The sequence below is a fragment of the Pseudomonas sp. GW821-FHT09C09 genome, assembly GCF_059418105.1.
Genome location: NZ_JBWKPF010000010.1, coordinates 57,213 through 273,338, shown reverse-complemented (window position 1 = coordinate 273,338; position 216,126 = coordinate 57,213). Strand labels below are relative to the sequence as shown.

Below are 216,126 nucleotides of genomic sequence, written 5' to 3'. Positions count from 1 at the left end.
CCCCATGTGAGAGTAGGTCATCGTCAAGATTAAATTCCGAAACCCCAATTGCGAAAGCAGTTGGGGTTTTGTTTTGCTCGCAGGAAAGTGGGTTGTTTGAATTCTATGCAACAGCTCGGTGCATGGCTATTATTCGGGCCTCATTCCGAGGCGAGACCTGCATGCTGACGTTGTTGAACCTTCTGAAGGATGGACGATTCCATTCCGGCCAGGCTCTGGGAGCCGCCCTGGGAATTAGTCGAAGTGCGGTGTGGAAGCAGCTTCAACATCTCGAAGCTGAGCTTGGGCTGTCCATACATAAAGTTCGAGGGCGAGGCTACCAGTTAGCTTCGCCGCTGATGTTGCTCGACTCACTCAAGATCGAGGAAAGTCTTGCGGGCTGGTCCGTGAGCGTCTTCAACTCAATCGACTCTACTAACGCCGAATCGCTGCGCGCCGTTGAGCGGGGTCAAATGGCCCCCTTTCTGGTGCTGGCTGAACGACAAATATCCGGTCGTGGGCGCAGAGGGCGCAAATGGGTAAGCCCGTTTGCCGAGAACCTCTATTACAGTCTCGTGTTGCGTATTGATGGTGGGATGCGTCAGCTTGAAGGGTTAAGTCTCGTTGTTGGTCTTGCGGTCATGCAGACCTTGCGAGCGCTTGGGGTGGTAGGTGCCGGCTTGAAGTGGCCCAATGATGTTTTAGTGGGGCGAAAAAAAATCGCGGGAATCTTGCTGGAGCTGGTTGGGGATCCGGCAGATGTGTGTCATGTAGTGCTGGGTATTGGCATAAACGTGAACATGCAAACGTCCGACGAGGTAGATCAACAGTGGACTTCGATACGGCTCGAGTCGGGGAAGCCTTGTGATCGCAATGGTCTGGTGGTTGAGCTGAGTAAACAGTTGCAGCTTTATTTGCAGCGCCACCAGGCAGGCGGTTTCTCTGCACTTCAGGTCGAGTGGGAGGCGAGCCACTTGTGGCAAGGGCAACCGGTTTCTCTCACGGCCGGCGTCACTCAGATAGATGGCGTGGTGCTGGGGGTCGATAATCAAGGTGCGCTGCGATTGAAGGTGGATGGTGTGGAAAGAGTCTTTAGTGGTGGTGAGCTCAGCTTGAGGTTGCGTGATGATTCTTGAGCTTGATTGCGGAAACAGTTTTATCAAGTGGCGGGTGCTGAATGGCGAGGCCGGTACCCTCGTCGCGGAAGGGGTGGTCGACTCTGATGGGGCATTGGTCGGCAATCTTCGTTCGCTCGATAAGTTGTCTCTCGGCAAATGCCGCCTGGTCAGTGTAAGAACTGAAGACGAGACCAATTTGCTGATTGATCTCCTCAAGCGTGAGTTCGATATATCCGTTGTCTGTGCGACACCTGCTCGTGAAATGTCTGGCGTCAAGAACGGCTATGAGGACTACGAGCGTCTGGGCCTTGATCGCTGGTTGGCGATGCTTGGTGGCTTTCATCTAGCTGGAGGGGCTTGCCTGGTTCTTGATTTTGGGACGGCGGTGACTGCTGATTTCATCTCGTCGGAAGGTGAACACCTGGGAGGCTTCATTTGTCCTGGTATGCCATTGATGCGAAATCAATTGCGTACGCATACCCGAAAGATTCGCTATGGCGATCTGGCGGCGGAACGGGCATTGGCGAGTCACGCTCCAGGGCGCAATACGGTCGAGGCGGTGGAGCGTGGCTGTTCGTTGATGCTCAGAGGATTCGTACTGACGCAGTTGGAGATGGCGCGTTCCTACTGGGGAGATAGCTTCAGTGTCTTCATCACTGGGGGGGATGCCGAGCTAGTGTCGGATGTTGTGCCTGAGGCCAGGGTGGCTCCCGATTTGGTGTTCGTCGGTTTGGCTATGGCTTGTCCTTTGTCCTGAGGTTTGTATGCGTTGGTTGTTTCTCCTGCTTCTGGTACTCAATGTGTTTTATTACGTCTGGCATCAGCAGGAGGCGCCATTGCGTGCAAAGGATGTCACCCCGCTCCGTCTTTATAGTGGTTCGCAGCAGGATATCCGCTTGCTGAGTGAGGCTGGTGATGCCTCGCGAGCAGCGAAGTCCGATGGGCAGTGTCTATATATAGGTGGTTCGGGTCGTCCTGAAGCTGCGCAGGCGCTGGAGCAGCGCCTGAATGAGCTTGGTGCGAAAGCTCAGCCCCTGCCGAAAGACGTTTCCAGCAATGCATATTGGTTCCGAATCACGCCAGAAACCCAGCGTTTCCTGGGCGATACTCAGTTGCAAAACCTTTCTAAGGAATTCAATGAGTTAAAACACAAAATAATGCTGTGCGAGGGGGTTGCACCTGCGGAATAGTTTGCATAGAATGGCGCCCGCTCCACAGCGAAGGCCTGAAAAGGTTGAAGCAGTAGGGCGGTGTCAAAGCAGCTAACCTCAGGTTTTTAAATGAGAAAATGCTTGACAAGGGTTTGGCATAGTATAGAATGCCGGCCTGATTAGGAGGGGTTCCCGAGCGGCCAAAGGGATCAGACTGTAAATCTGACGTCTACGACTTCGAAGGTTCGAATCCTTCTCCCTCCACCAGATTTTAGCGTGAGCTGCAGGCTCCGCGGGTATAGTTTAGTGGTAGAACCTCAGCCTTCCAAGCTGATGATGCGGGTTCGATTCCCGCTACCCGCTCCAAGTTTGCAGGTTGTGCAAAGTGTTACGCTCTTGTAGCTCAGTTGGTAGAGCACACCCTTGGTAAGGGTGAGGTCAGCGGTTCAAATCCGCTCAAGAGCTCCATATAACAAGGCAGATATGAAAATATCTGCCTTTGTTTTAATGGCTAGGGTTGTTTGCTTATTTCTTCTGTTAGGGGTGATATCGATGGCTAAGGAAAAATTTGATCGTTCCCTACCGCACGTCAACGTCGGAACTATCGGTCACGTTGACCACGGTAAAACCACTCTGACCGCTGCTCTGACTCGCGTCTGCTCCGAAGTTTTCGGTTCGGCCGTAGTTGAATTCGACAAGATCGACAGCGCTCCAGAAGAAAAAGCTCGCGGTATCACCATCAACACCGCGCACGTTGAGTACAACTCGAACATTCGTCACTACGCTCACGTTGACTGCCCGGGTCACGCTGACTACGTGAAGAACATGATCACCGGTGCTGCCCAGATGGACGGCGCGATCCTGGTTTGCTCGGCTGCCGATGGTCCGATGCCACAAACTCGTGAGCACATCCTGCTGTCCCGTCAGGTAGGCGTTCCGTACATCGTGGTTTTCCTGAACAAGGCTGACCTGGTAGACGACGCAGAGCTGCTGGAACTGGTTGAGATGGAAGTTCGCGACCTGCTGTCCACCTACGACTTCCCAGGCGACGACACTCCGATCATCATCGGTTCGGCTCGTATGGCTCTGGAAGGCAAAGACGACAACGAAATGGGCACCACCGCTGTCAAGAAGCTGGTGGAAACTCTGGACAGCTACATCCCAGAGCCGGAGCGTGCTATCGACAAGCCGTTCCTGATGCCAATCGAAGACGTGTTCTCGATCTCGGGTCGTGGCACCGTGGTAACTGGTCGTATCGAGCGCGGTATCGTTCGCGTTCAGGACGCTCTAGAAATCGTTGGTCTGCGTGACACCACCACCACCACCTGCACCGGTGTTGAGATGTTCCGCAAGCTGCTGGACGAAGGTCGTGCTGGCGAGAACTGCGGCGTTCTGCTGCGTGGCACCAAGCGTGACGACGTTGAGCGTGGTCAGGTTCTGGTTAAGCCGGGTTCGGTTAAGCCGCACACCAAGTTCACCGCAGAAGTTTACGTTCTGAGCAAGGAAGAAGGCGGTCGTCACACTCCGTTCTTCAAAGGCTACCGTCCACAGTTCTACTTCCGTACTACTGACGTGACTGGTAACTGCGAGCTGCCAGAAGGCGTTGAAATGGTAATGCCAGGTGACAACATTCAGATGACTGTTACCCTGATCAAAACCATCGCGATGGAAGATGGTCTGCGTTTCGCTATCCGTGAAGGCGGTCGTACCGTCGGCGCTGGCGTCGTAGCCAAAATCATCGAGTAAGTAGTTGTAATGTATTTTTCGGGCCGGCATAATGGTCGGCCTGATTTTGTTTTAGGTCAGTAGCTCAATTGGCAGAGCGACGGTCTCCAAAACCGTAGGTTGGGGGTTCGATTCCCTCCTGACCTGCCAGATTCACTCGGTGTGTCTGGCTTTCTTTTCACAGGATCTTCATAGATGACTCCTAAGGCTGAAGCTCAAGGCTCTCGCTTCGATCTGCTCAAGTGGCTTGTAGTGGTCGCTTTGGTGGTGGTTGGCGTTGTAGGCAATCAGTATTACTCTGCTTCGCCGATCCTGTACCGTGTACTCGCTTTGCTTGTCATTGCTGCTGTAGCTGCCTTTGTAGGCCTGCAGACTGCCAAGGGCAAGTCTTTCTTTGTACTGGTTAAGGAAGCTCGTACCGAGATTCGTAAAGTCGTATGGCCAACTCGCCAAGAAACCACGCAGACCACTCTGATTGTTGTGGCTGTTGTTCTGGTTATGGCGTTGCTGTTGTGGGGGCTTGATTCCCTGCTCGGCTGGCTTGTTTCCTTGATTGTCGGCTAAGGGTGTCCCGTGGCTAAGCGTTGGTACGTTGTGCATGCTTACTCGGGTTACGAGAAGCATGTCATGCGCTCGCTGATCGAGCGTGTAAAGCTGGCTGGCATGGAAGATGGCTTCGGCGAAATTCTGGTTCCCACTGAAGAAGTGGTTGAAATGCGTAATGGCCAGAAACGCAAAAGCGAACGCAAGTTCTTCCCTGGTTATGTGCTGGTGCAGATGGATATGAACGAGGGTACTTGGCACTTGGTCAAGGATACTCCTCGGGTGATGGGCTTTATCGGCGGTACTGCCGACAAGCCTGCGCCAATCACTGACAAAGAAGCAGAGGCGATCCTGCGTCGCGTTGCCGACGGTAGCGACAAGCCGAAGCCGAAGACGTTGTTCGAGCCAGGTGAAACCGTTCGTGTCAATGACGGTCCTTTCGCTGACTTTAACGGTGTTGTTGAAGAAGTTAACTACGAAAAGAGCCGGATCCAAGTGGCGGTGCTCATTTTCGGTCGCTCTACTCCGGTAGAGTTGGAGTTCAGTCAGGTCGAAAAGGTCTAGCTGGACAAGCATCCCAACCCCGCAGCCCTAGGCTGTGGGGTTTTGTCGTCACTGGGATAAACGCGCAAGTAACCGGGGAGCCTTTCGAGGCGTTCGAACCCGTAATTGGAGTGCCTCATGGCCAAGAAGATTACCGCTTACATCAAGCTGCAAGTGAAGGCCGCTCAGGCTAACCCAAGCCCACCTGTTGGTCCTGCTCTGGGTCAGCACGGCGTGAACATCATGGAATTCTGCAAGGCTTTCAACGCCCGTACCCAGGGTCTGGAAGCTGGTCTGCCGACTCCAGTGATCATCACTGTCTACAGCGACCGTAGCTTCACTTTCGAAACCAAATCCACCCCTGCTTCGGTTCTGCTGAAGAAGGCGGCCGGTCTGACCAGCGGTTCCGCTCGTCCGAACACCGTTAAGGTTGGCACTGTTACCCGTGCTCAGCTGGAAGAAATCGCGAAAACCAAAAACGCGGATCTGACTGCAGCTGATATGGATGCAGCCGTGCGCACTATCGCCGGTTCTGCTCGTAGCATGGGCCTTAACGTGGAGGGTGTGTAATGGCTAAGCTGACCAAGCGCCAAAAGGCTATCGCTGAAAAGATCGAAGCGGGCAAGTCCTACAACTTCGAAGAGGCCGCAACTCTGCTGGCCTCGCTGCCAGCTGCCAAGTTCGTCGAGTCGTTCGATGTGGCCGTTAACCTGGGCGTAGACCCGCGTAAATCCGACCAGGTCGTTCGTAGCGCTACCGTGCTGCCACACGGCACTGGCAAGACCGTTCGCGTTGCTGTGTTCACCCAGGGTCCAGCTGCCGAGGCCGCTCTGGCTGCCGGCGCTGACCGCGTAGGCATGGACGAACTGGCTGCCGAAATGAAAGGCGGCGACCTGAACTATGACGTAGTGATCGCATCCCCGGATGCCATGCGCGTTGTAGGTCAACTGGGTCAGATCCTCGGTCCACGTGGCCTGATGCCTAACCCGAAAGTTGGTACCGTTACTCCAGACGTAGCCACCGCGGTTAAAAACGCCAAGGCTGGTCAGGTTCGTTATCGCACCGACAAGAACGGCATCATCCACACTTCCGTTGGCAAGATCGGCTTCGATGCCGTCAAGCTGAAGGAAAACGTGGAAGCCCTGATCGCTGACCTGAAGCGTATCAAGCCAGCTTCCTCGAAAGGTATCTACGTCAAGCGCGTTACCCTGAGCACCACCATGGGCCCAGGCCTGGTCATCGACCAGAGCTCGCTGGACGCGTAAGACAAAAATTGGCGCAGGTGACTGCGTCAATTGAAAGATTGGGGTCCCTGCCTGGCGGGGGCTATCCAAGACCGTAGGCGACGCAAGTCTTAAACCTCAAGCCTACGCAGATGGTGCTCCCGGTTCCTTACCGAATCAGACACCAAAACGACATTCGGTTTCGATCGAATGAAACGGTAACAAGCAGGAGTTAAACCCGTGGCAATTAATCTCGAAGACAAGAAGGCCATCGTCGCTGAAGTCAACGAGGCTGCCAAAGTCGCTCTGTCCGCTGTCGTGGTTGATGCCCGTGGCGTAACAGTAGGCGCAATGACCGGACTCCGTAAAGAGGCTCGTGAAGCTGGCGTTTACGTACGTGTTGTACGTAACACCCTGCTCAAGCGCGCAGTTGAAGGTACTTCGTACGAAGTGCTCAACAAAGCGTTCACCGGCCCGACCCTGATCGCATTCTCCAACGAACACCCGGGCGCTGCTGCTCGTCTGTTCAAGGAATTTGCCAAGGGTCAGGATAAGTTCGAGATCAAGGCAGCTTCGTTCGAGGGCAAGTTCCTCGCAGCGAATGAGATCGACGTGCTGGCAAGCCTGCCAACTCGCGACGAAGCTATTGCGAAACTGATGAGCGTGATTCAAGGCGCTACCAGCAAGCTGGCTCGTACTCTGGCGGCAATTCGCGATCAGAAAGAAGCTGCTGCAGCCTGAGGCTGAGCGTTTCCAATCTCGCGTATTTTTGTTTATTTCGACGGCCGTACAGGCTGTCCACCAAATCAGGAATTGAGTCATGTCTCTGACTAACGAACAAATCATCGAAGCAATCGGCCAGAAAACCGTTCTGGAAGTTGTTGAGCTGATCAAAGCAATGGAAGAAACCTTCGGCGTGACCGCTGCTGTTGCTGCTGCTGGTCCAGCTGCTGCTGCCGCTGTTGTTGAAGAGCAAACCGAGTTCAACGTTGTTCTGGTTGAAGCCGGCGAGAAGAAAGTAAACGTGATCAAGGCAGTTCGTGAACTGACCGGTCTGGGCCTGAAAGAAGCCAAAGAGAAAGTCGACGGCGCTCCTCAGGTTGTAGCTGAAGGCGTTTCGAAAGAAGCTGCTGAAGACGCTAAGAAGAAGCTGGAAGAAGCAGGCGCTAAAGTCGAGCTGAAGTAAGCATCGACTTTGCTCCTCCAGCCCGAGCGTCAAGCGACAGGCTGATGGCTGGTGGCTCTTGCCACCGGCCTTTTTCCGTTATTGGCAGCCGACTCGGTCGGTGCCGATAACGAGCTGTAACCATCCGATGTGATGGCGCAAACCATGGGGTTTGCACGATTTTCTGGCTGCTCCCGTCGGGAGGGGCCAAACAAGCAGGTGACCAAGCTGGGGAACGCTGATGGCTTACTCATATACTGAGAAAAAACGTATCCGCAAGGACTTTAGCAAGTTGCCGGACGTCATGGATGTGCCTTACCTCCTGGCCATCCAGCTGGATTCGTATCGTGAATTCTTGCAAGCGGGAGCGACTAAAGATCAGTTCCGCGACGTGGGCCTGCATGCGGCCTTCAAATCCGTTTTCCCGATCATCAGCTACTCCGGCAATGCTGCGCTGGAGTACGTCGGTTATCGCCTGGGCGAACCGGCATTTGATGTCAAAGAATGCGTATTGCGCGGTGTAACTTTCGCCGTACCTTTGCGGGTAAAAGTGCGCCTGATCATTTTCGACAAAGAATCGTCGAACAAAGCGATCAAGGACATCAAAGAGCAAGAAGTCTACATGGGTGAAATCCCCCTGATGACTGAGAACGGTACCTTTGTTATCAACGGTACCGAGCGTGTGATCGTTTCCCAGTTGCACCGCTCCCCGGGCGTGTTCTTCGACCACGACCGTGGCAAGACGCACAGCTCCGGCAAACTGCTGTACTCCGCACGCATCATTCCTTACCGCGGTTCGTGGCTGGACTTCGAGTTCGACCCGAAAGACTGCGTATTCGTACGTATCGACCGTCGTCGCAAGCTGCCGGCCTCGGTACTGCTGCGCGCGCTCGGCTATACCACCGAAGAAGTGCTGGACGCTTTCTACACCACCAACGTATTCCACGTTAAGGGCGAGACCCTGAGCCTGGAGCTGGTACCACAGCGTCTGCGCGGTGAAGTTGCTGTTCTCGATATTCAGGATGACAAAGGCAAGGTAATTGTCGAGCAGGGTCGTCGTATCACTGCCCGTCACATCAACCAGCTGGAAAAAGCCGGGATCAAAGAGCTGGACGTGCCTCTGGACTACGTCCTGGGTCGCACCACCGCCAAGGTCATCGTGCATCCGGCAACCGGCGAAATCCTGGCAGAGTGCAACACCGAGCTGACCACTGAAGTCCTGGCGAAAATCGCCAAGGCCGGCGTCGTTCGCATCGAAACTCTGTACACCAACGATATCGACTGCGGTCCGTTCGTCTCCGACACTCTGAAGATCGACTCCACCAGCAACCAATTGGAAGCGCTGGTCGAAATCTATCGCATGATGCGTCCAGGCGAGCCGCCAACCAAAGACGCTGCCGAAACCCTGTTCAACAACCTGTTCTTCAGCCCTGAGCGTTATGACCTGTCTGCGGTCGGCCGGATGAAGTTCAACCGTCGTATCGGTCGTACCGAGATCGAAGGTTCGGGCGTGCTGTGCAAGGAAGACATCGTCGCGGTACTGAAGACTCTGGTCGACATCCGTAACGGTAAAGGCATCGTCGACGACATCGACCACCTGGGTAACCGTCGTGTTCGCTGCGTAGGCGAAATGGCCGAGAACCAGTTCCGCGTTGGCCTGGTACGTGTTGAGCGTGCGGTCAAAGAGCGTCTGTCGATGGCTGAAAGCGAAGGCCTGATGCCGCAAGATCTGATCAACGCCAAGCCAGTGGCGGCGGCGGTGAAAGAGTTCTTCGGTTCCAGCCAGCTGTCGCAGTTCATGGACCAGAACAACCCGCTGTCCGAGATTACCCACAAGCGTCGTGTCTCCGCACTCGGCCCTGGCGGTCTGACTCGTGAGCGCGCGGGCTTCGAAGTTCGTGACGTACACCCGACTCACTACGGTCGTGTTTGCCCGATCGAAACGCCGGAAGGTCCGAACATCGGTCTGATCAACTCCCTGGCGGCTTACGCTCGCACCAACCAGTACGGCTTCCTCGAGAGCCCGTACCGTGTGGTGAAAGAGGGTGTGGTTACCGACGAGATCGTGTTCCTGTCCGCTATTGAAGAAGCCGATCACGTGATCGCGCAGGCTTCGGCGACCATGAACGACCAGAAAGTCCTGATCGACGAACTGGTAGCCGTACGTCACCTGAACGAATTCACCGTCAAGGCGCCTGAAGAAGTCACCCTGATGGACGTTTCGCCGAAGCAGGTAGTTTCGGTTGCAGCGTCGCTGATTCCGTTCCTCGAGCACGACGACGCCAACCGTGCGTTGATGGGTTCGAACATGCAGCGTCAGGCTGTACCAACCCTGCGTGCCGACAAGCCGCTGGTAGGTACCGGTATGGAGCGTAACGTGGCTCGCGACTCCGGCGTTTGCGTCGTGGCTCGTCGTGGCGGCGTGATCGACTCCGTCGATGCCAGCCGTATCGTGGTTCGTGTTGCCGATGACGAAGTTGAAACCGGTGAAGCCGGTGTCGACATCTACAACCTGACCAAATACACCCGCTCGAACCAGAATACCTGCATCAACCAGCGTCCGCTGGTGAGCAAGGGTGATCGCGTTCAGCGTAGCGACATCATGGCCGACGGTCCGTCCACCGACATGGGTGAACTGGCTCTGGGTCAGAACATGCGCATCGCGTTCATGGCATGGAACGGCTTCAACTTCGAAGACTCCATCTGCCTGTCCGAGCGTGTGGTTCAGGAAGACCGCTTCACCACGATCCACATCCAGGAACTGACCTGTGTGGCCCGTGACACCAAGCTTGGTCCAGAGGAAATCACTGCGGACATCCCGAACGTGGGTGAAGCTGCACTGAACAAGCTGGACGAAGCCGGTATCGTTTACGTAGGTGCTGAAGTTGGCGCAGGCGACATCCTGGTCGGTAAGGTCACTCCGAAAGGCGAGACCCAACTGACTCCGGAAGAAAAACTGCTGCGTGCGATCTTCGGTGAAAAAGCCAGCGACGTTAAAGACACTTCCCTGCGTGTACCTACCGGTACCAAAGGTACTGTCATCGACGTGCAGGTCTTCACTCGTGACGGCGTTGAGCGTGATGCTCGTGCCCTGTCGATCGAGAAGACCCAGCTGGACGAGATCCGCAAGGATCTGAACGAAGAGTTCCGCATCGTTGAAGGCGCGACCTTCGAACGTCTGCGTTCCGCTCTGGTAGGCCACAAGGCTGAAGGCGGCGCGGGCCTGAAGAAAGGTCAGGACATCACCGACGAAGTACTCGACGGTCTTGAGCATGGTCAGTGGTTCAAACTGCGCATGGCTGAAGATGCTCTGAACGAGCAGCTCGAGAAGGCTCAGGCCTACATCGTTGATCGTCGCCGTCTGCTGGACGACAAGTTCGAAGACAAGAAGCGCAAACTGCAGCAGGGCGATGACCTGGCTCCAGGCGTGCTGAAGATCGTCAAGGTTTACCTGGCAATCCGTCGTCGCATCCAGCCGGGCGACAAGATGGCCGGTCGTCACGGTAACAAGGGTGTGGTCTCCGTGATCATGCCGGTTGAAGACATGCCGCACGATGCCAATGGCACCCCGGTCGACGTGGTCCTCAACCCGCTGGGCGTACCTTCGCGTATGAACGTTGGTCAGATCCTTGAAACCCACCTGGGCCTCGCGGCCAAAGGTCTGGGCGAGAAGATCAACCGGATGGTCGAAGAGCAGCGTAAAGTCGCTGAGCTGCGTACCTTCCTGGACGAGATCTACAACCAGATCGGCGGTCGTAACGAAGATCTGGACAGCTTCTCCGATCAGGAAATCCTGGATCTGGCGAAGAACCTGCGTGGCGGCGTTCCAATGGCCACTCCAGTGTTCGACGGTGCCAAGGAAAGCGAAATCAAGGCCATGCTGAAACTGGCGGACCTGCCAGAAAGCGGCCAGATGCAGCTGACCGACGGCCGTACCGGCAACAAGTTCGAGCGTCCAGTTACCGTTGGCTACATGTACATGCTGAAGCTGAACCACTTGGTAGACGACAAGATGCACGCGCGTTCTACCGGTTCGTACAGCCTGGTTACCCAGCAGCCGCTGGGTGGTAAGGCGCAGTTCGGTGGTCAGCGTTTCGGGGAGATGGAGGTCTGGGCACTGGAAGCATACGGTGCTGCTTACACTCTGCAAGAAATGCTCACAGTGAAGTCGGACGATGTGAACGGCCGGACCAAGATGTACAAAAACATCGTGGACGGCGATCACCGTATGGAGCCGGGCATGCCCGAGTCCTTCAACGTGTTGATCAAGGAAATTCGTTCCCTCGGCATCGATATCGATCTGGAAACCGAATAACACGTGACGCGATCGAGAGCGGGGCAGGATTGCCCGCTCTCTGCTCCGCCAGGAGGAAAGGCCTTGAAAGACCTACTGAATTTGCTGAAAAACCAGGGTCAAGTCGAAGAGTTCGACGCCATCCGTATCGGATTGGCCTCGCCTGAGATGATCCGCTCGTGGTCGTTCGGTGAAGTTAAAAAGCCGGAAACCATCAACTACCGTACGTTCAAGCCTGAGCGTGACGGTCTGTTCTGCGCCAAGATCTTTGGCCCGGTAAAGGATTACGAGTGCCTGTGCGGTAAGTACAAGCGCTTGAAACACCGTGGTGTGATCTGCGAGAAGTGCGGCGTTGAAGTTGCACTGGCCAAGGTTCGTCGTGAGCGCATGGCGCACATCGAACTGGCTTCGCCGGTTGCCCACATCTGGTTCCTGAAATCGCTGCCGTCCCGTATCGGCCTGCTGATGGACATGACCCTGCGTGATATCGAACGCGTTCTCTACTTCGAGAGCTATGTCGTTATCGATCCGGGCATGACCACTCTTGAAAAAGGTCAGCTGCTGAACGACGAGCAGTACTTCGAAGCGCTGGAAGAGTTCGGTGACGATTTCGACGCCCGTATGGGTGCCGAAGCTGTCCGTGAACTGCTGCACGCTATCGACCTGGAACACGAGATTGGTCGTCTGCGTGAAGAAATTCCGCAAACCAACTCCGAAACCAAGATCAAGAAGCTGTCCAAGCGTCTGAAGTTGATGGAAGCCTTCCAGGGTTCCGGCAACCTGCCAGAGTGGATGGTGCTGACCGTTCTGCCGGTTCTGCCGCCAGATCTGCGTCCACTGGTTCCACTGGACGGCGGTCGTTTCGCGACTTCCGACCTCAACGATCTGTATCGTCGAGTGATCAACCGTAACAACCGTTTGAAGCGCCTGCTGGATCTGTCCGCTCCGGACATCATCGTGCGCAACGAAAAGCGTATGTTGCAGGAAGCTGTCGATGCACTGCTCGACAACGGTCGTCGTGGCCGCGCTATCACCGGTTCGAACAAGCGTCCTCTGAAGTCCCTGGCTGACATGATCAAGGGTAAGCAAGGTCGTTTCCGTCAGAACTTGCTCGGTAAGCGTGTTGACTACTCCGGTCGTTCGGTAATTACCGTAGGTCCGACCCTGCGTCTGCACCAGTGCGGTCTGCCGAAGAAGATGGCTCTCGAGCTGTTCAAACCGTTCATTTTCGGCAAGCTGGAAATGCGTGGTCTGGCGACCACCATCAAAGCGGCCAAGAAAATGGTCGAGCGCGAGCTGCCGGAAGTTTGGGACGTTCTCGCTGAAGTGATTCGCGAACACCCGGTTCTTCTCAACCGTGCACCGACCCTTCACCGTCTGGGTATCCAGGCGTTTGAGCCGGTACTGATCGAAGGTAAGGCTATCCAGCTGCACCCTCTGGTCTGTGCTGCGTACAACGCCGACTTCGACGGCGACCAAATGGCCGTGCACGTGCCGCTGACGCTGGAAGCCCAGCTCGAAGCGCGTGCGTTGATGATGTCGACCAACAACATTCTGTCGCCAGCCAACGGTGAGCCAATCATCGTTCCGTCGCAGGACGTTGTATTGGGTCTGTACTACATGACTCGTGAAGCGATCAACGCCAAGGGCGAAGGTCGTGTGTTCGCGGATCTGCAGGAAGTTGACCGTGTGTTCCGTGCCGGCGAAGCCGCACTGCACGCCAAGATCAAGGTTCGTATCAACGAAACCGTGAACGATCGTGACGGCAACAGCGTGAACAACACTCGTATCGTCGACACCACTGTCGGTCGTGCGCTGCTGTTCCAGGTTGTGCCAAAAGGTCTGTCGTTCGACGTCGTCAACCTGCCGATGAAGAAAAAGGCGATCTCCAAGCTGATCAACCAGTGCTACCGCGTGGTTGGTCTGAAAGAGACCGTGATCTTCGCTGACCAGTTGATGTACACCGGTTTTGCCTACTCGACCATTTCCGGCGTTTCCATCGGTGTTAACGACTTCGTTATCCCGGATGAAAAAGCCCGCATCATCGGTGCTGCCACCGACGAAGTGAAAGAGATCGAGAGCCAGTACGCGTCCGGCCTGGTAACCCAGGGCGAGAAGTACAACAAAGTGATCGACCTTTGGTCGAAAGCGAACGACGAAGTCTCCAAGGCGATGATGGCGAACCTCTCTAAAGAGAAAGTCATCGACCGTCACGGCGACGAAGTCGAGCAGGAATCGTTCAACTCGATGTACATGATGGCCGACTCGGGTGCGCGGGGTTCCGCAGCACAGATTCGTCAGCTGGCCGGTATGCGTGGTCTGATGGCCAAGCCGGACGGTTCCATCATCGAAACGCCAATTACCGCGAACTTCCGTGAAGGTCTGAGCGTACTCCAGTACTTCATCTCGACTCACGGTGCTCGTAAGGGTCTGGCGGATACCGCGTTGAAAACCGCGAACTCCGGTTACCTGACTCGTCGTCTGGTAGACGTGGCGCAGGATCTGGTCGTGACCGAGATCGATTGCGGCACCGAGCACGGCCTGGTGATGACTCCGCACATTGAAGGCGGCGACGTTGTAGAGCCGCTGGGTGAGCGCGTATTGGGTCGTGTCATTGCCCGTGACGTATTCAAGCCGGGTACCGAGGACGTCATCGTTCCTGCCGGCACTCTGGTAGACGAGAAGTGGGTCGAGTTCATCGAGCTGAACAGCATCGACGAAGTGATCGTGCGTTCGCCGATCAGCTGCGAAACCCGCTACGGCATCTGCGCCAAGTGCTACGGCCGTGACCTGGCTCGTGGTCACCAGGTGAACATCGGTGAGTCGGTCGGCGTAATCGCTGCCCAGTCCATCGGTGAACCGGGTACCCAGCTGACGATGCGTACGTTCCACATCGGTGGTGCGGCAAGCCGTACTTCCGCAGCCGACAGCGTTCAGGTGAAGAACGGCGGTACCGTCCGTCTGCACAACCTGAAGCACGTTGAGCGTGTGGATGGCAACCTGGTTGCCGTGTCCCGTTCCGGTGAGCTGGCGATTGCTGACGACTTCGGTCGTGAGCGCGAGCGTTACAAGCTGCCGTACGGTGCTGTGATTTCGGTTAAAGAAGGTGACAAGGTCGACGCTGGCGCCATCGTGGCCAAGTGGGATCCGCACACTCACCCGATCGTTACCGAAATGAAAGGTACCGTGACCTACGTGGGCATGGAAGAAGGCATCACGATCAAGCGTCAGACTGACGAATTGACCGGTATGACCAACATTGAAGTACTTGATCCGAAAGATCGTCCGGCTGCCGGCAAGGACATTCGTCCTGCTGTGAAGATGGTCGATGACAACGGCAAGGATCTGTTGCTGCCAGGCACTGACGTTATCGCTCAGTACTTCCTGCCAGCCAACGCCCTGGTCGGTGTTGCGGACGGTGCGAAGATTGCGATCGGTGATGTTATCGCTCGTATCCCGCAGGAAACTTCGAAGACCCGTGACATCACCGGTGGTCTGCCGCGTGTTGCCGACCTGTTCGAAGCCCGTCGTCCGAAAGAAGCGTCGATTCTGGCTGAAGTCAGCGGCACCATCGCGTTCGGTAAAGAGACCAAGGGCAAGCGCCGTCTGGTCATCACCCCGAACGACGGCAGCGATCCGTACGAAGAGCTGATTCCGAAGTGGCGTCACCTGAACGTGTTCGAAGGCGAACAGGTAAACCGCGGCGAAGTTATCTCCGACGGTCCGAGCGATCCGCACGACATCCTGCGTCTGCTGGGTGTGAGCGCGCTGGCCAAATACATCGTTAACGAGATCCAGGACGTTTACCGTCTGCAGGGCGTGAAGATCAACGACAAGCACATCGAGACCATCCTGCGTCAGATGCTGCGTAAAGTTGAGATCTCCGAGTCCGGCGACTCCAGCTTCATCAAGGGCGACCAGATGGAACTGACTCACGTTCTGGTAGAGAACGAGCGTCTGAACGCGGAAGACAAGTTTGTCTCCAAGTTCACCCGCGTTCTGCTGGGTATCACCAAGGCGTCGTTGTCGACCGAATCGTTCATCTCGGCGGCTTCCTTCCAGGAAACCACCCGCGTACTGACCGAAGCGGCCGTAACCGGCAAGCGCGATTACCTGCGCGGCCTGAAAGAAAACGTGGTTGTGGGTCGTCTGATCCCGGCCGGTACCGGTCTGGCTTATCACAGCGAGCGCAAGCGTCGTCGTGATGCAGACAAGCCGTTGCGCGTAAGCGCCAGTGAAGTGGAAGCTGCACTGACCGAAGCGCTGAACTCGAGCGGTAACTGAGTTCTGCGATAAATGAGCTGAGGCCCTGATCTAACCGTTCATCGAATCGAGACAATTTGTCGAGGTTCGACGAGCGGGGAGGTCGGGGCCTTGCCTTGACTGGGGACAAGATCCTCTTTAGACTCTTGATCCCCTAAATTTGGCGGGAATCCGTTCCTGCCATTTTGCTTTTCTTGCAAGACAATAGCGTCGCAAGACAACAGTGGAGCTAGTAGATGGCAACTATCAACCAGCTGGTACGTCAGCCGCGTAAGCGTATCGTCGAGAAATCCGACGTACCTGCGCTGCAGAACTGCCCGCAACGTCGTGGCGTGTGCACCCGTGTGTACACCACTACGCCGAAAAAACCTAACTCGGCACTGCGTAAAGTATGCCGTGTGCGTCTGACCAACGGTTTCGAGGTTTCCTCGTACATCGGCGGTGAAGGCCACAACCTGCAAGAGCACAGCGTGGTACTGATCCGCGGCGGTCGTGTAAAAGACTTGCCAGGTGTTCGTTACCACACCGTTCGCGGCTCCTTGGATACTTCCGGCGTTAAAGGCCGTAACCAGGGTCGTTCGAAGTACGGTACCAAGCGTCCGAAGTAATCGGCCGTTTTGCAGATTTTCATTTTATTGAGTCGATAAGAGTAAGGTCGGGCGCGAATCCTCAAGGATCTGTCCCGAACTAACCTGAAGACCGTTTGAGGGCTTATCAATGCCAAGACGTCGCGTAGCAGCAAAGCGTGAGATTCTGGACGATCCGAAATACGGAAGCCAAATCCTCGCCAAATTCATGAACCACGTTATGGAAAGCGGCAAGAAAGCCGTTGCCGAGCGTATCGTTTATGGTGCCCTGGAAACCGTTGCGGCTCGCAAGACCGGCACCGATCCCCTGGAACTCTTCGAAAAAGCACTCGACGCCATCGCTCCGCTGGTCGAAGTGAAGTCGCGCCGCGTTGGTGGTGCTACTTACCAGGTTCCGGTCGAAGTTCGTCCGTCCCGTCGTAACGCTCTGGCAATGCGCTGGTTGGTAGACTTCGCCCGCAAGCGTGGCGAGAAGTCTATGGCTCTGCGCTTGGCTGGCGAGCTGCTGGATGCTGCTGAAGGTAAAGGTGCTGCTGTTAAGAAGCGTGAAGACGTGCACCGTATGGCCGAAGCTAACAAGGCTTTCTCGCACTACCGCTTCTAATTTTAGCTTCACTAATTTTGCGAGGGCTTTATGGCTCGTACTACTCCGATTAGTCGCTACCGTAACATCGGTATCGTCGCTCACGTGGATGCTGGTAAAACCACCACCACCGAGCGCGTCCTTTTTTACACTGGCAAAAGTCACAAAATGGGCGAGGTGCATGACGGCGCCGCGACCACAGACTGGATGGTTCAGGAGCAGGAGCGTGGTATTACCATTACTTCTGCTGCCATTACCGCCTTCTGGAAAGGTTCCGAGAAGCAGTACCCGCACGAGCATCGCTTCAACGTAATCGATACCCCGGGCCACGTAGACTTCACCATTGAAGTAGAACGTTCCCTGCGCGTACTCGACGGCGCTGTCGTTGTGTTCTGCGGTACTTCGGGTGTTGAGCCTCAGTCGGAAACCGTATGGCGCCAAGCCAACAAATACGGCGTTCCACGTCTTGTTTACGTAAACAAGATGGACCGTGCTGGTGCCAACTTCCTGCGCGTGATCGGTCAGATCAAGCAGCGTCTGGGTCACACTCCGGTGCCGATCCAGCTGGCTATCGGTTCGGAAGACAACTTCCAGGGCCAGATCGACCTGATCAACATGCAAGCTGTTTACTGGAACGACTCTGACAAGGGTATGGTTCCGGTTCGCAAGGAAATCCCTGCGGACATGCTCGAGCTGGCTACTGAGTGGCGCAGCAACATGGTTGAGGCTGCGGCCGAAGCCAGTGAAGAGCTGATGAACAAGTACCTGGAAGGTGAAGAGCTGTCGATCGAAGAGATCAAGGCTGCTCTGCGTCAGCGTACTATCGCTGGCGAAATCGTTCTGGCTGTTTGCGGTTCGTCCTTCAAGAACAAGGGTGTTCCCCTGGTTCTCGACGCCGTTATCGACTTCCTGCCTGCTCCGACCGACATTCCTGCTATCAAGGGTTCCAACCCTGATAACGAGGAAGAAGAGATGGAGCGTCATGCAAGCGACGACGAGCCGTTCGCGGCGTTGGCGTTCAAGATCGCTACCGACCCATTCGTGGGTACTCTGACCTTCGTCCGCGTTTACTCGGGCGTGTTGAACTCCGGCGACGGCGTGATCAACTCGGTCAAAGGCAAGAAAGAGCGCGTGGGTCGTATGGTGCAAATGCACGCAAACGCCCGTGAAGAGATCAAGGAAGTACGCGCTGGCGACATCGCGGCCCTGATCGGCATGAAGGACGTCACCACTGGTGAAACCCTCTGCAACGCCGACAAGCCAATCATCCTGGTTCGCATGGACTTCCCGGAGCCGGTTATTTCGGTTGCCGTAGAGCCTAAGACCAAGGATGACCAGGAAAAAATGGGTATCGCTCTGGGCAAACTGGCTCAGGAAGACCCGTCTTTCCGCGTTAAAACTGATGAAGAGACTGGTCAAACGATCATCTCCGGCATGGGCGAGCTGCACCTGGACATCCTGGTTGACCGGATGCGCCGTGAGTTCAACGTCGAAGCCAACATCGGCAAGCCTCAAGTTTCGTACCGTGAGCGCATCACGAAGAACTGCGAAATCGAAGGCAAGTTCGTTCGTCAGTCCGGCGGTCGTGGCCAGTTCGGTCATTGCTGGATTCGCTTTGCTCCTGCTGACGAAGGTCAGGAAGGTCTGCAATTCCTGAACGAAGTAGTAGGTGGTGTGGTTCCTAAGGAATACATCCCGGCTATCCAGAAGGGTATCGAAGAGCAGATGAAGAACGGCGTTGTTGCCGGCTATCCGCTGATCGGCCTGAAGGCTACCGTGTTCGATGGTTCTTACCACGACGTCGACTCCAACGAGATGGCGTTTAAAGTGGCTGCTTCCATGGCGACCAAGCAACTGGCCCAGAAGGGCGGTGGTGAGTTGCTCGAGCCGATCATGGCGGTAGAGGTTGTTACGCCTGAAGACTATATGGGTGACGTGATGGGCGACCTTAACCGTCGTCGCGGCATGATCCAGGGTATGGAAGACACAGTGTCCGGCAAGGTTATCCGTGCCGAAGTTCCACTGGGTGAGATGTTCGGTTATGCGACCGACGTTCGTTCCATGTCTCAGGGTCGCGCAAGCTACTCTATGGAATTCAAAAAATACGATACGGCTCCGTCGCACATCGTCGAATCCGTTACCAAAAAACAAGGCTGATTCAGCCCCTTTAGGCTAGGAGTTAATTGTCGTGGCTAAAGAAAAATTTGATCGTTCCCTACCGCACGTAAACGTTGGCACCATCGGTCACGTTGACCACGGTAAAACCACTCTGACCGCTGCTCTGACTCGCGTCTGCTCCGAAGTTTTCGGTTCGGCCGTAGTTGAATTCGACAAGATCGACAGCGCTCCAGAAGAAAAAGCTCGCGGTATCACCATCAACACCGCGCACGTTGAGTACAACTCGAACATTCGTCACTACGCTCACGTTGACTGCCCAGGTCACGCTGACTACGTGAAGAACATGATCACCGGTGCTGCCCAGATGGACGGCGCGATCCTGGTTTGCTCGGCTGCCGATGGTCCGATGCCACAAACTCGTGAGCACATCCTGCTGTCCCGTCAGGTAGGCGTTCCGTACATCGTGGTTTTCCTGAACAAGGCTGACCTGGTAGACGACGCAGAGCTGCTGGAACTGGTTGAGATGGAAGTTCGCGACCTGCTGTCCACCTACGACTTCCCAGGCGACGACACTCCGATCATCATCGGTTCGGCTCGTATGGCTCTGGAAGGCAAAGACGACAACGAAATGGGCACCACCGCTGTCAAGAAGCTGGTGGAAACTCTGGACAGCTACATCCCAGAGCCGGAGCGTGCTATCGACAAGCCGTTCCTGATGCCAATCGAAGACGTGTTCTCGATCTCGGGTCGTGGCACCGTGGTAACTGGTCGTATCGAGCGCGGTATCGTTCGCGTTCAGGACGCTCTGGAAATCGTTGGTCTGCGTGACACCACCACCACCACCTGCACCGGTGTTGAGATGTTCCGCAAGCTGCTGGACGAAGGTCGTGCTGGCGAGAACTGCGGCGTTCTGCTGCGTGGTACCAAGCGTGACGACGTTGAGCGTGGTCAGGTTCTGGTTAAGCCGGGTTCGGTTAAGCCGCACACCAAGTTCACCGCAGAAGTTTACGTTCTGAGCAAGGAAGAAGGCGGTCGTCACACTCCGTTCTTCAAAGGCTACCGTCCACAGTTCTACTTCCGTACTACTGACGTGACTGGTAACTGCGAGCTGCCAGAAGGCGTTGAAATGGTAATGCCAGGTGACAACATTCAGATGACTGTTACCCTGATCAAAACCATCGCGATGGAAGACGGTCTGCGTTTCGCTATCCGTGAAGGCGGTCGTACCGTCGGCGCTGGCGTCGTAGCCAAAATCATCGAGTAATCTCTTTTTTGAGATAGCTTCGATGAGTTGAAAAAGCCCCCGCTTAGCGGGGGCTTTTTTATTGGGTTGACACCTATCTGGGGCGTCTATAGAATTGCGCCTCCTTTTAACGGGCGTATTGCGCCCGGTGGGAATAGCAGCCGGAGTCTGAAATCCAATGCAAAATCAGCAAATCCGTATCAGGTTGAAGGCTTTTGACCATCGCCTGATCGACCAATCAACCCAGGAAATCGTGGAAACCGCGAAACGTACTGGTGCTCAAGTGCGTGGTCCAATTCCACTGCCTACCCGTAAAGAGCGGTTCACCGTTCTGGTTTCCCCGCACGTCAACAAAGACGCGCGTGACCAGTACGAAATCCGCACTCATAAGCGCGTTCTGGACATCGTCCAGCCAACGGATAAAACCGTTGATGCTCTTATGAAGCTTGATCTTGCGGCCGGTGTGGAAGTGCAGATCAGCCTCGGCTAAGACTCGGTCTTGGTCGTGTAACGCTCTGAAATGGGCGGCCATAGCGGGTGAAAGCCCCGTACACTCATGAGGTTTACAACATGACTATTGGTGTAGTCGGTCGTAAAGCGGGTATGACCCGTATTTTCACCGAAGAAGGTGTCTCCATTCCGGTCACGGTCATTGAGATCGAGCCGAATCGCGTCACCCAGTTCAAAACTGAAGAAACCGATGGCTATCGTGCAGTGCAAGTCACTGTCGGCGAGCGTCGTGCTTCCCGTGTTACAGCTGCTCAGGCTGGCCACTTCGCCAAGGCGAACGTTGCCGCTGGTCGTACCGTAATGGAATTCCGCCTTGAAGAAGGCGAGTACCAGGCCGGCGATCTGATCAACGCTGAAATCTTCGCTGCTGGTCAACTGGTTGATGTAACCGGTCAGTCCAAAGGTAAAGGCTTCCAGGGTACGATCAAGCGTTGGAATTTCCGCGGGCAAGATAACACCCACGGTAACTCCGTATCCCACCGCGTCCCAGGCTCTATCGGCCAGTGCCAGACTCCTGGTCGTGTATTCAAGGGCAAAAAAATGTCCGGTCATATGGGCGCTGAGCGCGTGACCGTGCAGTCCCTGGAAGTAGTGCGCGTGGACGCTGAACGCAATCTGTTGTTGGTCAAGGGTGCTGTTCCTGGCGCTACTGGCGGCAACCTGGTTGTACGTCCAGCAGCCAAGGCTCGCGGTTAAGGGGAAGCTGACATGCAATTAAATGTAAATGACGCTCAAGCGATCGAAGTTTCCGAACTGACATTTGGCGGCGAGTTCAACGAGACGCTGGTTCACCAAGCAGTCGTGGCCTACATGGCTGGCGGCCGTCAAGGTAGCAAGCAGCAAAAGACCCGTTCCGACGTTCGTGGTGGCGGTAAGCGCCCATGGCGTCAGAAAGGTACTGGCCGTGCTCGTGCCGGTACTATCCGTAGCCCAATCTGGCGCGGCGGCGGCACCACTTTCGCAGCTCGTCCACAGGATCACTCCCAGAAGCTGAACAAGAAGATGTACCGCGCAGCAATGCGTTCCATCCTTGCTGAGCTGGTGCGTACTGATCGTCTGGTCGTGGTTCAGGATTTCGCAGTTGAAACTCCGAAAACCAAAGACCTGCTGGGCAAACTGAACAACATGAGCCTGACCGACGTTCTGATCGTGTCTGATGCTGTTGATCAGAACCTGTACCTGGCTGCTCGCAACCTGCCACACGTAGATGTACGTGACGTGCAAGGTTCCGATCCAGTTAGTCTGATCGCATACGACAAGGTGTTGATCACCGTGTCGGCCGTGAAGAAATTCGAGGAGCTGCTGGGATGAACCAGGAACGCGTATTTAAAGTTCTGCTTGGCCCGCACGTTTCCGAGAAGGCTACGGTTCTGGCAGACAAGAAAGGCCAGTTCGTTTTCAAGGTTGCTACCGATGCAACCAAGCTGGAAATCAAGAAGGCCGTCGAAAGCCTGTTCAGCGTGAAAGTTGAGCGTGTTACTACCCTGAACGTTTTGGGTAAGAGCAAGCGCACCGCTCGCGGTCTGGGCAAGCGTAATGACTGGAAGAAGGCAGTTATCTCCCTTCAGCCAGGCCAAGATCTCGATTTCAGCAGCAGTGCTGAGTAAGGAAGGGGTGCATCATGGCAATCGTTAAATGCAAACCGACTTCCCCTGGCCGCCGTTTTGTGGTCAAGGTGGTCAACCAGGAGCTGCATAAAGGCGCTCCTCACGCACCGCTGCTCGAGAAAAAATCGAAGTCTGGTGGTCGTAACAACAATGGCCGCATTACCACTCGTCACATCGGTGGTGGTCATAAGCAGCATTACCGTATGGTCGATTTTCGTCGCAACGACAAAGATGGCATCGTCGCCACTGTCGAGCGTATCGAATACGATCCGAACCGTACTGCTCACATCGCACTGCTGTGCTACGCAGACGGCGAGCGCCGCTACATCATCGCCCCTAAAGGCGTGAGTGCTGGCGACCAGCTGATCGCAGGCGCTCTGGCTCCAATCAAGCCAGGCAACGCTCTGCAACTGCGCAACATTCCAGTCGGTTCTACCGTACACGGCATCGAACTGAAGCCAGGTAAAGGCGCACAGATCGCTCGTTCCGCTGGTGCTTCGGCTCAGCTGATCGCTCGTGAAGGTGTGTACGTTACCCTGCGTCTGCGTTCCGGTGAAATGCGTAAAGTGCTGGCTGAGTGCCGTGCGACCCTGGGCGAAGTCTCGAACTCCGAGCACAGCCTGCGTTCGCTGGGTAAAGCTGGTGCCAAGCGCTGGCGTGGCGTTCGCCCAACCGTTCGTGGTGTTGCCATGAACCCGGTTGACCACCCACATGGTGGTGGTGAAGGTCGTACCTCTGGTGGTCGTCATCCGGTATCGCCATGGGGCTTCCCGACTAAGGGCGCGAAGACTCGTGGTAATAAGCGTACCGACAAAATGATCGTCCGTCGTCGCAAGTAAATAGAGGGATACGACAGTGCCACGTTCTCTGAAAAAAGGTCCTTTTATTGATCTTCACCTACTGAAGAAGATCGAAGTGGCGGCGGAAAAGAACGATCGCAAACCAATTAAGACTTGGTCGCGCCGTTCGATGATCCTGCCACAAATGGTCGGTCTGACCATCGCAGTACACAACGGTCGTCAGCACGTCCCAGTTCTCGTTAACGAAGACATGGTCGGCCACAAACTGGGCGAGTTCGCCGGTACCCGCAACTATCGCGGGCACGTGGCAGACAAGAAAGCCAAGCGTTAAGGGGTAAGGAAATGGAAGTAGCCGCTAAGTTGTCGGGCGCTCGAATCTCCGCCCAGAAAGCCCGCTTGGTCGCCGACCAGATCCGCGGGAAGAAGGTGGGCGAAGCGCTCAACCTGTTGGCTTTCAGCAGTAAGAAAGCCGCCGAGATCATGAAAAAAGTGCTGGAGTCGGCCGTAGCCAACGCCGAGCATAACGAAGGCGCTGACGTTGATGACCTGAAGGTCAGCACCGTTTTCGTCAACGAAGGGCGTTCGCTGAAGCGCATCATGCCACGTGCCAAAGGCCGTGCTGATCGCATCGTCAAGCGGTCTTGCCATATCACTGTCAAGGTTGCTGACAAGTAACGGAGTCGAAGAGATGGGTCAGAAAGTACATCCCATTGGCATTCGCCTGGGAATCGTCAAGGAGCACACCTCCGTCTGGTACGCAGACGGTCGGACTTATGCGGACTATTTGCTCGCAGATCTGAAGGTGCGTGAGTATCTCCAAGACAAACTAAAAAGCGCGTCCGTAAGCCGTATCGATATCCATCGTCCGGCTCAAACTGCACGCATCACCATTCACACCGCTCGTCCAGGTATCGTTATCGGGAAGAAAGGTGAGGATGTTGAAAAACTGCGTCAGGACCTGACCAAGCAAATGGGTGTGCCTGTGCACATCAATATCGAAGAGATCCGCAAGCCGGAACTCGACGGTATGCTGGTTGCCCAGAGCGTAGCTCAGCAGCTGGAGCGTCGTGTGATGTTCCGTCGCGCCATGAAGCGCGCCGTACAGAACGCCATGCGCATTGGTGCCAAAGGCATCAAAATCCAAGTGAGCGGTCGTCTCGGCGGTGCTGAAATCGCACGTACTGAATGGTATCGCGAAGGTCGTGTGCCACTGCACACCCTGCGTGCCGATATCGACTATGCCACCTACGAAGCTCACACCACCTACGGTGTGATCGGTGTAAAGGTTTGGATCTTCAAAGGCGAAGTAATTGGTGGTCGCCAAGAAGAACTGAAACCACAAGCACCAGCGCCTCGTAAAAAAGCTGCTAAGTAAGGGGTACGCCAAATGTTGCAACCAAAGCGTACGAAGTTCCGCAAGCAGATGACCGGCCACAACCGTGGTCTGGCACTGCGCGGTAGCAAAGTCAGCTTCGGCGAGTTCGCGCTGAAGTCTGTTGCTCGTGGTCGTCTCACCGCTCGTCAGATCGAGTCAGCGCGTCGTGCTCTGACCCGTCACGTAAAACGTGGTGGCAAGATCTGGATCCGTGTATTCCCGGACAAGCCGATCTCCAAGAAGCCTCTCGAGGTTCGTATGGGTAAAGGTAAGGGTAACGTGGAATACTGGGTTGCCCAGATTCAGCCAGGCAAAGTCCTGTATGAAATCGAGGGTGTTTCTGAAGAGCTGGCGCGTGAGGCTTTCGCCCTGGCTGCTGCAAAGCTGCCGCTCGCCACCTCCTTTGTTAAACGGACGGTGATGTGATGAAAGCGAATGAACTTCGTGAAAAATCCGCACAGCAGCTGAACGAGCAACTGCTCGGCTTGCTGCGCGACCAGTTCAATCTGCGCATGCAGAAAGCAACTGGCCAGTTGGGGCAGTCTCATCTGCTCTCGCAAGTTAAGCGTGACATCGCTCGCGTGAAGACTGTGCTCAACCAGCAGGCAGGTAAGTGATCATGGCTGAAGCCGAAAAAACTGTCCGTACGCTGACTGGCCGTGTTGTCAGCGACAAGATGGACAAAACCATCACCGTTCTGATCGAGCGTCGCGTTAAGCACCCGATCTACGGTAAATACGTTAAGCGTTCGACTAAGCTGCACGCGCACGACGAAACCAATCAGTGCCACATCGGCGACAAAGTCACTATTCGTGAAACTCGTCCGATGGCCAAGACCAAGTCTTGGGCGCTGGTTGATGTTCTCGAACGCGCTGTGGAAGTCTAAGGGCTAGGGGTCGGAGAAATTATATGATTCAGACTCAATCCATGCTCGATGTGGCCGATAACAGCGGCGCTCGCCGCGTTATGTGCATCAAGGTGCTGGGTGGCTCCCATCGTCGTTACGCTGGTATCGGTGACATCATCAAAGTTACTGTGAAGGAAGCAATTCCTCGCGGTAAAGTGAAAAAAGGCCAAGTGATGACTGCTGTTGTAGTCCGCACTCGTCACGGCGTACGTCGTGCTGATGGCTCCATTATCCGCTTTGATGGCAACGCTGCTGTTCTTCTGAACAACAAGCAAGAGCCGATCGGCACCCGTATCTTTGGGCCAGTGACCCGTGAACTTCGTACTGAGAAGTTCATGAAGATCGTCTCGCTCGCCCCAGAAGTGCTGTAAGGAGATCCGACATGCAAAAGATTCGTCGTGACGACGAGATCATCGTGATCGCCGGCAAAGACAAAGGTAAGCGCGGTAAGGTGCTGAAGGTTCTTGCTGACAACCGTCTGGTTGTTGGTGGTCTGAACCTGGTCAAGCGTCATACCAAGCCTAACCCGATGTCGGGCGTACAGGGCGGTATCGTCGAGAAAGAAGCGCCACTGCACGCTTCCAACGTCGCCATCTTCAACGGCGAAACCAACAAGGCTGACCGCGTTGGTTTCAAAGTAGAAGACGGTAAGAAAATTCGTGTCTTCAAGTCGACCCAAAAAGCGGTTGATGCTTGAACACTGCTAGGTAGAAGACCATGGCACGACTAAAAGAGATTTACCGGAAGGAAATCGCACCGAAACTTAAGGAAGAACTTAAGCTTTCGAACGTGATGGAAGTTCCGCGCGTTACCAAAATCACCCTGAACATGGGTCTGGGCGAAGCGATCGGCGACAAAAAAGTCATCGAGCACGCTGTTGCTGACCTGGAAAAGATCACCGGCCAGAAAGTCGTTGTGACCTACGCTCGCAAATCCATCGCTGGCTTTAAAGTCCGTGAAGGTTGGCCGATCGGCGTCAAAGTGACCCTGCGCCGTGAGCGTATGTACGAGTTCCTGGATCGTCTGCTGTCGATCTCCCTGCCTCGGGTTCGCGACTTCCGCGGCCTGAATGCCAAGTCCTTCGATGGTCGTGGCAACTACAGCATGGGCGTGAAAGAGCAGATCATTTTCCCGGAAATCGACTACGACAAGATCGATGCTCTCCGCGGTCTGGACATTACCCTGACCACCACTGCCAAGAACGATGACGAAGGCCGCGCTCTGCTGCGTGCTTTCAAATTCCCGTTCCGCAACTGATTGGAGTAGGAAAATGGCCAAGAAGAGCATGAAAAACCGTGAGCTGAAGCGTCAGCTCACCGTTGCCAAGTACGCCACCAAGCGTGCAGCGCTGAAAGCTATCATCGTTGATCTGAACGCAAGTCCAGAAGCGCGTTGGGAAGCTACCGTAGCTCTGCAGAAGCAGCCACGTGACGCAAGCGCTTCGCGCATGCGTAACCGCTGCCGCCTGACTGGTCGTCCGCACGGCGTTTACCGCAAGTTCGGCCTGGGCCGTAACAAGCTGCGTGAAGCTGCAATGCGTGGTGACGTTCCAGGTCTGGTTAAAGCCAGCTGGTAATTGCTGTCAAAGTCTCGATGGTCGGGGTCGCAAGAACCTGACCATCGGTGGCCTTGAACATGAATCAAGCCCCTTTTGGGGCTTGATTCATTTCTGGGGTGTGTCTAGAATGACCGGCTCGCCTGAGCCCGTGTTTTTCTGCCCGGAGTTTCTCGGCGACAAGTAGTAGCCGCAAGGCTAATTTTTCTGTATTAGGAGCGTCTAGCCCATGAGTATGCAGGACCCGTTAGCGGACATGCTAACTCGAATCCGTAATGCCCAGATGGCTGAAAAGTCCGTCGTAAGCATGCCTTCTTCCACGTTGAAGGTGGCTGTAGCTAAAGTCCTGAAGGACGAAGGTTACATCGCGGGTTATCAGATCAGCAGCGAAACCAAACCACTGCTGTCTATCGAGCTGAAATATTTCGAAGGCCGTCCGGTTATCGAAGAAGTCAAGCGCGTTAGCCGTCCAGGCCTGCGTCAGTACAAGTCCGTCGAAGAACTGCCAAAAGTACGTGGCGGTCTCGGCGTGTCTATCGTCTCCACCAACAAAGGTGTGATGACTGATCGTGCTGCGCGCGCTGCCGGTGTCGGCGGCGAAGTTCTTTGCACTGTGTTCTAAGGGGGGATAAGCATGTCTCGCGTCGCTAAGAACCCCGTTAAGCTGCCAGCCGGTGTCGAAGTAAAATTCGCAGGCCAACAGCTTTCGGTGAAGGGTGCCAAGGGTACTCTTGAACTGAACGTCCATTCGTCCGTTGAGATCGTTGAAGAAGCCGGTGAGCTGCGTTTTGCTGCTCGCAATGGCGATCAGCAGACTCGCGCAATGGCCGGTACCACTCGTGCGTTGGTAAACAACATGGTCCAGGGCGTAAGCCAAGGCTTCGAGCGCAAGCTCCAGCTGGTCGGTGTTGGTTACAAAGCGCAAGCAAAAGGTCAGGTGCTGAACCTGGCTCTTGGCTTCTCGCACCCAGTGGATTACGAACTGCCGGAAGGCATCACCGCTGAGACTCCTAGCCAGACCGATATCCTGATCAAGGGCATCGACAAGCAGCTGGTAGGTCAAGTGGCCGCCGAGATCCGCGACTTCCGTCCACCAGAGCCGTACAAAGGCAAAGGTGTGCGCTACGCGGACGAAGTCGTCCGTCGTAAAGAAGCCAAGAAGAAGTAGGGCATAGCAAATGACCGACAAAAAAGTTACTCGACTGCGTCGCGCTCGCAAAGCACGCCTGAAAATGCACGAACTCGAAGTCGTGCGTCTCTGCGTGTTCCGCTCTTCGCAGCACATCTACGCCCAGGTCATTTCGGCCGACGGCAACAAAGTCCTGGCAAGCGCCTCGACTTTGGATAAAGAACTGCGTGATGGCGCCACTGGCAACATCGACGCGGCCACTAAGGTTGGCCAGCTGGTCGCTACGCGTGCTAAGGCCGCTGGCGTCTCGCAGGTGGCTTTCGACCGCTCTGGCTTCAAGTACCACGGCCGCGTAAAAGCGCTGGCTGATGCTGCTCGTGAAGCTGGGCTGGAGTTCTAAGTTATGTCAAATAACGACCAAAAGCGCGACGAAGGCTACATCGAGAAGCTGGTTCAAGTTAACCGCGTAGCCAAAACCGTTAAAGGCGGCCGTATCTTCACTTTCACCGCGTTGACCGTGGTTGGTGATGGTAAGGGCCGTGTTGGCTTCGGCCGTGGCAAGTCGCGTGAAGTGCCTGCTGCGATCCAGAAGGCAATGGAAGCTGCTCGCCGCAACATGATCCAGGTTGATCTGAACGGCACCACTCTGCAGTACGCAATGAAGTCCGCTCACGGCGCTTCGAAGGTGTACATGCAGCCTGCTTCTGAAGGTACCGGTATCATCGCTGGCGGCGCTATGCGTGCTGTCCTCGAAGTTGCTGGCGTTCAGAACGTTCTGGCCAAGTGCTACGGCTCGACTAACCCTGTAAACGTGGTTCACGCCACTTTCAAGGGTCTGAAGGCTATGCAGTCTCCTGAGTCCATCGCAGCCAAGCGTGGCCTGCGTGTTGAGGAGATCAAGTAATCATGGCTACCGTTAAAGTTACGCTGATCAAAAGCATGACCGGCCGCATCCCTAACCACAAACTGTGCGTTAAGGGTCTGGGTCTGCGTCGCATCGGTCACACTGTAGAAGTCCAGGATACTCCCGAGAATCGCGGGATGATCAACAAGGCTTACTACATGCTGCGTGTCGAGGGTTAATCGATGAAACTCAATGATCTGAGTCCAGCGCCGGGTTCCCGTCGCGAAAAGCATCGTCCGGGCCGTGGTATCGGTAGTGGTTTGGGTAAGACTGGTGGCCGTGGTCACAAAGGTCAGACCTCCCGCTCCGGTGGCACCATTGCTCCAGGCTTTGAAGGCGGTCAACAGCCGCTGCATCGTCGCCTGCCGAAGTTCGGTTTCGTTTCCCTGAAAGCCATGGATCGCGCAGAAGTGCGTCTGTCCGAGCTGGCTAAAGTGGAAGGCGACATCGTCACCGTGCAGTCCCTGAAAGATGCCAACGTGATCAACGTCAACGTACAGCGTGTGAAAATCATGCTGTCCGGTGAAGTGACTCGCGCTGTCACTATCGGCAAGGGAATCGGCGCCACCAAAGGTGCGCGTGCGGCTATCGAAGCAGCTGGCGGCAAGTTCGAGGAATAAATGGCTAAGCAAGGTGCTCTCTCTGCGCTCGGCAAAGGCGGTATGTCTGAACTCTGGGCTCGTCTGCGTTTTCTGTTCCTGGCGATTATCGTCTACCGAATAGGCGCACACATCCCGGTTCCAGGTATCAACCCGGACCGACTCGCGGACCTGTTTCGACAGAATGAGGGGACCATTCTTAGCTTGTTCAACATGTTTTCCGGCGGCGCGCTGGAGCGGATGAGCATCTTTGCACTGGGGATCATGCCGTACATTTCGGCATCGATCATCATGCAACTGATGACCGCCGTCAGCCCGCAGCTGGAGCAGTTGAAGAAGGAAGGTGAAGCTGGCCGTCGCAAGATCAGCCAGTACACCCGCTACGGCACCGTCGTCCTCGCTCTCGTTCAGGCCATTGGCATGTCCATTGGCCTGGCGGGGCAGGGCGTTGCGTTCACTGGTGACTTTGGCTTCCATTTCGTCGCGGTATCCACGTTTGTGGCTGGTGCGATGTTCATGATGTGGCTGGGTGAGCAGATTACTGAGCGTGGTGTAGGCAACGGTATCTCGATGTTGATTTTTTCGGGAATCGTCGCCGGTCTTCCGAGAGCAATCGGGCAGTCTTTCGAGTCTGCGCGTCAGGGTGATATCAACATCTTCGCCCTGGTTGCCATCGGTTTGCTGGCAGTAGCGATTATCGGTTTCGTGGTGTTCATTGAGCGTGGTCAGCGTCGTATCGCTGTTCACTACGCCAAGCGTCAGCAAGGCCGCAAGGTTTTCGCTGCGCAGACTAGCCACTTGCCGCTGAAGGTGAACATGGCCGGCGTTATTCCGGCTATTTTCGCGAGCAGCATTCTGCTGTTCCCGGCTTCGTTGGGTGCCTGGTTTGGTCAGTCTGAAGGTATGGGCTGGTTGCAGGACATCTCGCAGTCGATCGCTCCTGGTCAGCCGTTGAATATTCTGCTGTTTAGTGCAGGGATTATTTTCTTCTGCTTCTTCTATACGGCGTTGATGTTCAATCCGAAAGACGTAGCGGAAAACCTGAAGAAGTCCGGTGCCTTTATTCCGGGCATCCGTCCAGGTGAGCAGTCTGCGCGCTACATTGATGGCGTTCTGACTCGCTTGACCATGTTCGGTGCTCTTTACATGACGGCCGTGTGCCTGTTGCCCCAGTTCCTGGTGGTTGCAGCAAACGTTCCGTTCTACCTTGGCGGGACCTCGTTGCTGATCGTGGTCGTGGTTGTGATGGACTTCATGTCCCAAGTACAATCGCACCTCGTTTCGCACCAGTACGAATCCCTGATGAAGAAAGCCAACCTGAAGGGTTACGGCAGCGGCATGTTGCGCTGAGTACCCATAAGGTTCGAGGAGTTGGTGATGAAAGTTCGTGCATCGGTGAAAAAGCTGTGCCGTAACTGCAAGATTATTCGCCGCGAAGGTGTTGTTCGAGTAATTTGCAGCGCGGAACCGCGTCACAAACAGCGCCAAGGCTGAGTGTGATTGTGCTTCAAGCCCGGCAGCTAGTGCGCTGCCGGGTTGATTATTTGTTATTACAGCGATATTATCTCGCGCCCTATTTCTTGGCTTCCGGGGCGTAGGTAGCTGTCAATTGGAGTCCCACTGAATGGCCCGTATTGCAGGCGTTAACATTCCAGATAACAAGCATACTGTTATCTCGCTGACCTACATCTATGGTGTTGGTCGCACTACTGCGCAGAAAATCTGTGCAGTGACTGGGGTAAACCCAGCAGCAAAGATCAAGGATCTGAGCGACGAGCAAATTGAACAGCTGCGTGGCGAAGTGGCGAAGTTCACCACTGAAGGTGACCTGCGTCGCGAAATCAACATGAAAATCAAGCGCTTGATGGACCTCGGTTGCTATCGCGGTCTGCGTCATCGTCGTGGTCTGCCAGTACGCGGTCAGCGTACCAAGACCAACGCGCGTACCCGTAAAGGTCCGCGTAAGCCGATCCGCAAGTAATCGCCCCAGCGAATCGACAGGAATTTAATCATGGCAAAACCTGCTGCTCGTCCTCGTAAAAAAGTTAAAAAGACAGTGGTTGATGGCATCGCCCACATCCATGCCTCTTTTAACAACACCATCGTGACCATTACCGACCGTCAAGGTAACGCTCTTTCCTGGGCTACCTCCGGTGGTTCGGGTTTCCGCGGTTCCCGCAAGTCCACCCCGTTCGCTGCTCAAGTAGCTGCTGAGCGTGCTGGTCAAGCTGCGCTGGAATACGGCCTGAAAAACCTCGACGTAAACGTCAAGGGCCCAGGTCCAGGTCGTGAATCCGCAGTCCGCGCTTTGAACGGCTGTGGCTACAAGATCGCCAGCATCACCGACGTGACGCCAATCCCGCACAACGGGTGCCGTCCGCCGAAGAAGCGCCGCGTGTAATCCAGGAGATTGTAAAGAATGGCTCGTTACATTGGTCCAAAATGCAAACTCGCTCGTCGCGAAGGCACCGATCTCTTCCTGAAGAGCGGCGTGCGCGCGATCGAATCGAAGTGCAACATTGAAGCAGCACCTGGTATCCACGGCCAACGCCGCGGTCGCCAGTCCGACTACGGCACCCAACTGCGTGAAAAGCAGAAGGTCCGTCGTATCTACGGCGTTCTCGAGCGTCAGTTCAGCGGCTACTACAAAGAAGCTGCTGGCAAGAAAGGTGCAACCGGTGAAAACCTGCTGCAACTGCTCGAATGCCGTCTGGACAACGTCGTATACCGTATGGGCTTTGGTTCGACTCGTGCCGAATCCCGTCAGCTGGTATCGCACAAGTCGATCAGCGTTAACGGTCAGACCGTAAACGTTCCTTCGTACCAGGTTCGTGCTGGTGACGTGGTCGCTGTTCGCGAGAAAGCAAAAAATCAACTTCGCATTGTCCAAGCTCTCGATCTGTGTGCTCAACGTGGCCGCGTAGAGTGGGTAGAAGTAGACACTGAGAAGAAGTCGGGCGTTTTCAAGAACGTTCCTGCTCGCAGTGATCTGTCCGCCGACATCAACGAAAGCCTGATTGTCGAGCTCTACTCCAAGTAAGGGCTAGAAAATAGGTGCATCCATGCAGATTTCGGTAAATGAGTTCCTGACACCCCGCCATATTGATGTGCAGGTTGTCAGTCCAACCCGCGCCAAGATCACTCTCGAGCCTCTCGAGCGTGGTTTCGGCCACACCCTGGGCAACGCGCTGCGCCGCATCCTGTTGTCCTCAATGCCCGGCTGCGCAGTAGTCGAGGCCGAGATTGACGGTGTGCTCCACGAGTACAGCGCCATCGAAGGTGTACAGGAAGACGTAATTGAAATCCTGTTGAACCTTAAAGGTCTGGCTATCAAGCTGCACGGCCGTGACGAAGTTACGCTGACCTTGTCGAAGAAGGGTTCGGGGGTGGTTACCGCTGCCGATATTCAGCTGGATCATGATGTCGAGATCGTTAATCCCGATCACGTAATCGCTAACCTGGCGTCTAACGGCGCCCTGAACATGAAGCTCACCGTAGCTCGTGGTCGTGGTTATGAACCAGCCGACTCGCGTCAGAGCGATGAAGACGAAAGCCGCAGCATCGGTCGCTTGCAGCTTGACTCTTCGTTCAGCCCGGTTCGCCGTATCGCATACGTGGTGGAAAACGCCCGTGTCGAGCAGCGTACCAACCTGGACAAGCTGGTTATTGATCTGGAAACCAACGGTACTCTGGATCCTGAAGAGGCTATCCGTCGTGCTGCAACCATCCTGCAACAGCAGTTGGCTGCGTTCGTCGACCTCAAAGGTGACAGTGAGCCAGTGGTTGTCGAGCAGGAAGACGAGATCGATCCGATCCTGCTTCGCCCGGTTGACGATCTGGAACTGACTGTACGTTCGGCTAACTGCCTTAAGGCGGAAAACATCTATTACATCGGTGACCTGATCCAGCGCACCGAAGTAGAGCTGTTGAAGACTCCGAACCTGGGCAAGAAATCCTTGACTGAAATCAAGGACGTTCTGGCCTCCCGCGGTCTGTCCCTCGGCATGCGCCTCGACAACTGGCCGCCTGCAAGTCTTAAGAAGGACGACAAGGCGACTGCCTGATCGTCGTAATCACCGAACGTAGTGTTTGGTAAGGAATGAACCATGCGTCATCGTAAAAGTGGTCGCCACCTGAGCCGCACCAGCTCGCACCGCAAGGCCATGTTCCAAAACATGGCAGTGTCGCTGTTCGAGCACGAGCTGATCAAAACTACTCTGCCAAAAGCCAAAGAACTGCGCCGCGTTGCCGAGCCGCTGATCACTCTGGCCAAGACAGACAGCGTTGCTAACCGTCGTCTGGCTTTCGACCGTACTCGTTCGAAAGCTATCGTTGGTAAGCTCTTCAACGACCTGGGCAAGCGTTACGCTACCCGTGAGGGTGGCTACCTGCGCATCCTCAAGTGCGGTTTCCGCGCTGGCGACAACGCGCCTATGGCGTACGTCGAACTGGTTGATCGTGCTGTCGGCGGTGAAGCTGTATCCGCTGAGTAAGACGTCAGTCTGAAACAAAGAACCGGGCCTAGTGCCCGGTTTTTTGTGCGCGTAAGAAATGCACCGTTCGTACAAGCTTCTACCCTGTTTGGGTCTGCACTATGTGCTGGGTTTTGTCGTTAGTTATTTTCTATTGATGGCCATGAGTTAATGAATTTGTGGCCGTCATATTGATGATTGATACTCCCCAACAAGCCGACTAGCCGGCAGTTCAAGACTGACAGAGGAAGAAGATCGCATGAGCCAGAACAAGACGCTTACGACTGCCAGCGGTGCGCCAGTCGCCGATAACCAGAACTCTCGCTCCGCCGGGCCGCGCGGACCGTTGCTGCTCGATGACTTTCATTTGATCGAAAAGCTTGCTCACTTCAACCGCGAAAACATTCCTGAGCGCCGTGTGCATGCCAAGGGTTCGGGCGCCTACGGTACCTTCACCGTCACTCGCGATATCACGCAATACACGAGCGCCAAGCTGTTCTCTGCTGTGGGTAAGCAGACGCCGACTTTCCTGCGGTTCTCCACGGTGGGCGGTGAGCGTGGCTCGGCAGACACCGAGCGCGACCCTCGTGGTTTCGCTCTGAAGTTCTACACCGAAGAAGGCAACTGGGACATCGTTGGCAACAACACGCCCGTGTTCTTCATTCGTGATCCGCTGAAGTTTCCTGACTTTATCCACACCCAGAAACGTTTGCCGCAGAGCAACCTGAAAAGTGCGCAGATGATGTGGGACTTCTGGTCGCACTCGCCCGAGGCGCTGCATCAGGTCACCATTCTGTTCTCTGATCGCGGTATCCCGGATGGCTACCGTCATATGCACGGCTTCGGTAGCCACACTTACAGCTTGATCAGTGCTCAAGGCGAGCGTCACTGGGTGAAGTGGCACTACAAGACCAAGCAAGGGATCAAGAACCTCGCGCCGGCAGATGCGGCACGCCTGGCGGGCACTGATCCGGATTACGCGCAGCGCGACTTGTTCGAGGCCATCGAGCGTGGTGACTTCCCGAAATGGAGCGTGTGCATCCAGATCATGACTGAGGCCCAGGCCGCGGCGCATTACGAGAACCCGTTCGACGTGACCAAAACCTGGTCGCAGAAGGAGTTCCCGTTGATCGAAGTCGGTGAGCTGGAGTTGAATCGCAATCCGCTGAACTACTTTGCTGAAGTCGAGCAAGCCGCGTTCGGCCCAAGCAACATGGTGCCAGGCGTCGGCCTTTCGCCGGATCGCATGCTGCAAGGTCGCGTATTCGCTTATGCCGATGCGCATCGTTATCGCGTAGGCACCAATCACCAGCAGCTGCCGGTAAACGCCCCGCGCAGCCCGGTGAATACCTACCAGCGTGACGGTTCGATGGCTTTTGGCAGCAACGGTGGCGCGGCCCCGAACTACGAGCCGAACAGCTACGTGGAGTCGCCGAAACAAGCGCCGCACTACGCCGAACCGGCACTGGCCCTGAGCGGTGCGGCTGATCGCTACGATCACCGCGAAGACACCGACTACTACAGCCACGCGGGTGCGCTGTTCCGTTTGATGAGCGACGAGCAGAAAGCGTTGCTGGTCAGCAACATCGCCGGTGCGATGGCGGGTGTTTCGAGTGATGTCGTCGACCGTCAGTTGCAGCATTTCTACAAGGCCGACCCGGCGTATGGAGAAGCAATCGCAAAGCTGCTCAACGTACAGCTTAACGAAGTCTAAACGAGAAGCAGAACCGCCCTCATTAGGGCGGTTTTTGCGTTATTTAACCTGCTTTTCTCAGAATATCTTCGCTTTTATTGCGCGAAGTGAGTGACCTCGCAGTCATGTTGGTTCAAACTACAGACTTTCAAGAAGGGAGATGTAGGGCGATGCAAGGCCACCCAGACGTTATCGATTACCTCAACACGTTGCTGACCGGCGAACTGGCCGCGCGTGACCAATATTTCGTTCACTCGCGGATGTATGAGGACTGGGGGTTCACCAAGCTCTACGAACGAATCAACCACGAGATGGAAGAAGAAGCCGGTCATGCTGACGCTTTGATGCGCCGGATCCTGATGCTGGAAGGTACGCCGCGCATGCGTCCTGATGATCTGGACGTCGGCACCACGGTGGAGACCATGCTCGAAGCGGATCTGCGCCTTGAGTACAAGGTGCGTGCCGCGCTGTGCAAAGGCATCGAGCTGTGCGAAAAGAATGGCGACTACGTAAGCCGCGATATCCTCAAGCTTCAGTTGCACGACACCGAAGAAGACCACACCTACTGGCTTGAAAAGCAGTTGGGCCTGATCAAGCTGATCGGCATTCAGAACTACCTGCAGTCCCATACATCCTGATTGCAACCGATACAAAAAAAGCCCCTGTCACTGGTGAAGTGACAGGGGCTTTTTCATGCCCGGCAATCAGGCTCGATCGCGGATCAGCAGCGGCTTGAGGTAATGGCCAGTGTGAGACTGCTTCATCTCGGCCACTTCCTCCGGTGTACCGGTGGCGATGATTTGTCCACCTTTCGAACCACCCTCGGGGCCGAGATCCACCAGCCAGTCGGCGGTCTTGATTACATCGAGGTTGTGCTCGATGACCACCACGGTGTTGCCGTGGTCGCGCAGGCGATGCAGCACGTCGAGCAGTTGCTGGATATCCGCGAAGTGCAGGCCGGTAGTCGGCTCATCGAGGATGTACAGGGTCTTGCCGGTGTCGCGCTTGGACAGCTCGCGAGACAGCTTGACCCGCTGCGCTTCACCGCCGGACAGCGTGGTCGCCGACTGACCGAGCTTGATGTACGAAAGACCCACATCCATCAGTGTTTGCAGCTTGCGCGCCAGCGCCGGCACCGCGTCGAAGAACTCCCGCGCTTCCTCGATGGTCATCTCGAGGGTTTCGTGGATGCTCTTGCCCTTGTATTTGATCTCCAGGGTTTCGCGGTTGTAGCGTTTGCTCTTGCACACGTCGCATGGCACGTAGATGTCCGGCAGGAAGTGCATTTCCACCTTGATCAGACCGTCGCCCTGGCAAGCCTCGCAACGGCCGCCCTTGACGTTGAACGAGAAGCGCCCCGGGCCATAACCACGAGAGCGGGACTCCGGCACGCCGGCGAACAGTTCGCGGATCGGCGTAAACAGCCCGGTGTAGGTCGCCGGGTTGGAGCGCGGTGTACGACCGATCGGGCTCTGGTCGATATCGACGACCTTGTCCAGATGCTCCAGGCCCTTGATGCTGTCGTGAGCTGCCGCTTCCAGAGTGGTCGCGCCATTGAGGGCCGTGGCGCTCAGCGGAAACAGAGTGTTGTTGATCAGCGTCGATTTGCCGGAGCCGGAGACACCGGTCACGCAGGTCAGCAGGCCGATCGGGATCTCCAGATCGACATTGCGCAGATTGTTGCCCCGCGCGCCCTTGAGCGACAGCACCTGCTTCTTGTTGCGCGGCGTGCGTTTGGCCGGCACTTCGATCTTGACCCGACCCGACAGGTATTTGCCGGTGAGCGAGTCCGGGTGCGCCATGACTTCGTCCGGCGTGCCTTCGGCGACGATTTGCCCGCCATGAACCCCGGCACCCGGGCCGATATCCACAACGTAGTCAGCCAGACGGATCGCGTCTTCGTCGTGCTCGACCACGATCACCGTGTTGCCGATGTCGCGCAGGTGCTTGAGGGTGCCGAGCAGGCGATCATTGTCACGCTGGTGCAGGCCGATGGACGGCTCATCGAGGATGTACAGAACCCCGACCAGACCGGCGCCGATCTGGCTGGCCAGACGAATCCGCTGGGCTTCGCCACCAGATAACGTGTCCGCACTGCGATCCAGCGACAGGTAGTCCAGGCCCACGTTGACCAGGAACTGCAGACGCTCGCGGATCTCCTTGAGAATCTTGTCGGCGATTTCGCCACGGCGACCGGTCATCTTCAAATCGCCGAAGTAGTCGCAGGCATCGCCGATCGGCAGGTTGGTCACCGCCGGCAGGGTTTTCTCGCCAACCCACACATGTCGCGCTTCGCGGCGCAGGCGGGTGCCGCGGCAATCCGGGCAGGACTGGGTGCTGAGGAACTTCGCCAGTTCTTCGCGCACGCTCGCCGATTCGGTTTCGCGGTAGCGACGCTCGAGGTTCGGCACGATGCCTTCGAACGGGTGCGAACGCTTGACGATGTCACCGCGGTCGTTGAGGTATTTGAAGTCGACGTTCTGCGAACCGCTGCCATGCAGAATATATTTCTGCTGATCCGCCGGCAGCTCGTTGAACGGCTGCTCGAGGCTGAAACCGTAATGCGCGGCCAGCGAGCCGAGCATCTGGAAGTAATAGACGTTGCGCCTGTCCCAGCCGCGTATCGCACCTTCGGCCAGGGTCAGTTCACCGTTGACCAGACGCTTGATGTCGAAGAACTGCTTCACGCCCAGACCGTCACAGGTCGGGCAGGCGCCGGCCGGGTTGTTGAAGGAAAACAGCTTGGGTTCCAGCTCGCTGATCGCATGGCCGCAGATCGGGCAGGCGAAGCGCGCGGAGAAGATCATCTCTTCGCCTGGCTCGTCGTCCATCGGTGCCACGAGAGCGATGCCGTCGGCCAGCTTCAGTGCGGTTTCGAAGGATTCGGCCAGACGCTGCTGCAAATCGGCGCGAACCTTGAAGCGGTCGACCACGACTTCGATCGTGTGCTTTTTCTGTTTATCCAGCTTTGGCAGCTCGTCCAGCTCGCAGAGCCGGCCGTTGACCCGGGCGCGAACGAAGCCCTGAGCGCGCAGTTCTTCGAACACCGACAGATGCTCGCCCTTGCGCTCGCGGATCACCGGTGCCAGCAGCATCAACTTGCTGCCTTCCGGTTGTGCCAGCACCAGATCGACCATCTGACTGACGGTCTGCGCTTCCAGCGGGATGTCGTGATCCGGGCAGCGTGGCGTACCGACGCGCGCATAGAGCAGACGCAGGTAGTCGTAGATTTCGGTGATGGTGCCGACCGTGGATCGCGGGTTGTGCGAGGTCGACTTCTGTTCGATGGAGATCGCCGGCGACAGGCCTTCGATGGTGTCGACGTCGGGTTTTTCCATCATCGACAGGAACTGCCGGGCATAGGCCGACAGGGATTCGACATAGCGGCGCTGACCTTCGGCATAGAGCGTGTCGAAGGCCAGGGACGACTTGCCGGATCCGGACAGGCCGGTGATGACGATCAGTTTGTCCCGTGGCAGGGTCAGGTCGATGTTCTTCAGGTTGTGGGTACGGGCCCCACGTATCAGGATCTTGTCCAAAGTGGCCTCGCTCGGCGGGCGTCGAAAACACAGGAGTATACGGCCAAATACTGGATGGATGCACACTATCGAATGAAGGGTTTTCCACCTTGCATGAAGAGAGTTTCATCTATACGCGTCATAGCGTCGCGATATACCCCGTCTTTCGATGGGACTGGTAGAATCGCCGCCGGTTCACACGAGGTTTTTCCATGCACGATCCCCACAGCGAACGCATGAGTGGCAGCGAGACCCGCGCGGCGAGCGGTCTGGCCCTGGTGTTCGCCTTCCGTATGCTTGGCATGTTCATGGTGCTGCCGGTACTGGCCACCTATGGCATGGATCTGGCGGGAGCGACCCCGGCCCTCATCGGGCTGGCGATTGGCGCTTACGGCCTGACCCAGGCGATTTTCCAGATTCCGTTCGGGATCATTTCCGACCGTATCGGCCGTCGCCCGGTGATTTACCTGGGGCTGATCGTCTTTGCCCTCGGCAGCGTGCTGGCGGCCCAGGCCGACTCGATCTGGGGCGTGATTGCCGGCCGGATCCTGCAAGGTGCCGGCGCAATTTCCGCAGCGGTCATGGCGTTGCTGTCCGACCTGACTCGCGAACAGCACCGCACCAAGGCCATGGCGATGATCGGCATGACCATCGGCCTGTCGTTCGCGGTGGCCATGGTGGTCGGTCCGCTGCTGACTCGCGCATTCGGTCTTTCCGGCCTGTTCCTGGCCACCGGCGGTATGGCGCTGGTGGGTATCGTGATCGTGCTGTTCATGGTGCCGAAATCCACCGGCCCGCTGAGTCATCGCGAGTCTGGCGTGGCGCGCCAGGCGTTGATGCCGACGCTGAAGCACCCGGACCTGCTGCGCCTGGATCTCGGCATTTTTGTGTTACATGCAATGTTGATGTCGAGCTTCGTCGCGCTGCCCCTGGCCCTGGTCGAAAAAGCCGGGCTGCCCAAGGAACAGCACTGGTGGGTCTACCTTACAGCTCTGTTGATCTCTTTCTTCGCCATGATCCCGTTCATCATCTACGGCGAGAAGAAACGCAAAATGAAACGAGTTTTGCTCGGCGCCGTCATGACGCTGATGCTCACTGAGCTATTCTTCTGGCAGTTCGGTGACAGCCTGCGGGCTCTGGTGATCGGGACGGTGGTGTTCTTTACCGCGTTCAATCTGCTGGAAGCCTCGCTGCCGTCGCTGATCAGCAAGGTTTCACCGGCAGGTGGCAAGGGCACGGCCATGGGCGTGTACTCCACCAGCCAGTTCCTCGGTTCGGCACTCGGCGGGATTCTCGGCGGCTGGATGTTCCAGCATGGCGGTCTGTCGGTTGTGTTCCTCGGATGTGCCGGGCTGGCTGCCATCTGGCTGGCCTTTGCTGTTACCATGCGTGAACCTCCCTACGTGACGAGCCTGCGCTTGCCGTTGTCGCCCGAGGCGATCCGCGAAGCGGGTCTGGTCGAGCGCCTCAGGGCCCTCGTAGGGGTAACAGATGCAGTGATAGTCGCCGATGAAGCGGCTGTTTACATCAAACTGGATAAAGAATTAGTGGATCGCGACACCCTCGAACGCCTGGTGAACAACCCGGCCGGGGCTGCTTGCGAAGCCTAGGAGAACGTTATGGCCCGTGGGGTTAACAAAGTCATATTGGTCGGCACTTGCGGCCAGGATCCCGAAGTTCGCTACTTGCCTAACGGTAACGCCGTGACCAACCTGAGTCTGGCAACCAGCGAACAGTGGACCGACAAGCAGACCGGTCAGAAGGTCGAGAAGACCGAGTGGCACCGCGTATCGATGTTCGGCAAGGTAGCCGAAATCGCCGGCGAGTACCTGCGCAAGGGTTCGCAGGTTTACATCGAAGGCAAGCTGCAGACCCGCGAGTGGGAAAAAGACGGCATCAAGCGTTACACCACCGAGATCGTGGTCGACATGCAAGGCACCATGCAACTGCTGGGCGGCCGTCCACAACAGGGCGACCAGCAAGGCGGTGGCAACAACTATCAGCAGCAGGCGCCACGCCAGCAGGCTCCGCGTCCGCAGCAGTCGGCTCCTCAGCAGCGTCCGGCCCCGGCTCCACAGCAGGCCGCGCCGCAGCCAGCTCCGGATTTCGACAGCTTCGATGACGATATCCCGTTCTGATCGAAGTCGCTGAACCAGGCCCGGTCTGGATTCGAAGCCCCCGCATTGCGGGGGCTTCGTCGTTTTGGCGGTTGCACTTGGCTTTTGGATGTTCGTGAACTGACTAAACAGTCCGGGCGTTCAGGGCGGTAAAGTTTCGCAAAGAGTCTTGAAGGCAGCGGCAAGCCGATCCATGATCGGTCCCGGCGCTTTCGAGCCCGTCCATTTTTTGCAAGAGCGGGCTCCCCGGCATCGGGCGTCAGTTCTCATCACAAGAACAAGAGAAACCGATGAGCAGTAGCAAGAACAAGGAAATCGAGTACCTGCGCGGTGTGGCCATCCTGATGACGGTGTTTGCCCACAGTACGTTGTTATTGCCATTTCATGGCGCGTTCATGGAAAAGCTGTTCAACGTGTATTCCCCCTGGTCCGGGGTGGATCTGTTCTTCTGTATTTCAGGTTTTGTCGTCAGCAAGGCCTACCTCGATTACTTCGATCAGAACCGCGAGCAGAATCGCTTCGGTCTCGCCGCAACGTCATTCTGGATTCGACGGGCTTACCGCCTGCTGCCCACTGCCTGGCTGTGGGTGTTGATACCGCTGGTGTTCTCGATCTTCTTCAACCAGTCCAATGCGTTCCAGTCGTGGTTCGACAATGTGCGCAGCTTCACCGCCGTCGCGACATTCACCGGTAACCTGGCGAACCAGTACGGGGTGATCCTGGGGCCAAACTCGGTTTACTGGAGTCTGGCGCTGGAGGAGCAGTTCTACTTCATCTTCCCGCTGTTCCTGCTGTTGATCACTTCGACACGGTGGCGGGTGATCGCCCTGATTACGTTGATCGCCGTGCAGTTTCCGCTGGATCGCAATGCGTTTGGTGCGGCGCCGGCGGGAATGCTGTTTTCGTTCCGTCTTGACGCCATGATGTGGGGCATCCTGCTCTGCCTGTTCACGCGCACCTCCTTGTACAAGGAAATCGAGCCCGTGGCGTTGGGTGGCAGCCTGATCAAGCGGCTGGGGATCACGCTGTTCCTGCTGTACATGATGGGCGCCATTGCCGGCCAGCTCATTGCAACACCGATCGCTGTCGGGTTGCTGGCGATCAATGCGCTGATCCTGGTCTGGCTCTCCAGTTACCAGAAGGGTTACATCTACTGTCCGGTCTTCCTGAGCGCTATCGGCCAGTGGCTGGGTTCGCGTTCCTACGCCCTGTACGTCGTGCACATGTTTGCCTACCACCTGAGCACCGAGATCTGGAGTCGTGTGGCCAGCGAGCGGGGCGTCGAGCTGGGCAGCGAGTTCACCGTCCAACTGTTGCTGACGTCGTTTGCGATCATGGTGATCTGCAGCGAGCTGAACTACCGGTTTGTCGAAACGCCGCTGCGTCGCCGTGGCGCGGAAATCTCTCGCCGCAGAATGGCCGGTCTCGCCACCGCCGAACCGGTCCGGGAAAAACCTTTGGTGGAAGCTCCGGCTCGTACGACCGAGCTGTCGTAACCGACGCCGGAAACGAAAAACCCGTAGCGCGCAAACGCTACGGGTTTTTTATTGCCGGCCTCGAATCAGTCAAGAATCAGGTGCGGTAAAAAACGGCTCGAGTCCTTGGTGATCAGGCTATTGTCTTCGCGCACGCCAATTCCTGCGGCCTGGTCGCCGATCACCCAGGACCCAATCAGCGTGTAGCTGTCATCGAACCTTGGCAGTGGCGCAAACTCCTGCAGGATGAAGGGCGCATCCGTGTAGGGGCCATCCTCTTTGACGATCAGACCGTCGGCAGTTTGCAGCTCGATGTTGGCACCTTCCCGGGAAAAGTACGGCTTGCGCACCCAGCCCCTGGGCACTGCGCTGGCCGGATCCGGATCGAGATGAGCGGCCAGCAGATTCGGATGGCCCTTGTGCAATTCCCATAGCAAGGGCAGGGCGCCTTTATTGGAGAGAATGGCCTTCCACGCCGGTTCGAAAAATTGCGTATCGCAATCGGCGATGGCTGCACCGAACGGCTCGTGGAAGATGAATTCCCAGGCGTGCAGCTTGAACAGGTGCGGAATCCAGCGATCCTCAAGGTCGACGAAACGTCCTTCAGTTGTCAGGCCGATGTCTTCGATATCGATGTGCCGCGATTCGATGCCGACCTTTTCCGCGATCAGTCGCAGGTAGTCCGTGGTGCCCTTGTCCTCGACCGAACCTTTCATCGAGGCAAAGTAAAACGGGCGCTTGAGTTTCAGCGCGGCAAAGGCTTCGTGCAGTCGGGTGTCGATGCTGTTGAACTGGTCGGCATGGCGCGGCAGCATCCCGCGCTCGATGCATTGCTCAAGCCAGCCCCACTGGAAGGCCGAGGCTTCGTACAGGCTGGTGGGCGTGTCGTAGTTGAGCTCCAGCAGTTTCGCCGGGCCGTTGCCGCTGTAGGAGAAGTCCATGCGTCCGTACAGATGCGGATGACCTTCCAGCCAGGACGTTCGGATCATGTCGTAGTACGACGCAGGGATGCTCAAGCGATCAAGCAGCTCCTCGCTGCGCACGACCCGGTCCACCAGATCCATGCACATCTCGTGCAGTTCGGTGGTCGGATCCTCGAGATCATTTTCGATCTGCGCGAGCGTGAACTGGTAGTACGCGCGTTCGTCCCAGTAGGGCTCGTCGTCGATGGTGTGGAACAGAAAACCGAGGCTTTCGGCCGTCTGTTTCCAGTCGTGGCGCTCGGCGCAATGGATCTTCTTCATCAGCTGCTCGAACTGCCCCAGCCGCCCCAACCGCTGCGTGCGCTGGACTGGCTGCCGAAACCGCCACGGGAAGTGGAAGACGCCACGTTGACCGATTTACTACGGGAGCTGGTGTAGTCCGAATTGCTGCGAGTGGTCGGAGCCGATTCGATCCGCCGGTTCAGCGTCGAAGTGTCATACGTCTGGCGCGTATCGCGATCGCGATACACCGTCCGCGAGTTGTTGCTCATGGCGTTACCGATCAGCCATCCGGTGAGCCAGCCGTTGCTCGATCCGCCACCGCTGGAGACGTGGGTCGTGTTCTGGGTGGTCTGCACGGGCTCGGCATTGCCTTCTGGCATCTGCGCATTGGCAATCGCATCAAGGTTCTGTGCCGGCTCGGTGTTTTGCGGCACCTTGAAACCACCGAGCTTCGGCACAAAGCGGCCGTCGGAGTTCTTCTGGCACCAGCCGGCGGCAAAGTCCGCGTCGCACTTGGTTTTGTCGTCATAAGCCGGGGCGATACGCCGGTGTTCGGCCAGGGCCGCGACGTAGGCATTCGAGCAGGCATCGGCAGCCACTTCGGCGTCGACGCACTGTTCCACGCTCTGGAAGGTGCGCTGTTGTTCCTGGGCGGCTGCTTCACCGGAAATCGCCAGGGCCACCGATGCGGCGAGGGACAGTTGAACGTACTTGCTTCGTTTCATCTCGGGCTTCCTGCCGATCAGTAGGACGGGGTCATGCACGCGGCGTTGAGCATGCCGACGCTGATCGCCACCGCTGCCACGTAGATGCCGGCGGCAACTTCACCGTTGGCGATGCGCTGGGACGTGCCTTTGAGCACCAGTCCGGTGGCCAGGAATGCCAGCAGTTGCACCGCAGCGGCGATCACGGCCCAGAGGACGAAATCGAGGACGTTGATCGAGTGGGCGATGATGTTGCTCGCCGGGATCGCGAAACCGATGATCGCGCCCGACAGGGCGATGGCAGCAGCGTTGTTACCGCCGCGAATCAGTTCGAATTCCTTGTGCGGCGTGATGCGGGTGTAGACGAACTGAAACAGCATGAACAGCAGCACGGCGCCGATCAGATAGGCGGCGAAACCGACCAGCGCGGCCTTGTTCAGGGAAACGGACAGCACTTCCAGCATGGGGAACTTCCTTTTAAATGGTGCTCAGATCGGTGGTGTACAGCGAGATGCCCAGCGATGTGCTCAGGCTGACAGTGCCTTCTTCGTCCTGTTCGACGGAGAACAGCAGCAGTTCGCGACGGTCGGTCAGGCCGGTTTCCCGGGCGTACAGCATCGAATGGTGTTCGATGGTGTAGGACTCGTCGGGATTGACCACTTGCTCGGTGAGCGGGACCAGTTCGGTCTGGCCGCGTTCGGTGCCCCATTCACGGGTGAAGGACACGCCGTCATGGGTGTAGGCCGGCAGGCCGATCAGGCTGTTCGGACCCGCCAGGCGCTGCAGCTCGGCGTCACTGTTGACCGTGACATAGTTGAGGTAATTGAACAGCGTCACCGATTCGATCTGATCGTCGCCGGTGACGTGGACCTGCAGCCAGAAATCTTCGTTGTCCAGGTAGTAGCGATACAGCTTGTTCGACTGGCCGAGGTCGATCCAGCCGGCGCTCCAGATGGCCTGGGCATCGGGGACCCGTACCGAGGTGCTGCCGTCGAGCAGCAGGCCGAGCGTCGAGTCGAACCGGATCGCCTTGCCCTGCGCCAGGCCCAACGGGCCGCTGGCCGCCTCGCGTGCAGGTGCAGGGGCCGAACCGGTGCCGAGCAAATTCTTTAACCATCCCATGGGTACATTCCTTGAAGCGGGTGGAGGTGTTCGTTGGCAAAACGCCGCTAGTGTACCGGCCTCGTGACAAACGAGCAGGCAAAAAAGAAGGGCACCCGGTGCCCTTCTTTTCTTCTGGCTGCCCTTACTGGGCCGACTTCTGCTTCAGGCGCTCGAGGATCGCGTTGGCGCTGCCCTCGTTCGGCGTGATGCCGGCGTCGCGCAGCTTGCGCTCCAGATCGTTGCCAGTTGTGGCATCGGCCAGTTCGTCCTGAGCGTTCAGCTCGGCGGCACGCTGCTTTTGCTTCTCTTGCAGACGGTTCAGGGTGCCGACAGCGGTTTCCAGCTTGCCGTTGGCGCCGCCGCTGGCGATTGATGCGCTGACCTGGGCTTTCTGCACGCTGTCACGGGCCTTGGCCATGTCCACTTGCTGACGCAGGCTTTTGATCCGCGCTTCGGCCTTGTTGATGTCCTTGCGCATGTTGTCGGCGTAGGTGCCGAACTCGTCGCTCTGGGCCTTTTCGGTGGTCAGGTCATTGGTCAGGGTCGAAATCGCTTCGGCCACTTCCATTGCCAGATCTTCACGGCCGGCGTTCAAAGCGGAGACTGCCTTGGCTTCCAGGTCCTTGATCTTGGCGTCGTACTCGCTCACGCGGTCGGCGGACAGTTTGTGCTTGGCCATGATGGTGACCAGTTCGCGACGGGCGTTGGACAGGGCGCTGTCGGCGTCACGGATTTCCTGGTCGAGGATGCGCAGGGCCTGTTGGTCGACGATCGCTTCGCCGACTTCATTCGCGCCGCCGCGCAGAGCGGTGAACAACTTGCTCCAGATGGACTGAGTCATTGGATTTTCCCTGTTGATTACTTGAAGAAGTGTTCGAAGGCTTCGCTGGCGCGCTGCACGTTGTCGACCAGGGTTTTCACCTCGGTGACCACGTTGGTCAGGCTCGAATCCGCACTCAGCGCACCGAACATGTTGTAGACGGTCTGGCCGTTGGGCATGGTTTCGATGCCGATCGACGATAGCGGGAACATTTCCCGGCTGCGCAGTACCGCGTCGTTGAAGGTGCGCACGTCGGTAATGGAATCGATGTCCACCAGCACGGTATCGACGATGATCTGCTGACCCGCGATGGCGATGTGAATCGGCAGGCCGCCGAATTCGTTCATTTCCAGCTTGAGGCTGGGTTCGGCGCTCTGGATCAGGGACAGCGTGATCTCGTGCGAAGCCACCTCGTCCAGTGCCTTGAAAGCGTTGTAGAGGCTATCGATGTTCCAGTTGTTGCCTGCGCTCATGTAATTCTCCGACATGAAAGAGCCAGCCAGAATCGGTTGGCGTAGCTGTTGCTCCATTTGCTTGAGCAAGCTTCGGTTTTCGGGAAGCACCCAAGTTTCGTGTTTCACATAACCGGCGGCAGCCAGGCCCGCGCGCATCTGCTTCATATAGAAGCTCGACGGTTTTTTCGCGGACGTTGTCGAGCGCACTCCCTTCGGGCTCTCCGATTTTGTTGCAGGGGAGCTGCTTTTCATGGCGATGACTCCGTTATGAACATCTCACGCGTGAGCCACACTACAACCAATTCAAAGTGCCATCAATGGCTCACGCGTGAGATTTTTTCGGTGCACGAAAAAAGGCCCGCAACGGGGCGGGCCGGGTTTCATTCGGAGACTGGCGACAGGCGCTCAACGATTGTTCGAGAGAAACTCCTGCGCGGAAACCACGCTGGCGTAGGCAAACGCCAGCGAAGACATGAAAGCCGCATGCACCTGGGTCGCCGGCACGACCAAACCATTGAATTCCAGGTCACGGGTGGCGCAGGCATCGTGGATCACTGTGACGGTGTAGCCCAGGTCCGCCGCTGCCCGGACAACGCCGTCGATGCACATGTGGCTCATGCTGCCGACCACCACCAGTGCCTTGATGTCTTGTTCATCGAGGACCGATTGCAGCTCCGTTTCGCGGAACGCGTTGACGAAATGCTTGAGCACCACCGGTTCATCGGCGCGGTTGAGTACCTTGGGGTGCAGCTTTGCGCCCTCGGAGCCCGGGGTGAAAAACGGCGCATCCGCCGAGGTGAATTCGTGACGGATATGGATCACCGGATCACCCGCTTCACGGAACGCGGCGATCAGTCGGGCGGCGTTGTCGGCAGCGGCGTCGACGCCAGCCAGCGGCCACTTGCCTTGGGGGAAGTAGTCATTCTGGATATCGACTACGATGAGCGCTTGCCTGGCCATGGGTGTTTCCTCGAAGTGTTTGTTGGGAGTGGAATCAGTATCGGCGCCCGCTACGTCTTCGAGGATTGGCCGCACCGACAATAGACAGGGGAAAACTGACAATGGGCGTTGAAAGGGCCGTTGCCGAGCTGGGCGTGCTGATTTATCCCGGCGCGCAACTGGCAGCGGTGCATGGCTTGACCGACCTGTTCGGCGTGGCCGACCGGATCGCCGTCGAGCATCAGGCCGCGCAATTGCCGCGACTGCGAGTGAGTCACTGGCAGGTCGAGAACGAGCAGGCACCCGTCAGGGTTTACGACAGTCATCCCGCTGAAGAAACGGGTTTGCTGGCGGTGCTGATCCCACCTTCGATCGCCGGGTTCAGCGCAGAGCAGGCAACACCGGAATTGCTGCAATGGCTGCGCGACCAGCATGGCCGTGGCGCGACGCTGGGCGGCGTCTGCGTGGGCTCGTGGCTGCTGGCCGAAAGCGGCCTGCTCAACGGTCGCAGCGCCACCACCCACTGGACCTCGGCCAAGGCCTTTGCCGAGCGTTATCCGCAGATCAGGCTCAAGGCTGACACACCGATTGTCGACGACGGCGACCTGATCACTACGGCAGGGCTGATGGCCTGGTCGGAACTGGGACTGCGGCTGGTTGATCGTTTGTTGGGCCCAAGCATCGCCAGCGCCACCGCGCGGTTCCTGGTGATGGAACACAGTGACAGCGCCAGTGCCTGCGGCAGCAACTTCGCGCCGATCCTCGGCCATGGCGACGCGTCGATTCTCAAGGTCCAGCACTGGCTGCAAAGCACCGGCGCGACGGACGTTTCGCTGGCTTCGATGGCCGAGCGCTCGGGGCTGGAAGAGCGCACGTTCCTGCGTCGGTTCCGTGCCGCCACCGGCCTGAAACCCACCGAATACTGCCAGCACCTGCGGGTCGGCAAGGCCCGGGAAATGCTCGAGTTCAGCAACGGCACCATCGATCACATTGCGTGGACGGTGGGGTATCAGGATCCGGGAGCCTTTCGCGCCATCTTCAAGAAAATCACCGGGCTGGCGCCGAGTGACTACCGCAATCGGTTCGGCGTGACCCCGCCGACCTCGCTGGCGAGATAACACCGCGCGGTCGTGCAAAATGCCTCGGCCGTGGCGGCCATCGTGCAGATTGAAACGGGCGCAACGCCAGTACGAAAAGGCTAATCGACTGATCCGCAAAGGTTTTGGCGTTGCCGTCGTTTGGCCTGATCTCTGCACTCTTTGACCTACATTCACCGAGCCGCTGGAAGGGGGACGCATGACCCCGACACCTCGCAACAGAATAGTGGTCGCCCATTCCGTACGCCCCGACGCACCGCAACACGAAGTGCAGACCAACAAGGCACTGGCCCGCTGGCTGGCGCAGATTCTCGGGCTGAAGTTCGGCGGTAGCTACGACGCGCAAAAGCATCGCGGTCGCGACCTGTATCTGCTGCCGACCCAAACCATCGTCGGCGCCGCCAAGGCCCATGAGCTGGGCATCAAGGGCCCCGAGGATCTGTGGGGCGGTTTCGTCGAGCACGATTTCATCTGCACCAAAGCCATCAGCCATGGCTTGCGCAGCCATCAGGCCAAAGCACCGCAAGGCTGGTCGCCGCTGTTTTCCGAACGCACGCGCAATGTCGTGCTCGACGGGCTCAGCGTGTTTGATCTGAGAGATGCACGACCTGCCGCCGAACATCTGCTGTACAGCGGTCCGATCCGTCTCAAACCGATTCATGCGTGCGCCGGTCGCGGACAGGAAGTGATCAAGAGCCTTGATGCGTTCGACGAAATCCTTGCCCGGCCAGACGCTGCAAAATTGTTCAGCGAAGGCGTGGTGCTCGAACAGGACCTGAGCCATGTGATCACCCATAGCGTCGGCCAGTCGTTCATCGGTGACCGGGTGCTCAGTTACTGCGGTGATCAATACTTGACCGAGGATGCCCACGGCGAAGAGGTCTATGGTGGCTCGAATCTGCTGGTGGTGCAGGGCGGTTATGCAGACTTGCTGAAACTGAAACTGCCGGACGACGTGCGGCTCGCCATTGAACAGGCGCAGGTGTTCGACCGGGCGGCGGACGAAGCCTATCCACGGTTCTACGCCTCACGGCGCAACTATGACATCGCTCAAGGGCTGGACAGCAACGGCCAACGGCGTAGCGGCGTACTCGAACAATCCTGGCGCATGGGCGGCGCCAGCAGCGCGGAAGTGGCGGCGTTGCAGAGTTTCGTCAACGACCCGTCGATGCGCGCGATCCGCGTGTCGTCGGTGGAAACCTACATCGACCAGGCCCTGCCGGCGGATGCCATCGAGGTCTATCGCGGCCCGGCCGAGAACAGCGACTTTCTCCTCAAATACGTAACGGTCCAATCCTATGACGGCTAGAAGCGAAAGCATTCAGATCGACATTGATGACGAACAGATGAGCGGGACGTTCCTCAGTCCCAAATCGAAAGTCCCCGGCGTGTTGTTCGTGCACGGCTGGGGCGGCAGTCAGGAGCGGGACCTGGAACGGGCCAAAGGCATCGCCGGCCTGGGCTGCGTCTGTCTGACATTCGACCTGCGCGGGCACACCGGCGGCACGGGTATTCCGTTGAGCCGGGTGACCCGTGAAGACAACCTGCGCGACCTGCTCGCAGCCTACGACCGGCTGCTCGCCCACCCGGCGCTGGACACCTCGGCCATCGCGGTGGTCGGCACCAGCTACGGCGGTTATCTGGCTTCGATCCTCACCTCATTGCGCCCGGTGCGCTGGCTGGCGCTGCGGGTGCCGGCGCTGTATCGCGACGAACAATGGCACACGCCCAAGCGCGATCTGGACAAGGCCGACCTGCGCGATTATCGCGGCACCCTGGTGCGCGCCGACAGCAACCGGGCGCTGCATGCCTGCTCGCAATTCACCGGTGACGTGCTGCTGGTGCAATCGGAAACCGACGACTATGTGCCTCACGCGACGATCATGAGTTACCGCGCCGCGTGCCAACAGACTCACTCGCTGACCCATCGCATCATCGACGGTGCCGACCATGCTTTGAGCGATCCAACCTCGCAGCAGGCCTACACCTCGATTCTGGTCGACTGGATCACCGAGATGGTGGTGGGGGAACGCTTGAGCATCATTCAGTCGCGCTGATCAGGGCTTGGGTTTCTTCTCGATCCGGAGCGCCTTGGCCTTGGCTTCCACCACCAGGTACATCACCACGGTGATCAGCAGCGGCAGCAGGAAATAGATCGCCCGATAGGCCAGCAAACCTGCCACCAGACTGCCGCGCGATGCCTCGTGTTGCAGCAGGGCGACGAACACCGCTTCCAGCACGCCGAGCCCGGCGGGAATGTGAGTGATGACTCCGGCAATCGCGCTGATCAGCAGCACGCCGAGCACCAGCGGATAGTCGAGCTTGCTCGGCAGCAAGGTGAAAATCACCGCCGCCATCAATGACCAGTTGAGCGCACCGAGCAGCAGTTGCAGGACCGCCATGCGCAGCGACGGCAGGTTGATTTCCACCCCGCGAATCGACCACTCGCGCCGCCGGGAAAACCGGCAGGCGACCAGGTAACCGAGGCTGATCAACAGCAGCAACACGCCAATCCCCTGCAACGCATCGCTGCTGACTTTCCACCCCGGCGGCATGCGCACCAGCCCGCTGCTGAACACCGCGCCAGCGATAGTCATGTAGCCGAACCAGTTGGTCGCCAGGCTCAGCCCGAGAATCTTGGCGATGTTGCTTTTGCTCACGCCAAGCCTTGAATACAACCGATAACGCATGGCGATCCCGCCGACCCACGCGCTCAGGTTGAGGTTGAACGCGTAGCTGATGATGCCCACCGGCAGGATCTGTTTCCATGTCAGGTCCTGACGGATGTAAGTTCGGCCGATCAGGTCGAAACTGGCGTACACCAGAAAGCTCAACAGCGTCAGGCTGGAAGCGATGATCAGCGTGCGCACCTTGAAGTCGGCGAGGGTTTGCAGCACCTCGGCCCATTCGATGCGGCTGGCGAACATTGTCAGCAGGACGATCAGCGCGAGAAAAAACAGCAACGTCAGCGGGCGCTTCCGGCGGCTCCAGCGAGATGTGGCGGCGGGTGGCGAATGCGTCGCGGACGGAGCATCGGAACGACTCATGACGGATCGCTCCCGCGCTTGCCGATGAAGGGTTTCAAACGGGGTTTATGCGCGGGCAGCCAACCGGCCATCGCTGGAAAGTGGCGCAGGAAGTGAAACACCAGAAACCCCACGGTCATGTGCCAGAGGCGCCCGCGCGGCGACTTGCTGGCGTCCATCGCTTTGCAGTGGTTGTTGCTCAGATCTTCGAGTCGCTCAAACAGATGAGCATTGAAGGCCCGGTCGCGGATCAACACGTTGGCTTCCAGGTTCAGCGACAGGCTCAGCGGATCGAGATTGCTCGACCCGACGGTGCTCCATTCTTCATCCACCAACGCGACTTTGCCGTGCAGCGGCCGCTGGCAATATTCGTGAATCTGCACCCCGGCCTTGAGCAGGTAGTCGTAGGTCATGCGCGCCGCGAGCTTGGCCACCAGCATGTCCGGCTGGCCCTGCAGAATCAGCCGCACATCGACGCCGCGCCGGGCCGCGTTGCGCATCTCGCGCAGCAAGCGATAACCGGGAAAGAAATAGGCATTGGCGATCACCACCCGGCGTTTCGCACGACGCAGGACCTGCAAGTAAATGTCTTCGATATCGGTGTGATGCCGGTCGTTATCGCGAAAAACCAGGCGCACCTGACCGTCGTGCTCGGTGAACGCCATCTCCGCCCGACGCTGGCGCCGGCGCTGCCACCAGAAGCGCGCCCGTCCGGGGCGACCGCTTTGCAGCAGGGCGAAATGATGGATGTCGGCCACCGCCGGCCCCTGAACTTCCACGGCGTAATCCTGCTTCGCCTCGGGGCCGAAATCAGCGAGATGGTCGCCGGAGAAATTGATCCCGCCGATAAACGCAATCAGCCCGTCGACCACCACGATCTTGCGGTGCAGGCGGCGGAACCAGTTGGTGCGAAACCCCAGGCGTTTCGGTGCCGGGTCGAAAATCTGCAGGTGCACACCGGCCTCGCTCAGCGCGGTGAGATATCCGGTGCTCAGTTCACCGCAACCGAAGCCGTCGAGGCTGACGGTAGTGCGCACGCCACGTCGGGCGGCATCGATCAGAATCTGCTGCAGTTCGTTGCCGACCTTGTCTTCGAAAACAATGAAGGTCTCCAGCAGGATTTCACTCTTCGCCGCGCGCATGGCCTCGAAGACTCGCGGGAAATATTCCTCGCCGTTTTCCAGCAGTTCCACGCGGTTGTTGCCCTGCCAGCCATAGTCGACATCGACGTGGCCGGGTTCGCGAATCGGCGGGGTGATGGTGATCGGTTCCACGGCGGATTTTTCCAGCGGCGCGCTGCTCATAGTTCGATCTCCACGGACAACGGCACGTGATCGGAAAGGTGCGACCAGGGCCGGTTGGCGAGCACCCTCGGCTGGCTGGCCTTGAGGTTGCGCACGTAGATCCGGTCCAGCCGCAGCGCCGGCCAGCGCGCCGGAAAACTGCGCGCCGGTTTGCCCTGATGTTCGGCAAACACTTCCCGCAGACCGCAGGGTTCAAGCAACGCATCGGCGCGCTGACGCCAGTCGTTGAAGTCGCCGGCGACGATGACCGGCACATCGTCCGGCAGGTTGGCGAGGCGTTTGCCCAGTAGCCTCAGCTGTGCGTTGCGATGACTTTCACGCAGGCCCAGATGGACGCAGATCGCGTGCAGTTCGCGATCGTCTCCCGGCAGGCGCAGGACGCAGTGCAAGAGGCCACGGTTTTCGTGGCCGCTGATGGAAACGTCAAGGTTGTCGTGGCGCACGATCTGAAATTTCGACAGCAGCGCGTTGCCGTGATCGCCCTCCGGGTACACCGCGTTGCGCCCATAGGCGAACTGCGGCCACAGGCTGTCGGCGAGGAATTCGTACTGCGGCATGGTCGGCCAGTTGTTGTAGCGCTTGGGATGGTGTTCGTGGGTGCCGTGGACTTCCTGCAGAAACACCACGTCGGCGGAGACGCTGCGGACCGCTTCGCGCAGTTCGGGGAGGATGAAGCGCCGGTTCAGCGCGGTGAACCCTTTGTGGGTGTTGACCGTCAGCACCGTGAAGCGGCGCACCGTCGTGATGACGGTGGCCTGTTCGTCGGTGACGCCGACCGGCTCCGGAATGCTCATGACGGCATGCCTGCCGAGGTGTGGCGCTTGCTGCGCCCAGGTGGGCCATCGATGTGAATCGCTGTCATGCCGTTCTCCCGTCGAAAGTCCTCGTACCGCCTCTGTCTGTTGGTGACTGCGGGCGGTTCGGGAAAGTTTCGACGGGACTACGGACGGTCGGTATTCGCCGGATCAGTGGCCGGCAACGACGCGGGTGGAGCCTTCAACAGGTTCGGCATACACCGGGCCCAGTCGGTCGAGGCGACCGCTCAACGCGGTCAGGGCCAATGCCACCAGTACCACCAGCCCGCCGATCCATGCGGTATGAATCAGGCCGATGTGCTCGACAATCAGCCCGCCACCCCAGGCGCCCCCGGCAATCCCCAGGTTGAACGCGGCAATATTCAGCCCCGACGCCACATCCACCGCTTGCGGCGTGTGATGTTCAGCCTGACGCACCACATACACCTGCAGGCCTGGCACGTTGCCGAAGGCGACGGCGCCCCAGACCAGCACGGTGGCCAGTGCCAGCCACGGGTTGCCGGCGGTGAAGGTGAGCACGAACAGCACGGCGGCGAGCAGGGCGAAGATGATTTTCAGGGCGCTGATCGGTCCGCGTTTGTCCGCCAGTTTGCCGCCCCAGATATTGCCGACGGCCACCGACACGCCGTACACCAGCAGCACCAGGCTGACCGTGCCGGCGCTGAAGCCCGAGATGTCCTGAAGAATCGGCGCCAGGTAAGTGAAGGCGATGAACGAGCCGCCGTAACCGATGGCAGTCATGGCGTAGACCAGCAGCAGGCGCGGTTGCTTGAGCACCTGCAACTGTTGCAGCAGCGAAGCCGGTTTGCTGTGGGCAATGTTTTTCGGCACGTAGAGCAAGCTGCCGATGAACGCGATGACGCCAAGCGCCGACACGGCGAGGAAGGTTTCGCGCCAGCCGAAATGCTGACCGATGAACGTGCCCAGCGGTACGCCAGTGACCAGTGCCACGGTCAGGCCGGTGAACATGATTGCAATCGCACTCGCTGCTTTTTCCTTGGGCACCAGGCTGGTGGCGATGGTCGAACCGATGGAGAAGAACACGCCGTGGGCCAGACCGGTGACGATCCGTGCCAGCACCAGCGATTCATAACTCGGCGCCAGCCAGGCCAGCAGGTTGCCGAGGGTGAACAGCACCATCAGCGACAGCAGCAACAGTTTGCGCGGGACTTTGCCGGTGAGGGCGGTCAGCACTGGCGCACCGATGGCCACGCCAAGGGCGTAGAGACTGACCAGCAGCCCGGCGGACGGCAGACTGACGCCGAGATCGGCGCCGATGGTGGGAAGCAGGCCAACGATGACGAACTCGGTCGTCCCGATGGCAAATGCGCTGAGAGTCAGCGCGAGCAAGGCAATGGGCATGACGGCACTCCGGTAGAGGATTGAATGGAGCGCAGTGTCGGGGTTTGGTGGGGAACGAAAAATACAGGGATGGGCATTTGATATTTGACCTGAGAGCAAAGATCAAAAGCCGCCTTTTAGGCGTTCTTGAACTTTGCCGAGCAAAAACCGATCAGTTCCTTACAGGTTCAACCAAGGGAGCTCTGCGTTTTGACCAGGTTCAGGATCGCAATTCTATTGGGGGCGCTGCTGTTTTCCGGCGGCCAAATGCTGCAGGCCGCCACATTGCCGGGCGTCCCGGCAGCCACCGCAAAAGCCGCCGAGCCCGAGCCATTGGTGCAGGGCGGACTGCTCGGCGCCATCAGTTCCAGCATCGACGACGTGCAGGACAAACTCGATCTCAACGAGCATCTGGTCGATGCCTGGCGTCTGCGTGCCGACCGCGCGGCGGATGAAGTCGACAGGCTGGTCAATCAGCCGTCAGATCGCTCGGGATGGAGTGTGGCCGGGGACTTCATGATGCTGTCCGGCGTGTGGCTCGGCACCTTCGCCGTGTTGACCGTACTTGGCAGCGTCTTGGCCAAGCGGATGCGCGAGGGCCGCTGGCTGCGCACCCGCCAGCGCAGCCAGGACCTGATCGGTTATTTGCTGCCCTACACATTGCCTGCTTTGATCTGCCTGCCGTTGACCCTGTACATCAGTCACTTCCTGCCGGCCTCGGTCGGTCGGGCACTGGCGCTGTGTTTTGCCTACGCCACCAGCAGCGGTATTTTTTCCACCTCGATGCTGTTGTGTGTGGTGGTGATGTTCAACACCGGCCACAAGCGACGCGCGGTGCAGATCATCCGCGACTACTGCCCGAAACCGCTATTTCTGATCGGCTTCCTCGCCGCGTTGAGTGATGCGCTGACCAGTCCGCAGATCGCCCGGCAATTGGGCGGCAATATCACCAGCAGCATCGCGGTGTTTACCGGTCTGCTGGCGTCGATCATCTTCGGCTTGCTGGTGATTCGCTTGCGCCGGCCGGTGGCGCATCTGATCCGCAATCGACCGCTGGCCCAGCGTCTGAAGCAACCGTCGCTGCAGGAATCGCTGCGGATCTTTTCCGGGCTTTGGTACTGGCCGATCGTGTTGATGGTGCTGGTCTCGGCAGTGAATCTGATCGGCATCGGCGAGGACAACCAGAAAGCCCTGCGCTGCGCGCTGTTCACCACGGTGCTGCTGATCGGCACGGTGTTTCTCAGCACGGTGCTGCAGCACCTGTTCAAATCACGCCGGGCCGAGGCGATCCAGCGCAGCAGCGCCTACAAGGAGCGTTTTCTCAGTCTGTTGCATGCGTTGCTGCGGATCGTCATCGCGATTGCGTTCATCGATATCCTCGGGCGGATCTGGGGCGTGTCGCTGATCGATTTTGCGCAAAGCAGCACGGTCGGCCGGGCGATCAGCAATGCCTTGAGCAGCATCGGCCTGATCTTCCTCGTGACGTGGTTGCTGTGGGTGGTGCTCGATACGGCGATTCAGGAAGCGCTGAAACCGCCGGTCAGCAAACGCTCGGCGCGCCAGCCGAGCACCCGGGTGAAAACCATCCTGCCGCTGCTGCGCAATGCGATCAAAATCATCCTGGTGGTGATTTGCGCAATCACCACCATGGCCAATCTCGGGATCAACGTCGCGCCGCTGCTGGCCGGTGCCGGGGTGGTCGGCCTGGCCATCGGTTTCGGTTCGCAGCAACTGGTGCAGGACGTGATCACCGGGCTGTTCATCATCATCGAAGACACGCTATCGATCGGTGACTGGGTGGTGCTCGATTCCGGGCATGCCGGCACGGTCGAAGGCCTGACCATTCGCACCCTGCGTCTGCGCGACGGCAAGGGCTTCGTGCACTCGGTGCCGTTCGGTCAGATCAAGGCCGTGACCAACCAATCGCGGCAGTTTGCGTTCGCGTTCTTCTCGGTGCAGTTCACCTACGACACCGATGTCGAAAAAGCCATCGAACTGATTCGTGAGACTGGGGACTCGATCCGCGAAGACCCGTTCCTCAAGTACAACCTGCAAGGGCCGCTGGACGTGTTCGGTGTGGACAAAATGGACCTGAACGGCGTGGTGCTGACGGCGCAATTCCGCACGGTGTCGGGCGGGCAATACGCGGTGAGCCGCGCGTTCAACCAGCGTTTGAAAAAACTTGTGGATAACAGCCCTTGGGTGCATTTCGCGCAGACTTATCCACAGCAGGTTTTGTTGCCGAAACGACAGGAAGATGAGGTGGCGGCGCATTCTTCGGTGGTGCTGCCGGAACAGGCGCGTACTCAGTGACGGGTCAGTTTGCTGCGGATTTCGCCCATGGCGGGTTGCTCCAGCTCCACCCAGAACTGTTGTTTGCCGGCAATCTCGGCCGCCACCGGCAATCCGTCGCGATACACCAGTCGATTGCTCGCCAGCGCCGGTACTTTCGCGCCGGGCAGCAAGGTGCCGGCGAGGTTCAGCGGATCGACCCCGCACACGGCGATCAGGCTGCCGTCATGAGGCCGGCGGCGCACTTCGCGCAGCAAGGGAATTGCCTCGGGCAGGGCGAATTGTTCACCGGCGAGGCCACTGACAAACCGCCCGCCACGAATCTCACCGCGGGCCTCCAGTCGATGGAAAGTGCGCAGCAATTCTCGCCAGCTCGGCAGCCAGTCGGCTTCGCGCTCCAGCAGACGCCAGAACACCACGCCGTAACGGCGCAACAAGGTCATGGCAATGTGTTCCAGGGTTTCGGGCGACGCTGTCTGACTGTTCTCCACAACTGGCCCACGACGCAGAAGCGCCCACCGCCCGGCATCGTCCATACCTCCGACAAACGCTCCGCGCCCGCGCCGACTGCTACGCTGCTGGCGCTTGCTCGCTGGGGTGATCAGCGCCCGCAACCCGGCAAAACTGTCGGCATTCACCAGCCCGGCGCCGACCAGTTCCTGCAAGGCGATTTCCAGTTCGGTGCGCAGCAGATGCGCTTCATGAATCAGCTCATCGAAGAACAGCGCGCCGTGTTGACTGAGGGCTTCGAAGACTTTCTGTGTTTTAGGCGACAGTTCGCTGACCGGCGTCTGTTCGGCCAGTGAACTCCACAACCCGACCTGATTGCGCGGCAACAACACGACCGGCGTGCTGCGCAGCGCCGTGCCGCTGGTTTTCTGCCGGGCGCTGAGGCGTGTCCACACCAGTTTTCCGCTGCGGCACAGATCATCCAGCCAGCTCGGTGAATAGTCCTTGAGCCGCGCCGGGAGGATGTCGCTGTCCCACGCCGATGCCGCTGCCGGATAACCTTCGAATTGGCCGACAATTTTAGGCAACACGGCACTGCCCTGACCCCGGGTGGACGGGGACAGATGCTGCCAGTCGAACAGAAAACGCATGAAATCCTGCAACGCCACCGGTTCGATTTCCCGGCGCAGACGCTTGACCGTGTAGCGATGAATACGCGCCAGCAGATGCCGTTCGCACCATTCTTCAATCGTCAGCCCCGGAGTGAACCGACCGCGCAGCACGTAGCCTTCACGCTCCAGTCGGGCGAGGGCTTGATGGACCTGTGCGGCTGGCAATGACAGCGGTCGGGCGATGGCCTCCAGCGGCAGCGGACCGAATGCACTCAGCCGTGCGCGGATGACTTCCACCAAGGCATCGTCGGCGGTCCAGACCTCATCGAAGCCGGGTAGCGCTGGCAGTGCCGAATGCGCCTGTGGATAAAGCGCTTGCAGGCAGGTCAGGCGTTCCCGTGCCAGCCAGAGCGAGTGCTCGGGATCGATCTGCAATCGGCAGGCTCGCCCTGTCTCGGCCAACGCATTCAGCCAATCGCGCCAATGCGCATTGGCCTCGACTTCGCGGTCGCTGATGCAGGCCAGACTCATCAGCGCTTCGTGCATTTCATCGGTGTTGTTCGGCGTTGGCCAGGCTTCTTCACGTACGGCGTTGATCGCGTCGGCGTCCAGCGCACCGAGGTCATCGGTGGATTGCGGATCGCTCCAGCGGCGATTCAGCACGGCCTGGGTGCGACGCTCCTCCAGCGGCGCGTCGTCGAGGAAGGTGTAAGGCCGGGCGCTGAGGATTTCCGCCGCGAGCGGCGAGGGCGCCGGAAGGTCACGGGCGATCAGCCGCACTTCGCCGCGCTCCATGCGCCGCAGCAGTTGCAGCCAGCCTTCGCTGTCCATCGCCTCGTGCAGGCAATCGTCGAGGGTCTGTTCCACCAGCGGATGCTCGGGAATTTCCCGTTCACCGGCAAGGTTTTCCAGGCAGGCAATTTGATCTGGAAACACGCTGGCGATCAAATCTTCGCTTTTCATCCGCTGCAATTGCGGCGCGACTTTGCGCCCGCCCGTGTAGCGCGGCAGGGCCAGCGCCACCCCGGCGTTCCAGCGCCAGCGCACACCGAACAAGGGCGCATCCAGCACGGCCTGAATCAGGATGTGCTCGGCGCTGTTGCTGTGCAGATAACGCCAGACCTCGTCGAGTTCGAAACTGTGGCTGGTGGACAGCGACAGCACGATGGCATCTTCGCTGGCGGCGGCCTGCAATTCGAAGTTGAAGGTGCGGCAGAAGCGCTTGCGCAGAGCCAGGCCCCAGGCGCGATTGATACGGCTGCCGAACGGCGAATGGATGATCAGTTGGGTGCCGCCGGACTCGTCGAAAAACCGCTCCATCAGCAGCGTGTCCTGGGACGGCAGGGCGCCGAGGGAGAGGCGGGCTCGGGCCAGATAATCCACAAGCTGTTCGGCGCTGGCCAGGTCCAGTCCCGGGGTTGCGGTCAGCCAGTCGAGGGCCGGTTGCAGGTTGCCGGGGCTGGCGCTCAGCAGTTGATCGAGCTGTGCCTGCAGGCGGGCCACGGCCATCGACAATTCGGTGCTGCGACCGGGCGCTTCGCCGAGCCAGAACGGAATGGTCGGCGGCTGACCCTGGGCATCCTCGACCCGCACCTTGCCGGTTTCCACCCGCAGGATTCGGTAAGAGGTGTTGCCGAGCTGGAACACATCGCCGGCAATGCTTTCCACGGCGAAGTCTTCGTTGACGCTGCCGATGTTCAGGCCCTGAGGTTCCAGCAGCACACTGTAATCGGCGTTGTCCGGGATCGTGCCGCCGCTTGTGACCGCCGTCAGCCGCGCACCGCGCCGCCCACGCAGGGTTCGGCTGACGGCGTCGCGATGGAGGTAGGCGCTGCGGATGCCCTGGCGACCGTTGTAGCCCTCGGCGAGCATCGTCAGTAGCGCCTGATAGTGTTTTTCGTCGAGGCGGGCATAGGGCTCGGCCCGGCGGAACAGCGCGAGCAAATCGTCTTCGGCCCATTCCTGACAACTGACCTCGGCGATGATCTGCTGAGCGAGCACGTCCAGCGGCGCTTCGGGGATGTGCAGGGTGTCGAGTTCGCCCCGGCGTACGCAGTCGAGCAGGGCGGCGCATTCGATCAGGTCGTCGCGGGTGTTGGCGAACAGTCGCCCTTTGGGCGTGCCGCCGACCTGGTGTCCGGAACGGCCGACTCGTTGCAGAAAACCGGCAATCGAACGCGGCGAGGCGATCTGACAGACGAGGTCGACCTCGCCGATGTCGATCCCCAGTTCCAGCGATGCGGTGGCGATCAGTACTTGCAACTCGCCGCGCTTGAGGCGCTGCTCGGCGTCGAGGCGAAACTCCTTGGCGAGGCTGCCATGGTGCGCGGCCACGGCGTGTTTGCCGAGGCGTTCGCTCAGGTGCCGGCTCAGGCGTTCGGCCAGGCGCCGGGTGTTGACGAAAATCAGCGTGGTGCGGTGTTCACGGGCCAGCGTGGCGAGACGGTCGTAAACCAGTTCCCAGACGTCATTGGCCATGACCGCCGACAACGGCATCGGCGGCACTTCGATGCCCAGATCCCGTGGGCGCGCATGGCCGATGTCGATGATTTCGCAGGGTCGCTCATGGCCGACCAGAAATCGCGCGACCGCATCGATCGGTTTTTGCGTGGCAGACAGACCGATGCGGGTCAGCGGTTCAGGACACAGCGCCTGCAAGCGTTCGAGGCTCAAGGCCAGGTGGCTGCCGCGTTTGCCGGCAGCGATGGCGTGGATTTCATCGACGATCACGGTGCGCGTGGTGCCGAGCATCTTGCGCCCGGACTCCGAACCGAGCAGTACGTAAAGCGATTCAGGGGTGGTCACCAGAATGTGCGGCGCGCTTTTGCGCATGGCGGCGCGGTCTTTTTGCGGGGTGTCACCGGTGCGCACGGCGGTGGTGATTTCCAGCGGCGGCAGATCCATCTGGCGCAACTGCTCGGTGATTCCCGCCAGCGGGTTCTGCAGGTTGATGCGGATGTCGTTGGACAGCGCCTTGAGCGGCGAGACATAGACCACCAGCGTCTCGTCCGGCAGGCCGTCCGGGGTTTCCAGGCCACGGTGGACCAGATCGTCGAGCACCGCGAGGAATGCGGTGAGGGTCTTGCCGGAGCCGGTGGGCGCGGCGATCAGCGTCGAGCGGCGCTGGCGGATCAGCGGCCATGCGCGGGCCTGGGCGGTGGTGACCGTCGCGAATGTGCGGCTGAACCAGGCGCTGACGGCGGGGTGAAAGCCTGCCAGGGCCGCGTCCTTGGGGATGGGCAGATTCATGTCTGCAGTTATGCGGGTGAGCGGGCGAAGTTGCAAGTACCGCCGGGGATCTACACTTTACGGGTGACGGTTGCGCACTAAACCCGCAAAATGCAACGATTCCGGCAATTATCGACGACGGTGCCATGAGCATCGTCGCTAAAGCCATCGTTCCAATCAGACTGGGCCTGCTGACTCTATGCGAATGCGCCTTATGTTACTGGGCGGCGGAAATGCCCTTGGGCAGGCGCTGATTCGCCTCGGTGCGGAGGAAGACATCGGTTTCCTCGCCCCCCGCCCGCCCGAAGACGGCTGGGATGCCGCGAGCCTGACCCAATTGCTCGACGACACCCGTCCCGATGCACTGATCAACCTTGCCTACTATTTCGACTGGTTCCAGGCCGAGACCGTCAGCGAAAGCCGTCTGTCGGGCCAGGAACGCGCCATCGAGCGTCTGGCCGAACTGTGCCAGCACCACAACATCGTGCTGGTGCAACCTTCCAGCTACCGGGTATTCGACGGTTCCCGCGCCACCGCCTACAGCGAAAAGGACGAGCCGGTGCCGTTGGGCCTGCGCGGTCAGGCGCTGTGGCGGATCGAGCAAAGCGTACGCGCCACTTGCCCGCAGCATGTGTTGCTGCGTTTCGGCTGGTTGCTGGACGACAGCCCGGAAGGCACACTCGGGCGTTTCCTCGCTCGCGCTGAAAAGCCGGACGAATTGCTGCTGGCCGACGACCGTCGCGGCAATCCGACTCCGGTCGACGATGCGGCCCGGGTGATCATCTCGGTGCTCAAGCAACTCGATTGCGCCGCGCCGCTGTGGGGCACTTACCACTACGCCGGCCACGAGGCGACCACACCGCTGGCGCTGGGGCAGGCGATTCTCACCGAGGCCCGCAGCCTGCATCCGCTGGCGATCGAAGAGCCGACCGCCCAGGCCCACGCCGCGCGTGAGGATGCCGCTGAAGAACCGCAACACGCGGTGCTGGCCTGCAAGAAAATTCTGCACACTTTCGGGATCAAGCCGCGCGCCTGGCGTGCCGCGCTCCCGGGCTTACTGGATAGGTTTTATCGTCATGGCTGAAGGCCCTGTTTTAATCACTGGCGGCGCCGGTTTCATCGGTTCGCACCTGACGGACGCGTTGCTCGCCAACGGCCATTCGGTACGGATCCTCGATGACCTGTCGACCGGCAAACGCAGCAACCTGCCGCTGGACAATCCCAAGGTCGAGCTGATCGTCGGCGACGTTGCCGATGCCGCGCTGGTCGCCAGGGCGATGCAAGGTTGCAGCGCCGTCGCGCACCTGGCCGCCGTGGCTTCGGTGCAGGCGTCGGTGGATGATCCGGTGAAGACTCACCAGAGCAACTTCATCGGCACGCTCAACGTCTGCGAAGCCATGCGCGAGGCCGGCGTGAAGCGTGTGCTGTTCGCTTCCAGCGCAGCGGTCTACGGCAACAATGGCGAGGGCGAGTCGATCAACGAAGACACGCCGAAAGCGCCGCTGACGCCTTATGCATCGGACAAACTGGCGGGCGAACACTACTTCGATTTCTATCGTCGCCAGCACGGTCTGGAACCGGCGATCTTCCGTTTCTTCAACATTTTCGGCCCGCGTCAGGATCCGTCCTCGCCGTACTCCGGCGTGATCAGCATCTTCAGCGAACGCGCGCAGAAAGGCTTGCCAATCACTGTGTTCGGCGATGGTGAGCAGACCCGTGATTTCATGTACGTCGAAGACCTGGTCGACGTGCTGGTGCAGGCCCTGGAAAAACCTGACGTGCAAGTCGGCGCGGTGAACGTCGGCTGGAATCAGGCGACCAACCTCAAGCAGATGCTGGCCGCGCTGGAAGCAGTGGTCGGTGAGCTGCCGCCCGTCAGCTACGGCCCGGCGCGCTCCGGCGACATCCGTCATTCGCGGGCGAACAACGGGCGGTTGCTCGAGCGCTTCAAGTGCCCGACGCCAACGCCGATGAGCGTCGGCCTGGCGCGTCTGCTCGGTCGCTGAGCTTCTCGCGGGCATGAAAAAGGCGCCTTTTGACAGGCGCCTTTTTCACGGCCGGAATTCGGGTTTCAAACCTGTTTCCTGTAGCGAGGGAGCTTGCTCCCCGGTCGATTGCGTAACATCGCCGTCAGTTCTGAGTCTGCCCGCCACCAAGCCTCATTCACCACCACGTGAACGTTCTTTGATTGCTCGCTTAGAACTTGTAGCCCAGACCGACCATGTACACAAATGGATCGACGTCGACATTCACTTTTGCGCGAGTGCCCGGAGCCACGGCGTTGTTCTCGACGGTGGCGCGGGTGTCGATGTCGATGTAGCGCACCTGGGCGTTGAGCATGATGTTGTCGGTCAGCATGTAGTCGGCGCCGACCTGCCAGGCCAGGCCCCAGGAGTTTTTCGCCTTGAAGTTGCTGAAGCCGTTGGACTGGGCTTCGCTGCCGACGTGCTCGTCGTAGATCCAGGTGTAGTTGATGCCACCGCCGATGTACGGCTGGAACGCCGACTTCGCGTCCAGCGGGTAGTAGACGACGCTCAGGGTCGGCGGCAGGTGTTTCAGGGTGCCGAGCTTGCCGTTGGCGGCCGGCAGGGCTGTGCCCTTGATCTTCACGTCATGCTCGAACGGCGATGCGGCCAACAGCTCGATACCGATGTTGTTGGTCAGCATGTAGGCGAAGTTCAGACCCAGTTGGGTGTCGCTGCTCATGGTCGCCTTGCCGCCCAGGTTGGTGCCGCTCAGCGGACCCTGATCGACCTTGACGCTGGAGCTGTCGGCCTTCGGGTTGACGGTGATCGCACCGGCACGAACGATGATGTCGCCGGCTTCGTGGGCGTGGGCGAGCGGGGCTGCGAGCGCGAGGGCAAACAGCGAAGCGCTGAGCAAGGACTTGTTCATGGAAGCTCCCAAAGGACGTTAAAAATGTTTGATGTCCTATGGTACGAATCCGTCTGATACGGTCTTTTGACTCAGCTCAATGAAACAGTGATGGGCAGTTTTTTTGTGGAACCTTTGCTCGCGTAGCCGATTTGGCGGGCTATAACTGATTGCCGGATTTACTCCGGCAGCTCATAGACGTAAATCTTGTCCGCATCCATCTGATACCCGGCATCCGCCAGCTCGCTGGTAGACGGCTTGACCTGCAACGGCCCTTCGACCCAGTACGGCTGATACAGCTCGTCGAGTTTCACGCCGACTTCGCTTTTCACATGCACGATCTGGTTCGACGGCGGTGGCGGCACGTGGATGCAGGCACCGAAATACGGCACCAGCAGGAAGTCCGTGGTGCGGCCTTCCTCGCTGACTTCCAGCGGCACGATGTAGCCCGGCAGGCGGATGTTCTGCCCATCGAGGCTCTGCACCACCGGCGCGTTGGGCATGTCCTGTTTCGCCGCTGGCGCGGATTCGGCGGACAGTGCATCGCTCATCTTCGACAGGTCGTGCAGCGGTGTCATGTTCGGCACCTCGGGCGCCGCGTCCGGCGGGATCATCTCCGACCAGGTCAGGTCTTTCGGTGCCGCTGCCCACACGGGCAGGGCGACCAGCATCAGCAGCGCAAGGACAGCGCGGGGCATGGTGAACATCCTCATAAACGGATCGACAGGCCATCGGCCAATGATTGGCGATACGCGCGCCAGGCCGGCACGCTGCCCATCAGCAGCGCGGCAGCCAGAATGCCACCGAGCAGCGTCCATTCATACTCGCTTGGCCATGCCAGCGGCAGATACAAGCCGTAATTGGCCTGCACATAACCCTGTGCCGCAGCGATGCCGATGTACAGCAACGCCAGCCCGGCGATCACCCCGGTCAGTGCCAAGGCAAAGGCTTCCAGCACCAGCAGGCTCGCGATGTGCCACGGCCGTGCGCCCACCGAGCGCAGAATCGCCATCTCGCGACGACGCTCGTTGAGGCTGGTGAGAATCGCCGTGAGCATGCCGATCAACCCGGTCAGCACCACGAACAGCGAAACCACGAACAACGCTTTTTCAGCGGTGCTCATCAGGCTCCAGAGTTCCTGCAAGGCTACGCCCGGCAGGATCGCCAGCATCGGTTCGCCACGGAATTCATTGATTTCCCGTTGCAGCGCGAAGGTGGAAATCTTGCTGTTGAGGCCGAGCATGAACGCAGTGATCGCCTGCGGCGTCAGGTCCATGTTGCGCGCCTGATCGGCGCTGATCCGCCCGTTGCCACGGGCCGGCACACCGTTGTGCCAGTCGATGTGGATCGCCTCCATGCCGCCGAGGCTGATGTGCAACGTGCGGTCCACCGGGGTGCCGGTGCGCTTGAGAATGCCGACCACGGTGAACGGTTTGTCATCGTGCTTGACCAGACTGATCGCCGCCACGCCGTGGGCCAGTACCAGTTTGTCGCCGAGTTTGTAATGCAGCGCCTCGGCCACTTCGGCACCGAGCACCACCTCAAACGGATCGGTAGCGAAGGCGCGGCCGTCGGCCAGTTCCAGGTGCTGCTGACGACCGTACTGGTAATGCTCGAAATAGGCTTCGGTGGTGCCCATCACCCTGTAGCCGCGATGGGAGTCGCCGAGGGACATCGGGATCGCCCACTTCACCTTCGGGTTGCTGGCGAAGTGTTCGAAGCTGTCCCAACGGATGTTGTTGGTGGCGTTGCCGATGCGGAACACCGAATACAGCAGCAGGTTCACCGAACCGGAACGGGCGCCGACGATCAGGTCGGTGCCGCTGATGGTGCTGGCGAAACTGGCCTTGGCTTCGGTGCGCACCCGCTCCACCGCCAGCAGCAGGCAGACGGAGAGGGCGATGGCGAAAGCGGTAAGCAGGGCGGTGAAACGGCGGTTGGCGAGGCTGGCCATGGCCAGACGGAACAGATACATCTCAGACCTCGGCAGACGTGGCGGCGCGATTGAGTTCGGCCAGGGACAGGTGACGGTCGAACAGCGGCGCCAGGCTCTGGTCGTGGCTGACGAACAACAGGCTCGAACCGGCCTCACGGCACTCGGCGAACAACAGGCGAATGAAGTTTTCCCGGGCGTCGTAATCCAGCGCCGAGGTCGGCTCGTCGGCGATCACCAGTTCCGGCTGACCGATCAGTGCACGTGCAGCAGCGACCCGTTGCTGCTGACCGATCGACAGCGAATCGGCGCGGCGCCCGAGAATGCCTTCGTCCTTCAGACCCAGGTGGGCGAGCAGGGTGGCGGCGGCCTGATCGACGCTGCCGTGGCGTTGCTTTGCACGGTCTGCCCGCAGCTTCGAAAAGTGGCAGGGCAGCTCGACGTTCTCGCGCACCGAGAGAAATGGCAGCAGGTTGAACTGCTGGAAAATGTAGCCGGTGTGATCGACGCGAAAACGGTCGCGAGCGCCGGCACCCAGTTCGGTCAGTTCCTGGCCGAGCAGGCGAATGCTGCCGCGACCGGGCTTCTGCACCCCGCCGAGCAGGCCGAGCAGGGTGGTCTTGCCGCTGCCGCTGGGGCCCTTGAGGAACAGGGTTTCACCCGGTTCCAGACGAAACGCCGGGATGTCCAGCAGCGGCGGGTGACCGGGCCAGTTGAAGCCCAGGTCGGACAGTTCGATGAGTGCTTGGGTCATGGTGCCGGTTCGTGATCAGAATTTCAGGGCGGCGGATTTGGCCGTCACTTCCGTGCCTTGCTGGCCGTTCGGGCTGATCAGTTGTACCTGAATTTTCTGGGTCGCCGGGAAGGTATTGAAAATGTTTGCCAGATCCAGAGTAGTCAAGGCGCCCGGAGCTGCGCAGGTGAACTGGTAGTGAGCGTGGATTTCGCTGTGATCGTGGTGATGCGCTTCGCCGCCCTTGGCGTCTTCGTCGTGGTCATCGTCGTCGTGATCGTCGGCATCCGGCTTGTCACCGAACAGCGGGCTTTCCAGTTTCTGACTGGCGACTTTGCAACCGGCGGCGGCCGGCAGGCTGAACAGCGCCAAAGGTTTTTCCAGCTGTGCACGGGCGGCAGCGACCTTGGCCTTGTCGGCATCGCTGGTGGCGACGTGTTCGAAGCCCACGAGGTTCATCGCCGGGCTTTCCAGCTCCAGCTCCAGGGTCTGGCCGTCGAGCGCCGCGTTCAGGCGACCGACGCCATGCTCGTGGGCACCGAGGCTGCCATGTTCGTGATCATGATCGTGCTCATCGGCAGCCTGGGCGACGGCCAGCGGCAACAGGGCAAACGGCAAAGCGAGCAGCAGACGACGCATGGCGAACTCCGGGAAGTAAAGTGAAGAGTTTGTTATGTAATCTTATAACGAAAGTGCGCAGAGTTTGCCCGCCCGCTTGGCGTTACACAAGTCCCATGGGAGCATGCAGGTCAGAAAAGTGCGGGAGCGAAGTTATGTTGCGGATACGCGGAACCGTCGGTGAGATGCCGGTGGATTTGACTCTGGAACTGGATGAAAGCGACTGGGCGCGGCTCGGTTCGCAGTTTGGCGTGCAGGTGCAAACGGCCCAACCGCAAGCAGCAGCGACGGCGCCTGTGGCGAAGCCGGTCAATCAGGATGACGCGTTGTGGCAGGTCGCCAGGGATTTGCTGCGCAAGGCCGGGCAACTCAGCGGGCCGGAACTGCTGGATCAGCTTGAAGGACTGACCGGCAGCGCGGCGGCGGGCAAACGCCTGCTGGTGCGCCTGCGGCATTCGGCGGATGTGAAAGTGGCGAGCGGCGGGGACACGCCGCTCTACAGCTGGATCGAGTAAGCGCTTAGTAAAGCGCGGCAAACACCTTGCGCCGGTAAGCGGTCACCAGCGGGTGATCGTTGCCCAGCAGTTCGAACACTTGCAGCAAGGTCTTGTGCGGCAGGCCTTCACCGTAGCTGCGGTTGCGGATGAACAGCTTGAGCAAGGCGTCCAGCGCCGCTTCGTATTGCTGGCGGGCCAGTTGCTGGATCGCCAGTTGATACACCGCTTCATCGTCCTGCGGATTCTGCGCCAGACGGCTTTTCAGGTCGGCGGCATCCGGCAGGTCACGGGCCAGGCCGAGGAACTTGATCTGCGCCTTGGCACCGGCCAGTGCAGCCTTGTGTTCGTCGCTCTTGACCGCGTCGAGCACGGTTTGCGCTTCACCCAGTTCACCGCGTTCGGTCAGGCAACGGGCATACAGGATCAGCGCCTTGGCGTTGGTGTTGTCTTCGTTGAGCATCACCACCAGAGCGGCTTCGGCATCGGCGTAACGGCCTTCGTCGAACAGCGCCTGGGCTTGCTCGAACGGATCAGCCGCTGCCGGCGGTGGCATTTTTACGTGAGGTTCAAGCAGGGCGCGCACGGCAGACTCTGGCTGGGCCCCGGCAAAACCGTCCACCGGTTGACCGTCCTTGAACAGCACCACGGTCGGCAGGCTGCGGATACCGAAGCGGGCGACGATGTCCTGCTCGACGTCGCAGTCGACCTTGGCCAGCAGCAGTTCGCCCTGATAGCTCTCGGCGATGCCTTGCAGCATCGGCATCAGCGCCTTGCACGGCGCACACCATTCGGCCCAGAAATCCACCAGCACCGGTTTTTGAAAGGAAGCCTCGATCACCGACTGGTCGAAGTCGGCCGTCGTGGCGTCGAAGATGTACGGCGTTTGCTGACTCATGGGGTATCTCGTAAAAGCGTGAATGGGGCAACTATACGGTCAGGCGCGGGCCGCGTGGTAGAGGCTGACATGGCGAAACTCTTCGGGTTCGGCCAGATCCGGCAGGGTCATGGCTTCGAGCATTTCAATGCGCCGGTACAGCGGGTGACGGAAATCCCTGACCCGTGAATCCGCCACCAGCGCCTCCCGGCCGCGACTGAGAAAGGCGTCGAGCAGCGGCAGGTTTTCCCGGTCGTACAGAACATCGGCCACCAGGATCAGATCGAAGCGATCCGCCTCGGCGAAGAAGTCCGTGGAATAGCTCATCTGCACGTCATTGAGTTCGGCGTTGGCCCGGCACGCGGCAATCGCCAGCGGATCGAGGTCGCAGGCCACCACTTCCAGCGCGCCGGCCTTCACGGCAGCAATCCCGGCGATCCCGGAACCGGCGCCGAAATCCAGTACGCGCTTGCCACGGACCCACTTGGGGAATTCCGCCAGATAACGCGCGACCGCCAGACCACTGGCCCAGCAGAAACTCCAGTACGGCGGCTCGTGCAGGATCCGCCGGGTTTCGTCCGGGCTGAATTCGCGAGCCATGTTGTCGCCGTCGATCAGCCACAGTTTCAGGTCAGTGTCCGGCAGCGGGCAGGCCACCAGCCGGGCGTCGCCGAGCAGTTCGCCCAGCGCCTGCTGCAGGTCCAGCGGTGCATTCATGGCGCTTTGACAAACTGCAGCTGGCCCAGGGCCTGGGTGGTCGGCTGGCTGATGGTCTGCGACGGCAGGTGCAGGATCAACTGGCCGGATTGTGTGGCGCGACCACGCAGTTCGACCCGCGCACCGACCGGGAAGGCATCAGGATTGAAGCGCAGGCGAAATGGCAGAACCTGGTTGTTGCCGATCAGGCTGGAGCTGGCGAGCAATTGTTGCGGGCGACCTTTCTCGTCGATCACCAGCAGCGCCAGTTCGACTTCGGCGCCCGCCGGCACGCCTTGCAGGGTGCCGCTCAGTTCCCGTTGATACGCGGGCAGCGGGCCGAGGTCGGCTGCTTCCTTGGCCTTTTTCTGCGCCTGTTGCGGCGCCGGGCCCGGCGCTGGCGGCTGCGGCTTGGGCTTATCGCTGCCACAGGCCACCAGCAGGGCGAAAACACTGAGCAAAACGAGCGGTCGTAGCGACATTGGTGGCTCCGTCAAAATGAAATCCATGGATCAAACGATCATGGCAGTCTGTATACCGCAAAGCCTATGGCTTGTCTTGCCACCGGGATGCGCTACCATGGCCCTCCCTTTTTTTGTTGCCAGCCACCATGCACTGTCCCTTCTGCGGTGCCAACGACACCAAGGTCATCGACTCGCGTCTGGTCGCCGAGGGCGAACAGGTGCGCCGCCGGCGTGAATGCCTGGCCTGCGGCGAACGTTTCACGACGTTCGAGACGGCCGAACTGGTGTTGCCGCGCCTGATCAAAACCGACGGCAGCCGCCAGCCGTTCGACGAAGAAAAACTCCGCGCCGGCATGCAACGCGCCCTGGAGAAACGTCCGGTGAGCGTCGAGCGTCTCGAATCCTCGCTGGTCCATATCAAACACAAGCTGCGCGCCACCGGCGAGCGCGAGGTCAAATCCCTCGTGGTCGGCGAACTGGTGATGGCCGAGCTGCAAAAGCTCGATGAAGTCGCCTACATCCGTTTCGCTTCCGTGTACCGCCGCTTCCAGGACCTCAACGAGTTCCGCGAAGAGATCGACCGCCTCGCCCGTGAACCGGTGAAAGAATGACCACCGCCGCCGAACAGGCCATCCTCGACGCCCACTTCATGGCCCGGGCCCTGGAGCTGGCGCGCAAGGGGCATTACACGACCCATCCCAATCCACGAGTAGGCTGTGTGATCGTGCGCGACGGGCAGATTGTCGGCGAAGGCTGGCATGAACGTGCCGGCGAACCCCACGCCGAAGTCCACGCCCTGCGCGCCGCCGGTGAACTGGCCCGGGGCGCCACGGCTTACGTGACCCTCGAACCTTGCAGCCACCACGGTCGTACACCGCCGTGCGCCGATGCGTTGGTGAATGCCGGTTTGGGTCGGGTGGTCGCGGCAATGCGCGATCCGAATCCGCAAGTCGCCGGGCGCGGACTACAGCGTCTGGCCGATGCCGGCATCGCCACTGAAAGCGGTGTGCTGGAAGCCGAAGCCCGCAAGCTCAATCAAGGTTTTCTGAAACGTATGGAACACGGCTTGCCGTTCGTGCGGGTCAAATTGGCCATGAGCCTCGACGGTCGCACCGCGATGGAAAGCGGCGAGAGCCAGTGGATCACCGGCCCTGCTGCGCGTTCGGCGGTGCAGCGTCTGCGCGCCCAGGCCAGCGTGGTGCTGACCGGCGCCGACACGGTGCTGGCTGATGGCGCACGCCTGACCGTGCGCGGCGATGAGCTGGGGCTGAATGCTGAACAAACCGCGCTGGCCCTGAGCCGTCCACCGCTGCGGGTGCTGATCGACGGACGCCTGCGAGTGCCGCTGGATGCGCCGTTCTTCAAGGCCGGCCCGGCGCTGGTTGCCACCTGCGTGGCCATCGAAGAACAGTACGCCCATGGCCCGGAATGCCTGATCGTGCCGGGTGATGACGGTCAGGTCGATCTGCGCCAATTGCTGATCGAGCTGGCCAATCGTGGCGTCAACGAAGTGCTGGTCGAGGCCGGCCCGCGACTGGCCGGCGCGTTTGCCCGGCTTGGTCTGGTCGACGAGTTCGTGATCTTCATCGCCGGCAAGTTCCTCGGCTCCACGGCGCGCCCGCTGCTGGACTGGCCGCTAGCCTATATGAAGGATGCGCCGGAGCTGAAAATCACTGAAATTCGCGCGGTTGGCGATGACTGGCGAGTCACTGCAATCCCTGTCTCATCGGCGAGCGTATAATTCCCGGCCATCGTGTTAGCGCTGGCTTCGTTCTCAAGGAGAACCCCATGTTTACCGGCATCATCGAATCCATCGGCAGTATCCGCGCACTGACCCCAAAGGGTGGTGATGTGCGGGTGCATGTCGAAACCGGCAAGCTCGACCTGAGCGACGTCAAACTCGGCGACAGCATCGCGGTCAACGGCGTGTGCCTGACCGCGGTTGAATTGCCGGGCGACGGCTTTGCCGCCGACGTCAGTCGCGAAACCCTCGACTGCACCGCCATGAATGACCTGAAAAGCGGCAGCCCGGTCAACCTGGAAAAAGCCCTGACCCCGACCACCCGTCTCGGCGGGCATCTGGTCAGCGGTCACGTCGACGGTGTCGGCGAAGTGGTCTCGCGCAGCGACAATGCCCGCGCCGTGGAATTTCGCATCCGCGCGCCGAAAGAGCTGGCCAAGTACATCGCCCACAAAGGCTCGATCACCGTCGACGGCACCAGCCTGACCGTGAACGCGGTCGATGGCGCCGAATTCCTGCTGACGATCATTCCGCACACCCTGAGCGAAACCATCATGGCGTCCTACAAGCCAGGTCGCCGGGTGAACCTGGAAGTCGACTTGCTGGCGCGTTATCTGGAGCGTCTGCTTATGGGCGACAGGGCCGCTGAGCCTGACTCTTCACAAAAGCCTGGCGGTACCATCACCGAAAGCTTTCTGGCCGCCAACGGCTACCTCAAATCCTGACTGAAGGGGGTGCCTTGTGGCGCTCAATAGCATCGAAGAACTGGTTGAAGACATCCGCCAAGGCAAGATGGTCATCCTCATGGATGACGAAGATCGCGAGAACGAAGGCGACCTGATCATGGCCGCCGAATGCTGCAAGGCCGAGCACATCAACTTCATGGCCAAGCACGCCCGTGGCCTGATCTGCATGCCGATGAGCCGCGAGCGCTGCGAAACCCTGAAGCTGCCGCTGATGGCGCCGCGCAACGGTTCCGGTTTCGGCACCAAGTTCACCGTGTCGATCGAAGCGGCCGAAGGCGTGACCACCGGCATCTCCGCCGCTGACCGCGCGCGCACCGTGCAGGCGGCTGCGGCGAAAGACGCGAAAGCCGAAGACATCGTCAGCCCTGGCCACATCTTCCCGTTGATGGCCCAGGCCGGTGGCACCCTGGCCCGCGCCGGCCACACCGAAGCCGCCTGCGACCTGGCGCGCATGGCCGGTTTCGAACCGAGCGGCGTGATCTGCGAAGTGATGAACGACGACGGCACCATGTCCCGTCGCGCCGAACTGGAAGCTTTCGCGGCCGAACACAACATCAAGATCGGCACCATTGCCGACCTGATTCACTACCGGATGATCCACGAACGTACCGTTCAGCGGATTGCCGAGCAGCCGCTGGACAGCGAACTGGGCCAATTCAACCTGGTGACCTATCGTGATTCCGTGGAAGGCGACGTGCACATGGCACTGACCCTGGGCACCGTTTGCGCCGAAGAGCCGACCCTGGTTCGCGTGCACAACATGGACCCGCTGCGCGACCTGCTGATGGTCAAGCAGCCGGGCCGCTGGAGCCTGCGCGCCGCCATGGCTGCGGTCGCAGAGGCCGGCAGCGGTGTGGTGCTGTTGCTCGGTCACCCGCTCGATGGCGACGTGCTGCTGGCGCACATCCGCGAAACCGGCGATCAGGCGGCGGTGAAAAAACCGACCACCTACAGCATCGTCGGTGCCGGTTCGCAGATCCTGCGTGACCTCGGTGTGCGCAAAATGCGCCTGATGTCGGCACCGATGAAGTTCAATGCGATATCCGGTTTCGATCTGGAAGTTGTAGAATACGTGCCCTCCGAATAATGACCGGTTGTTTCCGGACCCGAATTCGCGGCAAATAAATCACTGAGGGACGCGAAACAGACGCGTCCCGGCTCTTTAAGAGATCTGACGAATGACCCTGAAGACCATCGAAGGTACCTTCATCGCCCCTAAAGGCCGCTACGCTCTGGTAGTGGGCCGTTTCAACAGCTTCGTGGTTGAAAGCCTGGTCAGCGGTGCAGTTGATGCCCTGGTTCGCCACGGCGTGAGCGAAAGCGACATCACCATCATCCGCGCACCTGGCGCCTTCGAAATCCCGCTGGTTGCGCAAAAAGTCGCCCAGAAAGGCGAGTTCGCAGCAATCATCGCCCTGGGCGCGGTCATTCGTGGCGGCACTCCGCACTTCGAATACGTGGCGGGCGAATGCACCAAGGGCCTGGCCCAGGTGTCCATGGAGTTCGGCGTACCGGTCGCTTTCGGCGTCCTGACCGTTGATTCCATCGAGCAAGCCATCGAACGTTCCGGCACCAAGGCCGGCAACAAAGGTGCTGAAGCTGCCCTGTCCGCTCTGGAAATGGTCAGCCTGCTGGCGCAGTTGGAGGCCAAGTGATTAGCGACGATAGCGATCGTTTCAACCCGCGCGATCCGAAACCTGCGGATGCCGGCAAGCCATCGAAAAGCGCCAAGCGCCGCGAAGCCCGTCAGCTCGCGACTCAGGCCCTGTATCAATGGCACATGGCCAAGGCTTCGCTGAACGAGATCGAAGCGCAGTTCCGGGTCGATAACGATTTCACCGATGTCGACGGCGCGTATTTCCGCGAAATCCTCCACGGGGTTCCGGCCAACCGCACCGAAATCGACACCGCGCTCAAGCCTTGCCTGGACCTGGCGATCGAAGAGCTGGATCCGGTTGAACTGGCGGTTCTGCGCCTGTCCACCTGGGAACTGCTCAAGCGCGTCGACGTGCCGTACCGCGTTGTGATCAACGAAGGTATCGAACTGGCCAAGGTCTTCGGTTCCACCGACGGCCACAAGTTCGTCAACGGCGTGCTCGACAAGCTGGCACCACGCCTGCGTGAAGCTGAAGTGAAGGCGTTCAAGCGCTAAAACGCGCTTGATACCTCATGGGCGAGTTTGAGCTGATCCGCAATTTCTTCGCCGCCGCGCCTTGTGCGCAGGGCGGCGAGGGCGTTGCACTGGGGATCGGCGACGACTGCGCCTTGCTGGCGGTTCCTTCCGGGGAACAGCTGGCGATCTCCACCGATACGCTGGTGGCCGGCGTGCATTTCGCCGATCCCTGCGATCCGTTTCTGCTCGGTCAGCGCTCGCTGGCCGTGGCGGTCAGCGACCTCGCTGCCATGGGCGCCACGCCCGTCGCCTTTACCCTTGCCCTGACCTTGCCGACGGTGACTGCCGATTGGCTGCAAGCCTATGCCCGCGGTTTGAACCGTATGGCGCAGGGCTGCGGCGTGGCGCTGGTCGGCGGTGACACGACGCGCGGGCCGTTGAGCCTCACCGTCACCGTATTCGGTCGTGTTCCGGCCGGAAAGGCCCTGACCCGCAGCGGCGCGCAGCGCGGCGACTTGCTGTGTGTCGGCGGTGAGCTGGGCAATGCCGCCGGGGCCTTGCCGCTGGTGCTGGGGCAGCGTGACGCCGAGCCTCACATCGCCCAGCCGCTGCTCGATCACTACTGGTCGCCGCAACCGCAACTCGCCCTCGGTCAGGCCCTGCGTGGCAAGGCCACCTCGGCGCTGGATATCTCCGATGGCCTGCTCGCCGATTGCGGCCACATCGCACTGGCCTCGAAGGTTCGCCTCGAAGTCGAACGCGAGCGCGTGCCGCTGTCGGACGCGCTGGTGGCGTTTCTTGGTCAGCGCGGCGCCGAACGTGCGGCGTTGAGCGGTGGCGATGATTACGTGCTGGCCTTTACCTTGCCGTCCGTCGAATTGCCGGCGCTGCTGGCCGATGGCTGGCCGATCCACGTGATCGGGCGTGTGGCAGAGGGGCAGGGCGTGGTGCTGCTGGACCGCGAAGGGCATGACATCACCCCGCAAATCCGGGGTTATCAACATTTTCAGGAGTCACCGTGACAGATCACCCGAAACAGGTTCCCGGCGAATTCGTTCCGCCGTCGGTCTGGCGCAATCCCTGGCATTTCATTGCATTCGGCTTCGGTTCCGGCACCTTGCCGAAAGCGCCGGGCACGTGGGGCTCGTTAGTTGCGCTACCCTTTATTCCGTTGTGGCAGATGTTGCCCGACTGGGGCTACTGGCTGATGCTCGGGATCACCATGCTGTTCGGCTTCTGGCTGTGCGGCAAGGTGGCCGACGATCTGCGGGTACACGACCACGAGGGCATCGTCTGGGACGAGATGGTCGGGATGTGGATCACCCTGTGGCTGGTGCCGGAAGGCTGGTACTGGTTGCTCGCCGGGTTCCTGATGTTCCGCTTCTTCGACATCCTCAAGCCGTGGCCGATCCGCTGGATCGACCGGCATGTGCATGGTGGCGTCGGCATCATGCTCGACGACGTGCTGGCGGGCGTGTTCGCCTGGCTGGCGATGCAGGGTCTGGTGTGGATTTTCGCCTGATTTCAAGGCGTGGATGAGGGACACAGGGATGGCTCGACGCGGGTTGGCGATACTGATTTTTATCCTGCTGGGTGCTGTTGCCCATGCACAGGATGCGCCGCCGTCGGTCATTCACCTGGCCAGCGAAGACTGGGAAGATTACACCGCCGCCGATGGCCACGGCCTGGGCTGGGATGTCCTGCGCAAGGTGTTCGAACCCGCCGGCGTGACTCTGGATATCCGCACCGTGCCGTACACCCGTTCGGTGGGGCTGGTGCAGTTGAAGGAGGTCGACGCACTGGTCGGCTCCTATCGCGGGGAGGCCGAGCAGGTTCTGTATCCCAAATGGAACTTCGATTCCGATCACATCTACGCACTGGGCCTGGCCAGCAACCCGGCACCGACCGAGGCCACTCTCGGCAAATACCGGCTGGCCTGGGTGCGGGGTTATCGATACGAGACCTACCTGCCGAACATCAAGCGCTACAACCAGATCGAACGCCGCACCGGGATTCTGTCGATGCTCAAGCAGGGGCGGGCGGATTACTACATCGACGCGCTGACGGAAATCGAAGCGGTTGTGAGAAATGCGTCCGACCCCTCGCAATACCGTTATTCGCATCTGGCGGAGTTGCCGCTGTACCTCGGCTTCGCCGACACCCCTCAGGCCCGTGCACTGATGTCGATCTACGACCAGCGCATGGATCAACTGGTGAAAAGCGGCGAATTGAAGCCCATCTTCGAACGCTGGAAACAGCCGTATCCGTTCGACTCAAGGCAATGAAGGCAGGCCTGTCATCAAACTTTTTGATCGTTATGGCCGATAATTCAGCCTAAGCGTCTGCCAGAACCTGCTGTTACAATGCCGCCCAGCGAATCTCGGACTTTTTAGATCAGGAGCACACCGGTGCCTGTCGTTTTTGTCGCCGCTTCCAAGCTGCCAACGCCTTTTGCGCAATTCACCATGCACGGTTTTCTCGATGAAGCCACCGGCCGCGAGCACGTCGTGCTGAGCCTGGGTGAGATTGCCGACGGTGCCCCGGTACTCGGCCGGTTGCACTCCGAATGCCTGACCGGCGATGCCTTGTTCAGCCAGCGTTGCGACTGCGGCTCGCAACTGGAAGCTGCGTTGAAGGCGATCGCCCGCGAAGGTCGTGGCGTGTTGCTGTATCTGCGTCAGGAAGGTCGTGGCATTGGCCTGCTGAACAAGATCCGCGCCTACGAATTGCAGGACGGCGGTGCCGATACCGTTGAAGCCAACGAGCGTCTGGGCTTTGCCGCTGACCAGCGTGACTACGCGATGTGCCTGCCGATGCTGGAGCATCTGGGCGTGAAATCCCTGCGCCTGATGACCAACAACCCGCGCAAGGTCAAAGCCCTGACCGACATGAACATTGTCGTCGCCGAGCGCGTGCCGCTGCACACCGGCCACAACCCGCACAACAAACTCTACCTGGCGACCAAGGCCAGCAAGCTCGACCACATGATGGGCAACGAACATCAGGGCGAGGTAGACCGGGCGTGACCCGCGGTCAGGTGCGCCGCCGCCTGTCGGTCGCCTGGTGGAAATACCTGGCGCTGGCACTGGTGCCGCTGTTCGTGCTCAACGCGGTGTTCGGCGAAAGCGAAGCGATCATGCCGGTGCTGGCGATGCCGTTGTTCATTGCCGGTGTGGCCTCGATGTTTGTCAGCCTGAAGTTTTTCGGGCGCTATAAGCATGCGCTGATCGCCACGCAAAAAGCCCTCGATACCCCTGAAGAACCCGCTGCGTGGATTGCCCTCGCGGCGCGTCGTCGCACGGCGTTTCTGGCGGCGGGATTACCGGCGTGGATTGGCGCACTGGCGGTGTTCGTCGGCCTCGAAGCGGTGCCGTTGATGCTGCTGGCGTTGTCCACGGCGGTGCTGTTCTACCTCTACCGTATCCCGCGTCAACTCGGTTGATGCGTCGTCTCTGGCTGGCGGTTCTGCTGCTGGCCGTCAGCAGCGAAACCCTGGCCGCCCTGCGGGTGGTCAGTCTCGCGCCATCCCTGTCTGAAATCGTTGTGGAGCTGAATTCGGCCGACCTGCTGGTGGGCGTGCTGGATGCCGGTGACCGGCCGTCCGCGATCAAGGATGTGCCTTCGGTGGGCCGTTACGGCCAGCTCGACATGGAGCGGCTGCTCAGTCTCAAACCTGACCTGTTGCTGCTGTGGCCCGGCAGTGTCGGCCCGGCCCAGCGCGATCAGCTCAAGCGCCTGAACATCCCGACCTTCGTTGCCGAACCCCACAGTTTCGAGCAGTTGGCCACGCAGATCGAAGCCATCGCGACACAGCTCGGTCGTCCTGAGCGCGGGGTTGAGCGGGCGGCCGAGCTGCGACTGAAACTCGATGAGCTGCGCCAACGCTATCGACGGGAAGCGCCGCTGCGGGTGTTCTATCAAGTCTGGGACAAGCCGCTGTACACCATCGGCGGCGGGCAGATCATCAGCGATGCGCTTGAAGTGTGCGGCGCACGGAACGTGTTCGCTGACCTGACGCTGCCGGCACCGCAGGTGAGCATCGAAGCGGTTTTACAGCGTGATCCCGAGGTGATTCTGGCCGGCGATCAGCCACAACTGAATGCGTGGAATGCCTGGCCGCAAGTGGCGGCGGTGAAGCATCGGCAATTGCTGCTGGTCACCGACAAAGGTCTGGAGCGTCCAAGCGGGCAGATGATCGAGGCGACGGCCAAGCTCTGCCAACTGATTGCACCAGATCGCTGACCGCTAGAGCTGCGGCGTCCAGGTCACCCCGAACATGAACGCCCGACCTTCTTCACGATAGCCATACTGACTGCCGTCATGGCTGTACAGCGCCCGGCTGTAACCCTTGTCCAGCAGGTTATCGACCTTGAAATCCAGTTTGATTTCACGGTCCAGCGCCCAGCTGCTGCGCAGTCCCAGCAACGCATAACCACCTAATGGCTGCTGATTTTTCAGGTCGTCATAACTGCTGCTGACGGCCTGCCAAGTAGCGCCGAGGCCGAGGCGATCGAACTGCCGATCCAGATCCCAGCTCACGGTGCGACGTGCTCGCCGCGCCAGGGTGTGGCCGGTGTCGCGGTCGCGGGGATCGATGATTGCCACGCCTAAATTGCTCTGCCAGCCGAACAACTCCTGTTTCAGCGCTGCTTCGAAGCCGTTGATCCGCGCCGAGGCGACGTTTTCCGGGCGTGAGTTGCTGCCGAAGATGATCGCGTCTTCCAGATCGGTCCGATACAGCGACGCCTCGAGTCGGCTGCTGTCGCTCAACTGGCTGCGCCATTGCAGCTCGTAGCTTTTCGAGGTTTCCGGTTTCAGGTTCGGGTTGCTGAAGTCCGGGTAGTACAGGTCATTGAAGGTCGGTGCACGGAAGCCTTCGCTGTAGCTGAGCAACAGATCGTTGTCCGGGTTGACCGGCAACGTCAGCGTGCCGCTCCAGCTGTTCTGGCCGCCGAACTGCTGGTTGTCGTCTCGGCGCAGGCCCAGCTCGGTGGAAAAACTGTCGGCCTGGAAGCGATGCTGGATGAACACGGCGCGGTTCCAGCGGCTGTCCTCGTCGAAGGCGGTGCTGCTGTTGACCCGGTCTTCGTACCAGTCGCCGCCGAGGATCAGGCTGTTGCGTGCATCGAGGGTCAGGTCGTTCTGCCAGGTCACCGAGTCGCGGTAGGTGTTGAACACCGAGCGTTCGTCACTGAGCTTGTCGAGGGACTTGTCGCGGTTTTCGCTGTGGCCGAGTTCCAGGCGCGATTTCCAGCGCTCATTGATCCGCGCATCGATGTAGCTGCTGAAGCTGCTGACAGCGAAATCGCCGTAGGGCTGTTGCTGGACGGAGTCGAAGGTCACCGGGTCAAAGCGCCCGAACGGGTTGTCGAACTCGCTTTTGCCACGGTTATCCAGCAGGTTGGCGCCGACTTCGATGTCATCGGTCAGCGCATGGCTGAGGCTCAGGCTGATGGATTTGTTGCGGTAGGCATCGTGATCGCTGTCGCTGGGATAGGACTCACGGGTGCGGTCGATCCCGGCGGTTTCATCGAGGCTGGCACCGAGGTTGAAGCGGGTTTTCTCATCGCCACCGGACAGGCCGACACTGCGCTCCCAAGTCTGGTTGCTGCCGAAGCCGACATGCATCCGCGGCTGCAGGCCTTGCTCAGCACCGCGCCGGGTGAAGATCTGAATCACCCCGCCAATCGCATCGCTGCCGTAAATCACCGAACGCGAACCGCGCAGCACTTCGACGCGTTCGATCTGCTCGATGTTGAGGTGCTGCAGGTTGCTGTCACCGGACGTCGAGTTGCCGATGCGCTGGCCATCGACCAGCACCAGGCTCTGCGCCGATTGCGTGCCGCGAATATAAATCCCCGGCAGGCTGCCGCGCCCGCCGGTTTGCGCCACTTGCACGCCGGGCACCCGTTGCAGCAGGTCGGTGACGCTGCGCGGTTGCAGGCGCTCGATGTCTTCGCGGGTGAATACGGTGTTGGCAGCGCTGCTGTCGTTGCGGGCTTCCACCTGACGGTTGGCGCTGATCAGCACGTCCGGCAGCTTCAGGGCCTGATCGCGCTCGAAGGTATCGGCGAGGATGTTGGCGGTTGGCAGCAGAAGGAGGGGCAGGGCGAGACGCGAGAGGTTCATCGGTATTCCGTAGGTCTTTCAGGTATACACAAATCAAATGTGGGAGCGGGCTTGCTCGCGAAGACGGTGTGTCAGTCAACTCATTATCGACTGATCCGATGCCTTCGCGAGCAAGCCCGCTCCCACATGGGCATTGCGTTTTACTTGTTGAGCAGCTCCAGGCGCTCTCGCACCGCCGCTTCGATCCCGGCCTCGTCCAGCCCGCACTCGGCCAGCATCTGCGCCGGTTTGGCGTGCTCGACGTAAATGTCCGGCAAGCCCAGGTGCAGCACCGACTTGAGGATGTTCTCGCGGGCGAGGAATTCGCTGACCGCGCCACCGGCGCCGCCCATGATCGCGTTCTCTTCGATGGTCACCAGCAGGTCGTGGCTGTTGGCGATTTCGCGTACCAGCGCTTCGTCCATCGGTTTGACGAAGCGCATGTCGACCACGGTGGCGTCCAGGGTTTCGGCGACTTTCAGGGCTTCGGCCATTTGCACGCCGAACACCAGCAGGGCGACCTTGCTGCCCTGACGACGCACCACACCCTTGCCGATCTCGATCGGTTCGAGGTCTTTCTCGATGGTCGCGTTCGGGCCGGTGCCGCGTGGATAACGCACCGCCGCCGGGCCGTTGTACAGGTGGCCCGTGGTGAGCATCTTGCGCAGTTCGTTTTCATCGCTCGGGGTCATGATGACCATGCCCGGGATGCAACGCAGGAACGACAGGTCGAAGCTGCCGGCGTGGGTCGGGCCGTCTTCGCCCACCAGGCCGGCACGGTCGATGGCGAACAGCACATCGAGGTTCTGTACCGCGACGTCATGCACCAGCTGGTCGTAACCGCGTTGCAGGAACGTCGAGTAGATCGCCACCACCGGTTTGGCGCCTTCGCAGGCCATGCCGGCCGCGAGGGTCACGGCGTGCTGCTCGGCAATCGCCACGTCGAAGTAGCGCAGCGGGAAGCGTTCGCTGAACGCCACCAGGTCCGAGCCTTCCTTCATCGCCGGGGTGATGCCCACCAGGCGCGGGTCGGCAGCGGCCATGTCGCACAGCCACTCACCGAACACGCCGGAGTACTTCGGCCCGCCGGCCTTTTTCGGCGCAGCGGCCGGGGCGTCCAGCGGTTCGAGTTTGGTGATGGCGTGGTAACCGATCGGATCGACTTCCGCCGGGGCGAAGCCTTTGCCTTTCTTGGTGACGATGTGCAGGAACTGCGGGCCTTTCAGATCGCGCATGTTGCGCAGGGTGGCGATCAGGGTCGGCAGGTCGTGGCCGTCGATCGGGCCGATGTAGTTCCAGCCCAGCTCTTCGAACAGGGTGCCGGGAACCAGCATGCCTTTGGCGTATTCTTCGGTGCGACGGGCGATTTCCCAGGCGCCGGGCAGGCGCGACAGCACTTTCTTGCTGCCTTCGCGCATGCTCGCGTAAGTGCGGCTGGAAAGGATCTTCGCCAGATAGTTCGACAGACCGCCGACGTTGCGCGAGATCGACATGTCGTTGTCGTTGAGGATCACCAGCATGTTGGCGTTCACTTCCGGCGCGTGGTTCAGCGCCTCGAAGGCCATGCCGGCGGTCAATGCGCCGTCGCCGATCACGGCAATCGCCTTGCGATCACTGTTCTGCAGGCGGGCAGCGATGGCCATGCCCAGCGCGGCACTGATCGAGGTGCTGGAGTGGCCAACGCCAAAGGTGTCGTACTCGCTCTCGGAGCGACGCGGGAAGGCAGCGATGCCGTCCTTCTGGCGCAGGGTTTCCATGCGCTCGCGACGACCGGTGAGGATCTTGTGCGGATAAGCCTGATGACCCACGTCCCACACCAGCCGGTCGTCCGGGGTGTCGAAGACGTAATGCAACGCGATGGTCAGCTCGATGACACCCAGGCCGGCACCGAAATGCCCACCGGTCTGGCCGACCGTGTAGAGCAATTCCAGGCGCAACTCATCAGCCAGGGTTTCCAGCTCGGCTTCGCCTAACCGGCGCAGGCCGTCCGGCGTGTTCGCGCGGTCGAGCAGGGGCGTGGTCGGGCGCTTGCGGGGAATCTCATGGAACGTCGTGGGCATCAGGCGAATCGTTATAGGTATAAAAGATGCGGCAGTTTACCTGATGCATCGTCCCCTGCCCACGCGTTGGTCTTTTTTGGCTGATTAGCCTTTAGTTGCGGCGGTCGACGATATACCGGGCCAGATCGCGCAACGGCTCGGCAGCCGCGTCAAACGGTCGCAGCGCATGCAGGGCCTGATCGCGCAGTTCCAGGGCGTAAGCCTTGGCCGCGTCGAGACCGAGCAGGGCCGGGTAGGTCGGCTTGTCGCGGGCAATGTCCGCGCCCTGGCGTTTGCCAAGGGTTTCGGTATCGCTTTCGACGTCGAGGATGTCGTCCTGCACCTGGAACGCCAGGCCGATGGCCTGTGCATAACTTTGCAGGGCCTTGAGTTCATCCTTCTCGGCGCGGCCGCTGGCCAGGGCGCCGAGCTTGACGCTGACCTCGATCAGGGCGCCGGTCTTGTGCCGGTGCATCTGTTCCAGGGCTTTCTGATCAAGCTTCAGACCAACCGAGCCGAGGTCGATGGCCTGGCCGCCGACCATGCCGGCCGGGCCTGCCGCGTGCGCCAGCGCTGTGACCTGTTGCAGGCGGATATCCGCGCTCAGGTCGCTCAGGCGCGGGTCGAGCAGGGCACTGAACGCCAGGCTTTGCAAACCGTCGCCGGCGAGGATCGCGCAGGCTTCATCGAATTTCTTGTGAGTGGTCGGCTGGCCGCGACGCAGATCGTCGTCGTCCATCGCCGGCAAATCGTCGTGTACCAGCGAGTAGGCGTGGATCAGTTCAACCGCGCAGGCTGCACCGTTGGCCTGCTCGGCCTTGCCGCCGAGGGCTTCGCACGCGGCGTAAGCCAGCAGCGGACGCACGCGTTTGCCGCCGTTCATCACGCTGTAGCGCATCGCTTCGTAAAGCCGCGCCAGTTCCGGCAGCGGTGCGTTGAACAGGGTTTCCAGTGCCGCATTGACCCGCGCCTGGCTGGTCGCCGAATACGCCGCGATCATTCTGGCTGATCCGCGTCGAAGGGTTCCTCGGCCAGCTCGCCATCGCGCTCCAGCAACACCTGGACCTTCTGCTCGGCCTGGGCCAGCGCTGCCTGGCAGTCACGGGTCAGACCGATGCCCTGCTCGAAAGCGGTCAGCGAGTCTTCCAGCGACAATTCACCGTTCTCCAGACGCTCGACCAGCGTTTGCAGGTCGGCGAGGGACTGTTCGAAATCCAGTGCAGCTTTTTTGCGGGCCATGGCGGCTAATTCCGGTTGACGTTAAACCGGCGCGACACTAGCAGATAGGGGGTTTATGGGCAAATGAGCGGGCCGACGGACAAGGGTGTCAGTCGGTCGATTCGTCCGGATATTGAATCTGATAACGAGTGCTCCGCCCGCCGCCCGGAAGACGTTGCAGGCAGCCTTTTTCCAGCAGTTCCGCCAGATGTCGGGTCGCTGTGGCTTTGGAAACTTTGGCCACACTTTGGTATTGCGCCGCACTGATACCGTGCTCGAAACCGCGTTCACCGCCATCGAGCAAGCGATTGAGCACTTTGATCTGCTCCGCCGACAGCCCGGATTCACGGTGCGCCTGCCAGAAGCGTGATTTTCCCAACACACTTTCAATCCGCGCGATGGCCTGTTGCAGACTGCGCAGCAAGGTTTGCAGGAACCATGTGAGCCAGTCGGTAATGTCCAGCGTGGCTTTCTGGCTCGATTCGAGAATCCGGTAATAGCCGGCGCGATCTTCGAGAATGCTGGCGGACATCGCATAAAAACGAATCGCCTGCGCTTCTCCCTGAGCCAGTGCCAGATCGGTAAGGGTGCGAGTCAGGCGTCCATTGCCGTCGTCGAACGGATGCAAGGTGACGAACCAGAAATGTGCGATGCCGGCTCGCAGCAAAGGATCGAGGCCTGCCTGATGCCGACTGGCGTCGAACCACTTGAGAAAACTGTCGATTTGCCGCTCAAGACCTTGTCGCGGTGGCGCCTCGAAGTGCACGGTCGGACGGTCGATTCGCCCTGAAACCACCTGCATCGGCTCATCGCCGCGTAATGCGCCGACATTGATTGCACGCGAAAGGAAACCAATCTCCTGTTCTGGAAACAGCCATGAATGCCATTCCAGCAATCGTTCCAGCGTCAGCGGTTCGGCAAAGCGTTGAGTGGCGTCGAGCATCAGTTGCGCGAGCCCTTCGCTGCGCTTGCTGACGTTGTCGCCATCAGGCGATTCCAGCCCCAGGCGCCGTGCCAGTGAAGAACGCACGGATTCAACATTCAACTGTTCCCCCTCGATGGCCGAGGAGGTCACGATGTTTAGCAGCAACGCGTCCAGCTCAGTCTGAGCGCTCAGTGAATTGCCCACTGATCCTGCCATGCCCATCAATTGTCCCTGCGCCTGAACGCATTCGCGCAACAGCGCAGTGAGACGCTCTGCCTGCCAGTTGAAGTCGGGCCAATCGGGCTGCTGCCAGATCCAGTGAGTTGCCATGAAATGCCATTCCTGAGTGCGTGAGCCGAATAGAAACGCTATTCGGCTCATTTGGTGAGCCGAATATGACGCCTAATCGGCTCATCGTCCACCCGAGGGCGTGATTCCCACCGCATTTCAAGATGTATCCGATTGTTAAAAAACTGCCGAATCGCTAACCTTCGCGCCTTCTACGACCCGACAGTCACGGGTCTTTCAGACGAAACGCAGTTTTCACCGCTGTGAAGTACCGAGGATCGGGTGCAAGGTTTCGTTCAGGCATGGCAGGAGGCATTACATGCGTTCATTTCTTTTGCTGCTGATCGGCCTGGCCTGTGTGCCGGCGCTGTCGGCCGCGCCGACTGCCGAAATGTCGGAGCCGGTGGGCGGCTGGCGCTACAACGGTTTGCTTGATCGCAGTGAAAACTCGCAAGTCGCCTATCCCACGCCGCCAATCGATCGCGGCATCCAGCGCAACCGCACGATGATCCAGGGCCAGCTCAAGGCCATCGGCAATCAGCGCGGGCCGCACACCCTGGCGGTCAACGGCAATCCGCTGAACCTGTACACCGACGACGATGGGCGTTTCGCCCGGCCCTATGCCTTCGGCGCGGGCTCAAACAGCGTCGAAGTGCGCAGTGCCGAAGGCCAGTCGCTCAAGCGCGTGCAGTTCTACGAAGCGAACAACCTGCGCACACCGGCGCGAATTCGCGTGGTGCTGGGCTGGGACGATCCCAAGGCCGAACTTGACCTGCATATCATTACCCCGGACGGCCAGCATGCGTTTTTCGCCCACACGGCGTTGACCAACGGCGGCGGTCTGGACCCGGACGGCGTCGACGGCCCCGGCCCGGAAATGTTCACCATGACCGCACCGCTGCATGGCACCTATCTGGTTTACGTCAACTATTGGGGCAACTTCGGCGACGGCGGCTATAACTTCGAGGAGGCCAGCAACCAGAACGAGGTCATCACCTCGCAGATCACGCTGGTGCTCAACGAAAACACCGTCGACGAAAAACGCGAAACGTTCATCGTGCCCCTGCGGGCCATCGGTGATCTGCTGCTGGTCAATACTTTCAACTATTAAGCATCCCGCACCACGGATGAACTGCCGAGCTTTGGGAACATGAGCGAGAAGATGAGCGAAAACACTGAGACCCCGGCGACCGCCGCACCCACTGCCAAACCTTCCCGGCGCTGGCCGTTGCTGGTGGCCGGGCTGTGCCTGGTGGCCGGCGTGGCGGGCGGGCTCGGCTGGTTGATGCACAAGCCCAAGGTGCCGGCGGCGGCACTGGCCAGCGACAAGCTCGGGCTGAGCCGTCCGGATGCGCTGCTGGAAACCCGCTCCCTGAGCCAGTTGCCCAAGGACCTGCTGACGGTGCCGTTCCTCAAGGCCACGCTCACCGAGGATTTCGTCTTCTATTACGAAACCCACGCCGACCGCCTTGGGTTGATCGGCAGCCTACGACGGATCATCTACGAGCATGACCTGAAACTGCAGGACAGCCTGATCGAGCAACTCTTCGATCAACCGGCAGACGTGGCGCTGTGGCGCGGCGCCGATGGTCGTCTGAAGGATTTCCTGCTGGTGATGGATCGCGGCGGCTTGGCCAAACTGCTGGAGCCGCTGGCGAAGGTCGCGCTGGATGACTCGCAATTGAGCGTTTTCAGCACCCTGAAAGTCGGCGGTGAGGACGTGCCGCTGTATCAACTGACCTACAACGCCAGCAAATCCCTGTTGTTCGCTTCCCGTGGCGACAAGCTGGTGGTGCTGTCGAATCCGGCCAAGTTCTACGACCCGGAAAGTGGCGCTTCCGAAGAGTCTGGCCATGTCTCGCCGCAGGCTTTGGCGGCGCTGCTCAATGGCGAAAAACTGTTCCCTGAAGCGTTCGGCCTGCCGGCCAAGACGCCTGAAACCAAGCAGCGTCTGTCGGTCAATTCCAGCGTCCTGGCCATGGGTTATCAGCGCTTCATCCCGAATTTCGCCGGGCTGCGATTCGACATGGACGACAAGGGCTGGCACAGCTATCTCGCCATGGATGAGTTGGACAATCAGCCTGACTTCGATTTCAAACCGGTCTGGCAAGCCATGCCGCTGGGTGCCAGCGCCTGCGTGACCTTGCCGGTGGCCGCCGAGCCGCAGAAACCGTTGCTGGTGAAACTCGGCGCCGAAGAAGCGGTGGCGCAGAAACTCACCGAGCACGTGGCCGGTGCGGCAGGCCTGTGCTGGTACGCCGATTCGCGGCTGTACACGCCGTTGCTGGTGGCCAGTCTGAAGGACGAGGACAGCGGCAAGCTCGACGCTGATATCGGCACGTTGTTCGATTCGATGGTCGGCGCCTACGAAAGCAAGGTCGACGACCACGCGTTCCCGGTGGTGGAAAAACAGGAAGGCCAGAGCCACCTCTGGCAGCGTCAGGTCAGCTCCAACTTCGGCCCGTACGCGGCCAAGGATGCCGAGAACCCGGACGCGATCACCGGCCGTGCCTTCATGAAAGTCAGCCTCGCGCGTCACGGCTCGACGCTGCTGTTTTCCCTCGACGACAAATTGGTCGACAAGGCCCTCGGCACCCTCGACAAGCGCTTCCCGCCTATGGCCGACGTGCTGCCGAAAGACGTGCTGATGCCGATCTACTTCGGCCCGGATTCCATGGCGCAGCTGATGCAGCAGGAAACCCTCGACAGCCTGCCGCAGGACATGGAGCCGGTGTTCTACAACGCCGCGCAAACCTACTTGATCCCGAAACTGCGCACCCTCGGCGGCATGGGCAAATACGCCCTGACCTTGCCGGAAGGCAGTGAGCCCGACGGCCACTGGCAATGGCTGCCGCTGGAGTGGAAAGCGCTGTGACGGCATTGATCCGCAGCCTCGGCGTGCTCGCGCTGTTACTGAGCGTGGGTGCCCGAGCGGTCGAAGCGCCGGCGCTCGATCCTGCGCAGTCCCAGGTCTTTCGCGCCTGGTTCGTGCGCATCGCTCAGGAGCAGTTGAGCAAAGGCCCGAGCCCGCGCTGGTACCAGCAGGACTGCGCCGGGCTGGTGCGGTTTGCCGCCAACGAAGCGCTGAAAGTCCATGATGACAAATGGCTGCGCAGCAATGGCGTGTCCAACCGCTACCTGCCGCCGGAGCTGGCGTTGAGCGACGAGCAGCGCAAGTTCGCCCAGCAATGGCAGCAGGGCGGCGGCAAGGTCGGGCCCTACGTCAACGCGATCAAACTGATTCAGTTCAACAGCCATCTGATCGGCCGCGACGTGTCCCAGGCACGGCCCGGCGATCTGATGTTTTTCGATCAGGGCGATGACCAGCACCTGATGATCTGGATGGGCCGCTACATCGCCTATCACACCGGCACGACCACCCCAACCGACAACGGCATGCGTTCGGCAAGCCTGCAGCAACTCATGACATGGAAGGACACCCGATGGATACCCGACGCAGCCAACCCCAACTTCATCGGCGTCTATCGACTGAACTTTCTCTCCCAATGACCGGTGCCCGCATGCTGCGTTTACTGCCTTTTCTGTTGCTCTTGACCCTGCCGTTTTCGGCGGTGAATGCCGAAGACTCCGTCGAGCCAAGCGGCTACACGCCGGTGTCCGGTGAAAGTTTTTTCCTGCTGGCCGACAGCAGTTTCGCCAGCGACGAGCAGGCGGTGGTGCGCCTCGAAGCACCGGGTCGTGACTATCGCCGTTTCCGCATGGAACCGTACGGCGGCGCCGACATCCGCGTGTACAAGATCGACAAGCCGCTGGACTTCCTCAAGCGCCAGAAGAACCTGCACCGCGTGGTCAGCGACGGCCAGTTCAAGGGTGAAGGCCTGTCGAACACCCTCGCGTACCTGTGGGACAACTGGTACCGCAAATCCCGTCGGGTGATGCAGCGTGCGTTCTCCTACGAGTCGCGCCAGCAAGTCACCGAGGAAGTGCCGGAACTGAAGATGGGCAATGCCATCGCCGCGCCCACACCTTATGACGCGCAGCCGCAGTTCGCGCTGATTCCGGGTCTGCCGGTGGTCAGCCAGTTCCGTTATCCGCTGTGGCAGGCCAAACCGATCCAGCCGCCGACCGGGGTCAATCTGGCCGGGTCTTCCAGCGAGTTCGTCAGCGTTGCGCCGGGTAACGTGTACATCCCGCTGGGCAATCTGAAACCGGGCCTGTATCTGGTCGAAGCGCTGATCGGCAAGTACCGCGCGACCACCATGGTGTTCGTCTCCAACACCGTGGCGGTGAGCAAGATTGCCGGTGATGAATTGCTGGTGTGGGCCGCGCGCAAACACGAAGGCAGCTCGGTGCCGAAGGTCAATGTGCTGTGGACCGACGGCCTCGGCGTGATGAGCAGCGGCGCCACCGACACCGATGGTCTGCTGCGCCTGAAACACGTCAGCCCGGAGCGTTCGTTCGTCATCGGCGAGGACGAAGAGGGCGGCGTATTCGTTTCGGAAAACTTCTATTACGACAGCGAAATCTACGACACCAAACTCTACGCCTTCACCGACCGGCCGCTTTATCGCCCGGGCGATTGGGTGTCGCTGAAAATCGTTGGTCGTGAATTCAAGAACGCGCGGGATTCGGTATTGCCGGGCGCGGCGGACGTCAATGTCAGCGTGCTCGATGCGACTGGTACCGAGTTGCAACGCCTCGACCTGAAGCTCGATTCGAAGGCCGGCACCCAGGGCCGTTTCCAGCTGCCGGACAATGCGGTGGCCGGTGGTTACGAGCTGCGTTTCAACTACAAGGATCAGGCCTACAGCAGCGCTTTCCGGGTGGCGGAGTACATCAAGCCGCACTTCGAAATCTCGCTGAACCTGGCCAAGCAGGATTACCGCACTGGCGATCCGGTGAAGGGCAGCCTGGTGCTGCTGTACCCGGACGGCAAGCCGGTGGCCAACGCCAAACTCACCCTGAGCCTGCGCGCCCAGCAATTGTCGATGGTCGACAACGAGCTGCAATACCTCGGGCAATTCCCGGTGGAACTGACCAGCACTGAACTGACCACTGACAGCAAGGGCAATGCAGCCCTCGACCTGCCGGCCGCCGACAAACCGAGCCGCTACATGCTCACCGTGTTTGCCAGCGATGGCGCGGCGTATCGGGTCAAGACCACCAAGGAAATCCTCATCGACCGCGGCGCGGCAAGCTTTCGCCTGACTGCGCCGCAGCGTTTCAGCGCAGTCGGTGACAAGGTCGCGTTCAGCTACGCCAACGAGGGCGGCAGCGAACAGGCGCAGGCCGTGGTGCCGAGCAGCTACGGCTGGGTGCGTCTGGAAGACCAGACCACCGGCGAAGGCAAACTGGCGGCGAAAGACAAAGGTTTCAGCGTGACGTTCGATCGTCCGGGGACCTACAACCTGTCGCTGAAGGATCAGTTTGGCCGGGTGCTTGGTGGCACCGGTCATTCGGTCACCGGCGATGGCGTCAAGGCTGTGCCGGGTACCGTGGAAATCGTCCTCGACAAACCGGAGTACAAGGCCGGCGACGAAGCTCTGGCGCTGATCACTTTCCCCGAACCAGTCAGCGATGCGTTGCTGTCGTTGGAGCGCGACAAGGTCGAAGCCACCGCGCTGCTGGCCAAGGGCGGCGACTGGCTGAAACTGGAAAAACTCAGCGACACCCAATACCGCGCACGCATTCCGGTGAAGGACAATTTCGCGCCGAACCTGACGTTCTCGGTGCTGTACACCAAGGGTGGTCAGTACAGCTTCCAGAACGCCGGGATCAAGGTCGTCGCGCCGCAGATCGACGTGGCGATCAAGACCGACAAAGAGACTTATCAGCCGGGCGATACCGTGACGGTCGACCTGACCACGCAGTTCGCCGGCAAGGCAGTGCCGGCGCACCTGACGGTCAGCGTGGTCGACGAAATGGTCTACGCGCTGCAACCGGAAGTCGCGCCGACCATCGACCAGTTCTTCTATCACCCGCGCCGCAACAACGTGCGCACCAGCGCCAGCCTGTCGTTCATCAGCTATGACGTGGCATTGCCGGGCAGCCCTGGCGCGCCGGGCAAGGCCAATCGCAGCGAGCGAGGGGTGAAAGTGCTGGAACGGCCGCGTCGCGAAGACGTCGACACCGCCGCGTGGCAGCCGGAACTGCTGACTGACGCCGACGGCAAGACCCGTTTCACCTTCAAGATGCCGGACTCGCTGACCCGCTGGCGCATCACCGCGCGGGCGATTGCCGATGACGGTCAGGTCGGGCAGAAGAAGCAGTTCGTGCGCTCGGAAAAACCGCTGTACCTGAAGTGGAGCGGGCCGAGCAAATTCCGCAAGGGCGATCAGCCGCAGCTCGGCGTGTTCGCCTTCAGTCAGGCCGAAAAACCGGTCAAGGCTGAGCTGGTGACGCACTACGCCGGTGCCGAACAGCGCCTGCCGGTGACGCTCAATAACGGCATCAACTACCTGCCGCTACCGGCCTTCGCATTGACCACCGGCGAATGGACCGCCGAGCTGGTGCAGGACGGCAAAACCGCCGATGCCTTGGCTGTGCGTCTGATCGCCACCGGCGAAGGCTGGCAAGTGACGCAGACCCAGAGCCTCGACGTGGCCAGCGGCGAAACGCCGTTGAGTCTGCCGGCGGACGCCACCGATATTCGCCTGCGTCTGGATGACAGCCCGCAAGCGCTGTTCCGCTCGGCCCTCGACGATCTGCTCAGCTATCCGTATGGGGGCGTCGAACAAACCGCCAGCCGCTTGCTGCCGCTGAGCATCGCTTATCCGTCGCTGGCGTCGAGCCCGCAGATCCGCGACCGCTTGCGCCTGATCATGCAGAACAGCCGTCTGCGGCTGGTGCAAATGGCCGGGCCGTCGGCGAGCTTTACCTGGTGGGGTTTCGACGGTGAGCCGGATGCGTTCCTCACCGCTTACGCCTATTACGCCGACTGGAACGCCAGCCAGGTGCTGGAGCTGACCCTGCCGCCGGAACACTGGCAACGGGTACTGGAGGTCTACGCCAAGCAGGCGCCGAATACGCCATTGCTGCAACGGGCGCTGATCCTGTCGTTCGCCAAACAGATGCATCTGCCGGTCAACACGCTGCTCAGCGGCTTGATGGACGATCTGGCCAAGGCCGGTGAGGGTAATGCCGCGAACCTGATGGACGACGGTGAAGACAGTCTGGTGATGAGCGATCCGGATTCGGCGCTCGGTCTGGCGGCGGCGCGGATCTTGACCGCATCGCTGGCGACCCAGTCGAAAGTCGCTTTGCCGGATGCGTTCAATCGTCAGTTGGGCGCTGCGCAACAGCGCTTGTCGGTCAGTTCGCAGCCGTTTATCGAAGCGCTGAACCTGTCGCTGCAACCGTTCGATCAGGCTCGTGCGAACGCGCTGCTGCAACGCCTGTTGCCGCAGCAATCGACCCTCGAACGTGCGCTGGCGCTGACCTGGCTGCAACGCAGCATCGCTCAGGCATCGCCGACCATCGCGCTGGCACCGGGCGAAGGCTGGAAGAAAAACTACGGTGCGACCGGCGAGATGTACTGGACGTGGCAGGGTACGGCGCCGGTGCCGAGCGTGTTGTCGGTGTCGGGCACTCAGGAGCGTCCGTTGCGTGCTGCGCTGAGCTTCCAGACCCAGCAACCGGCGGTTGATCCGATGGCGGTGACTATCACCCGTCGCCTGTCGCGTCTGGTACCGGGTGATGAAGCCTTCACCTTCAAACTGGAGCCGGTCGGCACTAAACCGCTGTCCAGCGACAGCCTGTACCTGGACGAAGTGATCCTCACCAGCAAGGCACCGAAACCGCTGCGCTACGGCATGCTCGAAGTGCCGCTGCCGCCGGGTGCGGATGTCGAGCGCACCACGTGGGGCATCAAGTTGCAGGGCAAGGACGGCACCGAGCCGACTGCGCTGGAGAAAGCGCGTTTCGAACCGGGCCAACTGGCCTACGCGGTGCCGGTGGATGCGCTGAGCGGTGAATTGCGTCTGCGGCATCTGGTGCGGTTCTCGCAGAAGGGCCAGTTCAACCTGCCACCGGTGCGTTTCACTCAGGTCTACGCACCGCAGCATCAGGCCCAGGAAGCGAAAGCCGCCCTCGGTCAGGTCACGGTCAACTGACATGAACCGGCCGCTGCTGTGGCTGCTGCTGTGTCTGATTCCTGCGCTGGCGACGGCGCAGGATGAGCCGTTGCGCGTGGCCTACAAGGGCGAGTTGTTGTCGCTGAACACCGCGCAACTGACCGCTCGCGAGCCGCTGCCGTCGTCGCTGGATACGCCGCTGGGCAGTCTGTGGAAGGTGTTCGTCTACGCCTGGTTGGTGGATACCGGCGCACGGGAACCGGCCTATGAATGTCGCGGGCAATCGAAGGAAGAGGTTTATTGCTGCACCGCGGGCGGCAAGATCGAGCGTGATCAGGCGCTGGTGAAATCCTGCGGGCTGTATTTCGAGCCGGCCCGGTTGGGCATAACCGCTGGCGACTGGAAATCCTATTGGCAGGCGCGACAGGCGCCGTCGTGGTTGCTGGACCTGCCATCGGTGCAGCCGGCTACCCGGGTGTCCGTGGCGGACTTGTTGAAGGTTTTATCCTGGTTGCCGGCTCAGGATCAACTGCGCCGGGTGCTGCTCGACGTGGTGCTGAACGCGGCGGACGGCAATGTCGTCGGTGAACTCGGCGGACGCTTGCGGGTGAAAACCTGGAGCTGGCTCGGCGATCAGGATCCGCAATCACGCCAGGGCGGTTTTGCTGGCTGGACGGCGGACGGTTCGCCGATCTGGGCCGGCGGCCGGGGTACCAGTCAGATGGTTCTGCGGCATTACGGTTCGGCGTTGGCGACGGTGTTGCCTGCTTCCTGGCCGGCAGAGGCTGGGCGATGCGTTGAGGTCGGGCTGTTCTCGCGTTATCCGGTTTCGCGGGTGTTGTCGGGTGAGCGCGTCGCAGGCTCCGGGCCGTTGCAGGGTGATTACCGCGTCGAATTCGCCAACGGCAATGCGCTGGATATCCACAGCGACGGCGAATTGTTTCTGCTCAACGACAAGCTTGTGGCGCGGCTGGATCGTGAAGAGTACGTCGCTCGGGTTCTTGAGCGTGAAGCCAAACCGGAACCTGCCGAAGCGGCTAAGGCATTGGCCGTGGCGATCCGTACGTATCTACTGCAAAACGCCACGCGCAATGGCGAATGTCTGAGCATCGATGACAGCAGCACCCGCCAACGGGTCGCCCCGCGTCCTGCTTCCGTCGAATCGCGCAACGTCGCCGCGTGGACGGCGGATCTTGTGTTGGCCGGGAGCAACGTCACCTATCACTCCGATCAACCCGGCCCGGACAAACTGGCCTGGCAACAAGCGGTCGAACAAGCCAATGCCGGCCAGCGTTACGACGCGATCCTGCTGCACGCCTATCCGCGTGCCAGCCTCAGTCGCTGGGACAACCCGGTGGCGTCCTGCGAAGCGCTGCCCGCCGCGCAGGACTGGCTGCAGAAGCAGCGGCGTGGCTGGCGTCCGAGGCTGGAAAGCGAAACCGGCTACAACGAAGTCAGCACATTCGCCGTCTGCAAACTCGCCTTCGGCCGGCCCTTCGTCGACCGCGAACGCCAGCGCATCTACGTGCGTGGCGTGCTGTCGTTACAGGATCGCCTCGACCTGACTCACGAATACCTGCACCTGGCCTTTGAAGCACACCCCAACGGCCAGGATGAAACCTATATCGAAGGGCTCGCCCGTCACCTTTTGCTGGAATAGACCATGACACTCCGTTATCCACAGGTCTTGCTGTTGCTCTGCGCCCTCAATGCATGGCCGATGGCGATGGCCGCCGACAGCGTCAAACTCGACACCCCGGTCGGCGGCTGGCGCAGCGGCGCGCCCGAGGGCGAAGGCGAAAGCTTCCGCCAGACCGTCAACTACCCGGCCTCTTCGGTGAACACCCCGGTCGGCCAGGCCAATACCGCACGCATCAGCGGTGAAATCAAGGCCACGCCGAAAAGCAAAGAACCCGGCCGGCTGATCGTCAACGGCGTCAGCATGCCGCTGAAAATCGACGACAGCGGCCGCTTCGACCGCCCGTTCTCCTTCCCCAAAGGCAGCAACAGCGTTGAAGTCCGCAGCCCCGACGGCCAGCAACGCCACCGCACCCAGTTCCTCAACGCCAACGGCGGCGCCACCCCGGCCAAACTGCGCGTGCTGCTGTCCTGGGACAGCGACGGCACCGACCTCGACCTGCACTTGATCACACCTGACGGCGCGCACATCTGGTACGGCGACCGCGTCGCTCCCAACGGCGCGGCTTTGGATGTCGACGTGACCACCGGTTACGGCCCGGAAATCTTCGCCATGCCGGCGCCGATCAAAGGGCAGTACCTGGTGTATGTGAATTATTTTGGTGGTGGTTATCGTGGGGATGATGAAGGTGGGGAAGAGGCGGTGCAGCCGTTGACTACCGCGCAGGTGACGGTGATTACCGAGGAGGGGACGCCTAGCGAGAAGATGGAGACGTTCGTGGTGCCGATGCGGGCGGTGGGGGAGTTGACGTTGGTGAAGGCGTTTAGTTATCCGTGAGGAGATTGTGCAACGGGCTGTTGCACAATTGAATTGGGCAGCAGCCTGTTGCCCGATTGCGGGATCACTTCTCGCGAAACTACGGCTTGACTGGATTCGACGTTACAAGTCATCCAGTCTTATCTTGACTCGCTGAGGAGCGACAAGACGTTCGTCGACTGCGGCGATAAGCGCCACATCCTCCTTGCAGCGTAACTCGGCTTTGACCAGTAACTGATCCCGATCAGAGAGTTGCGGCTTCTGACCGTCATCATTATGGATTTTTGAGGAGTCCATGATGGAGCACCGTAATGAGTTTTGCCGTTACGGTAACAAGGAAGATATTGGGACGGTAGATTTGGTTTTCTTGCAGGCATTAAAAAGCCGGCTTGTGGCCGGCTTCTCGGGGACTGGCTTGGTTTATTTTTGGTAAACCGCGCCAGCCTTCAAAACGTACACCCGGATCTTGCGTCCGGCTGTGGGACTTGGTCAGACAGTGGTCTGCTGCGTCAGGCGTCATCTGGGCCGCTTGGCGGGTCGATGCGCGAATGTGGGGCGCAGGATACTGAGTTTTGCTTCTGATTCCCAGCTTGAAGTGCGGTTTAGAGCGATCAAACTGGAGAAAATCCAGGATTTGTACCGACTTTCAGGGCCTCATCGCCAGCAGGCTGGCTCCCACCACACCGGGTGACTCAGAGAAACGGCACCACCGGCCGCCGCTTGCCCAGTGTCGACCACCAGAACACCCACCCCAGCACATGAATCCTTTGCTCCTCGATCTGCGCGGCGCGGAAGATTTCGTCCGGGTATTCGGCGCTGTTGTGGCTGCGCAGGCGCAGGGCGTTGCCGGGCATGCGGTGCAGGTATTTGATGCGCAGCATGCCGTCATGTTCGATGGCGTAGATTTCCCCGTCCACCACCTGGGTGAGGCCGCGGTCGATGGCGAGGGTGGAGCCGTCTTCGATTTTCTCGGCCATGCTGTTGCCGATCATGTGGGTGCAGATGGCGTCGGTGTGGCGGATTTCCAGGGCCTCGAGGTGGCTGCGGGGCAGGCGGATGGTTTGCTCCGGGTCCTTGATGACATGGGTCTTGTCGGAGCCAGGGGCCGTCGGGGCTTCCTTGTAGAGCGGCAGTTCGATGTCGCTGGATTCGAGCACCGTATAGACGCCCTGAATCGCCTGTGCATCCAGTGTGTCGCCGGCGGTGTACAGGTGCGGTGCTTCCTTCGGACCTTCGCCGGTCTTCAGCCACTGGCTGTTGACGGACAGCAGGCGTGCGACTTCTTCCATGCGGTACGCGGGTACGCCCCGGGTGTACCAGTTATGAACGTTTTGGGCTTCCGTGCCCCAGAACTTTGCGAATCCCGTGGTGGTGATGTTCGCAGCTTCCAGGAGTGCCTTGAATCTTGGACCGCTAGTGTTCTTTCTCATAAACACGAGTCTACGGCCGGCCTAGAGCGGTTTGAATAAACCTTGCGTTCAAAATCGAGGCAAATTTTGCGACGGGATGTAAGACGTACTTGTGGGAAATTACACACAGCAAAACTTTTCTGTAGGTCGCTATAAACAAGCCGTTTAAACACCTTTCGACCAGGCATAAAAAACCCCGGATCAACCGGGGTTTTCTTCAAGCGTGTCGCAGGTCGCGAGGCTTAGCCTTTGTAGGCAGCAACCGACTTGGTGATAGCGGCGCGGGCAGCGTCAGCGCCGTCCCAGCCTTCGATTTTCACCCATTTGCCTTTTTCGAGATCTTTGTAGTTCGCGAAGAAGTGCTCGATCTGCTGGATCAGCAGAGCTGGCAGGTCGGTGTATTCCTTCACGTCCACGTACAGCTGGGACAGCTTGTCGTGTGGGACTGCGATGACTTTGGCATCGCCGCCGCCGTCGTCGGTCATGTTCAGGATGCCGACCGGACGCGCGCGGATCACCGAACCTGGAGCAACCGGGTAAGGGGTTACGACCAGCACGTCCAGGGGATCACCGTCGTCAGCCAGGGTGTTCGGGATGTAACCGTAGTTGGCCGGGTAGAACATCGGGGTGGCCATGAAACGGTCAACGAACAGGCAATCGCTGTCTTTGTCGATTTCGTATTTGATCGGCGCGTGGTTGGCCGGGATCTCGATCGCGACGTAGATGTCGTTCGGCAGGTCTTTGCCAGCCGGAATCTTGCTGTAGCTCATTGGGCGTTGCCCCCGTTAGTAGACCAAAACACTTGGCCGGATTGACCAAAAAGTGGCGGCGATTATAGGCATATTCCACCCGCGATGCCATGCACCGAAGGTCGTCCAGGCCTTACTCGTGTGCCTGATAGACCGGGTCCGTGGCCTGAAGTCGCTTCAGTCGTGCCAGCGGATCCTGTCGGTAGAAAAGCTGCAGCTGCGCATACACCTGTGGATAAGCCTCGTGCAGCAGATCCGGGGCGCTGAAAAAGTACTCGCTGGTGACGGCGAAGAACTCGGCCGGGTTCTCAGCGGCATACGGGTCGATGGCGGTTTCGGCGTCCGGATGGCGGTCGAGCTGGCGGTTGAGGTCGTCATAAGCCTTTTGCATGACCTCGGCCCAGTCGCTGACCCGCATGTCGGCGTGCAGCGGTGGCAGGCCGTTGGCGGTGCCGTTGAGCATGTCGAGTTTGTGCGCCAGCTCGTGGATCACCAGGTTGTAGCCTTCCCAGCCACCACTGGCCATCACTCCGGGCCAGGCAAGAATGACCGGCCCCTGTTGCCAGGCTTCGCCGCTGTGTTCGCCGTCCCACTCATGCTCGACGCCACTGGCATCGCGGTGGCGCTGGGGGCTGAGAAAGTCGTCGGGGTACAGAATGATTTCGTGGAAGCCCTGATACCAGTTCAGATCGCCAAGGTGCAAAAGTGGCAATTGCGCCTGGGCGGCGAGCAGCAGGCGTTGTTCCTGATGCAGTTCGACGCCGGGCAGGGCGGTCAGGTGTTTGTCTTCGAGGAACAGGACGCTGGCTTCGCGCAGCCACTGATCTTCCGTGGCGCTGATGCCGTCGAGGAGGCTCAAGTGGTGACGCACCCGCTGCCACATGTCATCGGCAATCGGGTGCTTCGCCAGAGTGCGCCGGCGTCGCCAGGCGCTCAGTGACCACATCGGTTCAGCGCGATTCGGCTTTGGAACCGGCGCCACCGAGGCGGCTGCGCAGCATGCCGATGATCATCGGCACCAGCGACAGCAGGATGATGCCCACCACCAGCAGCGACAGGTTCTTCTTGATGAACGGTACGTTGCCGAAGAAGTAGCCCAGGGTCACCAGACCACCGACCCACAGGATGGTGCCGAACACGCTGAAGCCGAAGAAACGCGGGTAAGGCATTTTGGCGACACCGGCGACGAACGGCGCAAACGTACGGATGATCGGCAGGAAGCGCGCCAGGGTCACGGTCTTGCCGCCGTGCTTGTCGTAGAAGTCATGGGTCTGTTGCAGATAATCCCGGCGGAAAATCTTCGAGTTCGGATTGCTGAACAGTTTTTCCCCTGCCGTTCGTCCGATCACGTAGTTGGTACTGTCGCCGAGAATCGCCGCCAACATCAGCAGGCCTGCCAGCAGCACCGGGTCCATGCCACCGCCTGCAGCCACTGCGCCGGCTATGAACAGCAGCGAATCACCCGGCAGGAACGGTGTGACCACCAGGCCGGTTTCACAAAAGATAACCAGAAACAGGATGGCGTAGATCCAGGTCCCATAGTTGTTCACCAGCATGTCGAGGTAGACGTCGAGATGCAGAATGATGTCGATCGGGTTGAAATCCATGTGGGCACCTGTGGTGACGGCCCGACTCGGCAGGCCTGTGCGGATGATTCGGTGTAAGCCTACAAGCGGGTGTAGTTTTTCTTACAAGCCGGAAAGCACAGGATTATACGATCTGATAGGTGAAAAGCGCGTTGGTTTTGTAGCGGGGCATTTCGAGGGGGGGAGCGAGGTGCAGGCCTTTGTGGCGAGGACGTTTGTACCTTCGCCACAAAGGCCTGCATCCGCACTGTTAGAAAAAATCAGAGTTCGTCGCTGATCGGCAAGATGTAGTTCTTGAACTCGGTGTCTTCCTTGAATCCGATGGATTCGTAGGTTTTCTGTGCCACTTCGTTGTCGCTGCTGGTGGATACGCGCATGCGCACGGCCTGGGTTTCCTTGGCCATGCGCTTGGCGGTGCGGATCAGGTTGTCGGCGACCAGCTGACGGCGGGCATCTTCGGCGACATAGATGTCGTTGAGGATCCAAACGCGCTTGAGCGACAGCGAGGAAAAGCTCGGATAGAGCTGGCAGAAGCCCATGAGCTTTTTGTCGTCATCATCGGCCAGGGCCAGATAAATGACCGATTCCTTGCGCCGCAGGCGTTTTTCAAGGAAGGCCCGGGACGAGTCCGGATAAGGCAGTGCGCCGTAGAACTCACGATATTTGACGAACAGCGGGGCCAGCAGGTCCAGGTGTTCGAGGGTCGCTTGAATAATCCGCATGATAGGTCTCGTCTTCAAGTGGCTGTCTTCAACTGCTCTGACGGCGATGGGAAACCCGGGCGGCCGTGCGTCGATCCTGCCTGAAACCGGCGCAGTAAGGCAATGCGGAAACGGTTCAGGCGGGGGGCGGATCGAGTAGGAAATTACTCTTCATATCTGCACCGGCTTCCGATTCCAGCGTCTGAACCTGCGCTTCGTCCTTCAGATTGACCCCCGAAAGCTGCCGCCGACAGGCTTCGCGCATCAGATACAGCAGGCGATGGGCTGCCATGCCGTAGCTCAAGCCTTCAAGCCGCACATTGGAGATGCAATTGCGGTAGGCATCGGTGAGGCCGACCTTTGGATTGTAGGTGAAATATAAACCGAGGCTGTCCGGCGAGCTGAGGCCGGGACGCTCTCCGATCAGCATCACGACCATTTTGGCGCCCAGCAACTGGCCGATTTCATCGCCAACCGCCACCCGACCTTGCTCAACCAGCACCACCGGTGCGATTGACCATTCGTCGGCGGTCATCTGTTCTTCCAGTCGGGAGATGAACGGCAAGGTGTGGCGATGTACCGCCAGCGCCGAGAGGCCATCAGCCACCACGATGACCAGATCCACCCCGCCCGGATGTGCCAGCGCGTACTCGCGCAAGGTTTGCGCCGATTGATCGCTCAACTTGCGCCCCAGATCCGGGCGTTGCAGGTAACTGTTGCGATCCGTCGCCGCGCTGTGCAGCAGCAGGCTGTCGCGTTGGCGTTCGGCCAGTTGGGCGCTGAGCCCGGCGTGATCGAAGGGCAGATGCACGGCATCCCGGGCCTGCGCGTGGGCGAACTGGAAATCCAGTTGTGCGCGGGTCGGCAGGCTGGTGCCGGTGCGGCCGAGGGCGATCCGCGCCGGGGTCAGGCGACGCAGCTCAAGCCAGGGGTTCTGTGGATCGACGGGCGGTTTTTCCATCTGACTCATCCCAGTTGCGCCAAGGCCTGGCGGAACGCCGGCGGCAGGTTGTTGCCGAAGCGGACCTTGCCGTCCGCCTGGGTGAAGATGCCCATGTTCGCCAGCCACTGCTCGAACTCCGGCGCCGGTTTCAGGCCCAGGGTCTGGCGCGCATAGAGGGCGTCGTGGAACGAAGTGGTCTGGTAGTTGAGCATGATGTCGTCGGAGCCGGGGATGCCCATGATGAAGTTGATCCCGGCCACACCCAGCAGGGTCAGCAGGGTGTCCATGTCGTCCTGGTCGGCCTCGGCGTGGTTGGTGTAGCAGATGTCGCAGCCCATCGGCACGCCGAGCAACTTGCCGCATAAGTGGTCTTCGAGGCCGGCGCGGATGATCTGTTTGCCGTTGTAGAGGTATTCCGGGCCGATGAAACCTACGACGGTGTTCACCAGAAACGGCTTGAAATGTCGTGCCACGGCGTAGGCCCGGGTCTCGCAGGTCTGTTGATCGACACCATGGTGGGCATTGGCCGACAACGCGCTGCCCTGACCGGTTTCGAAATACATCAGGTTCTGCCCGAGTGTACCGCGATTGAGGCTCAGGCCCGCTTCATAACCTTCCTGCAACACGTTCAGGTTGATACCGAAACTGGCATTGGCCGCTTCGGTGCCGGCAATCGACTGGAACACCAGATCCAGCGGCACACCACGGTTGATCGCCTCTATAGAAGTGGTGACATGAGTCAGCACGCAGGCCTGGGTCGGAATGTCGTAACGCTGGATGATCGCATCGAGCATTTCCAGCATCGCGCAGATCGAGGCGATGCTGTCGGTGGCCGGATTGATGCCGATCATGGCGTCACCGTTGCCGTACAGCAGCCCGTCGAGAATGCTCGCGGCGATGCCGGACGGTTCGTCGGTCGGGTGATTGGGTTGCAGCCTTGTGGATAATCGTCCGCGCAGGCCGAGGGTGCCGCGAAACTTCGTCACGACGCGGATTTTTTGCGCCACCAGCACCAGATCCTGCACGCGCATGATCTTCGACACGGCGGCGACCATTTCCGGCGTGAGGCCAGGGGCCAGGGCTCGCAGACTGGACTCGTCGGCCGTTTCGCTCAGAAGCCAGTCGCGAAAACCGCCAACGGTGAGATGGCTGACGACCGCAAAGGCCTGTTTGTCGTGGCTGTCGATGATCAGCCGGGTGACTTCATCGGCTTCGTAGGGAATCAGCGCTTCCTGCAGGAAATGGCTTAGCGGGATGTCGGCCAGTGCCATTTGCGCGGCCACCCGCTCGCCATCGTTGAGCGCGGCGACGCCGGCCAGGAAGTCCCCGGAGCGCGCCGGACTGGCCTTGGCCATCACGTCCTTGAGGCTGTCGAAGCGGTAGGTCTGGGCGCCGACGGTATGGGCAAATGCGGCCATGGGGCGCGGTCCTCCTGAATGAATGCTTTTAGTGCAGGCACCGAGCTTGAGGCCCGGTGCCGGTGCAACTTCTAGATACCTTCGAGCATAGCGTCTGCCGGGGCTTCGGAGCGTTGCTTGGCGGTCAGCTGGAAATACAGGTAACCGGCAGCCATGAACCCGAGGAACACGCCACCGATCAGGGTGTTGAACCAGGCCATTGCCACCAGGCACACCACTGCCAGAAACAGCGCGATCCCCGGCACGATCGGATAGCCCGGAGCGCGGAAGGTGCGCTCAAGGTTCGGCTCGGTTTTACGCAGTTTGAACAGGCTGAGCATGCTGATGATGTACATCACGATGGCGCCGAACACCGACATGGTGATCATCGCAGCGGTGAGGCTCATGCCTTGCAGATTGACCAGGCCGTCGCTGTAGATTACGGCGATGCCGATGACGCCGCCGGCCAGGATCGCCCGGTGTGGGGTCTGGAAACGCGAGAGCTTGGCCAGGCTTTTCGGCAGGTAACCGGCCCGGGCCAGGGCAAAGAACTGCCGCGAGTAGCCGAGGATGATCCCGTGGAAACTCGCCACCAGCCCGAACAGACCGATCCACACCAGCATATGCATCCACGTCGAATTGTTGCCGACCACCGCTTTCATCGCCTGGGGCAGCGGGTCGTTGATGTTCGCCAGTTGGCGCCAGTCGCCGACGCCGCCAGCCATCACCATCACGCCGATGGCCAGGAACACCAGGGTCAGGATGCCGCTGACATAGGCCTTGGGAATCGTGCGTTTCGGGTCCTTGGCTTCCTCGGCCGCCATGGCCGCGCCCTCGATGGCGAGGAAGAACCAGATCGCGAACGGAATGGCGGCGAAGATCCCGGGAATCGAGCCGAGACTGAATTCACTGGAACCCGACCAGCCATTGAGCACGAAGTTGCTGAAGCTGAAGCCCGGCGCGACCACGCCCATGAACACCAGCAGTTCGGCAACCGCCAGTACGGTGACCACCAGTTCGAAGGTCGCGGCGATGCTGACGCCGAGGATGTTCAGGGTCATGAACACGAAATACGCGCCGACCGCCGCGACTTTCGGATCAAGCTCCGGATATTGCACGTTGAGGTAGGCGCCGATGGCCATGGCGATGGCTGGCGGGGCGAACACGAATTCGATCAGGGTGGCGATCCCGGCGATCAGTCCGCCTTTCTCGCCAAACGCCCGACGGCTGTAGGCAAACGGCCCGCCCGCATGGGGAATCGCGGTAGTCAGTTCGGTGAAACTGAAGATGAAGCAGGTGTACATGGTCGCGACCATCAGGGCCGTGACCAGAAAACCCAGGGTTCCTGCGGTGCCCCAGCCGTAACTCCAGCCGAAGTATTCGCCGGAAATCACCAGGCCGACGGCAATGCCCCAGAGGTGCAGGGTGCCGAGTGTGGGTTTGAGCTGTGTGGTGGAAGTCATAAGTCCTCTCTGTCTTTTTTATTGTTCGATCTGTTGGACTTTCGGGTGCAGCGGTTGAGTGGGTGGATGCTGTTCACGCAGCGGCAGTGTTCACGCAATTCCTGAATGACGGGTAGGCAAGGCCCGTGCCAGAGCGGCCAGGCCAGGGTTTGTCATCGGGATGAAAGGGGCGACACCGTTAGTTCGGTGCCGCCCGGTTTTTTAGAAGAAGCCCAGCGGGTTGATGTCGTAGCTCACCAGCAGGTTTTTGGTCTGTTGGTAGTGGTCGAGCATCATCTTGTGGGTTTCACGGCCGACGCCGGACTTCTTGTACCCGCCGAACGCGGCGTGCGCCGGGTACAGGTGGTAGCAGTTGGTCCATACACGACCGGCCTTGATGGCGCGGCCCATGCGATAGGCGCGGTTGATGTCGCGGGTCCAGAGGCCGGCGCCGAGGCCGAACTCGGTGTCGTTGGCAATCGCCAGGGCTTCGGCTTCATCCTTGAAGGTGGTGATGCTCACCACCGGGCCGAAAATTTCTTCCTGGAACACACGCATCTTGTTGGTGCCCTTGAGCAGGGTCGGCTGAATGTAATAACCGGAAGCCAGGTTGCCTTCGAGTTTTTCCACCTTGCCGCCGGTCAGCAGCTCGGCACCTTCGCCCTTGGCGATTTCCAGGTACGACAGGATCTTGTCGAATTGCTGCTCGGACGCCTGGGCGCCGACCATGGTGTCGGTGTCGAGCGGGTCGCCGCGTTTGATCTGGCTGACTTTCTTCATCACCGCCTGCATGAACTCGTCGTAGATCGACTCCTGAACCAGCGCACGGGAAGGGCAGGTGCAGACTTCGCCCTGGTTGAAGAACGCCAGCACCAGGCCTTCGGCAGCCTTTTCAATGAAGCTTGGCTCGGCCTGCATGATGTCTTCGAAGAAGATGTTCGGCGACTTGCCGCCCAGCTCAACGGTGGACGGGATGATGTTTTCGGCGGCGCATTTCATGATGTGCGAGCCGACCGGGGTCGAGCCGGTAAACGCGATCTTGGCGATGCGCTTGCTGGTGGCCAGGGCTTCGCCGGCTTCTTTGCCGAACCCTTGCACCACGTTGAGCACGCCCGGTGGCAGCAGGTCACCGATCAGCTCCAGCAGCACGCTGATGCCCAGCGGGGTTTGTTCGGCAGGTTTGAGCACCACGCAGTTGCCGGCGGCCAGGGCCGGGGCGAGTTTCCACGCGGCCATCAGGATCGGGAAGTTCCACGGGATGATCTGGCCGACCACGCCCAGCGGTTCATGGATGTGATAAGCCACGGTGTTGCCATCGATTTCGGCAGCGCTGCCTTCCTGGGCGCGCAGGCACCCGGCGAAATAGCGGAAGTGGTCGGCGGCCAGCGGGATGTCGGCGTTGAGGGTTTCGCGGATGGCTTTGCCGTTGTCCCAGGTTTCGGTGATCGCCAGGGTTTCGAGGTTCTGTTCGATGCGGTCGGCGATTTTCAGCAGGATCAGCGAGCGGGCCTGGGCGGAGGTCGAGCCCCAGGCATCGGCAGCGGCGTGGGCGGCGTCCAGGGCCTTTTCGATGTCTTCGGCAGTGGAACGCGGGAATTCGGCAATCGGCTGGCCATTCACTGGCGAGGTGTTGGTGAAGTACTGACCTTTGACAGGCGCGACGAACTCGCCGCCGATGTAGTTACCGTACTTGCTCTTGAACGAGACCTTGGCGCCTTCAGTACCGGGGTGAGCGTAACGCATGATGATGTTCTCCTTGGCTTTGTACTTATTAGAGAAACGCGCATGTGCGCTTGCTATAAGCGTAGAGCAAAGGTCGGGCCACTGCCGTGCAGGGCAGACAAATCAAGGCCTTGCGTGATTTCTGTCGGACAAATGGCAAGCGTCTGTGACGGTATCGGTACAGCTTGGGTGACAGTTTGTACCGCTTCTGGCACAACCCGTGACCGGGTGGTCTTGCCAGCATTGCAAAGACCGGTTGGCTGGAGGATGCTGGGCACCACTTCACGCATGGGCCGATGAGCCTCGGGGAGAATAATAAGAAATGCACGACAACCATTTGAGTCGCCATGCCCGACAGGTTCTCACCGTCACCCAGGGCAAGCCGCACCTGCATGGCCCCGGTGCCGACCCGTCGATCGCCCGCTCGTGGCTGCGTTGTCTTGAGGACTATCACCTCGACCCGGCCCTGACCATGGCGCCGACCGTGCTCGAACACGGTCGCGTCCTCGAAAGCCGCGAACGGCTGCAGCAGGTGTTGCAGATCGCCGGCAATGAAATGAGCAGCCTGCATCAACAACTTTCCGGCGCCGGCCACGCGGTGCTGCTGACCGACGCGCGCGGGGTGATCCTAAACTGCGTAACCGCGCCTTCCGAACGCAAGATCTTCGAACGTGCCGGACTGTGGCTGGGTTCCGACTGGAGCGAAGCCTGCGAAGGCACCAACGGCATCGGCACCTGCCTGGTGGAACGGCAGGCCCTGACCATTCATCAGGACGAACACTTTCGCGGCCGCCACACCGGGCTGACTTGCTCGGCGAGCCCGGTGTTCGACCCCCATGGCGAACTGCTGGCGGTACTCGACGTGTCCTCGGCGCGCCCGGACGTTTCGCGGCAGAGCCAGTTCCACACCATGGCGCTGGTCAATCTGTCGGCGAAGATGATCGAGAGCTGCTATTTCCTGCGCTGCTTCGATAATCAATGGTTGCTGCGTTTCCATCTCCAGGCCGAATCCGTCGGGCTGTTCAGCGAAGGGCTGCTGGCGTTTGACGGGGAAGGGCGGATCAGTGCGGTAAATCAAAGCGCATTGAACCTGCTCGGGCACATTCGTGGCGGCCTGCTCGGCAAACCGGTAGAGGCGTTTTTCGATTGTTCGCTGGATGAGTTGCTCGGGCGCGCCAGTGCCCATGCCAGCGCAAGCTGGCCGCTGCGTACCCGTGACGGGCGGCATCTGTTTGCGGTTTTGCGCGGAGAAGCGCGCAAGCCGTCTCCCGCCCTGCCGAAACCGGCAGTTCCCGAGGCGCCACGCCTGGCTGGCATTTGCCTGGGCGATGCCGGGCTGCAAGCGGATTTCCGCAAGGCCCTGCGGGTATTCGAGCGTGACGTGCCGCTGTTGATCAACGGCGAAACCGGCTCCGGCAAGGAAGCGTTCGCCAAGGCTGTGCATCAAGCCAGTCAACGCGCGAGCAATGCTTTCGTCGCCCTCAACTGCGCGGCAATTCCCGAAAGCCTGATCGAGAGCGAACTGTTCGGCTATCGTGGCGGCAGCTTCACCGGCGCGCGCAAGGATGGCATGCGCGGCAAGTTGCAGCAGGCTGATGGCGGCACGCTGTTCCTCGATGAAATCGGCGACATGCCATTGGCACTGCAAACCCGACTGCTGCGAGTGCTGGAAGACCGGCAAGTGGTGCCGATCGGTGGCGAGCCGGAAGCGGTCAATGTGCGGATCATCAGTGCCACGCACCGCAATCTGCTGGAGCGAGTGGCGGACGGCAGTTTCCGTGAGGATCTGTACTACCGGCTCAACGGACTGGAAGTGGCGCTGCCGCCATTGCGCGAGCGCAGTGACAAATCCCAATTGCTGGATTTCCTGCTGGCCGAAGAGGCGGGCGGGGAAACGATCCTGATCGAAGAGCCGGCGCGCCGGGCGTTGCTCGGGTTCAACTGGCCAGGCAATGTGCGGCAGATGCGCAATGTGCTGCGCACGCTGGCGGCGTTGTGCGATGAGGGGCGGATCGGGCTGGATGACTTGCCGGCGATGTTCCGGCAGGTGCAGCCGCTGCTGGTCAAAGCCGACGAAGTGTCGTCCGGACAGCCGCTGGAGGATGCCGAACGGCTGGCGTTGCTCAATGCGCTGGAACACACGCGCTGGCACATGACCCATACGGCCGAGCAGCTTGGCGTCAGTCGCAACACCCTTTATAGAAAGCTGCGCAAACACGGGATCGCCCGCAGCGCCTGACCCCCTGAAAACGAGGATGCGGTTTTCCCCTGCCTGGGCTACCCTGCGGCCATGTTTTACGAGGTCGACTATGCACATTCATATTCTGGGTATCTGCGGGACTTTCATGGGCTCGATGGCGGTTCTGGCCAAAGAGCTGGGCCATCACGTGACCGGCTCCGATGCCAACGTCTATCCGCCGATGAGCACTCAGCTCGAAGCCCAGGGCATTCAGCTGACCCAGGGGTACGATCCGGCGCAGCTCGATCCGGCACCGGATCTGGTGGTGATCGGCAACGCCATGTCCCGCGGCAATCCGGCAGTGGAATATGTGCTGAACAAAGGCCTGCCGTACGTGTCCGGCCCGCAATGGCTGGCCGACCATGTGCTGCAAGGTCGCTGGGTGCTGGCGGTTGCCGGTACGCATGGCAAGACCACCACCAGCAGCATGCTCGCCTGGGTGCTGGAACATGCCGGCATGAGTCCGGGTTTCCTGATCGGCGGCGTACCGCAGAACTTCTCGGTGTCGGCGCGTCTGGGCGGCACGCCGTTCTTCGTGATCGAGGCCGACGAATACGACAGCGCGTTCTTCGACAAGCGTTCGAAGTTCGTCCACTACCGTCCGCGCACCGCGATCCTCAACAATCTCGAGTTCGATCATGCGGACATCTTCCCTGATCTGCCGGCCATCGAGCGGCAGTTCCACCATTTGGTGCGGACCATTCCGAGCGAAGGCCTGGTGATCCATCCGACCACCGAACCGGCCTTGCAGCGCGTGATCGAGATGGGCTGCTGGACCCCGGTGCAAACCACCGGTGCCGGCGGTCAGTGGCAGGTCAAATTGCTGAAGGATGACGGCTCGGCGTTCGAAGTGATGTTCGAAGGCGTCTCCCAAGGCGTGGTCGAGTGGGAATTGACGGGGCAGCACAACGTCGCCAACGCCTTGGCCACTCTGGCCGCAGCACGTCACGTCGGTGTCGTGCCGTCGATGGGCATTGCCGGGCTGAGCGCGTTCAAGAGCGTCAAGCGCCGGATGGAAAAAGTCGCGGAAGTACGCGGCATTACCATCTACGACGACTTCGCCCACCACCCGACCGCGATTGCCACCACCCTCGACGGTCTGCGCAAACGCATCGGCGATGCGCCGCTGATCGCGATCATCGAGCCGCGCTCCAACTCGATGAAGCTCGGTGCCCACCGTGACGGTCTGCCGGATAGCGTGGTCGATGCCGATCAGGTGATCTGGTACGCACCGGCCAACCTCGGCTGGGATCTGGCGGGCACTGCCGCGCTGTGCACCGTGCCGTCGATCGTCAGCGATTCGCTGGAAGGCATCATCGAACGCGTGAAGAGTCAGGCCCAGCCCGGTACCCATGTGGTGATCATGAGCAACGGCGGTTTCGGCGGCCTGCACGGCAAACTCGCCGAGGCGCTGAAATGAACACTCGCTTTCAGGACGGCGGCCCGGAACGCATCACACTGGCGATGACCGGCGCGTCCGGTGCCCAGTACGGCTTGCGCCTGCTGGATTGCCTGGTGCGCGAGGATCGTGAGGTGCACTTCCTGATCTCCAAGGCCGCGCAACTGGTGATGGCCACCGAGACGGACGTGTCGCTGCCGGCCAAGCCGCAGTTGATGCAGGCGTTCCTCACCGAATACACCGGCGCGGCGGCCGGGCAGATCCGCGTGTATGGCAAGGAAGACTGGATGTCGCCGGTGGCCTCGGGCTCCGGGGCACCGGCGGCGATGGTCGTGGTGCCGTGCTCGACGGGCACGCTCTCGGCCATCGCCACCGGCGCCTGCAACAACCTGATCGAACGGGCGGCAGACGTGACGCTGAAGGAGCGTCGCCAGTTGATTCTGGTGCCGCGCGAAGCACCGTATTCGAGCATTCACCTGGAGCACATGCTCAAGCTGTCGAACATGGGCGTGACCATCCTGCCTGCTTCGCCGGGCTTCTATCACCAACCGCAGACCATTGATGACCTGATCGATTTCGTGGTGGCGCGGATTCTCAATCTGCTGGGCATTCCCCAGGACATGCTGCCGCGCTGGGGCGAGCACCATCTGAGCAGCGATGAATAAGCTGCTGACGATCCTGCTGATGTTGCAACTGACCGGTTGCGCCACCGCACGTACGCTGGATGCCGCCAAACCTGGCGCACCGGTGGTTTATTCCGGCACGCGGCTGGATTTGTACGCCATGAACGGTGGCTGTTGTGCGATGGATCGGTTCGGCGCCGAGGCGCCGAGCTATCCCGGCGTGGATCTGCCGGCCAGTGCGTTACTCGATACGCTGTTGTTGCCGCTGTCCGTGCTGACGGTGCTGGGCGTCGGGTTCCAGGCGAGCGGGGGAATATGAAAAACACCGGCTCGATCAGGCAAGCTCGAGCCGATGATATCGCTTAAAGCAGGCTGATCAGCTCGGGCGGGAAAATGATGTCGGTGGAGAAAACATCCTGTCCCGCCGGCATTTCGATAGTTCGTTTGCCAGCCTTCGCCACCTCATCGATCAGCGCGTCATATTCGTCCCGGTTCAACTCTCCTGCCTGTGTCCGGGCCTCGATGAACTCTGCATGGCTCTGACCCGATCCCGTGGCGCGTTCAAGCGCCTGCGTGTGTACATCGTCCACGGTGGCCGCGCGGGTCATGTCTGAGTTGACCAGCCACACACGTCTCGACGTGAACCCGATGGAGGACATGGAAACATGGCCCTCCATTTTCATGCTCGGGAAGCGTGTCTGGTCGTCTGCCGGTCTTTTGTCGATCCGTGTCGGGTTATAGGCGCGATTGTCTTGCCCCGAGACGACTTCGACATTGCGGGTATCGAGCAGGTAACAAAACGTCATACGACGGGAGCGAGACAGCGAAGCGGCTTCATTAGTCTGACGGGGTTCGCTGCCAGTCAGTGGACTGTCCGTCCGGGTATCGAGGGAGCCCATTGCGTCATTGGACTCGTTTGCGAATTTCATGGCAGCCCTGAGACTGAACATCGCACTGACGGCTGTCTCGCTTGTAGAGCCCTCGATCGAAAGTGTTGGTGCAGCCATGGCACCGGGACGGGCGATTTCGAAGGGCGTCCGGTTATCCATCTTGAACACGGCAGGAATGTCGAGTCTGTACAGGTAATTATGCCTGTTGCGTTTAAAACCACTGTGCAGCAAAAGCTCACGAAAGAAGGGCGGGGTAAGGCTGTCTTTCAGGAGGCTGGTGCCTTCCCCCTGATTCCTCAACCTGATGATTTCGGCATGAAGCTCCGGCAAAAACGAGTCGAACTGTTTCGGGTTGGTTACAACCAGCGTTTGAGCCTGATGGGTATGGACCCACGTGGGCAGCTCGTCATTGATCAGTTTGTTGAATTGTCCTGTTGGCGATAACTCGTTGCAAAGTCGCGCGAGTTGCTGCGTGGACAGATTGTAGGGCTGGAACCGGGCAATGACCTGCTCCCTTGATTTGAGCGGAGAGTCAGGGTTGGCCCAAAGCCGCAGGTATTCGAGCAACTCTTCACGCCGGGACGAGAGTTCCCGCTGCCTGACCCACGCAGGCGGTTTCAGGTGCTGCGCGACATCCTGACGAAAGCGCAGGATATCTGTGCCTTCGATCCGGTACAGGTTCCAGATGTCGATGTCCCGCCAGTAGGGGCGAAGCGCTCGTTGACTGGCGGAATACCTGATGGGGCTGACGATGGTCAGTCCGCTGCCTTCGGGGAACGCCACTTGGGTAAGAGGGCCATGGCTGTCGTCCAGACCCGGCTTGCGTTGCATTTCTACATAGCCATGAAAGTTCTGGTTGTCGATGTCCCAGGTGTAGTGACTCTGATGGCCATACCCCGGCGTGGCTTCCGTTGTGTCGGGTGTGGGCGGGCGCGGCGAAGGCGTTTGCAGGGCGGGTGTTTCGGGTGTCGGCACGCGTGGCAATGGGGATTGCGGGTCTGGTGTGCTGCGATGCAGGGTGACCGAATCAAGGTGTTTCGCCCACTCGGCGGGGGTGCGCTTCTGATGCTCCAGGAGACGAATGAACATGTCGCGGTCCATCTCCAGACCTGACCAGCGGTACAGTTCGTCAAACAGATGGGTGTTTTCCATTCGCTGGGCCCGGACTCTGGCCCACTGAGGTTTCTTGCCGGTGCGCTCGGCTTCGGTGCGAAAACGGGTGATATCGGCGCCCTGCAGGCCATAGAGATCCCAGATGTGGCGGTCAGTCCATGCGGGCAGCAATTCTGCTGGCCGATCGATGGGGTAAGTGGGGGCCTCAACAATGACATACGATCCGTTTTCGTCCATGAAAGCATGATGCGACGGGGGGCCGACAGAGTCGCCCCGTCGCATTTTCCGGTGCATGACCACATAGCCATGGTGGTTGGTCATGTCGTTATTCCAGACGTAGTTCCGGGTGTCGATGTAAACCGCTGTCATGTCCGATTGCGTCCGGGGCGCAAGTCCCTGTGCCGGGATGCCGTCCGGGTTGTCTGCTTGTCGGTGTACCACGGGCCCGATCATATCTCCGGTGTATGGAGGCTCGCCGACTCGCCAGGTATTGCTTTGCGGGTCGAACCGCAGGGCAGGACCAGAGGGATGCATTTCCTGTGGAAGCTTGGCCCGATAGGTGCCGGCGCCTTCGTCCCAGTCCACCATGACCGTGGTGGTCGTGGTGTATTGCACTTCGGCATAAATGCGTCCCCTGTGGACACGCAACCCTTCGGTATTGGCGCCAGGCAAAAGCGTTCGCGTCTGTGGCGACAGTTCGTATTGGCGGATTGAATCGCTCGGGCGCGGATTGCTGGATGGAATGTGCTCACCTTCCCCAGGCGTGGGGATCAGGTCCTGAACCCGTACCGAAGGCAGCGTGTCGCTTGACGGCGGTAATGTCGGCAACCGTGGCTCGGGCTGATGGGGGGGCGGTGCTTCGGGTCGAAGCCCTCCCGGAAGTTCAAGGCGCGGTGTGGATAAAAGCGGTGACGTATCAAGGGTGCTGTGAGGTGCACCGGTATTTTTCGGTGATGGATTTTTGGGTCTCATCAAGGCGTCCTTTCATTGATGGCCTGCCGTCGGGGATTGCCATTCGATGACGGGATGGCAGACGCAGGCGTGCCGGGGCGCACGTTATCCATGAAAGGGAAGGGATGTGTGGTAGATAGTTAGGGCACGGTTGCCGAATCGATTCGGCCTGTTTCAAAGGGCCAGCAGTTCAACACAAGATCCTCGGGCGTCATCGGAAGGTGACTGCCCGGACCCGCGTTGAACCACTGTGACAAGTGAGCTTATTTACCGAGTTTTCTCAGTTCATCCGACTCGACGATCCGCACACCGTCCTGCTCCTCCAGTGCCAGGCGCCACATGGCCCGGGCCAGCTGGCAGGCTTCGATGCCACGGTACTTGCCGGGAATCAATTTTGAAAACGGTGCGGCAAGCTGTTCGCCCAGGCGGGGCTCGCTGCGGTCACCCAGCAGCAACGAAGGGCGGCAAATGGTGAGCTGCGGCCAGTCCTGCGCGCGCAATGCGTGTTCCATCTCGCCTTTGACCCGGTTGTAGAAAATCGAGGATCGGCGATCAGCCCCCAGGGCACTGATCACGATCAGGTGCCGTGCGCCCATTTCCCGGGCGCGCTTGGCGAATGCCACCACCATGTCCAGATCCACGGCGCGAAACGCCTCTTCGGAGCCGGCTTGTTTGATGGTGGTGCCGAGGCAGCAGTAGGCAATGTCGACCCGGCCGGCCAGTTGCGGCAGGAACGTCTGTGGATCGCCGACCGGGTTTTCCAGATGCGGATGCTCGGCCAGTGGCCGGCGTGAAGGGGCCAGGACACGGGTAATCGTCGGCTCGTTGAGCAAACGGTCGAGCAGGTGCTCACCGGTCAGCCCGGTGGCTCCGGCAAGCAATACATGCTGAGGCGTCAAGTACATAGTGTCTCTCCCTTGATACTGTTCAGCTTAGTTGCTCTTTATCACTCCGTCGTTCAACGCAGCACTTTGCAATGCTTTTCTCGCCTGTTGCTTGCGCAGCAGCTGCCAGTGCGCAAGCACGGTTTTCGGTGCCCAGATCTGCGGTTCGGAGGCTTCGAAGTTGTCTGCCAGCTCGCGCTCGGCAACGGTGGCTTTGGCCAGTTTGAAGGCTTGCTCCAGATCGTCGGTCTGGTTCAGCGCCTGGGCAAACAGGGCATCACCGAAATAGGTGAAGTTGGCTTCTTCCGAGCAACCGAACGATACGCGGTCGGCGCGCGAGGCGGTCATGATCAGTGTGCGCTCGTCCTTCAACGCCGGAATGAAACCACCGGAATAGCACGAAGAAATGACGATGATCTTGTCGCGGTTCTTCAGCGGCGCGAGCACGGCGGCGAGTTCGTCGGCGGGCAGGTCGGCCAGTTCCATGCGTGGCTGGTCGAGCACCAGTTCGTGTTCGGCGGTGCCGTGGCTGGTCAGATAGATGAACACCAGGTCTTCCGGGCCAGTGCGTTCGGCCAGGGTCAGGGCGGCGCGACGCAGGTTTTCGCGGGTGGCCATCGGCCGGTCGCCGAGGTGGTCGCGGTGATTGACCAGGCGAATCTGGCCATAGGCACCGAAACGGCTGGCGAGCATGTTGGCCACGTAATCGGATTCGCGCAGGAACACGCTTTGCTTGCCGTCGCCGCCGAGAGTCAGGGTGTACAGCTCCACCGCCGGGGTAGAGGCGGGCACGTTGGCCAGCGCTTCGTCGAGCAGCCGGCCCTGGGCCAGCAGGCCGAGCTCGAGGGTGTCTGGTAGCAATTTACCGTCGGCATCACGCACTCGCTGGCCGTTGATCCAGGTGCCGCTGAGCACGGTGCCGTCGGTCAGCACCAGGGTGCCGCGTCCCGCGTAGCTGTCGCTGTCGAATCCGCCGATGTAGAAACTGCCGTCGGACAGGTTCAAGCGGCCCTGGCCACTGAAGCGCCAATCGTTGAAGTAGCCGATGTAATGGCTGCCATCGGCGCCGATCAGTTCGCCTTTGCCGGTCAGTGCGCCTTCCTTGAACTGGCCGAGCCAGACGTCGCCGTCGGCATTTTCGTAGCGGCCCTTGCCGTGCAGTTGATTGTTCTTGAAGCCGCCGACATAGATGTCGCCGTCAGCGCTGTTGAAGGTGCCGTTGCCTTCGAGCTGGCCATTGATGAAGTGGCCGCTGAACTGATTGCCGCTGGCATCGCCGCGCTGGCCTTCACCGTTGGGTTTGCCGTGGGCGAACTGGCCCTGATAGGAACTACCGTCGTCCAGTTCCAGACGACCGAGGCCGGAATACTGGTCGTCCTTGAATTCGCCGCGATAGGTCATCGCGTTTTCCTTGAGGGTGCCTTCGCCCTCGCGCCGGCCCAGTTTGAAGCCGCCGGTGTAGCTGCCGCCATGGGTGGTCAGCGTGCCCTGGCCGTCGAACAGGCCTTGCTGGAAATTGCCGCGATAGACCTCGCCATTGCTGCCGTGCCATTCGCCCTGACCGTGCCACTGGCCCTTGTCGAACTCGCCCGCGTACCAGCTGCCGTTCGGGTAGTCGACCCGGCCCTGGCCTTGCAGCAGGCCGTTGACCAGTTCGCCGCGATAGCGTCCGCCGTCGGGCAGGCGTGCATCCGGGGGCAGCAGCGATTCGCCGTCGCCGCAAGCGGTGAGCATCAGGGTCAGGGCAAGCGGTGCAAGAGCAGCAAGTTGGCGCATAGCGGGATCCGGGCAATTAGGCGACCGAGTATGCCGTAGCTATGTGACCTTATACAGCCGGCAGAGAGGAGTGGATGCGAAACCGCGTGAGCCGTTTCGCATCCCGGCACTCAAACGAAGCAGAGTGACAGCGGTTCGGCGATGTAGGCCGGTTTGTCCGAGCCTTCGATCTCCAGGGTGGCGGTGGCCTTGAGCAGCCACTGGCCGGGTTTCTTCTCGGTCACTTCACCGAGGTCGACCTTGAGCCGGACCCTGGAGTTGACCTTGACCGGCTGGATGAAACGCACGCTGTCCAGGCCGTAGTTGACCACCATCTTCACGCCTTGCGGCAGGATCAGGATGTCTTCCATCAGTTTGGGGATCAGCGACAACGACAGGAAACCGTGTGCAATGGTGCTGCCAAATGGCGTTTGCGCGGCTTTGACCGGGTCGACATGGATGAACTGATAATCCCCGGTGGCTTCGGCGAACAGGTTGATGCGCTCCTGATCGATGGTGAGCCATTCGGAACGTCCGAGTTCCTTGCCGACATAATCTTTGAGCTCTGCAACTGGAACATAGGGCATTGAGACTCTCCTTGGGTTCATCGGTTTTATAGTTTTTCAGGTGGGGGATTTGACCGCCCTGCGAACCACTGTAGATCATCATGGCGATTTGCTCAGGTCAACCGACCATGCTTTTGGCGAATGCCGATCCATAGCGCAGGCGTGCTTATAATGCCGACGACTTGCGGGTTGGAAAGTAAGACGGAGATGACGGATGTTGCTACGCGGCCTGACGTGGCTGGTGCTGTTTCAATTGCTCGGCACGGCCCTCAATCATTTGCTGTTGCCCGTGCTGCCGGGGCCGATCATCGGCCTTTTGCTGTTGCTGGTATTCCTGATCGTGCGCGGTGAAGTCGGCGAGCCGCTGAACCTTGCCGCCGGTAGCCTGTTGCGTTATCTGCCATTGCTGCTGGTGCCGCCGGCGGTGGGCGTGATGGTCTATGCCACGGCGATTGCCGCGGATTTCTGGGCCATCGTCGGTGCGCTGGTGGTCTCGCTGATTCTGTCCATGGCTTTCGCCGGGGTGCTGATGCAACGGCTGGTCAAGCGTCACGCGCCGCATTCGGAGGAATCCTGATGCTGTTCGACTGGCAAGGTGCCTGGGCTTCGGTGATCCACCATCCGCTGTTCGGCATCGGCATCACGTTGGGGGCCTATCAACTGGTGCTGGCGGCGTTCGAGAAAACCCGCTGGATCTTTCTGCAGCCAGTGCTGGTTTCCATGCTGTTGGTGATCGGTGTGCTGGTCGGTTGCGGCCTGACTTACGTCGAGTACCGCAAGAGCACCGAGATCCTCAGCATTCTGCTGGGCCCGGCGACCGTCGCGCTGGCAGTGCCGCTGTATCTGAATCTGCGGCGCATCCGCCAATTGTTCTGGCCGATTTTTACTACGCTGGTGATAGGCGGGGTGGTCGCCACGGGCATGGGCGTGGCGCTGGGCTGGTGGTTCGGTGCCGATCACATGATCCTGATGACCATGGCACCGAAGTCGGTGACATCACCGATTGCCATGCTGGTGGCCGAGCAGATCGGTGGCGTCGCGGCGCTGGCGGCCGTGTTTGTGTTGATCACCGGGGTGATCGGCGCGATCTTCGGCCCGGCGCTGCTGAACCGTCTGGGTGTGCACAGCCCGGAGGCGCGGGGCATGGCGCTGGGCATGACGGCGCATGCGGTCGGTACGTCGGTGGCGTTGCAGGAAAGTGACGAGTGCGGCGCCTTCGCGGCACTGGCGATGAGTCTGATGGGCGTGGCCACGGCGGTGTTCCTGCCGTTGGCGGTGTCGATGGTGGTGTAAGGAAATGTCTATGAGTCTGCCGCTTTTTCCGCTGAATACAGTGCTGTTTCCCGGCTGCAATCTGGATTTGCAGATCTTCGAGGCGCGCTACCTGGACATGATCGGTCGCTGCATGAAACAGGGCGGCGGGTTTGGCGTGGTGTGCATCCTCGAAGGCCATGAAGTCGGCGCTGCCCCTGAAGGTTTCGCCATGGTCGGTTGCGAAGCGCGGATCACTGATTTCCAGCAGCAGGACAACGGGCTGCTGGGCATCCGGGTGCAGGGCGGGCGCCGGTTCATCGTGCAGCGCACCGAAGTGCAACGTGATCAGTTGATCGTTGCCGAGGTCGACTGGCTGGACGAAGAACCCGAGCAACCCTTGCAGGATGAAGATGCCGATCTGGTGGCTCTGCTCAAGGCCCTCGCCGAACACCCGATGGTCGAGGCGCTGAACATGGGCATCGAGGCGGCAGGGCAGCAGTCACTGGCCAATCAGTTGGCGTACCTGTTGCCGTTCGCCGAGGAAGACAAGATCGACCTGCTGCAACTCGACGATCCGCAGCAGCGACTGGATGCGATCCAGGCGCTGCTCGACGAGTTGCAGGGCGAGTTGTTCGCCTAGAGCGGCTTATTCGGGCCAGACGATATCGTTGGCGAACCACTCCTTGCCCCTGTCCAGTGTCAGGATCGGCTTGCCTGCCAGGGCAACCTTGTCGATCAGGGCGTCATACTCATGCCGGTTGAATGCACCACTGTGGGTGCGCTCTTCAATGGAATCGCCGTATTGAACCTGCTCGCCAATGTCATCGACCTTCGCGGCCCGAGTGAAGGTTGAGTCGAGCAACCACAGGCGCTGCGACTCGATGCCCCGCTTCGAGGTCGATATCAGTGCTTCGAGTTCATCGTCGGGAAACCACGCACCTTTGCGGGTGGCTGCGTCATTGAGGAAGTGGTTCTCCTCCCTGGGGACCACTTCCAGCTTTCGCGTGTCGATGACGTAGGCAAATACAAACTGCTGATTGTGGCGGATCGTTTCGTAGTTGCGCTCGGAGTCCAGTTCCACGTCGGATACATCAGACCAGTCGTTGTCCGATTCGCCCGACTCGACATCGGGCTCGCCGGGCTTTCTGCCGGGGAATTTGTTTTTCTGGTTGTTGTAGCGCAGGTATTCCGGATCGGGGGGCCTGGTACCACGGCCGGCGTATCCCCTGACGAGTTCAAGGCTGACCGTGGCGCTGATCGGCTTCTCCGTTGTCGCGCCACGGGGATGCTTCAGGCGCGGTAGCATCCGGCTGTCGTTATAGAACTCGAAAGGCGTGCGCTCATCGCCCCTGAACAGAGCGGGAATGTCGGTGCGGTACAGACAATCGCTGCTGTTGCGCAAATAACCCAGCTTCGCAAGAAAGGCCTCCAGAAACGCTCCGCTGACACTTTCATCGAAGTCGCCAAGACCGTGGTGCAGCAGCTTGCCGTTGCGCAATGGCAGGAGCAGCGGTTCGATTTCCTGGTGGAGCGCATCGAAGCGGGTCGGATCGTTTACGTCCATTGAGCGAAGCTTGTGGCTGTCCGCCCAGCGGGGAAGCATCAACGGATTGGCGATCAGGTCGTCACGCAGTTGAACGTGCTGGCGGGGGGAGAGATTGTAGGAGCGCAACAGTACGACGCGTTCACCGTGAGTCATTTGTGGATACAGCCGCTTGAAGTGTTCGTTCAACAACTCGGTGGTGGCGGCTTTCAATTGTATCGGTAGCGGTTCGGGCGAAGGTTGCTTGCTCGACACAGGCGCTGCGCCGTCCGAGTCCGTCGGATGTGGTCGTTTCAGCGGCCTGGACAGGCTCCACGTTGTCTCACCGGTATTTCGGTAGAGGGCCGGACCGGGCGCGAGCTTCTTGTAAAGATCCATTGCCCGGTAAGTGCCCAGGCTGTTATCGAACTCCACGTATACCGTGCCGACCTCTTTCACATCGACGAACTGGCGCCCGACGATATAACGCAGGCCTTCTTCGTTGGCCGGTTGCATGTTGCGCAACAGTCCGGGGTTCAACAGGTAGCCGTTCAAGCTCGTGGGTGTTTGCCGGGAGCCCGCTGGCAAGTCCGATATCTGTACACGAGGTGGTTCGGATGTGCCGGCGGGTGGCGGGGTATGCCCCGGGTTTTGCCCACGTGAAGTGAACGGATCGGGTGATTGATGTTGCGGCGGCTGTGGAAGCAGTGGCCGTAACCGGGGTGGTTGAGCGAGCGGGTCGACAGGCGTGTTTGGTCTGTGAGGGCTGGTCGGCGCGGGTGGTTTGGGTCGCATGGTGTCATTCCTTGACGATGATCAGGTGCTCGATCGGTATCGAGCGGGAGGGAGCACTTTCCGAGCTCCAGACATGGGTGTCGGTGTTGTAGAAGATGCTGGCGGGAGTCCCGTCGCGCAGACGAATGTTGCGAACCTGCACGTGGCGGGTCTCGAGTTCGTCACGTTGTTGATGATCGGCGATGTCCTGGATGATTGCCTGAACCGATGAATAGGTGCGGGCATCCACGGCGTAGAGACCGATCACCTCGAACAGGGCGTTGATCCTGTAACGGTTCCCCGATGTGACCACTACCTCGACGGTTTCCAGTGGCAATGCGGGGTCGTTGCTGTCCGGCAGGTGAATCCGGATGCTGCCGATCTTCAGCAGGTTGTCCTTGATGGCAAGGTCGTGCGAAGTAATCTGCTCCTGCAGATGCTGTGTGTGAACGTGCCAGGTGGATGACCCTGAAATGCTGGCGTCGGCCTCGGCGGTGGACAGTCGGATGGAGAGGTGGCTGGCGGGAAGCAGCTCGTAAGTCGAGGATCGTCCTTCCAGCCAGTAGGTCGCATGGTGTTCTGCAGCCTGAAAATCGACCCGTTGCGGTGTTGCCTTCAAGGTGCGTTTTTCGATGAAAGGCCGGACGAAAATGTATTTGCCGGCCCGCTCGCGCAATGAGGCGCGGCTCTGGATAGTGGTGTAACCGCTGTTTTTTGCATCCTCAAGATACGAGTTGCCAGGGAGTTCGAGGGCATAGGAAACGCCGTCACGCATGATCAGGGTCACGGGATGGTTCATCAGCCAGCCGGAGGCCATGATCCCGGCGCCCATATCGCTTTTCTTGCCTGGATGTTCACTCACGGCACCGTGCAATGAAAGCAGACCTCCTCCCGGGCCGAAAGTGATGGTGAAGTGAACGTTCGAGTAGCCGAGAAACGTGAACGCACCGGGCTCCGTTTTTTTCACGGTATAGATGGCCCGGACTTCGTCGATTTCCGAACTGTCGCGATCGACATAAAGGGTGCTCCGGGTGGGCTTGCCGTTTTGCCGGGTCACCAGGATCGTGTGATGGACATCGCGGGAAACAAAGTAGGACGAGTGCGTCTTGTCCGAAAGATTGAAAGGGCGGTCATTGACCGGGACCGGCGAAGCCTTGGCGATGCCGGCAGTCAGAACGCTGACAGTCACCGACAGATCGTTCGGATCCGTGATTTCGGCAGGCCACTCCGGTTGCAGGTGATAACCGTCCTGGGTGACGAACGTCCATTTGTCATTGCGTAACGAGCGCTTGCCGTCGATGGACCGGTACACCGCTTCGAGAACCAGTTCCCGTTGTGGCGAGCGCACGTCGTCGTCGCGCAGTGATTCGATGACCAGTGCGTTATTGCGGATGTACCAGCGCTGGATGCTTTCGAGCGGTACACCCAGATAGACCTTGCTGGGTTCCTGTCCATCTTCGCAGATGGAAACGTGGCGACTCATCGGGTCGAGCTGATAGATATCGCTGCCAGGGCCGCCATCGACCGTGACATGCAGACCCCGCACGGAAATCTGGTCGTCCCCGGCACCGGCCTCGACGCGGTCATTTCCATTGGCGGCGATGATGTCCGCCTGATCGGAGCCGGTCACGCGATTGACCGCGCCGGCGAGCGTCTCGACCTTTTCGATGGATTTGAGTGTCGAGTGCAGTACCGGCTCGAGTTTCGGGTCTACGGGTCGCAACGACAGCCTGCCGTTTTTCAGGTCGATGTCATAGCCGAGGTGGCGCGGCGGGGCGGGGAGATGATCCAGATGACTGTGTTTGCCTTGCAGCCATAACAGATCGATACCGTCCCCTCCCGACAGCTCGCTTGCCTTGATCGGATCGCATGAAAGAGCTTCGGACGCCGACTGAAAGATAAAGGAGTCACCCTTTTCTCCGCCATGCAGCACTTTTCTGCCGGTGCCATAGCTGAAAAAGTTGGCTTTATTCTGCACACCCTGCACAGCGTCCTGGCCGCCGCCGAGACTCCAGAACACGCCCTTGGCCGGATCACTTTTTACTTTGGAGAGAATGGAATCCGATGTCGGCAGGCCACCCCTTGCGTCGTAAACGTCATCGGTGTCAACGATGACCGGCAGGTTTTCGGTCTTGTATGGCGAGTCGCCCTGGTTCCACTCGTAGTAATAGATGCGAGTGGGCTGCAGCCGGACCTCGAACCGGCCATTGACGATTGCGTCGACGCTCTCCTTGAATTCATTGTCGAGCCAGGCGAGGCTGCGGGTCTTCAGGGCTTTGGCATAGTCGGCGGTGGTCTTGGCAATCAGGTAGCGATCCATCAGCGTCTTGTCCTGATCCTGACCGGTGAATGCGAACCAGCCAGCACGCCAGCGTTCGTTCACGGTCAGTTCGATGTAGTCGTCAATGTCGTCGACCGCCCGGACGGCGCCATAGATTTTCGCCCCGACAATCATGATTGCGGCGGCGGCAATACCCACCGGGCCTGCCGCCTGGAATCCCGCCAGCGCTGCGCATCCAAGGGCCAGGGACAACGCGCCACTGAATACGCTCAGTCCGCCGGTGACGTACAGGTCCTGAGCTTCCTTGCCCTGGGCCTTGGCCGCATCGTTGAAGGATTTGATGGCGGTATAGATATCGAAGGGCAACGTCAGCACGCTGGCGATCAGTCCGGCTCCGCGACACAGCCACTTGCCCATGGCGGTCTTGCCGAATTGTTCGAAGGCCATGGACCCCTGGCGGATCATATGCTCGCCCGTCTTGCCCAGCGTGTACTCGACACCCAACGAGGTGATTTCCGCGAGGCCTCCGCCGACGTTGATCAGTGCTTCAGCCGTGTCGCCTTTCTTCAGGGCGTCGATGGCGCCGATGTAAGCGCTGTAGAGACCATATGCCTGCATCCCGACGCCCATGCCGGCCATCCCGCGGCTTTTTGTTTTATCGACCCAGTCCGGCAAGTGTTCGGGCAATGGATCTCGACGAATGTCCAGACGTTGGGTGGCGTTCAGCAAGTTGTTTATCTTGCTCATGGCCTCAGCGAATTCGCCCGTGGATTTCTCTCGCATGAGCGGTGGGGCGTCGGGGGAGCGCTGAGTGACGATTTCGTACAGCAGGGGCGAGATCTGAGCGTTTTCCGGTGAGGGTACGGATCTCATGCGCTGTTCGATCTGAGCCGTATCGAATTCCAGTGCATCGATGAACGCTTGGTCAGGTTCGGAAAAGTAGGTGTTGGTCGCCGAGAGGGTTTCCCCATCGATTCGGCCGCCCAAGGCCTGGAGAGTCTGGCGGCTGACACTGAATTCTCCAATGCGCAGAGGGCCGAACAGGGTGTCGAGATCCGCAAGCCCGGGTTTTTGGCCCGAGGGCTGAAGGGGCGGTTCCTGGCGGATGTTCAGGTCGGATATTTTGATCGGAGCCGACGGTCGGTCAGTCCGTGAAACAGGGTTCAGCTGATTGGTCAAAGTCATGGTTCTTTTCACAAGTCCGTTTGTGGTGCTGCTGCCGGAATGTGGCATGGGGCACGGACTTGTTCATGAGCATTTGCTTTGCCAAATGTTTGATGACGCTCATCGGCACCGGATGCACCGATGAGCGTTGAGCGCGGGCTCAGTAGGCATATCGCAACAAGGTATGTGGCAGATGCCGCAGTACAAAGAAACCGAACAAGGCGACCAGCGCCGGCAGCACCAGCCACCAGACTTTCTGCGGCATCGCTTCAAGGGGCGAGCGGCGCTGAATCAGCCACAGGCTCGCTGCGCAGACACAGGCGGCGAGCATGGCACCGGCCAGGACATCCGTCGGCCAGTGTGCCCCCAGATACACCCGCGACAGCGCAATCGCCAGCGCCGGAATGCAGCCGATCAACAGCCAGGTCAGGCGCAGTCTTGGCGGTTGTCCACGTCCGGCCAGCACGGCGAGGGTCAGGAACAGCGCGAACGATCCGGACGCATGGCCGCTGGGCATGCTGTAACTTGTGATCGGATCGGTCAGCACCTCCGGGCGCACCCGGGCGAAAAACAGTTTGGTCCCGGTGTTGGCCAGCGCAGTGACGAGCAGGGTACTGCCGGCAAAGATCGCCTGACGCCACTGGCGGCACAGCAGCAACAGGCCGGTCAGCAAAATGCTGAACACCAGCATGTTGCGGAATTCGCCGATCAGGGTGAAGACCACCGCGACCTCGTCGAGCACCGCGCTGCGGTGCTCCTGCACGAGGGTCATGACGCCCTGGTCGAGCGCGGTCAGATACGGATAACCGATGAACAGCGCGATCAGGATCAACAGGCTCATGCTGCTGATCCAGATCGTCGCCCGGCGGTGACGGCGCAGGCTGCTGTTGGCGCTCAGGCCGACCATCACCGCAATGCTGGCGGCGACAATCCCGGCCTGCAGCCAGAAACCTTCGGGCAATGGCAGACGAATCGCCGCCCCGGTGGCCCAGCCCGGCAGCAGGTAGGCGATGCTCCAGCCAGCCGCCGCCAGCAGGCTGACGGCAACGAAGCGCGGGAAGGGCATGTCGCACATCCCGGCGACCATCGGCAGCATCGGTCGCAGCGGACCAATGAAACGCCCGACCAGCAGACTGGCGATGCCGTAGCGCTGGAAGTAGGTCTCCGCGCCGGCCATCCACTCCGGGTGATGACGCAGACCCGGCAGGCGCCGGATGTTCTGGTGGAAGTGGCGACCGAGGAAATACGACACCAGGTCGCCGAGAATCCCGCCGAGAAAGCCCAGCAACAGGGTCTCGCTCAACGACAGCGCACCGCTGCCGGCAAGTGCCGCCACGGCGAACAGCAACACCGTGCCGGGAACGATGATCCCGGCAATCGCCAGGCATTCGACGAAGGCCACGACGAACACCGCAGCAGCCAGCCACTGCGGATTGGCGGCCAGCCATCCGGTCACGCTATCGAGCCATGGGCCCATACAACACACTCCATTTCATTGATGTCCCTGGTCGGCGTAGCGCAGAGGGGAAGTTCACAGCAGAAAGTAATCGCGCCCTTCGACCTGACCCCGACGCAGCGGGTTCCGGGTGCACCATTGGGCGTAGGCCGCATCGACGAAGCGATACATCAAATGCTCGTCACGGCCATGGGGGATGCCCAGGCGGGTGGTCTGGATGATGTGACCAGGCGCTGGGCCGGTGTCTTCCACCAGCAGTATTTCGTGGTCGAAACGCTTGGCATCCCACGCCGGCACTTTCAGCCCCAGGGCTTTGCACAACAGGGTCTGCCCGGCGCAAAGCTTTTGCGACGGTCGCGGGCGGCCCTGTGCATCGGGGTTGTTCAGCAGCATCTGCGCCAGACTGGCCGGGCCGCTGATCTCGTCGACCCAGGGATAGGCGGACTTGATCAGCACCGCATTGCCAGGCCCTTGGGCACTGAAGTTCAACGAATCGCCGCCACGGGCGTAGTACATATAGATGTGGCCGCCATCCAGAAACAAAGCCTTACGCTTTTCCGTGTAGCCGAGAGAGGCGTGGCTGCCTTTTTCTTCGCAGTAATACGCTTCGGTTTCGATGATCCGGGCGCTGAGCCACAGGTCGCCGACCCGGTGGCGGATGACTTTGCCCAGCAGATCCCGGGCAAGTGTCTGGGCGTCACGGTCAAAAAAAGCGTCTGGAAGGCCCAGCGGCAGGCGCTCGGCACGGGCGCGAACGGTCAGGTTGGACATGGCAAACGGTGTTTATCCAGGCGAAAGAGGTCGTGATGATAACAATCCGAGCCTTAATTACGGCTGAACATCGGCAAATCGCCGTCCATTTCGACCATCCGCCCGTCACCGCTGTTAGTCCCGGGACGCGACAGCTATAATCTGCCGCTTTCCTCTTTGCCAAGACCCCAGCAGACCATGACTGAGTCCGTTCTTGACTACATGACCCGATTGGGTCGCGCCGCCCGTGAAGCTTCCCGGGTCATCGGCCGTGCCAGCACCGCGCAGAAAAACCGCGCCCTGCTGGCTGCCGCCAATGCGCTGGACACCGCCCGCGCCGAGCTTGCGGCAGCCAATGAACAGGATCTGGCCGCCGGTCGCGCCAACGGTCTGGAACCTGCACTGCTGGAGCGCCTGGAACTGACCCCGGCCCGCATCGACGGGATGATCGTCGGTCTGCGCCAGGTGGCAGCCTTGCCGGATCCGGTCGGTGCTATCCGCGACATGAGCTTCCGTCCGTCGGGCATTCAGGTCGGCAAGATGCGCGTGCCGCTGGGTGTGATCGGGATCATCTACGAATCCCGTCCGAACGTGACCATCGACGCCGCCAGCCTGTGCCTGAAGTCCGGCAACGCGACCATCCTGCGTGGCGGTTCCGAAGCGATTCATTCCAACCGCGCGATTGCCGCCTGCATCCAGCGTGGTCTGGCCGAAGCCGAACTGCCGGCCGCCGTGGTGCAAGTGGTGGAAACCACCGACCGCGCCGCCGTTGGTGCCCTGATCACCATGCCCGAGTACGTCGATGTGATCGTGCCGCGCGGTGGCCGTGGCCTGATCGAGCGCATCAGCCGTGACGCCCGGGTGCCGGTGATCAAGCATCTGGACGGCATCTGCCACGTCTATGTCAGCGAACACGCCGACCTGCCGAAAGCCCAGCGCATTGCCTTCAATGCCAAGACCTATCGTTATGGCATCTGCGGCGCGATGGAGACGCTGCTGGTCGATCAAAGTGTTGCGAAGGATTTCCTGCCGTCGATGGCAAAACAGTTCCGCGAAAAAGGCGTCGAGCTGCGTGGCTGCGAGCGCACCCGGGCGATCATCGAGGCGGTAGCGGCGACTGAAGAAGACTGGAGCACCGAGTATCTGGCGCCGATTCTGTCGATCCGCGTGGTCGACGGTCTGGACCAGGCCATCGAACATATCAACCATTACGGTTCGCACCACACCGATTCGATCGTCAGCGAAAACCTCGCCGACACCCGGCAGTTCGTGGCCGAAGTCGACTCGGCATCGGTGATGATCAACACCCCGACCTGCTTCGCCGATGGATTCGAATACGGATTGGGTGCCGAGATCGGCATTTCTACTGATAAGCTGCACGCCCGTGGCCCGGTGGGCCTCGAAGGACTGACCTGCGAGAAATACGTCGTGGTCGGTGATGGCCAGTTGCGCGGCCAGGCGACGGTCTGACTTGTCCGACCTCGACCCGAAAGCGCCGAAATCCGGCAGGAAGTCTCGCCCCAAACGCGTTGGTGTCCTGGGCGGAACCTTCGATCCGGTGCATGTCGGCCATTTGCGCGGCGCGCTGGAAGTCGCCGATGCGCTGGCGCTCGATGAGCTGCGCATGATGCCCAGCGCCCGGCCGCCCCATCGCGATACCCCGCAGGTGTCGGCGCAGGATCGGCTGGCAATGGTTGAATGTGCGGTGGCCGGAGTGCCGCCGCTGGTGGTGGACGCCCGCGAATTGCAGCGGGACAAACCGTCCTGGACCATCGATACCCTGGAGTCGCTGCGCGCTGAACTGGCCGCCGAGACCCAGGTTTTTCTGCTTTTGGGCTGGGACGCATTTTGCGGCCTGCCCACTTGGCACCGCTGGGAGGAGTTGCTCCAGCATTGCCACATCCTGGTGCTACAGCGCCCGGACGCCGACAGCGAACCGCCGGATGCCTTGCGCAACCTGCTGGCAGCGCGTTCGGTGAGCGACCCGCTGGCCCTGAAAGGGCCGAGCGGACAGATTGCATTCGTCTGGCAGACACCGCTCGCGGTCTCCGCCACCCAGATCCGTCAACTGCTGGCCAGCGGTAAGTCGGTACGTTTCCTGGTGCCCGACGCGGTCCTGGCCTACATCGATGCGCACGGTCTGTACCGTGCGTCGAACTGAACAAGGCGTGCTCGAGTAACACGATCATCGTGGGACGAGCCGCCGAATACATGAGCAAAACGAGTTTTATATGACTGACAAAGACCAAACCAAAGTAAAGCGCAAAGGCACGTTCAAGAGCGCTCCGCTGCCGGAAGTCGCCAACACCAACGAGCCGCTGAAAGGCGACGAGCTGGTCAAGGTGGCTGTGGCTGCCCTGGAAGACGTCAAGGCCCAGGACATCCAGATCATCGATGTGCGCGACAAGCAGAGCATCACTGACTACATGATCATCGCCACCGGTACTTCCAACCGTCAGATCAACGCGATGCTGGACAAGGTTCGCGAAGAAGTGAAAAAGCAGGGCGCCAAGCCGCTGGGCGAAGAAGGCAAGGGCGACAGTGACTGGGTGCTGCTGGACCTGGACCTGGTGATCGTGCACATGATGACCGCCTCGGCCCGTCAGTTCTACGACCTGGAGCGCCTGTGGGCCGGTGCCGAGCAAAGCCGTGCGGCAGACGCCAAGCACCACAGCCCGGAAAACACCCACGAGCACTTCACCAAGCTCAACAAAGACCAGCTGTAAGGGAAGCGCTGTGCGACTGCGACTGATCGCCGTCGGTTCACGCATGCCCAAGTGGGTGGAAGAAGGCTGGCATGAATATGCCAAGCGTCTTCCGTCCGAGCTGGCGCTGGAACTGGTGGAAATTCCGCTCAATACCCGTGGGAAGAATGCCGACGTGGCCCGCTTCATCCGTCAGGAAGGCGAAGCCATGCTGGCCAAGGTCGGGCACAACGAGCGGATCGTCACCCTCGAAGTGCACGGCAAGCCCTGGAGCACCGAGCAGCTGGCGGTCGAACTCGACCGTTGGCGGCTGGACTCGCGCACGGTCAATTTCATGGTCGGTGGCCCGGAAGGGCTGGCGCCGGAAGTCTGTGCCCGCGCCGACCAGCGCTGGTCGTTGTCGACGTTGACGCTGCCGCACCCGTTGGTGCGCATCCTCATCGGCGAGCAGTTGTATCGTGCCTGGACCGTGTTGTCCGGCCACCCTTACCACAAGTAATCCTGCCCTCATGTCCCAGCCGATCCGCATCAAGGACCACGAAAAAGACGCCCGCCTGGTGCGTAGCCGCGTCGTGTTCGGGGCCATTGCGGTGGTGCTGCTGATCTGTGTGCTGATTGCCCGGCTGTATTTCCTGCAAGTGATCCAGTACGAGTATCACTCGACTCTTTCGGAAAACAACCGCGTCCATGTCCAGCCGATCCCGCCGACCCGTGGCCTGATTTACGACCGCAACGGCGTGGTGGTGGCGGATAACCGTCCGAGCTTCAGCCTGAGCATGACCCGCGAGCGCTCCGGCGACTGGCAGCAGGTGCTCGACGTGATCGTCGAAGTGCTGGAGCTGACGCCGGAAGACCGGGTGATCTTCGAAAAGCGCATGCGCCAGGGGCGTCGGCCGTTCGAGCCGGTGCCGATCCTGTTCGAGCTGACCGAAGAGCAGATCGCCCGGATCGCGGTGAACCAGTTCCGTCTGCCGGGCGTGGAAGTGGTCGCGCAACTGGTGCGTCACTACCCGCAGGGCGCGCATTTTGCGCACTCGGTGGGGTACATGGGGCGGATCAACGAGAAAGAGCTGAAGACCCTTGATCCGGTCAACTACAGCGGCACCCACCACATCGGCAAGACCGGCATCGAGCGCTTCTACGAAGCCGAGTTGCATGGCCAGGTGGGTTACGAAGAGGTCGAGACCAACGCCCGGGGCCGTGTGCTGCGGGTACTCAAGCGTACCGATCCGGTGCCGGGCAAGGACATCGTCCTGAGCCTCGACATCAAATTGCAGGAAGCCGCCGAAGCCGCGCTGGGCGGGCGACGCGGCGCAGTAGTGGCGCTGGACCCGAACACCGGTGAAGTGCTGGCGATGGTCAGCCAGCCGAGCTTCGACCCGAACCTGTTCGTCACCGGCATCAGCTTCAAGGCTTACGCCGAGCTGCGCGATTCCATCGACCGGCCGCTGTTCAACCGCGTGTTGCGCGGTCTGTATCCGCCGGGCTCGACGATCAAGCCGGCGGTGGCGATTGCCGGTCTGGACGCGGGCGTGGTGACGGCGTCGAGTCGGGTGTTCGACCCCGGCTACTACATGCTGCCCAACTACGATCACAAATACCGCAACTGGAACCGCACCGGGGACGGCTTCGTCGACCTCGACACGGCGATCATGCGGTCCAACGACACCTACTTCTATGACCTGGCGCACAAGCTGGGCATCGACCGGTTGTCGGCCTATATGAACAAGTTCGGCATCGGCCAGAAGGTCTCGCTGGACATGTTCGAAGAATCCCCCGGCCTGATGCCGTCCCGCGAATGGAAGCGCGCTACCCGAAAGCAGGCATGGTTCCCGGGCGAGACCCTGATTCTCGGGATCGGCCAGGGCTACATGCAATCGACGCCGCTGCAACTGGCCCAGGCCACTGCGCTGGTGGCCAACAAGGGTGTGTGGAACCGTCCGCACCTGGCCAAGACCATCGAAGGCGAGAGGCCCAAGGATGAAAACCCGATGCCGGACATCGTCCTGCGCGATCCGTCGGACTGGACCAAGGTCAACCACGGCATGCAACAGGTGATGCACGGTGCCCGGGGTACCGCGCGCAAGGCGTCGATCGGCGCGCAATACCGGATTGCCGGCAAGTCGGGTACGGCCCAGGTGGTCGCGATCAAGCAAGGCGAGAAATACGACCGCTCCAAAGTGCAGGAACGCCACCGCGACCACGCCCTGTTCGTCGGTTTTGCGCCGGCCGACAACCCGAAAATCGTGGTGTCGGTGATGGTCGAGAACGGTGAGTCCGGGTCCGGTGTTGCCGCGCCTGTGGTGCGTCAGGTGATGGACGCCTGGCTGCTGGATCAGGACGGACGCTTGAAGGCCGAATACGCCAGCCCAATCAGTGCGGAGGCTACGGCCCGTGAAGAATAATTTCGATCGCATGCTCTCCAGTGAGGATGTGATGCGTCGCCGCGCGACGCTGCTGCAACGCCTGCATATCGACGGACCCTTGCTGGTCCTGCTGCTGATCCTCGCCGCCGGCAGCCTGTTCGTGCTGTATTCGGCCAGCGGCAAGAGCTGGGACCTTCTGGCCAAGCAGGCCACGTCGTTCGGCATCGGCCTGGTGTCGATGATCGTCATCGCCCAGTTCGAACCACGGTTCATGGCCCGTTGGGTACCGCTCGGTTATGTGGTCGGGGTGGTGCTGCTGATGGTGGTGGACATCATGGGCCACAACGCCATGGGCGCGACCCGCTGGATCAACATTCCCGGGGTGATCCGCTTCCAGCCATCGGAGTTCATGAAGATCCTGATGCCGGCGACCATCGCCTGGTATCTGTCCAAGCGCACGTTGCCGCCGCAGCTCAAGCACGTCGGGATCAGCCTGATGTTGATCGGCGTGCCGTTCATTCTGATCGTGCGTCAGCCGGATCTGGGCACGTCGCTGCTGATTCTGGCCGGTGGCGCGTTCGTGCTGTTCATGGGTGGGTTGCGCTGGCGCTGGATCCTCAGCGTGCTGGCCGCCGCCGTACCCGTGGCGATCGCCATGTGGTTCTTCATCATGCACGACTATCAGAAGCAGCGGATCCTGACCTTCCTCGACCCGGAAAGCGATCCGCTGGGCACCGGCTGGAACATCATTCAGTCGAAGGCCGCCATCGGTTCCGGTGGCGTGTTCGGCAAGGGCTGGCTGCTGGGTACCCAGTCGCACCTGGACTTCCTGCCGGAAAGCCACACCGACTTCATTATTGCGGTGCTGGGCGAAGAGTTCGGGCTGGTGGGCATTTGCGCGCTGTTGCTGATCTATCTGCTGCTGATCGGTCGCGGCCTGGTGATTACCGCCCAGGCCCAGACCCTGTTCGGCAAATTGCTCGCCGGCGCCTTGACCATGACGTTTTTTGTTTATGTTTTCGTCAACATCGGTATGGTCAGTGGCCTGTTGCCGGTGGTGGGGGTGCCGTTGCCGTTCATTAGCTACGGCGGAACTTCGCTGGTGACGCTGCTGTCAGCGTTTGGGGTTTTGATGTCGATCCATACGCATCGCAAGTGGATCGCACAGGTTTGAATAAGGTGAAGAGTTCAATGCAAGTAATGCGTGACTGGGCGACACGATACGCACCGTGGCTCGGCCTGGTAGGCATCCTTGGCAGCGCGCAGGAAGCGCTGGCCGGCGATTACGAAGGCTCGCCCCAGGTGGCCGAATTCGTCGGTGAAATGACCCGCGACTACGGTTTCGCCGGCGAGCAACTGATGGCGGTGTTCCGCGAGGCCCAGCGCAAGCAGGCGATTCTCGACGCGATTTCCAAACCCGCCGAACGGGTCAAACAGTGGAAAGAATACCGGCCGATGTTCATCACCGACGCGCGCATCGCCCGTGGTGTGGACTTCTGGCGCCAGCACGAGGCGGTACTGGCCCGCGCCGAGCAGGAATACGGCGTTCCGGCTCAGGTGATCGTGTCGATCATCGGCGTCGAGACCTTTTTCGGACGTAATACCGGTAATTACCGGGTGATCGATGCCTTGTCCACGCTGGGTTTCGACTATCCTCCCCGTGCCGAATTTTTCCGCAAGGAACTGCGTGAGTTCCTGCTCTTGGCTCGCGAAGAACAGGTCGACCCGCTGACCCTCAAGGGTTCCTACGCCGGGGCGATGGGCCTGCCGCAGTTCATGCCGAGCAGTTTTCGCGCCTACGCGGTGGATTTCGACGGCGATGGCCACATCAATATCTGGAACAACCCGGATGATGCGATCGGCAGCGTCGCCAGCTACTTCAAGCGGCACGGCTGGGTGGCCGGCGAACCGGTGGTCAGTCGTGCCGATGTGCGCGGCGAGCAGGTGGATGAAGGCCTGACTACTGGCATCGAACCGACGAAAACCGTCGGGGAGTTGCGAGCGCTGGGCTGGTCAAGTCATGATGCGCTGCGCGATGATATGCCGGTTACTGCATTTCGCCTGGAAGGCGACAATGGCCCGGAATACTGGATGGGCCTGAAGAATTTCTACGCGATCACGCGTTATAACCGCAGCGTGATGTACGCCATGGCTGTACATCAACTGTCTGAAGAGCTGGTAAAAGCACGGGGCGTCAAGTAATGCAGGCATTGCCTATCAACAAACCCCTGAAGCTGGTGGCATTCGCTGCGTTGGCGGTGCTGGTCGCCAGTTGCTCGACCAGCCGGGCGCCGACCCAGAAATACGCCTCCAATACCGTTCGTGCCCAGCCGGGTCTGGACATCAACCGGGCCCACAAGGACGGCGCGCCATGGTGGGACGTCGATGTGTCGCGCATTCCGGACGCCACGCCGACCCTGCACACCGGCCCGTACAAGGCCAACCCTTATACCGTGCTGGGGAAGACCTACTTCCCGTTGCAGGAATCCAAGACCTACGTGGCCTCGGGTACCGCGTCCTGGTACGGCACCAAGTTCCACGGTCAGAACACCGCCAACGGCGAGGTCTATGACCTGTACGGCATGAGTGCCGCTCACAAGACCTTACCGCTGCCAAGTTACGTTCGGGTGACCAACCTGGACAACAACAAGAGCGTGATCCTGCGGGTCAACGACCGCGGGCCGTTCTATTCGGACCGGATCATCGACCTGTCCTACGCTGCGGCCAAAAAGCTCGGTTATGCCGAAATCGGCACCGCGCGGGTCAAGGTCGAGGGTATCGACCCGCAGCAGTGGTGGGCTGCGAAGGGCCGTCCGGCGCCTTTGATGCTCAACGAACCGCAAGTCGCGCAGAATGCTGCGCCGGTGATCACGGCTTCGGCCGGTACCATCGAGCAGTGGACTCCGCCGCCGCAACAGCATGCCTCCGACACTGTACCTGTACAGATCGGCGCAAAAAAAAACGCTTCTGCACCAGCGTCTGGCCAGTATCTGCAGGTGGGCGCGTTCGCCAACCCGGACGCTGCAGAACTCCTGAGGTCGAAGCTCAGCGGGATGGTGAGCGCTCCGGTGTTCATCAGCTCGATCGTGCGCAATCAGCAGACCCTGCACCGGGTACGCCTGGGACCGATCGGTTCGCCGGGTGAAATTGCCCAGGTGCAGAACAGCGTGCGCCTGGCCAACCTTGGTTCGCCAAGTGTGGTCACCGAGTAAGTAATACGTAGCACTTGATTGACGGTTCACCAGCGATTGGGGGGTGAATCAGGTTGTTGGCTCGTCGAAGAACAAAAGCCCGGCAAAGGGTGACTGGAGTGAGCAACTGAACACGCGATGACTCGTTAGAAAGTCATCTGATTAATTTTGCCCGCAAGGGCAGTTTCCATTAGCGATTTCGAGAGACGGATGAACATCACCACCTTTGCCAAACGCCTGTGTCTGCTAGTCCCGCTGCTCCTCTCGCCAGCCGCCTTCGCGGCCGAGATGATGCCGTCGCCACCTCAACTGGCCGCAAAAGCCTACGTGCTCATGGACGCCAGCAGCGGCAACGTGCTGGTGGAGAACAACGGTGACCAGCGTCTGCCACCGGCCAGCCTGACCAAACTGATGACCGCGTACATTGCAACGCTGGAAATCCGTCGTGGCCAGATCGGTGAAAACGATCCGGTGACCGTCAGCGAAAACGCCTGGCGCACCGGCGGTTCGCGGATGTTCATCAAGGTCGGCTCGCAGGTGACTGTCAGCGACCTGCTGCACGGCATCATCATTCAGTCCGGCAACGACGCCAGCGTCGCGGTGGCCGAGCACATCGCCGGCAGCGAAGACGCTTTCGCCGACCTGATGAACAAGACTGTCGCCGATCTGGGCATGACCAATACCCACTTCATGAACCCGACCGGCCTGCCAAACCCTGAGCACTACTCGTCGGCTCACGACATGGCGATCCTGGCGCGTGCGATCATCCACGAAGACCCGGCTCACTACGCGATCTACTCGCAGAAAGAGTTCTTCTGGAACGGCATCAAGCAGCCTAACCGCAACCTGCTGCTGTGGCGCGACAAGACCGTTGACGGTCTGAAAACCGGTCACACCGATGAAGCCGGCTACTGCATGGTGTCTTCGGCTGTACGTGATGGCATGCGTTTGATCGCCGTGGTGTTCGGCACCAACAGCGAAGTGGCTCGTGCTGCCGAAACCCAGAAACTGCTGACCTACGGTTTCCGTTTCTTCGAAACCCAGACCTTCTACCAGAAGGGCACCGAACTGGCTCAGGCCCCGGTGTGGAAAGGCACCACCAGTCAAGTCAAGGCCGGCCTGGCTGAAGACCTGACCATGACCCTGCCGAAAGGCCAGCTGAAGAAGCTCGCCGCCAGCATGACCATGAACCCGCAACTGACCGCGCCAATCGCCAAGGGCGACGTGATCGGTAAAGTCGAAGTGAAACTGGACGACAAGGTGGTGCACAGCGCCGACCTGATCGCCCTGGACGCTGTCGAGGAGGGTGGTATCTTCCGCCGCATGTGGGATAGCATCCGTCTATTCTTCTACGGCTTGTTCAACTGATTCGAGTTGACCTGCATGGCCCCGTTCCCTTCCGGAGCGGGGCCTTGTTCGTTACCGGGCTTACGCTTACGAGGCCGTTACGCCATGACCGATACCGAAGTAAAGGCGCCAAAGATCGAATTTCCGCAGGTTGATTATCCGGTTAAGGTAATCAGCGATACGGGCGTCGGCAACAAAGACAAGATCATCGACATCGTCAAGAAACACGCAAAGATCAACGATGAGCGTGTCGACGAGCGTCAAAGCAGCAACGGCAAGTACACCACCATCCAGTTGCACATCGTCGCGACCGACCAGGATCAGCTGTACAACATCAACAGCGAACTGCGGGCGACCGGCTTCGTACACATGGTGTTGTGATGCCGGGCACGCTGGGCTTTCGCGAACTTGGCCAGATGGCTTACGAGCCGGTCTGGCATGCCATGCAACGCTTTACCAACGAACGCGGCAGTGATGCCGCCGACGAAATCTGGCTCGTCGAACACCCGCCGGTGTTCACTCAGGGTCAGGCCGGCAAGGCCGAACATCTGTTGCTGCCGGGAGATATCCCGGTGGTTCAGGTCGACCGCGGCGGGCAGGTGACTTACCATGGCCCCGGCCAACTGGTGGCGTACCTGTTGCTGGATGTACGCAAACTGGGTTTTGGCGTACGCGACCTGGTCACGCGCATGGAGCGCTGCCTGATCGAACTGCTGGCCAGCTACGGTGTGACCGCCGTGGCCAAGCCGGATGCTCCCGGCGTCTATGTCGACGGAGCGAAAATCGCTTCTCTGGGTTTGCGGATTCGCCACGGTTGTTCCTTTCATGGCCTGGCCCTGAACGTGGATATGAACCTGGAACCGTTTCGACGGATTAATCCCTGCGGCTATGCCGGGCTGGCGATGACCCAGCTGAGCGATCACGCAGGATCGATTGAATTTGCCGAGGTAAGTGCCCGGCTGCGCGCGCAGCTCGTCAAACACCTCGACTATGCTGAGCAGACGACCCTGACGGGCGGAATCGACTGATATGACTACTGATGCAGTGCAAACCATGATCCCGACGCTCGACGTGACCGAGCGCCCGGCCCCGCGTCCCAAGGTTGAAGCCGGCGTCAAGCTGCGCGGCGCCGAGAAGGTTGCACGCATCCCGGTGAAGATCATTCCGACCACCGAACTGCCGAAGAAACCCGACTGGATCCGCGTGCGCATCCCGGTTTCGCCGGAAGTCGAGCGCATCAAGAGCCTGTTGCGCAAGCACAAGCTGCACAGCGTCTGCGAAGAAGCGTCCTGCCCGAACTTGGGCGAGTGCTTCTCCGGCGGCACCGCGACCTTCATGATCATGGGCGACATCTGCACCCGTCGCTGCCCGTTCTGCGACGTGGGTCACGGTCGTCCGAAACCACTGGACGTCAACGAGCCGGAAAGCCTGGCCATCGCCATCGCCGACCTGAAGCTCAAGTATGTGGTGATCACCTCGGTTGACCGCGACGACCTGCGTGACGGCGGTGCCCAGCACTTTGCCGACTGCATCCGCGAAATCCGCAAACTGTCGCCGAACGTGCAGCTCGAGACCCTGGTCCCGGACTACCGTGGCCGCATGGACATCGCCCTGGAAATCACCGCGGCCGAGCCACCGGATGTGTTCAACCACAACCTGGAAACCGTACCGCGCCTGTACAAGGCTGCGCGTCCGGGTTCGGACTACCAGTGGTCGCTGACCCTGCTGCAGCGTTTCAAGCAGATGATGCCGCACATTCCGACCAAATCCGGCCTGATGCTGGGTCTGGGCGAGACCGACGACGAAGTCATCGAAGTCATGAAGCGCATGCGCGAACACGACATCGACATGCTGACCCTGGGCCAATACCTGCAACCGTCCCGCAGCCACTTGCCGGTGCAGCGTTTCGTGCACCCGGACACCTTCGCCTGGTTCGCCGAGGAAGGTTACAAGATGGGCTTCAAGAACGTCGCGTCCGGTCCGTTGGTGCGTTCGTCGTACCACGCCGACGAGCAGGCGAAACTGGTCAAGGCCGAACTGCTCGGTTCCTGATTCAGCGCTGAACGAGAAAATGCCCGCCGGGGTTTACCGCCCGGCGGGCATTTTTTTGCCCGGACTACACTCGTTGTTCACTTTTCCTGCAATCTGCGGCGCAGCCGAGCCTCTTCTGTTTGTCGCCGTTCCTGACTACTGTGTGTGCATGACTTTACACAGGGAGATCCATGGATGACCGTTCGACCGACCCACACCCTTTTTCCGCACAAGCCTGTGCCGGCGCTGCCGTCGGAAGGGCTGATAGGCGTTATTGCGCCCGCCGGTCCCGGCGCGCTGGATACCGAAAAGGCCATCCAGTGGATGCGCGCCCGGGGTTACGGTTTGCGGGTGTTTCCTGGCGTCTACGAGAAGGATGGTTATCTGGCCGGCAGCGACAAGGTGCGGCTCAATGATCTGCACGCGGCGTTCACTGATCCCGAGGTTGACGCAATCATCTGTCTGCGTGGCGGTTACGGCACGCCGCGCCTGCTGGATCAAATCGACTACGATCTGCTGGCGCGCCATGCCAAGCCCTTTGTCGGTTACAGCGACATCACCGCGCTTCATCTGGCCATCAGTCGCTACGCCGGGTTCGTGACCTTTCACGGGCCACTGTTGAACGCCGACCTGTTGGGGGACAAGGAGCCGCCGACGGTGACGTCGTTCTTCGCCATGTTGCGCGGTCAATTGAAGGCCGGCAGTGTGATGAGTCATCCGGTGGCTTATCCATTGACCACGGTTGAGCCCGGCATCGCTCACGGGCGTTTGCTGGGCGGCAATCTGGCGATGATCGCCGCAACCCTGGGTACGCCCTACGAAATCGACGTCGAAGGGGTGATCCTGCTCATCGAGGACGTCAACGAGCCGCTGTATCGGATCGACCGATTGCTGACCCAGATGCGTCTTGCCGGCAAGCTGGCTCGATTGCGTGGCGTGTTGGTCGGGGATATCGCGGGAGTGGATGTCGATGCGCTGAATCGCCTGCTCAAGCAGACCTTCGAGCCGCTGCGGATCCCGGTGCTGTCGGGCTGGCGCAGTGGGCATTGCGATCCGAACCTGACCTTGCCGCTGGGCGCGCTGGTGCGGCTGGATGCGGGGAAGAAGGAATTGATGCTGGAGCAGGATGTGGTAATTCGTTAAACGAGCCACAAAAAAACCGCCGCCTGAAGAGGCGGCGGTTTTGTTTTTACTGGCTACGCAAGCTTTCCAGCAGCTTGTGCGTCGGATAGCCATCCGCCGGCCAGCCAAAGGACTGCTGCGCACTGCGGATCGCCTTGCGCGTATTGGCACCGATGATGCCGTCTGCGGTGCCCGCGTCGTAGTTGCGCGCGGTCAGCAGGTTTTGCAACTCGATACGCTCGGTACGGCTCAGCGGTAGATCATCCTTCGGCCAGGTGCCGTTGATCAGGCCTGCGCCGTTGAAGCGCTCGGACAACAGGCTTACCGCCAGGGCATAGGACGACGAGTTGTTGTACTTGAGGATCGCCCGGAAGTTGTCGAGGATCAGGAACGCCGGGCCACGATAGCCGGCCGGCAACAGCAGGGCAGCCGACAATTGCTCGGAGCCAGCCGGTGCCTGGCCACCGTTGGGCAGGATCACACCCAGTTGTCGCCATTCGGCGACACTCTTGCGAATCGCGCCATCCGCCAGGGTGTAATTGAAACCGCTCGGCAGCTGCACCTCGAAGCCCCATGGCTGACCACGCTGCCAGCCGGAGCTTTGCAGGTAATGCGCAGTCGAGGCCAAGGCGTCAGCCGGGCTGCCCCAGATGTCACGGCGACCGTCACCGTCGAAATCCACGGCGTGGGTGTTGTAGGTGGTCGGGATGAACTGGGTCTGGCCCATGGCGCCGGCCCAGGAACCGAGCATTTTCTCCGGCGTGATGTCGCCCTGTTGCAGGATCTGCAGCGCCGCGATCAGTTGCGCGTGAGCAAAGGCCGGGCGGCGACCTTCATAGGCCAGGGTTGCCAGAGAGTTGATCACCGATTTGGTGCCCTGGAACTGACCGAAATTGCTCTCCATCCCCCACACCGATACCAGCGCCTGGCGATCGACGCCATAACGTTGCTCGATGCGTTGCAGGATATCGGCGTACTGGTTGATCAAGGCCTGGCCTTTACGTACTCGCAGCGGCGACAGGGCGCCGTCCAGGTACTCCCACACCGGGCGGGCAAACTCGGGCTGGCTACGGTCGGCGCGGATCACGCTGGCATCAAAGCTTACGTTGGCAAAGGCGCGATCAAACACATCGGGGCGGATACCGGCGGCCAGGGCGTCCTTGCGGAAACCTGCCTGCCACTCGGCGAAAGTCTGGGTCGGTTGCAGATCGAGGTCGTCACCGGACGGCACTACCGGCGGAATGAGCGCAGGGGCCGTGGCAACGGGAGCAGTCTGAAGCGGTTGCGCGTCGGCGGCGGTGGGTTTCTCCGCGCAGGCGACAAGCAGTATGAAACTTGTGGCAGCGATCAGTTGGCGAACGGGCCAACGACGGGAAAGACTGAGGGGCATGCACAGGTCCAGGGGATACGAATCAGGTGCAGACCTTAACATGAGGAAGGGGTGGTGCGCTTCAAGCGGCCAGAAAGTAAGAAGCCTCCCAGCTGTCAGACTGGAAGGCTTCGCGGCGGTAGCTGCCTTTACCCTTGGTTGGTCGTTCCTGGCGGCTGCGGAACAGGGGTTGGGCGACGATGGATTTGGCCTTGTTATGGCCATGTTTCGATGGCTTTTTGCTCATGAGGTTTCTCTCGAGTGAGTGGGTTTTGCGCGGCAAATGATCTGCCGATGTCAGGCGTCTGTCTATAGGACTGAAGGCGCGATGTTCTGTAGGAAATGGTCTGTGCAAAAAAAGGGATCGCAGGGTGCGATCCCGGGTTTCACTCGGCAGGTAGCGTCAGACGCTGACCGGCCATCAACAGCGCCAGACGGCTGAGGCTCATCCACGGGGAACCGGCTGCCTGGCCCTTGATCTGCGCATCGATGCGCTGGGCTTCGAGCAACAATTGCGCCCAGCGTTGCGCCGAGTAGCGTTGCAGGGCCTTGCTCATCAGCGGTTTGCGTTTGTCCCAGACCGGCGGTTTCGCCTGACTGAAGCACTTGTCCAGCGGCGTACCCTGGCTGTACTGCAGGGAGATGTTGGCCAGCAGACGCAGTTCCCGAGCCAGGGCCCAGAGGATCACCGGCGGCTCGACGCCTTCACCGCGCAGGCCTTCGAGCATGCGTAGCGCGTGAGCCGGTTCGCCATTGAGCACCGCGTCGGTCAGGCCGAACACGTCAAAACGCGCACTGTCGGCCACGGCCGCCTGCACGGTTTCGACGGTGATCTGTCCGCCTTCGGCCATCAGCTTGAGCTTCTCGATCTCCTGCGCGGCTGCCAGCAGGTTGCCTTCGACCCGCGCGGCGATCAGTTCGACCGCGTCCTGACTGGCCGAGAGGCCGGCCTGAGACAGTCGCTGGCGAATCCAGCTCGGCAACTGATTGGCATCCACCGGCCAGATCTGGATGAACTGGGTCTGCTGACCTTCGACCAGCGCCTTGCCCCACTTGGTCTTCTGCGCGCTGCCATCCAGCTTGGGCAAGCTGATCAGCAGCACCGTGTCTTCGGCGGGGCGCGAGCAGTATTCGATCAGCGCGGCGGCACCCTTGTCACCGGGCTTGCCGGACGGCAGGCGCAGTTCCAGCAGGCGCTTTTCAGCGAACAGCGACATGCTGGCGCCGGCCAGCAGCAGCGTACCCCAATCGAAATTGGCGTCGGCAGCGAAGACCTGACGTTCGTCGAAACCTTGCTGACGGGCAGCGGAACGAATGGCGTCGGCAGCTTCCTGGCACAGCAGCGGGTCATCGCCGCTGATGATGTAGACCGGCGCAAGGGCGCCTTGCAGGTGTTTGCCAAGTTGGGCGGGAGCGAGCTTCATAAGAGAGGGCGAACGGGGCGTCTGAGCGCCCCGGACGTCTTACTGCTGCGGCAGTTCGAGCGGCGACTGGCGCGGGGTTTCCGCTTCAGCCTTCTGCGCCGCTTCCAGGGCGTCGGCTTCAGCCTTGGCCCGGGCGTTGGCGGTCTGCTGCAGGGCATCCAGTTGGGCCGGCGTCAGTTGCTGCAGGCGCAGCATCATGCGCTGGACCAGTTCGCGGCGGGTTTCACGGCGGGCATCGTTGGCTTCCTGGTCGGAGCCGACAAGGTTGTTGCCGTCGTGAATGAACACTTTTTGCACTTCAAGCTTGTCGCTTTTGAGCAGCAGGTCTTTTTCGCCACGAATATCGTAGTTGAGCACGGTGGTCACTTGATACTCGCCAGTACGACCGGCACCGGCGTAGCTGAGGATGCGCTGGTTTTCCTGCTCATCGGCCAGGAACAGCTTGTACGGTGCACCGGAGACAATCTTGACGCCGCTGGCCTCCAGCACCTGACGCAGTTGCGTCACGGTTTCGCCGTAGGCGTTACGGGCGCTCAGATCGAGCTCCTTGATTGTCAGTTCGGTGGTGCCGGTGCCGCGCAGCTGGAAACCGCAGGCGCTCAACAGGACAGCGAGGCCCATCACCAGCAGATTGCGTTTGATCATTGTGTTGCTCCCCTTGAAACCATGTGGGCCGACCCTGCGGCCCGAAAGGTTTTACTGGACACCAGGCAGACCCGGCGTCCGATCCAATTAGCTGGCGACGATATTGACCAGTTTCCCGGGCACTACGATCACTTTGCGAATAGTCAGGCCATCGACGAAGCGCAGCACGTTTTCGTTGGCACGGGCGGCGGCTTCGACTTCTTCACGGGTCGCGGCAGCCGGCATTTCGATCTGGCCGCGCAGTTTGCCGTTGACCTGGATGACCAGGGTCAGGCTGTCCTGCACCAGTGCGCTTTCGTCCAGCACCGGCCAGCCGGCGTCAATCACCGGGTCAGCATGGCCCAGGCGGTTCCACAGTTCATGGCTGATGTGCGGTGTGATCGGTGCCAGCAGCAGGGTCACGGCTTCGAGGCCTTCGTGGATCAGCGCGCGGTCCTGTTCGGTGGCTTGTGCGGCTTTCTCCAGCACGTTCATCAGCGTCATCACCTGGGCGATGGCGGTGTTGAATTTGTGGTTCTGGCCGACGTCATGGCTGGCCTGCTTGATCGCCTGGTGGATCGCACGACGAACGACTTTCTGCTCGTCATTCAGGCCGGCGATGTCCAGTTTGCCCGGCAGGCCCTGAGTCACGTGGGCCTGAGCCAGACGCCAGACGCGCTTGAGGAAGCGATGCGAGCCTTCCACGCCGGAGTCGGACCACTCAGCACTCATGTCAGGTGGCGAAGCGAACATCATGAACAGACGGCAGGTGTCGGCGCCGAACTGATCGATCATCGATTGCGGGTCGACGCCGTTGTTCTTCGACTTGGCCATCTTCTCGGTGCCGCCGATTTCCACCGGCAGGCCGTCGGATTTCAGTTTGGCACTGATGACCTTGGCCTTGCTGTCGCGCTCGAGTTCCACGTCCGCCGGGTTGAACCAGGTGTAGGCACCGTTGGCTTCACGACGATAGTAAGTCTCGGCGACCACCATGCCCTGGGTCAGCAGGTTCTTGAACGGCTCGTTGGAGCTCACCAGGCCTTCGTCGCGCATCAGCTTGTGGAAGAAGCGCGCGTAGAGCAGGTGAAGAATGGCGTGTTCGATACCGCCGATGTATTGATCCACCGGCAACCAGTGGTCGGCTGCGGATTTTTCCACCAGGCCGCCTTCGAAGTGCGGCGAGGCGTAACGGGCGTAGTACCAGGACGACTCGACGAAGGTGTCCATGGTGTCGGTTTCACGCTTGGCAGGCTGGCCGCATTTCGGGCAGGTGCACTCGTAGAACTCGGGCATGCGCGCCAGCGGCGAACCGGCGCCGTCCGGCACCACGTCTTCCGGCAGTACGACCGGCAACTGGTCTTCCGGCACCGGCACGTCACCGCAGGCATCGCAGTGGATGATCGGGATCGGGCAGCCCCAGTAGCGCTGACGGCTGATGCCCCAGTCGCGCAGGCGGAACTGGGTGCGCGAGGCGCCCAGCTCTTTCTTGATCAGGGCGACTTCCATGGCGTCGAACGCGCCTGCGAAGTCCAGGCCGTCGAACTCGCCGGAATTGATCAGCGTGCCGTGCTCGCCGTAGGCGTCCTGCCACGGAGCCGGGTTGGTTTCACCGGAACTGGTGCGAACCACGGATTTGACTGGCAGGTTGTATTTGTGGGCGAACTCGAAATCGCGCTCGTCGTGAGCCGGCACAGCCATGACCGCACCGTCGCCGTAGTGCATCAGCACGTAGTTGGCGACCCACACCGGCAGCTTTTCGCCGGTCAGCGGGTGCTCGACGAACAGGCCGGTCGGCAGGCCTTTCTTCTCTTGAGTGGCGACGTCGGCTTCGGCAACGCTGCCGCCCTTGCATTCGGCGATGAACGCTTGCAGCTCAGGGTTGTTCTTGGCGGCGAGAGCGGCCAGGTGGTGTTCGGCGGCCACCGCAACATAGGTTGCACCCATCAGGGTGTCCGGACGGGTGGTGAAGACTTTCAGGGTGCCGCTTTCGCCGATCGAATCGACGTTGTATGGGAACTGCACTTCCATCCCGCGGGACTTGCCGATCCAGTTGCGCTGCATGGTCTTGACCTGTTCCGGCCAGCCGGTCAGTTCGTCGAGACTCTCCAGCAGCTCATCCGCGTAGGCGGTGATCTTGAAGTAGTACATCGGGATTTCGCGCTTTTCGATCAGCGCGCCGGAGCGCCAGCCGCGACCGTCGATCACCTGTTCGTTGGCCAGAACGGTCTGGTCGATCGGGTCCCAGTTCACGGTACCGTTCTTGCGGTAGATCACGCCTTTTTCGAACAGGCGGGTGAACAGCCATTGTTCCCAACGGTAGTAATCCGGCTTGCAGGTGGTGACTTCGCGGGACCAGTCCACCGCGAGGCCCAGGCTGCGCAGCTGGGATTTCATGTAGGCGATGTTTTCGTAGGTCCACTTGGCCGGTGCCACGTTGTTCTTCATCGCGGCGTTTTCCGCCGGCATGCCGAAGGCGTCCCAACCCATCGGTTGCAGGACGTTCTTGCCGAGCATGCGCTGGTAGCGGGAGATCACGTCGCCGATGGTGTAGTTGCGCACGTGCCCCATGTGTAGCTTGCCGCTGGGGTAAGGGAACATCGACAGGCAGTAGTAAGTCTCCTTGCCTGGCTGTTCACTGACTTCAAAGGACTTTTGCTCGTCCCAGAACGACTGGGCGGCGGCTTCGATTTCACGGGGCTGATATTGTTCGTGCATGGCTACTTTTGTACTGGATAGGGGTGGCCTAATCCTCTTCAATGCGACATCCGGAGCGTGCCGGACGGGCTGGAAGTGGAGTTACAGGAAGCGCCGTAGCATACATGACCGCGCTTGGCCTAGGGAAACCCTGATTGCAGCCGTTTGACCCGTTGAAATCGCGGCGAGGGCCGTTGGTCGCGGCGTGCAGCCGGTTTGTGCAGCGAAGCTAAGCTCTAACTGGGGAGTGAGTCTTATCTTCAATGAGGTGAGGGATGGTGGAGTCACAGCAAAGAAACATAACCAAACCCGAGTTGTACGAGCGGTTGATCGATCGTCTGGGAATGGCCCTGGACGCGGCAAAAACCGCTGGACGGCTGCGCGACGAGCGCCCCCTGGAGCTGGAATTGCGTGGCTTGAGCCCCGCCGAGTTCAATCTGGTCAAGGCTTATCTGGATCGCAGTGAGCGTGAAACCCACGGATACCTGTCACAGGCAGTGAAGCAACTCGATGCAGCCCATTCGGCCAAGGTCATCTGGCTCAAGGACAAGGCACCGGGCAGAGAAACCGTAAAAGTGCGAACCCTGCAGGCCAAGTAAACGCATGGCAGGTCAAAAAACGGATCTTTTTCAACGGGATCCGACCCTACTGGTTGTCGCGTTGTATCAACCCACTTAGGCTTCGGGCATCTCTGGAGATGCTCGATGCCTTTTCGTTATTTCATTAAACAACTTCTATTGCCGCCCGGCCTTCTTTTGCTGCTGTTGCTCGTCGCCTGGTGGTTGCGACGTTCGCGGCCGCGACTGGCCGGGCTGTGCTTCGTTCTGGGGTTTGGCGGCTTCCTGCTGATGAGCCTGCCAGTGGTCGTGCAATGGGGCGCCAAGGCCCTGGAACGCGAGCCGCCGCTGGCCCGGGATTCATGGACAAGCCTTGCGCAACGCGCTGATGCGATTGTAGTGCTGGGCTCCGGGCGCGAGCGTGGCGATCTGGCCTGGGGTGAGGATCAACCGACGGGCGTCGGGCTTGAGCGACAGCGCTACGCGGCGCGTCTGGCCAAGGCCTCGGGGCTGCCGATTCTGGCCAGCGGTGGCCTGCATTACGGTACACCGCCAAGCGAAGCGAAACTGATGGCCGATTCGTTGCGCGATGATTTCGGTGTGACAGTGCGCTGGCAGGAAGGGGAGAGCCGCACCACGTGGGAAAACGCTGCCTTCAGCGCCAAAATGCTGCTGCCGGAAGGCGTCAAACGCATCGTGCTGGTAACCCAGGCCTGGCACATGCCGCGTGCGGTGTGGAGTTATCAACAGGCCGGATTCGAAGTGGTGCCGGCGCCGGTCGGTTTCCTCGGCACTGACAATGCCCGGCCGTTCGGCGGCTGGATGCCGGAGTTCAAGTCGATCTGGCAGAGCGGGCAATTGATGAACGAGGCGGTGGGGCAGATCGGTTATTCGTTGTTCTACCGAGCAGGCGACAGCGGAGACTGAGGGCTTTCGCGCAAGGCGCGGAAGCCCTTCAATGGTCAGAGGGTCTTGGACATCCGGTTGGTCATCAGCGCCCAGCCAAACAGCACCACGCACAGGATGATCAGCGGCCACGAGCGCCATTGCAGATACGGCGTCAGGTTGTGCATCGGCACCACTTCGCCGTACAGCACGCCTTGTTCGAACTGCGGAATGCGCTCGGTGATCTGCCCGAACGGGTTGATCAGGCCGGTCACACCGTTGTTGGTCGCACGAATCATCCAGCGCCCGGCTTCAAGAGCGCGCATCTGCGCCATCTGCAAGTGTTGCAGCGGGCCGATGGAGGTGCCGAACCAGGTGTCGTTGCTGATGGTCAGCAGCAGATCGCTGTGTGCCGCCAGACTTGCAGCGAACTCCGGGTACACCACTTCGTAGCAGATGAACGGCGCAATCTGATACCCCTTGGCCTGCAACAGCGGCTGATCGGCAGGACCGCGAGCGAAGTCGGACATCGGCAGATCGAAGAACGCGATCAGCCCGCGCAACAGGTCCTGCAACGGTACGTACTCGCCGAACGGCACCAGTTTCTGCTTCAGATAGGTGCCGTCGCCTTCGCCAACCACAGTAATACCGTTGAAGAAGCGTTTTTCGTGACGCACCGTCTGGCGGATCGGCACACCCGTGATCAGCGCCGATTTACGCTCGGCGGCGAAGGTGCCCATCATGTTCAGGTAACCCTCGGCGGACTCCTTGAGCACCGGGACGGCGGTTTCCGGCCAGATCAGCAGATCCACCGGTTTCGAACGGAAACTCAGGTCACGGTACAGCGCCAGTTGCGCGTTGAGCTGCGCCGGGTCCCATTTCATGCTTTGTTCGACGTTGCCTTGGATGGCGGCAACGGTCAGCGGTGCGCCGGACGGACTCGTCCAGGCGTGACCTTTCAAGGCTATGCCCGCTACCCACGGTCCAACCAGCAGCACCAGACCCGCGGCGATAAAGCCTTTACGACCGGTCTGCAACAGGCGCGGTGCGTTGTAGATCAGCGCAGCGGTCAGCGCCAGGACAAACGACACCAGCCACATGCCGCCCACCGGCGCGAGCCCGGCCAGCGGGCCATCGAGCTGGCTGTAACCGGAATACAGCCACGGGAAACCGGTGAGGAACCAGCCACGAAACGCTTCCTGGCCAACCCACAACGCAGCGAAGGCCAAGGCATCGGCCAGCGGCGCCTCGTTGCGACGCAGCCAGCGCGCCCACAGCCAGGCGGGCAGGGCGAAGAACCAGGCAATGGCCGCGGTGAAAATCAGCATCAGGAACCCGGCCAGCAGCACCGAAGCGCCGCCGAAGTGGTGGATGCTGTAGTAGATCCAGCTGGTACCGGCGCCGAACAGGCCGAAACCGAAGCACCAGCCACGGCCCAGTGCCTGGCGCGGGCTCAGCTCGCGCAGGCCGGCATAGAACAGGCCGACCGCCAGCAGGGCCAGCGGCCAGAGATCGAACGGTGCCAGCGCGAAGGTGGTGATTGCACCGGCCGCCACGGCCAGCAGGTTACCGGGCCAGCCGGGGCGGGTTGTCCAGCGCATTTCAGTCCTTAGAATTAACGAGCGATTGGCGTCAGTCGCAGCAAATGAATCCGACGGCTGTCGGCGTTCAGGATGCGGAAACGATAGGCGCCGATTTCAGTGATTTCGTTGCGTTTTGGCAAGTGCCCGAACGCGCTCATCACCAGCCCGCCGACGGTGTCGAACTCGTCGTCGGAGAATTCGCTGTCGAAGAACTCGTTGAAGTTCTCGATCGGCGTCAGGGCCTTGATCAGGAAATCACCGCTGGGCAGCGGCTTGATGTAGCTGTCTTCTTCGACGTCGTGCTCGTCTTCGATGTCGCCGACGATTTGCTCGAGCACGTCTTCGATGGTCACCAGACCGGCCACGCCGCCGTATTCGTCGATGACGATGGCCATGTGGTTGTGGTTGGCGCGGAATTCACGCAGCAACACGTTCAGACGCTTGGACTCCGGCACGAAGGTGGCCGGGCGCAGCAGGTCCTTGATGTTGAAGCTGTCGCCATTCTCCTTGAGGATCAGCGGCAGCAGATCCTTGGCCAGCAGCACGCCCATCACGTCGTCATGGCTTTCGCCGATGACCGGGTAGCGCGAGTGGGCCGAGTCGACCACGGCGGGGAGAAATTCGCGGGGTGTCTGGGTCGCCTTGATGCTGATCATCTGCGAGCGCGGCACCATGATGTCGCGAACCTGCAGGTCAGCCACCTGGATGGCGCCTTCGACGATGGCCAGCGCTTCGCTGTCCAGCAGTTTGTTCTGATGTGCATCGCGCAGCAGCTCCAGCAGCTCCTGGCGGTTCTTCGGCTCGTGGGCAAAAGCCTGGGTCAGTTTACCCAGCCAGGACTTCTGCCCGTTGCTCGATCGATCTTCGCTCATAGCGATTACTCTGAATCCTTTGTTGTAACGATAGGGGATGTTTCGGTTTCGTCGTCCGCGTACGGATCGGGATAACCCAATTCGGCAAGCAACTCGCGTTCCAGTGCTTCCATTTCCTCGGCTTCCTCGTCATCTATATGGTCGTAACCAAGCAGATGCAAGCAGCCGTGAATGACCAGATGTGCCCAGTGGGCCTTTAGTTCCTTGCCCTGTTCGGCGGCTTCGCGCTCAACCACGGCCACGCAGATCACCAGATCGCCCAGCAGCGGGATGTCGAGAAACTCGTCGGGCACTTCGGCGGGAAAGGACAGGACGTTGGTCGCGTAATCCTTGTGGCGCCAGGTGTGATTCAGTTCGCGGCCTTCTTCTTCGTCGACCAGACGAATGGTCATTTCCGAGTCGGCGGTGCGCTGGCGCAGGGCCAGTTCGCACCACTGGCGGAATTCGGCTTCGGTCGGCGCAGACGCTTCGGTCGCGATTTGCAGGTCAAGCTCAAGCATCGTGGCGAGTGTCCTTTGGCGCTTCATCGGCCAAACGCGTTTCGAAGCGCTCGTAGGCTTCAACGATGCGTTGCACCAGCGGGTGGCGCACCACGTCTTTAGGCTGGAAGTGAGTGAAGCTGATACCCGGCACATCCTTCAGGACTTCGATGACATGATGAAGTCCGGATTTGGTGCCACGCGGCAGGTCGACCTGGGTGATGTCGCCGGTGATCACGGCCGTGGAGCCGAAACCGATCCGGGTCAGGAACATCTTCATCTGCTCGACGGTGGTGTTCTGGCTTTCGTCGAGAATGATGAAACTGTTGTTCAGCGTACGACCGCGCATGTAGGCCAGCGGTGCGACTTCGATTACCTGACGTTCGATCAGCTTGGCCACGTATTCGAAGCCGAGCATTTCATAGAGTGCGTCGTAGAGCGGGCGCAGGTACGGGTCGATCTTTTGCGAGAGGTCGCCGGGCAGGAAGCCGAGTTTCTCGCCCGCTTCGACCGCCGGACGCACCAGCAGGATGCGGCGGATCTGCTCGCGTTCCAGCGCATCCACGGCGCAGGCCACGGCCAGATAGGTCTTGCCGGTACCGGCCGGGCCGATGCCGAAGTTGATGTCGTTGCCGAGGATTTCCTTCACGTAGCGCAACTGATTCAAGCCGCGTGGGCGAATCATGCCTTTCTTGGTGCGCAGGGCGATGGAGGCTTCGGCGGGGGCGTGGTTGTCCAGTTGCTCGACGGCCGATTCCTGGAGGAACAGGTGAACCGTATCCGGCGACAGCTCTGAACCCTTGGTTTCCCGGTACAGGCGGCGAATCAGGTTTTCCGCGGAAGTGGTGTGCTTGGGTTCGCCGATCAGCTCGAACTGATTGCCGCGGTTGCGGATCTCGATGGCCAGGCGCTGTTCGATCAGGCGCAGGTGTTCGTCGAACTGCCCGCACAGATTGGCGAAGCGGCGAGCCTCAAAAGGCTCGAGGATGAAACGATGAGGTTCTATGGGTGCGTTCAAGGTCGTATTTAGCCGCCCTGGGGCAATTGGGATGAAATCAAGGATAACGCCAGTGGCGTGGGTGCGAAAGCTCTTAAAAAGCCTGGCACCGATTCAGCCCTCTGGCGCGGTCTCCTTGCGGTGTTACTGGATCAGCGAGCCGCGCAGCGAGTGCGGTTGTGCCGCGTCGATGTGCACGTCGGCGAACTGGCCGATCAGGGTCGGATTATCGCAGCGGAAGTTGACGATACGATTATTCTCGGTGCGCCCTTGCAGTTCGCCCGGGTCTTTCTTCGAATAGTCGGTCACCAGAATCCGCTGGACCGAACCGACCATTTGTCGGCTGATCTCGAAGCCTTGCTGGTTCAGACGATGCTGCAAGGCGTTCAGGCGTTCTTTCTTCAGTTCTTCCGGGGTGTCGTCGGCCAGATCGGCCGCCGGGGTGCCCGGGCGCTGGCTGTAGACGAACGAGTAGGAAAAGTCGAAACCGACGTCGGCAATCAGCTTCATGGTCTGTTCGAAATCTTTCTCGGTTTCCCCCGGAAAGCCGACGATGAAGTCCGAACTGATGCAGATACCGGGTACGGCAGCGCGCAGTTTGCGCAGTTTTGATTTGTATTCCAACGCCGTGTGGTTGCGTTTCATGGCGGCCAGGATCCGGTCCGAACCCGACTGCACCGGCAAGTGCAGGTGCTTCACCAGTTCCGGCACTTCGGCGTGGGCCTGGATCAGGCTGTCGGAGAATTCCAGCGGATGCGACGTGGTGTAGCGGATGCGGTCGATGCCATCGACGACCGCGACGACGCGGATCAGTTCGGCCAGATCCGCCAGACGACCGTCATGGGTCAGGCCGCGATAGCCGTTGACGTTCTGCCCCAGCAGGGTCACTTCACGCACGCCGTTTTCGGCGAGGTGGATGATCTCGGCGATCACATCGTCGAACGGCCGGCTGACCTCTTCGCCACGGGTATAAGGCACCACGCAGAACGTGCAGTACTTGCTGCAGCCCTCCATCACCGACACATAGGCGCTCGGGCCATCGATGCGCGGCTCGGGCAGGTGGTCGAACTTTTCGATTTCCGGGAACGAGACGTCCACTTGCGGCAGTTTGCTGATGCGCGCGGCGTCGATCATTTCCGGCAGGCGGTGCAGGGTCTGCGGGCCGAACACCACGTCAACGTACGGGGCGCGATCACGGATCGCCGCGCCTTCCTGGCTGGCCACGCAACCGCCGACGGCGATCACCATGTCCGGGTTGGCCAGTTTCAGTTCGCGCCAGCGGCCGAGCTGGGAGTACACCCGGTCCTGGGCGCGTTCGCGGATTGAGCAGGTGTTGAGCAGAATCACGTCGGCGTCTTCTGCCCGCGCCGTGACTTCCAGGGCCTGGTGTTCGCCCAGCAGATCGACCATGCGCGAGCTGTCGTACTCGTTCATCTGGCAACCGTGGGTTTCGATGTAAAGCTTCTTGGCCATGGAATAGGGTCGTCACGTGGTTCAAAGAACCGCGCATTATAGGGAACATGTCCCCAGGTTCCTACCGTTGCGCGTCCGGTGGCTATGCTATAGTTCGCGCCCTCATTTTTACCCCGATGTGTTGTCCGCCCGCCATGACCAAACGCGAAGCTCCAATCTACAAGGTGATTTTCCTCAACCAGGGCCAGGTGTTCGAAATGTACGCCAAGCAGATCTATCAAAGTGATCTGTGGGGCTTCCTGGAAGTGGAAGAGTTCGTCTTTGGCGAGCGCACCCAGGTGGTCGTCGACCCGAGCGAAGAGAAGCTCAAGGCACAGTTCGAAGGCGTGGTGCGCAGCTTTGTGCCGATGCATTCGATCGTGCGCATCGACGAAGTGGAACGCCTCGGCACGCCGAAAATCAGCGAAGCCCGTGGCGGTGTTGGCAATGTGATGCCGTTCCCGGTACCGATGCCCGAGAAGTAAGCGGGGCGGGAAAAGGACCTACGACAGGAGCTACGGCAGGGGCGAGAACGGCGTACGCCCGTCGGCGCTCTGCAGTTCCATCAGGTATTTACGGAAAATTTGCCCGAGCACCTGGGTTGCGGTTTCCAGGTCTTCGCGGGACATCTTTTCGGAGACTTCGTCGGCGGTGTCGAGCGCGTCTTCGGCGCCGTTGACCGCGGCCATCTTCAGCACGATATAAGCCTGAATGTTGTTGGCCTGCACGCCTTCACCGTGGAAGAACATGGTGCCGAGCTTGAATTGCGCCTGGGCGTGGCCTTGCAGCGAGGCCTTCTCGAAATAGCTCAGGGCTTGATTGAGGTCGCGCGGCGCATTCTTGCCGTCGTAGTAGAACTCACCCAACTCGTATTGCGCTTGCGCATCCCCTTCATCCGCTGCCTTTTGGCAGGCGGCGAGGGCCTGCGTGACATCTTGCGGCTGAGTATTGAGGGTGCAGCGACCCATCGCCGGGATCAACAACGAGTTGCCGCCTGCTTGTGCATGTGCGAGCAGCGGCTGAAGGAGCAACAGGCAGCCCAAGGCAAGGGTGCGGCCGGTGCGGTTCATGGGAATCGACTTACCTCTGAAGGGCGCGCGGACCCGTCGAGGGATCCAATAAGCGCGCATTATGAAATAAGCAGGGGCCACCTTACAAAGTCTTTACTCGATTTTCTGCTGTGTGGGGAATATATCACCCGGTTTGCGGGAGATTTTTGGCAGAAGCGTCGGAGAAAACGCTGGAATGTAGGTGAAAGCTGACGCTGGCAATGGCCAACGTCAGCGATCAAGCCATTACTTCAGTTTGGCGAACGCGCGCTCGGCGGCGTCGAGGGTCAGCTTCAGCTCCGCTTCGCCGTGGGCGATCGAGGTGAAACCGGCTTCGAATGCGCTCGGCGCCAGGTACACGCCACCTTCGAGCATCAGGTGGAAGAAGCGACCGAACAGTGCTGCATCGCTGGCCATCACGTCTTCGAAAGTAACGATGTCGTCGGCGCCGCTGAAGTACAGACCGAACATGCCGCCGGCCTGAGTGGTCACGAACGGAATGCCCGCCGCGTCAGCACGTTGTTGCAGGCCGTCGAGCAGGCGAGTGGTGTAGTCGGTCAGCTCGGCGTGGAAACCCGGACGGCTAATCAGACGCAGGGTGGTCAGGCCGGCGGCCATCGCCAGCGGGTTGCCCGACAGAGTGCCCGCCTGATAGACCGGGCCCAGCGGTGCGATGCGCTCCATGATCGAACGCTTGCCGCCGAAGCAGCCGACCGGCATGCCGCCGCCGATGATCTTGCCGAAGGTGGTCAGATCCGGGGTCACGCCGTAGTAAGCCTGGGCGCCGCCGAGGGCCACACGGAAGCCGGTCATCACTTCGTCGAAAATCAGCACCACGCCGTGCTTGTCGCACAGGCTGCGCAGGCCTTCGAGGAAGCCTGGCGCCGGCGGCACGCAGTTCATGTTGCCGGCCACCGGCTCGACGATGATGCACGCCACGTCCTGACCGACTTCGGCGAGCATTTTTTCAACGGCGTCGATGTCGTTGAACGGCAGGGTCAGGGTGTGTTTGGCGAACGCAGCCGGTACGCCGGCCGAGCTTGGCACGCCCTGGGTCAGTGCGCCGGAGCCGGCCTTGACCAGCAGGCTGTCGGAGTGACCGTGGTAGCAGCCTTCGAACTTGATGATGCTGTCGCGGCCGGTGAAACCACGGGCCAGACGGATCGCACTCATGGTCGCTTCGGTGCCGGAGCTGACCATGCGCACCATTTCCATCGACGGCACCAGCGAGCAGACCAGATCGGCCATCTCGGTTTCCATCGCGGTCGGCGCGCCGTAGGACAAGCCGTGTTGCAACTGGTTGCGCACCGCGTCCAGCACGTCCGGGTGGCTGTGGCCGAGGATCATCGGGCCCCAGGAACCGACGTAATCCACATAACGCTTGTTGTCTTCGTCAGTGACATAGGCGCCTTCGGCGTGCTTGAAGAACAGCGGCGTGCCGCCAACGCTCTTGAACGCGCGAACCGGCGAGTTCACGCCACCGGGAATGTGTTTCTGGGCGTTGGCAAACAGGGTTTCGGAACGAGACATGATCGGGCTCTCAAAAATCAGGATTTGAACAATTCGTTGAATGCACGGGCGCGGCGGGTCACTTCGGCAGTGCTGTCGGCACCGAACAGGCCATGGACCACGGCCAGCAGATCGACACCGTGGGCCACCAGCGGCGCGGCGTTGTCGAGGGTGATGCCGCCAATCGCGCAGATCGGCAGGTGCAAGGCGCGTTTGGCTTCGTCGAGCAGATCGAGGCTGCAGGTCGGCGCACCAGGTTTGGTATTGGAATTGAAGAAGCGACCGAAGGCGACGTAGCTCGCGCCTTCTTTGGCGGCCTGTTCGGCCAGTTCGAGCTGCGCGTGGCAGGTCGATCCGATGATCGCTTTCGAACCGAGCAGGGCCCGGGTCGGCGACAGCGGGCCGTCGGTCTGGCCCAGGTGCACGCCGACGTTCAGGCGTGCGGCCAGTTCGGCGTCGTCGTTGATGATCAACTGGGTCTTGTAGCGTTCGCACAGATCACGCAAGGCCTCGGCCTCACGCAGGCGCCGGGCTTCGTCGCTGCTCTTGTCGCGGTATTGCAGGAGGGTGACGCCGCCTTCCAGCGCCGCCTCCACGTACGGCAGAAACTTGCCGGCCAGCAATGGACCGTCGGTAATGGCGTACAGGCCACGTAGTTTCATCAGGCAGACCTCACGACGTTACGAGCAGAAATCCAGCGGCAGGCGACGCGGCACGAACTGGCCTTTGCCCAGCTGTTCGGCATCGCGCAGGGTGCGCCAGGTGTAATCCAGCGCGGTACGCACGGCGCTGGCCAGGTTTTCGCCCTGTGCCAGTCGACCGGCGAGGGTGCTGGCCAGGGTGCAGCCGGAGCCGTGATAGCTGCCCGGCAGGCGCTGGCACTTGAAGGTTTCGCGCAGGCCGTCACGGCTGTACAGGCGATTGTGGATTTCGGTTTCGTCGCCGTGACCGCCGGTGATCAGCAGGTTCTTGATGAACGGCAACAGTTTTTCAGCACACTCGTCCGCGGTGCCTTCTGGCAGTTCGGCGAGGATCCGGGCTTCGGGAAGGTTGGGGGTGGCGATGATCGACAGCGGCAGCAGGCGTTCGCGCATGGCGTAGCCGACTTCATCCTTGCCCAGGCGTCCGCCGCCGCCGGCACGCAGAACCGGGTCGCAGACCACCGGCAAGTGCGGGTGCGCCTGGAGCAGTTCGACAACGGTGTCGACCATTTCCAGGGAACCGAGCATGCCCAGTTTCACTGCCGCGACTTCGGAGTCGTTGAGCACGGCATTGGCCTGGGCCAGTACCCACTCACGGTCGAGGACGCGAAAGTCAGTGACGTTGACGGTGTCTTGCACGGTCAGGGCGGTGACGGCCGGAGCCGCATGGCAACCCTGGGCGAGCAGGGCTTCGATATCTGCCTGCAAGCCGGCGCCACCACTGGGGTCGTGGCCGGAGAGACAGAGGACAACGGGGCGGGAGCTGTAGATATTCATGGTGCGCGAGCTTACCACCAAACCTGTTTTTCGGGTGTTGTGGCGCAGCGCTTGGCCGATAACCTGGATAACCGGATCCGCAAGGGTTGTAACAATCTGACCAAGCCAACAGCTCTAGCTCGGTGTTTTGCTCTGAAACGCCCGTTCTAGAGCCTTTGTCAGAAAAATTTCCATGGTGCTCAATGGCCATCAACGGCTATGCTAGAGTGGATCCAAACCAATAACAGGTAATACCGGTTTTACGTCATCTCAAAGGGAATGGGGGGCTTCCTGACACAACCGGACAAGCCACGCTGGGGCTTCAATGCGCTATTTGTTGATGTTGCTGTTCTGTTTGCCCCTCCTGGCAAACGCCGTCGAGTTCGACGAATTCACCCAGAGCCTCCCCCTGGGTCGATCCCTGCAAGTGTTCGAAGACCCGAGCGGTCAGGCGAGCATTGCCGACGTCCGCGCGCAGGCCGCTGCCGGACAATTCAAGGCCCACGATAAAGCCACGCTCAATGCCGGTTACTCGCGTTCGGCGTTCTGGCTGAAAATCGACCTGCATTACCGCCCGAGCAATCCGGCGGCTCAGCGCACCTGGTTGCTGGAGCTTGCCTACCCGCCGCTCGATCACCTCGACCTGTATCTGCCCGACGCCGCCGGCGACTATCGCCTGGTGCGCCAGACCGGGGACGCGTTGCCGTTCACCAGTCGCGAGATCCGGCAGAACAACTACCTGTTCAACCTCACGTTCAAGCCTGACCAGCAACAGACCGTTTATTTGCGGCTGTCCAGCGAAGGCTCGATCCAGGCGCCGGTGACGTTGTGGTCGAGCACCGCGTACCTCGAAGATCAGCCGGTGCGCCTGTACGTGCTGGGCCTGATTTATGGCGTGCTGCTGGGGATGCTGGTCTACAACCTGTTCATCTACCTCAGCGTGCGCGACACCAGTTACCTCTATTACATCTTCTATATCGGCTCGTTCGGCCTGTATCAGCTGTCGGTGAATGGCGCGGCGGTCGAGTACTTCTGGCCGGACAATCCATGGTGGGCCAACGCCGCCACGCCGTTCTTCATTGGTTGCGCAGGTCTGTTCGGCAGCCAGTTCGCCCGCAGTTTCCTGCAGACCAAGAACCACAGCCGCTGGCTCGACCGTTTGTTGATCGCCCTGATCGTGTTCGGCGCGCTGGTGATCGGTCTGTCGCTGATGACCAGTTACGCTCTGGCCTTGCGCCTGGCGACGACCCTGGCGCTGACCTTCACCGTGGTGATCTTCGCAGCCGGGATCCTCGCCTGGTGGCGCGGTCTGCGCGTGGCGCGCTACTTCATCATTGCCTGGTCGGCGTTTCTGCTCGGCGGGATCGTCAACACGATGATGGTCCTGGGATTGCTGCCGAACGTGTTCCTGACCATGTACGCCAGCCAGATCGGCTCGGCCATCGAAGTGGCGCTGCTGTCGCTGGCGCTGGCCGACCGCATCAACGCGATGCGTGAGCAACAGGCGCAGACGTTGTTCGACGCCGGCCAGAAACTCGAAGTGCTCAACCAGCAACTGGCCCACAGCAACAAGCTCAAGGACGAGTTCCTCGCGACCCTGACCCACGAACTGCGCACGCCGATGAACGGGGTGATCGGCTCGCTCGAGTTGATGCAGACCGTCGAACTGGACCCGGAACTGGAGCAATACCAGCAGACCGCCGCCGGTTCGGCCCGGGACATGATGCGCATGGTCAACGGCATCCTGACCCTGACCGAATTGCAGGCCGGCAAGCTCAAGGCAACGCCGGGCAGTTTCAGCTTGCGGGCGGTGGTCGAGGCGCTGCGCGTGCAGTTCGACGGCAATGCGTCGAGCAAGTCGCTGGACTTCAAGGTCGACGTGCTGCCGACCCTGCCGGACCGCCTGCATGGCGACAGCGCCAAACTCGCGCAATGCCTGGAATGCCTGCTGGACAACGCGATCAAGTTCACCCGCGTCGGCGGCCTCGCCTTGCGGGTCACCGGTAAACCGTCGACGGACAATCGTCTGGCACTGTCCTTTGCGGTCATCGACACCGGCATCGGGTTTACCGATCTGGGCGAAGCCACGCTGTATCAGCGTTTCTTCCAGCTCGACGGTTCGATGACCCGTGAGTACGGCGGCCTGGGCGTCGGTCTGGCGATCTGCCGACAACTGGTGGAATTGCTCGGCGGCAAACTCACGCACCGTTCCGAGCCGGGACGCGGCAGTCGTTTTCAACTGGATGTCGAGTTTGAATTGCCGGCCGTCGAAGCCGCGCCGTCGCTTGTTCGCGATGCCATACGCGCACCGCAGGACTGCACCGTTTTGCTGGTGGACGACAACAGTGTCAATCAACTGGTGATGCGCGGGATGTTGCTCAAACTCGGTTTCCGCGTGCGCACCGCCGACCATGGTGCCGCGGCCATCGAATGCCTGCAGCGCGAGCCGTTCGATGCGGTGCTGATCGATTGCCAGTTGCCGCCGCTCGATGGTGCGTCGCTGTGTTGCCAGATCCACGATTTGCCGGGCTGTGCCAACCTGCCGGTGTTCGTGATCGCGTTGGGGGCGGATCGAGAGCAGTGCGCCTCAGCCGGCTCGATCGATTACCTGAGCAAACCGGTGAAATTCGAAGACTTGCAGGTCGCGATGCAGCGGCGGGTATTGAGTTGCTGACAGGGTGAAAGCGCCGGCATTTAGGCCGATATGACACTTTGATCGGTCCGGGGGCGGTGCTTAACTGAAGCTCTGGCCGATCAAGGAGCCCCGTCATGAACCTGCATCAGTTCGCCGAAACCCACGAAGTGACCAACCAGCCACCGTCGCTGGACGGCACCAATCTGTACCGCATCGACCTGCCGCTGCAGGAGTGGTCGCGGCGGTTCGGCGCCGGCTGGGCCGAATCGCGGATCGATGCCTACGGCGCATTGGCCGGCGGGCCGTTGATGGAGGCCGGGTTCCTCGCCAACCAGAACAAACCGGTATTTGCCAGCCATGACCGCTACGGTCATCGCATCGATCTGGTGGAGTTTCATCCGGCGTATCACGAGTTGATGCGCACGGCCATCGAACATGGCCTGACGTCGTTGCCCTGGGCCCATCCACAGGATGGCGCCCATGTGGCTCGCGCCTCCATGAGTTATCTGCACAGCCAGGCCGAGGCCGGCAGCGGTTGCCCTTTGACCATGACCTTCGCCAGTGTCCCCGCGATGCGTTTGCAGCCGGATCTGGCCGAGCAATGGTTACCGAAAATCCTCGCCACCGAATACGACCCGCGCAATGTCGGCATGGCCCACAAGGCCGGCGTGACCATTGGCATGGCGATGACCGAGAAACAGGGCGGCACCGACGTGCGGGCCAACACCACCAAGGCTTATCCGGTCGGCGCCAGCGGCCCGGGCCAGGCTTATGAGCTGGTGGGCCACAAGTGGTTCTGCTCGGCGCCGATGTGCGATGCGTTCCTCACGCTGGCACAGACCGACAAGGGCCTGACCTGTTTCCTGCTGCCGCGCCATCGCCTGGACGACACGCGCAATCAGTTCTACATCCAGCGTCTGAAAAACAAGCTCGGTAACCAGTCCAACGCCTCCAGCGAAGTGGAGTTCCGTGGCGCGCTGGCGTGGATGGTCGGTGAAGAAGGGCGAGGTGTGCCGACCATCATCGAGATGGTGGCCATGACCCGTTTCGATTGCATGGTCGGTTCCAGCTCGCTGATGCGTCAGGCCCTGACCCAGGCCAGCCATCACTGCGCCCACCGCAAGGTCGGCGGCAAACTGCTCAGCGAACAACCGCTGATGCAAAACGTGCTGGCCGATCTGGCGCTGGAAAGCGAAGCCGCGCTGGCCCTGAGCCTGCGCATGGGCAAGGCGCTGGATCATCTGAATGATCGCCATGAAGCGCAATTCGCCCGACTGGTGACGGCGGTGGGCAAGTACTGGATCTGCAAGCGTGCGCCCGCGATGATCAACGAAGCCGCCGAATGCATGGGCGGCGCCGGGTATGTCGAGGACAGCATCTTGCCGCGCCTGTACCGCGAAGCGCCGGTGAACTCGACGTGGGAAGGCTCCGGCAACGTGCAATGTCTCGATGTGTTGCGTGCCTTGTCGAAAGAGCCGGGTGTGCTGGATGTACTGTTCAACGAACTGGGCGACGGCCATGGCGACAAACGGCTGGCCGCGCATATCCAGCAGTTGCAGGCGTCGTTCAAGGACACCAGCGACATTCAATACCGGGCGCGGCAACTGACCGAAGACATCGCTCTGGGGCTGCAAGCGAAGCTGTTGCTGGAGGCCGGGAATTCGGCGGTCAGCGATGCCTTTATCGCCAGTCGCCTGAGCGGTGGCGGTCGGGTCTACGGCGCGTTGCCGCGTGGGCTGGATGTCGAAGCCATCGTTGCCCGCTCCACCCCGCAAGGTTTCTGAAACACCCTGTGGGAGCGAGCTTGCTCGCGAAGGCGCCGGTACATTCAACATCAATGTTGGCTGTGCTGACGCCTTCGCGGGCAAGCCCGCTCCCACAGGGCCCGCCTATACCTGTCAGATTGATGAATAGCCACAACGCCACTGTTTCCGTGAAGCCACGATGCAGGCAAGATGAAGCTCTGCAAGTCAGAACACAGGAAGCTGATCGTGACCGAAGCGTTTATTGTCGTTCAAACCGCCGAACAAGCCGTGGATCGTCTGGCCGAGCTGCATGAGCGGGCCACCACGGCGCTGAACTCGGCGCTCAAGCGTTATCTCAAGGATCGCGTCGAGCCCGACGCCGAGCAACGTGCCCTGTTCCGTTATCCCGAACTGCGTCTGACCTACCACTGCCAGGGCGAAGTCCCGCAGACCACCCGCGCTTACGCCAAGGTGCAGTTGCCGGGCACCTACAGCGTGACCGTCACCCACCCGGCGGCGTTTCGCAAATACCTGCTGGAGCAGCTCACGCCGCTGATGCATGACTTCACCGTAACCGTGGAAGTCGGGGTCAGCGAGCAGAACATTCCGTACCCTTACGTGGTCGAGCAGGGCGATGAACTGGCCGGCTCCGGCGTCACCGCCGCCGTGCTGGCGCGGGTGTTCCCGAGTACCGACCTGTCCGCCGCCACCGATGGCATCGCCGACGGTCTCTATGACTGGGAAAACACCGATCCGTTGCCGCTGGCACTGTTCGATGCGGCCCGCGTCGACTTCTCGCTGCGTCGTCTGGTGCACTACACCGGCAGCGACTGGCGCCATGTGCAGCCGTGGATTTTGCTGACCAACTATCACCGTTATGTCGACCAGTTCATCGTCCACGGTCTGGAGCAATTGCGCCGCGACCCGCGCTTCGTGCGCATGGTGTTGCCGGGCAACGTGATCATCGAAAAAGGCATGGACCACGGCGAAGCCTCGGCCATTGCGGCCGGTGTGGTCTGGCACCGCTACCAGATGCCGGCCTATCACCTGATCGCCAGCGATGGCCACGGCGTGACCCTGGTGAACATCGGCGTCGGCCCGTCCAACGCCAAGAACATCACCGATCACCTGGCGGTGCTGCGCCCGCATTGCTGGCTGATGATCGGTCACTGCGGCGGCCTGCGTCAGTCGCAGACCATCGGCGACTACGTGCTGGCTCACGCTTACATGCGTCGCGACGGGATTCTCGACCGGGTGGTGCCGCCGAACATACCGATCCCGGCCCTGGCCGAAGTGCAACTGGCGCTGCAGCAAGCCGCGGCCAACATCACCGGCGAGAAGGGCGAAGAGCTGAAGAAGCGCCTGCGCACCGGCACCGTGCTGACCTACGACGACCGCAACTGGGAATTGCGCTGGGCCCAGGAGCGACCGCTGATCAACCTGTCCCGCGCCGTGGCGGTGGACATGGAAAGCGGCACCATCGCCGCCCAGGGTTATCGCCTGCGGGTGCCGTACGGCACGTTGCTGTGTGTTTCGGACAAACCGCTGCACAGTGAAATCAAGCTGCCGGGTTCGGCCAACGCGTTCTACGAGCGCGCGGTCAGCCAGCACTTGAAGATCGGTATCGAAGCGGTGGATCTGCTGCGCACCGAGCTCAACTCGCTGCACTCGCGCAAACTGCGCAGCTTCGACGAACCGCCGTTCCGCTAACGGTTTGTCGTGGTCATTTGGCGGTCGGGGCACTAGCATTGTCAGCCCTGATCGCTAAATGTCTTCTCTCTTATGTCCCGTCCCCCGCGTCCACCTTCCCGCCGCCCCGGCGCGAAGCCGTCCTCTTCAGCCCCGCGTCGTGTCGCCAAGGCACCGCCGGCCGAGCCGAAGCTGATTCTCTTCAACAAACCGTTCGATGTGCTGACGCAATTCAGCGATGGCGAAGGGCGGGCGACGCTCAAGGATTACATCGACGTTCCGGGCATCTACCCGGCCGGGCGGCTGGATCGCGACAGTGAAGGTTTGCTGCTGCTGACCAATGACGGCCAGTTGCAGGCGCGTATCGCCGACCCCAAGCACAAGCTGGCGAAGACGTATTGGGTGCAGGTCGAAGGCGTGCCGACGGCCGAGCAGTTGCAGCGCCTGCGTGACGGTGTCGAATTGAATGACGGCATGACCTTGCCCGCCGAAGCGCGGCAACTGGATGAGCCTGAGCTATGGCCGCGCAATCCGCCGGTACGCTTTCGCGCGACCATTCCGACAACCTGGCTGGAACTGGTGATTCGCGAAGGGCGCAACCGTCAGGTGCGGCGGATGACGGCGGCGGTAGGGTTGCCGACGTTGCGGCTGGTGCGGGTCAGGATTGGTGACTGGACGATCGAAGGGCTCGATCAGGGCCAGTGGAAGGAAGTGCCGGCGCGCTTATAAGGCACCGGATTCGATCAGGCCGATCACCACACTCTTGATGATGAACGCGGCCACGCCCAGGCCCAGCACGAAGAACAGAATGAACGAGCCGAAGCGCCCGGCCTTGGACTTCTTCGCCAGATCCCAGACGATGAAACCCATGAATATGATCAGGATGCTGACCAGGCCGGTCATCATCCACTCTTCAAATACTGCTGGATCCATCGGGCATCTCCGGCGCTGTGCGGCTGAAAGGGCGGCCGGGAGTATACGCCAGCGGCGAACGACGCAGCATTGACCTGCGTCGGTGTGCCGCAGTCATTCGTCGATTTCAGCTACGCAGATGAGTCAGCGGCAGTTCGGTGCTGTTGAGCACCTGATTCAGCACAAAGCTCGAGCGCACGCTGGTCACGCCTTCGATCCGGGTCAGGTGCCCCAGCAGCAGCTTCTGATAGTGATCCATGTCCGGCACCACGACCTTCAGTTGATAGTCGGCATCGACCCCGGTCACCAGGCTGCATTCCAGCACCTGCGGCAAGGTGCGGATGGCCGCTTCGAAGTTCTCGAAACGCTCCGGCGTGTGCCGGTCCATGCCGATCAGCACGTAGGCGGTCAGGCTCAGGCCGAGCATCTTGCGGTCCAGCAGGGCCACCTGGCGCGAGATGTAGCCGTCGTCCTCCAGTTGCTTGACCCGGCGCGAGCACGGGGAGGGCGACAGACCGATGCGCTCGGCCAGTTCCTGGTTGGAGATGCGGGCGTCGCGCTGCAATTCCGCCAGAATGCTCAGATCATAACGGTCGAGCTTGCTCATCAATCGGTCCTTTGTCCTAACTATTGCGGCGGATTATCTATCCAGGGTTAAAAATTGCGCAAGTGGTGTTTAATTGAGCAATCTTCGCAATCATCTGTCGCGGCCTCAGGCCTATTCTTATCACCAGAATCACTGCTCGGTAACACAGTCCACTGCGGCCCGCCCAATCAGGCCCGCCGCGGCCGCCGCCCCCACCGGGGACGTGCCGGCCCCCGAGCTGCACACTGTCCAGAAGACGGCGTGAGGTGAGCCGACGTCAAAAGCGTCGAGCCAGGACGAAGTTCTCTAGAAGGGAGGCCGACGGGTCTCCCTTTTTTCTTGCCCGCGATTTGACCTCGTTCGCTCAATAAATAAATGGCGTGACTGATAACCTGTTGCAGAACCCGGTGTGCCCCTTCCCGGTCTTAGCTACAAGCCCTACTTAATTACAGGGTCCGGCCCGCAGTGAGGAATTTCATGAAGTCGCGTATCTGGCGTCTGGCCAGTGTAGGTTTGCTGTGTGTGAGTGTCTGCGCCCAGGCGCTGGCCGATGAGCCGCAGAATCGCGGCCCCGAAGGTGGCGGTCGCGAGCGGGAGCATCAGGGCCACAACGAAGGCCGTGAAGGCAACAATCAGCCACGTCCACAAAACCAGCCGCAGCAGAATCAGCCGCGGCCGCAGAACAACGAGATCATTCGCGGCGACAACAGCCGCCAGTTCGAGCACAACGGTCAGCAGCACAACAATGGGCAGTGGCAGAACCACGACCAGAACCGTCCGGCCTACAACCCCAACCCGGTCCGCCAGCCACCACCGCCGCCACAACTGCCGGCCAACAGCCTGCCGATCCAGCCGCGCCCCGACACCGTGCGCCAGACCCAGGAGCCGCGTCAGGGCTACTACCGCGACGAGCGCCCGCAGAATGGCTACCACCAGAACTGGCAGACCGGCAACCGGCCCGATGACCGTCGCTGGCCGGGTCGCCCCGACGGGCATGGCAACGGTTGGGGCCCCGGCCCGCAATACCGGCCGGGCCATGTGATCGACCGTTTCCCGGATCGTGACTTCCGCGTTCCGTATCGTGGCCAGGATTATTTCTTCTCCGGCGGCTACTGGTATCGCCCGCAAGGTCCGCGATATGTCGTGGTTCAGCCGCCACGGGGGATCCGCATCCAGTACCTGCCGGATTACGCCCGCGAAGTGTGGATCGGCGGTTCGCTGTTGTTCCTGGCGGCAGGCTCGTATTACGCCTATCAGGAAGCGACCCAGGATTACGTGGTGGTCGAGCCGCCGGTGCAGCAACCGCCGCAACCGACCAACAACGGTTATGACGTGGAAGCCTATCCGGCCAACGGCCAGTCGCCGGAGCAGGTCCAGCAGGACGGCTACCAGTGCTATCAATACGCGGTGCAGCAAAGCGGTTTCGATCCGCGTACCGCGACCTACCAGCCCGCACCCGAAGTGGTGCAGGCCTACCGCCAGGCCCAGGGCAATTGCCTGAGCAGTCGCGGTTATCAGGTCAACTACTGAGCCCGGGCGGCTTTCACCACTTCCTGCGGGTCGGCGTGCACCAGCACTTCGGCCCGTGGGTAAGCGGCGTGGATCGCATCGGCGGCCTGATCGCTGATGCCGTGGGCGACTGACAGCGTCAGCTCCCCCGGTAATTCCAGGTGCAACTGCACGAACCAGTGATTGCCGGAAATCCGCGTGCGCAGATCGTGGGCGCCCAGCACACCCGGCACGCCGCACGCCAGTTCGAGCATGTGCTGACTGACATCCACCGGCAGCTCTTCATCCATCAACACGGAAAAACTCTCCCGGGCGATCTGGATCGCGCTCCAGAGGATGTACACGGCAATCCCCAGACCGAACCAGGCATCCAGTTGATGAAAGCCCAGACTTGCCAGGATCAGGGCGATCAGGATGCTGCCGTTGAGCAACATGTCCGAACGGTAATGCAGCGAGTCCGCGCGCACGGCGTTGGAGCCGGTCTGCTTGATCACCCGGTGCTGCAACATCAACAGTGCCGCCGTCAGCAGCAGCGAAAACACGATCACGCCGATGCTGATCCAGGGCGCGCCGAGCGGTTCCGGTTGCTGGATGCGCTCATAAGCCTGAAACGCGATCAGCACCGCACTGCCGCCAATGAACAGCGCCTGCGCCATGCCCGCCAGGGATTCGGCCTTGCCGTGGCCATAACGGTGATCGTCATCCGCCGGGCGCAGCGCGTAGTGCACCGCCAGCAGATTGAGCAACGAAGTGACGCCATCGAGGGCCGAGTCGGTGAGGCCGGCGAGCATGCTCACCGAACCGCTCAGCCACCAGGCGATGGCTTTGGCGATGATCAGCGTACAGGCCACCGCCACCGAGGCGCGGGTCGCCAGCCGCAGCAGGCGGGCATGTTCGGGGCTGGAGGTCATGGGTGCGTCGATTCCTTATGCGGCAGGTTGCAGGCCGAACATCGCCAGTTGCTGGGGGCTGCCCTTGTGCTGGATCAGGCGCGGGTCATCCAGCGGCAGGTTGCGGCCCAGTTCTGTTTCGAGAATAGCCTGCAACTTGAGGTTATCGACCTGGCCATCCGGGCCGACGGCTTGTTTGAGCTTGGCCGGATCGACCTGCGCCGTGTGGCCCGGTTCGAAATAGATCGCGCCGGTGGTGAAGTCCACGGCAAACGCGATTACGCCGGGAAGGATATAGAACAGCAGGCCCACGGCATCGAGCACGGCAATCGCCGGGTCGATCTTGCCGTCGATCTGGCCGCGCCGGTCGGGATAGAAAATCGAACCGCACGCGGTGATCTGAGTAAGCAGGGTGGCAACCAGTACACCGCCGATCAGGCGAAAAGGTAAGCGCATGGGAATCTCCTGAGTCATCTATTAACGAAGCGTCATCGTGTGAAGTTAAGACCCTGACGAACGCCTGGCAGTTCGCCGTTATACTCGCGGCTCTGTTTTGGAGCCAGTATGAATTCGTTGCCAATCGATGAAGTTTTACCCGCCCTGCGTGAAGCCCTCGCGACACGCCACGAAGCCGTGCTCGAAGCACCGCCCGGTGCCGGTAAAACCACCCGCGTGCCCTTGGCCCTGCTCAATGAAGCGTGGCTGAACGGGCAGACCATCCTCATGCTCGAGCCTCGCCGGCTGGCCGCGCGCGCAGCGGCGGAACGGCTGGCCAGCGAGCTGGGCGAGAAGGTCGGTGAAACCGTCGGTTATCGCATTCGCCTCGACAGCAAGGTCGGCCCCAACACACGCATCGAAGTGGTCACCGAAGGCATCCTTACCCGGCGTTTGCAGGACGACCCGGCGCTGGAAGGCGTGGGCCTGCTGATCTTCGACGAGTTTCACGAACGCAGTCTCGACGCCGATCTGGCGCTGGCCCTCAGTCTGAACGGTCGCGAACTGTTTCGAGCTGAACAACCGCTGAAGATTCTGCTGATGTCCGCCACCCTCGAAGGCGAACGTCTGGCCGGTTTGCTCGACGATGCGCCGATCCTGCGCAGCGAGGGCCGGATGTTCCCGGTGACGATGCGCTGGGGCCGGCCGTTCCAGCCCGGCGAATACATCGATCAGCGCGTCACGCAAACGGTGCTCGAAGCGCTGCACGATGAAACCGGCAGCCTGTTGGTGTTTCTGCCGGGGCAAGCGGAAATCCGCCGTGTGCATCAGCAACTGGCGGATGCCATCGGTGAGCGCAGCGACGTGTTGCTCTGCCCGTTGCACGGCGAACTCGACCTGAATGCTCAGCGCGCCGCCATCGACCCGGCCCCGGCAGGCCAGCGCAAAGTGGTGCTGGCCACCAACATCGCCGAGACCAGCCTGACCATCAACGGCGTGCGCGTGGTGATCGACGCGGGGCTGGCGCGGGTGCCGCGTTTCGATCCGGGCAGCGGCATGACCCGCCTCGACACTCAACGGATCTCCAAAGCCAGCGCCACCCAGCGCGCGGGCCGGGCCGGGCGTCTGGAACCGGGCGTGTGTTATCGCCTTTGGTCGCAGGATCAGCATGAACAACTCGCGGCCTATGGCAGTGCGGAAATCCTTTCGGCGGATCTTGCGGGCCTGGCCTTGCAACTCGGACGCTGGGGTGTGGCGCCGAGTGATCTGATCTGGCTGGACGTACCGCCGGCCGCCGCTTATGCACAGGCTCAGGATTTGTTGCAGCGTCTCGGTGCGCTGGACGGTGAAACCCTGAATCGCCACGGTCAGGCCATGGCCGAACTGCCAGCGCATCCGCGCATCGCTCATTTGCTGTTGCGCGGTCAGGCGTTGGGATTGGCGACCATGGCGTGCGATGTCGCCGCACTGCTCGGCGAGCGGGATATCTTGCGCGGCGCCGGGGCGGATCTGCACAGTCGTCTGGTGCTGCTGTCCGGCGAAGAGCGCGCGGCCCGGGGCGCTCAGGGCGGCGTGCAACGAGCCCGGCAACTGGCGCGGCAATATCGCGGCTACCTGCGCGGCAAGGCCAGCGAACCAGTTGCCGATCCGGATCACCCGCGCTGGCTCGGCGCCTTGCTGGCGCTGGCCTACCCGGATCGCGTCGCCCAGCAGCGGCGTGCCGGTGGTGCCGAATATCGTCTGGCCAATGGCCGAGCGGCGTTGTTCGCCGAAGCCGACAGCCTGATGAAAGAACCGTGGATCGTCATCGCCGACCTCGGCAGTCGTCAGGGTCAACGCGAGGAACGGATCTATCTGGCGGCGGATTTCGATCCCGCGCTGTTCGATTCGGTGCTGGCCGAACAGGTGCACAACGTCGATCAACTGGATTGGGACGAACGCGAAGGCGTGCTGCGTGCCGAGCGTCAGCGCAAGGTCGGCGAACTGATCCTCAGCCGCGAACCGCTGACCGGTCTCGACGAAAACGCCCGCAGTCAGGCACTGGTCAATCTGGTGCGGCGCAAAGGTCTGGAACTGCTGCCGTGGAACCCGGAACTGCGCCAGTGGCAGGCGCGAGTCGCGTTGTTGCGCCAGCTCGATCTGGACGCCAAGGGCGACAGCCAATGGCCGGATGTCAGCGACGCCACGCTGCTGAAAACCCTCGAAGACTGGCTGATGCCTTATCTGGGCAAGGTCTCGCGCCTCAGCCATTTCGCCAACCTCGACCTGTCGAACATCGTGCGTAATCTGCTGCCATGGCCGCTGCCGCAGCAACTCGACGAACAGGCACCGCACCACCTGAGCGTGCCGTCGGGCTCGTCGATTCGACTCGACTACAGCGAGCAACCACCGATTCTCGCCGTGCGTTTGCAGGAGTTGTTCGGCCTCGCCGACACACCGCGCATCGCCGGCGGCCGGCAAGTGGTCAAGCTGCACCTGCTGTCGCCCGCACGGCGGCCGGTGCAGGTGACGCAGGATCTGGCCAACTTCTGGCGCAGTACCTATGCCGAGGTGAAGAAGGATCTGAAGGGACGGTATCCGAAGCATTATTGGCCGGATGACCCGTTGGTGGCTGAAGCCACTGCCCGGGCTAAACCGCGAGGTACCTGATTTTTAGCGATTTGATTGGCAACCCGCCTGGTTATGCAAGGCGGGTTGCCTGGCCTCTCACCGTGTGTAGAAGCCGCTCCACCTAGTAGCAAATTCGCCCACAGAATGTGATTCCCGCTACCTTCTCTTCTTTGTTACCTGACATGCGCCAACTTGTGAATTTTCCCGCTGGCAAATCCGTACGCTTAACGACTTCCATATGAAGAGTACGAGCTTGAGGATCATTGCTTTCCAGCATGATTTCATCGTCTTTTATTAAAAAATGCTCATGTAGCAGGAAAAGCCCAAAACGGTTGGTATTCCCATGCCGTTCCAGCAATGCATGAAGCTCGCTAATGAAGGTTGTATCCTCCGGGCCAAGTGGTTTCGCCTCTGCGAAGGAAGGGGTGCTGGATTGGGTATCGTCATTCATGACATTTGACTCCCTACATTAATCAATGTGAGGACCGGTCAAATACATGGTCACAGGCTTACGTCGGCCATTGCAGTCCGGTTACATCAAGCCCCTTCTCAGGTTGGTGCGTCTACTGTCAGAAATAACAGGTAGGTCGATTTAGCGATCAGCGGTCGCTGATAGCGAACTTTTGATTTTGAGTTTTCAAGCATTCGCCTTCGCCGTCAGCTGTTCCCGACAATAATCGGCAAACAACTGCGCCGGTTTGGTCAGTTGCCCGCGCTTGAGCCACGCCGCCACCAGGCCTGAGCCGGTGACGTCTTCGACGATGTCGACGCACACGACTTTCTTGCCGTCGTAGGTGCATTCCGAGTGCGGGCGGGTGACCAGGATCGAGAAGCCGAAACCCTGGCCGACCATGCCGCGCACCATTTCGATCGACGGCGAGCTGAATTCGATGCGCGGCGATAGCCCGAGTTCTTCGAACAGGCTGACGAAGTAGGTGCGGCTCGGTTGCACGTCGAGCAGGATCATCGGCTCCAGACACAAGTCCCGCAGCGACACCTGCTTGAGCTGGGCGAAGCGGTGATCCGCCGGCAGCAGGGCGTATGGCCGTTGCGCCGGCATCAGCGGTTCGGTTTCGATGGTGGCGTCGAGGTCGTGCTTGTACAGGATCGCCAGGTCGAAGGTGCCCGAGGTCAGGCCTTGCACCAGTTCCTGTTGCTCGCCGTCGCGGATGCGGATCTTCACTCCGGGATACAGCGCCGAGAACCCTGCAATCAGTTGCGGCAAATACAGCGGCGCGACGGTTTCGAAACAGCCGATATCGATCTGCCCGGCCACCACGTCGTTGTCGGCGAGGGCGTTCTGTTCGAACTCCTTGGCCATGCGCAGCAGTTCCTGAGCCTTGCGGAAGAACCGCGCGCCGCTGGGCGTCAGGGACACGCCCTGAGCGTGATGGCGGATCAGCAATTGCACGCCGAAGCTGTCTTCCAGCCCCTTGATCGCCGTGGAGATCGCCGGTTGCGCGATGTACAGCTTGCGCGAGGCTTCGGCGACGCTGCCGCATTCGACGGTGGTGATGAAGTATTTCAACTGACGCAGGTTGTAAGCGGCCACGGTGAACCTCAAAGCGAACGGATTTCACATCCAAGCAATTTGTACGCCGCCGGCCTCCGTTCTGTCGGCGGTTTTTTTGTCCCTGAACAATAGCCCCATACGCGCGCGAGGGGGCCATCGGCTGGTTACCTTTTTTATTGTCTGCGAAGACATTTTTACTGGTTTTGGCTCGCGCCGGCCTGAGCGACTATCGACGGCAGCTGTTTATAAAAGAATAAAAGTCCAAGGAGCATCCACCGTGTTCGAACTTGCAGACTGGCAGCGCAAGGCCGCTGAATTGAGCTATCCGTACCAGGCCGTGATCGACGGCAAGCTGCGTGCGGCGCAGTCGGGGCAGACCTTTGCCGCGATCAACCCGGCCACCGGCCAGTTGCTGGCAAACGTCGCCGCGTGCGGTGAAGAGGATGTCGACGCGGCGGTGCGCAATGCGCGCGAAGTATTCGAGGCCGGCACCTGGGCCGGGCGTTCACCGACCGAGCGCAAGCAAGTCTTGCTGCGGCTGGCGGATCTGATCCTGACCCATCGCGAAGAACTGGCGCTGCTCGATTCGCTGAACATGGGCAAACCGGTGATGGACGCTTACAACATCGACGTGCCGGGCGCCGCCGGGGTGTTCCGCTGGTACGCCGAAAGCCTCGACAAACTCTACGATCAGGTCGCGCCGAGCGCCTCGAATGTGCTGGCAACCATCACCCGCGAGGCGCTGGGCGTGGTTGCCGCCGTGGTGCCGTGGAACTTCCCGCTGGACATGGCCGCGTGGAAACTCGCGCCGGCGCTGGCGGCGGGCAACTCGGTAATCCTCAAACCCGCCGAGCAATCACCGTTCTCCGCTTTGCGTCTGGCCGAGCTGGCGCTGGAGGCCGGGCTGCCGGCCGGTGTGCTGAACGTGCTGCCGGGGCTTGGTGAGCAGACCGGCAAAGCCTTGGGCCTGCACCCGGATGTCGATTGTCTGGTGTTCACCGGCTCGACCCAGGTCGGCAAATATTTCATGCAGTACTCCGCGCAATCGAACCTCAAACAGGTGTGGTTGGAGTGCGGTGGCAAGAGCGCCAATCTGGTGTTCGCCGACTGCAAGGATCTGGACCTGGCGGCGCAGAAAGCCGCGTTCGGGATCTTCTTCAATCAGGGCGAAGTCTGCTCGGCCAACTCGCGATTGCTGGTGGAGCGCTCGATTCATGATGAGTTCGTCGAGCGACTGAAGGCTCAGGCCCAGCGCTGGCAGCCGGGCGATCCGCTGGACCCGGCAAGTGCCGCCGGGGCGATAGTCGACACCCGTCAGACCGAGAGCGTCCTGCGCTTCATCCACCAGGCCGAACGCGAAGGCGCGACCCGCGTCTGCGGCGGGCGGCAACTGAGTTTCAACGGTTCGGAAAACTTCGTTCAGCCGACGATTTTCACCGACGTGCAGCCGCACATGACCCTGTTTCGCGAGGAAGTGTTCGGTCCGGTGCTGGCGGTGATTCCGTTCGATGACGAGGCCCACGCCTTGCAACTGGCCAACGACAGCGTCTACGGTCTGGCGGCGTCGCTGTGGACCGATGATCTGCACCGCGCCCATCGGGTGGCGCGGCAATTGCGAGCCGGTACGGTGTCGGTCAACAGCGTCGATGCGCTGGACGTGACCGTGCCGTTCGGCGGCGGCAAGCAATCCGGTTTCGGCCGCGATCTATCGCTGCACTCGTTCGACAAATACACCCAGTTGAAAACCACCTGGTTTCAACTGCGCTCATGACAGCCGCTCACAACAAGAAAGGAGATCCGGCGATGACCACCTCACGTGAAACCCGCGACTACCAGGCCGCCGATGCAGCGCACCACATTCATGCGTTCGTCGACCAGAAGGCCCTCAACGACGAAGGCCCACGGGTGATGGTGCGCGGTGACCGCCTGCATCTGTGGGACAACGACGGTCGGCGCTACCTCGACGGCATGTCCGGGCTGTGGTGCACCAACCTCGGTTACGGGCGCAAGGATCTGAACGCCGCCGCGAGCCGGCAGCTGGAGCAGTTGCCGTACTACAACATGTTTTTCCACACCACCCACCCGCAGGTGATCGAGCTGTCCGAACTGCTGTTCAGCCTGCTGCCGGGGCACTACAGCCACGCGATCTACACCAACTCCGGTTCCGAGGCCAACGAGGTGCTGATCCGTACCGTGCGCCGTTACTGGCAGGTGCTGGGCAAGCCCGAGAAGAAAATCATGATCGGCCGCTGGAACGGCTATCACGGTTCGACCCTGGCGGCGACGGCCCTCGGCGGCATGAAGTTCATGCACGAAATGGGCGGGATGATTCCCGACATCGCGCACATCGACGAGCCGTACTTCTTCGCCCACGAAGGCAACCTGACCCCGGCTGAATTTGGCTTGCGGGCGGCGCAGCAACTGGAAGCGAAGATCCTCGAACTGGGCGCGGACAAGGTCGCAGGTTTCATCGCCGAACCGTTCCAGGGCGCGGGCGGGATGATCTTCCCGCCGGAAAGCTACTGGCCAGAAATCCAGCGTATTTGCCGCAAGTACGACGTGCTGTTGTGCGCCGATGAAGTGATCGGCGGCTTCGGTCGTACCGGCGAATGGTTCGCTCACGAATACTTCGGTTTCGAGCCGGACACCTTGTCCATCGCCAAGGGGCTGACCTCCGGTTACATCCCGATGGGCGGCCTGATCCTGTCGAAGAAAATGGCCGACGTGCTGGTGGAGCAGGGCGGTGTGTTCGCTCACGGCCTGACCTATTCCGGGCACCCGGTGGCGGCGGCGGTGGCGATTGCCAACCTCAAGGCCCTGCGTGATGAAGGCGTGGTGACGCGGGTCAAGGATGACATCGGGCCGTACCTGCAACAGTGCCTGCGCGAGGTGTTCGGCAATCACCCGTTGGTGGGTGATATTCAGGGCACCGGAATGGTCGCGGCGTTGCAACTGGCCGAAGACAAGGCCACGCGCAAGCGCTTCGCCAACGAGAACGACATCGCCTGGCGCTGCCGCACGATCGGTTTTGAGGAGGGGGTGATCATTCGCTCGACACTTGGGCGGATGATCATGGCGCCGGCGTTGATTGCCAGCCGTGAAGAGATTGACGAACTGGTGGGCAAGACCCTGAAAGCGGTTGATCGTACGGCGCAGGAATACGGCCGGCTCTGAGGTATTCGTAGGGCTCAAGGCCCCCTTCGCGGGCAAGCCCGCTCCCACAGTGGACCGGCGTCGTACACAAAATTTGTGAGCGATACTGGGCCCTGTGGGAGCGAGCTTGCTCGCGATTGTGTCAGTCGATTCACCACTGTTTTTACTGTCTTGCACCCCCTCCGTGCACCCCCGCCCGACGCGCCCTTTCGCGGTGCGCACTACCCAGTTTTTTCATCGTTCGCGTCTAACTATTTCCTCGTTTTCCTGACGCCGGGCCTGGGTCAACATCGATTTCGCCAGCCAAGGCATTGCCCGCCAGAGTCCGACAGAGACCGCAGTGTGCAATCGCGACACCACGGCTGGCCGTACTGCCCATGACAACTAAATCAACAGCGTTGGGAGTGCTCCATGAACAAGTCCTTGTTTACCCGTCTTGCTTGTCCTCTGGCGATTTCCGCCCTTTCAGTCACCGCCGCCCAGGCCGGCACCTTGTCGATCGGCCACACCACGTGGGTCGGTTACGGCACCCTGTATCTGGCCCAGGATCTGGGCTACTTCAAGGAAAACGGCCTGACCGTCGAATTGCCGGTGGTCGAGGAAGCCTCGATGTACATGGCCGCCCAGGCGTCCGGGCAATTGTCCGGCTCGGCCTCGACCATCGACGAAGTGCTCAAGTACCGCCCGCAGTTCTGCTTCAAGGCCGTGGCCGCGCTGGATGACAGCCATGGTGGCGACGGTGTGCTGGTCGGCAAAAACGTGAAGAGCCTGCAAGAGCTGAAGGGCCAGGCGGTGGCCGTCAACGAAGGGTCGACCTCGCAGTTCTGGCTCTCGTATCTGCTGAAAAAGAACGGCATGCGCATGAGTGACATCACCGTGCAGAACATGACTGCCGACGATGCCGCCACCGCGTTCATCGCCGGTCGTGTGCCGGCCGCCGTGACCTGGGAACCGCATCTGTCGATGGTGCGCGACAAGCAGCAGGGCAAGGTGCTGATCGACAGCAGCAGTACGCCGGGCGTGATCGTCGATGTGGTGGCGCTCAACTGCACGGTGATCGAGAAGCAGCCGGAAGACGTCAAGGCGCTGGTCGCCGGTCTCTACAAAGCGGTGCAGTACACCAAGGACCATCCACAGAAAGCCTACGAAATCATGGCCAAGGGCGTCGGCGGTTACCTGTCCGATCCGAAGGAACTGGCCGCCGCCGCGCAAGGCGTGCGTTTCTACGATCAGGCCATGAGCGAAAAGCTGCTGGGCAAACCCGGCGCGCCGGGTGACAGCGCACCGCTGATCAAACTGGCCAACGAAACCGCCAGCGAATTGCAGGGCAAGCCCTACAACGTCAGCAACGACGACCTGGTGGATAACCGTTTCGTCAGCCCGCTCTAGGAGATTGGTCATGTTCAAGCGCAATTCATGGCTGAGCCGCTGCATCACGCCGAAGACCGGATTGCCGGTGCCGGTGGTGTGGAGCGCCAGCGGTCTGGCCTGGGTGCTGCTGGTCGGCCTGTGGGCCGGGTTGTCCTACGGCGGCATCGTGCCGGGGATGTTCCTGCCGACGCCCGGCGCGGTGGTCGAAGCCGCCGTGCGCCTGAGCCGCGACGGCACCCTCGGCCAGCATGTCTGGGCCAGTGTCGAAGTGGTGATGGTCGGCTTCATCGTGTCGTCGCTGGTGGCGGTGCCGCTGGGCTTGCTGATGGGCAGCTTCCGCATCGTCCAGGCGTTCCTCGAGCCGATGGTCAATTTCATCCGCTACCTGCCGGTGACCTCGTTCGTGCCGCTGTTCATCCTGTGGATCGGCATCGGTCTGGAGCAACGGGTATCGGTGATCATTTTCGGCGTGTTCTTCCAGCAACTGGTGATGGTCGCAGACGTGTCCAAAGGCATTTCCAAGGACTTGATCAACGCTTCCTACACCCTCGGCTCCAACCGGCGTGACGCGGTGCTGCACGTGATCGCCCCGGCATCGTTGCCCGGCGTGCTCGACACCCTGCGGGTGACCATGGGCTGGGCCTGGACCTATCTGGTGGTCGCCGAACTGGTCGCCGCTTCCAGTGGCCTCGGTTACTTGAGCCTCAAGGCCATGCGTGGTTTTCAGGTCGACGTGATTTTTCTCGCCATCGCGATCATCGGCCTGCTGGGCCTGGTCACCGATCAACTGTTCCGCTTCTTGCGTTTGAGGATTGCCGCATGGGCTCAGTAACCGCTGCCAACCGTCGTTTCATCGAGCCGGTCGCTGCACCGGCACACGCCGCGCCAAGGTTGCAGGTGGACAAGGTCAGCCTGCGTTACACCAAGCCCGGCGGCGGTACATTCACCGCGCTGGAAGAAGTGTCGTTCGAAGTGCCGGATCAGCAATTTGCAGTGCTGGTCGGGCCGTCGGGCTGCGGCAAGTCGAGCCTGCTGTATCTCACCGCCGGCCTTGCCGAGCCGACGTCCGGCGAGATCTACGTCGGCGGCCAGCAAGTGCAAGGCCCCGGCGCGGATCGCGGAATGGTGTTCCAGAGCTACACGCTGTTCCCGTGGCTGACGGTGCGGCAGAACGTCGAGTTCGGTCTCAAGCGTCGGGGCATGCCGGCGGCCAAGCGCAAGGAGATCGTCGATCACTACGTCCACGAAGTCGGCTTGTCAGGCTTTGCCGACAACTACGCCAAGCAGCTGTCCGGCGGCATGATGCAGCGGGTGGCGATTGCCCGGGCGCTGGCCAATGACCCGCAGATCCTGCTGATGGACGAACCCTTCGGCGCCCTCGACAGCCAGACCCGCCTGCAAATGCAGCAGCTGTTGCTGCGGGTGTGGGGCAACAGCAAGAAGACTGTGTTGTTCGTCACTCACGACATCGACGAGGCGATCCTGCTCGGCGACCGGGTGTACGTGATGGGCGCCAGGCCTGGGCGGATCAAGCAGATTCTCGATGTGCCGATCGAACGCCCACGCACCCTGGATATGGTGATGGAACGCTCGTTCATCGACATGAAGCGGCAGATCTTCGGGCTGTTGCACGACGATCTTGAAGAGGCTCACTGAAATCAGTTGGGTGGCAGGAGGAACTTCGCAATCACCGGCAAATGATCGGAAATGCGCAAGGTATCGTCCTGCCGCACCGTGGCTTCGATCCGTTTGATCTTCGGGCTGTAGAACAGGTAATCGACCGTGCGGTCCGGGCCGTTGAGGCCGGGGTCGTTGGGATAGTGGGTCAGCCACTTGGCGCGGTCGATGCCGCTGGCTTCGTTGTTGGTCGGGATCATCGGGTACTTGTCCCACAGCAGGTGCAGCGCACTGTCCACGGAGTAGGGCGTGCGCTGTTCGACTGGCAGGCGCCGGTACTGGCCGAGCGGCAACAGGTTGAAGTCACCCCCGATCAGCCACGGCGTGCCGTGGCTTTCGTGTTTGTCGAGCACCTTGGCCACCGCCGTCACCTGCGCCTGCAAGGTTTCGTCCGGTTGCACGGCACGATCCAGATGGGTGTTGAACACCACCAGTTGTCCGCCATCGCTGAACGGCAGGGTGGTGGCGAGCAGGGCGTTTTTCGGCTGGAACTGGCGGCTGATGATATTCAGCGGCTGCACCGGCAATTGCAGGCGTTCGGCGTGTTCGATACGGAAGCGGCTGAGGGTCGCGAGTTGTCGGCCGACGCTGCCGAAGATATGCGGATCAGGCACGAAATCGGCCTTCCAGTCGAAGGCGTGGGCGCTGCACGGGTAGAGGTCGGAGAGGCGTTCCTGCAACAGCTTGAGCTGGTTCTGATAGTCGCTGGCCTTGGCGCCGTCATCCAGTTCCTGGATCAGCACCACATCGGGCTGCTCGTCGCGGATCACCCGGGCCACTTCGTCGAGGCTGAAGGCCATGTCTTCCGGAGTCGGGGCTTCGTCGTCGCCTTGCGCCAGGTCATTCCAGAACACGTAACGCTTGCCGGCCAGATATTGCACGTTCCAGGTCATGACCTTCAGCGCCTGGCCGGGCACCAGCGTCGGCGGTTGTCCGGTGCAACTGACCGGCAGGGTTTCCCGGGCGTCGGGGCGCCAGGTCAGGCTGAAAATCATCACGCCGATCAGGGCGACGGCCAGCAGCACGCAGAGCAGGATGTAGCGCAGTAGACGGGTCATGGCTCGGCTTATAGCGATACGGAAGTGGTCCCGAGCATATACGAGACCCCCGCATCACCCAAGCGCAGAGCGGTCAGACTATTCCGTCACGTTTGTCGGGTAATTCGCTGATCAACATGAACAGGCGGAACAGCACCACGCTGGTGAACAGCTGCAGGAAGCTGTGGCCACTGTCGATCAATATGGCGATCAACGGATTCTGCGGATCGGGGTAGACCTGCAGGGTCAGGCCCTTGAGCAGCCACAACGGCCCCATCACACAGAGGATGCAGACCAGAATCCGCAGGAAATGCCCACGGCTCAGGCGCAGACTTTCTTTCATGGCCTGCAACGGGCCGTAGCCGCGCAGCACCAGCAGGTATTCACCGAAGGCCAGGGTGACCATCAGCCACAGGCCTGGCAGGAAATACAGGGACAGACCGAGCAGGATCAACAGCGTGTTGAGCGCGGTGAGCACGGCGAAACGCGGCCACAGGCGCGCCGCCATCGCCAGCAAGTCGAGGGTTTGCGGGGATTCGCCACGGGTGCGGGCGTCGAGAAACAGGATCAGCGCGGCGGTGTACAGCGGGTAGACCAGCAGGCCGACGATCACGCTGATGGCCGAATAACCGTCCGGGTCGCTTGTGTGATCGACCACCTGTTGCAACGCGGCTTCGAAGATCACCAGCGGCAGGCACAGCTGGACGATCCGCGCCAGATTGCGTTTAAAGAAATACAGCGAGTCACGCAGCACATCGAAGGCATTCATCAGTCGGTATCGCAGGTCAAAAACAGTGGCTCACTTTAACCGATGATGTGCTGCGGGGCGCAAACGTAAACGTTCGGTAAAGACCATTGAAACATTCTGTCGCTGCCTCCATTACGTAGGTGCGCCTCCTCCACTGTGGACGAGGGCAACGTTATCCCCGGCAATCTACGAGGTCGCCATGAACAGCGAAGAGCAAACCCTGATCGATGGACTGTTTTCCCGGCTGCAACAGGCCGAAACGGAGGCAGCCCCGCGTGACGCCCTGGCTGAAGCGCGGATCAAGGAACACCTGACGCGCCAGCCGGCCGCAGGCTATTTCATGACCCAGGCGATTCTGGTGCAGGAGGCCGCGATCAAGAGCCTCGACGAGCAGAACAAACAACTGACTCAACAGGTCCAGCAACTGCAAGCCGAACTGCAATCGGCCAAGGCGCAAAGCGCAGCCCCGGCGTCGAGTGGCGGCGGTTTCCTGTCGAGCATCTTCGGTGGCAGCAGCCCGCGTCCGGCCCCGACCCAGAGCGCCCCGGCGTCCACCGGCGGCTGGCGCGAACCGGCTCCGCAGCAGAACTTCGGTGCTCCCGCGCCACAACAGAACTTCGGCGCACCACCTCCCGGTTATGGCCAGCAACCAGCAGCCCCGGCGGCGGGCAGCAGCTTCCTCGGCGGCGCCCTGAAAACCGCAGCCGGTGTGGCCGGTGGCGTGATGCTGGCACAAGGCATCAGCAGCCTGTTCCATCAAAACCAGCAGCCGCAGGAAATCGTTGAGGTGATCAAGGAAGAGCCGGCCCAGGTCAACGACCAGGGCAACAACGGTTGGGGCGATGACCAGCGCATGGCCAACAACGATTCCTGGGGCAACAACCAGGGTGGCTTCAGCGACACCGACTACAGCGATGACAACTCATCGTTCTTCGATGACGACGATTCCTTCGTCTGATTCACCATTCGTCCGGGGCGCCTGAGCGCCCCGGGCCGATTATTCGCGGAACCTTCCTTCGGGCTGGCATACTGAGCGCCTTTTTCGGGCCTGGTGCCTGATCCGGCTCATGCGCGTCAGCGCTCACAGGAACTCCGGTGAAAAAAATCGCAGTGTTCGCCGATGTGCAGAACCTCTACTACACCGTCCGCCAGGCCTACGGTTGCCACTTCAACTACGCGGCGCTGTGGGCGGATGTCAGCCAGCACGGGCAGATCGTCGAGGCCTACGCCTATGCGATCGACCGGGGCGACAGCAAACAGCAGCAGTTCCAGCAGATCCTGCGCAACCTCGGTTTCATCGTGAAACTCAAACCCTACATCCAGCGCAGCGACGGCTCGGCCAAGGGCGACTGGGACGTGGGCATCACCCTCGACATCATGGACGCCGCCGACCACGTCGACGAAATCGTCCTGGCCTCCGGTGATGGCGACTTTGACATGCTGCTCGAACGCATCATCAACAAACACGGCGTGCAAGCGGTGGCCTACGGCGTTCCCGGCCTGACCGCCAACTCGCTGATCCGCGCCGCCAGCCGTTATGTGCCGATCGAAGGCGCGCTGCTGTTGAAAAATTGAGCGCAAGCTCAAGTATTGATTTGAACGGAGTTGAACCCGGTTTGGAACGCATTGCAGTCATCGACTTTGAAACCACCGGCATCTCGCCGAGCAGCAGCTGCCGGGCCACGGAAATCGCCGTGGTCATGCTGGAAAACGGCCGCATCGTCGAGCGTTACCAGAGTCTGATGAATGCCGGCGTCCGCGTCCCGGCCTTCATCGAACAACTCACCGGCATCAGCAACGCCATGCTGCGCACCGCGCCTTCGGCCGAACAGGTGATGAACGAAGTCAACGAATTCGTCGGCTGCACACCCCTGCTGGCGCACAACGCCGCATTCGACCAGAAGTTCTGGGACTTCGAACTGGGCCGGATCAAACGCACCCGATTGCAGAACTTTGCCTGCTCGCTGTTGTTGGCCCGGCGCTTGATGCCTGCTGCGCCGAATCACAAGCTCGGCACGCTCACGACCTTCGCCCAATTGCCGCATACCGGCCAGGCGCACAGGGCGATGGCGGATGCGGAGATGGCGGCGAACCTGATGGCGCATCTGGCGGATGAGTTGCGGCACAAGCATGGGGTGCGGGAGCTATCGCACGATTTGCTGTGCAAACTGCAGAAAGTTCCGGCTGCCAAGGTCGGCGAACACCTTCAGCGTTATCGCTGAATACGCGTGAATGATCGTTCCCATGCTCCGCGTGGGAATGCCTCAAGGGACGCTCCGCGTTCCAGCTCTCGAATGGGACGCAGAGCGTCCCGGGCTGCATTCCCACGCAGAGCGTGGGAACAATCGGGACGGGAAGTTTATTTGCCGTTGCCTTCGATATGCCCCAACGGCACCCGCTTCTCTATCGCACTCGACAACACGATCGACGTCTTGCTGAACCCGAATTTCGCCACCCGGTTGATCAGCTCTTCCAGCTCGGTCATCGAGCCGACGGCGGCCTTCATGATCACGCACGGATCACCCGTCACTCGAAAGCACTCGGTCAGTTGCGGAATTTTCACCAGTTCGTCGTAGACCTTTTGGCTGCCGTTCTGGTGGAGGCGCAATTCGATCACGCACTGGATCGGCAAGCCGATTTTCGACAGGTCGATGTTCGCCTGATACCCGGTGATGACTCCGGCCGCCTCCAGTTTGGCCACGCGCTCGGCGACGGCGGGGGCGGAGAGGTTCACTTTGCGGGCGAGGTCGGCGTAGGACGCGCGACCGTTTTCGAGCAGGGCGCCGAGCAACATGCGGTCGTATTTGTCCAAGGTCGGACTCCTGAAAATGCCAGACTTTCGAAATCGCGGTTTCGGCCGTCGATCTCCGTGTTTTCAAAAGTGTACCGGCGCTATAAACAGGTTTTGTAACTTATTTTTAGCGGTTGGCCTTTCTAGAATAAGCCATCCCCTGAGTCTGACTTTCGAGCTGCCCATGTCTGCCTTGCGCCGTTTTTCCTTGCCGTTGATCGCTGCGTTTTTTGCGTTGTACGTGATTTGGGGATCGACCTATCTGGTGATCCGCATCGGCGTCGAATACTGGCCGCCGCTGATGCTCGGCGGTGTGCGCTTCGTGATCGCCGGCACGTTGATGTACGCGTTCCTGCGCTGGCGCGGGGCACCGGCGCCAACCTGGGCGCAGTGGAAAGCGGCGGGGATCATCGGGATTCTGTTGCTCAGTTTCGGTAACGGCGCGGTGACCCTGGCCGAGCACAGTGGCGTGGCGTCGGGTGTTGCCGCGTTGGCAGTGGCAACGGTGCCGCTGTTCACTTTGCTCTGCGGTTATTTCTGGGGTGCGCGTAATACGCGCCTGGAATGGGCCGGGGTGGCGATGGGGATTATCGGCATCGCGATGCTCAACATGGGTTCCAACCTGCAATCGAGCCCGCTGGGCGCGGCGTTGCTGATTTTCGCGGCGGCGAGCTGGGCGTTTGGTTCGGTGTGGAGCAAACACTTGCCGCTGCCTCAAGGCGCAATGGCCAGTGCCGTGGAAATGCTGGTGGGCGGCGTAGTGCTGCTGATCGGCAGCGCGGCCAGCGGTGAACACCTGCAAGCCATGCCGCCGCTGGAAGGCTGGCTGGCGCTGGCGTACCTGATCTTCTTCGGCTCGATCATCGCCTTCAACGCTTACATGTATCTGTTGAAAAACGTTCGTCCGGCGGCGGCTACCAGTTATGCCTATGTGAACCCGGCGGTGGCGGTGTTGCTGGGGATCGTGTTTGTCGGCGAGACCATCGGCATCGAAGAGGCGCTGGCGATGCTGGTGATCATCGGCGCGGTGGTGCTGATCGGTCTGCCACAGTGGCGCCGCCCTCGGCAGCCGCCGGTGGTCAGCGAGCCTGCCGCCGCAACGACGGCCATTCCGACGGAGCAGCGTGCGAATTAGGGTAAACTGCGCGCCATTGCACACTTGCCCTGATTTTTCCTACGGTACTCCCATGACTTTCGCCACCCTTGGCCTGATCGAACCCTTGCTGCGCTCCCTCGAGAAGCTCGGCTACCAGACCCCGACGCCGGTGCAGGCGCAGGCCATTCCGGCCGTGCTGGCCGGTCGCGACCTGATGGCCGCGGCCCAGACCGGCACTGGCAAGACCGCCGGTTTTGCCTTGCCGCTGCTGCAACTGCTGGCAATGGAAGGGCCGAAAGTCACCGCCAACTCGGTGCGTGCGCTGATCCTGGTGCCGACCCGCGAGTTGGCCGAGCAAGTCCACGAAGCCGTGCGCCAGTACGCCGAAAACCTGCCACTGCGCACTTATGCGGTGTACGGCGGCGTCAGCATCAATCCGCAAATGATGAAGCTGCGCGGCGGCGTCGATCTGTTGGTCGCCACTCCGGGCCGTCTGCTCGACCTGTTCCGCCAGAACGCGCTGAAGTTCAATCAGTTGCAAACTCTGGTGCTGGACGAAGCCGACCGCATGCTCGACCTGGGCTTTTCCGAAGAGCTGGCGAACATTTACCGCGCGCTGCCGAAGAAACGTCAGACGCTGCTGTTCTCCGCGACCTTCTCCGATGACATCCGCCTGCTGGCCGGGCAGATGCTCAACGACCCGCAGAGCATCGAAGTCAGCCCGCGCAACGTGGCCGCCAACACCGTCAAGCAGTGGGTGGTGACGGTGGACAAGAAGCGCAAGCCGGAACTGTTCGTGCACCTGATGCGCAAGAACAAGTGGAAGCAGGTGCTGGTGTTCGCCAAGACCCGTAATGGTGTGGATGCGCTGGTCGAGAAGCTCCAGGGTCTGGGCGTGAACGCCGACGGCATCCACGGCGACAAGCCGCAAGCGACCCGTCAGCGCGCGCTGGACCGTTTCAAACTGAGCGAAGTGCAGATTCTGGTGGCCACCGATGTGGCGGCCCGTGGTCTGGATATCGAAGACCTGCCATTGGTGGTCAACTTCGACCTGCCGATCGTGGCCGAGGATTACATTCACCGTATCGGCCGGACTGGCCGCGCGGGTTCGACCGGTGAAGCGATTTCGCTGGTGTGCGCCGATGAAGTGAACATGTTGTCGGCGATTGAAATGCTGACCCGCAGCACGTTGAAGCGTGAGGTTGAGCCGGACTTCGTACCGGAGCACCGCGTGCCGGATACCGATGCCAGTGGCCAGGTGATCAAGAAGCCGAAGAAACCTAAGAAGCCGAAGGTTTCCGGTGGCGGCGGTGGCAAGCGCAATCTGGGCAAGTGGGTGGACAGTGGCGATACGCCGGCGCCGGAGGTGGCGATCAAGCCTGTGCGCAAGGTGCCGGTGTTCAATACCGGGCCGCGCAAGCGTAAGCCTTAAGCGTCAGATCGGATCGTTCCCGCGCAATGCGGGAACGATCAGTTGCGCTGTTTCAACCAGTCCAGCATTCCAGCTCCCGCCGCCCGGCCACTGGCAAAACATGCCGTCAGCAGATACCCCCCAGTCGGCGCCTCCCAATCCAGCATCTCCCCCGCACAAAACACCCCCGGCAATGCCTTGAGCATCATCCGCTCATCCATCGCCTCGAACGTCACCCCACCGGCACTGCTGATCGCTTCATCCAGCGGACGGGTTTTCACCAGCGTCAGCGGCAAGGCCTTGATCGCCCGGGCCAGCAATGCCGGATCGGCAAACGTTGCGGCATCAGTGAGCTCTCGCAACAGCGCCGCCTTCACCCCATCTATGCCGACCTGACTGTGCAGATGCTTGGCCATCGAGCGCGAACCCCGGGGTTTGCTCAACGCTGCCTGCAATTTATCCACAGGCCGGCCGGGGAGCAGGTCGATGTGAATGGTCGCGGCACCGTGCACATTGATCGCTTCGCGAATCGGCGCCGACAGGGCGTAGATCAGACTGCCTTCGATCCCGGTCGCGGTAATCACGCATTCACCCAGACGCGGAACATCGTCGTTCAGACCGATCGCAATATTTTTCAGCGGCGCGCCGGCGAATTTGCTGACCATCACTTCGCTCCAGGCCTGCACCTCGAAGCCGCAATTGCTTGGCTGCAACGGCGCCAGTCCTACGCCGCGTTGCTCCAATGGCAGCATCCACGCGCCGTCGGAACCCAGCCGCGACCAACTGCCGCCACCGAGGGCGAGCAGGGTGGCGTCGGGACTCAGGGTTTTCTCGCCTTCCGGGCTGTCGATGCGCAGCGCGCCGTTTTCATCCCAGCCGAGCCAGCGATGGCGGGTGTGGATAACCACGCCGCTGTCGCGCAGGCGCTTGAGCCAGGCGCGCAGCAACGGCGCGGCTTTCATGTCGGTGGGGAATACCCGGCCGGAGCTGCCGATGAAGGTTTCGATGCCCAGGTCGTGAATCCAGCGGCACAGTGCGTCGGCGTCGAACGCGCGCAGCAGCGGGGCGATGTTCGGGGCGCGTTCGGCGTAGCGCGAGAGGAAGGCCGGCCAGGCTTCGGAATGGGTGATGTTCATGCCACCAACCCCGGCCAGCAGGAACTTGCGGCCCACCGAGGGCATGCCGTCGTACAGATCGACGCGGACTCCGGCCTGGCTCAGCACTTCGGCAGCCATCAGGCCGGCGGGGCCACCGCCGATGATGGCGACGTGAGCGGGAAGGGCGGTGGAAGTCTGGGTCATGGCGTGCGCTGCGGTCTGGCGAAATATGGCGCGCATTCTAACAGTGGAGATCCATTGTGGGAGCGAGCCTGCTCGCGATGCGGGGCATCAGTCGCCATCGATTCCGGATGATAGGCCCTCATCGCGAGCAGGCTCGCTCCCACAGAAGCTTGTGGTGGCTCAAATCGCTGATCAAAAAACAACCAGCGCGCTGCAGGCCATGTTCAGCGTGGGCTGTAGTCCCTTTCGCTCAGGTTATCCACAGGCCGTTCCACAGCCATTGTGGGTAACGCAGCACAACTCAATGACAACCGGATGACTGCCAGACGCGCTGCGCACTGTGATGCAGGATGCCGTGGCGGCGGGCGAGGGCCTGGCGATCCTTGCTGTAGCCACCGCCGATCACGCCGACCACCGGGATATCGCGGCCCAGGCAATGGCGCATGACGCTTTCATCGCGGGCGGCAACGCCGTCGTCGGTCAGTTGCAGATAACCGAGGGCGTCGTCCTTGTGCACATCGACGCCGGCGTCGTACAGCACCAGATCCGGCTGATACAGCGGCAGCAGGTAGTTAAGCGCGTCATCGACGACTTTCAGGTAATCGGCGTCGCCCATACCGTTGGGCAGTGGAATGTCCCAGTCGCTTTCGGCCTTGCGTGCAGGAAAGTTCTTTTCGCAGTGCAGGGAAACGGTGATCGCTTCCGGGGTGTTGTGCAGAATCCGTGCGGTGCCGTCGCCCTGATGCACGTCGCAATCGAAGATCAGCACCCGATTCACCCGGCCGCTTTGCAGCAGGTAGTGGCTGATGATCGCCAGGTCATTGAAGATGCAGAAGCCGGCGGGGTAGTCGTAATGGGCGTGATGGGTGCCACCGGCCAGGTGGCAGGCCAGACCGTGCTCCAGCGCTTTTTCCGCTGCCAGAATCGAACCGCCGACCGCCCGCACCGTGCGCCGGGCCAGGGCTTCGTTCCACGGCAGACCCAGACGCCGCTGGTCTTCGCGGGACAGTTCGCCGCTCATGTAGCGTTCGATATAGCTGCGGTCATGGGCCAGGGCGAGGATGTCGGCAGGGCACAGCTCAGGGCGCAGCAGGTCTTCATCGCGTGTCAGGCCGCTGTCCACCAGGTGATCGCGCAGCAGGCGGAACTTGTCCATGGGAAAGCGGTGATCCGCCGGAAACTCGGGGCTGTAGTCTTCGTGGTAGATCAACGGCAATGGCATGGCGGACTATTCATAAAGGCTGTGGGAAAGAGTGCAAAGCCTACCAGCGATGTAGACTGGCGGCATGGAAACGGAGGGGCACGATGGAGCCGATACTGCAGCTGGAAAGCGCGCGACTGCTGATGCGTCAGTGGCAGGACGCGGATTTGCCGGCATTTGCGGCGATGTGCGCCGATCCGCAGGTGATGCGCTATTTTCCCGGGCTGTTGAGCCGGCTGGAAAGTGCCGCAATGATCGGTCGTGTGCGCGGTCATTTTGCCGAACACGGCTTCGGCCTGTGGGCGCTGGAGCGCAAGGACACCGGCGAATTCATCGGTTTTACCGGGCTCGGCGTGGTCGGTTTCGAGGCGCCGTTCACTCCGGCGGTGGAAATCGGCTGGCGTCTGGCGAAGGAGCACTGGGGCCTGGGATATGCCAGCGAGGCGGCGTGGACCGCGCTGCGTTGCGGCTTTGATCGGTTGGCCTTGAAAGAGATCGTGTCCTTCACTGCGCAGAGCAATCTGCCGTCGGAAAAAGTCATGCAGGCCATCGGCATGCATCACGACCCGGCCCATGATTTCGATCACCCGAAACTGGCTGTCGATCACCCGTTGCGTCGACATCTGTTGTACCGAATCACCAGGGAGCAATGGCTGCAGACCCTGCATGGCTAAGCCGACACGGACGTTTACAATGGCGCGATCATGGCTCGCGCCAGAACCTGAATTGGCCGCCGCAGCCAAGACTGCGCGGCATAGCGTTGTGTGAGGAGAGTCTGAATGAGCCAAGTGTTGGAAGATCTGGTGGATCTGCTGACCCTCGAACCGATCGAGGAAAACCTGTTCCGTGGTCGCAGTCAGGATCTGGGCTTTCGCCAGTTGTTCGGCGGCCAGGTGCTCGGCCAGTCGCTGTCGGCGGCCAGTCAGACCGTTGAAGAGACGCGTCATGTGCATTCGATGCACGGTTATTTCCTGCGTCCGGGCGATGCCAAGTTGCCGGTGGTCTACTCGGTTGACCGCGTGCGTGACGGCGGCAGTTTCAGCACCCGCCGCGTGACCGCGATCCAGAAGGGCCACCCGATTTTCACCTGCAGCGCTTCGTTCCAGTACGACGAAGAAGGCTTCGAGCACCAGAGCCCGATGCCGCAAGTGGTCGGCCCGGAAAACCTGCCGTCGGAGCTGGAACTGACCCAGCAACGCGCGCACCTGATCCCGGAGCACATGCGCGAAAAGCTGCTGTGCCCGAAGCCGATCGAAGTGCGCCCGGTCACTGAAAAAGACCCGTACAACCCGCAACCGGCGGATCCGGTCAAGTACGTGTGGTTCCGCGCCGACGGCGCATTGGCCGACATCCCGGCGCTGCACAAATACCTGCTGGCCTACGCCTCGGACTTCGGTCTGCTGACTACGTCGATGCTGCCCCACGGCAAATCGGTCTGGCAGAAAGACATGCAGGTCGCCAGCCTCGACCACGCCTTGTGGTTCCACAATGACCTGCGCGCCGACGACTGGTTGCTCTACGCCATGGACAGCCCGTGGGCCGGCAACTCTCGCGGTTTCTCCCGTGGCAGCGTGTTCAACCGCGCCGGGCAACTGGTGGCGTCGGTGACTCAGGAAGGCCTGATCCGTCATCGCAAGGACTGGGCATGAGTCTGGCGGAGGTGCGGCACTGGGTGTTCGACATGGACGGCACCCTGACCGTCGCCGTGCATGATTTCGCGGCGATTCGTGTGGCGCTGGCGATCCCGCCGGAGGACGACATCCTCACGCACCTCGCGGCGTTGCCCGCCGAAGAAGCGGCGGCGAAACACGCTTGGCTGCTGGAGCATGAGCGGGATCTGGCGCTCGGCTCGACCCCGGCGGTGGGCGCGGTGGAGCTGGTGCGCGACCTGCATGCGCGCGGTTATCGCCTCGGCATCCTGACCCGCAATGCGCGGGAGCTGGCCCATGTGACGCTGGAGGCCATCGGCCTGGCGGACTGCTTTGCGGTGGACGATGTGCTGGGACGCGATGAAGCACCGCCGAAACCGCATCCGGGTGGCCTGCTGAAACTGGCGGAAGCCTGGCAGGTGCCGGCGAGCGAGTTGGTGATGGTCGGCGATTACCGCTTCGACCTCGATTGCGGTCGGGCCGCCGGGGCGCACACGGTGCTGGTGAACCTGCCGGATAATCCTTGGCCCGAGCTGACCGACTGGCATGCGAAGGATTGTGTGGAGTTGCGGCGAATGTTGTTCGCTTGAAAAAAAACGGGGGCTTTGGCCCCCGTTTTTTATTGGTCGAAGATTGCTTTCTGGCCTTCCGGCGAGGTCAGCATGCCGTCGCCGTTATGCCCGACACCGGGCACTTCAACCAGCCGTTGATTCACCCCTTCCGGATGCCGACGCAGCAGATAGCTGAAAAACATCTTCCCGCGTTCCAGTCGATAAGCCCCTTGGGCTTCGGCGGCGCAGCTCTTGTCCAGCGCCGGGTGTTGCGGGTCGATGTCCTGCTGGCCCAGCAGATAAATCACCTCGCGTTTGACGTAACTGCCTTCAAGCTGTGCGGGCGTTTGCCCACCGGAGTAGATCGGTGGATCCACCAGACCGTACTTCCAGCGGTTGAAACCCGGGCACTGCGCATGATCGAACGCCACCGGCCGTTGTTCGTTGAAGTAGGCGTAGGACGACGGGTTGGCCACCACGTAGCGCAAGCGAATGCCTTCAGCCTTGAGCGCCGGTTGTTCGCGGGCCAGCAGGGCATAGCGCTGTACCACCTGACCGCCGCCGGAGTGGCCGAAGATCACGATCTGCTTCACGTCCGGAAACTGCTTGCGATCACTGAGCCGACCAATGATTTCGTCGAGGGCGGCATAGGAGCTGAGCGGGTTCGGCCCTGTGGATAACCCGCCACCCATCCATTCATTGCCTTTCCAGCGCAGCACGCTGGCGGGCAACGAATAGAGGGCGACATCGCTTTCGTTGAGAAACTGCGGGGCGATCACCAGGGTGTTGGCGGTTTGTCCGGCCAGTTCGGCGGCGCTCTCGCCACTTTTGCGATAGGTCTCGGCGTTGCGCAGCTTGCCATGAATGACGATCAGCACCCGCTCGATTTTCGCCGGCGCCGGGCCGATGCCCACCGCCATTTCGCCGGCCTGCAGTTGCAGGCGTCCGGGACTGATCGCGTCGACGCCGGCCGCTTGTGCGGTGCCACCGATGAACAGTAAAGCCAACAGCCATTTATGCATTTACAGGTTTTTCGCCGCAAAGGTATCGCACTGGCCGACCTGGCCCTGGGCGAATCCGGTTTTGAACCAGCGCACCCTTTGCGCCGACGTACCGTGGGTGAACGAGTCCGGCACCACGCGGCCCTGACCCTGTTGTTGCAGGCGATCATCACCGATGGCGTTCGCCGCGTTCAAGGCTTCTTCAATGTCGCCCGGCTCCAGCCAGTTCAGGCGTTTCTGCGCATGGTAGGCCCAGACACCGGCCAGGCAATCGGCTTGCAGTTCCTGACGTACCAGCAGACCGCCGTCGCCTTGCATCTGCCGTCCTTGCTGGCGGGCCGCCTGAATTTTCGCCGAGACGCCGAGAAGCGTCTGCACATGGTGTCCGACTTCGTGAGCGATCACGTAGGCCTGGGCGAAGTCGCCGGCGGCCTTGAAGCGTTGGGCCATTTCCTGGAAGAACGCCATGTCCAGATAGACCTTCTGGTCTGCCGGGCAATAGAACGGGCCAGTGGCCGAGGTGGCCAGACCACAGGCGGAATTGACCCGGTTGCTGAACAGCACCAGGGTCGGGTCCTTATATTGGCGGCCGGCCTGCTGGAAGATCGCGCCCCAGGTGTCTTCGGTGTCGCCGAGGATCGAGCGCACGAATTCGGCCTGTTCATCGTTGGCCGGCGGTGCCTGGCGGGTTTGCGAAGTGGGTGCCGATTGTTCGGTCATCTGCCCGGTGAGCTGGCCAAGGATCTGCAGCGGGTCCTGCCCGGTGATCCAGCCGATGCCGACGATCAGCAGAATCGCGCCGAGGCTCAGGCCCTTGCCGCCCCCGAAACGCATGCCGCCACCACCGCCCATGTCATCGCCACGGGCATCGACGACGTTGTCACTGCGTCGACCTTTTCTCCATAGCATGTGGGAATCCTCTGTCTGATCGTGGTGATGAGTGTTGCTGGTGTGTGAGTGTGGCGCCAGTCCGGTCGTCCGTCCATTCGTACACAGGCAAACAGGCCCGACCTCGGGGGACGAGGTCGGGCCTGTTATTGACGAGCATGAGCGCCGGGAATTCAATCCGTCGGCGGATTTCTTTCGGCGGGTCAGGTATCAGCGGTCAAAGGCGTCCCACACCGGCGCGAAATCCGGGCTGACCTGACGTTCACGCTTCGACAACACAGCAATCAAAGCACGGTCCTCATCGTCCAGTTCGACCTTCAGTGACGCCAGATTGGCCAGTTGATTGGCCCGGCTGCTGGCCTTGGGAATCGCCGCGACATTGTCCTGATCCAGCAACCACTTCAGCGCGACCTGAGTCGGCAGCACGCCGTGTTTTTTGGCGATCTGCTGAATCTGTGGAATCTCCGAGACCTTGTTACGTGCCAGCGGCGTGTAGGCCGTCAGCGCCAGATCGTGTTGACGGGCGTAGTCGAGCAGGGCGTTTTGTCCGAGCAGGACGTGGTACTCGACCTGAATCGCTGACAGAGGGATGCCATAGTCCTCGACGACTGTGCGCAGCAACGGCAGCGGAAAATTCGCCACACCGATGTTGCGAGCCAGGCCTTGCTCCTTGAACGAGGCGAGGGTCTCGAGAGTGCGCGGCAAGTCCCAGTCGGTGGTCGGCCAATGGATCATGAACAGATCGACGTACTCGCTGCGCAAGGCCTTGAGGCTGCGATCCAGCGAGTGACGCATGGCATCCGGTTGCAACTGGTCCCACCAGACCTTGGTGGTGACGTGGATCTGCTCGCGGGGTGTCGGTGTATTCGCCAGTGCCTGTCCTACGGCGTCTTCGTTGTTGTAGGCCGCAGCCGTGTCGATATGCCGGTAACCGAGTTCCAGTGCTTGCTCCACGGCGCGGGTGCATTCGTCGCCGAGCATCGGCCAGGTGCCGAGGCCGAGTTTGGGCAGGTTCAGTCCGTGTTGGTTGACGATGTGCTGCATGGTCGGCGCTTCCTGCATTGATGGGTTTCAGAATGGGATTCTGAAAACTAAACAACGCCAGCCAATATCGGCAACTTGTTAGCCGAGAAAGGGGGCGATTATCGAGCGTTCGGTTCCAGATTTCGCAATCAGTGATATGTATTTTAGAATCGGCAAAATTTCACTGGGATCGCACCATGGCCGGCAGTCAGATCGAACGGGTTTTCAGCGTGCTCGAAAGCCTTACCCACGAGCCGCGCGGACTGCCGCTGCAAACCCTCGCGGAACAAATCGACATTCCGAAAAGTGCGACCCACCGCTTGCTCGCCGAATTGTCCCGGCTGGGTTATGTGCGGCAGAACCCGGAAACCCTGCGTTATCACTTGTCGACCAAATTGGTCGCGATGGGTTTTCGTTATCTGTCGAGCAGCGGCGCCGACATCGTGCAGCCGGTGCTTGATCGACTGGCGCAGGAAACCGGCGAACTGGTGCGGCTGGGCGTCACCGATGGCGAGCGTCAGACCTGGATTGCCAAGTCACAGGGCGCGCGCAGCGGTTTGCGTTACGACCCGGACATGGGCCGCGATGCACCGCTGTTCTACACCGCGTCCGGCCATGCGTGGCTGGCGAGCATGAGTGATGCCGAGGCCCTGTCGCTGGTTGAACGTCAGGCCGCAGAAATACCGGCGGATATCGGGCCGAATGCACCACGAACCAACATTGAATTGCTCGAACATCTGCGGGTGGCGCGGGAACAGGGTTACGCCTGTGTCGAAGAAAGCTCGGCGGTGGGCACATCGGCCATTGCTGCCGTGGTGCGGCATCCGGCAGATGGCCGGGTTATCGGTGTGTTGAGCATTGCCGGGCCGAGTGCGCGGCTGCCGGGGGCGAGATTGCATGAACTGGCGCCGCTGTTGTTGAAGTTTACCGAAGAGTTATCGGCGGCGAGCCTGGCTTCGGAGTTGTTCGTTTAGCCGTGCAACGGCAGGCGCGATCGGGTTGTCTGTAAAGCTGTGCGTTGATCGCACAGAATTTGGCTTGAAGGGTGTGAGAATTTGGAACCTGGTTCTAAATTATCGCTGGAGGCTTTTTCCTCATTTTGATTTCCAGAGATTGCCAATGACCGTCAGCACACCGCTTTCCGGCGTCAACCAGCCCTTCAAGGGGATCTTGCTGATTGTCGTGGCGACGTTCCTGTTCTCCACCCACGATGCGCTGTCGAAATACCTCTCGGGTTTTTATCCGATCGTCATGGTGGTGTGGGCGCGGTATCTGGTGCACACGCTGTTGATGGCGGGGATTTTCCTGCCGCAGTCCGGGTTGCGTGTGCTGCGCACCAAACGCCCGTTGTGGCAATTGGCGCGGGCGCTTTGCCTGCTGGGCACCAGCCTGTTTTTCACCACGGCGCTTTTGTACATCCCGCTGGCCGAAGCCACGTCGGTCAACTTTCTTGCGCCGGTGCTGGTGACGGCGCTGTCGGTGCCGTTGCTCAAGGAGCGGGTGACCCGGGGGCAGTGGATCGCGGTGATCTGCGGCTTCATCGGCGTGCTGATCATCGTCCATCCCGGTGGCGAACTGTTCACCCCGGCGATTCTGTTGCCGTTCTGCTCGGCGCTGTTTTTCTGCTTCTATCAGTTGCTCACCCGCAAGCTCAGCGAGGTGGACAGCCCGACCACCAGCAACTTTTTCGCCGGGTTGTGCAACACGCTGGTGATGAGTGCGCTGGTGCCGTTCTTCTGGCAGGTGCCGAGCCTGGGACATGCCTTGTTGATGCTGGCGCTGGGCACGTGCGGGATGACCGCGCACCTGTTTCTGACCCAGGCATTCCGGCATGCCGCGCCGGCGTTGCTGGCGCCGTTCGGTTATTGCCAGATCGTGTTTGCGGGGTTGCTGGGGTGGTTGCTGTTCGCGCACACGCCGACCCTGATGACGGTGATCGGGATTGCGGTGATCTGTTGCAGCGGGCTGGCGGCAGCGTGGCAGCAGAGCCGGCGCTGAAAGGACAACCGGCCTGAAATCAGGCCGGTCGGTGCAGGAGGATTATTCGGTAACCGTAGGAATCTTGCGCGGTGCCATGAAGTACATCCAGGTCAGCGCAATGAAGTACATCGCCGGGATCAGGGTGAACAGCACGGTGTAGTTGTTGTTGGTGACGGTGAGGATGTGGCCGACGATCTGGGTCATGAACATCCCGCCGATTGCCGCGCACATGCCGCCGAAACCGAACACCGTGCTCATCATGTGCTTGGGCGTGTAGTCCATCACGAGGCTCCAGATGTTGGCGGTCCAGGCCTGGTGTGCGCCGATCGCCAGGGAGATGGCGGCCACTGCGATCCACAGGTTGGCGGAACCGGCGGCCATGACCACGCCGATGATGCAGCAAGCGAACAGGAACATCGACAGCAGCCGCGCCTTGATCGAGTTCATACCGCGACCGATCAGGAACGAAGACAGAATCCCGCCACCCACGCTGCCGAAGTCGGCGGTGACGTAGATGATGATCAGCGGAATGCCCATCTGGGTGACGTTGATGCCCAGATTGTATTGCTGATTGAGAAACGGCGGCAGCCAGTACAGGTAGAACCAGAACACCGGCGCGGTCAGCGAGTAGGCGAGGGCGAAAGCCCAGGTGCCGCGCATGCGCAGGATTCGCGAAAACGGTACGCGGGCCTGTTCCGGTTCGACTTCTTTCTGGATGTAGTCCAGCTCCGACTGTTTCACGCTCGGGTGATCTTCCGGGTTGAAATACTTCAGGCCCCAGAACAGCAACCAGATCCCGCCCAGTGCCGACATGCACAGGAACGCGGCCTGCCAGCCCCACACATGCAGAATCAACGGCAGCAACATCGGGGTGAACATCGCGCCGACGTTGGTGCCGGCGTTGAAGATGCCGGTGGCCACTGCTCGCTCGCCGGCCGGGAACCACAGGCGCGTGGTCTTCACGCAGGCCGGGTAGTTGGCCGCTTCGGTCAGGCCGAGAATGAAGCGGCAGACCATGAAGCCCACCGCCGAGGTCGCCAGGCCGTGGGCGCCGGTGGCCAGGCTCCAGAGCAGCACGGCGCAGAAGAACACGCGTTTCACGCCGACCCGGTCGATCAGCCGTCCTTGCAGCACGAAGCCGATGGCGTAGCCGACCTGAAACCAGAAGTTGATGTTGGCGTAGTCCATCGCCGTCCAGCTCATTTCCTTGGCGAGGATCGGCTGCATGACGCCGAGGGCGGCGCGGTCGATGTAGTTCAGGGTGGTGGCGAAAAACACCAGCGCCAGCATGCCCCAACGGGTCTTGCCGACGGCCATGGCGCCGCGGATCTTGTCGCCGATGCCACCCGTGGCAGTGCTCATGGCCGGGGCCATGCGGGAAGTCTGTGAAGGAATCATGTGTTCCACCCGTTTTTGGATTTGTTATTTGGTGTGCTTTCTTGTGCACGCTGCGACCGGTGGTTCAGATCCGGACTCAAGGTGAAAGGGATGTTGGGCAGTGGGCGAAAAATCGTCAATTCGCCAAACCGGCATTGTGTTCGATAATCGCACGCAAAACTAACCGGGTAGTACAGTTTAAATTGCTCAAAGAAAAACCGGGACCAATAATTCGCTCACCTTATAAAAGCGGCGCAATCCCCGTAGCCGACGTCTCCACCGGGAGTTGAAACATGCAGCGATCCATTGCCACCGTTTCCTTGAGCGGAACCCTGCCGGAAAAGCTCGAAGCCATTGCCGCCGCCGGGTTCGACGGGGTGGAGATTTTCGAGAACGACCTCCTGTATTACGACGGCAGCCCTCGGGAAATCCGGCAGATGTGCGCCGACCTCGGAATTGCCATCACCCTGTTCCAGCCGTTCCGCGATTTCGAAGGCTGTCGCCGCGATCGCCTGGAACGCAATCTGGAGCGGGCCGAACGCAAGTTTGATCTGATGCAGGAACTGGGCACCGACCTGGTGCTGGTGTGCAGCAACGCCTCCCCTGACAGCATCGGTGATCAACAGATCCTGATCGACGACCTGCGCCTGCTGGCCGAGCGCGCCGGCGCCCGAGGCTTGCGCATCGGTTACGAGGCTCTGGCCTGGGGCCGTCACGTCAATACTTATCAACAGGTCTGGGACATCGTCCGTCAGGCCGATCACCCAAGCCTCGGCGTGTTGCTCGACAGCTTCCACACCCTGTCGCTCAAGGGCGAACCACGGGCGATTGCCGAGATTCCCGGCGACAAGATCTTCTTCGTGCAAATGGCCGATGCGCCGATCCTGGCCATGGATGTGCTGGAGTGGAGCCGGCATTTCCGCTGCTTTCCGGGACAGGGCGAATTCGATCTGCCGGGGTTTCTCGCGCCGATCATCCAGAGTGGCTACACCGGCCCGCTGTCGCTGGAAATCTTCAACGACGGCTTCCGTGCCGCGCCGCCTCGGGCCAATGCCGCCGACGGTTTGCGTTCGCTGTTGTATCTGGAGGAGAAAACCCGCCAGCGTCTCGAGCAGGAAATCCGCCCTGTGGATAACCGCGAAATCCTCTTCGCGACGCCGAAGGCCAGCGAGTACAACGGCATCGAGTTTCTGGAGTTCGCCGTCGACGAAGCGCTCGGCGCCAAGCTGTCGAACTGGCTGGAGCGGCTGGGGTTCGTCAAGGCCGGGCAGCATCGCTCCAAGAGTGTCAGCCTGTTGCGCCAGGGCGATATCAACCTGATCCTCAACTCCGAGCCTTATTCGTTCGGCCACAGTTTCTTCGAGGCCCACGGCCCGTCGCTGTGCGCCACCGCCGTGCGGGTCAAGGACAGCGCCAGTGCGCTGGCGCGGGCCGTCGCCTATAAAGGTCAGCCGTATCGCGGACTGGTCGGCCCCAATGAATTGGAGCTGGCAGCGGTGCGGGCGCCGGATGGCAGCCTGATCTATCTGGTGGATGAAGAGGCGGATGTCTACGGCACCGATTTCAATCTGCTGCCGGGCGCGGTAACAAGTGGCGGGCTCAAGCGCATCGATCACATGGCCATGGCGCTGCCGGCGGACAGCCTCGACAGTTGGGTGTTGTTCTACAAGAGCCTGCTGGATTTCGAGGCTGACGACGAAGTGGTGCTGCCCGATCCGTACGGTCTGGTGAAGAGTCGTGCGCTGCGCAGTCGCGACAGTTCGATCCGCCTGCCGCTGAACATTTCCGAGAACCGCAACACCGCGATCTCACACGCGCTGTCGAGTTATCGCGGCTCCGGAGTGCATCACATTGCCTTCGATTGCGATGACATCTTTGCTCAGGTCAGTCGTGCGAAAGAGGCGGGCGTGCCACTGCTGGATATTCCGCTCAACTATTACGATGACCTCGCGGCGCGTTTCGATTTCGATGACGAGTTCCTCAGCGAGCTGGCGTACTACAACGTGCTTTACGACCGCGATGCTCAGGGCGGCGAGCTGTTCCACGTTTACACCGAGCCGTTCGAAGGACGCTTCTTCTTCGAGATCATTCAGCGCAAGAACGATTACGCGGGCTATGGCGCGGCCAACGTCGCGGTGCGACTGGCGGCGATGGCCAAAGCACGCAGTGGCGCCGTTCGCCAGGCGAAGTTGTAGGAAATTCGTAAACGCGGGATTAAACACGGGCCGCGCGGCTTCCTTCACTGTGCCGCGCGGCCCATAATCGCCAGCCTGTGCAGTGATGGCCGTGAGCCCGCAATGACAATGACTTCAGAACTTTCCGCAGCCCCCGTTTCATCAGCGGTAGAGCCGCGCAAGAGTCGCAAGAACAATCCGGAAAAGACCCGCGAGAACATCCTGCAGGAAGCGATCGTCGAGTTCGTCCAGCAGGGCCTGTCCGGTGCCCGCGTCGATGCGATCGCCGAGCGTATCCACACCTCCAAGCGCATGATCTATTACTACTTCGGCAGCAAGGAGCAGTTGTACGTCGAGGTGCTGGAGAAGCTCTACGGCGATATCCGCAGCACCGAAAACCGTCTGCACCTGGCCGAATTGCCGCCAGTGGAAGCGATCCGGCGCCTGGTGGAATTCACCTTCGATCACCACGACCGCAACGTCGATTTCGTGCGCATCGTCTGCATCGAAAACATCCACAATGCCGAGTACGTGAAGCGTTCCGATGCGATCAAGGCGATGAACAATACGATTCTTGATTCGCTGGGGGAGATCCTGGCGCGCGGTGCTGCTGAAGGCCTGTTCCGGGCCGGGCTCGATGCGCTGGATGTGCATCTGCTGATCAGTTCGTTCTGCTTCTATCGCGTGTCGAACCGCCACACCTTTGGTGAGATCTTTCAGATCGATCTGCCGGACGAAACCATCAAACAGCGTCATCGCGAGATGATTTGCGAATCGGTGCTGCGCTACCTGCAGGCCTGACCGGTATCGAGGGGGCGTTGCCCCCTCACGGTTTCATCCTTTCATGCTTTGAAAGTGCGCCAGCATGCGCTGCGCATCCGGCGCCACGCCGCTGAACAGTTCAAACGCCTTCACTGCCTGAAACACCGCCATGTTGCCGCCATCCAGGGTTCGGCACCCCAGGGCGCGGGCGTTGCGCAGCAGTTCGGTTTCCAGCGGGAAATACACGATCTCCGCCACCCACAATTCTGGCCGCAGCAATGCTGCCGGCACGGGCATGCCCGGCAGTTTGGCCATGCCCATCGGCGTGGTGTTTACCAGACCATCGACCTGACTCAACGCGCTCGACAGATCGTGCCCGGCCACGGCCCGACCAGCGCCGAAATGCTGGTTGAGGTTGTTGGCCAGGCTTTCGGCCCGCTCAATGTCCACATCAAAAATGCTCAGTTGCTGTACGCCTTCGCTCAACAAGGCGTGGGCCACTGCCGCGCCTGCGCCGCCGGCGCCCATTTGGACTGCACGCTCGCGGGCGACGTCTGGCAGACCCCGACGAAAGCCTTCAGCGAAACCCAGGCAATCGGTGTTGTGGCCGATGCGTTTACCGTCTTTCAACACCACCGTGTTCACGGCGCCGATGCCCCGGGCTTCCGCAGACAACTCGTCGAGCAGCGGAATGATGGCCTGCTTGCACGGGAAAGTGATGTTCAGTCCGGTGTAGTTCATTCGCTCGGCGGCGAGCAGCAGGTCGGGCAGGGCGTTGCTGTCCAGTTGCAGTTGATCGAGATCGATCAGTCGATACAGATAACGCAGGCCCTGTTCATCACCTTCGTGTTCGTGCAGTGCCGGGGTGCGGGACGCCTGAATGCCGGCGCCGATCAGTCCGGCGAGTATCACGTTGTTGCGGTTCATGCGGTTCACCCCTTCAACCGCTGGCTGAAATGCTCCAGGGCCAGCCGATAGCCGTGGCTGCCGAAGCCGCACATCACGGCGGTGGCGATGGCCGAGACAAATGAGTGATGACGGAACGGCTCGCGCGCGTGGACGTTGGACAGGTGGACTTCGATCACGGGCAATTCGCTGGCGACCAGGGCATCGCGGATCGCCACCGAGGTGTGGGTCCAGGCAGCCGGGTTGATCACGATCCCGGCGCAGCGCTGGCGGGCGCCGTGAATCCAGTCGAGCAATTCGCCTTCGTGGTTGGTCTGGCGAAACTCCACGGCCAGGCCGAATTCTTCGGCGGCGCGCCCGCACAGGGCGGAGATGTCGGCCAGGGTTTCGTGACCGTAGGTCGCCGGTTCACGGGTGCCGAGCAGGTTCAGGTTCGGGCCGTTGAGCACCAGAACGATTGGGGGCATGGGGGCAAACTCCACTTATTGTTTTTGGCTTGGGCCGAGGGTTTCGACCTGTGGAGTTAAATTGTACTAGATGGTTACTTTAATCAATTGATCAACCGTCGCTGCGCCGTTTTGTGTTCGGTAATCGGACATTAATGCGGCAACTGCTCGACCAGAAAATCGATGAAGGCCCTGACGCGCAGCGGCATATGGCGATTCTGCGGGTACAGCAGCGTGAACGGTCGCGAGCGTCCGCTGTAGGGTTTGAGTACTTCCACCAGCGAGCCGTCGGCCAGTTCTTCTTCGACGATGAAGCGGTAAGTCTGGAACAACCCGGCACCGTGTCTGGCCAGGGTCACGCCACCGAGCACGTCATCGGAACAGCAGAAACTGCCCTCGGCGAGGATTTCCCGTGGCGCGTCCTCTTCGTAAAACAGCCAGGTGATCCGCCGCCCGCTGCTGGGCAATTCGTACTGGATGCACTCGTGCTTTTCGAGGTCTTCGAGGGTCTGCGGCGTACCGGCGCGTTTGAGGTAATCGGGGCTGGCCACCATCACCAGCGCCGCGTCTTCCAGATGGCGGGCGATAAGGCCGGAGTCGGGAATCGCCCGCACGCGTATCGCCATGTCGTAACCCTCGCCGACGAAGTCGATGTTGCGATTGCTGATGTGCATCTCGACCTTCACTTGCGGAAAGCGCGCGCGAAAGGCCGGCAGCAGCGGCAGGATCCGATGATGAGCGTAAGTTGTAGGAATACTGATGCGCAGGGTGCCGGACGGTTCCTGCTGCTGGCCCATGACTTCCCGTTGCGCCTCCACCAGTTGCGCCAGTGCCTGACGGCATTCTTCGTAATAGCGTCGGCCGCTGTCGGTCAGTTTCACGCTGCGGGTAGTGCGCGCGAACAACCGCACGCCCAAGCGTTCCTCCATGCGCGAAACCGAGCGACTCACCGCCGCCGGCGTCACCGACGCCGCCTGCGCCGCAGCGGTGAAACTGCCGCACTCGGCCGCCAGACAAAACAACTCGATGCTGCCCAGCTGAAGATCGTCGAAGTGTCGCTGCATGATTGATTACACCGGGGAATGAGTCTTCGTATGTAGCAAATGCGCGGACGCTGCGAAAGAACTGCTTACCATTTTGCGCGGGGCTTTTGCGGCTGCCGCACTAGGCTCGAAAGGTAACGACCAAAGCGGGCGTCGGCGCCGGTGGTCGGATTTGCCAGGGAATGGCAAATGTTGAAACTTTTAAACCTAACGGATGGGTTAGCATGAAGGTATGCAGTTACAAAGGACTGTCAGTGGTGATCATGTTGCGTGACGAACATTGTCCGCCTCATGCGCACGTAGATTCAGGTGCATGGAGTGCCCGCTTCAAATTCAGCTTCTGGCACAACGGCGTGGAGTTATGGGATGTAGTGCCCCTGTCGCGACGGCCACCGATTGCAGTGCTTGAGGGGCTGCGTCAGTCGCTGCGTGAAACGGATCATCTGCGGCGGGCCCGCCGAATCTGGTGGTCTCGTTTGCAGACGGCGTGTCTCGATAACCAATGGTGGGACGGGGACTCGAACGAAGTGGCCGTCATGCGTGAAGTCACCGGTGCGACTTTCAGAATCGGATCGGCGTATTACGAACCAGAAGAAAACAAAACCCTGCTGGCCCTGGTCGGTGCTCGGGAAGGTGTGGAGATCGAACTATGAAAACAGTCAAAGCCGGCTTGCACGCGGATCGCCCCGTCACGGAAAAGCGTCTGGACGAGGCCGTCGACCGTGGCGGCGTGCGTCGTCGCAGCAGCCTGCAAGCCGTGTCGGTAGCCTTTCACAAACCGTGCCTGGTGATTCACTTTGAAGACGACAGCGGCGTGTTGCTGCCGGTGAATCTTTACCGTGAATTCGATGATTTCGAACCGGAAGACTTCACCGGATTGAATATCGGCTTTGCCGGCACCGCGCTGTGCCACGACGGCAAGGACCTGCAGGTTTCCATCGCGGGCATGATCTCCGCCAGTCAGCCATTGATGGCGATGGCGGCTTCGGTGATCGCCTCACGCAATGGCCGCCAGAGCAGCACCGCGAAAGCTGAAGCTGCACGGGCCAACGGCAGGAAGGGCGGACGCCCGCGCAAAGTCGATCCCGTGCCATGAACAGGCACAAAAAAGCCGTCGGTCAGGACGGCTTTCTTGTTTCTGGCACCGGCGATCAACGCCGGGTCAACAGCACGCCGGATTCCATGTGGTGGGTCCACGGGAACTGGTCGAACAACGCGCAGCGGGTGATGCGGTGCGTGTCGTGCAGTTGGGCGATGTTGGCCGCCAGGGTCTCCGGGTTGCAGGAGATGTACAGAATGTTGTCGAAGCGACGGGTCAGCTCGCAGGTGTCCGGGTCCATGCCGGCCCGTGGCGGGTCGACGAACACGCTGCCGAACTCGTAGCTTTTCAGGTCGATGCCGTGCAGGCGACGGAACGGGCGAACTTCGTTCAGGGCTTCGGTCAGCTCTTCGGCGGACAGGCGCACCAGGGTGACGTTATCCACAGCGTTTTCGGCCAGGTTGCTCAATGCAGCGTTGACCGAGGTCTTGCTGATTTCGGTGGCCAGCACTTTGCGCACACGGGTCGCCAGCGGCAGGGTGAAGTTGCCGTTGCCGCAGTACAGCTCCAGCAGATCGTCGCTGCGATCGCCCAGTGCTTCGTATGCCCAGTTGAGCATCTTCTGGTTCACGGTGCCGTTAGGCTGGGTGAACGCGCCTTCTGGCTGGCGATAGCTGAAGGTGCGACCGCCGACTTCGAGCTTCTCGACTACGTAATCGAGGCCGAGCACTTCGCGCTTGCCCTTGGAGCGACCGATGATGCTGATGCCCAGGTCCGCCGACAGCTTGGTGGCCGCTGCGTGCCAGTGCTCGTCCAGCGGACGGTGATAGCACAGGGTGATCATCGCGTCACCGGCCAGGGTGGTCAGAAATTCCACCTGGAACAGCTTGTGGCTGAGCGCCGCACTGGCCTGCCAGGCCGCTTTCAATTGCGGCATCAGCTGGTTGATGCGCAGGCTGGCGATCGGGAATTCTTCGATCAGGATCGGCGTGCGCTTGTCGTCCTGGGAAAACATCGCGTAGTGCCGCTCTCCGCCCTCGCGCCACAGGCGGAATTCGGCACGCAGGCGGAAGTTCTGCAGCGGCGAGTCGAACACCGTTGGTTCCGGCGCATCGAACGGAGCCAGCAGGTCACGCAGGCGCGTGACCTTGTCTTCGAGTTGTGCGGCGTAGGCCTGGGAATCAAAAGTCATGCGTTGAACCAACCCAGCTTGATCACGAACAGAATCGACAGGATCACCAGCGCCGGGTTCAGCTCACGGGCGCGGCCGGACAGCAGTTTGATCGCGGTCCAGGCGATGAAGCCGAAGGCGATGCCGTTGGCGATGGAATAGGTGAAAGGCATCGCAAGGGCGGTGACCACGACCGGCGCGGCGACGGTGATGTCGTCCCATTCTATTTCCGCCAGGCCCGAAGTCATCAGCACGGCGACAAACAGCAGCGCTGGCGCGGTGGCGAAGGCCGGCACGCTGGCAGCCAGTGGCGAGAAGAACAGCGCCAGCAGGAACAGGATCGCGACGACGATGGCGGTCAGGCCGGTGCGGCCGCCGGCGCTCACGCCTGCAGCGGATTCGATGTAGCTGGTGGTGGTCGAGGTGCCCAGCAGCGAACCGGCCATCGCAGCGGTACTGTCAGCGATCAGCGCACGGCCCATTTTCGGCATGTGGCCGTCCTTGCCCATCAGACCGGCGCGCTTGGCGACGCCGATCAGGGTGCCGGAGTTGTCGAACAGGTCGACGAACAGGAAGGCGAAGATCACGCTGACCAGACCGATGTCCAGTGCGCCCTTGATGTCCAGTTGCAGGAAAGTCGGGGCCAGCGAAGGCGGCATCGACGTCACGCCGCCAAACGGGGTGAAACCCATCACGATCGAGACGATGGTCACCGCGAGAATGCCGATCAGCACCGCGCCGCGCACTTTCAGGGCTTCAAGGGCGACGATCAGGGCGAAACCGAGGGTGGCGAGGATCGGTGCCGGTTGCTTCAGGTCACCGAGGCCGACCATGGTCGCCGGGTTGCTGACCACGATGCCGGCGTTGTGCAGGGCGATCAGCGCCAGGAACAGGCCGATACCGGCGGCAATCGCCGAACGCAGCGGCAGCGGAATGCTGTTGATGATCCATTCACGGATACGGAAGATCGACAGCAGGAAGAAGCACACGGCCGAAATGAACACCGCACCCAGCGCCACTTGCCAGGTATGGCCCATGTGCAGCACGACGGTGTAGGTGAAAAAGGCGTTCAGGCCCATGCCTGGTGCGAGGGCGATCGGGTAGTTGGCGATCAGGCCCATGACCGTGGAGCCGATGGCGGCTGCCAGACACGTGGCGACGAACACCGCGCCCTTGTCCATGCCGGTCTCGCCGAGGATGCTCGGGTTGACGAACAGAATGTAGGCCATGGCCAGGAAGGTCGTGACGCCCGCCAGAATCTCGGTCCGCACGTTGGTGTTGTGTGCCTTGAGTTGAAACAGCCTTTCCAGCATGTCTGCTCCCCGTGGCGCGCGTGGCGCCGTGAATGTATCGACCTCAACAGCAAAGCACAGACCGTCGCAAGCGCCTGGAAAATTGTGGTGGGCCGGAAAAAGCCGCGCATCATACCAGCAGCGTGAGGAATATGGCGGATGTTGGTATCGATCGTCGGCGAAGTTTTGTGTCGCGGCCAAACCGGCCATACTGCGCGCTGATTTTTGGGGAGTGGATCGCATGAACAAGCATTGGATGAAGGCTGGCGGGTTGATCGCACTGTTGCTGGCCGGGGTGCCTGCCGCATTCGCCGCATCGGCACCACCGCTGAGCGAGGTGAAAGTCATCAAGGTTCAGTCGGCGTCCTGCGGGCTCGAAGACATTACCGACGGTCAGGTGCAGACCCGTTGCGATCACAGCGGCCCGGGCATCAAGGTCTATGTGCTGGAAATCGGCTACGGCCAGAGCCAGCCCCAGGCGGCACTGGACGGTTTTGAAGTGAACGGCACGCGAAGCCCTGTGTGCGCCTTTGATAACGGCAATCTGACCGAGTGCACGCCCGGCAGCAAAACCGTCGGCTCTCTCTATACCTTCGATCTGGCAGGCCGGCAGGAAGGCACTTTCACGTTCAGCAACACCTCGATCAACGCCCCACGCAACACGATGTCGACCCAGCTTTACATCAAGTAACGGCTGCCGCGAACAGGGCAGGGCAAAGCTGACTACGCTTTAAAGATCACCCAGCGGATGGCGCCCATGACCTTTAGAGCCCTGATTACCCTCGCCGAGGGCATCGATGATCTGCAAAGCGTGACCCTGATCGATGTGCTGCGCCGGGCCGGTATCGAAGTGATGGCGGCCAGCATCGAAGGACGGCGCATGCTGACCTGCGCCCGAGGCACACGACTGACCGCCGACGGCATGCTCATTGATGTGCTGGCCCAGACCTTCGACCTGATCGTCCTGCCCGGCGGCGCGGTCGGCGCACAGCATCTGGCGGCCCATCAACCTCTGCAACAATTGCTCAAGGACCAGGCCAGCGCCGGACGCCTGTTCGCCGCCATCGGCGAAGCCCCGGCGGTAGCCCTGCAAAGCTTCGGTGTATTACGCCAACGCCGCATGACCTGCCTGCCCACAACCAGCCATCAATTGTCCGGTTGCACCTTCGTCGATCAACCGGTGGTGGTCGACGGCAATTGCATTACCGCCCAGGGTTCCGGCGCCGCGCTGGCATTTGCCCTGACGCTGGTCGAGCAACTGGCGGGCAAGGCCGCCAGATCGAAGGTTGCGGGAGAGTTGCTGGCCTGAGAGGGTCAGGCCTTCACCTCTTCCACCGGCACATGCATCCGGTCGCGGTTGGCCAGGGTCGGGAACAGCTTGATCCACGTCCCGGTCACCACCAGCGTACCGATGCCGCCCATCACCACCGCCGGCACGGTGCCGAACCAGTGGGCGGTGAGGCCGGATTCGAATTCGCCCAACTGGTTCGAGGCGCCGATGAACAGGCCGTTCACCGCGCTGACCCGGCCACGCATTTCGTCCGGGGTTTCCAGTTGCACGAAGGAGGCGCGGATCACCATGCTGATCATGTCCGCCGCGCCGAGCACCACCAGCACCGCCAGGGAGAACCAGAACGAGGTCGACAGACCGAAGGCGATGGTGGCTACGCCAAATACGCCGACGGCGGTGAACATTACCCGACCGACGTTGCGCTCGACGGCGAAGCGCGCCAGGAACAGCGACATCATCAACGCCCCCACCGCCGGCGCCGAACGCAGCAACCCGAGTCCCCATGGTCCGGTCAGCAGGATGTCCTTGGCGAATACCGGCAACAGCGCCGTGGCGCCTCCGAGCAGCACGGCGAACAGATCCAGCGAAATCGCGCCGAGGATATCCGGGCGGCTGCGAATGAAACGAATCCCCGCCAGCAATGAGTCCAAGGTCGCCTTGCCCTTGTTCAACGGGGTCTGTCGCGCGGGCAGGTTGAGCATCAGGGTGCAGGCGATGACGTACAGAACGACGGTCGGGCCATACACCCAGACGCTGCCGAAGGCATAAAGCAGACCACCAAGCGCCGGGGCGACGATGGTTGCCGATTGCTGCGCCGACTGCGCGGCGGCGACCGCCCGGGGGAACAGCGTACTGGGCACGATGCTCGGCAGCAGCGCCTGGGTGGTCGGCATTTCGAAGGAACGTGCAGCACCCAGAAGGAACGCCAGGATAAAGATCATTTCCCGGGTGACATGGTCGGTAGCGCTGCCGATGGCCAGTGCCAGAGCGATCAACGCCTGCAACGACTGACAGATTGCTGCGACCTTGCGCCGGTCGTAACGATCGGCAACGTGGCCGGTGTGCAGCATGAACAGCACCCGTGGTGCGAATTCCACCAGACCGACCAGGCCAAGGTCGAGCACGTTGCCGGTCAGTTGATAGAGGTTCCAGCCGATGGCCACGGTGAGCATCTGGAAGCCGCTGGCGGTGAAGATCCGGGCAAACCAGAACGCAAGAAACGGACGATGGTGACGTAACAGCAAGGGCTCTTGGCTGGGCATCTGCGGGCCGGTCTTGATCGAGGGGAACCGCGAGATTATCACCAGTCTGTAACAGGAAGTTGCTATGACAAAAAATTTAGTTAGCCAGACATCGATTTTTCCGCACCCGGACACCTGACCCGGTCAGGGATGTATTGCAGGGCGTTGCCGGAACTGTGAGGCAACTTGTCACGCGGCAAAAGACCACGCGGTTCCCCGTCGGAAATGGGACTACTCTTTCTACGTTGATTGATCCAGATCAAGACCCTTCGCGGAACCGATCCCGGACCCGTCGGCAGACTCCCTGCGTCGCGATGCCTGTAAAAAGAAGAACGAATCCGAGTTCGCCGCACTCCATACCCGTGGGGGCAGTGGTTCAAGGCCGCCAGCCTTGGAACCGTTATCTGATAGAGGAAAGCTTATGTTCGGTTTAGAGGCACTAGATCTCGCCCGAATCCAGTTCGCGTTCACCATCTCGTTCCACATCCTGTTCCCGGCAATCACCATCGGTCTTGCGAGCTATCTCGCGGTGCTGGAAGGCCTGTGGCTGAAAACCGGCAACGACACCTACCGCGATCTCTACCATTTCTGGTCGAAGATCTTTGCCGTGAACTTCGGCATGGGCGTGGTCTCGGGGCTGGTCATGGCCTACCAGTTCGGTACCAACTGGAGCCGCTTCTCGGACTTCGCCGGTTCCGTCACCGGGCCATTGCTGACGTATGAGGTGCTCACGGCGTTCTTCCTCGAAGCCGGTTTCCTCGGAGTGATGCTGTTCGGCTGGAACAAGGTCGGACGCAAACTGCACTTCTTCGCCACGGTAATGGTGGCCATCGGTACGCTGATTTCGACCTTCTGGATTCTCGCGTCCAACAGCTGGATGCAGACGCCGCAGGGCTTCGAAATCGTCAACGGTCAGGTGATCCCGACCGACTGGCTGGCAATCGTGTTCAACCCTTCGTTCCCGTATCGCCTGATGCACATGGCGACTGCGGCGTTCGTCGCAACGGCGTTCTTCGTCGGTTCGTCGGCGGCCTGGCATCTGCTGCGCGGCAAGGACAACGCGGCGATCCGCACCATGCTGTCGATGGCGATGTGGATGGCGTTGATCGTTGCTCCGATCCAGGCGGTCATCGGCGACTTCCACGGGCTCAACACCCTCAAGCACCAGCCGGCGAAAATCGCCGCGATCGAAGGTCACTGGGAAAACGTCGGTAACGAAGCGACGCCGCTGATCCTGTTCGGCTGGCCGGACATGAAAGAAGAGAAAACCAAATATGCCGTCGAGATCCCGTACCTCGGCAGCCTGATCCTGACCCACTCGCTGGACAAGCAAGTCCCGGCGCTCAAGGAGTTTCCGCCTGAAGACCGGCCGAATTCGACCATCGTGTTCTGGTCGTTCCGGATCATGGTCGGCCTCGGTTTCCTGATGATCTTCACCGGCCTCTGGAGCCTGTGGCTGCGCAAGCGCGACACGCTCTACACGTCGCGGCCGTTCCTGTACCTGGCGTTGTGGATGGGGCCGTCCGGTCTGATCGCGATCCTGGCGGGCTGGTTCACCACTGAAATCGGTCGTCAGCCGTGGGTGGTCTACGGGCTGATGCGCACGGCGGATGCGTCCTCCAATCACAGCTTCATGCAGATGAGCATCACGCTGATCATGTTCGTGGTGGTGTATTTCGCGCTGTTCGGTGCGGGTCTGGGCTATATGATGCGCCTGGTGCGCAAAGGGCCGAAGACCGACGAAGGCAAGGAAACCAACGACGGTGGTCCTGGCCAGAAACGCACGCCGGCCCGTCCGTTGTCCGCTGCCGACGACGATGGCGCCGAACACGACCGCAGCCTGACCAAGGAGATTTGAATCATGGGTATTGATCTTCCGCTGATCTGGGCCGTGATCATCATCTTCGGGATCATGATGTACGTGGTCATGGACGGCTTCGACCTGGGGATCGGGATTCTCTTCCCGTTCATCCCCGGCAAGACCGACCGCGACGTGATGATGAACACCGTCGCCCCGGTATGGGACGGCAATGAAACCTGGCTGGTTCTGGGCGGTGCGGCGTTGTTCGGTGCGTTCCCGCTGGCCTATTCGGTGGTGTTGTCGGCGCTGTACCTGCCGCTGATCTTCATGCTGATCGGGTTGATCTTCCGTGGCGTGGCGTTCGAGTTCCGCTTCAAGGCCAAGGACGCCAAGCGTCACCTGTGGGACAAGGCGTTCATCGGTGGTTCGGTGGCGGCGACGTTCTTCCAGGGCGTGGCGCTTGGCGCGTTCATCGACGGGCTGCCGGTGGTCAACCGGCAATACGCCGGCGGTTCACTGGACTGGCTGACGCCGTTCACGCTGTTCTGCGGCGCTGCGCTGGTGGTGGCTTACGCCTTGCTGGGCTGCACCTGGCTGATCATGAAGACCGAAGGCAAGCTGCAAGAGCAGATGCATGACCTGGCGCGCCCGCTGGCTTTCGTGCTGCTGGCGGTGATCGGCATCGTCAGCCTCTGGACGCCACTGGCCCACCCGGAAATCGCTACGCGCTGGTTCAGCATGCCGAACCTGTTCTGGTTCATGCCGGTACCGATTCTGGTGCTGGTGACGATGTACGGACTGATTCGCGCCGTGGCACGCAATGCCAACTACATGCCGTTCCTGCTGACCCTGGTGCTGATTTTCCTCGGCTACAGCGGTCTGGGCATCAGCCTGTGGCCGAACATCGTGCCGCCGTCGATCTCGATCTGGGACGCTGCCGCTCCGCCGCAGAGTCAGGGCTTCATGCTGGTGGGTACGCTGTTCATCATCCCGTTCATCCTGGGTTACACCTTCTGGAGCTACTACGTGTTCCGCGGCAAGGTCACCCATGAAGACGGTTATCACTAGGCGTGATCACGATGGCGCCGACAGCGGCGCCATCTCCCTCAACCGGAGGATGAAGGCATGACCGGCAAACATTCCCTGCACGACATTGAAGAAGCCGAAAAAAAGCCGCTGTGGCAGCGGCTCGGCTGGTTGGCCATGATCTGGGTCGGCAGCGTCGGTGCATTGTTCATCGTCGCCAGCCTGATGCGCATGTTCATGAACGCCGCAGGCCTGACCACACACTGAAACTTCCCATCCCGTCGCCTTGCGGCACGGATTTTTGACCCTCCGACCGGAGGGTTTTTTTTGCCCGGATTATTTGCGCGCCTTGAGGATGACAAACTTCGGAGTGGCCGCGACTTGCTCGACACCCCGGAACAGCCGCGCCAGTTTGCTGTGATAACCCAAGTGACGGTTGCCGACGATGTACAGCGCACCGCCAACGACGAGCGCTTCGCGAGCCTGCTGAAACATGCGCCAGGCGAGGAAGTCGCCGACCACTTGTTGTTGATGGAACGGCGGGTTGCACAGCACCACGTCGAGCGATTGCGCCTCCTGCCCCGCCAGACCGTCGCCGGCGCGCACGATCACATCCCGTTCTCCCAACGCCGCACGCCAATTTTCGGCGGCGGATTGCACGGCCATGAACGATTCGTCCACCAACGTGTAATGCGCATCGGGGTTTTGCAGGGCGCTGGCGATGGCCAGTACACCGTTGCCGCAGCCTAGATCCGCGACCCGCGCTGAGCCGAGGTTTTTCGGCAAGTGCGGGAGAAAGGCGCGAGTCCCGATATCCAGACCTTCGCGACAAAACACGTTGGCGTGATTGAGCAGTTCAATGGCCGGCTCGTCGAGGCGATAACGGGTCGGATAAGGCGAGGCGGCCGGAGCCTTTACCTCGGGCGTGGCGATCAGCAAGCGCGCCTTCTTCACCGCCAGCGAAGCCTGAACCGGGCCGATGTAGCGTTCCAGCAGATCACCAGCGGCACGTGGCAAGTGCTTGACCATCGCTGCGGCTACCACTTGTGCGCCAAGTGCCAGTTGACCTTGCAGGCGAATCAGTTGCTCTTCCAGCAGCGCGAGGGTTTTCGGTACACGGATCAGTACGCGGTCGAATGGCCCGATCAACGGCTCATTGGCGGGAATGCCATGCAGAGCATCGAACGCCTGCCCATTGCGTAACAGGTTTTTTTCCAGGCCCTGAAACGCCAGGAATGAGTCGCCGCTGGTGCTGATTTGCACTTTGCCCAAGAGGCTGACGGCCAGCGCGCCGAAACTGTCGTTGAGCACCAGAACCCGTGTCTCGACCGGCAGATTCTGTTCAGCCAGATGATTGAGCAGGTATTCGTCGGCTGCATCGAAGGCTTGCAGCGGTTCGTTCTGCTGTTCGGGCTGGCGGATCAGATCAAGCTGGGCGAAGGGCGTATCGAGCAAAGGCATGGGGCGGGGACTCTGGGTAATCAACGGGTGTCCCGCGGCCCAGGGTATCGTGCGGCGGAACCGTCCGAGTGGACAGCGGCGCGAAGATACGCGTCATCACTCAGGAAGGTCGCAAATGGTACTTTTTTTTCGGCTGCTTTACTTGCTTGTTTTCGAGGCTGTCGACTAGATGATCCCTGCCTTGGCGGCGGCGATGACGGCGGAGATCTTGTTACAGACGTTCATTTTCACGATCACGTTTTGCACGTGATAGTTCACGGTGCGCTCACTCAGGCTGAGGATTCTCGCAGTCTCATACGCCGTCTTGCCGGAAGCACAGAGCTTGAGCACTTCCACCTCCCGCGTAGACAGCCGAGGCGGCCGGGCTTTCTCAGGTCGTGAAGGAAGCGTACGGGCGAACAATTCGCTCAGATGGCTTGTGACGTAGAACATGTAGCCAAAGTGTTCGTACAACTCGATCGACGTGATCGGGCTGTGAGTCCGGGCCAGACTGAGAATACTGCACAGACCGCTTTCTTCGTGATGAAAGGATTGCGACCAGCCGTGCTCCAGTCCCTGTTCTTTTAATGACTCCCACAATTTTGGTGTTTTTGAGAATAGTTCTTTGCTCCATGTAATGGGCAGCATTGAATGATTGCAGTGTGCTACTACCGGATCAAATTCGTAGTGTTTTTCTTCTTCATATTGCTTATTCCAGGATTGAGGATAGTTGTTGATGCGCAAGGGCTTTGGCAGTGTGTTCCGATCAGGTGACGTGACTGAAATACCGCAGAACTGGAAGCCTATGTTTTTGGCAAATGTCAGCAGAATCGGGTAAGCAGTGTCGACTCTCGTGGCGAATGTCAGCTGCTTTATCTGCGACTCCTTCCAAATTTCCATTTGAATATTCTCCGAGATTTTCCGCAGGGGTGCGATCTTGGATCCAAGAGTCATGCACGAAAACGAGTGTAGGACGTTTCCTATACAAGTGTTTGGAATTTTTTGCTCTTAGATAGGAGGAAATTAGTCGTTTGTGATTAGCCGCATATGTTTATTAGATTGACTCCGTAATTTGATATTGGGGAAGTGTCAATTAGCTAGTACCTATTTGCATAACTTTCTCATCAGGACGTGGAATATAATTTAATCCACTACAAACCGTAGGTTTTTTATTGAGCGCCTGTGCGTGACACTATGGCTATAGCCGAGGGAGTTATCGATGACCGCCAGCGCAGAAAAATTCAGTCGCCAGACCTTGCTTGATGTACAGCCGCTGACACCGAGCCTGTTCACGTTGCGTACGACCCGAGACGCAGGTTTCCGTTTTCGCGCCGGGCAGTTTGCCAGGCTGGGAGTGACCAAGGATGACGGCACTACGGTATGGCGGGCCTATTCCATGGTGTCCTCGCCGTTCGATGAGTTCCTTGAGTTCTTTTCCATCGTGGTGCCCGGCGGGGAGTTCACCAGTGAGCTGAGCCGGCTCAAGGCGGGCGATACATTGCTGGTGGACCGCCAGGCCTTCGGCTATCTGACGCTGGACCGGTTCGTTGATGGCCGGGACCTCTGGCTGTTATCCACAGGCACCGGTGTGGCGCCGTTTCTGTCGATCCTGCAGGACTTTGAAGTGTGGGAGAAATTCGAACGGATCATCCTCGTCTATAGCGTGCGGGAGGCGCGGGAACTGGCCTATCAACAGCTGATCGCCGAACTCATGCAGCGTGACTACCTGGCCGAGTACGCTCACAAGTTCCAGTTCATCCCCGTGGTGACGCGCGAGTCACATGCCGGTGCCCTGAACGGGCGCATTACCACCCTTGTCGAAAACGGCGAGCTGGAGCAGGCAGCAGGTGTGGCGCTTGATCCGGCCCATTCGCGGGTCATGCTGTGCGGCAATCCGCAGATGATCGACGACACCCGGGCGCTGCTCAAGCAGCGGGGCATGAGCCTCAGCCTGACGCGGCGGCCAGGGCAGGTGGCGGTGGAAAACTACTGGTAAGGAAACGGCGCCCTCAGGCGCCGTTTCAGTCTTCAGGACCGGTTGTTCTGGGCCTTGAGCAGATCGCGGATCTCACCCAGCAGTTCTTCTTCCTTGGTTGGCACCGGCGGCAAGGTCGGAGCGACGGCTTCTTCGCGTTTCAAGCGGTTGATGGCTTTGACGCCCATGAAAATCGCGAAGGCGACGATGATGAAGTCCAGGATGCTCTGGATGAACTTGCCGTAAGCCATCACGACCGCAGGGGCGCTGCCCTCGGCGGCTTTCAGGGTTATCGCCAGGTCACTGAAGTCCACCCCGCCGATCAGCAGGCCGATTGGCGGCATGATCACATCACCGACAAACGACGAAACGATTTTGCCGAAGGCCGCACCGATGATGATACCGACGGCCATGTCGACCACATTGCCTTTGACCGCGAAGGCCTTGAACTCGCTGAGCACGCCCATAGTTATTTCCTTGTTACAGATGAGTTTGGTGTACGCAGTGTAAATCAGCAAAACGCGTCCTGCGCGAAACACCTTCTTACATTGCTCGCTTTTATCGACACATCAATTCGCGATTAGTTTGCAAAGTGCCACTAATCGCGCGCGAATTACTCCGTAAGACCCTGATCGAGAAGCTATTTTTCTCAATCGCAGGCGTGTGGATTTTCTATTTATGTTCGCCGTCATGACTCTCTAGCCTCTGTTTGGCGCACCTGGATGCGCCTCAAACAACAGAGGAACCTGAAATGAATTCCATGCTTGCCTCAGGGGGATTTCCCCTCCGCCGCACCGTCGGCGTATTGGCTGCCAGCCTGCTGACCTTTTCCGTAAGCGCCGCGCCCCTGACTCGGGACAACGGTGCAGCGGTGGGCGACAACCAGAACTCGCAGACCGCCGGTGCCAACGGCCCGGTGCTGTTGCAGGACGTGCAACTGATCCAGAAACTGCAGCGCTTCGATCGCGAGCGTATTCCCGAGCGCGTAGTGCATGCCCGGGGCACCGGTGCTCATGGCACGTTCACCGCGACCAACGACTTGAGCGACCTGAGCAAGGCCAAGGTGTTTACCGCCGGCCAGGTCACACCGGTGTTCGTGCGTTTTTCGGCGGTGGTGCACGGCAACCATTCTCCGGAAACGTTGCGCGATCCACGGGGTTTTGCGACCAAGTTCTACACCGCTGACGGTAACTGGGATCTGGTCGGTAACAACTTCCCGACATTCTTCATCCGTGATGCGATCAAGTTTCCGGACATGGTGCATGCCTTCAAGCCAGACCCGCGCACCAATCTGGATGATGATTCCCGCCGCTTCGACTTCTTCTCCCATGTACCTGAAGCCACTCGTACATTGACCGAGCTGTATTCCAACTCAGGGACACCGGCCAGTTATCGTGAAATGGACGGCAACAGTGTGCATGCCTACAAGTTGATCAACGACAAGGGGGAAGTACACTACGTCAAGTTTCACTGGAAAAGTTTGCAGAGGGTCAAGAATCTCGATCCTGAACAAGTCGTGAAAGTTCAGGGGCGCGACTACAGTCATATGACAAATGACTTGGTGGCGAATATCGAAAAGGGTAACTTTCCGAAGTGGGACTTGTACATTCAGGTCCTGAAATCGCAAGACTTGTCCAAGTTTGATTTCGATCCTCTTGATGCAACCAAGATCTGGCCCGGTATTCCGGAGCGAAAAGTTGGACAAATGGTCTTGAACCGTAATCCTTCGAATGTCTTCCAGGAAACTGAACAAGTGGCCATGGCACCCTCGAATGTTGTGCCGGGAATCGAGCCATCTGAAGATCGTCTGCTGCAAGGCCGGATATTTGCCTATGCCGACACCCAGATGTATCGCCTTGGTGCCAATGCCCTGCAATTGCCGATCAATGCTGCGAAAGTGGCGGTCAACAATGGCAATCAGGACGGCGCGATGAATGCCGGCGCAAGCCATTCGGGTGTCAACTACCAGCCTAGCCGCCTGCAACCGCGTGAAGAAACCCAAAGCGCACGTTCTAGCCAGACCGCCCTGCAGGGCAGCACACAACAGGCGAAGATCCAGCGCGAACAGAACTTCAGGCAGGCCGGTGATCTGTACCGTTCGTTCAGCAAGAAGGAACGCCAGGATCTGATCGAGAGCTTCGGCGGTTCGCTGGCGAGCACCGATGACGAGAGCAAGCACATCATGCTGTCCTTCCTCTACAAGGCCGATCCGGAATATGGCGCCGGGGTGACCAAAGTGGCCAAAGGTGACCTGGATCGGGTCAAGGCTCTGGCGACCAAGCTGGTCGATTGACAGCGACCCTTTCAAACCCCGGCAATCGCCGGGGTTTGATCGACAACAGTGCCGCGCGTCTGGCCAGCGGGGAAATCCGCACCGGCGCGCCGCGCTGATCGGTGAAGGCTGCGTTATCATCGCGGTTTTTGCCGGGGGTTCAGATGGCCAAGGCCAAGCGCATGTACGGCTGCACCGAGTGCGGCGCAACCTTTCCCAAGTGGGCCGGGCAGTGCGGCGAATGCGGCGCCTGGAACACCCTGACCGAAACGATGATCGAGAGCGGCGGTGCTGCGGCACCGGCCGGACGCACTGGTTGGGCCGGGCAGCAAGCTCAGATCAAGACGCTGGCCGAGGTCAGCATTGAGGAAATCCCGCGTTTCTCCACCGCATCCGGCGAACTCGACCGAGTGCTTGGCGGTGGTCTGGTGGACGGTTCGGTGGTGCTGATCGGCGGTGATCCGGGTATCGGCAAGTCGACGATTCTGCTGCAGACCCTGTGCAACCTCGCCAAGAGCATGCCGGCGCTGTACGTCACCGGCGAGGAATCCCAGCAGCAAGTCGCCATGCGTGCACGTCGACTTGGGCTGCCGCAGGATCAACTGCGGGTCATGACCGAAACCTGCATCGAAACCATCATCGCCACCGCCCGTCAGGAAAAACCCAAGGTGATGGTGATCGACTCGATCCAGACGATCTTCACCGAACAACTGCAATCGGCACCGGGCGGCGTGTCCCAGGTACGCGAAAGTGCGGCATTGCTGGTGCGCTACGCCAAGCAAAGCGGCACGGCGATTTTCCTGGTTGGCCACGTGACCAAGGAAGGCGCACTGGCCGGCCCGCGCGTTCTGGAACATATGGTCGACACCGTTCTTTATTTTGAAGGCGAGTCCGATGGCCGGTTGCGACTGCTGCGGGCAGTGAAAAACCGTTTCGGTGCCGTCAATGAGCTGGGCGTGTTCGGCATGACCGACAAGGGCCTGAAAGAAGTCTCCAACCCTTCGGCGATTTTTCTCACACGCGCGCAGGAAGAAGTCCCGGGCAGCGTGGTGATGGCAACGTGGGAAGGCACCCGGCCGATGCTGGTTGAGGTCCAGGCGCTGGTGGATGACAGTCACCTGGCCAACCCGCGTCGGGTCACGCTGGGTCTGGATCAGAACCGTCTGGCGATGTTGCTGGCGGTGTTGCATCGCCATGGCGGCATTCCGACCCACGATCAGGACGTGTTCCTCAACGTGGTCGGCGGGGTGAAGGTGCTGGAAAC

The 216,126-nt window shown here is 60.6% G+C and carries 211 protein-coding genes and 4 tRNA genes (1 of these 215 cut by a window edge); 134 read left to right on the top strand and 81 right to left on the bottom strand.

The genetic code is table 11. From position 1 onward, the window contains the following. Positions 1 to 161 precede the first annotated feature (161 nt). The 50 genes from birA to bfr all read left to right on the top strand — a co-directional run bounded on the left by birA (position 162) and on the right by bfr (position 36,724). Positions 162 to 1,115, top strand: a complete 954-nt coding sequence (birA, locus tag AC07NR_RS27360) for a bifunctional biotin--[acetyl-CoA-carboxylase] ligase/biotin operon repressor BirA (protein ID WP_495079861.1) — start codon at positions 162 to 164, stop codon at positions 1,113 to 1,115. Then, the gene (locus AC07NR_RS27355; protein WP_495079860.1) at positions 1,105 to 1,854 is read left to right on the top strand and encodes a pantothenate kinase; all 750 of its coding nucleotides are present in this window, start codon (positions 1,105 to 1,107) and stop codon (positions 1,852 to 1,854) included. Before birA ends, AC07NR_RS27355 begins: the two co-directional genes overlap by 11 nt. A gap of 7 nt (positions 1,855 to 1,861) precedes the next feature. Next, complete coding sequence (locus tag AC07NR_RS27350; protein ID WP_495079859.1) at positions 1,862 to 2,287, top strand: hypothetical protein; 426 nt, start codon at positions 1,862 to 1,864, stop codon at positions 2,285 to 2,287. Between the two features lie 143 nt (positions 2,288 to 2,430). After that, positions 2,431 to 2,515: transfer RNA gene (locus AC07NR_RS27345), tRNA-Tyr, on the top strand. Between the two features lie 25 nt (positions 2,516 to 2,540). Next, positions 2,541 to 2,614, top strand: a tRNA-Gly gene (locus tag AC07NR_RS27340). A 26-nt stretch (positions 2,615 to 2,640) separates the two neighbouring features. Next, positions 2,641 to 2,716: transfer RNA gene (locus AC07NR_RS27335), tRNA-Thr, on the top strand. 84 nt (positions 2,717 to 2,800) lie between these two features. Further along, positions 2,801 to 3,994 (top strand): elongation factor Tu, encoded by a 1,194-nt coding sequence (gene tuf, locus AC07NR_RS27330; RefSeq protein ID WP_010220303.1) that lies wholly within the window; start codon positions 2,801 to 2,803, stop codon positions 3,992 to 3,994. Between the two features lie 53 nt (positions 3,995 to 4,047). Beyond that, positions 4,048 to 4,123, top strand: a tRNA-Trp gene (locus AC07NR_RS27325). 45 nt (positions 4,124 to 4,168) lie between these two features. Then, entirely contained in the window at positions 4,169 to 4,537 is a 369-nt protein-coding gene (gene secE / locus AC07NR_RS27320; protein WP_007916493.1) for a preprotein translocase subunit SecE, read from the top strand. Between the two features lie 9 nt (positions 4,538 to 4,546). Next, on the top strand, positions 4,547 to 5,080 hold the full coding sequence (gene nusG / locus AC07NR_RS27315; RefSeq protein WP_007957598.1) for a transcription termination/antitermination protein NusG: 534 nt from the start codon (positions 4,547 to 4,549) through the stop codon (positions 5,078 to 5,080). A gap of 117 nt (positions 5,081 to 5,197) precedes the next feature. Next, the gene (rplK, locus tag AC07NR_RS27310; RefSeq protein ID WP_003228756.1) at positions 5,198 to 5,629 is read left to right on the top strand and encodes a 50S ribosomal protein L11; all 432 of its coding nucleotides are present in this window, start codon (positions 5,198 to 5,200) and stop codon (positions 5,627 to 5,629) included. Then, positions 5,629 to 6,324 carry a 50S ribosomal protein L1 gene (rplA, locus tag AC07NR_RS27305; protein WP_011336175.1) on the top strand — a complete coding sequence of 232 codons (696 nt, stop codon included), beginning with the start codon at positions 5,629 to 5,631 and terminating at the stop codon, positions 6,322 to 6,324. The genes rplK and rplA overlap by 1 nt, the downstream gene beginning before the upstream one ends. Before the next feature lie 198 nt (positions 6,325 to 6,522). Continuing rightward, a complete protein-coding gene (rplJ, locus tag AC07NR_RS27300) occupies positions 6,523 to 7,023 on the top strand; it encodes a 50S ribosomal protein L10 (protein ID WP_495079858.1) in 501 nt (166 codons plus the stop codon). A gap of 79 nt (positions 7,024 to 7,102) precedes the next feature. Continuing rightward, on the top strand, positions 7,103 to 7,468 hold the full coding sequence (rplL, locus tag AC07NR_RS27295; protein WP_007957596.1) for a 50S ribosomal protein L7/L12: 366 nt from the start codon (positions 7,103 to 7,105) through the stop codon (positions 7,466 to 7,468). 220 nt (positions 7,469 to 7,688) lie between these two features. Then, positions 7,689 to 11,762, top strand: coding sequence for a DNA-directed RNA polymerase subunit beta (rpoB, locus tag AC07NR_RS27290; protein ID WP_248744657.1), 4,074 nt, complete (start codon positions 7,689 to 7,691; stop codon positions 11,760 to 11,762). Between the two features lie 63 nt (positions 11,763 to 11,825). Next, positions 11,826 to 16,025 carry a DNA-directed RNA polymerase subunit beta' gene (gene rpoC, locus AC07NR_RS27285; RefSeq protein WP_085712352.1) on the top strand — a complete coding sequence of 1,400 codons (4,200 nt, stop codon included), beginning with the start codon at positions 11,826 to 11,828 and terminating at the stop codon, positions 16,023 to 16,025. A gap of 215 nt (positions 16,026 to 16,240) precedes the next feature. Beyond that, complete coding sequence (gene rpsL / locus AC07NR_RS27280; protein WP_003186084.1) at positions 16,241 to 16,612, top strand: 30S ribosomal protein S12; 372 nt, start codon at positions 16,241 to 16,243, stop codon at positions 16,610 to 16,612. 109 nt (positions 16,613 to 16,721) lie between these two features. Continuing rightward, positions 16,722 to 17,195: a 30S ribosomal protein S7 gene (gene rpsG / locus AC07NR_RS27275; RefSeq protein ID WP_007957592.1), complete on the top strand. Its 474-nt coding sequence runs from the start codon at positions 16,722 to 16,724 to the stop codon at positions 17,193 to 17,195. A 30-nt stretch (positions 17,196 to 17,225) separates the two neighbouring features. After that, on the top strand, positions 17,226 to 19,331 hold the full coding sequence (gene fusA, locus AC07NR_RS27270) for an elongation factor G (protein ID WP_047296931.1): 2,106 nt from the start codon (positions 17,226 to 17,228) through the stop codon (positions 19,329 to 19,331). Between the two features lie 31 nt (positions 19,332 to 19,362). Next, positions 19,363 to 20,556: an elongation factor Tu gene (gene tuf / locus AC07NR_RS27265; RefSeq protein ID WP_010220303.1), complete on the top strand. Its 1,194-nt coding sequence runs from the start codon at positions 19,363 to 19,365 to the stop codon at positions 20,554 to 20,556. Positions 20,557 to 20,713: 157 nt separating this feature from the next. Further along, positions 20,714 to 21,025: a 30S ribosomal protein S10 gene (rpsJ, locus tag AC07NR_RS27260; RefSeq protein ID WP_003186070.1), complete on the top strand. Its 312-nt coding sequence runs from the start codon at positions 20,714 to 20,716 to the stop codon at positions 21,023 to 21,025. Positions 21,026 to 21,105: 80 nt separating this feature from the next. Next, positions 21,106 to 21,741: a 50S ribosomal protein L3 gene (rplC, locus tag AC07NR_RS27255; RefSeq protein WP_007955641.1), complete on the top strand. Its 636-nt coding sequence runs from the start codon at positions 21,106 to 21,108 to the stop codon at positions 21,739 to 21,741. Positions 21,742 to 21,753: 12 nt separating this feature from the next. Beyond that, a complete protein-coding gene (gene rplD, locus AC07NR_RS27250; protein WP_003228735.1) occupies positions 21,754 to 22,356 on the top strand; it encodes a 50S ribosomal protein L4 in 603 nt (200 codons plus the stop codon). Beyond that, complete coding sequence (gene rplW / locus AC07NR_RS27245; protein ID WP_002555488.1) at positions 22,353 to 22,652, top strand: 50S ribosomal protein L23; 300 nt, start codon at positions 22,353 to 22,355, stop codon at positions 22,650 to 22,652. Before rplD ends, rplW begins: the two co-directional genes overlap by 4 nt. Before the next feature lie 14 nt (positions 22,653 to 22,666). Then, on the top strand, positions 22,667 to 23,491 hold the full coding sequence (gene rplB, locus AC07NR_RS27240) for a 50S ribosomal protein L2 (RefSeq protein WP_016772943.1): 825 nt from the start codon (positions 22,667 to 22,669) through the stop codon (positions 23,489 to 23,491). A 16-nt stretch (positions 23,492 to 23,507) separates the two neighbouring features. Continuing rightward, a complete protein-coding gene (gene rpsS, locus AC07NR_RS27235) occupies positions 23,508 to 23,783 on the top strand; it encodes a 30S ribosomal protein S19 (RefSeq protein WP_011336172.1) in 276 nt (91 codons plus the stop codon). An 11-nt stretch (positions 23,784 to 23,794) separates the two neighbouring features. Beyond that, positions 23,795 to 24,127, top strand: a complete 333-nt coding sequence (rplV, locus tag AC07NR_RS27230; protein WP_003103908.1) for a 50S ribosomal protein L22 — start codon at positions 23,795 to 23,797, stop codon at positions 24,125 to 24,127. 13 nt (positions 24,128 to 24,140) lie between these two features. Beyond that, the gene (gene rpsC, locus AC07NR_RS27225) at positions 24,141 to 24,827 is read left to right on the top strand and encodes a 30S ribosomal protein S3 (RefSeq protein ID WP_085688068.1); all 687 of its coding nucleotides are present in this window, start codon (positions 24,141 to 24,143) and stop codon (positions 24,825 to 24,827) included. Positions 24,828 to 24,839: 12 nt separating this feature from the next. Then, positions 24,840 to 25,253: a 50S ribosomal protein L16 gene (rplP, locus tag AC07NR_RS27220; RefSeq protein WP_003228729.1), complete on the top strand. Its 414-nt coding sequence runs from the start codon at positions 24,840 to 24,842 to the stop codon at positions 25,251 to 25,253. Further along, positions 25,253 to 25,444, top strand: a complete 192-nt coding sequence (rpmC, locus tag AC07NR_RS27215) for a 50S ribosomal protein L29 (RefSeq protein WP_002555481.1) — start codon at positions 25,253 to 25,255, stop codon at positions 25,442 to 25,444. The genes rplP and rpmC overlap by 1 nt, the downstream gene beginning before the upstream one ends. A 2-nt stretch (positions 25,445 to 25,446) precedes the next feature. Continuing rightward, the gene (rpsQ, locus tag AC07NR_RS27210; protein ID WP_003194644.1) at positions 25,447 to 25,713 is read left to right on the top strand and encodes a 30S ribosomal protein S17; all 267 of its coding nucleotides are present in this window, start codon (positions 25,447 to 25,449) and stop codon (positions 25,711 to 25,713) included. 23 nt (positions 25,714 to 25,736) lie between these two features. Beyond that, positions 25,737 to 26,105: a 50S ribosomal protein L14 gene (gene rplN, locus AC07NR_RS27205; RefSeq protein WP_002555479.1), complete on the top strand. Its 369-nt coding sequence runs from the start codon at positions 25,737 to 25,739 to the stop codon at positions 26,103 to 26,105. 11 nt (positions 26,106 to 26,116) lie between these two features. After that, the gene (gene rplX / locus AC07NR_RS27200; RefSeq protein WP_003186046.1) at positions 26,117 to 26,431 is read left to right on the top strand and encodes a 50S ribosomal protein L24; all 315 of its coding nucleotides are present in this window, start codon (positions 26,117 to 26,119) and stop codon (positions 26,429 to 26,431) included. A 20-nt stretch (positions 26,432 to 26,451) separates the two neighbouring features. Continuing rightward, entirely contained in the window at positions 26,452 to 26,991 is a 540-nt protein-coding gene (gene rplE / locus AC07NR_RS27195) for a 50S ribosomal protein L5 (RefSeq protein WP_003210069.1), read from the top strand. Between the two features lie 13 nt (positions 26,992 to 27,004). After that, the gene (rpsN, locus tag AC07NR_RS27190; RefSeq protein WP_003228726.1) at positions 27,005 to 27,310 is read left to right on the top strand and encodes a 30S ribosomal protein S14; all 306 of its coding nucleotides are present in this window, start codon (positions 27,005 to 27,007) and stop codon (positions 27,308 to 27,310) included. A 208-nt stretch (positions 27,311 to 27,518) separates the two neighbouring features. Further along, entirely contained in the window at positions 27,519 to 27,911 is a 393-nt protein-coding gene (gene rpsH / locus AC07NR_RS27185; protein WP_011336171.1) for a 30S ribosomal protein S8, read from the top strand. Between the two features lie 12 nt (positions 27,912 to 27,923). Continuing rightward, on the top strand, positions 27,924 to 28,457 hold the full coding sequence (rplF, locus tag AC07NR_RS27180; protein WP_065259511.1) for a 50S ribosomal protein L6: 534 nt from the start codon (positions 27,924 to 27,926) through the stop codon (positions 28,455 to 28,457). Between the two features lie 10 nt (positions 28,458 to 28,467). Further along, complete coding sequence (gene rplR, locus AC07NR_RS27175) at positions 28,468 to 28,818, top strand: 50S ribosomal protein L18 (RefSeq protein WP_003186037.1); 351 nt, start codon at positions 28,468 to 28,470, stop codon at positions 28,816 to 28,818. 3 nt (positions 28,819 to 28,821) lie between these two features. Next, positions 28,822 to 29,322 (top strand): 30S ribosomal protein S5, encoded by a 501-nt coding sequence (gene rpsE, locus AC07NR_RS27170; RefSeq protein ID WP_007955637.1) that lies wholly within the window; start codon positions 28,822 to 28,824, stop codon positions 29,320 to 29,322. Between the two features lie 2 nt (positions 29,323 to 29,324). Beyond that, positions 29,325 to 29,501 (top strand): 50S ribosomal protein L30, encoded by a 177-nt coding sequence (gene rpmD / locus AC07NR_RS27165; protein ID WP_003176408.1) that lies wholly within the window; start codon positions 29,325 to 29,327, stop codon positions 29,499 to 29,501. Positions 29,502 to 29,504: 3 nt separating this feature from the next. Then, entirely contained in the window at positions 29,505 to 29,942 is a 438-nt protein-coding gene (rplO, locus tag AC07NR_RS27160) for a 50S ribosomal protein L15 (protein WP_003228720.1), read from the top strand. After that, positions 29,943 to 31,271 carry a preprotein translocase subunit SecY gene (gene secY / locus AC07NR_RS27155; protein ID WP_003228718.1) on the top strand — a complete coding sequence of 443 codons (1,329 nt, stop codon included), beginning with the start codon at positions 29,943 to 29,945 and terminating at the stop codon, positions 31,269 to 31,271. Between the two features lie 27 nt (positions 31,272 to 31,298). Then, on the top strand, positions 31,299 to 31,415 hold the full coding sequence (gene rpmJ, locus AC07NR_RS27150; RefSeq protein WP_002555468.1) for a 50S ribosomal protein L36: 117 nt from the start codon (positions 31,299 to 31,301) through the stop codon (positions 31,413 to 31,415). 130 nt (positions 31,416 to 31,545) lie between these two features. Further along, positions 31,546 to 31,902, top strand: coding sequence for a 30S ribosomal protein S13 (gene rpsM / locus AC07NR_RS27145; protein ID WP_003186020.1), 357 nt, complete (start codon positions 31,546 to 31,548; stop codon positions 31,900 to 31,902). A 30-nt stretch (positions 31,903 to 31,932) separates the two neighbouring features. Further along, positions 31,933 to 32,322, top strand: a complete 390-nt coding sequence (gene rpsK, locus AC07NR_RS27140) for a 30S ribosomal protein S11 (protein WP_002555466.1) — start codon at positions 31,933 to 31,935, stop codon at positions 32,320 to 32,322. A gap of 18 nt (positions 32,323 to 32,340) precedes the next feature. Further along, a complete protein-coding gene (gene rpsD, locus AC07NR_RS27135; RefSeq protein WP_003176404.1) occupies positions 32,341 to 32,961 on the top strand; it encodes a 30S ribosomal protein S4 in 621 nt (206 codons plus the stop codon). A gap of 22 nt (positions 32,962 to 32,983) precedes the next feature. After that, the gene (locus AC07NR_RS27130; protein ID WP_003186012.1) at positions 32,984 to 33,985 is read left to right on the top strand and encodes a DNA-directed RNA polymerase subunit alpha; all 1,002 of its coding nucleotides are present in this window, start codon (positions 32,984 to 32,986) and stop codon (positions 33,983 to 33,985) included. 42 nt (positions 33,986 to 34,027) lie between these two features. After that, the gene (gene rplQ, locus AC07NR_RS27125) at positions 34,028 to 34,414 is read left to right on the top strand and encodes a 50S ribosomal protein L17 (protein ID WP_007955635.1); all 387 of its coding nucleotides are present in this window, start codon (positions 34,028 to 34,030) and stop codon (positions 34,412 to 34,414) included. A gap of 238 nt (positions 34,415 to 34,652) precedes the next feature. Further along, positions 34,653 to 36,107 carry a catalase gene (locus AC07NR_RS27120; protein ID WP_438299925.1) on the top strand — a complete coding sequence of 485 codons (1,455 nt, stop codon included), beginning with the start codon at positions 34,653 to 34,655 and terminating at the stop codon, positions 36,105 to 36,107. A 149-nt stretch (positions 36,108 to 36,256) separates the two neighbouring features. Next, the gene (gene bfr, locus AC07NR_RS27115; protein ID WP_085733015.1) at positions 36,257 to 36,724 is read left to right on the top strand and encodes a bacterioferritin; all 468 of its coding nucleotides are present in this window, start codon (positions 36,257 to 36,259) and stop codon (positions 36,722 to 36,724) included. Between the two features lie 66 nt (positions 36,725 to 36,790). Here the strand turns inward: bfr and uvrA are convergent, their stop codons facing one another. After that, positions 36,791 to 39,625 (bottom strand): excinuclease ABC subunit UvrA, encoded by a 2,835-nt coding sequence (gene uvrA, locus AC07NR_RS27110; protein WP_119428953.1) that lies wholly within the window; start codon positions 39,623 to 39,625, stop codon positions 36,791 to 36,793. Positions 39,626 to 39,816: 191 nt separating this feature from the next. Between uvrA and AC07NR_RS27105 the strand changes: the two genes are divergently transcribed. The 3 genes from AC07NR_RS27105 (at position 39,817) to AC07NR_RS27095 (ending at position 43,217) form a co-directional block, all read left to right on the top strand. Beyond that, complete coding sequence (locus AC07NR_RS27105; protein WP_119428952.1) at positions 39,817 to 41,214, top strand: MFS transporter; 1,398 nt, start codon at positions 39,817 to 39,819, stop codon at positions 41,212 to 41,214. Positions 41,215 to 41,223: 9 nt separating this feature from the next. Then, positions 41,224 to 41,742 carry a single-stranded DNA-binding protein gene (locus AC07NR_RS27100; RefSeq protein ID WP_007966163.1) on the top strand — a complete coding sequence of 173 codons (519 nt, stop codon included), beginning with the start codon at positions 41,224 to 41,226 and terminating at the stop codon, positions 41,740 to 41,742. Between the two features lie 269 nt (positions 41,743 to 42,011). Beyond that, on the top strand, positions 42,012 to 43,217 hold the full coding sequence (locus tag AC07NR_RS27095; protein ID WP_495079857.1) for an acyltransferase family protein: 1,206 nt from the start codon (positions 42,012 to 42,014) through the stop codon (positions 43,215 to 43,217). Between the two features lie 65 nt (positions 43,218 to 43,282). On the opposite strand, the gene AC07NR_RS27090 is transcribed toward AC07NR_RS27095, so the two are convergent. The 7 genes from AC07NR_RS27090 to AC07NR_RS27060 all read right to left on the bottom strand — a co-directional run bounded on the left by AC07NR_RS27090 (position 43,283) and on the right by AC07NR_RS27060 (position 48,444). Next, the gene (locus AC07NR_RS27090) at positions 43,283 to 44,440 is read right to left on the bottom strand and encodes a glutathionylspermidine synthase family protein (RefSeq protein WP_495079856.1); all 1,158 of its coding nucleotides are present in this window, start codon (positions 44,438 to 44,440) and stop codon (positions 43,283 to 43,285) included. Continuing rightward, complete coding sequence (locus AC07NR_RS27085) at positions 44,440 to 45,126, bottom strand: DUF1190 domain-containing protein (protein ID WP_248740553.1); 687 nt, start codon at positions 45,124 to 45,126, stop codon at positions 44,440 to 44,442. Before AC07NR_RS27085 ends, AC07NR_RS27090 begins: the two co-directional genes overlap by 1 nt. Before the next feature lie 17 nt (positions 45,127 to 45,143). Next, a complete protein-coding gene (locus AC07NR_RS27080) occupies positions 45,144 to 45,569 on the bottom strand; it encodes a DUF350 domain-containing protein (RefSeq protein WP_085712345.1) in 426 nt (141 codons plus the stop codon). Positions 45,570 to 45,582: 13 nt separating this feature from the next. Continuing rightward, positions 45,583 to 46,227: a DUF2491 family protein gene (locus AC07NR_RS27075; RefSeq protein ID WP_305835689.1), complete on the bottom strand. Its 645-nt coding sequence runs from the start codon at positions 46,225 to 46,227 to the stop codon at positions 45,583 to 45,585. Positions 46,228 to 46,351: 124 nt separating this feature from the next. Continuing rightward, positions 46,352 to 47,050, bottom strand: coding sequence for a PspA/IM30 family protein (locus tag AC07NR_RS27070; RefSeq protein ID WP_305835688.1), 699 nt, complete (start codon positions 47,048 to 47,050; stop codon positions 46,352 to 46,354). A gap of 17 nt (positions 47,051 to 47,067) precedes the next feature. Further along, complete coding sequence (locus AC07NR_RS27065) at positions 47,068 to 47,736, bottom strand: YjfI family protein (RefSeq protein ID WP_134828264.1); 669 nt, start codon at positions 47,734 to 47,736, stop codon at positions 47,068 to 47,070. Between the two features lie 153 nt (positions 47,737 to 47,889). Further along, positions 47,890 to 48,444 carry a cysteine hydrolase family protein gene (locus tag AC07NR_RS27060; protein WP_495079855.1) on the bottom strand — a complete coding sequence of 185 codons (555 nt, stop codon included), beginning with the start codon at positions 48,442 to 48,444 and terminating at the stop codon, positions 47,890 to 47,892. Between the two features lie 101 nt (positions 48,445 to 48,545). Between AC07NR_RS27060 and AC07NR_RS27055 the strand changes: the two genes are divergently transcribed. From AC07NR_RS27055 to AC07NR_RS27045, 3 genes are all read left to right on the top strand, one after another. After that, positions 48,546 to 49,541, top strand: coding sequence for a GlxA family transcriptional regulator (locus AC07NR_RS27055; protein WP_495079854.1), 996 nt, complete (start codon positions 48,546 to 48,548; stop codon positions 49,539 to 49,541). A gap of 178 nt (positions 49,542 to 49,719) precedes the next feature. Then, positions 49,720 to 50,829: a DUF3182 family protein gene (locus tag AC07NR_RS27050; protein WP_495079853.1), complete on the top strand. Its 1,110-nt coding sequence runs from the start codon at positions 49,720 to 49,722 to the stop codon at positions 50,827 to 50,829. After that, positions 50,819 to 51,577 carry an alpha/beta hydrolase family protein gene (locus AC07NR_RS27045; protein ID WP_007955615.1) on the top strand — a complete coding sequence of 253 codons (759 nt, stop codon included), beginning with the start codon at positions 50,819 to 50,821 and terminating at the stop codon, positions 51,575 to 51,577. The genes AC07NR_RS27050 and AC07NR_RS27045 overlap by 11 nt, the downstream gene beginning before the upstream one ends. Here AC07NR_RS27045 and AC07NR_RS27040 read toward each other — a convergent pair whose 3' ends face one another. The 4 genes from AC07NR_RS27040 to AC07NR_RS27025 all read right to left on the bottom strand — a co-directional run bounded on the left by AC07NR_RS27040 (position 51,578) and on the right by AC07NR_RS27025 (position 56,027). After that, positions 51,578 to 52,567: a lysylphosphatidylglycerol synthase domain-containing protein gene (locus AC07NR_RS27040; protein WP_248740548.1), complete on the bottom strand. Its 990-nt coding sequence runs from the start codon at positions 52,565 to 52,567 to the stop codon at positions 51,578 to 51,580. Next, positions 52,564 to 53,850, bottom strand: a complete 1,287-nt coding sequence (gene clsB / locus AC07NR_RS27035; protein WP_495079852.1) for a cardiolipin synthase ClsB — start codon at positions 53,848 to 53,850, stop codon at positions 52,564 to 52,566. Before clsB ends, AC07NR_RS27040 begins: the two co-directional genes overlap by 4 nt. After that, on the bottom strand, positions 53,847 to 54,644 hold the full coding sequence (locus tag AC07NR_RS27030) for an endonuclease/exonuclease/phosphatase family protein (protein WP_248740546.1): 798 nt from the start codon (positions 54,642 to 54,644) through the stop codon (positions 53,847 to 53,849). The genes clsB and AC07NR_RS27030 overlap by 4 nt, the downstream gene beginning before the upstream one ends. A 171-nt stretch (positions 54,645 to 54,815) precedes the next feature. After that, positions 54,816 to 56,027 carry an MFS transporter gene (locus AC07NR_RS27025; protein WP_495079851.1) on the bottom strand — a complete coding sequence of 404 codons (1,212 nt, stop codon included), beginning with the start codon at positions 56,025 to 56,027 and terminating at the stop codon, positions 54,816 to 54,818. A 189-nt stretch (positions 56,028 to 56,216) separates the two neighbouring features. On the opposite strand from AC07NR_RS27025, the gene AC07NR_RS27020 reads away from it, so the two are divergent. Beyond that, positions 56,217 to 58,319, top strand: coding sequence for a mechanosensitive ion channel family protein (locus AC07NR_RS27020; RefSeq protein WP_495079850.1), 2,103 nt, complete (start codon positions 56,217 to 56,219; stop codon positions 58,317 to 58,319). On the opposite strand, the gene AC07NR_RS27015 is transcribed toward AC07NR_RS27020, so the two are convergent. Continuing rightward, complete coding sequence (locus tag AC07NR_RS27015; RefSeq protein WP_495079849.1) at positions 58,313 to 62,608, bottom strand: Lhr family helicase; 4,296 nt, start codon at positions 62,606 to 62,608, stop codon at positions 58,313 to 58,315. The two genes, AC07NR_RS27020 and AC07NR_RS27015, sit on opposite strands and share 7 nt — an antisense overlap. Before the next feature lie 178 nt (positions 62,609 to 62,786). On the opposite strand from AC07NR_RS27015, the gene AC07NR_RS27010 reads away from it, so the two are divergent. Together AC07NR_RS27010 and AC07NR_RS27005 are read left to right on the top strand one after the other, a co-directional pair. Further along, positions 62,787 to 63,671, top strand: a complete 885-nt coding sequence (locus AC07NR_RS27010; protein ID WP_085712332.1) for a sugar nucleotide-binding protein — start codon at positions 62,787 to 62,789, stop codon at positions 63,669 to 63,671. Next, positions 63,664 to 64,593, top strand: a complete 930-nt coding sequence (locus AC07NR_RS27005) for an NAD-dependent epimerase/dehydratase family protein (protein ID WP_495079848.1) — start codon at positions 63,664 to 63,666, stop codon at positions 64,591 to 64,593. The genes AC07NR_RS27010 and AC07NR_RS27005 overlap by 8 nt, the downstream gene beginning before the upstream one ends. Positions 64,594 to 64,783: 190 nt before the next feature. Here AC07NR_RS27005 and AC07NR_RS27000 read toward each other — a convergent pair whose 3' ends face one another. The 5 genes from AC07NR_RS27000 to AC07NR_RS26980 form a co-directional block, all read right to left on the bottom strand. Continuing rightward, positions 64,784 to 65,482 (bottom strand): OmpW/AlkL family protein, encoded by a 699-nt coding sequence (locus tag AC07NR_RS27000; protein ID WP_085712330.1) that lies wholly within the window; start codon positions 65,480 to 65,482, stop codon positions 64,784 to 64,786. 158 nt (positions 65,483 to 65,640) lie between these two features. Further along, entirely contained in the window at positions 65,641 to 66,159 is a 519-nt protein-coding gene (locus AC07NR_RS26995; RefSeq protein WP_085712361.1) for a DUF3299 domain-containing protein, read from the bottom strand. Positions 66,160 to 66,170: 11 nt separating this feature from the next. Continuing rightward, entirely contained in the window at positions 66,171 to 67,436 is a 1,266-nt protein-coding gene (locus tag AC07NR_RS26990; protein ID WP_064599744.1) for an ABC transporter permease, read from the bottom strand. Between the two features lies 1 nt (position 67,437). Then, positions 67,438 to 68,148, bottom strand: a complete 711-nt coding sequence (locus AC07NR_RS26985; protein ID WP_085712329.1) for an ABC transporter ATP-binding protein — start codon at positions 68,146 to 68,148, stop codon at positions 67,438 to 67,440. Positions 68,149 to 68,163: 15 nt separating this feature from the next. Then, the gene (locus AC07NR_RS26980) at positions 68,164 to 68,766 is read right to left on the bottom strand and encodes a DUF2796 domain-containing protein (RefSeq protein WP_495079847.1); all 603 of its coding nucleotides are present in this window, start codon (positions 68,764 to 68,766) and stop codon (positions 68,164 to 68,166) included. Between the two features lie 134 nt (positions 68,767 to 68,900). Here AC07NR_RS26980 and AC07NR_RS26975 point away from each other — a divergent pair, with 134 nt between their 5' ends. Further along, positions 68,901 to 69,260 (top strand): hypothetical protein, encoded by a 360-nt coding sequence (locus tag AC07NR_RS26975; RefSeq protein WP_495079846.1) that lies wholly within the window; start codon positions 68,901 to 68,903, stop codon positions 69,258 to 69,260. A gap of 4 nt (positions 69,261 to 69,264) precedes the next feature. Here AC07NR_RS26975 and trxA read toward each other — a convergent pair whose 3' ends face one another. From trxA to AC07NR_RS26960, 3 genes are read right to left on the bottom strand one after another with little or no spacing between them, the layout of a single operon-like run. Next, positions 69,265 to 70,137 carry a thioredoxin gene (trxA, locus tag AC07NR_RS26970; RefSeq protein ID WP_102620873.1) on the bottom strand — a complete coding sequence of 291 codons (873 nt, stop codon included), beginning with the start codon at positions 70,135 to 70,137 and terminating at the stop codon, positions 69,265 to 69,267. A gap of 39 nt (positions 70,138 to 70,176) precedes the next feature. Then, positions 70,177 to 70,833: a class I SAM-dependent methyltransferase gene (locus tag AC07NR_RS26965; RefSeq protein ID WP_495079845.1), complete on the bottom strand. Its 657-nt coding sequence runs from the start codon at positions 70,831 to 70,833 to the stop codon at positions 70,177 to 70,179. Beyond that, positions 70,830 to 71,294, bottom strand: a complete 465-nt coding sequence (locus AC07NR_RS26960; RefSeq protein ID WP_085712324.1) for a hypothetical protein — start codon at positions 71,292 to 71,294, stop codon at positions 70,830 to 70,832. Before AC07NR_RS26960 ends, AC07NR_RS26965 begins: the two co-directional genes overlap by 4 nt. Positions 71,295 to 71,422: 128 nt before the next feature. Between AC07NR_RS26960 and nrdR the strand changes: the two genes are divergently transcribed. From nrdR to AC07NR_RS26900, 12 genes are all read left to right on the top strand, one after another. Further along, the gene (nrdR, locus tag AC07NR_RS26955; RefSeq protein WP_003228656.1) at positions 71,423 to 71,887 is read left to right on the top strand and encodes a transcriptional regulator NrdR; all 465 of its coding nucleotides are present in this window, start codon (positions 71,423 to 71,425) and stop codon (positions 71,885 to 71,887) included. Beyond that, entirely contained in the window at positions 71,884 to 73,017 is a 1,134-nt protein-coding gene (ribD, locus tag AC07NR_RS26950; protein WP_495079844.1) for a bifunctional diaminohydroxyphosphoribosylaminopyrimidine deaminase/5-amino-6-(5-phosphoribosylamino)uracil reductase RibD, read from the top strand. Before nrdR ends, ribD begins: the two co-directional genes overlap by 4 nt. A 47-nt stretch (positions 73,018 to 73,064) precedes the next feature. Further along, positions 73,065 to 73,742: a riboflavin synthase gene (locus AC07NR_RS26945; protein WP_495079843.1), complete on the top strand. Its 678-nt coding sequence runs from the start codon at positions 73,065 to 73,067 to the stop codon at positions 73,740 to 73,742. Positions 73,743 to 73,758: 16 nt separating this feature from the next. Further along, a complete protein-coding gene (gene ribBA / locus AC07NR_RS26940) occupies positions 73,759 to 74,850 on the top strand; it encodes a bifunctional 3,4-dihydroxy-2-butanone-4-phosphate synthase/GTP cyclohydrolase II (RefSeq protein ID WP_065259547.1) in 1,092 nt (363 codons plus the stop codon). A gap of 91 nt (positions 74,851 to 74,941) precedes the next feature. Beyond that, positions 74,942 to 75,418: a 6,7-dimethyl-8-ribityllumazine synthase gene (ribH, locus tag AC07NR_RS26935; protein ID WP_003228649.1), complete on the top strand. Its 477-nt coding sequence runs from the start codon at positions 74,942 to 74,944 to the stop codon at positions 75,416 to 75,418. After that, a complete protein-coding gene (gene nusB / locus AC07NR_RS26930; RefSeq protein ID WP_085712321.1) occupies positions 75,415 to 75,915 on the top strand; it encodes a transcription antitermination factor NusB in 501 nt (166 codons plus the stop codon). The genes ribH and nusB overlap by 4 nt, the downstream gene beginning before the upstream one ends. A gap of 17 nt (positions 75,916 to 75,932) precedes the next feature. After that, a complete protein-coding gene (thiL, locus tag AC07NR_RS26925; RefSeq protein WP_423204394.1) occupies positions 75,933 to 76,898 on the top strand; it encodes a thiamine-phosphate kinase in 966 nt (321 codons plus the stop codon). Next, positions 76,895 to 77,398: a phosphatidylglycerophosphatase A family protein gene (locus AC07NR_RS26920; RefSeq protein WP_065259550.1), complete on the top strand. Its 504-nt coding sequence runs from the start codon at positions 76,895 to 76,897 to the stop codon at positions 77,396 to 77,398. The genes thiL and AC07NR_RS26920 overlap by 4 nt, the downstream gene beginning before the upstream one ends. A gap of 28 nt (positions 77,399 to 77,426) precedes the next feature. After that, positions 77,427 to 78,161 carry a substrate-binding periplasmic protein gene (locus tag AC07NR_RS26915; protein ID WP_495079842.1) on the top strand — a complete coding sequence of 245 codons (735 nt, stop codon included), beginning with the start codon at positions 77,427 to 77,429 and terminating at the stop codon, positions 78,159 to 78,161. A 123-nt stretch (positions 78,162 to 78,284) separates the two neighbouring features. Next, positions 78,285 to 78,902 (top strand): GTP cyclohydrolase II, encoded by a 618-nt coding sequence (ribA, locus tag AC07NR_RS26910; RefSeq protein ID WP_065259552.1) that lies wholly within the window; start codon positions 78,285 to 78,287, stop codon positions 78,900 to 78,902. Beyond that, positions 78,899 to 79,318, top strand: a complete 420-nt coding sequence (locus AC07NR_RS26905) for an MFS transporter (protein ID WP_065259553.1) — start codon at positions 78,899 to 78,901, stop codon at positions 79,316 to 79,318. The genes ribA and AC07NR_RS26905 overlap by 4 nt, the downstream gene beginning before the upstream one ends. Then, positions 79,318 to 80,118 carry a cobalamin-binding protein gene (locus AC07NR_RS26900; protein ID WP_495079841.1) on the top strand — a complete coding sequence of 267 codons (801 nt, stop codon included), beginning with the start codon at positions 79,318 to 79,320 and terminating at the stop codon, positions 80,116 to 80,118. Before AC07NR_RS26905 ends, AC07NR_RS26900 begins: the two co-directional genes overlap by 1 nt. Positions 80,119 to 80,121: 3 nt before the next feature. Here the strand turns inward: AC07NR_RS26900 and AC07NR_RS26895 are convergent, their stop codons facing one another. The 5 genes from AC07NR_RS26895 to AC07NR_RS26875 all read right to left on the bottom strand — a co-directional run bounded on the left by AC07NR_RS26895 (position 80,122) and on the right by AC07NR_RS26875 (position 86,496). After that, on the bottom strand, positions 80,122 to 82,005 hold the full coding sequence (locus tag AC07NR_RS26895) for a TonB-dependent receptor domain-containing protein (RefSeq protein ID WP_495079840.1): 1,884 nt from the start codon (positions 82,003 to 82,005) through the stop codon (positions 80,122 to 80,124). A 140-nt stretch (positions 82,006 to 82,145) separates the two neighbouring features. Then, complete coding sequence (gene dxs, locus AC07NR_RS26890) at positions 82,146 to 84,044, bottom strand: 1-deoxy-D-xylulose-5-phosphate synthase (protein ID WP_495079839.1); 1,899 nt, start codon at positions 84,042 to 84,044, stop codon at positions 82,146 to 82,148. A 91-nt stretch (positions 84,045 to 84,135) separates the two neighbouring features. Then, positions 84,136 to 85,023: a (2E,6E)-farnesyl diphosphate synthase gene (gene ispA, locus AC07NR_RS26885; protein WP_085712314.1), complete on the bottom strand. Its 888-nt coding sequence runs from the start codon at positions 85,021 to 85,023 to the stop codon at positions 84,136 to 84,138. Beyond that, a complete protein-coding gene (locus AC07NR_RS26880) occupies positions 85,020 to 85,262 on the bottom strand; it encodes an exodeoxyribonuclease VII small subunit (RefSeq protein WP_007894317.1) in 243 nt (80 codons plus the stop codon). Before AC07NR_RS26880 ends, ispA begins: the two co-directional genes overlap by 4 nt. A gap of 88 nt (positions 85,263 to 85,350) precedes the next feature. Next, positions 85,351 to 86,496 carry a Fic family protein gene (locus tag AC07NR_RS26875; protein WP_495079838.1) on the bottom strand — a complete coding sequence of 382 codons (1,146 nt, stop codon included), beginning with the start codon at positions 86,494 to 86,496 and terminating at the stop codon, positions 85,351 to 85,353. A gap of 277 nt (positions 86,497 to 86,773) precedes the next feature. On the opposite strand from AC07NR_RS26875, the gene AC07NR_RS26870 reads away from it, so the two are divergent. From AC07NR_RS26870 to AC07NR_RS26845, 6 genes are read left to right on the top strand one after another with little or no spacing between them, the layout of a single operon-like run. After that, entirely contained in the window at positions 86,774 to 87,565 is a 792-nt protein-coding gene (locus tag AC07NR_RS26870; RefSeq protein ID WP_495079837.1) for a YfaP family protein, read from the top strand. 51 nt (positions 87,566 to 87,616) lie between these two features. Continuing rightward, the gene (locus AC07NR_RS26865) at positions 87,617 to 89,329 is read left to right on the top strand and encodes a DUF2138 domain-containing protein (protein ID WP_495079836.1); all 1,713 of its coding nucleotides are present in this window, start codon (positions 87,617 to 87,619) and stop codon (positions 89,327 to 89,329) included. After that, a complete protein-coding gene (locus AC07NR_RS26860) occupies positions 89,299 to 89,964 on the top strand; it encodes a DUF1175 domain-containing protein (protein WP_495079835.1) in 666 nt (221 codons plus the stop codon). Before AC07NR_RS26865 ends, AC07NR_RS26860 begins: the two co-directional genes overlap by 31 nt. Next, entirely contained in the window at positions 89,961 to 94,526 is a 4,566-nt protein-coding gene (locus tag AC07NR_RS26855) for an alpha-2-macroglobulin family protein (protein WP_495079834.1), read from the top strand. Before AC07NR_RS26860 ends, AC07NR_RS26855 begins: the two co-directional genes overlap by 4 nt. A 1-nt stretch (position 94,527) precedes the next feature. Continuing rightward, a complete protein-coding gene (locus AC07NR_RS26850; protein WP_495079833.1) occupies positions 94,528 to 96,147 on the top strand; it encodes a DUF2300 domain-containing protein in 1,620 nt (539 codons plus the stop codon). Positions 96,148 to 96,150: 3 nt separating this feature from the next. Beyond that, complete coding sequence (locus AC07NR_RS26845; protein ID WP_495079832.1) at positions 96,151 to 96,963, top strand: YfaP family protein; 813 nt, start codon at positions 96,151 to 96,153, stop codon at positions 96,961 to 96,963. A 671-nt stretch (positions 96,964 to 97,634) separates the two neighbouring features. Here AC07NR_RS26845 and AC07NR_RS26840 read toward each other — a convergent pair. From AC07NR_RS26840 to exaC, 9 genes are all read right to left on the bottom strand, one after another. Beyond that, complete coding sequence (locus AC07NR_RS26840) at positions 97,635 to 98,372, bottom strand: S24 family peptidase (protein WP_423204379.1); 738 nt, start codon at positions 98,370 to 98,372, stop codon at positions 97,635 to 97,637. Positions 98,373 to 98,593: 221 nt separating this feature from the next. Continuing rightward, complete coding sequence (gene ppa, locus AC07NR_RS26835; protein WP_007933577.1) at positions 98,594 to 99,121, bottom strand: inorganic diphosphatase; 528 nt, start codon at positions 99,119 to 99,121, stop codon at positions 98,594 to 98,596. 112 nt (positions 99,122 to 99,233) lie between these two features. Further along, positions 99,234 to 100,046, bottom strand: coding sequence for a M90 family metallopeptidase (locus tag AC07NR_RS26830; protein ID WP_423204378.1), 813 nt, complete (start codon positions 100,044 to 100,046; stop codon positions 99,234 to 99,236). A 4-nt stretch (positions 100,047 to 100,050) separates the two neighbouring features. Next, positions 100,051 to 100,707 (bottom strand): DedA family protein, encoded by a 657-nt coding sequence (locus AC07NR_RS26825; RefSeq protein WP_085712304.1) that lies wholly within the window; start codon positions 100,705 to 100,707, stop codon positions 100,051 to 100,053. A 239-nt stretch (positions 100,708 to 100,946) separates the two neighbouring features. Further along, positions 100,947 to 101,408 carry a GNAT family N-acetyltransferase gene (locus tag AC07NR_RS26820; RefSeq protein ID WP_085712303.1) on the bottom strand — a complete coding sequence of 154 codons (462 nt, stop codon included), beginning with the start codon at positions 101,406 to 101,408 and terminating at the stop codon, positions 100,947 to 100,949. Between the two features lie 115 nt (positions 101,409 to 101,523). Continuing rightward, a complete protein-coding gene (gene eutC, locus AC07NR_RS26815; protein ID WP_495079831.1) occupies positions 101,524 to 102,357 on the bottom strand; it encodes an ethanolamine ammonia-lyase subunit EutC in 834 nt (277 codons plus the stop codon). Further along, positions 102,354 to 103,748 carry an ethanolamine ammonia-lyase subunit EutB gene (locus tag AC07NR_RS26810; RefSeq protein ID WP_495079830.1) on the bottom strand — a complete coding sequence of 465 codons (1,395 nt, stop codon included), beginning with the start codon at positions 103,746 to 103,748 and terminating at the stop codon, positions 102,354 to 102,356. The genes eutC and AC07NR_RS26810 overlap by 4 nt, the downstream gene beginning before the upstream one ends. A 71-nt stretch (positions 103,749 to 103,819) precedes the next feature. Continuing rightward, positions 103,820 to 105,190: an ethanolamine permease gene (gene eat, locus AC07NR_RS26805; RefSeq protein ID WP_495079829.1), complete on the bottom strand. Its 1,371-nt coding sequence runs from the start codon at positions 105,188 to 105,190 to the stop codon at positions 103,820 to 103,822. Between the two features lie 201 nt (positions 105,191 to 105,391). Continuing rightward, complete coding sequence (exaC, locus tag AC07NR_RS26800; RefSeq protein WP_085712299.1) at positions 105,392 to 106,912, bottom strand: acetaldehyde dehydrogenase ExaC; 1,521 nt, start codon at positions 106,910 to 106,912, stop codon at positions 105,392 to 105,394. Between the two features lie 301 nt (positions 106,913 to 107,213). Between exaC and AC07NR_RS26795 the strand changes: the two genes are divergently transcribed. The 4 genes from AC07NR_RS26795 (at position 107,214) to AC07NR_RS26780 (ending at position 111,471) form a co-directional block, all read left to right on the top strand. Further along, a complete protein-coding gene (locus AC07NR_RS26795; RefSeq protein WP_495079828.1) occupies positions 107,214 to 109,130 on the top strand; it encodes a sigma-54-dependent Fis family transcriptional regulator in 1,917 nt (638 codons plus the stop codon). Between the two features lie 70 nt (positions 109,131 to 109,200). Further along, complete coding sequence (gene mpl / locus AC07NR_RS26790) at positions 109,201 to 110,550, top strand: UDP-N-acetylmuramate:L-alanyl-gamma-D-glutamyl-meso-diaminopimelate ligase (protein ID WP_007958628.1); 1,350 nt, start codon at positions 109,201 to 109,203, stop codon at positions 110,548 to 110,550. Next, the gene (gene ubiX / locus AC07NR_RS26785) at positions 110,547 to 111,194 is read left to right on the top strand and encodes a flavin prenyltransferase UbiX (RefSeq protein ID WP_085712297.1); all 648 of its coding nucleotides are present in this window, start codon (positions 110,547 to 110,549) and stop codon (positions 111,192 to 111,194) included. The genes mpl and ubiX overlap by 4 nt, the downstream gene beginning before the upstream one ends. After that, positions 111,187 to 111,471: a YceK/YidQ family lipoprotein gene (locus AC07NR_RS26780; protein ID WP_495079827.1), complete on the top strand. Its 285-nt coding sequence runs from the start codon at positions 111,187 to 111,189 to the stop codon at positions 111,469 to 111,471. Before ubiX ends, AC07NR_RS26780 begins: the two co-directional genes overlap by 8 nt. 43 nt (positions 111,472 to 111,514) lie before the next feature. On the opposite strand, the gene AC07NR_RS26775 is transcribed toward AC07NR_RS26780, so the two are convergent. From AC07NR_RS26775 to AC07NR_RS26760, 4 genes are all read right to left on the bottom strand, one after another. Beyond that, a complete protein-coding gene (locus AC07NR_RS26775) occupies positions 111,515 to 113,983 on the bottom strand; it encodes a hypothetical protein (RefSeq protein ID WP_495079826.1) in 2,469 nt (822 codons plus the stop codon). A 386-nt stretch (positions 113,984 to 114,369) separates the two neighbouring features. Continuing rightward, entirely contained in the window at positions 114,370 to 115,011 is a 642-nt protein-coding gene (locus AC07NR_RS26770) for an oxidoreductase (RefSeq protein WP_085712294.1), read from the bottom strand. Positions 115,012 to 115,038: 27 nt separating this feature from the next. Further along, entirely contained in the window at positions 115,039 to 116,766 is a 1,728-nt protein-coding gene (locus tag AC07NR_RS26765; protein ID WP_305835650.1) for a C13 family peptidase, read from the bottom strand. 110 nt (positions 116,767 to 116,876) lie between these two features. Next, the gene (locus tag AC07NR_RS26760; protein WP_134828222.1) at positions 116,877 to 117,332 is read right to left on the bottom strand and encodes a MaoC family dehydratase; all 456 of its coding nucleotides are present in this window, start codon (positions 117,330 to 117,332) and stop codon (positions 116,877 to 116,879) included. Positions 117,333 to 117,525: 193 nt separating this feature from the next. Here AC07NR_RS26760 and AC07NR_RS26755 point away from each other — a divergent pair, with 193 nt between their 5' ends. The 3 genes from AC07NR_RS26755 to AC07NR_RS26745 are packed head-to-tail and all read left to right on the top strand — an operon-like array spanning position 117,526 to position 119,205. Continuing rightward, positions 117,526 to 117,888: a CidA/LrgA family protein gene (locus AC07NR_RS26755; protein WP_085697620.1), complete on the top strand. Its 363-nt coding sequence runs from the start codon at positions 117,526 to 117,528 to the stop codon at positions 117,886 to 117,888. Continuing rightward, positions 117,888 to 118,604: an LrgB family protein gene (locus tag AC07NR_RS26750; RefSeq protein WP_305835648.1), complete on the top strand. Its 717-nt coding sequence runs from the start codon at positions 117,888 to 117,890 to the stop codon at positions 118,602 to 118,604. Before AC07NR_RS26755 ends, AC07NR_RS26750 begins: the two co-directional genes overlap by 1 nt. A gap of 10 nt (positions 118,605 to 118,614) precedes the next feature. Further along, positions 118,615 to 119,205 (top strand): LON peptidase substrate-binding domain-containing protein, encoded by a 591-nt coding sequence (locus tag AC07NR_RS26745; protein WP_305835647.1) that lies wholly within the window; start codon positions 118,615 to 118,617, stop codon positions 119,203 to 119,205. Positions 119,206 to 119,211: 6 nt separating this feature from the next. Here AC07NR_RS26745 and AC07NR_RS26740 read toward each other — a convergent pair whose 3' ends face one another. The 4 genes from AC07NR_RS26740 to AC07NR_RS26725 form a co-directional block, all read right to left on the bottom strand. Then, a complete protein-coding gene (locus AC07NR_RS26740; protein WP_495079825.1) occupies positions 119,212 to 120,603 on the bottom strand; it encodes a hypothetical protein in 1,392 nt (463 codons plus the stop codon). 283 nt (positions 120,604 to 120,886) lie between these two features. Continuing rightward, positions 120,887 to 124,327, bottom strand: coding sequence for a calcium-binding protein (locus tag AC07NR_RS26735; RefSeq protein WP_495079824.1), 3,441 nt, complete (start codon positions 124,325 to 124,327; stop codon positions 120,887 to 120,889). A gap of 139 nt (positions 124,328 to 124,466) precedes the next feature. Beyond that, positions 124,467 to 125,783 (bottom strand): bifunctional DedA family/phosphatase PAP2 family protein, encoded by a 1,317-nt coding sequence (locus tag AC07NR_RS26730; protein ID WP_495079823.1) that lies wholly within the window; start codon positions 125,781 to 125,783, stop codon positions 124,467 to 124,469. A 54-nt stretch (positions 125,784 to 125,837) separates the two neighbouring features. After that, positions 125,838 to 126,533 (bottom strand): DNA-3-methyladenine glycosylase, encoded by a 696-nt coding sequence (locus tag AC07NR_RS26725; RefSeq protein ID WP_495079822.1) that lies wholly within the window; start codon positions 126,531 to 126,533, stop codon positions 125,838 to 125,840. 177 nt (positions 126,534 to 126,710) lie between these two features. Between AC07NR_RS26725 and AC07NR_RS26720 the strand changes: the two genes are divergently transcribed. The 13 genes from AC07NR_RS26720 (at position 126,711) to AC07NR_RS26660 (ending at position 139,295) form a co-directional block, all read left to right on the top strand. Then, the gene (locus AC07NR_RS26720; protein WP_495079821.1) at positions 126,711 to 127,982 is read left to right on the top strand and encodes a glutamate-5-semialdehyde dehydrogenase; all 1,272 of its coding nucleotides are present in this window, start codon (positions 126,711 to 126,713) and stop codon (positions 127,980 to 127,982) included. Beyond that, entirely contained in the window at positions 127,951 to 128,673 is a 723-nt protein-coding gene (gene nadD, locus AC07NR_RS26715) for a nicotinate-nucleotide adenylyltransferase (RefSeq protein ID WP_495079820.1), read from the top strand. The genes AC07NR_RS26720 and nadD overlap by 32 nt, the downstream gene beginning before the upstream one ends. Positions 128,674 to 128,743: 70 nt before the next feature. Next, positions 128,744 to 129,238 carry a ribosome silencing factor gene (rsfS, locus tag AC07NR_RS26710; RefSeq protein WP_085712284.1) on the top strand — a complete coding sequence of 165 codons (495 nt, stop codon included), beginning with the start codon at positions 128,744 to 128,746 and terminating at the stop codon, positions 129,236 to 129,238. Between the two features lie 10 nt (positions 129,239 to 129,248). Beyond that, the gene (gene rlmH, locus AC07NR_RS26705; protein ID WP_495079819.1) at positions 129,249 to 129,716 is read left to right on the top strand and encodes a 23S rRNA (pseudouridine(1915)-N(3))-methyltransferase RlmH; all 468 of its coding nucleotides are present in this window, start codon (positions 129,249 to 129,251) and stop codon (positions 129,714 to 129,716) included. A gap of 10 nt (positions 129,717 to 129,726) precedes the next feature. Then, positions 129,727 to 131,622 (top strand): penicillin-binding protein 2, encoded by a 1,896-nt coding sequence (gene mrdA, locus AC07NR_RS26700; protein WP_305835639.1) that lies wholly within the window; start codon positions 129,727 to 129,729, stop codon positions 131,620 to 131,622. A 31-nt stretch (positions 131,623 to 131,653) separates the two neighbouring features. Beyond that, complete coding sequence (gene rodA / locus AC07NR_RS26695) at positions 131,654 to 132,757, top strand: rod shape-determining protein RodA (RefSeq protein ID WP_085712360.1); 1,104 nt, start codon at positions 131,654 to 131,656, stop codon at positions 132,755 to 132,757. 17 nt (positions 132,758 to 132,774) lie between these two features. Continuing rightward, positions 132,775 to 133,785 (top strand): lytic murein transglycosylase B, encoded by a 1,011-nt coding sequence (gene mltB / locus AC07NR_RS26690; protein ID WP_085712282.1) that lies wholly within the window; start codon positions 132,775 to 132,777, stop codon positions 133,783 to 133,785. After that, complete coding sequence (locus AC07NR_RS26685; protein ID WP_495079818.1) at positions 133,785 to 134,795, top strand: septal ring lytic transglycosylase RlpA family protein; 1,011 nt, start codon at positions 133,785 to 133,787, stop codon at positions 134,793 to 134,795. The genes mltB and AC07NR_RS26685 overlap by 1 nt, the downstream gene beginning before the upstream one ends. Before the next feature lie 189 nt (positions 134,796 to 134,984). Continuing rightward, the gene (locus AC07NR_RS26680) at positions 134,985 to 136,142 is read left to right on the top strand and encodes a D-alanyl-D-alanine carboxypeptidase family protein (RefSeq protein ID WP_065259591.1); all 1,158 of its coding nucleotides are present in this window, start codon (positions 134,985 to 134,987) and stop codon (positions 136,140 to 136,142) included. Between the two features lie 84 nt (positions 136,143 to 136,226). Then, the gene (locus AC07NR_RS26675) at positions 136,227 to 136,502 is read left to right on the top strand and encodes a DUF493 domain-containing protein (RefSeq protein WP_007958664.1); all 276 of its coding nucleotides are present in this window, start codon (positions 136,227 to 136,229) and stop codon (positions 136,500 to 136,502) included. Next, positions 136,502 to 137,149 carry a lipoyl(octanoyl) transferase LipB gene (gene lipB, locus AC07NR_RS26670; protein ID WP_085712280.1) on the top strand — a complete coding sequence of 216 codons (648 nt, stop codon included), beginning with the start codon at positions 136,502 to 136,504 and terminating at the stop codon, positions 137,147 to 137,149. Before AC07NR_RS26675 ends, lipB begins: the two co-directional genes overlap by 1 nt. 25 nt (positions 137,150 to 137,174) lie before the next feature. Continuing rightward, positions 137,175 to 138,173 (top strand): lipoyl synthase, encoded by a 999-nt coding sequence (gene lipA, locus AC07NR_RS26665; protein ID WP_162803535.1) that lies wholly within the window; start codon positions 137,175 to 137,177, stop codon positions 138,171 to 138,173. Positions 138,174 to 138,347: 174 nt separating this feature from the next. Continuing rightward, positions 138,348 to 139,295: a S66 peptidase family protein gene (locus AC07NR_RS26660; RefSeq protein WP_248740509.1), complete on the top strand. Its 948-nt coding sequence runs from the start codon at positions 138,348 to 138,350 to the stop codon at positions 139,293 to 139,295. 46 nt (positions 139,296 to 139,341) lie between these two features. Here the strand turns inward: AC07NR_RS26660 and AC07NR_RS26655 are convergent, their stop codons facing one another. The 5 genes from AC07NR_RS26655 to leuS all read right to left on the bottom strand — a co-directional run bounded on the left by AC07NR_RS26655 (position 139,342) and on the right by leuS (position 145,406). Further along, on the bottom strand, positions 139,342 to 140,664 hold the full coding sequence (locus tag AC07NR_RS26655; protein ID WP_495079817.1) for a lytic murein transglycosylase: 1,323 nt from the start codon (positions 140,662 to 140,664) through the stop codon (positions 139,342 to 139,344). A 61-nt stretch (positions 140,665 to 140,725) separates the two neighbouring features. After that, a complete protein-coding gene (gene arfA, locus AC07NR_RS26650) occupies positions 140,726 to 140,890 on the bottom strand; it encodes an alternative ribosome rescue factor ArfA (RefSeq protein WP_007958672.1) in 165 nt (54 codons plus the stop codon). A gap of 139 nt (positions 140,891 to 141,029) precedes the next feature. Continuing rightward, on the bottom strand, positions 141,030 to 142,067 hold the full coding sequence (gene holA / locus AC07NR_RS26645) for a DNA polymerase III subunit delta (protein ID WP_085712276.1): 1,038 nt from the start codon (positions 142,065 to 142,067) through the stop codon (positions 141,030 to 141,032). 39 nt (positions 142,068 to 142,106) lie between these two features. Continuing rightward, a complete protein-coding gene (locus AC07NR_RS26640; RefSeq protein WP_305835633.1) occupies positions 142,107 to 142,712 on the bottom strand; it encodes an LPS-assembly lipoprotein LptE in 606 nt (201 codons plus the stop codon). Positions 142,713 to 142,799: 87 nt separating this feature from the next. Continuing rightward, on the bottom strand, positions 142,800 to 145,406 hold the full coding sequence (leuS, locus tag AC07NR_RS26635) for a leucine--tRNA ligase (protein ID WP_305835632.1): 2,607 nt from the start codon (positions 145,404 to 145,406) through the stop codon (positions 142,800 to 142,802). A 254-nt stretch (positions 145,407 to 145,660) separates the two neighbouring features. On the opposite strand from leuS, the gene AC07NR_RS26630 reads away from it, so the two are divergent. Both AC07NR_RS26630 and AC07NR_RS26625 read left to right on the top strand, forming a co-directional pair. Beyond that, positions 145,661 to 145,984, top strand: coding sequence for a hypothetical protein (locus AC07NR_RS26630; protein WP_085712273.1), 324 nt, complete (start codon positions 145,661 to 145,663; stop codon positions 145,982 to 145,984). Between the two features lie 105 nt (positions 145,985 to 146,089). After that, entirely contained in the window at positions 146,090 to 146,869 is a 780-nt protein-coding gene (locus AC07NR_RS26625; RefSeq protein WP_495079816.1) for a YdcF family protein, read from the top strand. 35 nt (positions 146,870 to 146,904) lie between these two features. Here AC07NR_RS26625 and lnt read toward each other — a convergent pair whose 3' ends face one another. The 5 genes from lnt to miaB form a co-directional block, all read right to left on the bottom strand. Next, positions 146,905 to 148,428 (bottom strand): apolipoprotein N-acyltransferase, encoded by a 1,524-nt coding sequence (gene lnt, locus AC07NR_RS26620; protein ID WP_495079815.1) that lies wholly within the window; start codon positions 148,426 to 148,428, stop codon positions 146,905 to 146,907. A gap of 14 nt (positions 148,429 to 148,442) precedes the next feature. Then, positions 148,443 to 149,282 (bottom strand): CorC family transporter, encoded by an 840-nt coding sequence (locus AC07NR_RS26615; RefSeq protein ID WP_007909641.1) that lies wholly within the window; start codon positions 149,280 to 149,282, stop codon positions 148,443 to 148,445. A gap of 5 nt (positions 149,283 to 149,287) precedes the next feature. Then, complete coding sequence (gene ybeY / locus AC07NR_RS26610) at positions 149,288 to 149,782, bottom strand: rRNA maturation RNase YbeY (protein WP_085712270.1); 495 nt, start codon at positions 149,780 to 149,782, stop codon at positions 149,288 to 149,290. Then, positions 149,775 to 150,779 (bottom strand): PhoH family protein, encoded by a 1,005-nt coding sequence (locus AC07NR_RS26605; protein WP_495079814.1) that lies wholly within the window; start codon positions 150,777 to 150,779, stop codon positions 149,775 to 149,777. The genes ybeY and AC07NR_RS26605 overlap by 8 nt, the downstream gene beginning before the upstream one ends. A gap of 123 nt (positions 150,780 to 150,902) precedes the next feature. Further along, positions 150,903 to 152,231: a tRNA (N6-isopentenyl adenosine(37)-C2)-methylthiotransferase MiaB gene (gene miaB, locus AC07NR_RS26600; protein WP_495079813.1), complete on the bottom strand. Its 1,329-nt coding sequence runs from the start codon at positions 152,229 to 152,231 to the stop codon at positions 150,903 to 150,905. Positions 152,232 to 152,365: 134 nt separating this feature from the next. Here miaB and AC07NR_RS26595 point away from each other — a divergent pair, with 134 nt between their 5' ends. Continuing rightward, a complete protein-coding gene (locus AC07NR_RS26595) occupies positions 152,366 to 152,695 on the top strand; it encodes a DUF1820 family protein (protein ID WP_007958692.1) in 330 nt (109 codons plus the stop codon). Between the two features lie 30 nt (positions 152,696 to 152,725). Here AC07NR_RS26595 and AC07NR_RS26590 read toward each other — a convergent pair whose 3' ends face one another. From AC07NR_RS26590 to AC07NR_RS26575, 4 genes are all read right to left on the bottom strand, one after another. Further along, on the bottom strand, positions 152,726 to 153,280 hold the full coding sequence (locus tag AC07NR_RS26590; protein ID WP_003228518.1) for a tetratricopeptide repeat protein: 555 nt from the start codon (positions 153,278 to 153,280) through the stop codon (positions 152,726 to 152,728). Between the two features lie 225 nt (positions 153,281 to 153,505). Continuing rightward, complete coding sequence (hemL, locus tag AC07NR_RS26585) at positions 153,506 to 154,789, bottom strand: glutamate-1-semialdehyde 2,1-aminomutase (protein ID WP_085712269.1); 1,284 nt, start codon at positions 154,787 to 154,789, stop codon at positions 153,506 to 153,508. Positions 154,790 to 154,806: 17 nt separating this feature from the next. Then, positions 154,807 to 155,430, bottom strand: coding sequence for a thiamine phosphate synthase (gene thiE / locus AC07NR_RS26580; protein WP_495079812.1), 624 nt, complete (start codon positions 155,428 to 155,430; stop codon positions 154,807 to 154,809). 18 nt (positions 155,431 to 155,448) lie between these two features. Then, positions 155,449 to 156,246 carry a hydroxymethylpyrimidine/phosphomethylpyrimidine kinase gene (locus AC07NR_RS26575; RefSeq protein WP_085712267.1) on the bottom strand — a complete coding sequence of 266 codons (798 nt, stop codon included), beginning with the start codon at positions 156,244 to 156,246 and terminating at the stop codon, positions 155,449 to 155,451. 304 nt (positions 156,247 to 156,550) lie between these two features. Between AC07NR_RS26575 and AC07NR_RS26570 the strand changes: the two genes are divergently transcribed. From AC07NR_RS26570 to AC07NR_RS26555, 4 genes are all read left to right on the top strand, one after another. Then, positions 156,551 to 158,899, top strand: a complete 2,349-nt coding sequence (locus AC07NR_RS26570; RefSeq protein WP_495079811.1) for a 7TM diverse intracellular signaling domain-containing protein — start codon at positions 156,551 to 156,553, stop codon at positions 158,897 to 158,899. Between the two features lie 95 nt (positions 158,900 to 158,994). Next, positions 158,995 to 160,644 carry an acyl-CoA dehydrogenase family protein gene (locus AC07NR_RS26565; RefSeq protein WP_495079810.1) on the top strand — a complete coding sequence of 550 codons (1,650 nt, stop codon included), beginning with the start codon at positions 158,995 to 158,997 and terminating at the stop codon, positions 160,642 to 160,644. Between the two features lie 171 nt (positions 160,645 to 160,815). Beyond that, positions 160,816 to 162,315 carry an AMP nucleosidase gene (amn, locus tag AC07NR_RS26560; protein WP_162130486.1) on the top strand — a complete coding sequence of 500 codons (1,500 nt, stop codon included), beginning with the start codon at positions 160,816 to 160,818 and terminating at the stop codon, positions 162,313 to 162,315. A 72-nt stretch (positions 162,316 to 162,387) separates the two neighbouring features. Beyond that, entirely contained in the window at positions 162,388 to 163,023 is a 636-nt protein-coding gene (locus AC07NR_RS26555) for a pseudouridine synthase (RefSeq protein WP_085712264.1), read from the top strand. Here AC07NR_RS26555 and AC07NR_RS26550 read toward each other — a convergent pair. Further along, entirely contained in the window at positions 163,018 to 163,227 is a 210-nt protein-coding gene (locus AC07NR_RS26550; RefSeq protein WP_003228500.1) for a DUF2788 domain-containing protein, read from the bottom strand. The genes AC07NR_RS26555 and AC07NR_RS26550 overlap by 6 nt on opposite strands. Positions 163,228 to 163,333: 106 nt before the next feature. After that, positions 163,334 to 163,813, bottom strand: coding sequence for an Lrp/AsnC family transcriptional regulator (locus AC07NR_RS26545; RefSeq protein WP_007909658.1), 480 nt, complete (start codon positions 163,811 to 163,813; stop codon positions 163,334 to 163,336). 456 nt (positions 163,814 to 164,269) lie between these two features. Here AC07NR_RS26545 and AC07NR_RS26540 point away from each other — a divergent pair, with 456 nt between their 5' ends. Beyond that, positions 164,270 to 165,322, top strand: coding sequence for a DUF6515 family protein (locus AC07NR_RS26540; RefSeq protein WP_248740496.1), 1,053 nt, complete (start codon positions 164,270 to 164,272; stop codon positions 165,320 to 165,322). Here the strand turns inward: AC07NR_RS26540 and AC07NR_RS26535 are convergent. After that, positions 165,316 to 166,212 carry a cation diffusion facilitator family transporter gene (locus tag AC07NR_RS26535; protein ID WP_495079809.1) on the bottom strand — a complete coding sequence of 299 codons (897 nt, stop codon included), beginning with the start codon at positions 166,210 to 166,212 and terminating at the stop codon, positions 165,316 to 165,318. The genes AC07NR_RS26540 and AC07NR_RS26535 overlap by 7 nt on opposite strands. A 15-nt stretch (positions 166,213 to 166,227) precedes the next feature. Then, positions 166,228 to 166,647: a periplasmic Zn2+ metallochaperone PmcY gene (gene pmcY / locus AC07NR_RS26530; protein ID WP_495079808.1), complete on the bottom strand. Its 420-nt coding sequence runs from the start codon at positions 166,645 to 166,647 to the stop codon at positions 166,228 to 166,230. 108 nt (positions 166,648 to 166,755) lie between these two features. Between pmcY and hrpB the strand changes: the two genes are divergently transcribed. Further along, the gene (hrpB, locus tag AC07NR_RS26525) at positions 166,756 to 169,275 is read left to right on the top strand and encodes an ATP-dependent helicase HrpB (protein WP_495079807.1); all 2,520 of its coding nucleotides are present in this window, start codon (positions 166,756 to 166,758) and stop codon (positions 169,273 to 169,275) included. Between the two features lie 82 nt (positions 169,276 to 169,357). Here the strand turns inward: hrpB and AC07NR_RS26520 are convergent, their stop codons facing one another. After that, entirely contained in the window at positions 169,358 to 169,687 is a 330-nt protein-coding gene (locus AC07NR_RS26520; protein ID WP_495079806.1) for a hypothetical protein, read from the bottom strand. Between the two features lie 186 nt (positions 169,688 to 169,873). Then, the gene (locus AC07NR_RS26515; protein WP_085612568.1) at positions 169,874 to 170,788 is read right to left on the bottom strand and encodes a LysR family transcriptional regulator; all 915 of its coding nucleotides are present in this window, start codon (positions 170,786 to 170,788) and stop codon (positions 169,874 to 169,876) included. A 238-nt stretch (positions 170,789 to 171,026) separates the two neighbouring features. Between AC07NR_RS26515 and AC07NR_RS26510 the strand changes: the two genes are divergently transcribed. The 5 genes from AC07NR_RS26510 (at position 171,027) to AC07NR_RS26490 (ending at position 176,929) form a co-directional block, all read left to right on the top strand. Further along, positions 171,027 to 172,520: an aldehyde dehydrogenase gene (locus tag AC07NR_RS26510; RefSeq protein ID WP_495079805.1), complete on the top strand. Its 1,494-nt coding sequence runs from the start codon at positions 171,027 to 171,029 to the stop codon at positions 172,518 to 172,520. A 32-nt stretch (positions 172,521 to 172,552) separates the two neighbouring features. Further along, positions 172,553 to 173,923 carry an aspartate aminotransferase family protein gene (locus AC07NR_RS26505; RefSeq protein WP_064382156.1) on the top strand — a complete coding sequence of 457 codons (1,371 nt, stop codon included), beginning with the start codon at positions 172,553 to 172,555 and terminating at the stop codon, positions 173,921 to 173,923. A 390-nt stretch (positions 173,924 to 174,313) separates the two neighbouring features. Next, positions 174,314 to 175,291: an ABC transporter substrate-binding protein gene (locus AC07NR_RS26500; protein WP_495079804.1), complete on the top strand. Its 978-nt coding sequence runs from the start codon at positions 174,314 to 174,316 to the stop codon at positions 175,289 to 175,291. Between the two features lie 10 nt (positions 175,292 to 175,301). After that, positions 175,302 to 176,105: an ABC transporter permease gene (locus AC07NR_RS26495; RefSeq protein ID WP_119430100.1), complete on the top strand. Its 804-nt coding sequence runs from the start codon at positions 175,302 to 175,304 to the stop codon at positions 176,103 to 176,105. Next, positions 176,093 to 176,929: an ABC transporter ATP-binding protein gene (locus AC07NR_RS26490; RefSeq protein ID WP_114885705.1), complete on the top strand. Its 837-nt coding sequence runs from the start codon at positions 176,093 to 176,095 to the stop codon at positions 176,927 to 176,929. Before AC07NR_RS26495 ends, AC07NR_RS26490 begins: the two co-directional genes overlap by 13 nt. Positions 176,930 to 176,931: 2 nt before the next feature. On the opposite strand, the gene AC07NR_RS26485 is transcribed toward AC07NR_RS26490, so the two are convergent. Next, a complete protein-coding gene (locus AC07NR_RS26485; protein WP_495079803.1) occupies positions 176,932 to 178,008 on the bottom strand; it encodes an endonuclease/exonuclease/phosphatase family protein in 1,077 nt (358 codons plus the stop codon). Between the two features lie 73 nt (positions 178,009 to 178,081). Further along, complete coding sequence (locus AC07NR_RS26480; RefSeq protein WP_248740488.1) at positions 178,082 to 178,756, bottom strand: YciC family protein; 675 nt, start codon at positions 178,754 to 178,756, stop codon at positions 178,082 to 178,084. Positions 178,757 to 178,934: 178 nt separating this feature from the next. On the opposite strand from AC07NR_RS26480, the gene AC07NR_RS26475 reads away from it, so the two are divergent. The 3 genes from AC07NR_RS26475 (at position 178,935) to AC07NR_RS26465 (ending at position 180,957) form a co-directional block, all read left to right on the top strand. Continuing rightward, positions 178,935 to 179,693: a DUF2076 domain-containing protein gene (locus tag AC07NR_RS26475; protein WP_495079802.1), complete on the top strand. Its 759-nt coding sequence runs from the start codon at positions 178,935 to 178,937 to the stop codon at positions 179,691 to 179,693. Positions 179,694 to 179,830: 137 nt separating this feature from the next. Continuing rightward, the gene (locus tag AC07NR_RS26470; RefSeq protein WP_495079801.1) at positions 179,831 to 180,310 is read left to right on the top strand and encodes a LabA-like NYN domain-containing protein; all 480 of its coding nucleotides are present in this window, start codon (positions 179,831 to 179,833) and stop codon (positions 180,308 to 180,310) included. Positions 180,311 to 180,351: 41 nt separating this feature from the next. Then, positions 180,352 to 180,957 (top strand): 3'-5' exonuclease, encoded by a 606-nt coding sequence (locus tag AC07NR_RS26465; protein ID WP_085655028.1) that lies wholly within the window; start codon positions 180,352 to 180,354, stop codon positions 180,955 to 180,957. A gap of 137 nt (positions 180,958 to 181,094) precedes the next feature. On the opposite strand, the gene AC07NR_RS26460 is transcribed toward AC07NR_RS26465, so the two are convergent. Continuing rightward, complete coding sequence (locus tag AC07NR_RS26460; protein WP_240867087.1) at positions 181,095 to 181,547, bottom strand: Lrp/AsnC family transcriptional regulator; 453 nt, start codon at positions 181,545 to 181,547, stop codon at positions 181,095 to 181,097. Between the two features lie 163 nt (positions 181,548 to 181,710). Between AC07NR_RS26460 and yedA the strand changes: the two genes are divergently transcribed. Next, complete coding sequence (gene yedA / locus AC07NR_RS26455; protein ID WP_408987322.1) at positions 181,711 to 182,661, top strand: drug/metabolite exporter YedA; 951 nt, start codon at positions 181,711 to 181,713, stop codon at positions 182,659 to 182,661. 52 nt (positions 182,662 to 182,713) lie between these two features. Next, positions 182,714 to 184,054: an RNA helicase RhlE1 gene (gene rhlE1 / locus AC07NR_RS26450; protein WP_085712245.1), complete on the top strand. Its 1,341-nt coding sequence runs from the start codon at positions 182,714 to 182,716 to the stop codon at positions 184,052 to 184,054. A gap of 38 nt (positions 184,055 to 184,092) precedes the next feature. On the opposite strand, the gene AC07NR_RS26445 is transcribed toward rhlE1, so the two are convergent. Both AC07NR_RS26445 and AC07NR_RS26440 read right to left on the bottom strand, forming a co-directional pair. Continuing rightward, a complete protein-coding gene (locus AC07NR_RS26445; RefSeq protein WP_495079800.1) occupies positions 184,093 to 185,334 on the bottom strand; it encodes a TIGR03862 family flavoprotein in 1,242 nt (413 codons plus the stop codon). Between the two features lie 280 nt (positions 185,335 to 185,614). Further along, on the bottom strand, positions 185,615 to 186,535 hold the full coding sequence (locus tag AC07NR_RS26440) for a histone deacetylase family protein (protein WP_495079799.1): 921 nt from the start codon (positions 186,533 to 186,535) through the stop codon (positions 185,615 to 185,617). A gap of 83 nt (positions 186,536 to 186,618) precedes the next feature. Here AC07NR_RS26440 and AC07NR_RS26435 point away from each other — a divergent pair, with 83 nt between their 5' ends. From AC07NR_RS26435 to AC07NR_RS26425, 3 genes are all read left to right on the top strand, one after another. Next, positions 186,619 to 187,188 carry a GNAT family N-acetyltransferase gene (locus AC07NR_RS26435; RefSeq protein ID WP_085712242.1) on the top strand — a complete coding sequence of 190 codons (570 nt, stop codon included), beginning with the start codon at positions 186,619 to 186,621 and terminating at the stop codon, positions 187,186 to 187,188. Positions 187,189 to 187,293: 105 nt separating this feature from the next. After that, a complete protein-coding gene (tesB, locus tag AC07NR_RS26430) occupies positions 187,294 to 188,163 on the top strand; it encodes an acyl-CoA thioesterase II (RefSeq protein ID WP_495079798.1) in 870 nt (289 codons plus the stop codon). Beyond that, positions 188,160 to 188,753 carry an HAD family hydrolase gene (locus tag AC07NR_RS26425; protein WP_495079797.1) on the top strand — a complete coding sequence of 198 codons (594 nt, stop codon included), beginning with the start codon at positions 188,160 to 188,162 and terminating at the stop codon, positions 188,751 to 188,753. Before tesB ends, AC07NR_RS26425 begins: the two co-directional genes overlap by 4 nt. Positions 188,754 to 188,782: 29 nt before the next feature. Here AC07NR_RS26425 and AC07NR_RS26420 read toward each other — a convergent pair whose 3' ends face one another. From AC07NR_RS26420 to AC07NR_RS26410, 3 genes are all read right to left on the bottom strand, one after another. Continuing rightward, positions 188,783 to 189,736, bottom strand: coding sequence for a S49 family peptidase domain-containing protein (locus AC07NR_RS26420; RefSeq protein WP_432217791.1), 954 nt, complete (start codon positions 189,734 to 189,736; stop codon positions 188,783 to 188,785). Beyond that, positions 189,737 to 190,624 (bottom strand): KPN_02809 family neutral zinc metallopeptidase, encoded by an 888-nt coding sequence (gene ypfJ / locus AC07NR_RS26415; protein WP_305835598.1) that lies wholly within the window; start codon positions 190,622 to 190,624, stop codon positions 189,737 to 189,739. Positions 190,625 to 190,813: 189 nt separating this feature from the next. After that, complete coding sequence (locus AC07NR_RS26410) at positions 190,814 to 191,647, bottom strand: aldo/keto reductase (protein ID WP_495079796.1); 834 nt, start codon at positions 191,645 to 191,647, stop codon at positions 190,814 to 190,816. 176 nt (positions 191,648 to 191,823) lie between these two features. Between AC07NR_RS26410 and AC07NR_RS26405 the strand changes: the two genes are divergently transcribed. Both AC07NR_RS26405 and AC07NR_RS26400 read left to right on the top strand, forming a co-directional pair. Continuing rightward, a complete protein-coding gene (locus AC07NR_RS26405; protein ID WP_134828185.1) occupies positions 191,824 to 192,600 on the top strand; it encodes an IclR family transcriptional regulator in 777 nt (258 codons plus the stop codon). Between the two features lie 145 nt (positions 192,601 to 192,745). After that, on the top strand, positions 192,746 to 193,624 hold the full coding sequence (locus AC07NR_RS26400) for a DMT family transporter (protein WP_495079795.1): 879 nt from the start codon (positions 192,746 to 192,748) through the stop codon (positions 193,622 to 193,624). Positions 193,625 to 193,666: 42 nt separating this feature from the next. Here the strand turns inward: AC07NR_RS26400 and AC07NR_RS26395 are convergent, their stop codons facing one another. Continuing rightward, the gene (locus tag AC07NR_RS26395; RefSeq protein ID WP_114885678.1) at positions 193,667 to 195,004 is read right to left on the bottom strand and encodes an MFS transporter; all 1,338 of its coding nucleotides are present in this window, start codon (positions 195,002 to 195,004) and stop codon (positions 193,667 to 193,669) included. Positions 195,005 to 195,276: 272 nt separating this feature from the next. Between AC07NR_RS26395 and quiC the strand changes: the two genes are divergently transcribed. Together quiC and AC07NR_RS26385 are read left to right on the top strand one after the other, a co-directional pair. Beyond that, positions 195,277 to 197,178, top strand: a complete 1,902-nt coding sequence (gene quiC / locus AC07NR_RS26390; protein WP_495079794.1) for a 3-dehydroshikimate dehydratase QuiC — start codon at positions 195,277 to 195,279, stop codon at positions 197,176 to 197,178. A gap of 102 nt (positions 197,179 to 197,280) precedes the next feature. Continuing rightward, positions 197,281 to 197,958, top strand: a complete 678-nt coding sequence (locus tag AC07NR_RS26385) for a TetR/AcrR family transcriptional regulator (protein ID WP_114885674.1) — start codon at positions 197,281 to 197,283, stop codon at positions 197,956 to 197,958. Positions 197,959 to 197,991: 33 nt separating this feature from the next. Here the strand turns inward: AC07NR_RS26385 and AC07NR_RS26380 are convergent, their stop codons facing one another. The 3 genes from AC07NR_RS26380 to AC07NR_RS26370 all read right to left on the bottom strand — a co-directional run bounded on the left by AC07NR_RS26380 (position 197,992) and on the right by AC07NR_RS26370 (position 200,335). Further along, positions 197,992 to 198,846, bottom strand: a complete 855-nt coding sequence (locus AC07NR_RS26380) for a shikimate dehydrogenase (RefSeq protein ID WP_495079793.1) — start codon at positions 198,844 to 198,846, stop codon at positions 197,992 to 197,994. A 5-nt stretch (positions 198,847 to 198,851) separates the two neighbouring features. Continuing rightward, a complete protein-coding gene (aroQ, locus tag AC07NR_RS26375) occupies positions 198,852 to 199,292 on the bottom strand; it encodes a type II 3-dehydroquinate dehydratase (protein WP_011336043.1) in 441 nt (146 codons plus the stop codon). A gap of 131 nt (positions 199,293 to 199,423) precedes the next feature. Further along, positions 199,424 to 200,335, bottom strand: coding sequence for a LysR family transcriptional regulator (locus AC07NR_RS26370; protein ID WP_495079792.1), 912 nt, complete (start codon positions 200,333 to 200,335; stop codon positions 199,424 to 199,426). A gap of 203 nt (positions 200,336 to 200,538) precedes the next feature. Here AC07NR_RS26370 and AC07NR_RS26365 point away from each other — a divergent pair, with 203 nt between their 5' ends. Further along, positions 200,539 to 200,967 carry a DUF4160 domain-containing protein gene (locus AC07NR_RS26365; protein WP_248740472.1) on the top strand — a complete coding sequence of 143 codons (429 nt, stop codon included), beginning with the start codon at positions 200,539 to 200,541 and terminating at the stop codon, positions 200,965 to 200,967. After that, on the top strand, positions 200,964 to 201,410 hold the full coding sequence (locus tag AC07NR_RS26360) for a hypothetical protein (RefSeq protein ID WP_248740471.1): 447 nt from the start codon (positions 200,964 to 200,966) through the stop codon (positions 201,408 to 201,410). The genes AC07NR_RS26365 and AC07NR_RS26360 overlap by 4 nt, the downstream gene beginning before the upstream one ends. A 55-nt stretch (positions 201,411 to 201,465) precedes the next feature. Here AC07NR_RS26360 and trmA read toward each other — a convergent pair whose 3' ends face one another. Then, positions 201,466 to 202,545: a tRNA (uridine(54)-C5)-methyltransferase TrmA gene (gene trmA / locus AC07NR_RS26355; RefSeq protein WP_248740470.1), complete on the bottom strand. Its 1,080-nt coding sequence runs from the start codon at positions 202,543 to 202,545 to the stop codon at positions 201,466 to 201,468. After that, positions 202,542 to 203,837 (bottom strand): NCS2 family permease, encoded by a 1,296-nt coding sequence (locus tag AC07NR_RS26350; protein ID WP_085712226.1) that lies wholly within the window; start codon positions 203,835 to 203,837, stop codon positions 202,542 to 202,544. Before AC07NR_RS26350 ends, trmA begins: the two co-directional genes overlap by 4 nt. Positions 203,838 to 204,057: 220 nt before the next feature. On the opposite strand from AC07NR_RS26350, the gene AC07NR_RS26345 reads away from it, so the two are divergent. Beyond that, positions 204,058 to 204,507, top strand: a complete 450-nt coding sequence (locus AC07NR_RS26345) for a DUF4879 domain-containing protein (RefSeq protein WP_248740469.1) — start codon at positions 204,058 to 204,060, stop codon at positions 204,505 to 204,507. A 66-nt stretch (positions 204,508 to 204,573) separates the two neighbouring features. Next, a complete protein-coding gene (locus tag AC07NR_RS26340) occupies positions 204,574 to 205,125 on the top strand; it encodes a DJ-1 family glyoxalase III (protein WP_248740468.1) in 552 nt (183 codons plus the stop codon). A 5-nt stretch (positions 205,126 to 205,130) separates the two neighbouring features. On the opposite strand, the gene AC07NR_RS26335 is transcribed toward AC07NR_RS26340, so the two are convergent. Then, positions 205,131 to 206,369, bottom strand: a complete 1,239-nt coding sequence (locus tag AC07NR_RS26335; protein ID WP_248740467.1) for an MFS transporter — start codon at positions 206,367 to 206,369, stop codon at positions 205,131 to 205,133. A 400-nt stretch (positions 206,370 to 206,769) separates the two neighbouring features. Between AC07NR_RS26335 and AC07NR_RS26330 the strand changes: the two genes are divergently transcribed. From AC07NR_RS26330 to AC07NR_RS26320, 3 genes are read left to right on the top strand one after another with little or no spacing between them, the layout of a single operon-like run. Beyond that, positions 206,770 to 208,206, top strand: coding sequence for a cytochrome ubiquinol oxidase subunit I (locus AC07NR_RS26330; protein WP_423204345.1), 1,437 nt, complete (start codon positions 206,770 to 206,772; stop codon positions 208,204 to 208,206). Positions 208,207 to 208,209: 3 nt separating this feature from the next. Continuing rightward, positions 208,210 to 209,217, top strand: a complete 1,008-nt coding sequence (gene cydB, locus AC07NR_RS26325; RefSeq protein WP_085712221.1) for a cytochrome d ubiquinol oxidase subunit II — start codon at positions 208,210 to 208,212, stop codon at positions 209,215 to 209,217. Between the two features lie 57 nt (positions 209,218 to 209,274). Beyond that, positions 209,275 to 209,442, top strand: coding sequence for a DUF2474 domain-containing protein (locus tag AC07NR_RS26320; protein ID WP_007950992.1), 168 nt, complete (start codon positions 209,275 to 209,277; stop codon positions 209,440 to 209,442). A 69-nt stretch (positions 209,443 to 209,511) separates the two neighbouring features. Here AC07NR_RS26320 and AC07NR_RS26315 read toward each other — a convergent pair whose 3' ends face one another. Both AC07NR_RS26315 and AC07NR_RS26310 read right to left on the bottom strand, forming a co-directional pair. After that, positions 209,512 to 210,636: a methyltransferase gene (locus AC07NR_RS26315; RefSeq protein WP_495079791.1), complete on the bottom strand. Its 1,125-nt coding sequence runs from the start codon at positions 210,634 to 210,636 to the stop codon at positions 209,512 to 209,514. Between the two features lie 165 nt (positions 210,637 to 210,801). Then, positions 210,802 to 211,515 carry an autoinducer binding domain-containing protein gene (locus AC07NR_RS26310; RefSeq protein ID WP_423204343.1) on the bottom strand — a complete coding sequence of 238 codons (714 nt, stop codon included), beginning with the start codon at positions 211,513 to 211,515 and terminating at the stop codon, positions 210,802 to 210,804. Positions 211,516 to 211,834: 319 nt separating this feature from the next. On the opposite strand from AC07NR_RS26310, the gene AC07NR_RS26305 reads away from it, so the two are divergent. Further along, positions 211,835 to 212,611 (top strand): ferredoxin--NADP reductase, encoded by a 777-nt coding sequence (locus AC07NR_RS26305; RefSeq protein WP_423204342.1) that lies wholly within the window; start codon positions 211,835 to 211,837, stop codon positions 212,609 to 212,611. A gap of 32 nt (positions 212,612 to 212,643) precedes the next feature. On the opposite strand, the gene mscL is transcribed toward AC07NR_RS26305, so the two are convergent. Then, the gene (gene mscL, locus AC07NR_RS26300) at positions 212,644 to 213,057 is read right to left on the bottom strand and encodes a large-conductance mechanosensitive channel protein MscL (RefSeq protein ID WP_102621112.1); all 414 of its coding nucleotides are present in this window, start codon (positions 213,055 to 213,057) and stop codon (positions 212,644 to 212,646) included. A gap of 284 nt (positions 213,058 to 213,341) precedes the next feature. On the opposite strand from mscL, the gene katB reads away from it, so the two are divergent. Beyond that, positions 213,342 to 214,883 carry a catalase KatB gene (katB, locus tag AC07NR_RS26295; protein ID WP_495079790.1) on the top strand — a complete coding sequence of 514 codons (1,542 nt, stop codon included), beginning with the start codon at positions 213,342 to 213,344 and terminating at the stop codon, positions 214,881 to 214,883. Between the two features lie 143 nt (positions 214,884 to 215,026). After that, on the top strand, positions 215,027 to 216,126 hold the 5' portion of the coding sequence (gene radA / locus AC07NR_RS26290; RefSeq protein ID WP_085712215.1) for a DNA repair protein RadA. It continues 268 nt past the right edge of the window; only the first 1,100 of its 1,368 coding nucleotides appear in the window; the start codon lies at positions 215,027 to 215,029; its stop codon lies off the right edge, out of view.

Excerpts from the sequence above, each read along its gene's own strand:
- birA (WP_495079861.1), top strand. The coding sequence starts at position 162 with ATGCTGACGTTGTTGAACCTTCTGAAGGATGGACGATTCCATTCCGGC.
- AC07NR_RS27355 (WP_495079860.1), top strand. The coding sequence starts at position 1,105 with ATGATTCTTGAGCTTGATTGCGGAAACAGTTTTATCAAGTGGCGGGTG.
- AC07NR_RS27350 (WP_495079859.1), top strand. The coding sequence starts at position 1,862 with ATGCGTTGGTTGTTTCTCCTGCTTCTGGTACTCAATGTGTTTTATTAC.
- tuf (WP_010220303.1), top strand. The coding sequence starts at position 2,801 with ATGGCTAAGGAAAAATTTGATCGTTCCCTACCGCACGTCAACGTCGGA.
- secE (WP_007916493.1), top strand. The coding sequence starts at position 4,169 with ATGACTCCTAAGGCTGAAGCTCAAGGCTCTCGCTTCGATCTGCTCAAG.
- rplK (WP_003228756.1), top strand. The coding sequence starts at position 5,198 with ATGGCCAAGAAGATTACCGCTTACATCAAGCTGCAAGTGAAGGCCGCT.
- rplA (WP_011336175.1), top strand. The coding sequence starts at position 5,629 with ATGGCTAAGCTGACCAAGCGCCAAAAGGCTATCGCTGAAAAGATCGAA.
- rplL (WP_007957596.1), top strand. The coding sequence starts at position 7,103 with ATGTCTCTGACTAACGAACAAATCATCGAAGCAATCGGCCAGAAAACC.
- rpoB (WP_248744657.1), top strand. The coding sequence starts at position 7,689 with ATGGCTTACTCATATACTGAGAAAAAACGTATCCGCAAGGACTTTAGC.
- rpsL (WP_003186084.1), top strand. The coding sequence starts at position 16,241 with ATGGCAACTATCAACCAGCTGGTACGTCAGCCGCGTAAGCGTATCGTC.
- rpsG (WP_007957592.1), top strand. The coding sequence starts at position 16,722 with ATGCCAAGACGTCGCGTAGCAGCAAAGCGTGAGATTCTGGACGATCCG.
- fusA (WP_047296931.1), top strand. The coding sequence starts at position 17,226 with ATGGCTCGTACTACTCCGATTAGTCGCTACCGTAACATCGGTATCGTC.
- rpsJ (WP_003186070.1), top strand. The coding sequence starts at position 20,714 with ATGCAAAATCAGCAAATCCGTATCAGGTTGAAGGCTTTTGACCATCGC.
- rplC (WP_007955641.1), top strand. The coding sequence starts at position 21,106 with ATGACTATTGGTGTAGTCGGTCGTAAAGCGGGTATGACCCGTATTTTC.
- rplD (WP_003228735.1), top strand. The coding sequence starts at position 21,754 with ATGCAATTAAATGTAAATGACGCTCAAGCGATCGAAGTTTCCGAACTG.
- rplW (WP_002555488.1), top strand. The coding sequence starts at position 22,353 with ATGAACCAGGAACGCGTATTTAAAGTTCTGCTTGGCCCGCACGTTTCC.
- rplB (WP_016772943.1), top strand. The coding sequence starts at position 22,667 with ATGGCAATCGTTAAATGCAAACCGACTTCCCCTGGCCGCCGTTTTGTG.
- rplV (WP_003103908.1), top strand. The coding sequence starts at position 23,795 with ATGGAAGTAGCCGCTAAGTTGTCGGGCGCTCGAATCTCCGCCCAGAAA.
- rpsC (WP_085688068.1), top strand. The coding sequence starts at position 24,141 with ATGGGTCAGAAAGTACATCCCATTGGCATTCGCCTGGGAATCGTCAAG.
- rplP (WP_003228729.1), top strand. The coding sequence starts at position 24,840 with ATGTTGCAACCAAAGCGTACGAAGTTCCGCAAGCAGATGACCGGCCAC.
- rpmC (WP_002555481.1), top strand. The coding sequence starts at position 25,253 with ATGAAAGCGAATGAACTTCGTGAAAAATCCGCACAGCAGCTGAACGAG.
- rpsQ (WP_003194644.1), top strand. The coding sequence starts at position 25,447 with ATGGCTGAAGCCGAAAAAACTGTCCGTACGCTGACTGGCCGTGTTGTC.
- rplN (WP_002555479.1), top strand. The coding sequence starts at position 25,737 with ATGATTCAGACTCAATCCATGCTCGATGTGGCCGATAACAGCGGCGCT.
- rplX (WP_003186046.1), top strand. The coding sequence starts at position 26,117 with ATGCAAAAGATTCGTCGTGACGACGAGATCATCGTGATCGCCGGCAAA.
- rplE (WP_003210069.1), top strand. The coding sequence starts at position 26,452 with ATGGCACGACTAAAAGAGATTTACCGGAAGGAAATCGCACCGAAACTT.
- rpsN (WP_003228726.1), top strand. The coding sequence starts at position 27,005 with ATGGCCAAGAAGAGCATGAAAAACCGTGAGCTGAAGCGTCAGCTCACC.
- rpsH (WP_011336171.1), top strand. The coding sequence starts at position 27,519 with ATGAGTATGCAGGACCCGTTAGCGGACATGCTAACTCGAATCCGTAAT.
- rplF (WP_065259511.1), top strand. The coding sequence starts at position 27,924 with ATGTCTCGCGTCGCTAAGAACCCCGTTAAGCTGCCAGCCGGTGTCGAA.
- rplR (WP_003186037.1), top strand. The coding sequence starts at position 28,468 with ATGACCGACAAAAAAGTTACTCGACTGCGTCGCGCTCGCAAAGCACGC.
- rpsE (WP_007955637.1), top strand. The coding sequence starts at position 28,822 with ATGTCAAATAACGACCAAAAGCGCGACGAAGGCTACATCGAGAAGCTG.
- rpmD (WP_003176408.1), top strand. The coding sequence starts at position 29,325 with ATGGCTACCGTTAAAGTTACGCTGATCAAAAGCATGACCGGCCGCATC.
- rplO (WP_003228720.1), top strand. The coding sequence starts at position 29,505 with ATGAAACTCAATGATCTGAGTCCAGCGCCGGGTTCCCGTCGCGAAAAG.
- secY (WP_003228718.1), top strand. The coding sequence starts at position 29,943 with ATGGCTAAGCAAGGTGCTCTCTCTGCGCTCGGCAAAGGCGGTATGTCT.
- rpmJ (WP_002555468.1), top strand. The coding sequence starts at position 31,299 with ATGAAAGTTCGTGCATCGGTGAAAAAGCTGTGCCGTAACTGCAAGATT.
- rpsM (WP_003186020.1), top strand. The coding sequence starts at position 31,546 with ATGGCCCGTATTGCAGGCGTTAACATTCCAGATAACAAGCATACTGTT.
- rpsK (WP_002555466.1), top strand. The coding sequence starts at position 31,933 with ATGGCAAAACCTGCTGCTCGTCCTCGTAAAAAAGTTAAAAAGACAGTG.
- rpsD (WP_003176404.1), top strand. The coding sequence starts at position 32,341 with ATGGCTCGTTACATTGGTCCAAAATGCAAACTCGCTCGTCGCGAAGGC.
- AC07NR_RS27130 (WP_003186012.1), top strand. The coding sequence starts at position 32,984 with ATGCAGATTTCGGTAAATGAGTTCCTGACACCCCGCCATATTGATGTG.
- rplQ (WP_007955635.1), top strand. The coding sequence starts at position 34,028 with ATGCGTCATCGTAAAAGTGGTCGCCACCTGAGCCGCACCAGCTCGCAC.
- AC07NR_RS27120 (WP_438299925.1), top strand. The coding sequence starts at position 34,653 with ATGAGCCAGAACAAGACGCTTACGACTGCCAGCGGTGCGCCAGTCGCC.
- bfr (WP_085733015.1), top strand. The coding sequence starts at position 36,257 with ATGCAAGGCCACCCAGACGTTATCGATTACCTCAACACGTTGCTGACC.
- AC07NR_RS27105 (WP_119428952.1), top strand. The coding sequence starts at position 39,817 with ATGCACGATCCCCACAGCGAACGCATGAGTGGCAGCGAGACCCGCGCG.
- AC07NR_RS27100 (WP_007966163.1), top strand. The coding sequence starts at position 41,224 with ATGGCCCGTGGGGTTAACAAAGTCATATTGGTCGGCACTTGCGGCCAG.
- AC07NR_RS27095 (WP_495079857.1), top strand. The coding sequence starts at position 42,012 with ATGAGCAGTAGCAAGAACAAGGAAATCGAGTACCTGCGCGGTGTGGCC.
- AC07NR_RS27090 (WP_495079856.1), bottom strand. The coding sequence starts at position 44,440 with ATGAAGAAGATCCATTGCGCCGAGCGCCACGACTGGAAACAGACGGCC.
- AC07NR_RS27085 (WP_248740553.1), bottom strand. The coding sequence starts at position 45,126 with ATGAAACGAAGCAAGTACGTTCAACTGTCCCTCGCCGCATCGGTGGCC.
- AC07NR_RS27080 (WP_085712345.1), bottom strand. The coding sequence starts at position 45,569 with ATGCTGGAAGTGCTGTCCGTTTCCCTGAACAAGGCCGCGCTGGTCGGT.
- AC07NR_RS27075 (WP_305835689.1), bottom strand. The coding sequence starts at position 46,227 with ATGGGATGGTTAAAGAATTTGCTCGGCACCGGTTCGGCCCCTGCACCT.
- AC07NR_RS27070 (WP_305835688.1), bottom strand. The coding sequence starts at position 47,050 with ATGACTCAGTCCATCTGGAGCAAGTTGTTCACCGCTCTGCGCGGCGGC.
- AC07NR_RS27065 (WP_134828264.1), bottom strand. The coding sequence starts at position 47,736 with ATGAAAAGCAGCTCCCCTGCAACAAAATCGGAGAGCCCGAAGGGAGTG.
- AC07NR_RS27060 (WP_495079855.1), bottom strand. The coding sequence starts at position 48,444 with ATGGCCAGGCAAGCGCTCATCGTAGTCGATATCCAGAATGACTACTTC.
- AC07NR_RS27055 (WP_495079854.1), top strand. The coding sequence starts at position 48,546 with ATGGGCGTTGAAAGGGCCGTTGCCGAGCTGGGCGTGCTGATTTATCCC.
- AC07NR_RS27050 (WP_495079853.1), top strand. The coding sequence starts at position 49,720 with ATGACCCCGACACCTCGCAACAGAATAGTGGTCGCCCATTCCGTACGC.
- AC07NR_RS27045 (WP_007955615.1), top strand. The coding sequence starts at position 50,819 with ATGACGGCTAGAAGCGAAAGCATTCAGATCGACATTGATGACGAACAG.
- AC07NR_RS27040 (WP_248740548.1), bottom strand. The coding sequence starts at position 52,567 with ATGAGTCGTTCCGATGCTCCGTCCGCGACGCATTCGCCACCCGCCGCC.
- clsB (WP_495079852.1), bottom strand. The coding sequence starts at position 53,850 with ATGAGCAGCGCGCCGCTGGAAAAATCCGCCGTGGAACCGATCACCATC.
- AC07NR_RS27030 (WP_248740546.1), bottom strand. The coding sequence starts at position 54,644 with ATGAGCATTCCGGAGCCGGTCGGCGTCACCGACGAACAGGCCACCGTC.
- AC07NR_RS27025 (WP_495079851.1), bottom strand. The coding sequence starts at position 56,027 with ATGCCCATTGCCTTGCTCGCGCTGACTCTCAGCGCATTTGCCATCGGG.
- AC07NR_RS27015 (WP_495079849.1), bottom strand. The coding sequence starts at position 62,608 with ATGAATCTGCCCATCCCCAAGGACGCGGCCCTGGCAGGCTTTCACCCC.
- AC07NR_RS27010 (WP_085712332.1), top strand. The coding sequence starts at position 62,787 with ATGCGAATGCGCCTTATGTTACTGGGCGGCGGAAATGCCCTTGGGCAG.
- AC07NR_RS27005 (WP_495079848.1), top strand. The coding sequence starts at position 63,664 with ATGGCTGAAGGCCCTGTTTTAATCACTGGCGGCGCCGGTTTCATCGGT.
- AC07NR_RS27000 (WP_085712330.1), bottom strand. The coding sequence starts at position 65,482 with ATGAACAAGTCCTTGCTCAGCGCTTCGCTGTTTGCCCTCGCGCTCGCA.
- AC07NR_RS26995 (WP_085712361.1), bottom strand. The coding sequence starts at position 66,159 with ATGCCCCGCGCTGTCCTTGCGCTGCTGATGCTGGTCGCCCTGCCCGTG.
- AC07NR_RS26990 (WP_064599744.1), bottom strand. The coding sequence starts at position 67,436 with ATGTATCTGTTCCGTCTGGCCATGGCCAGCCTCGCCAACCGCCGTTTC.
- AC07NR_RS26985 (WP_085712329.1), bottom strand. The coding sequence starts at position 68,148 with ATGACCCAAGCACTCATCGAACTGTCCGACCTGGGCTTCAACTGGCCC.
- AC07NR_RS26980 (WP_495079847.1), bottom strand. The coding sequence starts at position 68,766 with ATGCGTCGTCTGCTGCTCGCTTTGCCGTTTGCCCTGTTGCCGCTGGCC.
- AC07NR_RS26975 (WP_495079846.1), top strand. The coding sequence starts at position 68,901 with ATGTTGCGGATACGCGGAACCGTCGGTGAGATGCCGGTGGATTTGACT.
- trxA (WP_102620873.1), bottom strand. The coding sequence starts at position 70,137 with ATGAGTCAGCAAACGCCGTACATCTTCGACGCCACGACGGCCGACTTC.
- AC07NR_RS26965 (WP_495079845.1), bottom strand. The coding sequence starts at position 70,833 with ATGAATGCACCGCTGGACCTGCAGCAGGCGCTGGGCGAACTGCTCGGC.
- AC07NR_RS26960 (WP_085712324.1), bottom strand. The coding sequence starts at position 71,294 with ATGTCGCTACGACCGCTCGTTTTGCTCAGTGTTTTCGCCCTGCTGGTG.
- nrdR (WP_003228656.1), top strand. The coding sequence starts at position 71,423 with ATGCACTGTCCCTTCTGCGGTGCCAACGACACCAAGGTCATCGACTCG.
- ribD (WP_495079844.1), top strand. The coding sequence starts at position 71,884 with ATGACCACCGCCGCCGAACAGGCCATCCTCGACGCCCACTTCATGGCC.
- AC07NR_RS26945 (WP_495079843.1), top strand. The coding sequence starts at position 73,065 with ATGTTTACCGGCATCATCGAATCCATCGGCAGTATCCGCGCACTGACC.
- ribH (WP_003228649.1), top strand. The coding sequence starts at position 74,942 with ATGACCCTGAAGACCATCGAAGGTACCTTCATCGCCCCTAAAGGCCGC.
- thiL (WP_423204394.1), top strand. The coding sequence starts at position 75,933 with ATGGGCGAGTTTGAGCTGATCCGCAATTTCTTCGCCGCCGCGCCTTGT.
- AC07NR_RS26915 (WP_495079842.1), top strand. The coding sequence starts at position 77,427 with ATGGCTCGACGCGGGTTGGCGATACTGATTTTTATCCTGCTGGGTGCT.
- AC07NR_RS26900 (WP_495079841.1), top strand. The coding sequence starts at position 79,318 with ATGCGTCGTCTCTGGCTGGCGGTTCTGCTGCTGGCCGTCAGCAGCGAA.
- AC07NR_RS26895 (WP_495079840.1), bottom strand. The coding sequence starts at position 82,005 with ATGAACCTCTCGCGTCTCGCCCTGCCCCTCCTTCTGCTGCCAACCGCC.
- dxs (WP_495079839.1), bottom strand. The coding sequence starts at position 84,044 with ATGCCCACGACGTTCCATGAGATTCCCCGCAAGCGCCCGACCACGCCC.
- ispA (WP_085712314.1), bottom strand. The coding sequence starts at position 85,023 with ATGATCGCGGCGTATTCGGCGACCAGCCAGGCGCGGGTCAATGCGGCA.
- AC07NR_RS26880 (WP_007894317.1), bottom strand. The coding sequence starts at position 85,262 with ATGGCCCGCAAAAAAGCTGCACTGGATTTCGAACAGTCCCTCGCCGAC.
- AC07NR_RS26875 (WP_495079838.1), bottom strand. The coding sequence starts at position 86,496 with ATGGCAACTCACTGGATCTGGCAGCAGCCCGATTGGCCCGACTTCAAC.
- AC07NR_RS26870 (WP_495079837.1), top strand. The coding sequence starts at position 86,774 with ATGCGTTCATTTCTTTTGCTGCTGATCGGCCTGGCCTGTGTGCCGGCG.
- AC07NR_RS26865 (WP_495079836.1), top strand. The coding sequence starts at position 87,617 with ATGAGCGAAAACACTGAGACCCCGGCGACCGCCGCACCCACTGCCAAA.
- AC07NR_RS26860 (WP_495079835.1), top strand. The coding sequence starts at position 89,299 with ATGGCTGCCGCTGGAGTGGAAAGCGCTGTGACGGCATTGATCCGCAGC.
- AC07NR_RS26855 (WP_495079834.1), top strand. The coding sequence starts at position 89,961 with ATGACCGGTGCCCGCATGCTGCGTTTACTGCCTTTTCTGTTGCTCTTG.
- AC07NR_RS26850 (WP_495079833.1), top strand. The coding sequence starts at position 94,528 with ATGAACCGGCCGCTGCTGTGGCTGCTGCTGTGTCTGATTCCTGCGCTG.
- AC07NR_RS26845 (WP_495079832.1), top strand. The coding sequence starts at position 96,151 with ATGACACTCCGTTATCCACAGGTCTTGCTGTTGCTCTGCGCCCTCAAT.
- AC07NR_RS26840 (WP_423204379.1), bottom strand. The coding sequence starts at position 98,372 with ATGAGAAAGAACACTAGCGGTCCAAGATTCAAGGCACTCCTGGAAGCT.
- ppa (WP_007933577.1), bottom strand. The coding sequence starts at position 99,121 with ATGAGCTACAGCAAGATTCCGGCTGGCAAAGACCTGCCGAACGACATC.
- AC07NR_RS26830 (WP_423204378.1), bottom strand. The coding sequence starts at position 100,046 with ATGTGGTCACTGAGCGCCTGGCGACGCCGGCGCACTCTGGCGAAGCAC.
- AC07NR_RS26825 (WP_085712304.1), bottom strand. The coding sequence starts at position 100,707 with ATGGATTTCAACCCGATCGACATCATTCTGCATCTCGACGTCTACCTC.
- AC07NR_RS26820 (WP_085712303.1), bottom strand. The coding sequence starts at position 101,408 with ATGCGGATTATTCAAGCGACCCTCGAACACCTGGACCTGCTGGCCCCG.
- eutC (WP_495079831.1), bottom strand. The coding sequence starts at position 102,357 with ATGAGTCAGATGGAAAAACCGCCCGTCGATCCACAGAACCCCTGGCTT.
- AC07NR_RS26810 (WP_495079830.1), bottom strand. The coding sequence starts at position 103,748 with ATGGCCGCATTTGCCCATACCGTCGGCGCCCAGACCTACCGCTTCGAC.
- eat (WP_495079829.1), bottom strand. The coding sequence starts at position 105,190 with ATGACTTCCACCACACAGCTCAAACCCACACTCGGCACCCTGCACCTC.
- exaC (WP_085712299.1), bottom strand. The coding sequence starts at position 106,912 with ATGCGTTACGCTCACCCCGGTACTGAAGGCGCCAAGGTCTCGTTCAAG.
- AC07NR_RS26795 (WP_495079828.1), top strand. The coding sequence starts at position 107,214 with ATGCACGACAACCATTTGAGTCGCCATGCCCGACAGGTTCTCACCGTC.
- mpl (WP_007958628.1), top strand. The coding sequence starts at position 109,201 with ATGCACATTCATATTCTGGGTATCTGCGGGACTTTCATGGGCTCGATG.
- ubiX (WP_085712297.1), top strand. The coding sequence starts at position 110,547 with ATGAACACTCGCTTTCAGGACGGCGGCCCGGAACGCATCACACTGGCG.
- AC07NR_RS26780 (WP_495079827.1), top strand. The coding sequence starts at position 111,187 with ATGAATAAGCTGCTGACGATCCTGCTGATGTTGCAACTGACCGGTTGC.
- AC07NR_RS26770 (WP_085712294.1), bottom strand. The coding sequence starts at position 115,011 with ATGTACTTGACGCCTCAGCATGTATTGCTTGCCGGAGCCACCGGGCTG.
- AC07NR_RS26765 (WP_305835650.1), bottom strand. The coding sequence starts at position 116,766 with ATGCGCCAACTTGCTGCTCTTGCACCGCTTGCCCTGACCCTGATGCTC.
- AC07NR_RS26760 (WP_134828222.1), bottom strand. The coding sequence starts at position 117,332 with ATGCCCTATGTTCCAGTTGCAGAGCTCAAAGATTATGTCGGCAAGGAA.
- AC07NR_RS26755 (WP_085697620.1), top strand. The coding sequence starts at position 117,526 with ATGTTGCTACGCGGCCTGACGTGGCTGGTGCTGTTTCAATTGCTCGGC.
- AC07NR_RS26750 (WP_305835648.1), top strand. The coding sequence starts at position 117,888 with ATGCTGTTCGACTGGCAAGGTGCCTGGGCTTCGGTGATCCACCATCCG.
- AC07NR_RS26745 (WP_305835647.1), top strand. The coding sequence starts at position 118,615 with ATGAGTCTGCCGCTTTTTCCGCTGAATACAGTGCTGTTTCCCGGCTGC.
- AC07NR_RS26740 (WP_495079825.1), bottom strand. The coding sequence starts at position 120,603 with ATGCAACCGGCCAACGAAGAAGGCCTGCGTTATATCGTCGGGCGCCAG.
- AC07NR_RS26735 (WP_495079824.1), bottom strand. The coding sequence starts at position 124,327 with ATGACTTTGACCAATCAGCTGAACCCTGTTTCACGGACTGACCGACCG.
- AC07NR_RS26730 (WP_495079823.1), bottom strand. The coding sequence starts at position 125,783 with ATGGGCCCATGGCTCGATAGCGTGACCGGATGGCTGGCCGCCAATCCG.
- AC07NR_RS26725 (WP_495079822.1), bottom strand. The coding sequence starts at position 126,533 with ATGTCCAACCTGACCGTTCGCGCCCGTGCCGAGCGCCTGCCGCTGGGC.
- AC07NR_RS26720 (WP_495079821.1), top strand. The coding sequence starts at position 126,711 with ATGACTGAGTCCGTTCTTGACTACATGACCCGATTGGGTCGCGCCGCC.
- nadD (WP_495079820.1), top strand. The coding sequence starts at position 127,951 with ATGGCCAGTTGCGCGGCCAGGCGACGGTCTGACTTGTCCGACCTCGAC.
- rsfS (WP_085712284.1), top strand. The coding sequence starts at position 128,744 with ATGACTGACAAAGACCAAACCAAAGTAAAGCGCAAAGGCACGTTCAAG.
- mrdA (WP_305835639.1), top strand. The coding sequence starts at position 129,727 with ATGTCCCAGCCGATCCGCATCAAGGACCACGAAAAAGACGCCCGCCTG.
- rodA (WP_085712360.1), top strand. The coding sequence starts at position 131,654 with ATGCGTCGCCGCGCGACGCTGCTGCAACGCCTGCATATCGACGGACCC.
- mltB (WP_085712282.1), top strand. The coding sequence starts at position 132,775 with ATGCAAGTAATGCGTGACTGGGCGACACGATACGCACCGTGGCTCGGC.
- AC07NR_RS26685 (WP_495079818.1), top strand. The coding sequence starts at position 133,785 with ATGCAGGCATTGCCTATCAACAAACCCCTGAAGCTGGTGGCATTCGCT.
- AC07NR_RS26680 (WP_065259591.1), top strand. The coding sequence starts at position 134,985 with ATGAACATCACCACCTTTGCCAAACGCCTGTGTCTGCTAGTCCCGCTG.
- AC07NR_RS26675 (WP_007958664.1), top strand. The coding sequence starts at position 136,227 with ATGACCGATACCGAAGTAAAGGCGCCAAAGATCGAATTTCCGCAGGTT.
- lipB (WP_085712280.1), top strand. The coding sequence starts at position 136,502 with ATGCCGGGCACGCTGGGCTTTCGCGAACTTGGCCAGATGGCTTACGAG.
- lipA (WP_162803535.1), top strand. The coding sequence starts at position 137,175 with ATGATCCCGACGCTCGACGTGACCGAGCGCCCGGCCCCGCGTCCCAAG.
- AC07NR_RS26660 (WP_248740509.1), top strand. The coding sequence starts at position 138,348 with ATGACCGTTCGACCGACCCACACCCTTTTTCCGCACAAGCCTGTGCCG.
- AC07NR_RS26655 (WP_495079817.1), bottom strand. The coding sequence starts at position 140,664 with ATGCCCCTCAGTCTTTCCCGTCGTTGGCCCGTTCGCCAACTGATCGCT.
- arfA (WP_007958672.1), bottom strand. The coding sequence starts at position 140,890 with ATGAGCAAAAAGCCATCGAAACATGGCCATAACAAGGCCAAATCCATC.
- holA (WP_085712276.1), bottom strand. The coding sequence starts at position 142,067 with ATGAAGCTCGCTCCCGCCCAACTTGGCAAACACCTGCAAGGCGCCCTT.
- AC07NR_RS26640 (WP_305835633.1), bottom strand. The coding sequence starts at position 142,712 with ATGATCAAACGCAATCTGCTGGTGATGGGCCTCGCTGTCCTGTTGAGC.
- leuS (WP_305835632.1), bottom strand. The coding sequence starts at position 145,406 with ATGCACGAACAATATCAGCCCCGTGAAATCGAAGCCGCCGCCCAGTCG.
- AC07NR_RS26630 (WP_085712273.1), top strand. The coding sequence starts at position 145,661 with ATGGTGGAGTCACAGCAAAGAAACATAACCAAACCCGAGTTGTACGAG.
- AC07NR_RS26625 (WP_495079816.1), top strand. The coding sequence starts at position 146,090 with ATGCCTTTTCGTTATTTCATTAAACAACTTCTATTGCCGCCCGGCCTT.
- lnt (WP_495079815.1), bottom strand. The coding sequence starts at position 148,428 with ATGCGCTGGACAACCCGCCCCGGCTGGCCCGGTAACCTGCTGGCCGTG.
- AC07NR_RS26615 (WP_007909641.1), bottom strand. The coding sequence starts at position 149,282 with ATGAGCGAAGATCGATCGAGCAACGGGCAGAAGTCCTGGCTGGGTAAA.
- ybeY (WP_085712270.1), bottom strand. The coding sequence starts at position 149,782 with ATGCTTGAGCTTGACCTGCAAATCGCGACCGAAGCGTCTGCGCCGACC.
- miaB (WP_495079813.1), bottom strand. The coding sequence starts at position 152,231 with ATGGCCAAGAAGCTTTACATCGAAACCCACGGTTGCCAGATGAACGAG.
- AC07NR_RS26595 (WP_007958692.1), top strand. The coding sequence starts at position 152,366 with ATGACCAAACGCGAAGCTCCAATCTACAAGGTGATTTTCCTCAACCAG.
- AC07NR_RS26590 (WP_003228518.1), bottom strand. The coding sequence starts at position 153,280 with ATGAACCGCACCGGCCGCACCCTTGCCTTGGGCTGCCTGTTGCTCCTT.
- hemL (WP_085712269.1), bottom strand. The coding sequence starts at position 154,789 with ATGTCTCGTTCCGAAACCCTGTTTGCCAACGCCCAGAAACACATTCCC.
- thiE (WP_495079812.1), bottom strand. The coding sequence starts at position 155,430 with ATGAAACTACGTGGCCTGTACGCCATTACCGACGGTCCATTGCTGGCC.
- AC07NR_RS26575 (WP_085712267.1), bottom strand. The coding sequence starts at position 156,246 with ATGAATATCTACAGCTCCCGCCCCGTTGTCCTCTGTCTCTCCGGCCAC.
- AC07NR_RS26570 (WP_495079811.1), top strand. The coding sequence starts at position 156,551 with ATGCGCTATTTGTTGATGTTGCTGTTCTGTTTGCCCCTCCTGGCAAAC.
- AC07NR_RS26565 (WP_495079810.1), top strand. The coding sequence starts at position 158,995 with ATGAACCTGCATCAGTTCGCCGAAACCCACGAAGTGACCAACCAGCCA.
- amn (WP_162130486.1), top strand. The coding sequence starts at position 160,816 with ATGAAGCTCTGCAAGTCAGAACACAGGAAGCTGATCGTGACCGAAGCG.
- AC07NR_RS26555 (WP_085712264.1), top strand. The coding sequence starts at position 162,388 with ATGTCCCGTCCCCCGCGTCCACCTTCCCGCCGCCCCGGCGCGAAGCCG.
- AC07NR_RS26550 (WP_003228500.1), bottom strand. The coding sequence starts at position 163,227 with ATGGATCCAGCAGTATTTGAAGAGTGGATGATGACCGGCCTGGTCAGC.
- AC07NR_RS26545 (WP_007909658.1), bottom strand. The coding sequence starts at position 163,813 with ATGAGCAAGCTCGACCGTTATGATCTGAGCATTCTGGCGGAATTGCAG.
- AC07NR_RS26540 (WP_248740496.1), top strand. The coding sequence starts at position 164,270 with ATGAAGTCGCGTATCTGGCGTCTGGCCAGTGTAGGTTTGCTGTGTGTG.
- AC07NR_RS26535 (WP_495079809.1), bottom strand. The coding sequence starts at position 166,212 with ATGACCTCCAGCCCCGAACATGCCCGCCTGCTGCGGCTGGCGACCCGC.
- pmcY (WP_495079808.1), bottom strand. The coding sequence starts at position 166,647 with ATGCGCTTACCTTTTCGCCTGATCGGCGGTGTACTGGTTGCCACCCTG.
- hrpB (WP_495079807.1), top strand. The coding sequence starts at position 166,756 with ATGAATTCGTTGCCAATCGATGAAGTTTTACCCGCCCTGCGTGAAGCC.
- AC07NR_RS26520 (WP_495079806.1), bottom strand. The coding sequence starts at position 169,687 with ATGAATGACGATACCCAATCCAGCACCCCTTCCTTCGCAGAGGCGAAA.
- AC07NR_RS26505 (WP_064382156.1), top strand. The coding sequence starts at position 172,553 with ATGACCACCTCACGTGAAACCCGCGACTACCAGGCCGCCGATGCAGCG.
- AC07NR_RS26500 (WP_495079804.1), top strand. The coding sequence starts at position 174,314 with ATGAACAAGTCCTTGTTTACCCGTCTTGCTTGTCCTCTGGCGATTTCC.
- AC07NR_RS26495 (WP_119430100.1), top strand. The coding sequence starts at position 175,302 with ATGTTCAAGCGCAATTCATGGCTGAGCCGCTGCATCACGCCGAAGACC.
- AC07NR_RS26490 (WP_114885705.1), top strand. The coding sequence starts at position 176,093 with ATGGGCTCAGTAACCGCTGCCAACCGTCGTTTCATCGAGCCGGTCGCT.
- AC07NR_RS26485 (WP_495079803.1), bottom strand. The coding sequence starts at position 178,008 with ATGACCCGTCTACTGCGCTACATCCTGCTCTGCGTGCTGCTGGCCGTC.
- AC07NR_RS26480 (WP_248740488.1), bottom strand. The coding sequence starts at position 178,756 with ATGAATGCCTTCGATGTGCTGCGTGACTCGCTGTATTTCTTTAAACGC.
- AC07NR_RS26475 (WP_495079802.1), top strand. The coding sequence starts at position 178,935 with ATGAACAGCGAAGAGCAAACCCTGATCGATGGACTGTTTTCCCGGCTG.
- yedA (WP_408987322.1), top strand. The coding sequence starts at position 181,711 with ATGTCTGCCTTGCGCCGTTTTTCCTTGCCGTTGATCGCTGCGTTTTTT.
- rhlE1 (WP_085712245.1), top strand. The coding sequence starts at position 182,714 with ATGACTTTCGCCACCCTTGGCCTGATCGAACCCTTGCTGCGCTCCCTC.
- AC07NR_RS26445 (WP_495079800.1), bottom strand. The coding sequence starts at position 185,334 with ATGACCCAGACTTCCACCGCCCTTCCCGCTCACGTCGCCATCATCGGC.
- AC07NR_RS26440 (WP_495079799.1), bottom strand. The coding sequence starts at position 186,535 with ATGCCATTGCCGTTGATCTACCACGAAGACTACAGCCCCGAGTTTCCG.
- AC07NR_RS26435 (WP_085712242.1), top strand. The coding sequence starts at position 186,619 with ATGGAGCCGATACTGCAGCTGGAAAGCGCGCGACTGCTGATGCGTCAG.
- tesB (WP_495079798.1), top strand. The coding sequence starts at position 187,294 with ATGAGCCAAGTGTTGGAAGATCTGGTGGATCTGCTGACCCTCGAACCG.
- AC07NR_RS26425 (WP_495079797.1), top strand. The coding sequence starts at position 188,160 with ATGAGTCTGGCGGAGGTGCGGCACTGGGTGTTCGACATGGACGGCACC.
- AC07NR_RS26420 (WP_432217791.1), bottom strand. The coding sequence starts at position 189,736 with ATGCATAAATGGCTGTTGGCTTTACTGTTCATCGGTGGCACCGCACAA.
- ypfJ (WP_305835598.1), bottom strand. The coding sequence starts at position 190,624 with ATGCTATGGAGAAAAGGTCGACGCAGTGACAACGTCGTCGATGCCCGT.
- AC07NR_RS26410 (WP_495079796.1), bottom strand. The coding sequence starts at position 191,647 with ATGCAGCACATCGTCAACCAACACGGACTGAACCTGCCCAAACTCGGC.
- AC07NR_RS26405 (WP_134828185.1), top strand. The coding sequence starts at position 191,824 with ATGGCCGGCAGTCAGATCGAACGGGTTTTCAGCGTGCTCGAAAGCCTT.
- AC07NR_RS26400 (WP_495079795.1), top strand. The coding sequence starts at position 192,746 with ATGACCGTCAGCACACCGCTTTCCGGCGTCAACCAGCCCTTCAAGGGG.
- AC07NR_RS26395 (WP_114885678.1), bottom strand. The coding sequence starts at position 195,004 with ATGATTCCTTCACAGACTTCCCGCATGGCCCCGGCCATGAGCACTGCC.
- quiC (WP_495079794.1), top strand. The coding sequence starts at position 195,277 with ATGCAGCGATCCATTGCCACCGTTTCCTTGAGCGGAACCCTGCCGGAA.
- AC07NR_RS26385 (WP_114885674.1), top strand. The coding sequence starts at position 197,281 with ATGACAATGACTTCAGAACTTTCCGCAGCCCCCGTTTCATCAGCGGTA.
- AC07NR_RS26380 (WP_495079793.1), bottom strand. The coding sequence starts at position 198,846 with ATGAACCGCAACAACGTGATACTCGCCGGACTGATCGGCGCCGGCATT.
- aroQ (WP_011336043.1), bottom strand. The coding sequence starts at position 199,292 with ATGCCCCCAATCGTTCTGGTGCTCAACGGCCCGAACCTGAACCTGCTC.
- AC07NR_RS26370 (WP_495079792.1), bottom strand. The coding sequence starts at position 200,335 with ATGCAGCGACACTTCGACGATCTTCAGCTGGGCAGCATCGAGTTGTTT.
- AC07NR_RS26365 (WP_248740472.1), top strand. The coding sequence starts at position 200,539 with ATGAAGGTATGCAGTTACAAAGGACTGTCAGTGGTGATCATGTTGCGT.
- AC07NR_RS26360 (WP_248740471.1), top strand. The coding sequence starts at position 200,964 with ATGAAAACAGTCAAAGCCGGCTTGCACGCGGATCGCCCCGTCACGGAA.
- trmA (WP_248740470.1), bottom strand. The coding sequence starts at position 202,545 with ATGACTTTTGATTCCCAGGCCTACGCCGCACAACTCGAAGACAAGGTC.
- AC07NR_RS26350 (WP_085712226.1), bottom strand. The coding sequence starts at position 203,837 with ATGCTGGAAAGGCTGTTTCAACTCAAGGCACACAACACCAACGTGCGG.
- AC07NR_RS26345 (WP_248740469.1), top strand. The coding sequence starts at position 204,058 with ATGAACAAGCATTGGATGAAGGCTGGCGGGTTGATCGCACTGTTGCTG.
- AC07NR_RS26340 (WP_248740468.1), top strand. The coding sequence starts at position 204,574 with ATGACCTTTAGAGCCCTGATTACCCTCGCCGAGGGCATCGATGATCTG.
- AC07NR_RS26335 (WP_248740467.1), bottom strand. The coding sequence starts at position 206,369 with ATGCCCAGCCAAGAGCCCTTGCTGTTACGTCACCATCGTCCGTTTCTT.
- AC07NR_RS26330 (WP_423204345.1), top strand. The coding sequence starts at position 206,770 with ATGTTCGGTTTAGAGGCACTAGATCTCGCCCGAATCCAGTTCGCGTTC.
- cydB (WP_085712221.1), top strand. The coding sequence starts at position 208,210 with ATGGGTATTGATCTTCCGCTGATCTGGGCCGTGATCATCATCTTCGGG.
- AC07NR_RS26320 (WP_007950992.1), top strand. The coding sequence starts at position 209,275 with ATGACCGGCAAACATTCCCTGCACGACATTGAAGAAGCCGAAAAAAAG.
- AC07NR_RS26315 (WP_495079791.1), bottom strand. The coding sequence starts at position 210,636 with ATGCCTTTGCTCGATACGCCCTTCGCCCAGCTTGATCTGATCCGCCAG.
- AC07NR_RS26310 (WP_423204343.1), bottom strand. The coding sequence starts at position 211,515 with ATGGAAATTTGGAAGGAGTCGCAGATAAAGCAGCTGACATTCGCCACG.
- AC07NR_RS26305 (WP_423204342.1), top strand. The coding sequence starts at position 211,835 with ATGACCGCCAGCGCAGAAAAATTCAGTCGCCAGACCTTGCTTGATGTA.
- mscL (WP_102621112.1), bottom strand. The coding sequence starts at position 213,057 with ATGGGCGTGCTCAGCGAGTTCAAGGCCTTCGCGGTCAAAGGCAATGTG.
- katB (WP_495079790.1), top strand. The coding sequence starts at position 213,342 with ATGAATTCCATGCTTGCCTCAGGGGGATTTCCCCTCCGCCGCACCGTC.